General features: G+C 44.2%; 188 protein-coding genes and 3 pseudogenes (1 of these 191 cut by a window edge). 120 read left to right on the forward strand and 71 right to left on the reverse strand.

The genetic code is table 11. The features are described 5' to 3' along the window. Window positions 1-662: 662 nt before the first annotated feature. The 4 genes from Q8W40_RS12545 to hemC are packed head-to-tail and all read right to left on the reverse strand — an operon-like array spanning window position 663 to window position 4,725. Entirely contained in the window at window positions 663-1,847 is a 1,185-nt protein-coding gene (locus Q8W40_RS12545; protein ID WP_305397489.1) for a heme biosynthesis protein HemY, read from the reverse strand. After that, the gene (locus Q8W40_RS12550) at window positions 1,844-3,031 is read right to left on the reverse strand and encodes a uroporphyrinogen-III C-methyltransferase (protein WP_305397490.1); all 1,188 of its coding nucleotides are present in this window, start codon (window positions 3,029-3,031) and stop codon (window positions 1,844-1,846) included. The genes Q8W40_RS12545 and Q8W40_RS12550 overlap by 4 nt, the downstream gene beginning before the upstream one ends. Before the next feature lie 14 nt (window positions 3,032-3,045). Next, the gene (locus tag Q8W40_RS12555; RefSeq protein ID WP_305397491.1) at window positions 3,046-3,777 is read right to left on the reverse strand and encodes a uroporphyrinogen-III synthase; all 732 of its coding nucleotides are present in this window, start codon (window positions 3,775-3,777) and stop codon (window positions 3,046-3,048) included. A 9-nt stretch (window positions 3,778-3,786) separates the two neighbouring features. Next, entirely contained in the window at window positions 3,787-4,725 is a 939-nt protein-coding gene (gene hemC, locus Q8W40_RS12560; RefSeq protein ID WP_305397492.1) for a hydroxymethylbilane synthase, read from the reverse strand. A 351-nt stretch (window positions 4,726-5,076) separates the two neighbouring features. On the opposite strand from hemC, the gene Q8W40_RS12565 reads away from it, so the two are divergent. Next, window positions 5,077-7,605, forward strand: a complete 2,529-nt coding sequence (locus Q8W40_RS12565) for a class I adenylate cyclase (protein ID WP_305397494.1) — start codon at window positions 5,077-5,079, stop codon at window positions 7,603-7,605. 70 nt (window positions 7,606-7,675) lie between these two features. Here the strand turns inward: Q8W40_RS12565 and cyaY are convergent, their stop codons facing one another. Next, a complete protein-coding gene (gene cyaY / locus Q8W40_RS12570; protein WP_305397495.1) occupies window positions 7,676-7,990 on the reverse strand; it encodes an iron donor protein CyaY in 315 nt (104 codons plus the stop codon). Between the two features lie 75 nt (window positions 7,991-8,065). Here cyaY and lptM point away from each other — a divergent pair, with 75 nt between their 5' ends. The 7 genes from lptM to Q8W40_RS12605 all read left to right on the forward strand — a co-directional run bounded on the left by lptM (window position 8,066) and on the right by Q8W40_RS12605 (window position 15,413). After that, window positions 8,066-8,182, forward strand: coding sequence for an LPS translocon maturation chaperone LptM (gene lptM, locus Q8W40_RS28155; RefSeq protein ID WP_442316512.1), 117 nt, complete (start codon window positions 8,066-8,068; stop codon window positions 8,180-8,182). Window positions 8,183-8,208: 26 nt separating this feature from the next. Next, entirely contained in the window at window positions 8,209-9,462 is a 1,254-nt protein-coding gene (gene lysA / locus Q8W40_RS12580; RefSeq protein WP_101115633.1) for a diaminopimelate decarboxylase, read from the forward strand. Between the two features lie 10 nt (window positions 9,463-9,472). Continuing rightward, window positions 9,473-10,303, forward strand: a complete 831-nt coding sequence (gene dapF / locus Q8W40_RS12585) for a diaminopimelate epimerase (protein WP_305397498.1) — start codon at window positions 9,473-9,475, stop codon at window positions 10,301-10,303. 36 nt (window positions 10,304-10,339) lie between these two features. Then, complete coding sequence (locus Q8W40_RS12590; RefSeq protein ID WP_305397500.1) at window positions 10,340-11,044, forward strand: DUF484 family protein; 705 nt, start codon at window positions 10,340-10,342, stop codon at window positions 11,042-11,044. Next, window positions 11,019-11,954 carry a tyrosine recombinase XerC gene (gene xerC, locus Q8W40_RS12595; RefSeq protein ID WP_305397502.1) on the forward strand — a complete coding sequence of 312 codons (936 nt, stop codon included), beginning with the start codon at window positions 11,019-11,021 and terminating at the stop codon, window positions 11,952-11,954. The genes Q8W40_RS12590 and xerC overlap by 26 nt, the downstream gene beginning before the upstream one ends. Next, complete coding sequence (gene yigB, locus Q8W40_RS12600) at window positions 11,954-12,667, forward strand: 5-amino-6-(5-phospho-D-ribitylamino)uracil phosphatase YigB (protein ID WP_305397504.1); 714 nt, start codon at window positions 11,954-11,956, stop codon at window positions 12,665-12,667. Before xerC ends, yigB begins: the two co-directional genes overlap by 1 nt. A 217-nt stretch (window positions 12,668-12,884) precedes the next feature. Next, window positions 12,885-15,413, forward strand: coding sequence for a bifunctional diguanylate cyclase/phosphodiesterase (locus Q8W40_RS12605; RefSeq protein WP_305397506.1), 2,529 nt, complete (start codon window positions 12,885-12,887; stop codon window positions 15,411-15,413). Here Q8W40_RS12605 and Q8W40_RS12610 read toward each other — a convergent pair. The 3 genes from Q8W40_RS12610 to Q8W40_RS12620 are packed head-to-tail and all read right to left on the reverse strand — an operon-like array spanning window position 15,410 to window position 19,002. Next, on the reverse strand, window positions 15,410-16,819 hold the full coding sequence (locus Q8W40_RS12610; protein ID WP_101115639.1) for a coniferyl aldehyde dehydrogenase: 1,410 nt from the start codon (window positions 16,817-16,819) through the stop codon (window positions 15,410-15,412). The genes Q8W40_RS12605 and Q8W40_RS12610 overlap by 4 nt on opposite strands. Next, window positions 16,809-17,426, reverse strand: a complete 618-nt coding sequence (locus tag Q8W40_RS12615; RefSeq protein WP_305397507.1) for a tRNA-uridine aminocarboxypropyltransferase — start codon at window positions 17,424-17,426, stop codon at window positions 16,809-16,811. Before Q8W40_RS12615 ends, Q8W40_RS12610 begins: the two co-directional genes overlap by 11 nt. Window positions 17,427-17,448: 22 nt before the next feature. Continuing rightward, window positions 17,449-19,002: a hypothetical protein gene (locus Q8W40_RS12620; RefSeq protein ID WP_305397509.1), complete on the reverse strand. Its 1,554-nt coding sequence runs from the start codon at window positions 19,000-19,002 to the stop codon at window positions 17,449-17,451. A 44-nt stretch (window positions 19,003-19,046) separates the two neighbouring features. Between Q8W40_RS12620 and Q8W40_RS12625 the strand changes: the two genes are divergently transcribed. Next, window positions 19,047-19,499 carry an EVE domain-containing protein gene (locus Q8W40_RS12625; RefSeq protein WP_305397511.1) on the forward strand — a complete coding sequence of 151 codons (453 nt, stop codon included), beginning with the start codon at window positions 19,047-19,049 and terminating at the stop codon, window positions 19,497-19,499. A 4-nt stretch (window positions 19,500-19,503) separates the two neighbouring features. Here Q8W40_RS12625 and Q8W40_RS12630 read toward each other — a convergent pair whose 3' ends face one another. Beyond that, a complete protein-coding gene (locus Q8W40_RS12630) occupies window positions 19,504-20,364 on the reverse strand; it encodes a Cof-type HAD-IIB family hydrolase (RefSeq protein WP_305397513.1) in 861 nt (286 codons plus the stop codon). Window positions 20,365-20,495: 131 nt separating this feature from the next. After that, complete coding sequence (locus Q8W40_RS12635) at window positions 20,496-21,494, reverse strand: alpha/beta fold hydrolase (protein ID WP_305397515.1); 999 nt, start codon at window positions 21,492-21,494, stop codon at window positions 20,496-20,498. 78 nt (window positions 21,495-21,572) lie between these two features. Between Q8W40_RS12635 and rhtB the strand changes: the two genes are divergently transcribed. From rhtB to arsJ, 6 genes are all read left to right on the forward strand, one after another. Next, complete coding sequence (gene rhtB, locus Q8W40_RS12640) at window positions 21,573-22,190, forward strand: homoserine/homoserine lactone efflux protein (protein WP_305397516.1); 618 nt, start codon at window positions 21,573-21,575, stop codon at window positions 22,188-22,190. Between the two features lie 102 nt (window positions 22,191-22,292). Next, a complete protein-coding gene (locus Q8W40_RS12645; protein ID WP_305397518.1) occupies window positions 22,293-23,552 on the forward strand; it encodes an EAL and HDOD domain-containing protein in 1,260 nt (419 codons plus the stop codon). 128 nt (window positions 23,553-23,680) lie between these two features. Then, window positions 23,681-24,013: a metalloregulator ArsR/SmtB family transcription factor gene (locus Q8W40_RS12650; RefSeq protein WP_101115647.1), complete on the forward strand. Its 333-nt coding sequence runs from the start codon at window positions 23,681-23,683 to the stop codon at window positions 24,011-24,013. Between the two features lie 59 nt (window positions 24,014-24,072). Then, on the forward strand, window positions 24,073-25,074 hold the full coding sequence (locus Q8W40_RS12655) for an ArsJ-associated glyceraldehyde-3-phosphate dehydrogenase (protein WP_305397520.1): 1,002 nt from the start codon (window positions 24,073-24,075) through the stop codon (window positions 25,072-25,074). 12 nt (window positions 25,075-25,086) lie between these two features. Next, a complete protein-coding gene (locus tag Q8W40_RS12660) occupies window positions 25,087-25,590 on the forward strand; it encodes a cyclin-dependent kinase inhibitor 3 family protein (RefSeq protein ID WP_305397522.1) in 504 nt (167 codons plus the stop codon). Between the two features lie 116 nt (window positions 25,591-25,706). Continuing rightward, window positions 25,707-26,930, forward strand: a complete 1,224-nt coding sequence (gene arsJ / locus Q8W40_RS12665) for an organoarsenical effux MFS transporter ArsJ (protein WP_305397524.1) — start codon at window positions 25,707-25,709, stop codon at window positions 26,928-26,930. A 74-nt stretch (window positions 26,931-27,004) separates the two neighbouring features. Here the strand turns inward: arsJ and Q8W40_RS12670 are convergent, their stop codons facing one another. The 4 genes from Q8W40_RS12670 to Q8W40_RS12685 form a co-directional block, all read right to left on the reverse strand. Next, window positions 27,005-27,808 carry an inositol monophosphatase family protein gene (locus tag Q8W40_RS12670; protein ID WP_305397526.1) on the reverse strand — a complete coding sequence of 268 codons (804 nt, stop codon included), beginning with the start codon at window positions 27,806-27,808 and terminating at the stop codon, window positions 27,005-27,007. Continuing rightward, window positions 27,808-28,884 carry an ABC transporter ATP-binding protein gene (locus Q8W40_RS12675; RefSeq protein WP_305397527.1) on the reverse strand — a complete coding sequence of 359 codons (1,077 nt, stop codon included), beginning with the start codon at window positions 28,882-28,884 and terminating at the stop codon, window positions 27,808-27,810. The genes Q8W40_RS12670 and Q8W40_RS12675 overlap by 1 nt, the downstream gene beginning before the upstream one ends. Window positions 28,885-28,914: 30 nt before the next feature. Next, the gene (locus tag Q8W40_RS12680; RefSeq protein ID WP_305397529.1) at window positions 28,915-31,113 is read right to left on the reverse strand and encodes an ABC transporter permease; all 2,199 of its coding nucleotides are present in this window, start codon (window positions 31,111-31,113) and stop codon (window positions 28,915-28,917) included. A 97-nt stretch (window positions 31,114-31,210) separates the two neighbouring features. Next, window positions 31,211-32,236, reverse strand: coding sequence for an ABC transporter substrate-binding protein (locus tag Q8W40_RS12685; RefSeq protein ID WP_305397531.1), 1,026 nt, complete (start codon window positions 32,234-32,236; stop codon window positions 31,211-31,213). Between the two features lie 232 nt (window positions 32,237-32,468). On the opposite strand from Q8W40_RS12685, the gene Q8W40_RS12690 reads away from it, so the two are divergent. Then, window positions 32,469-33,479 (forward strand): LacI family DNA-binding transcriptional regulator, encoded by a 1,011-nt coding sequence (locus tag Q8W40_RS12690; protein WP_305397533.1) that lies wholly within the window; start codon window positions 32,469-32,471, stop codon window positions 33,477-33,479. A 102-nt stretch (window positions 33,480-33,581) separates the two neighbouring features. Here the strand turns inward: Q8W40_RS12690 and Q8W40_RS12695 are convergent, their stop codons facing one another. Continuing rightward, a complete protein-coding gene (locus Q8W40_RS12695) occupies window positions 33,582-34,052 on the reverse strand; it encodes a Dps family protein (protein ID WP_101115651.1) in 471 nt (156 codons plus the stop codon). A 125-nt stretch (window positions 34,053-34,177) separates the two neighbouring features. Continuing rightward, window positions 34,178-35,008, reverse strand: a complete 831-nt coding sequence (locus tag Q8W40_RS12700) for a LysR family transcriptional regulator (RefSeq protein WP_305397535.1) — start codon at window positions 35,006-35,008, stop codon at window positions 34,178-34,180. A 125-nt stretch (window positions 35,009-35,133) separates the two neighbouring features. Here Q8W40_RS12700 and Q8W40_RS12705 point away from each other — a divergent pair, with 125 nt between their 5' ends. Then, window positions 35,134-35,853 carry an SDR family oxidoreductase gene (locus tag Q8W40_RS12705; RefSeq protein ID WP_305397537.1) on the forward strand — a complete coding sequence of 240 codons (720 nt, stop codon included), beginning with the start codon at window positions 35,134-35,136 and terminating at the stop codon, window positions 35,851-35,853. A gap of 125 nt (window positions 35,854-35,978) precedes the next feature. Further along, window positions 35,979-36,998, forward strand: coding sequence for an acyltransferase (locus Q8W40_RS12710; RefSeq protein WP_305397539.1), 1,020 nt, complete (start codon window positions 35,979-35,981; stop codon window positions 36,996-36,998). A gap of 34 nt (window positions 36,999-37,032) precedes the next feature. On the opposite strand, the gene Q8W40_RS12715 is transcribed toward Q8W40_RS12710, so the two are convergent. Continuing rightward, window positions 37,033-37,362 carry a DUF2500 domain-containing protein gene (locus Q8W40_RS12715; protein WP_126606994.1) on the reverse strand — a complete coding sequence of 110 codons (330 nt, stop codon included), beginning with the start codon at window positions 37,360-37,362 and terminating at the stop codon, window positions 37,033-37,035. Window positions 37,363-37,596: 234 nt separating this feature from the next. On the opposite strand from Q8W40_RS12715, the gene Q8W40_RS12720 reads away from it, so the two are divergent. From Q8W40_RS12720 to Q8W40_RS12735, 4 genes are all read left to right on the forward strand, one after another. Further along, window positions 37,597-37,962: a DUF4145 domain-containing protein gene (locus Q8W40_RS12720; protein ID WP_101115656.1), complete on the forward strand. Its 366-nt coding sequence runs from the start codon at window positions 37,597-37,599 to the stop codon at window positions 37,960-37,962. Window positions 37,963-38,905: 943 nt separating this feature from the next. Next, window positions 38,906-39,529, forward strand: a complete 624-nt coding sequence (locus Q8W40_RS12725; RefSeq protein WP_305397541.1) for a lysoplasmalogenase family protein — start codon at window positions 38,906-38,908, stop codon at window positions 39,527-39,529. Window positions 39,530-39,573: 44 nt separating this feature from the next. Next, window positions 39,574-39,810 (forward strand): YecH family metal-binding protein, encoded by a 237-nt coding sequence (locus Q8W40_RS12730; RefSeq protein ID WP_101115659.1) that lies wholly within the window; start codon window positions 39,574-39,576, stop codon window positions 39,808-39,810. A gap of 78 nt (window positions 39,811-39,888) precedes the next feature. Further along, window positions 39,889-40,479 carry a YhgN family NAAT transporter gene (locus tag Q8W40_RS12735; protein WP_305397543.1) on the forward strand — a complete coding sequence of 197 codons (591 nt, stop codon included), beginning with the start codon at window positions 39,889-39,891 and terminating at the stop codon, window positions 40,477-40,479. 137 nt (window positions 40,480-40,616) lie between these two features. Here the strand turns inward: Q8W40_RS12735 and Q8W40_RS12740 are convergent, their stop codons facing one another. Both Q8W40_RS12740 and rsmD read right to left on the reverse strand, forming a co-directional pair. Next, window positions 40,617-40,883, reverse strand: a complete 267-nt coding sequence (locus Q8W40_RS12740) for a DUF1145 domain-containing protein (RefSeq protein ID WP_305397545.1) — start codon at window positions 40,881-40,883, stop codon at window positions 40,617-40,619. Next, on the reverse strand, window positions 40,880-41,479 hold the full coding sequence (gene rsmD / locus Q8W40_RS12745) for a 16S rRNA (guanine(966)-N(2))-methyltransferase RsmD (protein WP_305397546.1): 600 nt from the start codon (window positions 41,477-41,479) through the stop codon (window positions 40,880-40,882). The genes Q8W40_RS12740 and rsmD overlap by 4 nt, the downstream gene beginning before the upstream one ends. 81 nt (window positions 41,480-41,560) lie before the next feature. Between rsmD and ftsY the strand changes: the two genes are divergently transcribed. The 6 genes from ftsY (at window position 41,561) to glpG (ending at window position 47,016) form a co-directional block, all read left to right on the forward strand. Further along, window positions 41,561-42,793, forward strand: coding sequence for a signal recognition particle-docking protein FtsY (gene ftsY, locus Q8W40_RS12750; RefSeq protein WP_305397548.1), 1,233 nt, complete (start codon window positions 41,561-41,563; stop codon window positions 42,791-42,793). 47 nt (window positions 42,794-42,840) lie between these two features. After that, window positions 42,841-43,515 carry a cell division ATP-binding protein FtsE gene (gene ftsE, locus Q8W40_RS12755; RefSeq protein ID WP_305397550.1) on the forward strand — a complete coding sequence of 225 codons (675 nt, stop codon included), beginning with the start codon at window positions 42,841-42,843 and terminating at the stop codon, window positions 43,513-43,515. Then, a complete protein-coding gene (ftsX, locus tag Q8W40_RS12760) occupies window positions 43,505-44,437 on the forward strand; it encodes a permease-like cell division protein FtsX (RefSeq protein ID WP_305397551.1) in 933 nt (310 codons plus the stop codon). The genes ftsE and ftsX overlap by 11 nt, the downstream gene beginning before the upstream one ends. Before the next feature lie 172 nt (window positions 44,438-44,609). After that, complete coding sequence (rpoH, locus tag Q8W40_RS12765) at window positions 44,610-45,467, forward strand: RNA polymerase sigma factor RpoH (protein WP_305397552.1); 858 nt, start codon at window positions 44,610-44,612, stop codon at window positions 45,465-45,467. A 385-nt stretch (window positions 45,468-45,852) separates the two neighbouring features. Beyond that, on the forward strand, window positions 45,853-46,173 hold the full coding sequence (gene glpE, locus Q8W40_RS12770; RefSeq protein ID WP_101115666.1) for a thiosulfate sulfurtransferase GlpE: 321 nt from the start codon (window positions 45,853-45,855) through the stop codon (window positions 46,171-46,173). Window positions 46,174-46,182: 9 nt separating this feature from the next. Beyond that, on the forward strand, window positions 46,183-47,016 hold the full coding sequence (gene glpG / locus Q8W40_RS12775; RefSeq protein WP_305397553.1) for a rhomboid family intramembrane serine protease GlpG: 834 nt from the start codon (window positions 46,183-46,185) through the stop codon (window positions 47,014-47,016). Between the two features lie 68 nt (window positions 47,017-47,084). Here glpG and Q8W40_RS12780 read toward each other — a convergent pair whose 3' ends face one another. Continuing rightward, window positions 47,085-47,495: a flagellar basal body-associated protein FliL gene (locus Q8W40_RS12780; RefSeq protein WP_305397554.1), complete on the reverse strand. Its 411-nt coding sequence runs from the start codon at window positions 47,493-47,495 to the stop codon at window positions 47,085-47,087. Window positions 47,496-47,626: 131 nt separating this feature from the next. Between Q8W40_RS12780 and Q8W40_RS12785 the strand changes: the two genes are divergently transcribed. The 4 genes from Q8W40_RS12785 to Q8W40_RS12800 are packed head-to-tail and all read left to right on the forward strand — an operon-like array spanning window position 47,627 to window position 51,570. Beyond that, a complete protein-coding gene (locus tag Q8W40_RS12785; protein WP_101115669.1) occupies window positions 47,627-48,166 on the forward strand; it encodes a chorismate lyase in 540 nt (179 codons plus the stop codon). After that, window positions 48,167-49,021: a 4-hydroxybenzoate octaprenyltransferase gene (gene ubiA, locus Q8W40_RS12790; protein WP_305397555.1), complete on the forward strand. Its 855-nt coding sequence runs from the start codon at window positions 48,167-48,169 to the stop codon at window positions 49,019-49,021. Window positions 49,022-49,072: 51 nt separating this feature from the next. After that, the gene (locus tag Q8W40_RS12795) at window positions 49,073-49,804 is read left to right on the forward strand and encodes a 3-deoxy-D-manno-octulosonic acid kinase (RefSeq protein ID WP_305397556.1); all 732 of its coding nucleotides are present in this window, start codon (window positions 49,073-49,075) and stop codon (window positions 49,802-49,804) included. Next, window positions 49,804-51,570, forward strand: a complete 1,767-nt coding sequence (locus tag Q8W40_RS12800; RefSeq protein WP_305397558.1) for a polysaccharide deacetylase family protein — start codon at window positions 49,804-49,806, stop codon at window positions 51,568-51,570. Before Q8W40_RS12795 ends, Q8W40_RS12800 begins: the two co-directional genes overlap by 1 nt. A gap of 75 nt (window positions 51,571-51,645) precedes the next feature. On the opposite strand, the gene Q8W40_RS12805 is transcribed toward Q8W40_RS12800, so the two are convergent. Continuing rightward, a complete protein-coding gene (locus tag Q8W40_RS12805; protein ID WP_305397559.1) occupies window positions 51,646-54,003 on the reverse strand; it encodes a Tex family protein in 2,358 nt (785 codons plus the stop codon). 39 nt (window positions 54,004-54,042) lie between these two features. Beyond that, the gene (greB, locus tag Q8W40_RS12810; RefSeq protein ID WP_101115672.1) at window positions 54,043-54,525 is read right to left on the reverse strand and encodes a transcription elongation factor GreB; all 483 of its coding nucleotides are present in this window, start codon (window positions 54,523-54,525) and stop codon (window positions 54,043-54,045) included. Between the two features lie 225 nt (window positions 54,526-54,750). Between greB and fdhD the strand changes: the two genes are divergently transcribed. The 10 genes from fdhD to Q8W40_RS12860 all read left to right on the forward strand — a co-directional run bounded on the left by fdhD (window position 54,751) and on the right by Q8W40_RS12860 (window position 84,520). Beyond that, window positions 54,751-55,662 carry a formate dehydrogenase accessory sulfurtransferase FdhD gene (fdhD, locus tag Q8W40_RS12815; protein ID WP_305397561.1) on the forward strand — a complete coding sequence of 304 codons (912 nt, stop codon included), beginning with the start codon at window positions 54,751-54,753 and terminating at the stop codon, window positions 55,660-55,662. Next, window positions 55,662-57,947 carry an FdhF/YdeP family oxidoreductase gene (locus tag Q8W40_RS12820; protein WP_305397563.1) on the forward strand — a complete coding sequence of 762 codons (2,286 nt, stop codon included), beginning with the start codon at window positions 55,662-55,664 and terminating at the stop codon, window positions 57,945-57,947. The genes fdhD and Q8W40_RS12820 overlap by 1 nt, the downstream gene beginning before the upstream one ends. A 183-nt stretch (window positions 57,948-58,130) precedes the next feature. Continuing rightward, on the forward strand, window positions 58,131-58,850 hold the full coding sequence (ompR, locus tag Q8W40_RS12825; RefSeq protein ID WP_101115675.1) for an osmolarity response regulator transcription factor OmpR: 720 nt from the start codon (window positions 58,131-58,133) through the stop codon (window positions 58,848-58,850). A 99-nt stretch (window positions 58,851-58,949) separates the two neighbouring features. Further along, window positions 58,950-60,263 (forward strand): two-component system sensor histidine kinase EnvZ, encoded by a 1,314-nt coding sequence (gene envZ / locus Q8W40_RS12830; RefSeq protein ID WP_126606984.1) that lies wholly within the window; start codon window positions 58,950-58,952, stop codon window positions 60,261-60,263. 181 nt (window positions 60,264-60,444) lie between these two features. Further along, window positions 60,445-62,535 (forward strand): ATP-dependent DNA helicase RecG, encoded by a 2,091-nt coding sequence (gene recG / locus Q8W40_RS12835; RefSeq protein ID WP_305397566.1) that lies wholly within the window; start codon window positions 60,445-60,447, stop codon window positions 62,533-62,535. A gap of 350 nt (window positions 62,536-62,885) precedes the next feature. Next, complete coding sequence (locus tag Q8W40_RS12840) at window positions 62,886-64,226, forward strand: glycosyltransferase (RefSeq protein ID WP_305397568.1); 1,341 nt, start codon at window positions 62,886-62,888, stop codon at window positions 64,224-64,226. Window positions 64,227-64,301: 75 nt separating this feature from the next. Next, window positions 64,302-66,176 (forward strand): non-ribosomal peptide synthetase, encoded by a 1,875-nt coding sequence (locus Q8W40_RS12845; protein WP_305397570.1) that lies wholly within the window; start codon window positions 64,302-64,304, stop codon window positions 66,174-66,176. Between the two features lie 57 nt (window positions 66,177-66,233). Next, the gene (locus Q8W40_RS12850; protein WP_305397572.1) at window positions 66,234-75,347 is read left to right on the forward strand and encodes a non-ribosomal peptide synthetase; all 9,114 of its coding nucleotides are present in this window, start codon (window positions 66,234-66,236) and stop codon (window positions 75,345-75,347) included. Window positions 75,348-75,350: 3 nt separating this feature from the next. Next, entirely contained in the window at window positions 75,351-78,770 is a 3,420-nt protein-coding gene (locus tag Q8W40_RS12855) for a non-ribosomal peptide synthetase (protein WP_305397573.1), read from the forward strand. A gap of 2 nt (window positions 78,771-78,772) precedes the next feature. Continuing rightward, entirely contained in the window at window positions 78,773-84,520 is a 5,748-nt protein-coding gene (locus tag Q8W40_RS12860; protein ID WP_305397574.1) for a non-ribosomal peptide synthetase, read from the forward strand. Window positions 84,521-84,549: 29 nt separating this feature from the next. Here Q8W40_RS12860 and trmH read toward each other — a convergent pair whose 3' ends face one another. The 6 genes from trmH to Q8W40_RS12890 all read right to left on the reverse strand — a co-directional run bounded on the left by trmH (window position 84,550) and on the right by Q8W40_RS12890 (window position 91,478). Next, window positions 84,550-85,236, reverse strand: a complete 687-nt coding sequence (gene trmH / locus Q8W40_RS12865; RefSeq protein ID WP_305397576.1) for a tRNA (guanosine(18)-2'-O)-methyltransferase TrmH — start codon at window positions 85,234-85,236, stop codon at window positions 84,550-84,552. 104 nt (window positions 85,237-85,340) lie between these two features. Then, window positions 85,341-87,458, reverse strand: coding sequence for a bifunctional GTP diphosphokinase/guanosine-3',5'-bis pyrophosphate 3'-pyrophosphohydrolase (gene spoT / locus Q8W40_RS12870; RefSeq protein WP_305397578.1), 2,118 nt, complete (start codon window positions 87,456-87,458; stop codon window positions 85,341-85,343). Between the two features lie 87 nt (window positions 87,459-87,545). After that, window positions 87,546-87,818: a DNA-directed RNA polymerase subunit omega gene (rpoZ, locus tag Q8W40_RS12875; protein ID WP_101111469.1), complete on the reverse strand. Its 273-nt coding sequence runs from the start codon at window positions 87,816-87,818 to the stop codon at window positions 87,546-87,548. Between the two features lie 59 nt (window positions 87,819-87,877). Beyond that, window positions 87,878-88,501 (reverse strand): guanylate kinase, encoded by a 624-nt coding sequence (gmk, locus tag Q8W40_RS12880; protein WP_305397581.1) that lies wholly within the window; start codon window positions 88,499-88,501, stop codon window positions 87,878-87,880. 146 nt (window positions 88,502-88,647) lie between these two features. Next, complete coding sequence (locus Q8W40_RS12885) at window positions 88,648-90,543, reverse strand: LTA synthase family protein (RefSeq protein ID WP_305397582.1); 1,896 nt, start codon at window positions 90,541-90,543, stop codon at window positions 88,648-88,650. A 68-nt stretch (window positions 90,544-90,611) separates the two neighbouring features. Continuing rightward, window positions 90,612-91,478 carry a YicC/YloC family endoribonuclease gene (locus tag Q8W40_RS12890; protein WP_305397583.1) on the reverse strand — a complete coding sequence of 289 codons (867 nt, stop codon included), beginning with the start codon at window positions 91,476-91,478 and terminating at the stop codon, window positions 90,612-90,614. A gap of 188 nt (window positions 91,479-91,666) precedes the next feature. On the opposite strand from Q8W40_RS12890, the gene rph reads away from it, so the two are divergent. Continuing rightward, window positions 91,667-92,383 (forward strand): ribonuclease PH, encoded by a 717-nt coding sequence (gene rph / locus Q8W40_RS12895; RefSeq protein WP_101111466.1) that lies wholly within the window; start codon window positions 91,667-91,669, stop codon window positions 92,381-92,383. A gap of 123 nt (window positions 92,384-92,506) precedes the next feature. Continuing rightward, window positions 92,507-93,148: an orotate phosphoribosyltransferase gene (gene pyrE, locus Q8W40_RS12900; RefSeq protein WP_305397585.1), complete on the forward strand. Its 642-nt coding sequence runs from the start codon at window positions 92,507-92,509 to the stop codon at window positions 93,146-93,148. An 84-nt stretch (window positions 93,149-93,232) separates the two neighbouring features. Here the strand turns inward: pyrE and lpxL are convergent, their stop codons facing one another. The 3 genes from lpxL to coaBC form a co-directional block, all read right to left on the reverse strand. After that, window positions 93,233-94,171, reverse strand: a complete 939-nt coding sequence (gene lpxL, locus Q8W40_RS12905; RefSeq protein ID WP_305397587.1) for an LpxL/LpxP family Kdo(2)-lipid IV(A) lauroyl/palmitoleoyl acyltransferase — start codon at window positions 94,169-94,171, stop codon at window positions 93,233-93,235. Between the two features lie 3 nt (window positions 94,172-94,174). Further along, window positions 94,175-94,765, reverse strand: coding sequence for a nucleoid occlusion factor SlmA (slmA, locus tag Q8W40_RS12910; protein ID WP_101111463.1), 591 nt, complete (start codon window positions 94,763-94,765; stop codon window positions 94,175-94,177). Between the two features lie 155 nt (window positions 94,766-94,920). Beyond that, the gene (coaBC, locus tag Q8W40_RS12915; RefSeq protein ID WP_305397976.1) at window positions 94,921-96,132 is read right to left on the reverse strand and encodes a bifunctional phosphopantothenoylcysteine decarboxylase/phosphopantothenate--cysteine ligase CoaBC; all 1,212 of its coding nucleotides are present in this window, start codon (window positions 96,130-96,132) and stop codon (window positions 94,921-94,923) included. A 766-nt stretch (window positions 96,133-96,898) separates the two neighbouring features. Between coaBC and Q8W40_RS12920 the strand changes: the two genes are divergently transcribed. The 4 genes from Q8W40_RS12920 (at window position 96,899) to rpmG (ending at window position 99,597) form a co-directional block, all read left to right on the forward strand. Beyond that, window positions 96,899-97,885, forward strand: a complete 987-nt coding sequence (locus Q8W40_RS12920) for a cytochrome-c peroxidase (protein WP_305397589.1) — start codon at window positions 96,899-96,901, stop codon at window positions 97,883-97,885. A gap of 249 nt (window positions 97,886-98,134) precedes the next feature. Next, window positions 98,135-98,809 (forward strand): RadC family protein, encoded by a 675-nt coding sequence (gene radC, locus Q8W40_RS12925; RefSeq protein ID WP_101111461.1) that lies wholly within the window; start codon window positions 98,135-98,137, stop codon window positions 98,807-98,809. Window positions 98,810-99,179: 370 nt separating this feature from the next. Continuing rightward, window positions 99,180-99,416 carry a 50S ribosomal protein L28 gene (rpmB, locus tag Q8W40_RS12930; RefSeq protein ID WP_004728407.1) on the forward strand — a complete coding sequence of 79 codons (237 nt, stop codon included), beginning with the start codon at window positions 99,180-99,182 and terminating at the stop codon, window positions 99,414-99,416. A gap of 13 nt (window positions 99,417-99,429) precedes the next feature. Beyond that, window positions 99,430-99,597 carry a 50S ribosomal protein L33 gene (rpmG, locus tag Q8W40_RS12935; protein WP_004405486.1) on the forward strand — a complete coding sequence of 56 codons (168 nt, stop codon included), beginning with the start codon at window positions 99,430-99,432 and terminating at the stop codon, window positions 99,595-99,597. A 138-nt stretch (window positions 99,598-99,735) separates the two neighbouring features. Here rpmG and Q8W40_RS12940 read toward each other — a convergent pair whose 3' ends face one another. Next, on the reverse strand, window positions 99,736-100,206 hold the full coding sequence (locus Q8W40_RS12940) for a hypothetical protein (protein WP_305397615.1): 471 nt from the start codon (window positions 100,204-100,206) through the stop codon (window positions 99,736-99,738). 80 nt (window positions 100,207-100,286) lie between these two features. On the opposite strand from Q8W40_RS12940, the gene mutM reads away from it, so the two are divergent. Further along, a complete protein-coding gene (gene mutM, locus Q8W40_RS12945; protein WP_305397616.1) occupies window positions 100,287-101,108 on the forward strand; it encodes a bifunctional DNA-formamidopyrimidine glycosylase/DNA-(apurinic or apyrimidinic site) lyase in 822 nt (273 codons plus the stop codon). On the opposite strand, the gene coaD is transcribed toward mutM, so the two are convergent. Beyond that, entirely contained in the window at window positions 101,087-101,593 is a 507-nt protein-coding gene (coaD, locus tag Q8W40_RS12950) for a pantetheine-phosphate adenylyltransferase (protein ID WP_305397618.1), read from the reverse strand. The genes mutM and coaD overlap by 22 nt on opposite strands. Window positions 101,594-101,705: 112 nt before the next feature. Between coaD and Q8W40_RS12955 the strand changes: the two genes are divergently transcribed. Further along, a complete protein-coding gene (locus tag Q8W40_RS12955; RefSeq protein WP_305397620.1) occupies window positions 101,706-102,737 on the forward strand; it encodes a glycosyltransferase family 9 protein in 1,032 nt (343 codons plus the stop codon). A gap of 31 nt (window positions 102,738-102,768) precedes the next feature. On the opposite strand, the gene Q8W40_RS12960 is transcribed toward Q8W40_RS12955, so the two are convergent. The 5 genes from Q8W40_RS12960 to Q8W40_RS12980 are packed head-to-tail and all read right to left on the reverse strand — an operon-like array spanning window position 102,769 to window position 107,783. Further along, entirely contained in the window at window positions 102,769-103,545 is a 777-nt protein-coding gene (locus Q8W40_RS12960; RefSeq protein WP_305397621.1) for a glycosyltransferase family 2 protein, read from the reverse strand. Next, a complete protein-coding gene (locus tag Q8W40_RS12965; protein ID WP_305397623.1) occupies window positions 103,542-104,612 on the reverse strand; it encodes a glycosyltransferase family 9 protein in 1,071 nt (356 codons plus the stop codon). Before Q8W40_RS12965 ends, Q8W40_RS12960 begins: the two co-directional genes overlap by 4 nt. Window positions 104,613-104,653: 41 nt before the next feature. Then, window positions 104,654-106,285, reverse strand: coding sequence for a sulfatase-like hydrolase/transferase (locus Q8W40_RS12970; protein ID WP_305397624.1), 1,632 nt, complete (start codon window positions 106,283-106,285; stop codon window positions 104,654-104,656). A gap of 57 nt (window positions 106,286-106,342) precedes the next feature. Then, window positions 106,343-107,032, reverse strand: coding sequence for an acyltransferase (locus Q8W40_RS12975; RefSeq protein ID WP_305397626.1), 690 nt, complete (start codon window positions 107,030-107,032; stop codon window positions 106,343-106,345). A gap of 4 nt (window positions 107,033-107,036) precedes the next feature. Continuing rightward, window positions 107,037-107,783 carry a glycosyltransferase family 25 protein gene (locus Q8W40_RS12980; RefSeq protein WP_305397628.1) on the reverse strand — a complete coding sequence of 249 codons (747 nt, stop codon included), beginning with the start codon at window positions 107,781-107,783 and terminating at the stop codon, window positions 107,037-107,039. Window positions 107,784-107,872: 89 nt separating this feature from the next. On the opposite strand from Q8W40_RS12980, the gene Q8W40_RS12985 reads away from it, so the two are divergent. Then, entirely contained in the window at window positions 107,873-108,547 is a 675-nt protein-coding gene (locus Q8W40_RS12985; protein WP_305397629.1) for a glycosyltransferase family 32 protein, read from the forward strand. 4 nt (window positions 108,548-108,551) lie between these two features. Here Q8W40_RS12985 and Q8W40_RS12990 read toward each other — a convergent pair whose 3' ends face one another. From Q8W40_RS12990 to Q8W40_RS13025, 8 genes are all read right to left on the reverse strand, one after another. Beyond that, entirely contained in the window at window positions 108,552-109,859 is a 1,308-nt protein-coding gene (locus Q8W40_RS12990) for an O-antigen ligase family protein (RefSeq protein WP_305397631.1), read from the reverse strand. Between the two features lie 13 nt (window positions 109,860-109,872). Continuing rightward, the gene (waaA, locus tag Q8W40_RS12995; RefSeq protein ID WP_305397633.1) at window positions 109,873-111,126 is read right to left on the reverse strand and encodes a lipid IV(A) 3-deoxy-D-manno-octulosonic acid transferase; all 1,254 of its coding nucleotides are present in this window, start codon (window positions 111,124-111,126) and stop codon (window positions 109,873-109,875) included. Continuing rightward, on the reverse strand, window positions 111,123-112,157 hold the full coding sequence (gene waaF / locus Q8W40_RS13000; RefSeq protein ID WP_305397634.1) for a lipopolysaccharide heptosyltransferase II: 1,035 nt from the start codon (window positions 112,155-112,157) through the stop codon (window positions 111,123-111,125). The genes waaA and waaF overlap by 4 nt, the downstream gene beginning before the upstream one ends. Window positions 112,158-112,327: 170 nt before the next feature. Beyond that, entirely contained in the window at window positions 112,328-113,269 is a 942-nt protein-coding gene (gene rfaD, locus Q8W40_RS13005; protein ID WP_305397978.1) for an ADP-glyceromanno-heptose 6-epimerase, read from the reverse strand. A gap of 118 nt (window positions 113,270-113,387) precedes the next feature. Beyond that, window positions 113,388-115,610 (reverse strand): YjbH domain-containing protein, encoded by a 2,223-nt coding sequence (locus Q8W40_RS13010; protein ID WP_305397635.1) that lies wholly within the window; start codon window positions 115,608-115,610, stop codon window positions 113,388-113,390. Further along, complete coding sequence (locus Q8W40_RS13015) at window positions 115,607-116,326, reverse strand: capsule biosynthesis GfcC D2 domain-containing protein (protein WP_305397637.1); 720 nt, start codon at window positions 116,324-116,326, stop codon at window positions 115,607-115,609. The genes Q8W40_RS13010 and Q8W40_RS13015 overlap by 4 nt, the downstream gene beginning before the upstream one ends. Before the next feature lie 7 nt (window positions 116,327-116,333). Further along, window positions 116,334-117,005 carry a YjbF family lipoprotein gene (locus tag Q8W40_RS13020; RefSeq protein WP_305397639.1) on the reverse strand — a complete coding sequence of 224 codons (672 nt, stop codon included), beginning with the start codon at window positions 117,003-117,005 and terminating at the stop codon, window positions 116,334-116,336. Between the two features lie 67 nt (window positions 117,006-117,072). Further along, window positions 117,073-117,306 carry a hypothetical protein gene (locus Q8W40_RS13025; RefSeq protein ID WP_305397641.1) on the reverse strand — a complete coding sequence of 78 codons (234 nt, stop codon included), beginning with the start codon at window positions 117,304-117,306 and terminating at the stop codon, window positions 117,073-117,075. A gap of 204 nt (window positions 117,307-117,510) precedes the next feature. On the opposite strand from Q8W40_RS13025, the gene Q8W40_RS13030 reads away from it, so the two are divergent. The 30 genes and pseudogenes from Q8W40_RS13030 to Q8W40_RS13180 all read left to right on the forward strand — a co-directional run bounded on the left by Q8W40_RS13030 (window position 117,511) and on the right by Q8W40_RS13180 (window position 152,013). Continuing rightward, the gene (locus Q8W40_RS13030; protein WP_305397643.1) at window positions 117,511-118,131 is read left to right on the forward strand and encodes a TetR/AcrR family transcriptional regulator; all 621 of its coding nucleotides are present in this window, start codon (window positions 117,511-117,513) and stop codon (window positions 118,129-118,131) included. A gap of 423 nt (window positions 118,132-118,554) precedes the next feature. Further along, window positions 118,555-119,868 carry a capsule assembly Wzi family protein gene (locus Q8W40_RS13035; RefSeq protein ID WP_305397645.1) on the forward strand — a complete coding sequence of 438 codons (1,314 nt, stop codon included), beginning with the start codon at window positions 118,555-118,557 and terminating at the stop codon, window positions 119,866-119,868. Between the two features lie 110 nt (window positions 119,869-119,978). Then, window positions 119,979-122,600, forward strand: a complete 2,622-nt coding sequence (locus Q8W40_RS13040; RefSeq protein WP_305397647.1) for an SLBB domain-containing protein — start codon at window positions 119,979-119,981, stop codon at window positions 122,598-122,600. A 75-nt stretch (window positions 122,601-122,675) separates the two neighbouring features. After that, entirely contained in the window at window positions 122,676-123,653 is a 978-nt protein-coding gene (locus Q8W40_RS13045) for a Wzz/FepE/Etk N-terminal domain-containing protein (RefSeq protein WP_305397648.1), read from the forward strand. Window positions 123,654-124,504: 851 nt separating this feature from the next. Beyond that, window positions 124,505-125,627 (forward strand): annotated as a pseudogene (locus Q8W40_RS13055) (ISAs1 family transposase). 644 nt (window positions 125,628-126,271) lie between these two features. Further along, complete coding sequence (gene rfbB, locus Q8W40_RS13060) at window positions 126,272-127,345, forward strand: dTDP-glucose 4,6-dehydratase (protein ID WP_305397650.1); 1,074 nt, start codon at window positions 126,272-126,274, stop codon at window positions 127,343-127,345. A gap of 88 nt (window positions 127,346-127,433) precedes the next feature. Next, window positions 127,434-128,300 (forward strand): glucose-1-phosphate thymidylyltransferase RfbA, encoded by an 867-nt coding sequence (gene rfbA / locus Q8W40_RS13065; RefSeq protein ID WP_305397652.1) that lies wholly within the window; start codon window positions 127,434-127,436, stop codon window positions 128,298-128,300. Continuing rightward, a complete protein-coding gene (locus tag Q8W40_RS13070; protein WP_305397653.1) occupies window positions 128,301-128,705 on the forward strand; it encodes a sugar 3,4-ketoisomerase in 405 nt (134 codons plus the stop codon). Next, entirely contained in the window at window positions 128,702-129,163 is a 462-nt protein-coding gene (locus tag Q8W40_RS13075; protein ID WP_305397655.1) for an acyltransferase, read from the forward strand. Before Q8W40_RS13070 ends, Q8W40_RS13075 begins: the two co-directional genes overlap by 4 nt. 6 nt (window positions 129,164-129,169) lie before the next feature. Continuing rightward, window positions 129,170-130,273: a DegT/DnrJ/EryC1/StrS family aminotransferase gene (locus Q8W40_RS13080; protein WP_305397657.1), complete on the forward strand. Its 1,104-nt coding sequence runs from the start codon at window positions 129,170-129,172 to the stop codon at window positions 130,271-130,273. Between the two features lie 100 nt (window positions 130,274-130,373). After that, window positions 130,374-131,987 carry an aldolase catalytic domain-containing protein gene (locus Q8W40_RS13085; protein WP_305397659.1) on the forward strand — a complete coding sequence of 538 codons (1,614 nt, stop codon included), beginning with the start codon at window positions 130,374-130,376 and terminating at the stop codon, window positions 131,985-131,987. After that, complete coding sequence (locus Q8W40_RS13090; RefSeq protein ID WP_305397660.1) at window positions 131,971-132,630, forward strand: HAD family hydrolase; 660 nt, start codon at window positions 131,971-131,973, stop codon at window positions 132,628-132,630. Before Q8W40_RS13085 ends, Q8W40_RS13090 begins: the two co-directional genes overlap by 17 nt. 2 nt (window positions 132,631-132,632) lie before the next feature. Next, a complete protein-coding gene (locus tag Q8W40_RS13095; RefSeq protein ID WP_305397661.1) occupies window positions 132,633-133,388 on the forward strand; it encodes a 3-deoxy-manno-octulosonate cytidylyltransferase in 756 nt (251 codons plus the stop codon). Window positions 133,389-133,871: 483 nt separating this feature from the next. Beyond that, a pseudogene (locus Q8W40_RS13100) lies at window positions 133,872-133,994 on the forward strand (IS200/IS605 family transposase); the annotation flags it as partial. Window positions 133,995-134,187: 193 nt separating this feature from the next. Next, window positions 134,188-135,168, forward strand: a pseudogene (locus Q8W40_RS13105) (ISAs1 family transposase). Window positions 135,169-135,215: 47 nt separating this feature from the next. After that, window positions 135,216-136,238 carry a hypothetical protein gene (locus Q8W40_RS13110; RefSeq protein ID WP_305397662.1) on the forward strand — a complete coding sequence of 341 codons (1,023 nt, stop codon included), beginning with the start codon at window positions 135,216-135,218 and terminating at the stop codon, window positions 136,236-136,238. A gap of 6 nt (window positions 136,239-136,244) precedes the next feature. Then, window positions 136,245-137,675: a lipopolysaccharide biosynthesis protein gene (locus Q8W40_RS13115; protein WP_305397664.1), complete on the forward strand. Its 1,431-nt coding sequence runs from the start codon at window positions 136,245-136,247 to the stop codon at window positions 137,673-137,675. After that, window positions 137,672-138,904 carry a hypothetical protein gene (locus Q8W40_RS13120; protein WP_305397665.1) on the forward strand — a complete coding sequence of 411 codons (1,233 nt, stop codon included), beginning with the start codon at window positions 137,672-137,674 and terminating at the stop codon, window positions 138,902-138,904. Before Q8W40_RS13115 ends, Q8W40_RS13120 begins: the two co-directional genes overlap by 4 nt. Before the next feature lie 7 nt (window positions 138,905-138,911). Then, window positions 138,912-139,682, forward strand: coding sequence for a glucose-1-phosphate cytidylyltransferase (gene rfbF / locus Q8W40_RS13125; RefSeq protein WP_305397667.1), 771 nt, complete (start codon window positions 138,912-138,914; stop codon window positions 139,680-139,682). Then, window positions 139,667-140,776, forward strand: coding sequence for a CDP-glucose 4,6-dehydratase (gene rfbG, locus Q8W40_RS13130; RefSeq protein ID WP_305397668.1), 1,110 nt, complete (start codon window positions 139,667-139,669; stop codon window positions 140,774-140,776). Before rfbF ends, rfbG begins: the two co-directional genes overlap by 16 nt. After that, window positions 140,773-141,204: a dTDP-4-dehydrorhamnose 3,5-epimerase family protein gene (locus Q8W40_RS13135; protein WP_305397669.1), complete on the forward strand. Its 432-nt coding sequence runs from the start codon at window positions 140,773-140,775 to the stop codon at window positions 141,202-141,204. Before rfbG ends, Q8W40_RS13135 begins: the two co-directional genes overlap by 4 nt. Before the next feature lie 2 nt (window positions 141,205-141,206). Continuing rightward, window positions 141,207-142,322 carry a DegT/DnrJ/EryC1/StrS family aminotransferase gene (locus Q8W40_RS13140; protein WP_305397671.1) on the forward strand — a complete coding sequence of 372 codons (1,116 nt, stop codon included), beginning with the start codon at window positions 141,207-141,209 and terminating at the stop codon, window positions 142,320-142,322. Beyond that, window positions 142,312-143,235, forward strand: coding sequence for a glycosyltransferase family 2 protein (locus Q8W40_RS13145; RefSeq protein ID WP_305397672.1), 924 nt, complete (start codon window positions 142,312-142,314; stop codon window positions 143,233-143,235). The genes Q8W40_RS13140 and Q8W40_RS13145 overlap by 11 nt, the downstream gene beginning before the upstream one ends. 599 nt (window positions 143,236-143,834) lie before the next feature. Continuing rightward, window positions 143,835-144,620: a hypothetical protein gene (locus Q8W40_RS13150; RefSeq protein WP_305397673.1), complete on the forward strand. Its 786-nt coding sequence runs from the start codon at window positions 143,835-143,837 to the stop codon at window positions 144,618-144,620. A 1-nt stretch (window position 144,621) separates the two neighbouring features. Continuing rightward, a complete protein-coding gene (locus tag Q8W40_RS13155) occupies window positions 144,622-145,704 on the forward strand; it encodes a glycosyltransferase (RefSeq protein WP_305397674.1) in 1,083 nt (360 codons plus the stop codon). A 111-nt stretch (window positions 145,705-145,815) separates the two neighbouring features. Continuing rightward, window positions 145,816-146,910 (forward strand): glycosyltransferase family 4 protein, encoded by a 1,095-nt coding sequence (locus Q8W40_RS13160; RefSeq protein ID WP_305397676.1) that lies wholly within the window; start codon window positions 145,816-145,818, stop codon window positions 146,908-146,910. 8 nt (window positions 146,911-146,918) lie between these two features. Then, window positions 146,919-147,839, forward strand: coding sequence for an NAD-dependent epimerase/dehydratase family protein (locus Q8W40_RS13165; protein WP_305397677.1), 921 nt, complete (start codon window positions 146,919-146,921; stop codon window positions 147,837-147,839). After that, a complete protein-coding gene (locus tag Q8W40_RS13170) occupies window positions 147,836-148,384 on the forward strand; it encodes a sugar transferase (RefSeq protein WP_305397679.1) in 549 nt (182 codons plus the stop codon). Before Q8W40_RS13165 ends, Q8W40_RS13170 begins: the two co-directional genes overlap by 4 nt. Window positions 148,385-148,496: 112 nt before the next feature. Beyond that, window positions 148,497-150,431: a polysaccharide biosynthesis protein gene (locus tag Q8W40_RS13175; RefSeq protein ID WP_305397681.1), complete on the forward strand. Its 1,935-nt coding sequence runs from the start codon at window positions 148,497-148,499 to the stop codon at window positions 150,429-150,431. Window positions 150,432-150,846: 415 nt separating this feature from the next. Next, window positions 150,847-152,013, forward strand: coding sequence for a nucleotide sugar dehydrogenase (locus Q8W40_RS13180; RefSeq protein ID WP_305397683.1), 1,167 nt, complete (start codon window positions 150,847-150,849; stop codon window positions 152,011-152,013). A gap of 69 nt (window positions 152,014-152,082) precedes the next feature. On the opposite strand, the gene Q8W40_RS13185 is transcribed toward Q8W40_RS13180, so the two are convergent. The 4 genes from Q8W40_RS13185 to Q8W40_RS13200 all read right to left on the reverse strand — a co-directional run bounded on the left by Q8W40_RS13185 (window position 152,083) and on the right by Q8W40_RS13200 (window position 162,159). After that, entirely contained in the window at window positions 152,083-153,237 is a 1,155-nt protein-coding gene (locus Q8W40_RS13185; protein WP_305397685.1) for a murein hydrolase activator EnvC family protein, read from the reverse strand. A gap of 65 nt (window positions 153,238-153,302) precedes the next feature. Then, window positions 153,303-154,841, reverse strand: a complete 1,539-nt coding sequence (gene gpmM, locus Q8W40_RS13190; protein ID WP_305397686.1) for a 2,3-bisphosphoglycerate-independent phosphoglycerate mutase — start codon at window positions 154,839-154,841, stop codon at window positions 153,303-153,305. A 290-nt stretch (window positions 154,842-155,131) separates the two neighbouring features. Continuing rightward, window positions 155,132-157,327, reverse strand: a complete 2,196-nt coding sequence (gene pbpC, locus Q8W40_RS13195; RefSeq protein ID WP_305397688.1) for a penicillin-binding protein 1C — start codon at window positions 157,325-157,327, stop codon at window positions 155,132-155,134. 11 nt (window positions 157,328-157,338) lie between these two features. Continuing rightward, on the reverse strand, window positions 157,339-162,159 hold the full coding sequence (locus tag Q8W40_RS13200; RefSeq protein ID WP_305397689.1) for an alpha-2-macroglobulin family protein: 4,821 nt from the start codon (window positions 162,157-162,159) through the stop codon (window positions 157,339-157,341). Between the two features lie 361 nt (window positions 162,160-162,520). Here Q8W40_RS13200 and Q8W40_RS13205 point away from each other — a divergent pair, with 361 nt between their 5' ends. The 5 genes from Q8W40_RS13205 (at window position 162,521) to Q8W40_RS13225 (ending at window position 166,755) form a co-directional block, all read left to right on the forward strand. After that, window positions 162,521-162,955, forward strand: coding sequence for a rhodanese-like domain-containing protein (locus Q8W40_RS13205; RefSeq protein WP_101113999.1), 435 nt, complete (start codon window positions 162,521-162,523; stop codon window positions 162,953-162,955). A 76-nt stretch (window positions 162,956-163,031) separates the two neighbouring features. Further along, complete coding sequence (gene secB / locus Q8W40_RS13210; protein WP_305397690.1) at window positions 163,032-163,502, forward strand: protein-export chaperone SecB; 471 nt, start codon at window positions 163,032-163,034, stop codon at window positions 163,500-163,502. 592 nt (window positions 163,503-164,094) lie between these two features. Then, window positions 164,095-165,144: an NAD(P)H-dependent glycerol-3-phosphate dehydrogenase gene (gene gpsA / locus Q8W40_RS13215; protein ID WP_305397691.1), complete on the forward strand. Its 1,050-nt coding sequence runs from the start codon at window positions 164,095-164,097 to the stop codon at window positions 165,142-165,144. A 74-nt stretch (window positions 165,145-165,218) separates the two neighbouring features. Continuing rightward, window positions 165,219-166,040, forward strand: coding sequence for a serine O-acetyltransferase (gene cysE, locus Q8W40_RS13220; RefSeq protein ID WP_101114002.1), 822 nt, complete (start codon window positions 165,219-165,221; stop codon window positions 166,038-166,040). A gap of 121 nt (window positions 166,041-166,161) precedes the next feature. Then, window positions 166,162-166,755, forward strand: a complete 594-nt coding sequence (locus Q8W40_RS13225) for a DUF2913 family protein (protein ID WP_305397692.1) — start codon at window positions 166,162-166,164, stop codon at window positions 166,753-166,755. Window positions 166,756-166,783: 28 nt separating this feature from the next. Here Q8W40_RS13225 and Q8W40_RS13230 read toward each other — a convergent pair whose 3' ends face one another. Further along, window positions 166,784-168,391 (reverse strand): GMC family oxidoreductase, encoded by a 1,608-nt coding sequence (locus Q8W40_RS13230; protein WP_305397694.1) that lies wholly within the window; start codon window positions 168,389-168,391, stop codon window positions 166,784-166,786. 346 nt (window positions 168,392-168,737) lie between these two features. Here Q8W40_RS13230 and Q8W40_RS13235 point away from each other — a divergent pair, with 346 nt between their 5' ends. From Q8W40_RS13235 to Q8W40_RS13250, 4 genes are all read left to right on the forward strand, one after another. Continuing rightward, window positions 168,738-169,958, forward strand: coding sequence for a TRAP transporter substrate-binding protein (locus tag Q8W40_RS13235; protein WP_174715134.1), 1,221 nt, complete (start codon window positions 168,738-168,740; stop codon window positions 169,956-169,958). A gap of 102 nt (window positions 169,959-170,060) precedes the next feature. Continuing rightward, window positions 170,061-170,588, forward strand: coding sequence for a TRAP transporter small permease (locus Q8W40_RS13240; RefSeq protein ID WP_305397697.1), 528 nt, complete (start codon window positions 170,061-170,063; stop codon window positions 170,586-170,588). Window positions 170,589-170,598: 10 nt separating this feature from the next. Further along, window positions 170,599-171,888, forward strand: coding sequence for a TRAP transporter large permease (locus Q8W40_RS13245; protein WP_101114006.1), 1,290 nt, complete (start codon window positions 170,599-170,601; stop codon window positions 171,886-171,888). A 45-nt stretch (window positions 171,889-171,933) separates the two neighbouring features. Further along, entirely contained in the window at window positions 171,934-172,698 is a 765-nt protein-coding gene (locus Q8W40_RS13250) for an IclR family transcriptional regulator (protein WP_305397699.1), read from the forward strand. A gap of 79 nt (window positions 172,699-172,777) precedes the next feature. Here the strand turns inward: Q8W40_RS13250 and tpiA are convergent, their stop codons facing one another. Beyond that, the gene (gene tpiA / locus Q8W40_RS13255) at window positions 172,778-173,548 is read right to left on the reverse strand and encodes a triose-phosphate isomerase (protein ID WP_101114008.1); all 771 of its coding nucleotides are present in this window, start codon (window positions 173,546-173,548) and stop codon (window positions 172,778-172,780) included. Between the two features lie 245 nt (window positions 173,549-173,793). On the opposite strand from tpiA, the gene Q8W40_RS13260 reads away from it, so the two are divergent. Then, window positions 173,794-174,141, forward strand: a complete 348-nt coding sequence (locus tag Q8W40_RS13260; protein ID WP_305397701.1) for a 5-carboxymethyl-2-hydroxymuconate Delta-isomerase — start codon at window positions 173,794-173,796, stop codon at window positions 174,139-174,141. 17 nt (window positions 174,142-174,158) lie between these two features. Beyond that, window positions 174,159-174,587, forward strand: a complete 429-nt coding sequence (locus tag Q8W40_RS13265) for a DUF805 domain-containing protein (protein WP_101114010.1) — start codon at window positions 174,159-174,161, stop codon at window positions 174,585-174,587. Between the two features lie 151 nt (window positions 174,588-174,738). Here Q8W40_RS13265 and Q8W40_RS13270 read toward each other — a convergent pair whose 3' ends face one another. The 3 genes from Q8W40_RS13270 to glpX all read right to left on the reverse strand — a co-directional run bounded on the left by Q8W40_RS13270 (window position 174,739) and on the right by glpX (window position 177,020). Continuing rightward, on the reverse strand, window positions 174,739-175,068 hold the full coding sequence (locus Q8W40_RS13270) for a DUF3135 domain-containing protein (RefSeq protein ID WP_101114012.1): 330 nt from the start codon (window positions 175,066-175,068) through the stop codon (window positions 174,739-174,741). 179 nt (window positions 175,069-175,247) lie between these two features. Then, a complete protein-coding gene (locus Q8W40_RS13275; protein ID WP_305397702.1) occupies window positions 175,248-175,865 on the reverse strand; it encodes a helix-turn-helix transcriptional regulator in 618 nt (205 codons plus the stop codon). Window positions 175,866-176,012: 147 nt separating this feature from the next. Further along, the gene (glpX, locus tag Q8W40_RS13280; RefSeq protein ID WP_305397704.1) at window positions 176,013-177,020 is read right to left on the reverse strand and encodes a class II fructose-bisphosphatase; all 1,008 of its coding nucleotides are present in this window, start codon (window positions 177,018-177,020) and stop codon (window positions 176,013-176,015) included. Between the two features lie 305 nt (window positions 177,021-177,325). Here glpX and zapB point away from each other — a divergent pair, with 305 nt between their 5' ends. Beyond that, window positions 177,326-177,568, forward strand: coding sequence for a cell division protein ZapB (gene zapB, locus Q8W40_RS13285; protein WP_101114015.1), 243 nt, complete (start codon window positions 177,326-177,328; stop codon window positions 177,566-177,568). A gap of 231 nt (window positions 177,569-177,799) precedes the next feature. Here the strand turns inward: zapB and rraA are convergent, their stop codons facing one another. The 7 genes from rraA to priA form a co-directional block, all read right to left on the reverse strand. Next, a complete protein-coding gene (rraA, locus tag Q8W40_RS13290) occupies window positions 177,800-178,330 on the reverse strand; it encodes a ribonuclease E activity regulator RraA (protein ID WP_305397706.1) in 531 nt (176 codons plus the stop codon). 77 nt (window positions 178,331-178,407) lie between these two features. Continuing rightward, window positions 178,408-179,325 carry a 1,4-dihydroxy-2-naphthoate polyprenyltransferase gene (locus tag Q8W40_RS13295; RefSeq protein WP_305397707.1) on the reverse strand — a complete coding sequence of 306 codons (918 nt, stop codon included), beginning with the start codon at window positions 179,323-179,325 and terminating at the stop codon, window positions 178,408-178,410. 112 nt (window positions 179,326-179,437) lie between these two features. Continuing rightward, on the reverse strand, window positions 179,438-180,769 hold the full coding sequence (gene hslU, locus Q8W40_RS13300; protein WP_305397709.1) for an HslU--HslV peptidase ATPase subunit: 1,332 nt from the start codon (window positions 180,767-180,769) through the stop codon (window positions 179,438-179,440). Window positions 180,770-180,782: 13 nt separating this feature from the next. Then, window positions 180,783-181,319, reverse strand: a complete 537-nt coding sequence (hslV, locus tag Q8W40_RS13305) for an ATP-dependent protease subunit HslV (RefSeq protein ID WP_101114019.1) — start codon at window positions 181,317-181,319, stop codon at window positions 180,783-180,785. 111 nt (window positions 181,320-181,430) lie between these two features. Next, the gene (locus Q8W40_RS13310; RefSeq protein WP_305397711.1) at window positions 181,431-181,967 is read right to left on the reverse strand and encodes an SPOR domain-containing protein; all 537 of its coding nucleotides are present in this window, start codon (window positions 181,965-181,967) and stop codon (window positions 181,431-181,433) included. A 110-nt stretch (window positions 181,968-182,077) separates the two neighbouring features. Next, window positions 182,078-183,082: a DNA-binding transcriptional regulator CytR gene (gene cytR / locus Q8W40_RS13315; protein ID WP_305397712.1), complete on the reverse strand. Its 1,005-nt coding sequence runs from the start codon at window positions 183,080-183,082 to the stop codon at window positions 182,078-182,080. A gap of 250 nt (window positions 183,083-183,332) precedes the next feature. Beyond that, the gene (gene priA / locus Q8W40_RS13320) at window positions 183,333-185,534 is read right to left on the reverse strand and encodes a primosomal protein N' (protein WP_305397714.1); all 2,202 of its coding nucleotides are present in this window, start codon (window positions 185,532-185,534) and stop codon (window positions 183,333-183,335) included. Window positions 185,535-185,836: 302 nt separating this feature from the next. On the opposite strand from priA, the gene rpmE reads away from it, so the two are divergent. Both rpmE and Q8W40_RS13330 read left to right on the forward strand, forming a co-directional pair. Further along, window positions 185,837-186,052 (forward strand): 50S ribosomal protein L31, encoded by a 216-nt coding sequence (gene rpmE, locus Q8W40_RS13325; protein WP_305397716.1) that lies wholly within the window; start codon window positions 185,837-185,839, stop codon window positions 186,050-186,052. Between the two features lie 268 nt (window positions 186,053-186,320). Next, on the forward strand, window positions 186,321-187,583 hold the full coding sequence (locus tag Q8W40_RS13330; RefSeq protein WP_305397718.1) for a malic enzyme-like NAD(P)-binding protein: 1,263 nt from the start codon (window positions 186,321-186,323) through the stop codon (window positions 187,581-187,583). A 105-nt stretch (window positions 187,584-187,688) separates the two neighbouring features. Here Q8W40_RS13330 and metJ read toward each other — a convergent pair whose 3' ends face one another. Further along, the gene (gene metJ, locus Q8W40_RS13335) at window positions 187,689-188,009 is read right to left on the reverse strand and encodes a met regulon transcriptional regulator MetJ (RefSeq protein WP_101114045.1); all 321 of its coding nucleotides are present in this window, start codon (window positions 188,007-188,009) and stop codon (window positions 187,689-187,691) included. A gap of 297 nt (window positions 188,010-188,306) precedes the next feature. On the opposite strand from metJ, the gene Q8W40_RS13340 reads away from it, so the two are divergent. The 3 genes from Q8W40_RS13340 (at window position 188,307) to metF (ending at window position 193,030) form a co-directional block, all read left to right on the forward strand. After that, complete coding sequence (locus tag Q8W40_RS13340; RefSeq protein WP_305397720.1) at window positions 188,307-189,473, forward strand: O-succinylhomoserine (thiol)-lyase; 1,167 nt, start codon at window positions 188,307-188,309, stop codon at window positions 189,471-189,473. Then, complete coding sequence (locus tag Q8W40_RS13345) at window positions 189,473-191,884, forward strand: bifunctional aspartate kinase/homoserine dehydrogenase II (RefSeq protein WP_305397721.1); 2,412 nt, start codon at window positions 189,473-189,475, stop codon at window positions 191,882-191,884. Before Q8W40_RS13340 ends, Q8W40_RS13345 begins: the two co-directional genes overlap by 1 nt. A 255-nt stretch (window positions 191,885-192,139) precedes the next feature. Continuing rightward, entirely contained in the window at window positions 192,140-193,030 is an 891-nt protein-coding gene (metF, locus tag Q8W40_RS13350) for a methylenetetrahydrofolate reductase (protein ID WP_104400100.1), read from the forward strand. A gap of 82 nt (window positions 193,031-193,112) precedes the next feature. On the opposite strand, the gene Q8W40_RS13355 is transcribed toward metF, so the two are convergent. The 3 genes from Q8W40_RS13355 to argE form a co-directional block, all read right to left on the reverse strand. Further along, window positions 193,113-193,652 carry a PadR family transcriptional regulator gene (locus tag Q8W40_RS13355; RefSeq protein WP_101114053.1) on the reverse strand — a complete coding sequence of 180 codons (540 nt, stop codon included), beginning with the start codon at window positions 193,650-193,652 and terminating at the stop codon, window positions 193,113-193,115. Window positions 193,653-194,044: 392 nt separating this feature from the next. After that, window positions 194,045-196,678, reverse strand: a complete 2,634-nt coding sequence (ppc, locus tag Q8W40_RS13360) for a phosphoenolpyruvate carboxylase (protein WP_101114055.1) — start codon at window positions 196,676-196,678, stop codon at window positions 194,045-194,047. A gap of 263 nt (window positions 196,679-196,941) precedes the next feature. Then, window positions 196,942-198,078 (reverse strand): acetylornithine deacetylase, encoded by a 1,137-nt coding sequence (argE, locus tag Q8W40_RS13365; RefSeq protein ID WP_305397722.1) that lies wholly within the window; start codon window positions 198,076-198,078, stop codon window positions 196,942-196,944. A gap of 157 nt (window positions 198,079-198,235) precedes the next feature. Between argE and argC the strand changes: the two genes are divergently transcribed. The 5 genes from argC to Q8W40_RS13390 all read left to right on the forward strand — a co-directional run bounded on the left by argC (window position 198,236) and on the right by Q8W40_RS13390 (window position 205,090). Further along, window positions 198,236-199,240 (forward strand): N-acetyl-gamma-glutamyl-phosphate reductase, encoded by a 1,005-nt coding sequence (argC, locus tag Q8W40_RS13370; RefSeq protein ID WP_305397723.1) that lies wholly within the window; start codon window positions 198,236-198,238, stop codon window positions 199,238-199,240. 10 nt (window positions 199,241-199,250) lie between these two features. After that, window positions 199,251-200,036 (forward strand): acetylglutamate kinase, encoded by a 786-nt coding sequence (gene argB / locus Q8W40_RS13375; protein ID WP_305397725.1) that lies wholly within the window; start codon window positions 199,251-199,253, stop codon window positions 200,034-200,036. Window positions 200,037-200,102: 66 nt separating this feature from the next. Next, a complete protein-coding gene (locus Q8W40_RS13380; RefSeq protein WP_305397727.1) occupies window positions 200,103-201,317 on the forward strand; it encodes an argininosuccinate synthase in 1,215 nt (404 codons plus the stop codon). A gap of 99 nt (window positions 201,318-201,416) precedes the next feature. Next, entirely contained in the window at window positions 201,417-203,291 is a 1,875-nt protein-coding gene (argH, locus tag Q8W40_RS13385; RefSeq protein WP_305397729.1) for an argininosuccinate lyase, read from the forward strand. A gap of 332 nt (window positions 203,292-203,623) precedes the next feature. After that, on the forward strand, window positions 203,624-205,090 hold the full coding sequence (locus Q8W40_RS13390) for an alkaline phosphatase (protein ID WP_305397730.1): 1,467 nt from the start codon (window positions 203,624-203,626) through the stop codon (window positions 205,088-205,090). A gap of 42 nt (window positions 205,091-205,132) precedes the next feature. On the opposite strand, the gene Q8W40_RS13395 is transcribed toward Q8W40_RS13390, so the two are convergent. The 3 genes from Q8W40_RS13395 to Q8W40_RS13405 all read right to left on the reverse strand — a co-directional run bounded on the left by Q8W40_RS13395 (window position 205,133) and on the right by Q8W40_RS13405 (window position 207,841). Then, window positions 205,133-205,387, reverse strand: a complete 255-nt coding sequence (locus tag Q8W40_RS13395; protein WP_305397731.1) for a DUF3624 domain-containing protein — start codon at window positions 205,385-205,387, stop codon at window positions 205,133-205,135. 188 nt (window positions 205,388-205,575) lie between these two features. Next, on the reverse strand, window positions 205,576-207,027 hold the full coding sequence (locus Q8W40_RS13400; RefSeq protein ID WP_305397733.1) for a dihydrolipoyl dehydrogenase: 1,452 nt from the start codon (window positions 207,025-207,027) through the stop codon (window positions 205,576-205,578). 82 nt (window positions 207,028-207,109) lie between these two features. Next, window positions 207,110-207,841, reverse strand: a complete 732-nt coding sequence (locus tag Q8W40_RS13405; RefSeq protein WP_305397734.1) for a glutathione peroxidase — start codon at window positions 207,839-207,841, stop codon at window positions 207,110-207,112. 179 nt (window positions 207,842-208,020) lie between these two features. Here Q8W40_RS13405 and oxyR point away from each other — a divergent pair, with 179 nt between their 5' ends. Continuing rightward, the gene (oxyR, locus tag Q8W40_RS13410; RefSeq protein WP_305397736.1) at window positions 208,021-208,902 is read left to right on the forward strand and encodes a DNA-binding transcriptional regulator OxyR; all 882 of its coding nucleotides are present in this window, start codon (window positions 208,021-208,023) and stop codon (window positions 208,900-208,902) included. A 91-nt stretch (window positions 208,903-208,993) separates the two neighbouring features. On the opposite strand, the gene Q8W40_RS13415 is transcribed toward oxyR, so the two are convergent. Then, window positions 208,994-211,489 (reverse strand): penicillin-binding protein 1A, encoded by a 2,496-nt coding sequence (locus tag Q8W40_RS13415; RefSeq protein WP_305397738.1) that lies wholly within the window; start codon window positions 211,487-211,489, stop codon window positions 208,994-208,996. Between the two features lie 144 nt (window positions 211,490-211,633). Here Q8W40_RS13415 and pilM point away from each other — a divergent pair, with 144 nt between their 5' ends. From pilM to Q8W40_RS13480, 13 genes are all read left to right on the forward strand, one after another. Further along, window positions 211,634-212,650: a type IV pilus assembly protein PilM gene (gene pilM / locus Q8W40_RS13420; protein WP_126606772.1), complete on the forward strand. Its 1,017-nt coding sequence runs from the start codon at window positions 211,634-211,636 to the stop codon at window positions 212,648-212,650. After that, a complete protein-coding gene (locus Q8W40_RS13425; RefSeq protein ID WP_305397740.1) occupies window positions 212,643-213,203 on the forward strand; it encodes a PilN domain-containing protein in 561 nt (186 codons plus the stop codon). Before pilM ends, Q8W40_RS13425 begins: the two co-directional genes overlap by 8 nt. After that, complete coding sequence (locus Q8W40_RS13430; protein WP_305397741.1) at window positions 213,200-213,787, forward strand: type 4a pilus biogenesis protein PilO; 588 nt, start codon at window positions 213,200-213,202, stop codon at window positions 213,785-213,787. The genes Q8W40_RS13425 and Q8W40_RS13430 overlap by 4 nt, the downstream gene beginning before the upstream one ends. Then, on the forward strand, window positions 213,780-214,292 hold the full coding sequence (locus Q8W40_RS13435; protein WP_305397743.1) for a pilus assembly protein PilP: 513 nt from the start codon (window positions 213,780-213,782) through the stop codon (window positions 214,290-214,292). The genes Q8W40_RS13430 and Q8W40_RS13435 overlap by 8 nt, the downstream gene beginning before the upstream one ends. A 45-nt stretch (window positions 214,293-214,337) precedes the next feature. Continuing rightward, window positions 214,338-216,044: a type IV pilus secretin PilQ gene (locus Q8W40_RS13440; protein ID WP_370693387.1), complete on the forward strand. Its 1,707-nt coding sequence runs from the start codon at window positions 214,338-214,340 to the stop codon at window positions 216,042-216,044. A gap of 188 nt (window positions 216,045-216,232) precedes the next feature. Further along, window positions 216,233-216,751, forward strand: coding sequence for a shikimate kinase AroK (gene aroK, locus Q8W40_RS13445; protein ID WP_101114086.1), 519 nt, complete (start codon window positions 216,233-216,235; stop codon window positions 216,749-216,751). A gap of 22 nt (window positions 216,752-216,773) precedes the next feature. Next, entirely contained in the window at window positions 216,774-217,862 is a 1,089-nt protein-coding gene (gene aroB, locus Q8W40_RS13450; RefSeq protein ID WP_305397745.1) for a 3-dehydroquinate synthase, read from the forward strand. 30 nt (window positions 217,863-217,892) lie between these two features. Next, window positions 217,893-219,407, forward strand: coding sequence for an AAA family ATPase (locus Q8W40_RS13455; RefSeq protein ID WP_305397747.1), 1,515 nt, complete (start codon window positions 217,893-217,895; stop codon window positions 219,405-219,407). A gap of 69 nt (window positions 219,408-219,476) precedes the next feature. Next, window positions 219,477-220,310 carry a Dam family site-specific DNA-(adenine-N6)-methyltransferase gene (locus Q8W40_RS13460; RefSeq protein WP_126606769.1) on the forward strand — a complete coding sequence of 278 codons (834 nt, stop codon included), beginning with the start codon at window positions 219,477-219,479 and terminating at the stop codon, window positions 220,308-220,310. 75 nt (window positions 220,311-220,385) lie between these two features. Further along, the gene (gene rpe / locus Q8W40_RS13465; RefSeq protein WP_305397749.1) at window positions 220,386-221,060 is read left to right on the forward strand and encodes a ribulose-phosphate 3-epimerase; all 675 of its coding nucleotides are present in this window, start codon (window positions 220,386-220,388) and stop codon (window positions 221,058-221,060) included. 67 nt (window positions 221,061-221,127) lie between these two features. After that, the gene (locus tag Q8W40_RS13470) at window positions 221,128-221,820 is read left to right on the forward strand and encodes a phosphoglycolate phosphatase (protein ID WP_305397750.1); all 693 of its coding nucleotides are present in this window, start codon (window positions 221,128-221,130) and stop codon (window positions 221,818-221,820) included. Window positions 221,821-221,947: 127 nt separating this feature from the next. Further along, entirely contained in the window at window positions 221,948-222,964 is a 1,017-nt protein-coding gene (trpS, locus tag Q8W40_RS13475; protein WP_101114100.1) for a tryptophan--tRNA ligase, read from the forward strand. Window positions 222,965-223,365: 401 nt separating this feature from the next. Beyond that, on the forward strand, window positions 223,366-225,969 hold the full coding sequence (locus Q8W40_RS13480; RefSeq protein WP_305397753.1) for an ExeM/NucH family extracellular endonuclease: 2,604 nt from the start codon (window positions 223,366-223,368) through the stop codon (window positions 225,967-225,969). Between the two features lie 58 nt (window positions 225,970-226,027). On the opposite strand, the gene Q8W40_RS13485 is transcribed toward Q8W40_RS13480, so the two are convergent. After that, complete coding sequence (locus tag Q8W40_RS13485) at window positions 226,028-226,918, reverse strand: LysR family transcriptional regulator (protein ID WP_305397754.1); 891 nt, start codon at window positions 226,916-226,918, stop codon at window positions 226,028-226,030. A 338-nt stretch (window positions 226,919-227,256) separates the two neighbouring features. Here Q8W40_RS13485 and Q8W40_RS13490 point away from each other — a divergent pair, with 338 nt between their 5' ends. From Q8W40_RS13490 to Q8W40_RS13500, 3 genes are all read left to right on the forward strand, one after another. Beyond that, complete coding sequence (locus Q8W40_RS13490; RefSeq protein ID WP_305397756.1) at window positions 227,257-228,093, forward strand: TauD/TfdA dioxygenase family protein; 837 nt, start codon at window positions 227,257-227,259, stop codon at window positions 228,091-228,093. After that, window positions 228,090-229,547, forward strand: coding sequence for an FAD-binding protein (locus Q8W40_RS13495; protein ID WP_305397758.1), 1,458 nt, complete (start codon window positions 228,090-228,092; stop codon window positions 229,545-229,547). Before Q8W40_RS13490 ends, Q8W40_RS13495 begins: the two co-directional genes overlap by 4 nt. 228 nt (window positions 229,548-229,775) lie before the next feature. Then, window positions 229,776-230,686: the 5' portion of an L-tyrosine/L-tryptophan isonitrile synthase family protein gene (locus Q8W40_RS13500; RefSeq protein WP_305397759.1), read on the forward strand. Its footprint extends 937 nt past the window's final position; 911 of the gene's 1,848 nt are visible here — the first part of the coding sequence; the start codon lies at window positions 229,776-229,778; the stop codon falls past the right edge of the window.

The raw sequence follows: 230,686 nt of genomic DNA on the forward strand, positions 1-230,686 counted from the left end.
TAGTTCAGTTGGTTAGAATACCGGCCTGTCACGCCGGGGGTCGCGGGTTCGAGTCCCGTCCACTCCGCCATTTATTTAAGAAACCTCAGCAGAAATGTTGAGGTTTTTTGCGTTTAGGAAAGACATATTCGACCTACGGTCGAACGAGCCCCGGTCGTGTGCGACCCCAGCCACTCCGCCATTTATTTAAGAAGCCTCAGCAGAAATGCTGAGGTTTTTTGCGTTCTAGGAAGATATATTCGACCTACGGTCGAACGAGTCCCGGTCGTGTGCGACCCCAACCACTCCGCCATTTATTTAAGAAACCTCAGTAGAGATTCTGAGATTTTTTGCGTTTAAAGACAATACATTCGACTTTCGGTGAAGGAATAGTTGTGTGCGAACCTGGTCACTCACCTCTATTCAAAAGCACTCAGTAGCAATACTAAGATTTTCTTCGTTTGAAGGGGTTATTCGGCCTGCGGACGAATGGATTGTAACTACTTGCTGTCTCTAGCTCTTAATAATAAGGAGCGTTCGTAGAGTGTGTTGTCGGAAGGGCTGAATTTGATAGCGGAAAGAGTAGGGTTTGGGGTCGCAGATGAGAAGGTGGATAGAGCGATAGTTAGAAAAAAAACCAGCGACTTATCGCTGGCTTTAAGAATACGAATCAGATGTGTAGATTAAGACTTATTGTCTATCAACGAAAGTGCCTTACGAGAGACGTCTCCAGCAGCTTGCGTTAGTTGTTGCTTCTCTAAAACGTCTGCCAGATAAGCGTAATCTGAAATGTCTTGTCGTAATTTCAGTGCTTGCTCGAAGTGGTGCTGTGCCTCAGACCAGTTTTCTTGACGCATCAGTAACTGAGCAAGTGTACTGTGGACAATAGCGCTTTCACCATCCTTTTGAAGTGCTCCTTGAAGAAGAACAACAGCGGGGTGCAGGTCTGGTAAGTTCATTTCAGAGATAAGTGAATAGAGTTTGTCGTCTGGTTGCTTTTTCAATCTATCCCGTACGATGATATAGGCTTGTGAATCGGCTTTACGCTCGATCAGTTGCTCTAATAGGCAATGGACAAGCGTTTCGTCTTGGCGAGCCTTTTTAGGCAGCCCATTCCAGTAGGCAAGTAAGCCTTCGCTGCCTTTTTGTTGGGCAACGTCGGCAAGTAACCCGCATTGCGCTTTCAACATCAACGAGTCATGCTCTAATGGATCAATGAGCTTAGCTTTCTTTAGTTGTGGTAATAGATCAATTGTGTTCTGCCACAGTGCCAGTTCTTCATAAACGGTTTTAAGAAGTTCTACCACAATTGGATTGCCAGTGTAGCTATCACGCAAAGCATGCAGGGTGTCTAAAGCCAACTCATACTGAGAGTCTCTTACCAGTTGCTTCGCTCTTGTCAGCTCTACAGCGAGATCTGAGTTTTCTTGTTTTGAAGCTAATCCTAAGTAGTGATCGCGTTTACTCTTGTCACCAAGCCCTTGCGCGGCTTCTGAAGCAACGAGATAACAAAGCATTGGCATGTCATGATGATTTGCCCAGCGTGTGACCTTTTTCTCTGCTCCTTTCCAATCACCTTCTAAAAGCATAATGATGCCTTCGTTTGTATAGCGACGAGCTCGTTTCATCTTGCGTACGCTAAACCAATTCCAAGTTGCGCTGCTGGTATAAAGGAGTTTCTTAATGAGGTACTCCAAACCAAATAGCGCAGCAAGAATACCGATGATAAAAATTACCAGTGTTGTCACGCTCATTTCTATTGTTTTATCGGCAATAGAAATTAAGACATACCCTTGCTGACCAGAAAACTGAGTACCTGCGTAGAGACCTATTCCTAGAAATACGAACAGAAAAATTGCACGAATCATTTAGCCTCCTCCGTAATAATGGTGGTCATCTCTCGGCGCAAGCGCTCTGAAATGACGTCAGAAAGGAGTTCCTGTGTCTCCAGTTTTACTGGGTAATTTACTTGGATGTTTTGTTTACCCAACGCAGCTATACGTTGGTTAAATTTCTGAACAGCAGGATCATCCAAATTAAAGAATAGCGTGGACCACTCATGAGCGACTTTAAGTGCCGTGGAGAAAACTTCTCCTTGTTCGGTGTATACGCCTTTCATCGCTGTTTCTAGCTTCGCCTTAATGTTCTCACGCAAGTAGAAATGCTGTTCAGGTGACAGAAGGGGGATAACGTTGCCATCTCGAGTACGGAAGGTAATGAATTGCTCAGAAAACTCGCCTAAGGACGTTTTTAAGTTTTGCTGCCAGTCATTGATATCGGTTGAGACTTCTTGTTGCTCAACTACTGGGGCTTCGGGAAGAATGGCATTAGCGAGAGGTAAACCATCGACTTGAAGCTGCAAGCTCGTTAATGCAATGACTAAGCCGTCTCGGTCGATTAATGGCAGTGAGCGTAAATTGGTGATGTCATTGGCCATCGCTCTTCTTAAAGGAACCAAGCTAGGGTCATTAAGCGCTGCAATGCGCTGGTCTGCACTTTCCATCAGTTTGGTAGCGCTAACAATATCGTGCTCTAAAAACAACTTTCTACCTGCCAGTTTCACCAAATAATCGGACTCGGCTAGCAGCCAGTCATTTGGACGACGTCCTTTTACATCGGCTAAGGCGAGTTGAAGGCTTTCGATGCTCTTTTGTTGTTGCTCAAGCTCTACTTTTGTGCGGTTAACCGTGTCACGGTTGAGAGCGGCTGTTTCGCTTTGAACGGAATCCAACTCTTGAGCTAGGTTCGTTTGGGTTGCTTTAAATTGCGCTTTTAGCTTGGCTATTTCTTGTTCTTGCTGCTGTGTCTTTTGCTGAATAAGATAGGTAAGTCCGCCTCCAAATATAAGCGAAAGAATGATCGCAATCGTACCAAGCTTGACGCCTCTCTTGCCCTGTTTTTCTTCAAACTTAACAGGCTCATGTTCTTTGACTTGAGGTTTGTCGGCTTCTTTGTTTTGCGAAGGTTCAGTTACCGTTTCCGTCGGTTCTGTTGTCTCTTCTTTTGTTTCTTCAGGTTCAATGTGCTCGTTGTTGTTTTTTTTACTTACCATGCTCTTGTCCTGTTTTATTTCTTGCTAACTGCATTCAGCAAGTCCGAATTTGCTGCGCTGCCTGTATTCACGATATTTTGATATCCCAGCTCTCCGGCGAGAATAGCTATCCGTTGGCTTGGCACTAAAAGGCTTAAAGTATGTAGCCAATCTTTTTGAATTTTCGACATTGACTGCTCTAGGTAGCTGAGTTGTTCGCTACTCGTGAGAATCAAAGTATCAACATTGCGGCTACGCCAATATTGAATAGAATCTTCCGAATTAAATGGAATTGGGTGTCGCTGATAAACTTCTGCATATTCGACACTCGCATTCTTATTCCACAGCGATTCAAAAATCAACTCCCTGCCACTGTTCCCCCTCAAAATCACTATAGAAAGCTGAGAAACGTTTTGTAATTGAGGCAATTGCAGAAAGTGTTCACTATCGCTGATTGTCGGATAGTGTACTTTTTGTTGGGTCGCTTTGCCTAATTTGTATGCGGTTTTTTGACCAATGGCAAGGTATGACGCGCTTGCAGGCCACTTGGCTTGCTGTTCTTTGAGTATTTTTTGAGTGTAATGAACGGCGTGTTGGCTGACGGCGATAACAATGTCGGCGTTGTGAAGCTTACTAGGTAGTGATTGGATATCGTTAGAGGATTGGAACTGAATGAGCGGGTGATGTATGGCATCAGCGTGCTGCGCTTGAATCGCTTCACACAACTCGATGCCATTTTGTCCCGGCCGGGTGACTAATACCGCCATAAAGCCGACTTATTCATGATCCTGATATAGGCGCTCCAGAATATCTTTTGCACCTTGGTCAAGAAGTTGATTCGCTAGGGTGACACCCAGCTCATGCGCTTTAACGACGGGGCCTTTAATTTCTCCGCGCACGACTTTGGAACCATCGGGTTCACCAACAAGCGCTCTCAGCCAGATCTCATCACCATTGATAAGGGAGTAGCTACCAATTGGGACCTGACACCCACCTTCGAGAGTTAAGTTCATTGCACGCTCTGCGGCAACTCTATTCGCCGTTTCCGGATGATTTAAAGGCTCCAATAATTTAATTAGGCGTTCGTCGTCTAGTCGGCACTCGATACCCACAGCTCCCTGTCCAACCGCCGGAAGTGATTGTTCTGGTTCAATGACACTGCTTATGCGCTCTTCCAATTTCAGACGCTTTAACCCCGCCGCTGCGAGAATGATTGCATCGTATTCTCCCGCATCTAGCTTGCCTAATCGAGTTCCGACATTACCGCGAAGCTCTTTGATATGGAGGTCTGGTCTGTATTCTTTCAACTGACATTGACGGCGTAAACTGCAAGTTCCAACGACAGCGCCTTGCGGTAGGTCGTCAATGGAAGCGAATGTGTTGGATACGAAAGCATCACGTGGATCTTCTCGTTCGCAAATTGTTACCAGCCCCAAGCCTTCAGGAAAATCTACTGGGACGTCTTTCATCGAGTGAACAGCGAGGTCGGCACGACCTTCTAGCATCGCCACTTCGAGCTCTTTGACGAATAACCCTTTACCACCCACCTTTGCAAGAGGGGTGTCCAAGATAATGTCTCCCTTGGTAACCATGGTTACCAACTCAACGTCTAAACCTGGGTGTGCCGCTTGCAAAGAATCTTTGACGAAATGTGCCTGCCAAAGGGCAAGTGGACTTTTTCTCGTTGCGATGCGAATGGGAGCTCTTTCGGACATAATGTTTCCATATAGGTCAATCGGATGCGCTAATCCTACCACTGTGCTTAGTAAAGTATTACTGTTTCGTCACACCTATAGTCTGTGTGGCTATCGATCTCGATATTAAGAAAAATATATGTGATCGGGATCTCAAATGTTCTTAGGTCTATTATTACTATATGGTAGAAGGGATGACACTTAATGCGGCAGGGCAATATGTAGGAAAAGGAAGAAAGCAGGAGTTCAGGATATACGCTTATTCTTTACCCTTGAACATTAAAGTGTTAAATTGATCACGTTTTTGTGGCGGTTGTGAATGCACTTTGAACAAAAACATCAATTTAACTTACATATCAAGGAATCACCCCCTTGCAGGCATTTACCGAAACTCTTGTTCACAGATTGGATTTGTTGAATCAGCAGCGTATTGATCGAGCATTGGCTCTGATGGAAACGCAAAGTCAACGCGTATTCCATTTACTGCCTGCTCTCCTTCACTTCAATCATCCGTCCATTCCTGGTTATCTCGAAAGTCACGTTCCCTATGGCATTTTGGGCTTCTCATTAAATCAAACACAGCAGCAGTTTGTTGATGATACTGAGCTGACGCTAGGCGAATCGTTGGAAACATCGAACGATCCTGGAATTTTAGCGCTCTATACCATGGGCAGTACGTCCTCTATTGGACAGAGTACATCTAGCGATTTGGATGTCTGGGTATGTGTATCGCCATCGATGCCCAAACACGACAGAGATAATTTGACCAATAAGTGTTTATTGATCACCGATTGGGCAAAAAACTTAGGCGTAGAAGCCAACTTTTTTCTGATGGATGAAGAGCGTTTTCGAAGCAATCGTTCGGAAGAGATGACAGGGGACAATTGTGGTTCCTCGCAACACTTGTTGTTGCTTGATGAGTTTTACCGTTCTGCTGTAAGACTGGCTGGGCAAAGATTACTTTGGCAAGTAGTGCCTCCAGAAATGGAGGAAGCGTATGATGATTACGTTGAGAAGCTCGTCGAAAATGGTGAGATAGATCGTAATGAGTGGATCGATTTTGGTCAGCTCGATCGCATTCCAGCTGAAGAATATTTTGGCTCCAATTTGTGGCAGTTATACAAAAGTATCGATTCGCCGTATAAATCGGTTTTAAAAGCGATTCTTCTGGAAGCCTATTCTTGGGAATACCCTGCTACTCGACTTCTTTGTATTGACTCTAAGCGTCGATTCTTTTCTCATGAGCCCGATCTCTACGGAATGGATGCGTATTATCTGATGCTTGAGAAAGTCACGCGCTATCTAGAGCGAGTGAATGATCAACGTCGTTTAGACTTGGTTCGTCGTTGTTTTTATTTGAAAACTCACGAGAAGCTATCACGTGAACCCGGAGTAGGGTCGGTCGCATGGCGACGTGAAGCTTTGGGCGACATGGTGAAGCGTTGGCAGTGGTCAGACAGTGTAGTTGAAGAGCTGGACGATCGCCGTAATTGGAAAGTCGAGCAAGTGAAAGTGGTTCACCACGAATTACTGGATGCTCTGATGCTGAGCTACCGCAACTTAATTCAGTTTGCGCGTCGAAATGACATTACTTCAGCCATCAGCCCCCAAGACATCAGCATACTTGCGCGTAAGCTTTACGCTGCTTTTGAGGTGTTACCTGGAAAGGTTACCTTACTCAATCCTCAGATTTCTCCTGATTTGCACGAATCTGATTTGAGTTTTATACAAGTATCACCTGGTCGAACGAACAAACAGGGTTGGTATCTTTATAAACAGCCTTTAGAACCAAGTGCCATCATTGGTCAAAAATACCTAGAACATAATGAATACCTGAGTAAGTTGGTCGCGTGGTCTTTCTTTAATGGCTTGATTACCGAGTCGACACGTTTGCACTCCGTAGTGCGAGAAGCGGAATTGGATATCGACAAGTTTTACCAAATGGTCAGTGACTTGCGTAACACGTTTTCGCTGCACAAACGTCGTCCTACAATGGAAGCGCTAGGTAGCCCTTGTGAAATTAGCCAACTTGCCATGTTCATCAATTTTGAAAACGATCCTACTGTTGAATTGAAGGGTAAATCACTCAAAGTTGACTTGAAAGATATCGATATTTTCAGTTTTGGAGAGGAGCACCGAAGCTTAGTCGGCAGTGTGGATTTGGTATATCGCAATTCATGGCATGAAGTGCGAACGCTACATTTTACGGGTGAAACTGCAATACTGGACGCTTTAAAAACCGTCTTAGGAAAAATGCACCAAGATGCGTTGCCGCCAGAATCGGTCGACGTATTTTGTTATAGCAAAAATTTGCGGGGTGTTATGCGTAACATGGTGTACCAACTTTTGGCTGAGTGCATTGAATTACGTTTGAAGCCAGTTGAGCAAGAGAAACGTCGCCGTTTTAAAGCCATTCGAATCGGCGAACAAATGTATGGGTTGTTTTTTGAGCGCCGTGGCGTTTCAGTTCAGAAGCTTGAAAATTCTGTTGATTTCTACAGCAGTATTTCGACCAATAAACTGAAAGGTTCGCCGTTGATGATGCTCGACAAAGAGCAGGATTATCAGATGCCAGATGTCGTCGATAGTTTTGCCAGCGAGGGCTTGATTCAGTTTTTCTTCGAAGACACAGTTAAAGGTTTTAATATCTATGTGTTGGATGAAGCGAACCGAGTGGAAGTTTATCACCAGTTTAGCGGTGACAAAGACGAGATGATCAGTAACGTTAACCGCTTCTATACGTCAAATCAGGATGAACTCGAAATTAGCGCCAAGTTTATCAACTTTAACTTGCCTCAGTATTATCAAATCATCAATCCTGAAGATGGTGACCCTTACGTTGTGCCTTATCGCAGCGACTCTTCACCACAGAATCGTTCGAATAATGCAGTGAATGCATGAAAGAATGAGTTTCCTCAGATCTTAAAAAGGAGCGCCTAGCGCTCCTTTTTTGCATTGCTCATACTTGGGTTTATACCCAATCTATAGATTCTTGTGCGTGCTTTTCACACTCTTTTTTTACCATGGCGATCAGCTCAATACCTGTTTTCGAGCAAATCCATTCACTACCTTGTAGTTTGAAGTGGAAGCCGCCCGATTTTGAGGCTAGCCAAATCTCGTGCATAGGCTCTTGTCGGTTGATGATTATCTGAGAGCGGTTTTCAAATTCTAGGGTCATGACGTTACCCGACGTTTCATAATCGATGTCCGCGCCTGAATCATCTATGGCTTCTTCGATAGTTTGCAGCTGCTGATCCACTAATTGATGAAATTCAGTATCGTTCATCTCTTATATCCTATTGCTTTTCCTGAGTGTGGTGCGATTATAGGGGGCATTGAATTATTTATCACGAATTGCAGCATGAAAAAGTCAATCACGGCACTTTTAATGTTTGTGGTACTCGGTATCGCCGGGTGTGGACAGACTGGAGCGCTTTACTTACCAAGTGACTCCGAGCAAAACGAACAAACGCAATAGCAATAAAAGAATACAGGGATACAACATTGGATTACTTTAATTATCAGGATGATGGTCAGCTTTGGGCTGAGGACGTCTCATTAACTGAACTGGCGAATCAATATGGAACGCCATTATACGTATACTCACGTGCAACGTTGGAACGCCATTGGAACGCGTTTGATAAATCAGTGGGCGATCATCCCCACCTAGTGTGTTATGCCGTGAAAGCAAACTCCAACTTAGGTGTGCTGAACGTATTGGCTAGACTGGGTTCTGGTTTTGATATTGTATCTCGTGGCGAACTAGAGCGTGTTATCGCAGCTGGTGGCGATCCTGCCAAAATTGTTTTTTCTGGTGTGGGTAAAACCGCGGACGAAATGCGCCGTGCATTGCAGCTGAATATCAAATGTTTCAATGTCGAGTCAGAACCAGAGCTAGAGCTACTCAATAAGGTAGCGAAAGAGCTGGGTGTTGTGGCACCAATCTCATTGCGAATTAATCCCGATGTAGACGCCAATACTCACCCATACATTTCTACAGGTTTGCTAGAAAACAAATTTGGTATTGCCTTCGATCAAGCGTTGCGCGTTTACAAGTTTGCTCAAACGCTAGATAGCCTAGATATTCAAGGTATTGATTGTCATATCGGTTCCCAGCTAACGGATATCGAACCTTTTATCGACGCAGTCGATCGTTTACTTGGATTGATTGATCAGCTAAAAGCAGAAGGAATTGAAGTGAAGCACCTTGATGTGGGTGGTGGCTTAGGCGTGGTATACAAAGATGAATTACCACCAGAGCCTTCTGATTACGCCAAAGCATTGTTAGGCAGGTTAACTAACCACTCTGACTTGGAACTGATTTTCGAACCAGGTCGTGCGATTGCAGCAAATACTGGTGTATTGCTGACGCAAGTCGAATTCCTAAAACATACCGAACACAAAAACTTTGCGATTATTGATGCTGCAATGAACGACTTGATTCGCCCAGCGTTATATCAAGCATGGCAAGACATTGTGCCAGTTGTACCGCGTGAGGGTGAGGCAACCAACTATGATTTGGTTGGTCCGATTTGCGAGACTGGTGACTTCTTAGGTAAAGACCGAGCTTTGGTTCTAGAGCAAGGTGACTTGCTTGCGGTTCGCAGTGCTGGCGCTTACGCATTCGTGATGTCTTCTAACTACAACACACGTGCACGAGCTGCGGAAGTTATGGTTGATGGCAAACAAAGCCACTTAGTTCGTCAACGTGAAGAGTTGAGCAGCTTGTGGGAACTGGAACAAGTGTTACCGGAGTAATGTAAAACACATGCACTTTCATTTTTCTAAAATGCACGGATTGGGTAACGACTTCATGGTTGTGGACTGCATTACCCAAAATGTGTTTTTCTCTCCGGATTTGATCCGCCGATTGGCGGATCGTTATACCGGAATTGGGTTCGATCAGCTGCTGGTGGTTGAAGCGCCTTACGATCCAGAAACCGACTTCCATTACCGTATTTTCAATGCGGATGGTAGCGAAGTGGAGCAATGTGGTAATGGCGCGCGTTGTTTTGCTCGTTTTGTCAGAATGAAAGGCTTAACCAATAAACACGCGATAGGCGTCAGCACCAAGAAAGGCAAAATGGTGCTCAATATTGAAGATGGCGATCAGGTTACGGTCAATATGGGCGAACCTGTTTTTGAACCGTCTAAAATTCCATTTAAAGCCAAGCAAAAAGAGAAAACCTACATTCTGCGTGCTGATGACCAAACCCTATTTTGTGGCGCCGTCAGCATGGGTAATCCCCATGTGGTTACCGTCGTTGATGATATATCCAAGGCAGATGTCGATAATTTAGGGCCCCTTCTGGAATCACATGAACGCTTCCCGGAGCGAGTAAATGCTGGCTTTATGCAGGTTGTATCTCGCAATGAAGTCAATTTGCGAGTGTACGAACGCGGAGCAGGGGAAACTCAGGCTTGTGGAAGTGGTGCTTGTGGGGCTGTTGCCGTTGGTATTGTGCAGGGCTTACTTGATGAAGAAGTCACCGTACATTTACCTGGAGGCGATTTAAAAATTCGCTGGCAGGGACCTGGCAAGCCACTCTATATGACTGGACCAGCAACCCACGTGTTTGACGGTCAATTAAGCTGTTAGGGTTTACAGAGCCCAATGTTCTAAAAAGGAAACGTTTTGTCTTATCCAGAAGCGGATGCACTCACGGCTGAAATTGTTGCCGAATATCTGCAAGATAACCCTGATTTTTTCCAGCACCGTTCTGAGCTGGTTGGTCGCTTATCGATTCCACACCAACAACAAGGTGCGGTTTCATTGGTCGAAGTTCAGTTGAATCGTCATCGTCAACGCATTGAAGAATTGGAAGAAGAAATCACTCAGCTTATGTCACTTGCGGCAAACAATGATCGCACGTTTCATGAGTTTATGGATTTGCAGCAACAGGTGCTTAATTGTGACAACTTGACTCAAGTTGCGCATTGCATTGAGCAAAAATCCAAAGAGTTAGGTTTGAAGGGCTGGATGAAAATCTTTGAATGCCCAGATAAGAACCATCATTTGGAACAAGAGCAGTACCAGCGTTTTGCGACGAATCACTTTAATGGGAAAGACGCCTTTTTGGGACGCATGAAGCAGACGGATCGTGCATTGCTGTTTTCCGATGATTCTGTCCCAGAGCTCGGTTCATTTGCAGTCTTGCCTATAATCAGAAAGAAGCCGTTGGGAATCATTGCTTTTTCCAGTGACGACGGCGGTCATTTTCAACCGAACATGGACACCTTGTTTTTACGTCATTTGACGCTGGTGGTTAGCCATTTGGTGGAAAACCTTTCATGGCAGTCTGATGAGAAAACCCATGTCCAACGCACCTCTTCCCAGTGATATTCAAAAGCCTCTCGATCGTTTCTTTGAATTTTTAAGAAGCGAGCGAGGGCTTAGCCTCCACACGCAGCGTAATTACAAACTTCAACTTCATAGTATGGCCGAACATCTTGTTTCTTTGGGACTAAACAATTGGTCTCAAGTCGATGCAGCTTGGGTTCGCCAGTTAGCCAGTAAAGGCATGCGAGATGGCATGAAAGCCAGCAGCATCGCAACTCGATTATCTTCACTCCGTTCGTTCTTTGATTTCTTAATATTACGGGGTGAGATGCAAGCAAACCCCGCAAAGGGAGTGTCTGCTCCACGCAAGCAGCGCCCATTGCCGAAGAACTTAGATGTGGATGAAGTTGGTCAGCTACTCGAAGTGGATGAGAACGATCCGCTGTCGGTTCGTGATCGTGCCATGATGGAGCTTATGTATGGTGCCGGTTTGCGTTTAGCTGAATTGGTGAGTATTGATGTTAAACATATATCGATGTCCAAAGGGGAGCTACGCGTTGTCGGTAAAGGCGACAAAGAACGTAAAGTGCCTTTTTCTGGTATGGCGAAAGAGTGGGTAAAAAACTGGCTCAAAATGCGAGGAGAACTGGCATCCCCCGATGAACCCGCGCTATTTGTATCGAAACTGGGCGTACGGATTTCTCATCGCAACGTGCAAAAGCGGATGGCAGAGTGGGGGCAAAAGCAATCTGTCGCGAGTCATATCAGTCCACACAAACTCAGACACTCTTTTGCTACCCATATGCTGGAATCCAGTGGTAATTTACGTGCGGTGCAAGAGCTGCTTGGGCACGAAAACATCTCTACCACCCAAATATATACTCACCTTGATTTTCAGCACTTGGCAACGGCTTATGATAAGGCGCACCCAAGAGCACGTAAGAAAGACTCGAGCAATAAGGACGACTGATGCGCCTTTACCGTAGTATTCCCACCATTAAAGCCATGACATTTGATTTGGACGATACTCTATACGACAACAGACCAGTAATACTGAGGTTGGAGTCAGAAGTCTATCAATGGATTGCACGCCATTACCCTAAATGTAAATTGATAACCAAAGACGACTGGCTAACGTTTAAGTATCTTGCCAGAGTCAACAGTCCAAACTTGGCGAGTGATGTGACGTTGCTTCGCCGAGCGCAGTTAGCGTTGGGTTTGGCGCATGTTGGGTATGACGAAGCGGATATCCCCGACATCATCGATCAAATCATGGAACAGGTGCTTTATTGGCGGCATCAGATAGACATTCCAGACGAAACACACCAAGTCCTAAGTCAGTTATCCAAACGTATGCCTCTGGTCGCGATTACCAATGGTAATGTTTACCCTGAAAGAATAGGGTTAGATCAGTATTTTTCACAGGTACTGAAAGCAGGCCCAGACGGCGAAGCAAAACCGCATCGCGAGATGTTCGATAAAGCGGTGTCGTTTTTAGGTTTGAAGCCCAGTGAAATATTGCATGTAGGTGATCATCCCGTGAGTGATGTTTTGGGTGCAAAAGAAAATGGATTTGTCGCATGTTGGTTCAATGATCAGGCGTGCAACACCATAACTTCAAAGAAAATGCGTGTACTCCCCGATATTGAAGTGACCCGATTGAGCTATTTACTCAATATATAGTGGTATCACTTGCATAGATGGATTGTAAGTGCACACTTACGCTATAGTTATTGTTTTGTTGTACTTGCCTTTCACTTGGTCGCAAAAAAATTGGAGCGTTATCACTAAAAACTGAAATATTATTAGCTAATTGATAAAAAGTTGATCCGATGCGTGTTTTCTAGAGGAATGCTAACGTTATAGTGGCAAAAATCACGTTCTGTTAATAATTTGTAATATGCAATGTCACTCGATTTTGGCTCAAGATCTCAGTCAGCTACAGGCTGAGGTATTAAGCTACTCGCCAGACCCAAACGCAAACCATCTAATACAAATCTTTTCTACGCAATCCCCTGAGCTTGTTGTTGAATATAGCCGACTGATGAAACAGCGTTTTCCGCACAGTACTATTCTGGGTCAAAGCACCAGTCATTGCATTAAAGATGGGAGTATCATTAACCTCGGCACATTGGTTGTGATCACCGAACTAGCCGAAACACGTTTGACATCTTGTCTGGTGCAGTACACCGGAAATGCTCAGCAAGATGGTGAAGAGCTTATCGAGCATTTGAATGTAAGCGAAGAGACCAAAGCAGTCATCTGCTTTGCAGAGCAAGTTAATGATCAAGACACCCTACTTTTTGGCTCTCAAGATTATCAGGTGTTTGGTGCATTTAATGAACTGACATTTGAGTTACCTGTTGCAGGTGGTTTGTCGCAGCCTAATTTGTTTGGGCGTTGGGTGTTATGGAACGACCAAATTCATCGACAAGCATGCGTTGCTGTTGCCCTTCATAACCCTAAGCTTCAAGTTTGGCGTGGCTGTTACGCTGAATGGAATCCAATTGGTCGAAAATTTCGAGTGTCTTCTGCCAAGAACGGCGCACTTTACGAATTAGATGGTATTCCAGTTCAACAAATCTATGACCGATATCTAGCCGATGGCAACCCAGTTCCTTTCGAACAGCTTTATGATTTCCCATTAATGAAAGGCGAAGCGAGTCAGCAAAAAGTGCAAATGCCTGTTCGACAGCTGGATGATGGGGCAATAGAGTTTGATACTCAGTGGCGTGTAGGAGATGAAGTTCGATTCTGCTACAACCACCCTTCACTTACCGAAGAGCAGGTTCGAGTCGGTGCGCGCCAGCTCGATGTGCACAAACCAGAAAGCCTGTTTATCTACAACTGTTCATCGAGACTGGAATTCGTGGATGGGTTCGATGAAATAAGCCCATTTGCATCGGTTGCAAAAGTCAGTGGCGTGTATTGTTTGGGTGAGTTGTACCGCGATGTTAACCATCAAACCATTATGCATCATAGTTTGACGTATTTAGCCATGCGTGAACATGAAGTCGTCACTCAAAAAGACACCATCCAGCAAGATCGCTTTCAACATCAAATGTCGCCTTTGTTTTCCTTGATACGTAATGCCATCGCCGATGTCGATGATATGCAGGAAAACATGGAGCACGAACTATTGGTGCAAGCACACCGGCTAACAGAGAGTTACCGCCACGACAGACGAACAGGTTTACCTAATCGTTCTGTATTGAAAGAACGATTGGCGTCGATCAAAACAAATGAACACCTTCTAACGATAAAACTCGCCAACTTTAGCCAAGTGAATGAAAAATACGGATATAAGGTAGGTGACCAGCTACTCGGTGATCTTAGCCAATACTTCAAAGAACAACTTTGGCAACGATTTGGCGGAGATTCTGAACTGTACAGCATAGGCGTAGGCGAATGGGCTGCAGTTTTTTCATCTCACCATACAGGGCTGTATATTCGCCACTTATTTACCGAGCTGGTGGACGAGATAGAACATGTGAATTTTGAACCTTTTGGGTTGCCGGAATTGGATTGTTTATCGGTTTCGATATGTGGAGGTTTGGTCAGTCGCCGTGATTTTCCGCAAGCAAGAGTCGAAGAGCTTTTGATTAAATCGATTGAAGCTCGTCGCCATGGTATGAAAAACAATCGACACATGTGTAACGCAAAGTTACTTGAGAAAGAAGAAGAAAACCGACAAGAACAATTGAATTGGCTATCGTCGGTGAGTCGAGCGGTATTGAATCATAAGGTCGTTGTCTATTCTCAACCCATATTTGCCGCCCATAGCCACAAGAAAGTATCTGAAGAGTGTTTGGTTCGAATTCAAGAAGGCAACCAAATCATTCCCCCGGGGAAATTTCTCCCTATTATTGAGGGGACGCACATATACACCCGACTCAGCCGGCAAATGCTAACGAGTGTCTTTGAGTTGATGTCTCATCGTGAAGAGTCGTTCTCCATCAATCTGTCTCCACAGGATTTGATGAGTGACAAAACTCTGTATTTGCTGGAAAGCGCTTTGCAGAAAATGGTGAACCCAGCACGAGTTGGAATAGAGGTTTTAGAAACCGAACAAATCAAAGACTACAGCCGAATGAGAGAAGTGTGTAATCACTTCAAGCAGCTCGGCGCAAAGATTGTTGTTGATGACTTTGGCTCCGGTTATTCAAATATTGATGAAATCATCAAACTCGAACCCGATACCATTAAATTGGATGGCAGTATCATTCGAAATATTGATAAAGACCGAAGGCAGCGTCAAATCGCCATGCAGCTAGTCCAGCTTTGCCATGTGTTTGAAGCCAAAACAGTTGCTGAGTTCGTGCACAACGAGCAGGTCTGCCGCGTGGCGGAAGACCTAGGAGTCGATTACTTGCAAGGGTTTTATTTGGCCGAGCCCTCTCCTTTGTTATCCAAAGCTAAGGTTTGTTAGCGAAGGAGCCACTTACGCACTAGCTGGTGGATGCTGCGAAACGGTGGGTGGATCATTCGAGTTGGGTACAGTTTTTTTCGAGCCACGACAGTGCGCTGGTTGCTGAACGTCAGGAACCCTTCTTTTCCGTGATAGCTGCCCATTCCTGATGTTCCTACGCCGCCAAACGGTGCGTCTTCAGCCACCACTTGCAATATGGTGTCGTTCACACACGCACCACCTGATTGTGTTTTTTCCAACACTTTACTGACGCTGTTTTTATCGTGGGAAAAGACATAAAGCGCCAACGGCTTTGGTCTTTGATTTACGTATTGAATGGCGTCATCAAGAGATTTATACGCCACAATTGGCAAGACTGGGCCGAAGATCTCGTTTTGCATCAATTGGCTGTCTTCCGGTGCGTCCATCACCAACTGAGTGACCATTTTCCGTTGATTACTGTCTACCGAGTATTTGTTGGCGGGTTCAATCCATGCTCCACCTTGCTCTGCTTCGTCGAGCCATGATTGCAATCGGTCGAAATGCGCTTGGCTGATGATGCTGGTGTAGCTTTCGCAATTCACACCAGAGGGATACAGGTAACCAAAGTGATGTTTATAAGCAAAGACAAACTCTTTCGCCTTACCTTCTGGAATCATGACGTAATCGGGTGACACGCAAATCTGACCAGAGTTGAGCGTTTTGCCATAGACTAATCGCTCAACCGCGTCGTTCATGTCCATGTCTGGAGCGACGATGACTGGGCTCTTTCCGCCCAACTCTAAGGTGACTGGCGTTAAGTTTGACGCCGCGGACTGCATGACTTTTCGTCCTACTTCTGTGGATCCGGTGAACAGTAGGTGGTCAAAGGGCAAAGAAGAAAATTGCGCGGCGATGGTCGCATCCCCTTCCACGATGTGAACGAGTTCCGACGAAAACACGCTTTTAAGCAGCTTAATCAAGACTTGGTTGGTTCTGGGGGTAAACTCGCTCACTTTTATCATGACTCGATTGCCCGCCGCCAACGCAGTAATCAATGGACCTATCGACATAAACACAGGAAAGTTCCATGGCGCAATCACCCCGATGACGCCTAAAGGCTGGGGGTGAACTCGGACGCTAGACAAAGCCAGTACTAATCCTGTTTTGCGCCTTTCTGGCTTCATCCAGCTTTTTAGATGCTTCAGCGAATATTTAATTTGCTGAATGCACGGGAGGATATCGGTAAGTAGTGTTTCATAGTGATGCTTTGCACCAAAATCTTTTGCTGCCGCTTCACAGAGCGCGTCTTGATGATGAAGAAGCGCTTCTTTTAGTGCTGTGAGTCGTTGCTTTCGTTCACTCAAACTCGGATGCTTTTCACCTTCAAACGCCAATTTTTGTCGGTGAAATTGTGCAATCAACGGGTTGCTTTGATTATTGGTCATGATTGCTTCCTTTCCATTGATGCCCACTTTTGTCGGCTTGATAGACATTTAGATAATGTTCAAAAAACTGTTGTAGCTGTTCACTACTATTATTGTTAGGCAATGTGGTGCGATGAGATAGAGATAATAAATGGATACCTACCTCCAGTGTGCAAAAATGCCCTGAAGTTTGATTTCTGCGAAGGGAATAACACGAATCTCCAGACATTTGAATATGCCAGTGAGGCAGTGCCTTAAGCCAATCGCTCCGGTTATACATTTTTTGTGCTTCCTGCCATGTGCCATCCAATACAATAAACACGATGCGCTTTGAACTATCCTGAATAGCGGTCGGCGTTAACAATCGGCTGTTGTCATTAGGAAACAGTAAAATGGGTTGATGGCTTGGGCTTTCCAAAATAGCCGTCAACTCGGTAGGTATACTGGTACGGCTCCACTCAAATACTTGGCATTGTGCCAATGATTTACGCAGCCATTTACCTGTGTTGGTTTCACGTCGAGTTTCATTCGGGTGTGTCAGAAGCACTAAATCCCAATCTGCTACGAGACTAGGTAGGCTGTCACACACACAGTTAAATGTGAGACCGCAGCCGCGACAGCTTTCCATGATTTGCTTCTCCGCTGCCATGCTACATTTGTACTCCGCTTTGCGGCGCTTTTCCGTCAGCAAACTTTCCGTCAGCAAACAAGGTAACAACAGATTGAGAAGAAGACCAAAGCTCTGGAGCACTGCTCGGGTTTATTGGGTAACTGATACCATCGAAAGACAGCGTATGTGTGCTGGAACCTTGTGCGTTTTTAACGTTCATCTCTAGATCATGCCAACCCAGCTTGTTGTGTTGACTGACTTTGAAGGGCGCTTGTACTTGAGTCACTCTTGAATGAAAGCGCCAACGACTACCTTTTTCTTCAAAAATTAAAAGAGTGCAACCGGCGTTATTACACCAATCAAGATAAGTGAGTAATTCTGGTTTTCCATCTTGGTTAAGATCGTACTTAAGCCAGCGGTATCGCGTGTTGGCTGGATCGGTTTTATGAAGCGTGAAATACTGACGAAGCGCCTGATCGACATTGGCATCAAATTCAGAAGAAGATGAGATCGTGGCTTTTTTAAGCGGAGGATTAGGGGTATTGTCGGGCGCTGTCAGTTCACTGGTGTATGACTGACTGTCGGCAAACAGTTCCAATCCATTCCCTTGAATGGGGTACACCACACCATTCACTTTTTCTTTCACCGCTTTTAGGCTCGAACCTGAGCGTGTATAAATGCGCTCGGAAAGCAGAGGTTGGTTTTGGTAGTGTGTCATCGTCACTTTGATTTGATCAGGATTGAGCTGCTGCCAGTATCCTTTTTCTTGTGTGCTCGGATCGCCATTGCTGTAGTGGTAATGCGTATTGGCGCTGTGATCAGAGTTGAGCTCCAATTGCACTGAAAACCCTTGGCTCTTTGTACTGGTAGCGCGATAGCTTCCAAGCCAGTCGTGACTAGAATCACCATTAGAAAGTGCCCCACAGCCTAGATATTGGCTGTTTTTGGTCTTTAATGTCGCCGACCAACTGAATACATCCCCACTGCTGGTATCAACACAATGTGCTCGAGTGAATACGAGATTACCGTTATCGAACTGGTAGGTGCGTTTTAGTGGCGAAATTTCTGTTTTTCTCACCGTATAGGATTGGCTCTCTTTACCTAATACAGCCAGTTGGATTTGGTCTTGCTCAAATGTGGCTTTCCAGAAAGGTTCGCTACCTGCGGCATAGGTGGAGTGTAATGGTGATGCACAGCGCAACGGAGATTGTGCACTAACGTGATTAATGCCCGTTACGACGAAGCGCGCTGCAAAATCGGCGGCAAAGCCATCTTGAGGTGGCGGGGCTAAGTAGCCAATCATTTCACCATAAAGCGGTTGATATGGACGCTCTACTAATCCTTGAATACGTTGGAATGCTTCTGGTGTAATATCCAGCCAATATTGCTGTTTGCCGCCACATGGGGCTATGGTTCGGGTTTCATGCCCTAATACGACCTCACCATGTAACATAAACGTTTGTGGTACGATTTCTGGCTGATCAATGGTAACGGGAACAGGCTTTTCAGGCTCGATTTCCGGTGCATTTGTCTGTGCACAGCCCTGTAATATCAGCACGCTACCGATGAAAGTCGAAAAAATCAGGGATTTCATTAAAATTAACCTCAAGCCAGCCTTCGAATTATGTGAGAGATATTATGTCATATTGGTTATTTAAAACTGAACCAGATGAGTTTTCTATCGATACTCTACGGGTGAAAAATGTATCGTGTTGGGAGGGAGTACGCAATTATCAAGCGCGTAACATGATGCGAGATGAGATAAAAGTCGGCGATTTGGTGTTTATCTACCATTCATCTTGCAAACATATTGGAGTGGCTGGAATTGCGAAAGTGACGAAAGAAGCGTATCCCGACCATTTCCAGTTTGATGCAAAAAGCGACTACTTCGACCCCAAGTCTGATCCCGATAACCCACGCTGGGTTATGGTGGACATCGAATTTGTTCGTAAACTCGATAGGCTGATTCCACTGGTTAAGCTTAAGTCTTTGCCCGAGTTGAGTGAATTACCTTTGGTTAAAAGAGGAAATCGCCTATCCATTATGCCAGTGTCTGAGCAAGAGTGGCAGACGATTCTGGATCAGGAGTAGGGAGTTAATCTTTTCCTATCAAATGATTTTCTAGATAGTGTGCAACGGCATCGTTCGCGTTGCTGCCAATGATTTCGTTGTTTGGTAGGGCAAGCTTCACTTTTTCATGGGATGTTTCCATGACCAATCCTTTGCCCGCCATAGCCAACATTTCGACGTCGTTCATACCATCACCAAAAGCAATACAGTTTTCAAGACCAAAGCCCAACTGCTTGGCAACGGCATCCAATGCTTCCCCTTTTGATACACAAGCCGCCATGACTTCTAAGCACCACGGTGTCGAGAATGCGATGTTCAGTTTGTCGCCAAATACGTCATTCAACTGGCTTTCAAATTGAACCAAATGTTCATGATCAGGGTAGGTGAAAAACAATTTAGCTATTCCATCGGTTGGTGCGTTATCTACCTCAAAGCGTTGATACGTAAAGCCGGATTCCTCATGGAAGTTTTTGAGTTTTTCGTCTTCCCGATCCAATAACCACGATTCATTCTGATACAGGTGAATGATGATGTCTTTGTCTTCTTTTATGATATCGATGACAGGTTGCACCAACTCAGAAGGCACATCCTGGCTGTACACCAAGTTATCGTTGGTGTCGTGTACACGTGCACCATTTGACGTGATCATGTACGCAGGAATGCCCACTTGGCTACGAATTCCTGCTACGTCGACGTGGTGCCTACCTGTTGCGAAAATGAAGTGAATGCCTTGTTGATGCAGGGCTTTCAGCGTGGATTTACTGAATTCACTTAGCTGGTGGTTTGGCGCAAGGAGTGTACCGTCAAGGTCGGAAGCAACGATGCTGAAGTTGGAATGGTCAATGTCAGAGCCGTTATGATTGGAATCGCTAGCAGTGGTCTTCATAGGGTGTGTAGGTACTCGACGTTATTAATAAGGGAGTTATCACCCTAGTCTAATTCAGTCTCATGACAAAAAAGAGGGTAATTCCGTATTTCCTCTTTTAGGAATCTACTCTTTTTGATTCGGCTAATTGATTACTCTTTCGATGTATTCCCCTGAAAGAACCTAAGAATACTTTCAAGGGCAGCGTTGCGTATATGATCTCGTTCGAACAGTAATTCATGCCTAGAATCGGGCAGGCTAACCATTTGTGTAACGCGTTTCCCGCGCTTTAGGTTTTGAATAAATTCTGATTGCGCTTGATTACTCACGATGATGTCATCGCCCGCTTGCAGTAACAGCAGCGGTGTTTTTATGTCAGCGGCTTTATCCACACAGGTTTGCGCGGCTGTCAGGCTCTGCCATACCCAGCGGCTGCTTGGTCCGCCTAGCTTGAGCTGTGGCATGGATTCATATAAATCTCGGAACCATGTATAGCGTGTTTTACTAAATGTAAGAGGGTTGTTTTCGAAGGGTTTACTCCAATACGCCCCTTGACCCAGTGCAAAATTGGGTTTGTTTGAAAAGGTATCAATAAGCCCACTAAGAATCTTCGCAATTGGGCGCATGTACCAAGATAGATTCACCCCAAACATAGGAGCGCTCAGTGCCGTTGCAACAAACGGGTGATCGGCGTGGGTTTGCAAATATCGAGTGATGATTGCTCCCCCCATTGAATGTCCCAGCAAGAAGGACTGTTCGTAACGCGAGAAACCGAACTGTTCAACCATTAAAGCCATGTCGTCTACGTAATCACCAAAGTCCATCACGTGTCCTAATTCGGGATTTTCGGTGAGCCTATCCGACAAACCTTGACCTTGATGATCGTAAGAGTAGATATCGTAACCTTGTTGGAATAAATCGAAGAAGAGTTCTTGGTATTTCCACGTACTTTCAATGCGCCCGTTCACGACCATAATGGCTTTAGTGTGCTTAGGAGAAGTCAGAGAGATCCAGTAAAGGCGGCGGCTATTGGTGCCCTGCGAGTAACCGTGTTGCCTTTGTTGCCAAAAAGGCGCAATCTGTTGGGCATAATATTGCGAAAAAGAGTCTTCCTGACTGAATGTGTAGTTGGAGGAGGCTAATTCGCTCATGGTTTTCTCTGTTAGATTGTCGACTATAGGTATATTGTACGCCGAAAGTGACGATTGAATGTAAAAAGGATGGCAGAAATGGATACCCAAGTTTTGTTGACCTATATCGCCACTGCAATCATTTTTAGTTTCGCACCGGGCTCAGGAACTGTGAACTCGATCAGCAATGGTATCAATTATGGGATACGCAAGTCGTTACCGGCGATCTTGGGTTTACAAATTGGGCTTACCTTTCATATTGTCTTAGTAGGAGCAGGGATAGGCGCCTTGGTTGCACAGTCTGCAATAGCATTTACTGTTATTAAGTGGGTTGGAGTGGTCTATCTAATTTTACTTGGTATGCAAAAGTGGCGAGAAACCAAGAGCTTAACCGTTTCTACAGAGCCAAAACAAGTGTCAGGATGGCAATTGATGCGGAGTGCCACTTTGATCAATTTGACCAATCCGAAGTCGATTGTTTTCCTCGTAGCCCTGTTTCCACAGTTTATCGATCCGGCTCAAGATCAGATGACTCAGCTTATTGTGCTTGGTGTGACCACTGTTGTAATTGATATTTTTGTCATGATTTTTTACACCGGAATGGCTGCGCATTTAGGTCGGTTTATCCGATCAGGAAAGATGATGTCGAGAATGAACCGGATTTTTGGCTCTATGTTTATCGGTTGCGGAGCTTTGTTGGCGACGGCAAGAGCTTAACGCATTGGTGGATATTAACAATTTGGACTACCGATACGCATGGAAATACGGTATCTTCTCGGACCAGTGATACCTTTAGTTTGTGGTTTTGGGTAATTATCTATGTACACCTATGTTGCACGGCAACCTATTCTGAATAATAAATGCCAAACCATAGGCTATGAACTGCTGTTCAGAGACGGGGAGCACAACGCATTTCCCGTTCACGTTGACTCAAATCGAGCGACTTACCGTTTGATCGTCGAGAACTTCCTCTCTTTTGGAAGTAATGCGACGTCTAAAGCTTCTCGCTACTTCATTAACTTCCCTCACGAAAGCTTGGTTCGAATGCTTCCAATGGCATTGCCCAAAGAGCAAATCATTGTAGAAGTGCTGGAAACATGCCGCCCAACCGACGATTTACTGCACGCGATCCGCTATTTACATCGCCACGGCTATGCCATTGCGTTGGACGATTTTGATTTGGGCGCAGAGTGGGAGCGATTTGTTCCTTACGCAAAAATCATCAAGATAGATCTGATGCAAGTGGGTATCGAGCAAGCGTGCGAATACGTTCGTCAAAAGTTAGCTGCTGGGTCAAAATGTAAATTCTTAGCTGAACGTGTTGAAACGTATCAGGAATTTGAAGCGGCTCGTGAGGCGGGTTTCGATTTCTTCCAAGGCTTTTTCTTCAGCAAGCCTGAAGTCATCCGTAATCGCGCAGTCAAACCAGAGCAAATGCTTGCCCTTGAGCTCTTTCAAGAAGTTTGCCAAGCCGATGTCGACTATGATCGCGTCGAAATGTTGGTCACTCAGGATGTGACACTCAGTTATCAATTATTGCGTTTTGTAAACGGCATGACGCCAAGGATTTCCGTGCCTATTTCCTCTTTTAGGCAAGCCTTGGTCTACCTTGGGCAGGATAAGCTTAAACAGTTTGTTTCCTTGGTTGTTGCTTCTTATGTTTCGAACAAGAAACCATTGGAATTGCATAAACTGTCTTTGCAGCGTGCGCGTTTCTGTCACCTAATGACTCGCTATCGTCCCTTTGATAGCCAACGTGATCAAGCATTCATCATTGGATTGTTTTCATTGTTGGATTCTTTTCTCGACCATTCCATGGACAGTTTACTCGAGCAACTCCCATTATGTGCTGAAATCAACATTGCCTTGCTCCAGCGTGAAGGGCCTCTGGGTCAGTTGTTGACGCTTGAAGAACGCTTTGAAAATGCTGATTGGGATGGCGTGGAAAGTTTGTGCCAATCACTGCAGCTGAAAGTGGACGATGTCCGAAACGAACTTCACGAAGCGATGAACTGGAGTGAGCACATGCAAGCAATGATTCTAACCAATGTGAAGCCGCCCAAAGCTGTCGGTGGGTAATTGAGCTGATTGATTCACTGTTACCCCTTTCCGTTATATGACAATTCTATTAATTTGATCTTTCTCTCTTGACCTAAGTTCGTTATTTTTTAATATATATGGATATGCGAATATATTAAGAGATGGCTATGTTACCTCACCTGTTTTTCAAGATGCTGTCAGACGAAACACGTTTGAGATGCTTACTGCTGCTCGCCCGAGAAGGCAGCCTTTGTGTATGTGAACTAATGGATGCATTGGAAGAAAGCCAGCCCAAAATCTCACGCCACCTTGCGCAATTAAGACAGTCCGGTGTGTTGTTGGATGAACGCCGAGGGCAATGGGTGTATTACCAAATCTCTTCAGAATTACCTGAATGGTTAAGCAATGTGATTGATGGTATTGCGACTTCAGAAAGTTTGAAAGTGCAGTATCAAGCCGATATAGAACGTTTGAATCGCGCTGACAGACCATGCCAGTAGCTCCCAGTCACCTTAAAGTTACTTGGGTACAACAGTTTCCCTAAATGGAAGATAAAACGATGACGATTAAAGTAGGAATTAACGGTTTTGGCAGAATTGGTCGCCTAGCATTGCGCGCGGCGTTTGACTGGTCCGAAATCGAATTTGTTCACATTAATGATGTGGCAGGAAATGCAGAAACCTTAGGCCACTTGCTGGAGTTTGATTCCGTTCAGGGGCGCTGGCACCACGAAGTGAGTGTCGATAATGGCGATATTGTTGTCAATGATCAGCGAATCTCGACGTCACAAAATGCCTCCATTGCGGATACCGATTGGTCGGGCTGCGACGTGGTGATTGAAGCAACGGGCGTGCATCGCAAAACCTCTTTCTTGAACCAGTACTTAGATCAGGGTGTGAAGCGTGTTGTGGTATCAGCACCAGTAAAAGAAGAAGGCATAGCGAACATCGTGGTGGGTGTGAACGACCACATTTTCGACCCTGAGACGCATAAAATTGTTACCGCAGCTTCTTGCACCACCAACTGCATTGCACCTGTTGTGAAAGTTATTCACGAGAAGCTTGGGATAGCACAAGCCTCTTTCACGACGATTCATGACTTAACCAATACCCAAACCATTTTAGATACGCCTCATAAAGACCTTCGCCGTGCACGCGCGTGTGGAATGAGTTTGATTCCAACCACAACGGGCAGCGCGACCGCGATTGTGGAAATTTTCCCAGAGCTAAAAGATAAGATTAACGGACACGCGGTGCGCGTACCTTTAGCCAATGCTTCTTTAACCGATATCATTTTTGATGTGAAAAAGGATACCACTCCAGAAGAAGTGAACGCCTTGCTTAAAGAAGCATCTGAAGGCGAACTGAAGGGTATTCTTGGTTTTGAAGAGCGTCCACTGGTATCGATCGATTATAAAGGCGACCAACGCTCTACCATTGTCGATGCGCTTTCAACCATGGTTGTGGGAACACGAATGGTGAAAATCTATGCGTGGTATGACAATGAAATGGGCTATGCGACTCGTACCGCTGAATTGGTTCGTAATGTTGGCTTGGTATAGAGAGGAAAAAACATGTCTCACCCTACTTGGAATTTAGATTTAGAAATCGGTGGTTTGGTTTTAACGCCTTGCCCAGGTACAAAAGGCGTTCCATTAGAGGATTCTCTGAAGCAGCTTCAATCTCAAGGTGTACAAGCGATAGTCACCGCTTTGAGTAATGCTGAACTTGCCAGCAAAGACGTTGCAGAGCTTGGAGCATTAACCGAGCAATTGGGTATGAAGTGGTTTCAAATTGAAATTGAAGACGATTGCGCACCGAGCGAAGCGTTTGATATTAAATGGCAAAACGCCAGCCCAGACTTACACGCCATTCTCGAAGAAGACGGTAACGTAGCCATGCACTGCATGGGAGGCTCGGGACGTACAGGTTTGTTCGCCGCTCACCTATTACTGGAACAAGGCTGGGCGTTGGATGACATCATCCGGGAAGTACAGGCACTTCGTCCGGGCGCGTTTACCAAACCCGTACAAGTTGACTACATTGAGCGTGTGGCATCCGACTATACATCGAAGTAAGGCGATCTCTTGTGAGATAGATTGATCGTTTAAAAGCTTTGGGATCATGGTGATCTCAAAGCTCTATTGCCTAGGTCGACAGACCATAGCCCTTACTGCCAAACATGGGAGTTTTCATGTTTTCAGGTTTGAGTAAAAGTGTTCGCCAATACATGTTGGTGACGTTCAACTATTGGAACTTCACACTCACCGATGGTGCACTCAGAATGCTGGTGGTGCTGTATTTCCATGATTTGGGTTACAGCACGTTGGCTATCGCCTCGCTGTTTCTTTTCTATGAATTTTTTGGGGTCGTGACCAATCTCATCGGGGGGTGGTTGGGGGCGAGGTTAGGCTTGAACCGAACCATGAATATCGGTTTAGGAATGCAAATCGTCGCCTTGGTGATGCTAGCGGTGCCTGCGATGTGGCTCACCATTCCTTGGGTTATGGCGGCGCAAGCGCTTTCGGGAATTGCTAAAGATCTGAACAAGATGAGTGCCAAAAGTGCCATTAAAACGCTGGTACCGGAAGAAGACCAAGGTGGGTTGTACAAATGGGTCGCTATCCTCACTGGTTCTAAGAATGCGCTTAAAGGTGCGGGCTTCTTTATTGGTGGATTATTACTGTCTCTTATCGGCTTTAAAGCGTCGGTATTGGTGATGGCCGGTGTGTTGTCTTTGGTGTTGGTTGGTAGCCTAATCGCACTTGAAAGCAACATGGGGAAGGCGAAGAACAAACCTAAATTCAGCCAAATTTTCTCTAAGTCTGAAAGCATCAATATCCTTTCTGCAGCCCGTATGTTTTTGTTCGGTGCACGAGATGTTTGGTTTGTCGTGGCGTTACCTGTTTATCTCGGTTCAGTATTTGGTTGGGATCACCTATGGGTGGGCGGGTTCCTCGCGAGTTGGGTTATTGCCTATGGTTTGGTACAAGGTTTTGCGCCCAACATTACCGGTAAAGCGCAAGGGCGTGTCCCCGATGGTTCCGCTGCATTGTATTGGGCACTGCTGTTGGCAGGCATCACGGGTGTGATTGCGTATGCCGTTCAAATGTCGTGGTATCCACAGTGGGTTATCGTGATTGGCTTAATGGTATTTGGGGCAGTATTTGCGGTTAACTCGTCTCTGCATTCCTACCTGATAGTGAGCTATGCCAAAGGCGACGGGGTTTCGCTCGATGTTGGCTTTTACTACATGGCTAACGCAATGGGAAGGTTGATAGGCACGGTATTATCAGGCTGGGTCTTTCAGGTAGCGGGATTGTCGGCATGTTTGTGGGTGTCGTTCGGCTTCTTAGTGTTAACCGCTGTAATTAGTATTAAGTTGCCCAAACATAAAGTGGCGGAACCTATCTCTTGATGCAGAATAGAGAGGCTGCTAACCATGCAGCCTCTTTTTCCTTAGGCAAACCCTTGAACAGATTCTAACGGGGTCTATTCGACTTGTGTTTTGAGGTCAAAAACAGACGATTTTGTACCAGCCAAAACTTTAGCACCATGTTTTATGGTGTATTCGTTTAGCTCAAAATCGCAAGCGTACCCTTTTGATTCCTTTATTAAACAAATTCCGGCTAGACAGTCCCATGGATACATTCTTGGTTCAAAATAGGCGACGAGCTTAGAGGCCGCTACTTGGGCAAGCATCAGCGCTCCTGAACCATTCCTGATCACTTGCCCGCCGTTACCTAGTATGTAATCTATAGTAGCTACGACAGGCTCCTGAGAACCGAATCGGTTGGTGCCTACTCCTGTCATACCATCTGATAGAGTCAGTTGATTGTTAACTTCCATTTTTCGATTGTTTAGGTATGCACCATTTCCAATTAGACCAGAGTAGCAATCCCCTTGGTTGGGGTCGTACACGACGCCTATGATGGGTTCACCTTTAGAAACAATGGCGATAGAGATGCTCCATGTCGGGATACCCGATAGAAACATTTGAGTCCCATCAATGGGGTCGATTACCCAAGTGTATTCTGAATCTGTATTATCAAACCCTAGTTCTTCACCGAGAATTCCATCGTTTGGAAATTCTGATTTGATGAGCTCTCGCATTAGAATTTCAGTTTCGCGATCGGCAATTGAAACGACATCGTGTGCATTCGATTTTTTCTCGACCGCTAGGGAAGCAAGATCATTGTAGTATTTCAGCGCAAGAATACCTGCTTTATGAGCGGTAGATATGGCGAACTGAAGCCGGCTTTCTTCCGGATTTACAGCCGAGTATTTTGTCATCATTAAGATTTACCTCCTTGTTTCAAAAGCGCCAGATCACTCTGCCTGAAACTGATAGATACTTCTTGATTCACCGAGATACCATTATTGGAGTTATCGGCGATGGCAAAAAGATCGCCTGCAGCCGTTTCTAATTCATATTCCATATGGTCTCCCAAAAATGACGCGACTTTGATTTTGCCTGACAAGGTGTTTGACTCTGAACTAGAGGATATTTGGATTGCACCGGGTCTGATGGCAAGGCGCCCCTTTCCATTTTTGGCATGTGCACAATTCAGTTCGAAGGTGTAGCCGAGTACATCAATTTTTGCGACACCCTCGTTAACCGCTACAACTAGGCAATCGACCAAGTTCGCCTCGCCAATGAAATCCGCAACAAATTCATTTTCTGGCTGAGCGTACAGTTCCTTCGGGGTTCCCACTTGTTCAATTTTACCGTTGTTCATGATGACTACTCGGTCAGATACTGCTAACGCTTCATCTTGATCGTGGGTTACGTACAGTGCCGTGAGATTGAGCTTTTGTTGAATTTCTCGAATGTCAGTACGCACTTTTCGACGCAATCGCGCATCCAAGTTCGACAATGGTTCATCAAGAAGCAAAACCTGCGGTTCGAGTACCAGAGCTCTTGCCACAGCGACTCGTTGCTGTTGCCCACCGGATAATTCAGAGGGCAAACGTTCTCCGTACCCATCCAAACCCACTAAGCTTAAGCCTTCTTCTGCTTTCGTAATGGCGAGGTTTTTGGGCATGCCACCTGAAATAAGCCCGTACTGAACGTTCTCAGCGACAGACATATGTGGAAAGAGTGCGTAGGATTGAAACACCATAGCGACATCGCGTTCATTCGCTGGCAGGTTGGTGACATCTCTTCCACCAATGTTAATGGTACCCGAAGATGGATGTTCTAAGCCCGCTAGCATACGAAGGGTTGTTGTCTTTCCACAGCCAGAAGGGCCAAGGAGTGTGACTAATTCCCCAGGTCGAAGTTGAAAGTCGAGATCGGGGACAGCAGTAAAATCGCCGTATTTTTTGCAGATGCTAGAAAAATCAACCGCACCTTTTTTTGAACTATTCATTTAGCTTAATTCCTTATTCTAGGCTTTGGACTAAGAGGTCGTCTTAGTCGCGAGTCGGTTATGTCGACGGAGCTTCCTTTCTCCTATCAATAGCTGGAATACAGATATGACAATGACCATGACCACAATCAGAGCGGAGGAGTAGGCGATAGCGACACCAAAGTCCCCATTTTCAACGAGCCCCACAATGTAGGCCGTTGCCATGTTCCATTCTGCGCTGACCAAGAATATGACGGCGCTGATCGACGTGATTGCACGGACAAACGAGAACACCATCGCGCTCAATATGGCGGGTCTCAAAAGTGGTAGGATAACTTTGCGTAGAGTACGCCAAGTGGTCGCCCCCAAAGTCTGAGAGGCTTCATCTAGGCTTTGATCTAATTGCGACATGGCGGCGATACCTCCTCTGACACCAACGGGCATATTGCGGAAGACAAAACCGAGAATGAGAATTAAGGCGGTTCCCGTCATCTCTAATGGTGGGTAGTTAAATGCCATAACGTAGCTGACACCGATAACCGTCCCCGGTATCGCAAAGCTCATCATGAGGGAGAACTCGAAAATACTTCGCCCTTTAAAATGTTGTCTGACAATTAGATAAGCAGTCAGCAATCCGACGGCAGCGGTTAATGGAGCGGAAATCAGAGAAATTTCCATGGTTGTCCAGAAAGAATCCCAAGCAACACCCGTCCACTCGATACCCGTTTCGAGGAATTCGATACTGAAGGCGTGAGCGTAATGTTTAAGGGTGAAGCTATGATCCAGTCCCCATACATTTACGAAGCCGCCAAATATGATCATCCCATAGACAACGACAGTAACTGACATCCACGCTAGAACGATAGTCACCGTTGCTCGTTCCGCTGGTTTTGGTAACCGGGCATGTACGCCAGAGTCTGCTTTACCCGTAACGGTCGCGTAGTTTTTACCTGATAGCCAGAGACGCTGAATCATGAAGGCCGTTAACGTAAAGCACAGAAGCACCAACGCCAAGGATGCGGCCCGAGTAGGATCACTTTGAGCGCCAACCACCGCAAAAAATATCTCGGTAGAGAGTACGCCGTTACTGCCGCTGAGTACGAGTGGGTTACCAAAGTCAGCCATGCTTTCGATGAATGAAACGAGAAATGCGTTGGCAATACCGGGGCGCATTAATGGTAAAGATACGTTCCAGAAAGTTTGAGCAGAGTTAGCGCGTAAGGTTTGGGATGCTTCTTCTAGTGAAGGGCTCACCCCTTCGACCACACCAATCATAATCATGAATGAAATCGGTGTGAATGAAAGCACTTGAGCGAGCCAAATCCCCTTCATACTAAACAGCCATCGGCTGGGTTCTATCCCTAGTAGATCCGACAAAGACTCTGTAATGATGCCGCTTCGTCCAAACAAAAGAATCAGAGCCATACCGATAACAAAAGGAGGCGTGATGATGGGGAGAATGGTGGCAATACGTAGTGTTTTCTTATACTTGAAGCCAGTTCGTGTAACGACAAGTGCAAAACACAGTCCTAATAATGTACAGGCAGTTGCGGTCGAGATTGCCAAGCCAAGTGTACGAATAGCCACGCCACAACGTGCATCACTTACGACACATGCGAGGCTCCAAACATTGTTATGGAATAAGTTTTTCGCTAGTCCTCCCGGGTTGAATGTGCCATCCAATGTTTGAACAGAACCCGCGAACATGCTCAACACAGGGTACAGAACAAACGTTGCGACCATGACGACCAGAAAGGATATAGCGCCAATGACAAAGGCGTCGCCTTTCATTACCCCACGTTCGGCAAGCCCAAAAGAAAAAAGACCAACCATGCACAGTCCAAAGGAGACAGCACCCGCACCGAACGGGTTTTGCCCCGGAACCTCAGGTAAGACGGCGGACAAAAATGTCCCACTCCATCCTGTCCACGAAATTGCAAAGCCTTGAAGTGTCAGCAGTGCAAGACCTGCCAATGAACCATAGATAAGCAGGCTTGTTCGTCTGTTGGATGAGACAGCCGAACAAGCCGCTACCACGCTCAGGAGTATTACGATAGGAACAAAGATTAACCAATGTTTCCCATAAGCCAACAATTGCAATATACCCGGTGAAGATTCTTCATTACTGAATACACTTGAAATCCAGTAGAAAGAATAAAAGCCTTCTTCTTGCCTATACCAAGGGAGTATCAGAAAAGATAAAACAGCGGCGGCAACGGTTGCATATAAACGTCGATTTTGTAACTGCATTCGTTTCCCTCACATTTTTATTGATGTGCACAGAATGCTCCTTACAACAGTGAGCATTCCGTACCACGAAATGAATTTTTAAAGTGGAGTCGCAGAGTTACTTGGCAAATGCGCCAACTTCCGCGTCCCAACGAGAGAGGAGACGAATTCGTGTTTCTGAAGACCCGTAGGTTACAAAGTCAAAGTCAATCAACTTAGTGTCTTCTAGCCTTGGTGCTTTTTCTGGAATAATGGATGCCTTGTTGGAGGGAAGTTGATACGAGCCAACATCTTTTAAGCGACTTTGTGCTTCTGGAGTTAACACCCAGTCATAGAACTGGCGAGCGTTTTCACCGTTTCTAGCTCCTTTAATAATTGACATAGAGCCGATTTCATAGCCCGTTCCTTCACAAGGAGCGACAGTTTCAATAGGGAACCCTTTAACCGATTGCTTTATCGCATCATGAAGATAAACAATGGCAACCGCGTTTTCCCCACGAGCAGCCGATTTAACAGGAGCAGAACCTGATTTAGTGTACTGCGAGACATTTTCATTCATCTTCATTAAGTACAGGTAAGCTTCATTTTCACCCATAAGTTGACTTAATGTCGCCAGTACGGAATAAGCTGTGCCTGATGAATTAGGGTTAGCAACTTGGATTTCTCCTTCAAGTTTAGGATTTAGTAAATCTTCCCAGCATTTAGGAGGTTCTATACCTTTTTTGGCTAACAGTTCCGTGTTGTAGGCAATACCCAAAACACCCGAATAGACACCGACCGTTCTATAATTGGCACTTTCTGCTTGTGAAACAGCCCAATCGTGCAGATCTGGTAAATGTTTCGATTTGTACGGTTCTGTTAGGCTCAGTTCTGCTGCCTGCAAATGCGGCTCACCTGTTCCACCCCACCAGATGTCTAGCTTAGGGTTACGTGCCTCGGCTCTCACTCGAGCAAAAACTTCCCCAGACGACAGGCGAACCATGTTCACATCCACACCGGTCTTTTCACTGAACCCTTTTGCAAGGGACTCACATACATCAACTGTCGCAGAACAAACCAAATTGAGTTTGCCTTCAGCATACGCATTGTGAGTAACACCAGTTAAAGCTATCGCGGTTAATGTTGCACTTAACTTGTATTTCATACGTCTTCCTCCATGAAGAATAGATATCCAATCCATTGGTGCACTCGTGTGCACTGATTAAAATGTAATCAATCAATAAGGTTGATGTCAACCTTTTAAACAAATTTTTAACAACTATTTAATCTTTGTTGTAATATAGATTTATCTAAACCATGATGGATTTTTGTACCGATTTGGTCGGTTTTTTTAGAGCTGTATTTAGTCAACTAATGCATTTCTTTAGTGAGTTGTTATGGGAATAAAATCAGTAAAAACAAAAGTAAAGGTGACCTCTAGCGCTGTCGCTGAGTTGGCGGGTGTGTCTCGTTCAGCGGTTTCGAGAACTTTTTCTGGTGGGAAGGTATCTCAAGCAACACGCGAGAAAGTTCTCAAAGCCGCAGAAGAGCTTGGCTATGAAGAAAACCGGTTAGCCAAAGGCTTGATTAAAGGGAAAAGTGGTATCGTGTGCATTGTTGCTGATCATATTGTTCAGCCGTGGCATTCAAAACTGTGTGATGCGTTGATTGAAAGCATTCAAAATAGCGGCCGGGCTGCTTTTGTTATCACTTCGGGCTCAGGGGACGCAGAAAATGCGCTAAAGCGCACCATTCATTTTCGTGCAGAAGCCACTATTATACTGTCGGGTTCTCCATCTCGCTCGGTAGTCGAAGCGTGTATCCGGTTTGGTCAAAGGTTGATACTGCTGGATCGAGAAGAGACATTTGAAAACTGCCTAAATATTCGCCCAGATAACCTCGCGGCAGCTGAACGAGTTTGCCAATTATTTTTGAGAGCAGGATTTAGCAAAGTGGCATTTGCGAAATCTCAGTCGAGTTCTCAAGGCTTAACAGAGCGCATGGAAGCCTTTCAATTAGAGGCAAAGAAGAAATCGTTGAATACGCAATTCTTCGAGATAGGTGAGACAAGCTATGAAGGCGGGTGTCAACTGGCTAATGAAATACTCAGCCACGTCGACTTACCTGAAGCGGTATTTTGTGCATCAGATTTACTGGCATGTGGATTCATCGATACGGCTCGTAAGAAATTTGGCCTCGACATCCCTAGAGATATCAGTGTTGTCGGGTATGATGATATTGATCAGGCGAGTTGGGCGGGGTATGACTTAACGACTTTCCATCAGCCGCCAGAAGAGATTGCACGCCTTGCTGTCGATTTTATCAATGAAGAACAACCGAGTAAGACCGTACGCATCAAATCTCGATTTATTGTGCGCTCTACGGTACGTACGAAAATGCATGGATAAGAAAAATCCCGGCATTTAGCCGGGTAAAGAGGGGGAACTCTAAAGCGGGTAAATTACCCAAATAGTGCAAGGATTATGTTCTAAGGCTCGGGTCTACAGACCTTACTGAAGCCAAGCGTTCAGCATCCACACAAGTTTTTCTTGTTCACGGATGTAATCACCCATTTGTGCGGCAGTGCCTTCATCGTCTGCGTCGCCTGCTACTGCAAGAATGTCGCGTTGCTGACGGATAAGTTTCCCGAAACCATTCACAAGCCCAGTCATTGTGCTCTGGCCATCAAATGCTTGAGTGTGTTCTTCTATCGTGCTGACTTCTAAGTATTCCGAGAAGCTATGCAGCGGTGTGTGCCCAAGTGTTAAGATACGTTCAGCGATTTCATCCACTTTGGTTTGTAAGTCAGTGTAGATTTCTTCAAATTTTTCATGCAATTCGAAAAACGCATGACCTTTGATGTTCCAGTGATAGCCGCGGCTGTTCATGTACAGCACCTGATAATTGGCGAGTAGCTGATTCAGAGCTTGTGCTAGGTCTTCTGATTGTTGTTGGTCTAAACCGATAAGTGTCGTATTCATAATGCTCTCCCAATGTTTTGAATGTTCTTCTTGGCTATGGGAGTAGAATAGCTATATTTTATTTTTTGATAAAATCGATTGTAATTATGAATTCAATAGCTAAAAGCTATTGTTTAAAGTAGACCCTAGTTTCGATTTAGCGTTTTCAATACTAATTGAAGGGCTGGATTAAGGCTGGTATTGGTTGGATAGCACAGCCCGATCCGACGAAACATCCTTGGACCATTTAATGCCTTGGTGACCAGCATGTTAGACGCTTCTAATACACCCGTTGGCAGAAACGAAATACCCACTCCCGCCTGTGCCAAGTGCATGACTTGTGTTTTATGCTCAGCTTTAGCAACCAAATTGACAGCAAGCCCATCACAGGCAAGTAGCCCAACGGTTTGCTGGTGGGCTTCACACGGTGGGCATTCGATGAAATCATGTTGATGTAACTGATTTAAATCCACTGCGTCTTGATTGGCTAAAGGGTGATCGGACAGCATGCAAAGGACGTAGTCTTCCTCCCAAAGTGGCGAGAAGATTTCGTCTTCTTGCTGAAACATATCCAAAGAGATTCGCGCATCATAATCTGCGTTATGATCCACCAGTTCAATGAGTAAGCTTGGAGCGTGCTTGGCAAGCTTAGCCAGCAGTTTTGCCAGTTCTGATTGACTGATGTCTGGAAAGGTAGCGAGTTTAATTGGTAGGCATTGATTGCGTTCTTGGAACAGCGAAGGCAGCTTTTGCACGTCATGTAGTAAGCGGATTGCCAGCGGGTAAAGGTGATGAGCCTCGTCGGTCAGGTTGACCCCTTTTTTGTGCCTAACAAAGAGAGATGTATTCAATTCCTCTTCTAACTGCTTAATAGCATTAGAGATAGAGGGCTGGGAGACGAAGCAGCGTTCTGCAGCGAGTGTAATGTTCTTCTCTTCGTAAACCGCAACAAAGCTTTTCAGTAAACGCAAATCCATAGTGGTCTTCTCATTATTATCTATAACTTAAACTTATCATAAACCTCAGAAAACGATATTTATCATTTATTTCTCTTATCCATATAGTGTCCTCCGTTCCCGTGAAACAGATAGAGAGAAAGAAAATGTCGAAGTTAATAGTAATTACTGGTGCAAGTTCAGGTATTGGTGAAGCCACCGCGAAAAAGTTGTCAGCAGAAGGCTACTCTTTGCTTTTACTGGCACGCCGAATTGAGAAACTGGAAGCACTAAACCTGCCTAACACTTTGTGCCGAAAGGTTGATGTGACCGATGTGAAAAGCTTTGAAGCCGCAATTGTGGAAGCGGAAGAGGCGTTTGGCCCGGTTGATGGTTTGATCAACAACGCAGGTGTGATGTTGTTGGGTAATGCGCACGAGCAAGATCCGCAAGAGTGGAAAACCATGTTTGATGTGAACGTGATGGGTTTGTTGAATGGTATCCACGTGGTACTGGCGAAAATGAAAGCTCGCAAAACGGGTACCGTCATCAACATCAGTAGCATTGCTGGTCGCAAAACCTTTCCTAGTCATTCTGCATACTGCGGCACTAAGTTTGCCGTGCATGCCATTACGGAAAACACTCGTGAAGAAGTGGCTGATGACAGCGTTCGGATGATCACCATTGCACCAGGCGCCGTTGAAACTGAGCTATTGAGCCATACGACCAGCGATGACATCAAAGCGGGCTATGAAGAGTGGAAAGAGGGCATGGGCGGTGTGATTGTGCCAGAAGATATCGCTAATGCGATCAGTTATGCCTACAACCAACCACAAAATGTATGTGTGCGTGAAATCGTTATCGCCGCTACGCGTCAGCCAGCGTAATGTGAGCTGTTCTAACAAACAGAAAATACTCACCTGTTTCTGACCGAGAGTTCCCTTTTTCTGACGGTTGGTAACATAGTACTCCCGGCTTTTACTGATATATTTGGGGAAGTTGGGAGTATGTTATGCAACAAAGAATTTTCTATTTTGACCTATTGCGATGCGTTGCGGCGGTTGCTGTTGTCGCAATTCATGTTCTTGGTCCGTATCGTCACTTACTCGGGGAGACCTCGATAGGTCACTGGCTTAGTGCGATAACCTTGAATAGCGCTATTCGTTGGGCTGTTCCTATTTTTATCATGATTACAGGAGCGTTGCTGCTCAGTGATCAACGCCCATTTAATTTGCGTTATTACGTTCAAAGGCGGGTGGTGAAGGTGGTTGTGCCGTTTGTGGTTTGGTCGTTTATTTTCGCTGTAATTGCCTCTTATTCCCTAACGGATGGATTGAGTCGTAATGTACTAATAGAAAAAGTCACGGCGTTTTTTTATCACGAAACCTATTACCATCTTGGCTTTTTTTATTATTTTATCCCGTTGTATTTTGTTGCCCCATTTCTGACTCACTTGGTTCAACACGCTGACCGCCCTCCGCTGATTGCTTTGCTGGGGGTTTGGATGATAACCACAACGCTGAATCTGTTTTTTATTGATGGATTGTGGTCAAACGACTTGTGGCTTTTTTCCGGATACCTACTTCTAGGTTATTTGTTGTTTAAGCAAGAGAGCGTGCCTTTGTCTTTCGTTTTACTGCTGGGAACAGTGGCGATAGCAGCGATTGCTTGTAATGCCTATCAAGTGATTACATTGAGTTTAGAAGCAGAACAATATCGAGTTGGGCGATGGCTGTCGTACAAAACCATTAACACCGTGATGGAAGCTGCGGCGCTGTTTTTATTGGTGAGATACTTTGCCCCCAAGCTAAGTGACAAAGCGAAACGTTTGGTTTCGTTTGTCAGTCGTCATAGCTTAGGGATTTATCTTATGCACCCATTAATGCTTTTACCCCTGTACCAGTGGCAATGGTACGAAGGCAATCATCCATTATGGGTGATCCCACTGTGGACGTTTATTGGATTCTTTGGCGCGTTATTGATGAGCTGGGGGCTGTCTAAGTCAAGCCATACAAGATGGTTGGTACCATAGAAACAGTGTCGCTATCGAACTGGGTCAACAGGCCCTAACGCTTTAAAGCAAAATGCATGAACTTCTGACCTTTATAAGTCAGCGTTCCTTTGTCACCTGGGTTTAGAGCGTGATAGTAGTGAACACCAATTTGGAATTCACGTTTAGGACCGACTTTACCTTTTTGGATGTAGATCCAATATTCTTGAGATTCTTCACCTTCTTTAGGGTCGGGAACATCAATGATTTGTTTGTCTAAAACGGTCACTTCCGTTGTTTGCTCTGGCGCATCTTCACCAAACGTATGGCGTTTTTGAAATTGAACAAAAAACCAACCTGCAGCAAGCGCGAGAAGGATCAATAGGGCAAACAGAGTAAGAGGCATGAGGAAATATCATCTATGAAACACAATGGTGTTCAATTTTACTCTTACCAGACGCTTCGTCATAGGAATGCGACACAAATCGTGATCTAGCTAGAGAATTTGTTGCGGTAAATGCGCTAAATTCAAACGAGGATAGCCATAAAACAGCGAGTTAGGTATATGCTGGGCAATAGGTTATGAAACTGGTTGTGTTGGTGGAAAGTTGTGCCAACTACCCAGTAGGGAGGGACGGTAATGTCAGATATTGAAAAAGTCGTGACAAAGACCCGCAGGCTGGAAAAGTTGCTTAGGCAGCAATACCACGCATCTGGTGGGACGATGGAGCAGTTGATTTCAAGCTGCGAAGAACGATTACCTCATGACGTGATCGACAAATTACGCACAGTAGCGGCAACAAGGGATTCGCTTGTTAACGAACATATAGAAGAGCTTGATGATTCCATTCGCTTTTTGAAGCTGTGTGATGAATGTGAGAAAGAGCTGACACCGAGAAGTGGTCGATTTATTTGGGGGGTGGCACTGAGTTTAATGGTTGTGATTACACTAGTGGCTCTAAGTTTCTATTACGCGCACTGGCAAGAACTCAGTAAACACCTTTAAACAACAGAATTTGAACGAATAAAAAAGGGTAACGCATTGCGTTACCCTTTTTTATTCGTTCCATCATGAAATGATTCGCTGGAACTTAAATGTAAAGCATTGGCAGCGTCATTAAACCAACAACTACTGCAATCATTACAAGTCCTTGTCTTTGTGAAGACGTAATCATAACGCTGCTCCTAAAATATATAATTTATCCGTTGACAAAAAGAATAGCACTTATTTTGGGTTTTGATCAAGTATTTATTTCTCTAAGCCTCAAAAACATAACTAATCTAGCTTCAAAACGACCAATTTACGTCACTTTAGTGTCAGGTTTTTGTTGTTTTTATTTTGAGCGAAAAACAATTGACGGTCAAAATTTGATTTTAATACATTGTATTTGTTGGTTTTTTTAAATGTTAGATATTGTTCATAATGGTTTGTTGTATAAATCTCTTTTCGATCTCCACTAATCCCTCTAATTTCAATAAAACACTGTTTCTTGATTTGCAGGGTGTCATTTTTGTTTCTTAATGAGAATGAATATCATTGGTGAGAAATTTAAGATTAATAAATGAAATAAGAATGGAGTACGGTGCTTGCAAAGGGTTGGTGCCTTATTTGTATTTTTAAGTTAGTGTTAATTATTGAAATTAAAGAGTTTCATTGTGAGTTTATAATCAGTCATCTTGTTTGATTAAAGCGATTGATCAAAGAGATTAACTACACTTTTAAGATCTAATATGTACAGAATGGTTGAGAAGAGGGTTTTCAAGGTGACTGTTAATGGATTGTTTAACTATGTTGTGTTGGTGTTCTAGATACTGTTTGAAGATTAATCTAGATCCAATTATGAGCATTTGCTGCTGGACTTCAAATTATCTCTCTCTACACTGAGCCTCTACTTTTTAAGTGTAGCCATAACTGGTGGATTGAAACGGTTAAAAGAGGTCGATGAAGCGTGAAGCAATCCAATCTAATAGACATCGCAACTTCAAATGCATCCGACAGGGCAGTCAGCTTTTTTAGACCGATTGCCGCGCTTTTACTTTGCGCCGCGATATGGCTAACCGTGCCGTTTTCAGAGCCCTCGTTGTGGCTGCTAGTTGGTATGGGCGCGTTTGGAGTGAGTGATCTTCTACGTACATCCACCTCACCAACATTCAAGCTTTCCTTTCTTATTGATTTATTTGCAGTTGTGGCTATCAGTGGTACTTTTTGGTCCCAATTCAAAAGTGACATTATATGGTGGCTGCCTGCTTTTCTCTTTGCCGCGGGTGTGATTGTTTTCCTTCTTTTACTACCTCAGCTGGATAAACTGCTTGGTCCCATCAGCGTTTTGGGAATGGTTTTGGTACAGCTCTTGTGGGCGTCAGGAGAAGTATGGCTGACTCAAATGAGTTTAATTAGTCTATTAGGTGTTGTTGGGTGTCTTATATTGCTGATGTCTCAGATGACGTTTGTTCTACACCACTTTAAAAGCCCAATCCGCAATGGTGAAGCTTGGTGTTCAGCCAGCTATTTTATTGGTCTCTTTTTTATCTCTATCTCAACCATCATTGCGCTAAATCAACCGCTTGGTTAACCCTTTCGTTAGTCTGAATGGCAATTCCCTAATTGGAGAAAGCCATGTCTCAGTCCGTACACGCACATCAAGTTTTACATTTGCTGGCAGAGCAAGACCTTAACCTTCAACAGCTGCTAGAGCGCATTGAGCTGTCGTTTGGTAACGATGCGACATTTCACACCTGTAGCCGTGAAGGCATGACTATAGAAGAGCTGCTTGAATTCTTTGTACAAAGGCAAAAAATCTTTGTCGAAGGTGAAATGCTCTCATTGAATGCTGCGAGAGTTTGTTCCCACTGATTTCGAGATTAGAACTCTGCACCTTCGTGTAACTTGGGTATATACTTGTCGGCATTTGATGCCGACTTGAGATTTTAGATGGATATTTTATCCGCTGCTGTCATGCTGTTTTTGATTATGGACCCGTTGGGTAACTTGCCCGTATTACTGTCCATTCTTAAGCACCTAGACCCCAAACGAAGAAGAAAAGTGCTCGCTCGTGAGCTTCTCTTCGCACTGATGATTTTGCTGCTGTTCCTATTTGCAGGTCAGAAAATCCTAAACTTCCTGCATGTACAGCCAGAAACGTTGAGCATTTCCGGTGGTATTATTCTGTTTATCATTGCGATTAGAATGATCTTTCCTCAGCCTGGAGGTGTTGTTGGATTAGCGGCAGGAGAAGAGCCTTATATTGTGCCAATCGCGATTCCAATGATTGCAGGGCCGTCGGTGATAGCGTCTTTGTTATTGTTATCGAATCAGGAGCCAGCGAGAATTTGGGAGTGGTCAGGTGCAGTGATGATTGCTTGGGGTGCCAGCTTTTTGATACTGATGTTTTATGACTTCTTCCATAAGTTGCTAGGAGAACGGGGATTGAAAGCCGTAGAGCGCTTAATGGGGCTTTTGTTGGTGATTATCTCAACGCAGATGTTCCTTGATGGTGTCAGTGCCTATTTCAAAATGGCATAAGAGCTTTTGGTTTGAGCAAAAGCGTTAAGTTAGCGCAGGAGCTTTAAGTATGTACAAGAGCGCCTAACTTTCATAAGAACAAAGAAAAACCGCAGTCCTAAGACTGCGGTTTTTTATCTATCCTGAGTTCAGGTTATTTAGCTCATGTACTTTCTGCGGATATCCAGTAACGAGAAAATACCAAATATTAGTATTGACCACTTTTCCCAGCGAGTGGTGCTTATCTTATCGCCGAAAGCACCCAAGAAAATCAACATTTGAAGCCCGTGCATGAAGAACAAGAATGCCGTCATAATGTACAGTGCAATAGCGGCTTTACCCGGAAACGGATGAAAAATATTGATCAACAATACCAGCCATACAAACGCGATGGCGGCTTTCGCAAGAATTAGAAGTACTTTCATTTCTCTTCCCTTCCAAATAAACGGTAGCAAACCTGACCTGCGGTTTTCTCCCGATGCAATTGCCAATGTGTCGGAACGGCATCGATGGTCAGTTCTTTTTCCGCTTCAATATAAATCATCGCATTGGCGCTTAACCAGCCATTTTGTTCAAGCAAATGTATCACGTCATCCAACAACCCTTTGCGAAAAGGGGGATCGATGAATACCACGTTGTACGGTGTACCTGCTTGCTTCAAAAACGCCAATGCGTCGGTATGAATGGCTTCGATGTTACTGGCATCAAGTGTTTGAATATTTGACTGAAGCTGCTTGTGAGCCTGCTTGTTCATTTCAAGCATAGTGACGTGCTGTGCCTGACGGCTTGCGGATTCAAACCCCAATCCTCCAGACCCCGCAAATAGATCAAGAACTTTCGCTCTCGGGACATCTTGAGCCAGCCAATTAAAAAGAGTCTCTTTGACACGGTCGGTGGTCGGACGTAATCCTTCGGCGTCGTAAACCGGCAACTTGCGACCTCGCCAAAGCCCACTGATAATTCGTACAAAACCGCTCGATTGTTTTTTTTGTGATGAGTTTGACTGACGACGTCTTACCATAGATTTTTTGACCGCGAATAAAGTGATAGTATACGCAGTCAAGTGTACCAGAAAGTTTTTGAAGTTTATTTAGGAACCCCGATGACAGGTAAGAAAAAACGCGGATTATTGTCTTGGCTGGGCTTTGGTGAAGAAGAACAAAACCAACAAGCTAACCAACAAGTTCAAGATGGTGTTCAACAAGAATCAGACCAATCAGAAGCCCCATCACAAACTCCTGTCGCTGAAGAAGTTAAGGAAGCATCTGTAGAAGATCCAACAGATGGCGCGGTTGATGAAACGCAAGATGTTTCTGAGCCAACGATAAGCGAACAAGCAGAGGAAGTGGTTACCAAAGCGCTTGATCTACCTGAGCCTGCTCAGCCTGAAATCGTTGAGCAAGAAAAACCAACAGAGAGTTTCTTCACACGCCTAAAACGTAGCCTAAGCCGAACCAAAGAGAACATTGGTGCAGGTTTTTTTGGCATGTTCAAAGGCAAAAAAATTGATGACGATTTGTTTGAAGAACTCGAAGAGCAACTTCTGATTGCCGATGTTGGTATGAATACGACCGTTAAGATCATCGACAGCCTGACAGAGAAAGCTTCTCATCGCGATTTGAAAGATGGTGAGGCGCTTTACGGTTTATTAAAAGAAGAGATGGCAGATATCTTAAGCCATGTTGAACAGCCCCTTGAAGTGGATACCAGCAAAACGCCGTACGTGATTTTGATGGTAGGTGTTAATGGTGTAGGTAAAACCACGACCATTGGTAAACTGGCGAAGCAATTTCAGTCTCAGGGCAAGAAAGTCATGTTGGCAGCTGGAGATACCTTCCGCGCGGCCGCTGTTGAGCAGCTACAAGTTTGGGGGCAGCGAAATGATGTCCCAGTTATCGCGCAGCACACAGGTGCCGACAGTGCTTCAGTGATTTACGATGCCATTGAAGCTGCCAAAGCACGTGGAGTGGATGTTGTTATTGCCGATACCGCGGGTCGTTTGCAAAATAAGAGCAATCTTATGGAAGAATTACGCAAAATCGTACGCGTAATGAAGAAGATTGATGACTCAGCGCCACACGAAATTATGCTTACCCTTGATGCTGGTACGGGTCAAAACGCGATCAGCCAAGCGAAATTGTTCAGTGATGTAGCACCAGTTACGGGGATAACGCTAACAAAACTTGATGGAACTGCCAAAGGTGGCGTAATTTTCGCTATTGCCGATCAATTTCAGATTCCTATTCGCTATATTGGTGTGGGTGAAGGCATCGATGATTTGCGTCCATTTGAAACGCAAGAATTCATTGATGCGCTGTTTAGTCGAGAAGAGTAAGTTCGCCACAAATTATGAATATGGCGCATACATAGGAATCAGCACGCGTGATCAGGTTTCAGCAAGTCAGTAAAGCATATCGTGGCGGCAGACAAGCGCTGCAAAAAGTTGACTTCCACCTTAGACGTGGAGAAATGGCTTTTCTTGGTGGGCATTCAGGAGCGGGGAAAAGCACCCTGCTTAAGCTAATTTGTGCAATTGAACGCCCAACCGATGGGAAAATCAGCTTCAATGGTCATGATGTTACACGCATCAAAAATGGCGACATTCCTTTCCTGCGCCGTAATATCGGCATTGTTTTCCAAGATCACTGCTTGTTAATGGACCGAAGTGTCTACGACAACGTCGCGCTACCAATGCGCATTGAATCTGTCTCTGAAAATGAGATAAAACGCCGTGTTTCTGCTTCGCTAGATAAAACGGGTTTGTTGGATAAAGCGCGATGCTTGCCTAATCAGTTGTCTGGGGGGGAGCAGCAACGTGTTGGTATCGCACGAGCTGTCGTCAATCGACCGACATTGCTATTAGCTGATGAACCAACAGGTAACCTCGATTCAGATTTGTCGAATAGAGTACTGAGCTTGTTCGATGAATTTAACCGCGCAGGTGTCTCCATTCTATTTGCAACGCACGATGTCGATTTAATGAACACGCGATCGCAATATCGCCGGTTGGAGTTAAATCAAGGCTTTTTGAGTGAGGTAGATACCTATGGGCGCTAAAAATCGTCCAAAAACGGACAACTTCCTAAAAGCTCACTTTAAGCAAGCGCGCGTATCATTAATGGAGCTGCTGCAGCGCCCGTTAGGCAACTTGCTAACACTCGCCGTCATCTCAATGGCTTTAACCTTGCCAGCTTGTCTTTACTTGGTAGGGAAAAACTTAAGTGTCGCTGCTCAAGGGATGAATGCGTCGCTGCAAATCAATGCCTTTCTGATCGAACAGACCCCAGAAGCTCGTATTATGGTGCTTAAAGATGAGCTCGAAAGCTTGGATGAAATAAAAGCTGTCGAATACGTGTCTTCTCAACAGGGGCTTGAGGACATGAGCCAGCACTCGGGGCTGGAGCAAGCCTTATCCTTACTGGATAACTATGCATTACCTGCTGTTTTGGTGATCACACCGAACACCGATGAACAAAGCAACATATCCAAACTCAGGGTGAAAATTCAGAATTACACCGAAGTAACGGATGTGCGAATGGATGAAGACTGGCTGGAAAGGCTCGGTGCTATTCGCAACTTAGCGCTAGTTTTGGCTGCAGCATTGGGTTTTTTAATGCTCGGCGCCGTCTTCCTTATCGTAGGAAATACATTGCGTTTTAATGTGCTGGCCCGCAAAGAAGAAATACAAGTGATGAAGCTCATTGGAGCAACCGATGGCTTTATTCTGAGACCTTATCTATACACGGGTATGTGGTTTGGTGGAATCAGCGCAATTACCGCATGGATTTTAACCGCAATCATTACTATTTTATTGAATGGTGCCGTTGAAGACTTAGCTATTCTGTACGACAGTCAGTTTCGATTGATTGGTATGAATTGGGATGAAACCGTTATCTTACTGATGATTGGTACGGCATTAGGGCTGATAGCCGCTAAACTATCCGCTCAGCGTCACTTAAAAGAAATTGAACCTGTGTAGCATTTTTAAGTCATATATTCAGGTTAAGTGGCCGGTAGAGGCGATCTCTGACTTGCCAGTGACGTAGAACTATGGATAATAACTTTCCCCTCTTGGAATCTGTTCATTTTGAGTTCAAGAAGGCGACGTTAGATTAACCATTGCTCTAATTAAGAGACGAATGAGGAATTGAATGACTAAGCAAGCGTATTCTATGGCTTTAGTAACACAAGATAGCCTAGACAGCTATATCCGTTCAGTGAATGGCTACCCAATGCTAACCGCTGAAGAGGAACGTGGACTCGCCGAGAGACTACACTACAAAGGTGAAATTGATGCAGCGAAAGGTCTCATCCTTTCTCACCTGCGATTTGTCGTTCATGTTGCTCGCGGTTATTCAGGTTATGGTTTGCCAATGGCAGACTTAGTTCAGGAAGGCAACATTGGCTTAATGAAAGCCGTAAAACGCTTTAACCCAGAAGTGGGTGTGCGTTTGGTATCGTTTGCTGTTCACTGGATAAAAGCTGAAATTCACGAATACGTTTTGCGTAACTGGCGTATTGTAAAAATCGCCACAACCAAGGCGCAACGCAAGTTATTCTTCAACTTACGTAAATCTAAAAAGCGTTTAGGCTGGTTTAATAACGGTGAAGTAGAAACCGTTGCTCGTGAACTTGGTGTAGAGCCTTCAGAAGTTCGTGAGATGGAATCACGCTTGGCTGCTCAAGATGCCGCATTTGAATTACCCGCGGAAGACGATGATTCCGCCGCTGCATACTCAGCGCCTGTTTTGTACTTGGAAGACAAGCAATCGGATGTCGCTGAAAACGTTGAGGCCGATAACTGGGAAGCGCACACCAATAATCGCCTGAGCCACGCTTTGGCAACATTGGATGAACGAAGCCAATTTATCGTTCGCTCTCGTTGGCTTGATGACCAAAAATCGACGCTTCAAGAACTGGCAGATAAATACGGTGTGTCGGCAGAACGTATTCGACAACTAGAAAAGAATGCGATGAAGAAGCTGAAATTAGCAGTTGGTGAATTCTAAGCTAACACCGAAAGAATTTGAAAAGCCGGGATCCGAAAGGACCCGGCTTTTTTGATCTTCAATTTTACAAATTAATTGTGGATAACTCTGTGAAAATAACTTTCGGTTATAGTGGTCAATACGGGTGTATATTGGGGTGGGAGAGCTTTTGACCTATGGGGATATGTTTGCTCTTACACACAGAAAAACAAAGATCATCACTACATATTGTGGATCTAAGATCCAAAAGACACTTTATCAACGCAATCCACAGAGTTTTCCACAAATGGTGCAAAATTACACAGTAGTGGATAACCTTATCGGTTACGGGTCTAACTTTGCCTTTGGATACGTTACACTTACACCAGACCAATAATTTTCAAAAAATACTCTGATAAGGAATCAAATGGAGCAGTTCAAACACATTGATGTCGAGCAAGCGAAGCTGAAATTGGAGAGTGGCGAAGCCGTCATGGTGGACATTCGTGATCCGCAGTCATTTGCTTTGGCTCATGCACCGAGTGCTTTTCATCTGACCAATGACACAATTGTGTCTTTCATGAATGATCATGAATTTGAACAACCCATTTTGGTCATGTGTTACCACGGCGTGAGCAGCCAAGGTGCAGCGCAATATATGGTGAATCAAGGTTTTGAAGAAGTGTACAGCGTTGATGGTGGCTTCGAGGCATGGCAACGTAGTGGAAATTCAATCGAATCGGTATAGGTTAACTCTTTGATCAGACTGGCTGATGTGAATAACCCAAGATTGGGGCAGGCATATATAGATTATATGGCGACAAGGGGCATCTTGGTTGAAATGATGCCCGAAGGGGAAGGGCGCTTCGCACTTTGGGTGATGAATGATCAGGATGTCGATGAAGCGCAAGCTGAATTTACTCTTTTTACTCAACACCCAGATAACCCCAAGTATCTTGAAGCCTCTTGGAACGTTGCAGAAAGTCGCAAGAGCCAATTTCATTATGGCTCTCCTTCCATGGCATCGATGATTACCGCAAAAGCTGGTCCTATCACGCTCATTGGAATGATCGTATGCGCTGTTGTATTCCTTGGGCAAATCATCGGCTTTGAACCTGTACTTTTAAATACCTTCCACTTTCCGGCATCTTCACAGCAAGCTTTTGAAGTCTGGCGTTGGTTTAGCCATGCCATTCTTCACTTTTCAGCGCTTCACATCGTATTCAATGTGTTGTGGTGGTGGCAGTTGGGGGGTGATATAGAGCGTAAATTAGGTGGTGAGAAACTCTTACTGCTGTTCTTCGTTTCAGCAGCGGTATCTGGGCTCGGACAGTATTTGGTTGCTGGGCCTAACTTTGGTGGGCTGTCTGGCGTGGTTTACGCCCTATTAGGGTATATCTGGATGCTCAGTTGGAAAGCGCCGCATTTAGGTATTACGATAGCCAAACCCATTGTGGGCTTTATGCTGGTGTGGGTGGTAATCGGTTTTGCACAGCCGTTTATGGCGATTGCCAATACAGCTCATGTTATGGGGTTGGTGACCGGTTGTGCTCTTGGTTTAATTGACGCGCATAAAAAAAGAGATACTTAGTATCTCTTTTTAAAACATTCATTTTTCAACGGATTGCCTTTCCAAACAATACGCTTTTCCTTTATCACTCATTGATAAAGATACTTGGTAAAGAGTAGGTCTGCTACGACTGTTTTTCCTGTTTCAGGCAGCAAAATTTCATTCAAGTGTGCCATCAACTCTTTACGTAAATCTTCTCTTCCCGACAGGGATTTCACTTTATCTTCGCTTTGTTTACCAAGCAAATCTATCACTGCGTCTCTAATCAGCGGTGTGTGTTGCTCCAGTAAAGGGACAAATGTCGCGTCAGCGACCATAATGTCTATACGCACTTGAAGGTAACCCAGCTTTTTCCCGCTCGTGTGAAAATTGGTCGTTAAATCTGGTTGCAACGTATAGTAAGCGAACTGAGGTCCCGTTTTTTCTTCCTCTGTGGCTCCTGCAGCAGAAAAAAGTAGAGCGAAAGCTAAGATACATGGCTTTATAAGATTTCGAATCATAATGTGTCTTTTCTTTTTATGGGTAACTTGGGTATGGATAGTCTGATACAATAGTGGGTCAACAGTGACCAAATTAAAAGAAATTTTTCCGGCATCACATTTTATTGTAATGCGTCTAATAGAATAATGGTATGGATGAGTTGAAATCGTTGTACTTAACCGCACTGAAATCAGTTACCTGGCAATCACCTGAGCACTTTTCTTATCGCGATGAGCATTCAAAACGTTGGTTGCTAGAGTCCGGTTCGCTATCACGCTTATTGGCGCAGAGATGCAGTCACTTAGGCGTGGATTTATTGAATAACAGTACCGTTGAATCAGACGCGTTAACCATAGATGAACTGAACCGTTTACCTGCTGAATCATGCTTATTACGTGAAGTGGTTTTATCCGGTGACGCCTCTCCTTGGGTCATAGGCAGAACTTTGATTCCCGTATCCTCTTTGCAAGGTCAACAATCGGACTTAGCTCGCCAGGGAACCATACCTTTAGGGTTAACCGTGTTTAGTGCAGAAGATGTGCGTCGAGATGGTTTAGAGCTTGGGTGGGCGAAACTTCCAACAGGTGATCTAATGGCAAGACGCTCGACACTTTGGATGAATCACAAACCCATGCTCGTGGCGGAATTATTTCTACCAGATGCACCGATCTATACCAAGGAGAAGGTATAAATGTTGAAGGCGAAAGCGCAAGCGTACTTCCAACTTATGCGGCTGGATCGTCCAATTGGTTCGTTGTTGCTTCTTTGGCCGACGTTATGGGCGCTGTTCTTAGCAGCCGAAGGTTTTCCACAATGGGATGTACTGGTCGTTTTTATTGCTGGTGTATTTTTAATGCGCTCTGCTGGTTGTGTGATCAATGATTATGCAGATCGCGATTTTGATGGGCATGTTAAACGAACCCAAAATCGTCCACTTCCATCGGGCTTAGTCAGTGGAAAAGAAGCATTAGCGCTTTTTGCGGTCCTTGGATTAGCGTCATTTGTCTTGGTTCTTACCATGAACACATTGACTATCCAGCTCTCTTTTATCGGGATTGTGCTCGCCTTCATTTACCCATTTATGAAGCGTTTTACGCATTTACCTCAACTGTTTCTTGGCTTGGCGTTCAGTTGGGCTATCCCAATGGCGTGGGCTGCGCAAGCGGGAGAATTGCCTCCTCAAGTCTGGTTAATTTTTGCTATCAACGCTTTGTGGACCATTGCATACGACACCCAGTACGCCATGGTTGACCGCGACGATGACCTCAAAATCGGCATCAAATCAACGGCCATTTTATTCGGCCGCTTCGATAAACTGATCATTGGATTGCTGCAGTTAGTTTCCGTCGCACTGTTGATTGTGCTTGGGATGTGGCTTCAATTAGGCAGCGGATACTATTGGGGTGTATTGGCGACAGGTGCATTGTTTGTGTATCAGCAGCACTTAATGCGACACCGCGATCGAGACGCATGCTTCCAAGCCTTCCTCAACAATAACTACGTTGGAATGGTTATTACCCTTGGGTTAGCGATTTACTATTTCTAATCGCTTGAATTCGCTACACTGTCCACTTACTTAAACATTCAGTAGACAACCATGCTCAAATCTTTTCGTTCCGACAATCAGATTATTTGGTTTGATGATGCCCTGGTAAAACCGGAGCATCATTTATTTGACCCTGAATATTGGAAAGCCTCCGGTAAGGTGATCGGCAGTGCCAAAGGGCGAGGAACCACCTTATTTTTAGATCTTGAAGGTCGAGAGGCGGCGCTAAGGCACTACTATCGCGGTGGCTTGTTCGGTAAGTTAGTGCGGGACGATTACTGGTTTTCTGGTTGGGAAAATACGCGCTGCTATCAGGAATTAAAGGTGTTAGACGAATTAAGCCAAGCTGGCGTTCGCGTGCCCAAACCCATTGCAGCACAGGTAACGAAAAAAGGATTTCTCTACCGAGCAGATATCCTGACTGAGAAAGTCAAAGATGCCAAAGATTTGGTGGCGGTATTGGTCGAACAGCCGCTGAGTTCGGATATCTATCGTCGCATTGGGCGAGAAATCAGAAAGATGCACGACGCAGGCGTGAACCATACCGACCTGAATATCCACAACATCCTGATTGATGCGAAGAGCGATGTCTGGCTGATCGATTTTGATAAATGTGGTGCTCAATCAGGGACAGATTGGCAAGAAAGCAATCTCGCGCGCTTGTTGCGATCCTTTGAAAAAGAAAAGAAAAAACGTTCCATTCATTGGAACCTCTCAGATTGGGATGACTTGGTAGCAGGCTACCAGTCAACCCCTTCGAATGCTGCAATGGAAAACAAATAATGAATATCCTAATGGCGTTGTCTCAGCTTGAAGTTACGGGTGCGGAAGTCTACGCCACAACAGTTGGCGACAAACTCACAGAACTGGGTCACAACGTAAAATACGTATCCGATACCCTGACTAAGCCACACAAAGGGGAGTTCTTTAAGCTTCGTTTCAACAAACGAAGCGTATTTCGCCGCTTCTGGCACGTTGGCTATCTGATCTATCTGATCAAAAAACACAGAATTCAATTGGTACATGCGCACTCCCGAGCATCAAGCTGGAGCTGCCATATTGCCTGTAAGCTTACCAACACCCCAATGGTGACAACCGTTCATGGTCGTCAACCCGTCCATGCTTCACGCAAAAGATTCCACGCCATGGGCGACAAAGCGCTTCCGGTGTGTGAAGCCATTCAAAAGCAGCTTATTGATGAACTTGAGGTGCCCGAAGCGAAGTTGGAAGTCAGCCGAAACGGTATCAATACCTCCGAATTTCAATGGGTTCCAGCACCTCAGAACGCCAAACCTGTTATCACGATTATTGGCCGCCTGAGCGGTCCGAAGGGCGACTTGTGTTACCAGTTACTAAAAGAGTGTTTGGACACCGATAAGTACCAAGTAAAAGTGGTGACGGGAAGCGAGGTCACCGACCGGTTCAAACCTTTTACCGATACGGTTGATTTTACCGGTTATACCGATGATGTGGTTTCTATGCTGGCGCAGTCGGACTTGGTTATTGGTGCTGGGCGAGTTGCCATGGAGTCACTGCTTTGCGGTCGACCAACCTTGGCGGTTGGAGAAGCCAGTTTGGTCGGATTGGTGAATCAGAAAAATGTTGGCACAGCGATGTCTACCAACTTTGGCGACATTGGACCAAAAGATCTCGATATCGATTTCACTCAAGTTCCAGCGTTGGTTGAACAAGCTGTGAGTCAGCCTCATTGCGATGAAAATGTATCGCGTACCATTCGCGAGAACTACGAGCTGGATTCTATCGTTGAGCAGCTTGAAGGTATTTATCAGGATGTCACGATAACCAAGCTGCAAAAAGAGATGCCCATCATCATGTACCACCGCTTTATTCGGGACGACTCGGAAAAAGGCATTCACGGTACATTCATGCACATAGACATGCTTGAAAAGCATTTCCAGCTGATTAAGAAGATGGGTTTTGAAACCGTCACCTTTGAAGATCTGAAAGATAAGGGTTTCATTCATAGGCTGTCTCCGGGTAGGCGGTTCATCATGCTCACGGTGGATGATGGGTTCAAAGATAACCACGAGTTACTGTTGCCCTTGCTGAAAAAGTACAACTTCAAAGCGGTGCTTTATGCGGTGACGGGCGAAACCTACAACCGCTGGGATGTAGAAGGGGTAGAGACACCGGATCGCAAAGTGGAGTTGATGTCTCGTGAGCAGCTAAAAGAGATGTCGGATTCTGGTTTGGTCGAAGTGGGTGGACATACACTGACGCATCCGAAGCTCAGCCAACTGGATGAAGCGCAGCAGAGGCATGAAATCAAAGCCAACAAAGAAGAGCTGGAGACCTTACTGAGTAAGTCGCTGACGTCGTTTGCTTACCCGTATGGTGACCATAACGAAGACACAAAACGCATTAGCAAAGAATTGGGTTATGACTTCAGTGTCGCAACCAATTCTGGTCCGCACGCGCTTCATCAGGATCCTTATCAAATCAGGCGAATAGCGATTTTCCCGAGAACGGACGTGCTTGGATTGTGGCGAAAAATCAAAGGTAACTATACGTTCCGAAAAGCTAAGTAACCTGAACGGTTACTCGCGGAATATAAAGAAGGCGCTGAGTTCAGCGCCTTTTCTATTTTTTACCTTGGGAGGGGATTAACGTTTCTTCGCATTGGCAAAAGCTGCCGCGAATGCGCCACCCATTGCGCCGTTTTGAGGTTCTTGACGTTGGCTTTGCTTATCGCGATGGTTGCCCTTGTTATGGCGTTGATTGTTTCTGTCTTGACGCTGACCAGAAGGGCGATTACTTGCAGGTCGAGAGCTACGGCTATCTTGCCCCGGCTCGTCGTTTAAACGCATGGACAACCCGATTCGCTTACGTTGCACATCCACTTCCATGACTTTCACTTTCACGATGTCACCCGCTTTTACCACTTCGCGTGGGTCAGAGACGTAGCGATCTGTGAGTGCAGATATGTGCACTAAGCCATCTTGATGCACACCAATGTCCACGAAAGCCCCGAAGTTGGCCACGTTAGACACCACGCCTTCCAGTACCATGCCGGGCTCTAAATCCGAAACTTTGTTAATGCCGTCGGCAAAAGTGGCGGTTTTAAACTCTGGGCGAGGATCGCGACCGGGTTTGTCGAGCTCTTTGATGATGTCGGTAACTGTTGGCAGACCGAATGAATCGTTGGTGTAATCGACGGCTTTAAGTGAGTTCAGGAATCCGCTGTCGCCGATCATCACTTTGATGTCTTTTTGGTTTTTCTCAGCGATGGATTTCACCACGGGGTAAGCTTCTGGGTGAACAGAAGAAGCATCCAGTGGGTTTTTCCCATCCATGATACGTAGGAAGCCAGCACATTGCTCAAACGCTTTTGGACCTAAACGTGCGACTTTTTTCAATGTGGTCCTATTCGCAAAGCGCCCATTTTCATCGCGATAGTTCACAATGTTTTGTGCAATAGTCGTTGAAAGGCCAGCGACACGGGTCAGCAGTGCGGAAGATGCTGTATTCACATCTACACCCACGGCATTCACACAATCTTCCACGACCGCATCAAGACGTTTCGCCAGCAAGTTTTGGCTTACATCATGCTGATATTGACCGACACCGATCGATTTAGGATCGATTTTCACCAATTCAGCCAACGGATCTTGTAAGCGACGGGCAATCGACACCGCACCGCGCAGTGAGACATCCATATTCGGGAATTCATTGGCGGCAAGCTCAGATGCGGAGTACACCGATGCACCCGCCTCACTGACGATGATCTTCTGCACTTTGAGATTACCGCGTTTGATAACCTCGGCAACAAAGGCATCGGTTTCACGTGAAGCCGTACCGTTACCAATAGCAATGAGGTCAACATTGAACTGACGAACCAGCTGCTCCACCACATGTGCCGATTTGTCGTATTGCTTTTGTGGTGGGTGAGGGTAGATGGTGTCAGTGGCAAGGACTTTACCTGTTGAATCAACCACTGCAATTTTAGAACCCGTACGTAAACCCGGATCAAGACCTAATGTCGCTCTAGGACCGGCAGGCGCAGCCATGAGTAGGTCTTTCAAGTTGGTGGCGAAAACTTCAATGGCCTCAATTTCAGCGCGCTCTTTCAGTGCTCCCATCAATTCTGTTTCCATGTGCATGGACACTTTAATGCGCCATGCCCAGCTGATGACTTGTTTACGCCAACTGTCGGCGGGCGCTTGGCTCAGGTGGATACCATAGTGCTCGGCAATGATGGACTCACAGTACGAACCTCGCTGCCCCTCTTCCTGCTGTGGATCCGCATTCATGGATAATTGAAGGAAGCCTTCATTTCGCCCACGTAACATGGCTAATGCACGGTGAGACGGCGCTTTGCTGATGGCTTCATCGTGCTCAAAGTAATCTTTGAATTTTTCGCCTTCTTGCTCTTTGCCTTCAATAACGCGAGCCTTCAATTCGGCATGCTTGTTTAAGTAAACACGGACTTTCTCCAACAAGTTCGCGTCTTCAGCAATACGCTCCATGATGATGGCACGAGCACCATCTAACGCAGCCTTTGTATCCCCAATGCCGTTTTCTGAATTGAGATACGTTTCTGCTTCGGACTCTGGGTTATGTTCTGGTTGTTGCCATAGGGTATCGGCAAGGGGCCCTAACCCAGCTTCAATCGCGATTTGACCTTTGGTGCGGCGCTTCGGTTTATACGGTAGGTATAAGTCCTCAAGGCGTGTTTTGCTGTCTGCACCGTTGATCTCTGCTTCAAGCTCAGGTGTTAGTTTTCCCTGATCTTGAATGGACTTGATGATGGTCTGTCGGCGTTCATCCATTTCTCTCAGATAAGAAAGGCGAGAATCCAAGTTTCGAAGTTGAGTATCATCCAATCCACCTGTCACTTCTTTACGGTAACGGGCAATAAATGGGACGGTATTTCCGTCATCAATTAGGGTAACGGCTGATAAGACTTGCTCAGTGCGAACGTTCAGTTCCTGAGCAATGGTTTGACAGATAGCTTGGCTCATCCGTGTGTACTCTTAGTAAAATTTGGGGAATAGGTGTGGCTACGAAGATTTATCGTAGCGAATGGCGTTAACAAACCACTCTTTTTCACCGTCAGGAGTGCGAACGACGCATTCATCGTCCACTTCTTTTTTCAATAGAGCGCGCGCCATGGGTGAGTCGATGGAAATGTAGTCTTTGACGCCACCGTAAATTTCATCGGGACCGACTATGCGAAAAGATTTGGTCTCTCCGCTTTCGTTTTCCACTTCTACCCACGCGCCAAAAAAGACTTTGCCTTCTTGTTGAGGTGCGTAGTCGATCACTTTCACTTGCTCTAGACGCTTTCTTAGGTAGCGCACTCGGCGGTCGATTTCACGTAGGCGCTTTTTGTTGTATTGATAATCCGCATTTTCTGAGCGATCGCCAAGGCTTGCTGCCCACGTGACTTTTTTTGTCACTTCTGGGCGGTCTTCTTTCCACAGAAAATCGAGCTCTTTTTTAAGGCGATTAAAGCCTTCTCGAGTAATTAAATTTGTTTTCATCCTGTTCAGAGCGGTATCCGAAATTAGGGTCAGTTTTACCACAAGTCAGCAGAAATGGAATGCCATGCTTCGTGGGATTAGAGTAATTTTGACATAGTTTTCAATTTCAGCCACGGATTGTCGCGAAATCGACATTAAGTGCCCATTTTTTATGCTTTGGTATGGCGGAGTGCACAATTTACTGTTTCATTTGGAAGTAACAAACATTTAACAGGTCTGACTATAGTGAAGAATAGGGTGGCACAAAACCCAGAGCAACACCTCAATAAAGCGGATAATTCGACAAAACGATTGAATCGAATCGCAGTGAAACAAGGGAAATGTATCCCTCAGACCGATCAACTGATTGTGGAAGAGCCGTTAGCTATTTGGCTGCGACAGCAACAACCCGATACCAGCGTGAAAGAAAAGCACCTGTTTTCGACGATGCGAACGCCGGGGGGAGATAGCGAACTCGTTCTTGGGATGTTGCTTTCGGAAGGGGTGATCGACAGCGTAGCGCAAGTTAGAAGCTTAACGTTTGGTGAAGGCACGGACAGTAACGAATGTTACGCAGAACTGGTGCCCGAAGTAGAGGTCGATTGGGCGTCGCAAGGGCGCAGTGCGTCTTTTTCCAGTTGTGGGTTGTGTGGCAAGTCTGCCATCCGGTTACTTGAGCTTAGAGGTGTCCCCAAACTCGACAACACCTCTCGTTGGCTTCCTGAGCAAGTCGTTGTTGCGTTGCCAGATACGCTTAAAGCACAACAGGAGCTATTCGCCCAAACAGGGGCCTCTCACGGTTGCGGATTGTTTGATGCTAACGGCTCTCTTCTTTCTATCGCAGAGGATGTAGGCAGGCACAATGCATTGGACAAATTACTTGGCCTGCGAGCGCGCGTTCCAGAATACATAGAAAAGGGCAAAGTGATTGGGCTGAGCGGCAGAGTAAGTATTGAGATGATGCAAAAAGTCGTGATGTCTGGTGTGCCTGTTGTGGTCTCTGTCGGGGCGCCCACTCAGCTGGCAGTGCAAATGGCGCAGCGTTTTGGCATCACACTGATCGGGTTTTGTCAGCAAGAGGGGTTTAATATTTATAGCGGTGAGCAAAGACTAGCCTTTGGTTCTCAGCCCCCAAAAAATAACATCAAGGAAAAATGATGACGGTAAAAAAATACACAGGGAATGCCGGAGGCTGGGGGGCGTTAGCAAGCACCACTCAGCACTTGATCAAAAGTGAGAGCGTTATCCGAAATATTCGAAACTTGCTGAGTACAAACCAACACGATGGCTTTGACTGCCCCGGGTGTGCTTGGGGGGAGCTGGAAGAGAACCGCCGATTTAAGTTTTGTGAGAATGGCGCAAAAGCGGTGAACTGGGAAGCAACGAGCCGTCGTGTTCGTGCGGATTTTTTTGCGACCTATCCAGTGTCGTGGCTTGCCAAACAAACGGATTATTTTCTGGAAGATCAAGGTCGATTGGCTGAACCCATGCAATATGACCCATCTACGGACCATTATCGCCCCATAAGTTGGGACGATGCTTTTGCGCTCATTGCCAAACACCTCAAAGCGCTTCCCGATCCTAATCAAGCGGAATTTTATACATCAGGGCGAGCAAGCAATGAAGCTGCCTTCCTATATCAGCTGTTTGTACGTGCGTATGGCACCAATAATTTCCCTGATTGTTCCAATATGTGCCACGAAGCCAGTGGTGTTGCGCTTAAACAATCCATTGGTGTGGGCAAAGGCACTGTCACCTTAGACGACTTTGATCATGCCGACGCCATATTTGTCTTTGGGCAGAACCCTGGAACAAACCACCCGAGAATGTTGGATACCTTGCGCTCTGCATCGTTAAGAGGCGCCAATATCGTCACATTCAATACGCTCAAAGAGCGCGGACTGCAGAAATTCACCAACCCACAAGCAATGGATGAAATGCTAACGGGTGGTGGAACAAAAATTACGCATCATTATTTTACCCCCAAACTAGGGGGAGATATGGCAGTGGTGCGTGGGATGGTGAAAGCTTTACTCCAAAGCGAAAAGACCGTACCAGGGAGTGTGTTTGACCAGCGTTTTATTGAAGATCACACGCTTGGATTAGAGGCGTATCTGGACAAAGTGGAACACACGGAGTGGCACCAAATTGTTGAACAGTCGGGTTTGAGCCAAGCGGAAATCGAGCACGCTGCACAAATTTACCGGCATTCTGAAAAAGTAATACTGACGTGGGCGATGGGCATTACCCAACATTTACACTCGGTGAAAACCATTCAGGAAATGGCGAACCTGCAATTGTTGTGTGGGCAAGTGGGTAAACGTGGTGCAGGGCTATGTCCAGTAAGGGGGCACAGCAATGTACAGGGTGATCGCACTATGGGCATTGATGAAAAACCACCGCAATCCCTACTAGACGCGATAGAAAAACAATTTGGGTTTAAACCCCCTCAAGATGAAGGGCACAACACCGTTCAAACCATTAAAGCTATGGAAGAGGGGCGCAGTAAAGTCTTCATTGCCTTAGGGGGAAACTTTGCAGCAGCCACACCGGATTCCGCCAGAACGCTGCAAGCGCTGTCTTCTTGTGATCTCACGGTGAATATTGCCACTAAGTTGAATCGAACACACGTCACGCCTGGTAAGGCATCGTTGATATTGCCTTGCTTGGGTCGAACCGATATCGACTTACAAGAGGGTGTGCCCCAACAAGTGACCGTCGAGGATTCCTTTAGCATGGTGCACGCGTCTGGTGGCGTCGTGAAAAGTGACACAAGCGAAATGCGTTCAGAGCCTGCGATTGTAGCAGGTATGGCGCAGGCAACGCTGGGTGTTACTCCCGTTGATTGGTTGGCACTCATTAAAGATTACGGTTTAATACGCGATCTCATCGAGAAAACCATCCCCGGATTTACCGATTTTAATCATCGCTTGAAACAGCCCGGTGGCTTTTACTTGGGAAACCGAGCAGCAGAGCGTGTTTGGGCCACTCAAAGTGAAAAAGCCGAGTTTCATTCTCATGCTTTACCTGAATCGATAATCAAATGGGCAAAACCACGTAAAAGTACCGATCCCGTTTTTGTGTTACAAACCATGAGATCTCATGACCAATACAACACCACCATTTATGGCTTTAATGACCGATACAGAGGGATATCTGGCGAGCGAAAAGTATTGTTCATTAATCCAACAGATATAGAACTTTTAGGGTGCCAAGAAGGGGATCGGGTGAGCATTACGGCCTGTTGGGGAGACGATGTTAAGCGTCAGGTTACCTCGTTTAAACTGGTTGCTTATGAGATACCTGCGGGTAACTTGGCAGCGTATTTTCCAGAAACCAATCCGTTAGTGGCTCTCGACAGTCATGGAGAGTACAGTTTTACACCAATATCGAAATCCATTCCTGTGACAATTGAAAAACTAGAATCATCTACTGTGATTTAGCTGCGTAAATCAACGACAAAGCAGTTTTCTCTGTCAATAATCGCTCGCGGTCAGAATGAGGTAGGGTATATACTTGTGTTTCATATATGAAGCGAAGAAATAAAGTGTAACAATTGATTGAGTGAAAAACGCTCAGTCAATGCTACCTTTAGTCCGATTAAGTTGTTAGCGGAAGTAAGATCTATGCAAGAGAACTACAAAATACTAGTGGTAGATGATGATGCTCGATTACGTTCTTTGTTAGAGCGCTATTTATCTGAGCAAGGTTTTCAGGTGCGTAGTGTCGCCAACAGTGAACAGATGGATCGTCTGCTAACACGCGAAAACTTCCACCTGATGGTATTGGACTTGATGTTACCTGGTGAAGATGGCTTGTCCATTTGTCGCCGTTTGCGTAATGCCAACAACATGCTGCCTATCTTAATGCTGACAGCAAAAGGCGATGAGATAGACCGTATTGTTGGTTTGGAAGTCGGTGCCGACGATTACCTACCTAAGCCATTTAACCCGCGTGAGCTGCTTGCTCGTATCCGAGCTGTTTTACGTCGTCAGACGATTGAAGCACCGGGCGCCCCAAGTGCTGAAGATAAGGTTATCGAGTTCGGTGAATTCATACTGAACCTTGGAACACGTGAAATGTTCCGCGGTGAAGAACCTATGCCACTGACATCCGGTGAGTTTGCGGTTCTGAAGGCACTCGTGACCAATGCGCGTGAGCCAATGTCGCGTGACAAACTCATGAATATGGCGCGTGGTCGTGAATACTCGGCAATGGAACGTTCTATTGACGTTCAAATTTCCCGTTTACGCCGTATGCTGGAAGAAGATCCTAGCCGCCCACGTTATATTCAAACGGTTTGGGGATTAGGTTATGTCTTTGTCCCAGACGGCAAAGAAATGTAACGCTCAAAACTGACATGAGTAGGGAGTAAAGATAATCACTTTACTCCCTATCTTTTTTAACCGATAACACTGCTCACCTACTTCCGAAAGGAGCCCTCGATGCGATTACGCAGCTCCCGTACTCAAAGCATAGTTCTATTCCTTACCTTACTTATTGCCAGTCAGGTTTTTTCCTACTTTGCTGTTTTCAATTACGCGCTCTTACCTAGCTTGCAGCAGTTCAACCGTATTCTTGCCTACGAAATGAACCTTATGTTGGATGAAAGTGTCGAGCTAGAATCCGGCGTGGTGCTCGAAGCGCCTCAGCGTCGTAAACTGCTGGAGCAGCTTGGGGTAACCATGCATACGCTTGATGAAGCCATCGTCGAGGAGTATGACAAAGCCACAGAAATCGATTTGATGAGTGAAGAAATGAGCGCCGCCCTCGATAGAGAAACGCACGTTCGCCTTATCTTGTCGGAAGAAAGCTACGTGTTATGGGTGAAAATCGAGTCTTTATCTGGGTATCTGATTCGGATTCCATTGTCGGAACTGCAAGAAGAAGACTTCGCGCCCTTTTTCCGCAACAGCCTGATTGGGGCATTGTTGATTATCGCGGGTGGTTGGTTGTTTATCCGTTTGCAAAACCGCCCACTAATGGCATTAGAAAAAGCGGCCGCAAATGTTGGGCGAGGTGAAATTCCACCGCCGCTGCCAGAGCGTGGCGCAACCGAAATTAAAGCGGTGACAAAAGCGTTCAACCAAATGTCTCGTGGTATTCAAGAGCTAGAAGGGGACAGAGCACTTCTCATGGCTGGGATCAGTCACGATTTACGTACTCCTCTTACTCGAATTCGACTGGCGACGGAAATGATGTCTCCTGAAGATGCGTATTTAGCGGAAGGGATCATCAGTGATACTGAAGAGTGCAATGAAATCATCAGCCAGTTTATGGATTATTTGAAACCCGTAAATACCGATTCATTCGCCCCTGTGCATCTTAACGACATTGCAAAAGACGTGGCCGGTTCGGAAGGAGGCTACGAAATTCCTATCGAAACGGACTTACAAGAACCCAATAAACCTGTGTTAGGTAGTCCAATCGCGATCAAACGTGCCGTCAGCAACTTGGTGGTGAATGCTGTTCGTTATGGCAATGGTTGGGTCAAGGTGAGTTCGGGTATGACGGCCGACAACAAGCTGACGTGGGTATGCGTAGAAGACAACGGACCCGGAATTGAAAAAGACCAGGTAGCGAAGCTGTTTGAACCCTTTACTCGGGGCGATACGGCGCGCGGCAGCGAAGGGACAGGACTGGGATTGGCGATCGTTAAACGTATCATGAGCCAGCATCTCGGCTCCGTAGTGGTGAACAACCGCAGCGAAGGGGGGCTGAAAGTTCAAATAAGCTTCCCTGTAGCGAAAAAGCAGTAAGTACGATACGAGCTGTTATTCCCCAAAAGACCATTATCCAAACGTACTTTAGCCCCGCGATTGCGGGGTTTTTCGTTTATGCTTCTGATTCCTTGCCTTGCTCTTGAAGATCTTTCAAATGGGCGTCAAACTAACTCTCTGAATCCACATTCACTTTTCTAGAATCAAGAGAGACCTTCTTATGTCGCAACTCCTGTCTGCCATTCCACTTACAGAGCTATCTGGTGTCGGCGCAAAAGTGGCAGAAAAGTTAGCCAAAGTCGGGCTGAACACCGTTCAGGATCTCTTGTTTCATCTGCCTTACCGTTATGAAGACCGCACCCGCGTTTATCCCATGGCGAAGGTTCACCCGGGGTTATGGGCGGCGGTGCAAGGAAAAGTGATGGGCGTAGACACCATTTTTGGACGACGCAAAATGCTGACGGTAAAGATCAGCGACGGCAATGGTACGGTTACCTTAAGGTTTTTTAACTTTACCGCGGGTATGAAGAATAATTTCTCCAACGGAAAATTGGTTCACGCCTATGGAGAGATAAAGCGTGGCGGTCATGGGTTGGAGATCATCCATCCCGATTACACTTTTTATGCTCCAGACCAAAAAGCGGAAACCGAGCCGACATTAACTCCAGTTTACCCAACGACGGAAGGGCTCAGGCAAATCACCCTGCGTAACTTGACCGATCAAGCGTTAGAACTGTTAGATAAAGCGTCGGTAACTGAATTGTTGCCAAGTGGTCTCTATAACAATCAGATGACCATGGGGCAAGCACTGCACATTATCCATCGACCTTCTCCTTCAATTGATTTAGAAGCGTTTGATGCTGGCGAGCACCCAGCACAAAGACGATTGATTTTAGAAGAATTACTGGCACAGAATCTATCCATGCTTGCCGTGCGCAGTAAAACGCAAATAGACGCAGCACTGCCATTACCCGCCGTGCACCAACTGAAACAGCAATTGCTGGATTTGTTGCCATTCACCCCAACCGGCGCGCAGCAAAGGGTAGTGAAAGAGATTGAGCAAGACTTGGAAAAGCCACACCCAATGATGCGATTGGTACAAGGCGATGTAGGATCAGGAAAAACGCTGGTGGCAGCCTTGGCGGCAGTACGAGCGCTGGAACACGGTCATCAGGTGGCATTAATGGCGCCTACTGAGTTGTTGGCAGAGCAGCATGCAATCAACTTTACCGAGTGGTTCGAGAAAATCGAATTCAATGGTAAGCCCATCAAAGTCGGCTGGTTGGCGGGCAAGTTGAAAGGCAAAGCCAAGGAAAAGGAATTAGCGGATATTGCCAGTGGCGATGCGCAAATGGTGGTCGGAACCCATGCACTGTTTCAAGATCACGTAGAATTTAAAGATCTCTCTTTGGTTATCATTGATGAACAGCACCGTTTTGGTGTTCATCAAAGGTTAGAGCTACGCGAAAAGGGAACCAAGCAAGGGTATTACCCGCATCAATTGATCATGACTGCTACCCCCATTCCCCGTACACTCGCAATGACGGCATATGCCGATTTAGAAACCTCGGTGATTGATGAGCTGCCGCCAGGAAGAACGCCGATTCAAACGGTCGCGATTCCGGATACACGTCGAAAGGACATTGTCGACAGAGTTCGAAATGCGTGCCTAGAAGGGAAACAAGCCTATTGGGTGTGTACTCTGATAGATGAATCAGAAGTGCTAGAAGCCCAAGCTGCCGCTGATACGGAAGAGGAGCTTAAACTTCAACTACCCGAGTTGAACATTGGTTTGGTACACGGGCGCATGAAGCCTGCTGAAAAACAGCAAATCATGGCTCAGTTTAAGAACAACGAACTGCATTTGCTGGTGGCGACCACGGTCATTGAAGTGGGGGTGGATGTTCCTAACTCCAGCTTGATGATCATAGAAAACCCAGAGCGATTGGGTTTGGCTCAGCTTCACCAACTTCGCGGTCGAGTAGGGCGAGGGTCGGTCGCAAGCCATTGTGTCCTACTTTACCATTCTCCTCTTTCTAAAACAGCCCAGAAGCGTTTAGGTGTATTACGTGAAAGTAATGATGGGTTTGTGATTGCACAGAAAGATTTAGAAATTAGAGGACCAGGTGAACTGCTTGGCACCAAACAAACCGGTTTAGCGGATTTTAAAATTGCTGATTTGGTGAGAGATCAAAAGCTGATTCCTGAGGTTCAACGTATTGCAAGGCATCTGCATGAGCAATATCCAAACAACGCTCAAGCAATAATCGACCGCTGGCTGGGCGATAGAGAGTTATATTCAAACGCCTAGATTAAAAATCATCAAAAGAAGGTGTTTTATTGTTTTATTTGTTAATAAAAAAGTGCAATAAAATAACCTAAGTCAATTAAACTATAATTACATTAATATTTATTTTTAAATGTTGATCTCAATCTCTGTTATTTATTTAATTACCTTTTTATTCAATATAAGTCAGTAGATAAATCTCAAATTAGATAAATATATTTCCGCGCGATTTATAATTGTTAACTGAGTCTAAAATTTATCCAATCTTAATGTAACTAAAATTCTATTGATGATATTTTTCGCAGTAAAAAATAAATCAAATTAATACTTAGGTATTGGTTTTAATAATATTTAATACTGGCTGGTATCATCATATGGCGAATATATTAATATCGACTCATTGGGTAGGTGGGGATGTCATTCCTTTTATCCGGTTAGCTGAATATTTGAAAAAACAGGGACACTCAGTCCGTATTTTTAGCCATTATGGATACCAACAATGGGCAGAAGATGCAGGGGTGAATTTTACATCTTGGGAAGATGAGGATTCGTATCATGAGCTCCAAGAATGCATGCCTAATTTCCTCCAGCCTTTTTCTCAACCAGACCAGTTCCAGCATTTCAGGCAGCAATACCTCAGCCCAGAAAAGCGATTAAAAGAATTTAATATCCTCGCCCAATACGCAAACGAACCCGAGACTATACTCATTGGACGTTGCCGATCCAGCATCGCTGCCATGCACCTTTCCGAAGTGCGCCAATTGCCCTTTATTAGCGTTTATCTCGCGCCTAGCAACTTGAGCTATATGGCGCTGATCAATCAGGCATTTAAAGCAACACTAGACAAAGAAGTGAATGATTTTAGAGCACTTCTACAGCTTGAAGGGCAAACAACATGGCAGGATTACCAATTTTCTAGCGTACACAGTTTTGGTTTTTGGCCTAGTTGGTTCTCGAACGACGCTTTTGATTCCAAATTAGATATATCCCATGTGGGCTTTCCTTTAACTACTGAGAAATCGAAGGGCATAGAGAAACCTCGTGACCTTTTGCCTGAAGCGGTCGAGCGATTTTTTCACGTGAACCCTAAACCTGTACTGATCACTGGTGGTACTAGTCAGCTCGTTTCAAAAGATTTATACCACTCCGCCATCGACGCTTGTGCGCAAGCCAATCGACCTGCCATTGTCGTGACGGAACATGACCATATGCTGCCTAGCGAGTTACCTAAGCAATGTATTCGAGCAAGAAAGCTGCCATTTGAGCGTGTTTTTTCACGTTGTTCGCTAGTGATACATCACGGTGGAATTGGTTCTAGTGCGCAATGTGTGAGAGCTGGCGTGCCACAACTGGTAATGGCTCATATGACGGACGGTCCTGATAATGCAAGGAGGTTAGAAGCCCAGCAAGTCGCCCGTTTTTTGCCCCAAGCTGAATGGACGACGGTCCATCTTATGAAAGCAATGGAGGAGTTAGGCTCAAAAAGCGTGTTAGAGCATTGCCAATCATTAGCGGAGTTAACGTCTCAAGATCAGCCTTTCGAAGCGATTTATCAGCGGGTACAGAAATTGCTGGAATCAGGTGGTGGATTTATACCTCACCCTAGCACCATGGTTGCAGAAATCTCAGATAAATCCAACGAGACAAAGCCAAAGACCAGCATTAATAAAAAAGCGCTACTCATGCGTCGGTTAAAACAAAAGAGTCACGAGTGATTCATTTTTAATATTGTATTTCTGTCGCACATAAAAATATACGCTCTGTAATTAATAAGGTTACATGGAATGAGTATGAAAAATGATATTGATCAAGGCGTAAGCCTTCAATATTTATTTGAAGAACGATTTCGTTTATCTGGTGATAAGTGCGCGATCGTTTTTAAAAATAAAGAAGTCAGTTTTAATGAGCTAAATTCAAGAACCAATAGACTTGCCAACCTACTGGTAGATAAGCAGGTAAAAGCAGGCGACGTGGTTGCCATTCTTTTAGAGCGTTCAGAAGACGTTCTCGTGTCCATGTTAGCAGTGCTTAAGGTTGGTGCTGCTTATTTACCTGTTGATTTAAATTACCCTTCATCAAGGGTAGAACACATGTTAAACGACAGCATGTGTCGATTGGTCATCGCCGATGACAGCGGCACCAAAATGCTCGGAACCGTGCAAAGTGAATTGACAGTGGATGTTGCATTGGTGGCGGATTCTTTGTCGCTCAACCCACGGTTTGAATGCTACCAAGGTGCAGCAACTGATTTGGCGTATCTCATCTATACGTCAGGTTCGACTGGAAAACCCAAAGGCGTGTGTGTCACTCATGGCAATGTGGCTAATTTTAATTCAGGGATGCAAGAATGCCTTGGCTTAAGCGAACTTCGTAGCATGGCGTCTTTAACAACCGTGTGTTTTGACATTTTTGTTTTGGAATCTCTGGTTGCACTGTTACAGGGACTGACCGTTCATTTGATTTCGGATGATGAACGCAAATCCATTTCTCGGCTTTCCGAAGCACTTTCCGACGTGGATGTCCTTCAAATCACCCCTTCACATCTCAGTGTGATGATGGATGAACCTCGTATTCAAGCGGCTTTAGCTGGGCTTAATACCCTATTGGTTGGTGGTGAAGCATTCCCAGTCACATTGCTTAGAAAGCTCCACTCAGTCACCCAAGCTCGTATTTTCAATATGTACGGACCAACCGAAACCACGGTTTGGTCGACCGTGCAAGATGTGACGCACAAAGACCAAATCGATATTGGTCATCCTATCCTAAATACTCAAATCCTCATTCTGGATGACAACAACACAGAAATACCTCAAGGCGATGTGGGTGAAATCTGCATCTCAGGGGAAGGGGTCACCGCAGGGTATTGGCACAGGCCTGAAATGACGGAGCAACGCTTTATCGATCATCCGTCAGCACAAGGCAAGGTATACAAAACGGGAGATTTAGGTAGAGCCAATCCAGACGGGTCATATCAGTGTCTTGGCAGAATTGACCATCAGGTAAAAATTAATGGTCATCGAATCGAACTTGGTGATATTGAAAGTCACATACTTGCCCAATCAAAGGTGCAGCAGGCTGGTGTTGTGGTGTCGTCGTCACAGTCTTGCCAAGGGCAGTTGGTTGCGTTTGTCGTTAGCTCTGCTTTTGATACTAACTCCCTCCGGCAGCGGCTTTCTAATGCTTTACCCAGCTATATGGTCCCTGCGTATATTGAGCATGCAGAGTCATTGCCCATGACAGAAAATGGCAAAGTCGACCGCCAAGCGTTGGCGCAATTGGCACCAAGCTCTGTTTCGGCTGCTATCTCGCAATCGAGCGTTTCGCAAAAAAGCACTTCGCAGCCGGTTATTTCGCAATCCTCTATTTCGCAAGAGCCCGTCTTACCAGAAACCGATATTGAAGAAGAAATCCATCGTATTTGGTGCGAGGTATTGTCTCGCCCCCAAGTTTGCTGCACTCAGCGCTTTATGGATTTGGGTGGGACATCGGTACTTGCCATTCAGCTACTGAGTGGGATCGATGCTGAACTGGGTGTCGAAGTGACCTTTTCAGACTTCATTACACGGGGGAATACTGTTCAGTCGCTATCGCAGTTGATTGAAGATCTGATCATCTCAGAGATGAGTGAAGAAGAAATAGAAGCACTAATGGCATCGGAAGAATAACGCTATACCCAAGCATCTTGAGAATAATTAAAACGAAGCAAACACAGTAGGCAGAATATGAACGGTGAAAGAAAGGGAAGGCTTTCGCTTTCCCAAAAGCAACGGGAAAAGTTGCTCGCGCAGCGTAAGCGCCGCACAGGAAATGCTATAGAAGCGTTGAACCGACAGGGAAGTGATAATACATTTCCAGTTTCTGAGTTACAGCAAGATATGTGGGTACTTGAAAGCCTGCATAATGCGACGTCCACCAGCAACATCCCCTGCATGTATTCCGTTGAGCATTCTTCTTCCATAGAAAATTTTGACGTCGCTAAGCTTCGCCGTGCCATGTCATGCTTAATACAGCGGCATGAAAGCCTACGAACCGTATTTGTGAACGAAGAAGGGCAATTAAAGCAGCGAATATTGCCCAATGTACAATATGAAATCCGCGAAACGAATTTATCTGATCATAACCAAGAGGTCGTAGCTCTATCGCTGGATGAGGTGATTCAGCAAGATATTGCAGAAGCGTTTAACGTCAACACTGGTCCGATGTTTCGCGTGCACATCATCCGATGCAGCGATACTGAAAGCAAAGTAGTGTTTGTTTTCTCTCACCTTATCTTTGATGGTGGCTCCATTGCGCATTTCGAGCGTGACTTCTTCCACTTTTATTTGTATTCAAACAGCGAACAGCATCCTGAAGAGACAAGTGAAGCCTTACCTGCGCTTCCAGTTCAACCGGCAGACTACGCCCACTGGATGCAGCAAGAACCACAGAAAGCCAAGCGAGCGTCTCATCTTGCTTACTGGAAAACGCAACTAGCGGGTTGCGACGTCGATTTAGCCTTACCTTATGACCGTACGCCAGGCATCCACAGTGATGTGTCGGTGACTCAATATGAACACGTTTTACCTACCCGTTTGACTCGCTGGTTAAAGGACGAGTGCACACAGACAGGTACATCGCTGTATTCCCTATTACTGGCAACCTACGGTGTATTGCTGCACCGAATAACGGGTCAAACTGACGTTGCCATAGCCTCAGCGTTCACCAACCGGAATCGTTCTGAGCTAGAGCACCTTATCGGGCTATTTGCCAGAGAGGCATTACTGCGAGTTCGCTTGAATCAAAACGATACGTTTTCCTGCGTGAAGCAGTCAGTTCAGCAATGTGTGATTGAAGCGATAGACCACAGCGAGCTGTCTTTGGGGCAAATCAACCGAGAGCTTGGCATGGTAAAAGCCAGTCAAGATGGGCAGGTTGCAAGAACGCTGTTTCTGCTTCGAGAGCATAAAAGCCAGTTAGGAAGCCAACGCAGTGTCGAAGGGTGGGAGCCCTATGGTGAAGCACGTTTAGGGAACGATCAAAACCGCTACGATTTGAGCTTAGTATGTCGCGATGAAGGCGATTCAATACGCGTGTCATTTAACTATAAACCGTCGCTGTTTAATGAATCCACGATGGCACAGTTCGCCGCGATATTTGAACGAATACTGCAAAGCCATATGGAAGAGGCGTTGCCGATTGGAGAGATATCCCTGATACCTCCGATGGAATTAAACGATGTTTACCACCGATGGAATGACACCCAGCGCACCTATTCTGAACACAAAACATTGCATGGAAAATTTGAAGAACAGGCGAAGGAAACACCTGACAATACTGCACTGATTTTTGAACAGCATTCGCTTACTTACCGAGAATTGAATCAGCGAGCGAATCAGCTAGCCCATAAAATTCGAACGTATCACTTAAACAGAAATCAAACTCAACTTGCGGCTAATACCCCTGTCGCCTTGTATCTAGACCGCAGCTTAGAAATGGTTATCGCGATTTTGGCGGTGATGAAATCCGGTGGTGCTTATGTACCCATTGCCACCGATAATCCTACGCAGCGTACGCGTTACATTTTGGAAGATACCCAAGCGCAGCTGATCCTAACGCAAGAAAGGTGGCAAAACGATTTACTCGGTGTCTGCGAGGATTTGCCTTCTGAAAGTGTCTCTATCGATGAAGGTAGCGATCGCACAAACGAAAATTATGAGAACGTAAACGCAGTTGTCAGTAGCTCGGATATGGCTTACATCATCTATACCTCAGGCACAACGGGGCAGCCAAAAGGGGTAATGGTGCCGCATAAAGGCGTGGTCAACCGTTTGGAAGCGCTGCAAAACCAATTTCCATTGAGTGCCAACGACAGAGTGTTGCAAAAGACGCCGTACACGTTTGACGTATCGGTGTGGGAACTGCTTTGGGCGAACTGGACAGGCGCAGCGATTGTGATGGCGCCGCCAAAAGCGCATCAATCACCGGAGCAGCTGCATCACATCATGACGCAAAATCGGGTCACGGTTACTCACTTTGTACCTCCCATGCTAACAGGCTTTAGCCACTTTCTGTCTCACGCTAACCAATCAATACCGAGTTCAGTGCGTCGTGTTTTTTGCAGTGGGGAAGCATTAACTCCCGAGCACATTAGGCTGTTCAATGCGATTAACCAGCATGGCGCAACCTTGCATAACCAATACGGACCAACGGAAGCCTCGATAGAAGTCAGTGTGTACGATTGCTTACTGAATGAAACGGAAACCGTGCCCATTGGCCGACCGATTCAAAATGTGCGTTTATTGGTCATGGACCCCCATTCTGAGCATCTTCAGTTATGTCCGGAAGGGCTACCTGGCGAGCTGTACATAGGTGGTATTGCCGTTACACAGGGGTATTTGAACCAGCCAAATCTGACGAAAGAACGTTTTGTCGATAACCCATTTGCGACCAAAGAAGAGATAGCGCAAGGTCTAAACAAGCTTTACAAAACCGGTGATTTAGTCAGACGTCAGCCGAATGGAAACATCGAATATTTGGGAAGAAACGATTTCCAAGTCAAAGTGCGTGGCTACCGTATCGAGTTAGAAGAAATTGAAGCGGCGATGCAAGCGCACCCGAGAATCAAAGCATCGTGCGTTCATACCATTGAGGGCGCAGGTGAAAAGTCGCTAGTAGGGTATTACGTGGAACACGCTCCTACCTCTTCTTCCAATCAGGAGCAGGAAGGCGTGGCGCTTTGGAAGAGCGTTTATGAAGCGGAATACAAAGAGGATAATCAGACCATAAATCAGTTCGATATCCGAGGCTGGAAAAGCTCGTTTACGCAATTGCCTATCCCACCGGAAGAAATGAAAGAATGGGTCGATGCTACGGTCGCTCGCATTCAAGGGTTAAGCCCTCATTCCGTATTAGAAATTGGCTCGGGATCGGGTTTGATTTTCTATCCATTATTGCCGTCTTGCACCCACTATATAGCCACCGATTTTTCTTCAAATGCGATGAATCGTTTGTCTTCTTCGGCAAAAGTGTTGGGATATGAGCATAAATCTGAATTTGTCACTTGCCCAGCCGACGAAGTGGCTAGTGCCGCGTTAGAGCAACGTGTTGATACAGTGGTGATGAATTCGGTTTCTCAATATTTTCCTAATGCTGGCTACCTCGACAAAGTGATCGAACAAGCCATTGAAAGCATTGAGGGGGAAGGCAACCTATTCTTTGGTGATATAAGAGATCAACGGTTACTAAGGGCTTTCCACCTTTCCATTCTTGCTCACCGGAATCCGGAGAAAGCCATCGCTCAGTTAGTCAAACAGGCGACTTGGTTAGCATCGAAAGAAACGGAACTCGCGATTTCTCCCACTTACTTTCTCGCATTGATGGAGCACCCAGCGGTGGATGCGGTTCAAGTACTTCCTAAACGCGGTTTTGCCGATCACGAGATGAATCGTTTTCGATACGATGTCATTGTTCGAATTAAGAAAAACGGTGCAGAAGGCGTCGAAGTAGCCAATAATAATTCTATTAAATTGAGTGAATTTGATTCGGTTGAGTTTTCAAGTGAACTCGATTTACCGAGTCTATTGGCTTCGTCTGAACGTGGAGTTTGGATAAAGCATTATCCAGATGCGCGAGTCTGGGGCGTACAGCAATGCGTAATGGGGAACCCGTCAACGGAACGATCTTTCTCTGCCGAAGACGCGCTTTCCATTGAAGCTTTGCATCTAATGGTGGAGCAGCAAGGGTTAACATTACAAGTATTGCTGGCAACGGAATCTGAGCAAGCGGGTGCCTTACATTTGTTCTTCAGTGAAGGCGCCGTGAATGTCTCAAGCCATGCATTACATGATGTTCAGTCACAACTGAGCCCACCAGCCCAACATCCCCATACCAATTCACCCGATATCGGTCATCAAGCACTGACATACGGAGAATTGAGCGACTATTTGGCACTTCGCCTACCCGAATATATGGTACCAGTGGCGTTTGTTCCGATGAAAGATTTCCCATTGTCGAGCAGTGGAAAGCTGGATCGCAATGCGCTCCCAGAACCTGAATTCATCGATAAAAATAATTATGTCGCGCCTGATAGCGACATAGAACTGGAACTTTGTAGTATTTGGAAGCAAGTTTTAGGCATTGAAAGTATCGGTGTGAACGACAACTTTTTCCGTATTGGTGGCGATAGCATCATCGCCATTCAACTTGTCTCTAAAATCCGTAAAGCGGGTTTTCATATTCAAGTGAAAGACATGTTTGATGCGCCAACGGTTAAGCAATTGGCGCTGGTATTGGCGGACAATAAACCTCAGCAAACGCTCAATACTGAGCAAGGAGAGCTGGAAGGCGAATTCTCGCTATTGCCTATACAGACGTGGTTTTTCAACAAAGGGCTGGCAAACCCACACCATTGGAATCAAGCCTTTACGCTACGTGTCCCCGCTGGTATTTCCAAACCTGCTCTTGAGGCGGCGTTATTCCAGTTGAGTGCTCACCACGACGCCATGAGAATTTGCTTTGACATTAACGAAGGCAGTATCAAGCAGCATTATTGCCGGGCTGAAGAATTACCAAAAGTAGAAGTGCATGAGTTGAATGTGGCGGCAGAAATGGACGTAGCGCAACAGCTCACAACTTGGCAGAGTGATTTCGATATAGAGAATGGTCCGTTATGGCGAGCGGCGTATCTAACAGGTTACCCCGAAGGTGAAGCTCGCCTCTGGTTTGCTTTTCACCACTTGATTATAGATGCGGTGTCTTGGCGGATCATTGCAGAGGACTTAGAGACGTTACTGTCTGACAATACGCTATCGCAGAAAGGAAGCAGCTATCGCCAATGGGTACACGCGGTGGAGCAATATAGGGAAACCCATGTAGCCGAGCTGCCTTATTGGCACGATGTGTTATCAGATGCAAAGACACTGCCTTCTCCACCAAGCGACTCTTCTGGTGCTGATATTGCTGAAAATACGTCGACAACGCGAATCGAGTTTCCGTTAAAAGAAACGCATTTGCTGCTGCACGAGGCGCATCAAGGATATAACACCGAAATCAATGATTTGCTTCTGAGTGCGTTAAGCCTTGCGCTGAATGCCGTTACGGGGCAGTCAGTTAATCACATTACGCTTGAAGGACATGGGCGCGAAGCGATCGACCCTACGCTCGATATTTCTCGCACACTAGGGTGGTTTACCACGGCTTATCCGCTGCGATTAGAGGCGGCAGACGATCTCGAACACACCATTATTCAAACCAAAGAAACTCTGCGCCGTGTCCCCAATAAAGGCATTGGGTTTGGTGCGTTTTCTCACACGTTTTCTCATGATGCGTTGCCGAAGATTTATTTTAACTACCTCGGGCAATTGGACTCCTCAGGAAACGGGTCGATGTGGGAGGTGGTGAATGAAGACAGTGGCAATGTTATTGGAGAAGGTAACCGTGACAGCGCTTTACTGAACATCAATGGTGGTGTCTTTAATGGGCAACTGCAGTTCGACATCATTTCTCAATTGTCGCCAACGCAGACCATGGCATTTCGCCATGCGTTCGACACATCTTTGCATCAAGTATTGGAGCAAAGCCTAGAAGCGGCCAAGCGAGGGGGCGTGAATACGGCGAGCGATTTTGGCTGTGCTGGATTGCACCAATCGCAATTGGAGCATATTGGTCAGTCACGCCAGTATGGTTTATCGAGCATAGCGGATATTTATCCAGCAAGCAGTTTGCAGCAAGGGTTTGTATATCATCACATCAGCCAACCTGAAGATGATGCTTATCGCCTTCAAGTGCTGGTGGATTATGATCGTGCCATTGATGTTGACCGTTATTTTAAAGCATGGGAGCTCGCATCTTTCGCGTTTCCAGCGCTTAGAATCGCTTTCCACTGGGAAGGGGAAATGGTTCAGGTGATCGGAAAAGAGGCGGGTATCACCTCACGCCAATTCACCTCTTTAAGTTTGGCGCACCTCCCAGAAGACGAACACAATGAAGCCATCATCGCTCTACAATCCGCAGAGCGTGAAAAGCCTTTTGACCTCACCGTGTCTGGCCTGATGCGCGTAGCGATAATCAAACGCAGTGACAGTGCTTATACACTAATTCAAACTGCGCATCACAGCATTACCGACGGCTGGAGCAATCCAATTTTGCTCAAGGCAGTTCACAGATACTACGACGCACTGAGGGCAGGGCAAGTGCCACACGTAGTGGAAGAGTCGGTGTATGGCAAAGTGCAAATGCACCGCATGGCACAACGTGATAAAACCACACGTTATTGGTCGGAAAAACGCAATTCATTGAGTCAACCGAATGACCTTGGCGTATTTCTGCCAGAGTCACAGGAACTCGATAGTGTCAGGTCGCTTGTGACACCTGCGCAAGCGTCAAAGTGTATTAGCGGGAAAGCTTACCAACAGCTCAAATCTGCTTGCCAATCCCATAACGTAACACTCAACGTGGCACTGCAGTTTGCATGGCATAAGTTGATTCAAATCTACACACAAGACGTTCAAACCATTGTTGGAACCACGGTTTCGGGGCGAGATGTTCCGGTCGATGGGATTGAAGAAAGCGTCGGCTTATACATCAATACCTTGCCACTCGCCGTCAATTGGACCGATTCCCTCACCGTTGCCGAAGTACTTACTTCCATTCATCGAAGTATCGCTGAACTTAATAGCTTTAGTGGGATTGCATTGGCCGATCTGCAAGAAGACGGCAAGCGCCTTTTCCATAGTTTGTTTATTTTTGAAAACTACCCATCTCTCGATGATGTGTCTCCAACTGGGCTTTCGGCAGACAGCACACCGAGAAGTTGGTCCGATAAAATGGACTACCCATTTTCGGTGATGGCCTACGAGAAAGAAGGTGCGTTGTCGATTCAGCTAGGTTTTGATCAGTCGCTGATGGAAATCAGCCAAGTCGAAAGGTTATTGACGCAATTGGAGAGCATATTGCAGTTTGTTGCTCATCAGAGCGACAAAAGCCATCACCATATCAATGTGATTGATAGCACTGAGCAAAACAGGCTCATTCACGACTGGAATACCACACAATCGCCTGCGCCCTCCATGCCAACGTGGCATCAACTGTTTGAAGCGCAAGTGCAAACTACACCGAATGCGGTGGCACTCACCTATCAAGATCAGCATTTGACCTATCAAAAGCTGAACCAAAAAGCCAACCAGCTCGCGCATACTCTTCGCCAACAGCATGTGATTCGTTACGAGCGTGAACTGACGGCAGACACACCGATTGCCTTGTACTTAGACCGAAGTGTAGACATGGTGGTGAGCATTTTAGCGGTGCTCAAAGCGGGCGGGGCGTATGTCCCTGTATCGCCGGAATACCCGAAAGAGCGCACGCAGTTTATTTTGGAAGATACCGCGGCACCGCTGATACTTACTCAGCAAACGCATCTTAGCCAGCTGGATAGTTGGTTAAGTGATTTACCGCAGCTTCCCGAGCTGGTGTTGGCAGACAACGCGTATCCTCAGTCATCAGAGAACCTAAACCTGACGGTTTCAGGTGAGGACCTCGCGTACATCATTTACACCTCGGGCACCACAGGTAAGCCCAAAGGGGTAATGATGCCGCATTCGGCTTACGCCGATTTCATTCATCAATATCATCAGTCTGTCCAGGCGCAGCCTGTTTCCTTAGTCAGCCTCACTCAATACACCTTTGACATCTTTGGCTTGGAATACGGCTTACCGTTGTTGTCAGGTGGTACGTTTCATCTGTCGGATATCCACCAAGCATCGGAAACCTTATCCGAGCATGCCAGCAAGACCAACGTATTACAGCTTACCCCTTCGGTGTGGTCAGTGTTGCAAGTGGCGTTGCCAGAAGCCCTCGATTTGTCTCATGTGACCGTTATTGTTGGAGGCGAAAGTGGCTCGGAAGCTATTTACCAAAGCTTGTCGCAGCGTTTTAAAGAGGCCATTCAAGTGTACGGTCCAACTGAAGCGTGCATTTGGAGTACCCAATCTCGATACCAATCGGGCAACGCCCACATTATCGGCACACCGCTGAGTAACGAGCGATGCTATGTCCTCTCGGGCAGTGGAAAGCTGTGCCCAATCGGTGTTCCCGGTGAGCTGCACATTGGGGGCGCAGGATTGGCGAGAGGCTACCTCAACCGAGACACCCTAACAGCGGAGCAGTTTATCGACAGTCCAATTGAAGGGCAGGATGAACGGTTATACAAAACTGGAGACTGGGTACGCTGGCGTCACGATGGTCAACTGGAATACATCGGGCGTAATGACAGCCAAGTGAAGATACGCGGTTACCGGATTGAGCTGGGTGAAATTGAAGCCACGCTTATGGCGGTTGATGGGGTGCAGCAAGCTGTCGTCATCGACAGAGAAAAAGAAGGCGACAAGTATCTTGCCTCGTACCTTGTGAGTGACCAGACACTCAGCATAGATGACCTCCGCCACAGCTTAAATGCTCATCTGCCGGATTACATGGTGCCTGCCACCTTCAACCAGATTGAAGCCATCCCTCTTACGTTAAACGGCAAGCTTGACCGCCGAGCGTTGCCTGAACCGGAATGGGTGGAATCCAATGGTTACGTTGCCCCAGAAAGTGAGTTGGAAGTCGCGCTGTGCGACATCTGGTCTCAGGTGTTGGGGTTAGAGCGCGTTGGCGTTCACGACAGCTTCTTCCAAATCGGCGGCAATTCCATTAACGCCATTAAAGTCATTAGCCAGATCAACCAATTATCGGTTTGTCACCAACGTGTCGAGCTGAGTCATTTGTTTAATTTAAAAACCATTGCTGAGCTGCATAAGCATCTGCAAGCCCAAGAGAGTTCGGGTTTATTAGACCAGCAAGTCAACGAGATGAGTATTTAAGCCATGTTAGATCTAATCAATCAAATCAAAGAGAATGAATTGTCTGTATGGGTACAAGAGGATGCTATCAAATTAGCATTTGGTGACGAGAAACCATCGGACGTATTACTTGCGAAAATCAAAGAAAACAAACCCGGTCTGATGGATATCTTAAGGCGCAATGGCATCTTATCGAAGCACGACTTCTGGGAAACAGAGATTTTCTCTTTGCCAAATACAAGTGCGACGTTGTCTTTTGCTCAAGAGCGCATGTTGTTTATTGAGCAATTTGAACAAGGCACAGATGCGTACCACATTCCTTATACCGTCGAACTTTCCAGTGATATCCAGCAGGATGTGTTGATTCAGGCGTTCCAAGCTGTTGTCGATAGGCATCCAGTGTTGAACTCGATTTACAAGCAGAATGATGAAGGGCAGTTTGCATTGCATCCGCTCAATCAAAAAGTTTGCATCTCTCAAAAAACAGTTGCGGACTTTGCTGACTTTAAAGCCCAATTGTCTCAAGCGATTGAGCGACCGTTTGATCTGTCTACCGAAGCCCCAATGCGTCTGTCGCAATTTACTTCTGAAGGCAAATGCTATCTGTTGATACTGTGGCACCACATTGCTTTTGATGGCTGGTCGACCGACATTTTCTTGCGTGAGCTATCTCAGGCATATCAAGCTTTGTTAACGCAGGATCGACCTTTACAGCAAGATCAGCCAGTACTGCCACCCTTGGCAATTCAATACAGTGATTATGCATTTTGGCAACGACATCAATTAGAAGGGAAAGGGCTGGAGAGCCAAATGGCATTTTGGTCTGATACGTTATCCGGCTGCCAGACATTGGAACTGCCAACCGATCACCCAAGACCAACAAAAGTGAACTACCAAGGCAGAAACGTCGCACTGACTCTCGATAGCGCGTTGTCGGAGCAACTTAAAACGTTAGCACGAGATCAAGACACCACGCTTTACGTTATTATGCTGAGCGGATTTTACCTCACACTGGCGACGCTGAGTGGGCAGGACGACATTGTTGTCGGTACGCCTTCCGACAACCGCCATCAACCCCAGACACAAGACTTGATTGGTTACTTTGCGACGTCTCTGGTGTTAAGAGCTCAAGTGGATCAAGCTGGGACAGTGAGCGATCTGTTTAAGCAGGTTCACGCAGTAATGACCAACGCTAAAATGAATCAGGATGTGCCGTTCGAGCGCTTGATTGATTTGCTCAACGTAGAGCGCGATATGTCGCGTCACCCACTGTTCCAAGTGATGTTTGGCATGCAAAGTTTCGGTCATCAGCAATTGAGCCAAGACGCATTGCCATTTGAATCGGTCGATTTGGGCGACGAAGGGCTATATGCCCCAGCCAAATTTGATTTGAACTTCCATGTGGATGACGGTCACGAAGCTCTAAAATTGGGATTGGATTACGCTACCAGCCTGTTTGAGCATGCTTCTGCGCAACGTGTGTTGACGATTTATCAACTCATATTAAAAAGCTTTGTCGCGGATTCTGAACAATGCCTTGCAGACATTGATGTGCTATCGGAGTCTGAAAAAACGCTGCTATTACACGACTGGAACACCACACAATCGCCTGCGCCTTCCAAGCCAACGTGGCATCAACTGTTTGAAGCGCAAGTGCAAACTACACCGAATGCGGTGGCACTCACGTATCAAGACCAGCATTTGACGTATCAAGAGTTGAACCAAAAAGCCAACCAGCTCGCGCATACTCTGCGCCAACAACATGTGATTCGTTACGAGCGTGAACTGACGGCAGACACACCGATTGCCTTGTACTTAGACCGAAGCGTAGACATGGTGGTGAGCATTTTAGCGGTGCTCAAAGCGGGCGGGGCGTATGTCCCTGTATCGCCGGAATACCCGAAAGAGCGCACGCAGTTTATTTTGGAAGATACCGCGGCACCGCTGATACTTACTCAGCAAACGCATCTTAGCCAGCTGGATGGTTGGTTAAGTGATTTACCGCAGCTTCCCGAGCTGGTGTTGGCAGACAATGCGTATGCCCAATCATCAGAGAACCTAAACCTGACCGTTTCAGGTGAGGACCTCGCGTACATCATTTACACCTCGGGCACCACAGGTAAGCCTAAAGGGGTGATGATGCCGCATTCGGCTTACGCCGATTTTATTCATCAATATCATCAGTTCGTTAAAAGCGAGCAGTCCGTCGAAACTCAGTCCGGCGAGGCGAAGCCTGTTTCCCTAGTCAGCCTCACTCAATACACCTTTGACATCTTTGGTTTGGAATACGGCTTACCACTCTTGTCAGGCGGAACAGTTCACCTGTCGGATATCCACCAAGCATCAGAAACCTTATCCGAGCATGTCAGCAAGACCAACGTATTGCAGCTTACCCCGTCGGTGTGGTCAGTATTGCAAGTGGCACTGCCAGAAGCTTTCGACCTGTCTCACGTGACCGTTATTGTTGGCGGTGAAAGTGGCTCGGAAGCGATTTACCAAAGCTTGTCGCAGCGTTTTAAAGAGGCCATTCAAGTGTACGGTCCAACTGAAGCGTGCATTTGGAGTACCCAATCTCGATACCAATCGGGCAACGCCCACATTATCGGTACACCGCTGAGTAACGAGCGATGCTATGTCCTCTCTGGCAATGGAAAGCTGTGCCCAATCGGTGTTCCAGGTGAGCTGCACATTGGGGGCGCAGGATTGGCGAGAGGTTACCTCAACCGAGAAACCCTAACAGCGGAGCAGTTTATCGACAGTCCAATTGAAGGGCTGGATGAACGGTTATACAAAACTGGAGACTGGGTACGCTGGCGTCACGATGGCCAACTGGAATACATCGGGCGCAATGATAGCCAAGTGAAGATACGCGGTTACCGGATTGAGTTGGGTGAAATTGAAGCCACGCTTATGGCGGTTGATGGGGTACAGCAAGCTGTCGTCATCGACAGAGAAAAAGAAGGCGACAAGTATCTTGCCGCGTACCTTGTGAGTGACCAGACACTCAACATAGATGACCTCCGCCACAGCTTAAATGCTCATCTGCCAGATTACATGGTGCCCGCCACCTTCAACCAGATTGAAGCCATCCCTCTTACGTTAAACGGCAAGCTTGACCGCCGAGCGCTGCCTGAACCGGAATGGGTGGAATCCAGTGGTTACGTCGCCCCAGAAAGTGAGTTGGAAATCGCGCTGTGCGGCATCTGGTCGCAGGTGTTGGGGTTAGAGCGCGTTGGTGTTCACGACAGTTTCTTCCAAATCGGCGGTAATTCCATTAACGCCATTAAAGTCATTAGCCAGATCAATCGCTACCTTGGTCATTCGCTGCGTTTGGAATTAGTGAACCTCTATACCACCAAAACGATCGCCGAGTTGGCAGCGTATATTGAAGAAAATCAAACCGTCAGCTTCCTTGATGAGCAAGATAACGAAATGAGTATTTAGTTATGTACGAATTAGTGAATCGAATCAAAGCCAGCAACATGTCGGTTTGGGTGGAAGACGACGCCATTAAGCTGGCGTTTGCTGGTGATAAACCGTGTTCAGAGTTGCTGGGGGAGATTAAAGCAAGAAAGCCAGAATTATTGGGCATATTGCAGCAAAACCAGATCACCTCTAAGCATGCGTTTTGGGATAAAGAGATACTGGCTATGCCAGAGACGCAAACCGAGCTTTCTTTTTCACAAGAACGCATGCTGTTCATAGAGCAATTTGAGCAAGGCACGGATGCGTACCATATTCCCTATGTCTTTGAGCTCAATACCGACGTCGATTTACCGGCGTTGGAACGGTCCTTTCAAAAGATAGTCGAGCGTCATCCGGTATTGAATTCAATATACCTGACTGATGAACAAGACAAGGCGTATGTGAAGCTGCTGGCATCCACAGTGCAAATGGACGTGGAATCCATCGCACCCAATACGCCAGTAAAAACCATTTTTGATTCCGAAATATCTCGACCTTTCCAATTGGATCAAGAGCGACCGATCCGGTTGATTCGCTACCTAGGGTTGGAGAAAGATTACTTGCTGGTCATTTGGCATCATATTGCCTTTGATGGTTGGTCGACCGATGTTTTTCTTAACGAGTTATCGCTGGCGTACCAAGCTTACAGCACAGGGAACTCACCTGTGCTGCCTGAATTGGACATTAGTTATGCCGATTACTCCCTTTGGCAGCGTCAGCAACTAACGGGCTCAAACCTAGAGAAGCAGCTTTCGTTTTGGAAGCATCAGCTTGATGGCGTTGAAACGCTAGCCTTACCGACCGATTCTCCGCGCCCAGCGACAATCGATTACAGCGGTAAAGATTTAGTATTCACGTTTGATAGTGGGCTTTCTGATCAGCTTCGACAGCTCGCTCGTCAGCAAGATACCACCTTGTACACAGTATTGCTGAGTGGGTTTTATGCGACTCTAGCACTATTGTCTGGTCAGAAAAGCATTGTCGTCGGCACGCCTTCTGATAACCGCCATTACACGCAAGTCCAAAATTTGATTGGTTACTTTGTTAATTCATTGCCAATGCGAGCGGATGTATCGCTATCGTCGAGCGTGAAAGCTTTCATCAACTTAGTTCACAACGTGGTAGCAGATGCAAAGGCACATCAAGATTTACCCTTCGAGCAACTTGTCGAAGCGTTAAAAGTAGAACGGGACATGTCACGTCACCCGATTTTCCAAGTGATGTTCTCGCTACAAAGTTTTGGTGAGAAGCGTTTGAAAGAGCAGACGTTGCCGTTTAAACAGGCGCAATTTGAAGAGGTGCGTTCGCTCAGAAATCCCGCCAAGTTTGACTTGAGTTTGTACTTGGATGACAGCGGAGAAGACATTTACGGCAACTTCAATTTCGCGACCAGCTTGTTCAATGATGACACCATTCAAAGAATTACCGACGTCTACTCATGGGTATTAAAGAGCTTTGCTGCTAATCCGAATCAAGCGCTTGGGCAAATTAATGTGCTTTCACCGGCTGAGCGCGAGCAGCTTTTTGAACAGTGGAACAACACGCACGAAGATTACCCTAAAAGAAATTTGCTCGACGGATTCAATGAGCAAGTGGCAAAGCAACCTAATGCGCTTGCGGTCGTTTGTGGTGACCAGAACGTTAGTTATCAAGAGGTGCACGAGCATCGTTTGTTAGTAGCAAATCAGCTTCAACAAGCAGGGGTAGAACGAGGTGAGTTGGTTGGTGTACTGACGGAAAAAGGCGAACCACAGCTGGTGGCTACGTTGGGCATTATGTCGATTGGGGCGGCGTATTTACCACTCAATGTGGCTTGGCCAGCATCGCGTTTGAATGATGTGTTGAAAGCGGGTGATGTAACGCACCTTGTGATGACTCAGTGCCAGCAAGACTTGTACGCTGGCGACGAGTGGCTAAAAAATTATCAGATCACGATCATTGAATCGGTGTACCAAACCTCTATCCCAGACCATTGGGAAAATGGACTGTGGCGAGAGGCGTTACCGAATGTCAGCCCTGATGAGTTGGCGTACATTATTTTCACCTCTGGTAGCACGGGAAAACCGAAAGGGGTGGTGATCAGCCATGATGGTGCAATGAACACCATCGAAGCGGTGAATCGAACGTTCGACGTTCAGCCGCAAGACCGAGTATTGGCGCTATCGGATTTGAGCTTCGATCTTTCTGTTTACGATTTATTCGGTACGTTAGCAGCAGGCGCAGCCATTGTTTTCCCTGAACAATCAGAAGTGCAAAACCCAAGTCGATGGGTCGAACTTGTCGATACCCATCAAGTGACTATTTGGAACTCTGTGCCTCAATTGGTGCAGCTTTTGGTGGAAGAGGTGGCGTTGCCTATTGGTACTTCTGGAATAGGGGGCTCCAAATGCGAACATCCACAAAGCCTCCGTTCATTGAAAGTCGTGCTCATGAGTGGGGATTGGATCCCACTTCAACTTCCGAAGCAACTTAAGAGTCTAATACCGACAGTACAAGCCATCAGTTTAGGTGGTGCAACGGAAGGGAGTATCTGGTCAATTTGGTATCCCATTCAGTCGGTTAACCCTGATTGGCAAAGTATTCCTTATGGGTTGGCGATGCCAAATCAAACCATGTGGGTGCTTAACGAGCAGGGTGGTCATTGTCCAGCCGGAGCGATAGGAGAAATTCATATTGGCGGTGCAGGGGTCGCGAAAGGGTATTATAACGAGCCAGAAAAAACCGCTGCTCAGTTCTTTGATCATCCAACACTCGGTCATTTATATAGAACAGGTGATTTAGGTTGCTGGAATAAACATGGCTACATCGAATTCAAGGGACGCAAGGATTTCCAAGTAAAAGTACGGGGCTACCGCGTAGAGCTTGGGGAAATCGAAACTGTGCTCTCGGAGCAAGCGGGTGTGAAGCATGCAGTGGTCATTGATGTTGAGCGAGAAGGTATTAAGAGTCTTGCCGCTTACATTGTTTCAGATGACGACAGCGAAACCTTGTTTGCTAGGCTCCATCAAGTGGTGTCAGACGCATTGCCAGAATACATGGTGCCATCAACCTTTAACTTGATCGACGGTATTCCACTGAGTGCGAACGGTAAACTAGACAGAAAAGCGCTGCCCGACCCAGTATGGAACCAAGCAGAAGAATACGTCGCACCAACTACAGACTTGGAGATCTTGTTTGCCGATATCTGGCAACAAGCGTTGAATGTCGAAAAAGTTGGTGTTCACGACAATTTCTTCCAGATCGGTGGTAACTCGATTACCGCAATTCGAATGGTGAGTATGCTGAATCGCGCTTTGGAATCTTGTTCTTTAGTAGATCGGTCGATAGCAGACCATACTTTAGAACCAAATAAAGGCGGCAGTGAACCGAAAAAAGTCACGGTAGTGGATTTGTTCCGTTTCCCAACCGTGGCGGAGATCGCTAAGCACATTGAGTCCGACACCGATGCCCAACCAACCGGTCTGTTGCATTGCCTCACTTCCCAAAATAACAGCAAAGCCAAACCTAAGCGCCACCTTGTTTGTATCCCCTATGGCGGCGGAAGCCCCATCGCGTATCAACCTTTATCATGTTGCCTTCCTGATGATTATTCGCTGCATGCTTTGAATTTCCCCGGTCATGACTACGCGCGCTCAGATGAAGGGCTGATGCCGATGAATGACATTGCAGAGCAGTGCGTCGAAGAGATACTGTCTGGCATTTCAGGTGATATTTATCTTTATGGTCATTGTGTTGGCGGGGCACTTACCTTGGATATTGCCCGCAGATTGGAAGCAAAGGGATCACCCGCAAAAGGGGTGTTCTTAGCGGCGACGTTCCCATTCCCAAGGTTGCCTTTTGCTGCATTGGAATCACTTCGGAAATGGATTCCGTTTGATAAGTTGGTTTCCAATCGCTTACGTTTTGAGTCGATTTTGTCGTTAGGCGGTTTTTCAGAATCACTGGAAGAAGACGAGCTGAATTTCCTGATGTCAGCGATGCGACAGGATGTCATCGATGCCGAAGACTTCTACACGGTTGCGAACTTGTCGCCAGAGGACTACGTCGTCAGTGCGCCGATATTGTCGATATACGGAGACAAAGACAAAAGCACCGAATTTTATGAAGAACGATACCAAGATTGGCGAGCCTTTTCGCCAGATGTGTCGATGGAAGTGATTCCCGATGCAGGGCATTTCTTTATCAAACATCAACCTCATGAGTTGAGCCGAATCCTGACCGCGCAAATTCAACAATGGGAATCACCAACAAAAGAGGACGAAGATAAAAGAGGTGATGAAGACAAAAAATATGAAAACGTAAATGGTTCTGCATTGAGCCAAACGGATAATGAGCCAAAAGAGACGTTCTCGTTTAGTCATTTGTTCAATAGGAAAAATCGGGAGGCGAAACCAAGCTTACCGCTGTTTTTTGTTATCGTCTTCGGGCAATTCATGTCGATGCTTGGAACCGGTTTGACGGCATTTGCATTGGGGACTTGGGTTTACATGCAAACCGGGTCGGTCACCGAATTTGCGTACATTTCAGTGTTTGCATTGCTCCCCGGTATCTTGGTCTTGCCGTTTGCAGGGGCATTGGTCGACAGGTGGGATAGGCGGCTGATACTCATGTTCAGTGACGCCATCTCTGTTTGTGGTACCTTGTTCATTTTCTTTACCTTGTGGACCGGAGAACTGCAGATTTGGGAAATTTACACGGTGGTTGCTATCAGTTCTATTGGGCAAGCTTTTCAACGACCAGCCTACATTGCCACCATTGCGCAATTAGTGCCTAAGAAATACCTAGGTCGCGCAAATGGATTGGCTCAACTGGCTTCCTCCACCAGTCAAGTGATCGCAGTTTTTGCGGGTGGGTATCTGTTCCTAGAGGTTGGGCTGCAGAATGTGTTGATTTTAGACATTGCGGCATTCTGTGTTGCGTTTACCACGCTGCTTCTCATTCGCTTCCCGAATCGGATGTTCAAAAAGCGCGAGTTACCGATACTTCAGGAAATAGTAGAGGGTTGGCAATACATTCTTCAGCGTAAAGAGATGCTGGCGATGGTGGTCTTCTTTGCGGTGTACAACTTTGCGTTCAGCGCCATTATGGTGCTCGGTACCCCATTGGTGCTTTCTGTAGGCAAAGCGGATTTGCTTGGTCAGGTACTCGCATTTGATGGAATAGGGCAGTTGGCTGGCGGCTTGATTATGGGAATATGGGGCGGAACTAAGCTTCGAGCCCATGGCATGATTGGCTTTACGCTTCTAACTGGTGTCTCGATGATCATTGCGGGTATTCAAGCCAATCAGTTTTATCTCATGGCTGGGTTCTTTGGTATCGGAATGTCGTTGGCGTTGGTCAATGCGCACTGGCAATGTCTGATTCAAGTGAAAGTTGGGCTTGAATTGCAAGGTCGGGTGATTGCCACCAACCAGATGATGTCGTGGTCGATGATGCCCTTGGCGTATTTCATTATCGGTCATCTGGCAGAAAACGTGGTAGAGCCGTTTATGGCAAGTGACTCCGCCATGGCGCATTTTGCTGTGTCTGTATTCGGTGGAAGCGAAGGTCGAGGGGTTGGATTGTTGCTGGCGATGTTAGGGGCATTTGCCGTTATCTGGGGTGTGATGAGTTTGCTTTATCGTCCTCTGAGGTTGATGGAGCAAAGGCTACCCGATGTTATCCCTGATGAAGAACCGACACCAGCCATTGGCGAGCCTAAAAAGTTGCATGAGCAAACGGTGCTTTAAGTTGAACTATAAAAAAGAAAGTAGCGGTGCTACTTTCTTTGCATTTCTGCCCACCAGTTCTCGTCTGCCACTATTTGACCAACTTCATCCAAGGGTGGGTAAGGTAAGCCTTTGCGCTTGGCGACTTTTGCGAGAACGGGATGCCCACGCTCAAACAGAATTCGATGAATGTACTCGGCAGGTAATGCCGACTCATCTCGCTCGTACATACCAGCAATTTGGCGCTGTCTTTGCGCTTCGAATAAGATCAACGCGCTGGCAACTGAAACATTCAACGATTGCACCATTCCAACCATGGGAATGATGATGTCTTGATCTGCCATAGACAGAGCATGGGGGGTGATTCCGTGTTTTTCGCCACCTAAGATCACGGCGGTGGGTTTGGTGTAGTCGATGTCACGAAAATCGACGGCTGTGTCTGACAGGTTGGTTGCGAGTATTTGCATGCCTTGGCATTTTAGCTCGCCTACGGCGTCATCTATCGATTCATGCGTATCCACTTCCACCCAATTTCTCGCACCCGCCGAAGTGTGGCTTAAGGTACGCATTTTAGGATCGGGCCACACCGCGTGTATTTTATGGACGCCTGCTGCATCGGCACTGCGGATAATGGCAGAGACGTTGTTTGGCTTATGGACTTCTTCAAGACACAAAGTCAGATCAGGCTGGCGTGCCTTAAGTACGGTGTGGATTCGATGGTAGCGTTCTAAATTCATATGTCGCTCTGAAAAAGGTCTCTTACCAGAAGATAAGAGACCTTTGAGTGTTAGTATTTAATGGGCAATTCCGTAACTATTGTGCAAACTCGTTTTTTAGAGAATCAGTGTTTGCGTCGGCGAACTTTTGTTGCCTGAGGCATAACGCGAATGCGCTTCATAATGCCAGCTAGATTCACACGATCTTTCGCGGTTAACAGCACGGTAATTGTGTACAGACGACCGTCTTTTTCTTCGGTCGAAATACCGTGGATGTTCGAACCCGTTTGCGAGATCACGTTGGTTAACGCAGCCAGCGCACCTTGGTGATTTTGCATGTCGATCTGAAGTTCAGTAATGAACTCTTGATCGTAATCGTTCGACCATTCTACTGCCATGTACTTATCCGGTTCTTTTTGGTATCCGCGTACGTTTGGACACGTTTCGCGGTGAACCACTAATCCTCGACCCGGAGAGACGTGGGCAATAATGTGATCATCTGGAATTGGGTGGCAGCAATTAGCAAACGTTAGCAAAATACCTTCCGCACCGCGGATAGGAAGCTTCTTCTTATTGCTTTTCGAGTCACTCGTTTCGGTCAGTTCATCCACATCGCCTAACAAGCGACGTGCAATCACGATGCTCATCAACTCGCCAAGGCCGATGGCAGCCAGCAAATCATCTAGCGATTCGACTTTCAGCTCCGCCAAAACATGATCGATGTTGTCTTGGTTGATGTCGGAAATCGAATGTTCACCTAATGCGTGATTCAGTAATCGGCGGCCTAAGGTAATCGACTCTTCACGGCGCATGGTTTTCAGAACCTGACGGATCTTGGTGCGAGCACGAGAGGTTACTACATAGTTCAACCACGCGGCGTTCGGGCGTGCACCCGGCGCACTGATGATTTCAATGGTTTGACCGTTTTTCAGAGCTTTGCTCAACGGGTAAGGTTGGCGATCAACTCGCGCGCCGACACACATGTTGCCGACATCGGTATGCACGGCATACGCGAAATCAACAGCGGTCGCGCCCACAGGCATTTCAACAATTCGACCTTTTGGTGTGAACACGTAAATTTCATCTGGGAACAGATCGGATTTTACGTTTTCAATGAATTCGAAAGAGTTACCCGCACTTTGCTGCAGCTCTAACAGGCTTTGCATCCAGCGCTGCGCTTTCACTTGCGCGGTGGTGCCTGACTTATCACCATTGCTCTTATAAGACCAATGTGCGGCGACACCTTTGTCCGCCATTTGATCCATGTCTTCGGTACGAATCTGCACTTCAACAGGTACGCCGTGAGGGCCCACCATAGAGGTATGCAAAGACTGATATCCATTGGCTTTGGGAACGGCAATGTAATCTTTCATTTTGCCAGGACGTGGCTTGTAAAGACTGTGTACTTGGCCAAGTACGCGATAACACATGTCGGCGGATTTCACCACCACACGGAATGCGTAGATGTCCATAATAGTATGGAAACGCTGTTCTTTGGTCCGCATCTTGTTATAGATGGAGAACAGGTTTTTTTCACGCCCGAATACGCGGGCTTCAAGCCCCATTTCTTCCAATCGACCGGAAATCTCATCGTGAATACGTTGAATTATTTCTTTTCGGTTACCGCGCGCGGCTTTCACCACTTCTTTTAAAACGCGATATCGATTGGGGTATAAAGCCTCAAAGCCTAGCTCTTCAAGCTCAACTTTGATGTTGTGAATACCTAAACGGTGAGCAAGTGGTGCGTAAATTTCTAGCGTTTCACGAGCAATACGGCGCTTTTTATCGGGACGAAGTGCGCCCAGTGTACGCATGTTGTGCGTACGGTCTGCCAATTTGATCAGGATAACGCGAATATCCTGAACCATGGCAAGCACCATTTTGCGGAAGTTTTCGGCTTGTGCTTCTTTTCGATCGCGGAACTTAAGCTTATCCAGCTTAGATACCCCATCGACCAATTCTGCGACCGTAGCTCCAAACTGTTCTTCCAATTCTTCTTTGGTGACCTCGGTATCTTCGATAACGTCGTGCAGCAAAGCTGCCATCAAGGTTTCATTATCGAGACGCATTTCTGCGAGGATACGAGCGACAGCGACAGGGTGGATAATGTACGGTTCGCCAGTGGAACGGGTTTGCCCTTCATGGGCGTCTCTTGCTACCACATAAGATCGACTCAGAGCCTCAAGTTGAGGCTCTGTCAGATATTCTTGGGCAACTTCTTTTAAGCTTTCAAAAAGATACAAATTACAGGCCCGAAATGCTTTAGAAAGTTACTGTGAACTAAACAGTTACTATGAACTAAACAGCTACTATGAACTAAAAAGTTACTATTAACGGTTGTGAGCGATGCTGCTTACTGCCGCCAATTCTGCTGCTTCTTGTTCTTGCTGCTCTTGACGCTCGCGAGCATCCAGTACTTCTTTAGTGATAAGACCTTCTTCGATCTCGCGAAGAGCGATAACCGATGGCTTATCGTTTTCTTCAGGCACTAGTGAATCTTTACCGCCAGTTTGCATTTGACGAGCGCGGCGTGCCGCAATCAGAACCAAGTCAAAACGGTTACCAATTTTTTCAACAGCGTCTTGTACAGTTACGCGTGCCATGAGGACTCCAATATTTAACTAAAAATTTAATATGACGAGAAATTATACAGTCTAAAGGCTCAATCGGCCAATAGCGCTGTTAACATGCTGCTGTATTTAGCGGCTTGTTTGTCTTCCTTCAAGCGTTCTGCACGAAGAATAGACTTGAAATCGAGCACCGCGGTGTCGAAATCATCGTTTACAATGACGTAATCATATTCATTGTAATGGGATATCTCAGATTGTGCTTCATTCATGCGCTTGGCGATCACAGCTTCGCTGTCCTGACCACGTGCATTAAGGCGGCGTTCCAGTTCTTCTTTTGAAGGAGGAAGAATGAAAATGCTTTTAGCCAGAGGCATCTGTTCGCGTATTTGACGCGCGCCTTGCCAATCAATGTCTAGGAACACATCAATGCCTTTATCTAGGTTCTCTTCAATCCAAGGGCGAGACGTACCGTAGTAGTTACCAAACACTTCTGCGTATTCAAGAAACGATTTTTGTTCGATCAATTCTTCAAATTTATCTTTGCTAACAAAGTGATAGTGTGTGCCGTCTTCTTCTCCAAGGCGCATTCCACGTGTTGTGTGGGATACCGATACTTTCATTGCGTAGGTTGGATTTTTTTCCAACAGTGCTGAAATCAGGCTTGATTTACCTGCACCGCTTGGTGCTGAAACGATGTATAAAGTACCTTTACCCATGAATAATCCGCTTACCTTTACCCTAGTTACCTGAATGCGAGTGTAACGCACTGCAGGGTGAGATGCCTAAAAAATGGGGCGAAAGGATAGCATTTTTTGTTCAATAACCTCAATGCTTCTGTTTCGACCTAGTGGATTTGGTTGAACTAGTGGGTTTGGCTGAATATGTCCCGATACTGAGTCGTCTCGCCATTAAACAACAGCTCTTGAGTTAGCGCATTGAAGTCACGACCTTGTTCAAACAGCGGCGCTACCCAAGACTCATTACAGTCTGCTCGTTTCAACCTTATGGTGTCATCTTTTATGTGGAAACACTGTTGCAAGCTGTTGTTGCTAGAATCGATAGTCACCATGCGCTTGCCGTCTACCCAAAAGAATAGGCTTCCATCAGAGAAGCTAGATTGCCCTGCGTAGTGTTCATTGAGCAGGGATTGCCCTGTAAACCAAGGCGCGTAACCACCCAACCAATCTAGAATGGTGTTTCCGACATCGCGCTGAGACGTGGCGGTATTGTGGTGAATAGCGGGCACGCTGCCGTCGGTGGCGTAGATCAAAAACGGAATCGAATTTTTCGCTAGGTTCGGCTCCACAATTTTGGCGGTGTGATCCGACATCAGCACGACTAATGTTGGCTCTTTTACGGTGTCATGCAGTTCAGTGATAAAGGCTTCTAATGCTTTGTCGGCATAGTTCATGGTGCTACGACGCAGTTCAGGCATGGTGGATTTTCCGAACGTAAAGTCATCTTCGGATGGAAGTATTGAACCGTGCGTGGTGCCTGTGTTGATGGCAATAAAGAAGGGCTTGTCAGAATTGCTGTTCTGCATTTCGTTGATTTTGTCCATCGAGAAGCGATAGATACTGTCGTCTTGAAAACCCCATTCATTGTGCGGCGCTTCAAAGTCAAAATCTTCTTTACCGTAGGATTCTGTAAATCCAAGGGATTGAGCAAACGCTCCAACAATGCCTTTGCCACTGCCTTGAACAAAACGTGTATCCCACCCTTGCTCACGTAGCATGTGGGGCAAACATTTGTATTGGCTATTTTGTAAATGTGTACCCGCTACAATGCCGCCGTTAGGGTTAGGGTAGCTGCACATGCTGGCAAAAATACCTTGGACTGTGCGGTATCCATCGGCATACATGGCATCCGATGTCAGCGATTTGGCACGCAGTGCATCAAAGAATGGGGTGGAGTGATGTTCTGGGTTTGGGCTATTCATATCTACCGACGCCCAGCTTTCCAACAATACAAAGACCACATTGGCTTTTTTGAGGTCGCTGATGTTGGAATCGACTTCTTGATTGAGTGCGGCGTTGAATGCGTCGTGAACAGAAGGCTCAGGGCTGGCTGTGATACGAGAAACGGCTTTGTTTTTCCCGTTTGCAAGATAGTAAGTCACGCTGTAAGGCGCGCTCCACGCGATATATGCTTTGTCATTGTGACCAATTTTATAAGTACTCATCGGTGACTGAGGCGCATCGAACCAACCACCGCGAATAAAGGTGACGGTGAATACGAGGTAAGCCAGCGTCGCCAGTGTGTATTTACCGAGGGTTAAGCGGCTTGTCGCCATGTTCGTCCAACGACTTTTCCAAATAATGAAGACAGACACGGTACTTAGAACGAGACCTAAAATCACCAGCGGATAATACACGGTGAAAGCCGTTATCAGTACGGAATCAACTAAACCAGAAGCCGTAAAGAGTTCAAAGGTGACGTGCTTACGTGCATCTTCAGCGTAAATAGTGTCGGACGCCGTTGCACCAATGATCCATAAAACAGCCAAACTCGCCCAAAGACGAATCGCCCATCGCATGTCGAATCGAAGAAAATTCAGAACCAGTAACACCAATGCCGCGGGTGCCGTCAATAATGCCGCTATGGTGGCATCGAATCTCAGCCCGTAAAGCAGGCTGGTTAAGCCATCCAGACTGAATAGGCTCAGAGGAATAGAGGTAGCAGCGAAAAGGAAAATTACCTTGCTTGAAAAAGCCGTCAGCAAGAAGGTGAAAAACAGTCTTAGTATGTTTCTTATCATTGTGAACTCGGGTAAAGCAGATATTGACGCAAGAAAAAGGCAAGCGAAGCTTGCCTTAAAATAGACGATTATTCGATGTTTTGGATCTGCTCACGCATTTGCTCAATTAGAACTTTCAGTTCTACGCCAGATGCAGTGATGTCTGTGCTGATGGATTTGGATGCCAGCGTGTTCGACTCGCGGTTGAATTCTTGCATCATGAAGTCGAGTTTACGACCACACGCGCCACCCTTCTTAAGGATGTTGTTGGCTTCTTTTACGTGTGAGTCCAAGCGATCCAATTCTTCAGCGACATCGGATTTTTGAGCCAAAAGAATCAGCTCTTGTTCGACGCGTGAACCTTCTAGCTCGATCTTGGCCTCTTCAAACTTGGTGAGTAGGCGTTCGCGCTGCCATTCTAGAATTTCTGGCATGCGCGCACGAACCTTGACTACTTGCTCGGTGATGGAAGACAAACGCTGCTTAATCAGAGCTTTCATGTTTTCGCCTTCACGGCCACGAGCGTCAATAAAGTCTTTTAGCCCTTCATCAAAGGCAGCTAATAGGTCTTTGTTGATGGCATCCATGTCTTGCTCTGGGGTTTCCATTACGCCTGGCCAGTTCATGACTTGGAATGGGTTGATGCGGCTATCTTCACCCGTCATCGACATCACTTGATTGGCGGCATTGATCACTTGCTGTGCCAAATCTTGATTGATGGTGATTTCACCTTTTGCAGCTGGGTTCGCTTCAAAGCGCAGGTGACATTCTACTTTTCCGCGTGCCAGCTTCTTGCGAAAGCGCTCACGAAGGATAGGTTCAAGACCACGGAATTGCTCTGGCAAACGAAAGTAGGTTTCTAAATAGCGTTGATTGACGGAGCGAATCTCCCAAACTGCGCTGCCCCAGTCACCTTTGATTTCTTTTCGTGCATAAGCAGTCATGCTGTAGATCATTGAATTGTCCTTTGCTCGCGGAGATGAAAATTTTGAATGAGCGGTATAGTAGCATAATCACCGAGCGAGGTACGAGATCTCCGGTGGTTTGCCGCGATGTAGATAGTCGCCATGGCTAGGCAGCACGAGTGAATTCCTATATACTTTGCCTCCAACCAGATTCGCCTCCCCATGAAAGGTATTTATCCATGCGTCCAGACGATCGCACCGCGGAACAAGTTCGCCCAATCAAAATTACTCGTAACTATACTGCGTATGCAGAAGGCTCCGTGCTTGTCGAGTTTGGCAATACTAAGGTGTTGTGTAACGCCAGTGTGGAAGAAAATGTGCCGCGTTGGCTGAAAGGTCAAGGCAGAGGCTGGGTAACAGCGGAATACGGTATGTTGCCACGTGCAACCCACACTCGTAATCGCCGTGAAGCCGCGAGTGGTAAGCAAGGCGGTCGTACAATGGAAATCCAGCGACTGATTGCTCGCAGCTTACGTGCAGTCGTTGATTTAGAAGCCATGGGTGAAGTCATGGTGACTGTTGACTGTGATGTTATCCAAGCGGACGGCGGTACACGTACTGCATCTATTTCTGGTGCAAGCGTTGCGATGGCTGATGCGTTCCAGCACTTGGTAGAGCAAGGTAAGCTAAAAGCGAACCCAATGAAAGGGCACGTTGCTGCTGTTTCTGTTGGAATCGTTGAAGGAAAAGCGCTATGCGACCTTGAGTATGTTGAAGACTCAGCAGCAGAGACCGACATGAACGTTGTTATGACGGAAGACGGTCGTATGATTGAAGTGCAGGGCACCGCAGAAGGTGAACCGTTTAGCCACGAAGAATTATTGGAGTTGCTGGCGCTAGCGAAAACCGGCATCAATTCCATTGTAGAAACGCAGAAGAAAGCGTTAGAAAACTGATTAAATGAATAGCTCCTCACTGAGGGGCTATTTTTTTGTCTACTCTGTTTATGTTTCTCATCAATCGGAGAGTCATTGATGGAGTAGGCGACGAAACACACTAAGAAAATAGAGAGAAAATTAATGAAAGCATACCAGCGTGATTTTATTGAGTTTGCACTAGAGAAAGAAGTGCTTAAGTTTGGCGAATTTACTTTAAAATCTGGTCGTAAGAGCCCTTACTTCTTTAACGCTGGCTTGTTCAATACCGGTCGTGATTTGGCGAGACTAGGGCGTTTTTATGCTGCTGCTTTGGCTGATTCTGGTATTGATTACGATGTGTTGTTTGGCCCTGCGTATAAAGGCATTCCAATTGCAACAACGACAGCTGTTGCATTGGCCGATCACCACGATGTGGATACGCCATACTGCTTTAACCGTAAAGAAGCAAAAAACCATGGTGAAGGTGGCAACCTAGTCGGCAGTCCGCTAGAAGGACGCATTATGCTGGTGGATGATGTAATTACAGCGGGCACAGCGATTCGTGAGTCGATGGAAATCATTAAAGCGAGTGGCGCGGACTTAGCGGGTGTTCTAGTGGCGATTGACCGCCAAGAAAAAGGCAAAGGTGAATTGTCTGCCATTCAGGAAGTGGAGCGCGACTTTGGTTGTGCCGTTATTTCGATTGTGAGCTTGACGGATCTTATTTCTTACCTCAAAGAGAAAGGTGGGAATTCAGAATACCTTGAAGCTGTAAAAGCGTACCGCGCAGAATTCGGAATTTAACTTAGCGATAGAGTTAAAGTACAAATGTTAAAAAAGACAGCCTAGGCTGTCTTTTTTTATTGATAGGTCTTGAACCAACAGAGGTCAGTCGTTATAAAGGTACCCACGTTCACTGCCATCGTGCATGGTTTTGAATCGACGGTGCATCCACATGTACTGATCCATGCCTCGGGTGATGACTTTCTCTATGGCTTTGTTCATGACGATCGCCGCACCTTCAGCATCTCTTCTTGGGAATTGAGCACTGATATCGCTGTCTATTTCTAAGCAATACTGATTCCCACTTCGCAAGCTTGATGCCGTAATGACAGCACATTTACCCATATCGACTAAAAATCCGGTGCCAGAAGGGGTACAAGCTTTTTCGTATTCAAAAAAAGGAACATAAACGGAGTTTTGGCTGCCGTAATCCTGATCCGGTAGATACCACAATCGCCCACCCGACTTCAGAACGCGGACCATGCCACGAACGTCCTCTCTATCGACCATTTGATGTCCGAATCGAGTTCGTCCCCAATTCTGAATAAAGTCGACCACTGGGTTTTCGTGAGGGCGATATACCCCATAACCTGGTGCAAATTGGCTGAAAGCGCGAGCGGTAATCTCAAGGTTTAGCATGTGAGTACAAACAACCAGCACCCCTTTGCCTTGAGCTTCTAGATCTAGGATATGCTGATCGTTTTTAAAATTGATGATGCGTTTGAAGCGCCAGTTGGGCCAAAACCACGCAATGCCAGTTTCTATCAGTGCAAGACCGGAGTTCTTGTAGACTTCATCTGTGATACGTTGCTTTTCGGACTCTTCCATGTCTGGAAAGCAAATTTCCAAATTCTTGCGAATGATTTTGGCGCGTTTTTTAATGAGCGGTGCCACAGCTTTGCCCAAGCCTCTACCCATCTTCTTTAAGAATGGGTAAGGGAAAAGCGTTACGATCAGCGCTAACAAGCCAAATCCAAACCATACCAACCAGAAACGAGGATGAAGTAATCCTTTGTGAAATCTTGCCGTTTCAAACTTTTTCATGGATTACTGAATCTGCGCACTGAGCAGTGCCCAGTACTCCTCAAAATTGTCGGTTGGCTGGTATTTGAAATCGGAACGGACAAATCGATTTAAGCTGCCTTCTACTTGACCAAGTAATTGGGTAGCCAAAATGCTTTCGTCGACTGGGAAGGACTTACCTTCTCGAAGCTTACGCTCACGAAGGATCTGGCGTAGTTGGGTTTCGATGCGTTCAAACAGTTGATTGATTCGCTCACGTAAACGCTCGTTTTCAAACATCAACGCATGGCCAGACAGAATGCGTGAAAGACCTGGGTTGCGTTCTGAAAACGCGAGAATGAGCTGCATAACCAGTCGAATACGCTGAAGCGTGTCTTTTTCTTCATCCAGAATGCGGTTGATGCGAGACATCAGAGCGTCTTCAATGAATTCGATTAAGCCCTCGAACATGCGAGCTTTACTAGGGAAATGGCGATATAGCGCGGCTTCGGAAACACCTACTTGTTTGGCAAGTTTGGCTGTCGTAATGCGAGAGGCTCCATCAGTGGACTCCAGCATTTCAGCCAGTGCCTGTAGGATTTCTTCACGACGATTTGATTTTCGATTGCCAGTCATTCAGTCCATTCCTTAATTTTGGCAGAAAATTTACAAGCCAGCATTTTAGCGCCAGCCAGCTAAAGAGGCTAGAGATACACTCGTGATTTTCAAGGAATAAAAGAATTTGTTGTTTGCAGCGCTCAGTAAGAGCGCTGTTTATCGAAGAGAAATTGTTATTTGCTAGGCGTCATCTGCGCAGCGATTTCTTCCATCAAGGCTTTGCCCAGCTCGACTTTACTGGCGGTAGGCAAGATTTTATCCCCATCTTTCCAGAATAAATGCAGAGCGTTGCTGTCGCTATTAAAGCCGAGCCCTAGAATGGACACATCGTTGGCACAAATCATGTCTAAATTCTTTTTGGCGAGTTTGCTTTGCGCATAAGTTTCGACATCTTGTGTTTCAGCCGCAAAACCGACAGTAAAGGGACGATCCTCTTTAAGCTTGGCAACGGAGGCAATGATGTCTGGGTTTTTGACCATCCGAATCGTCATGGTATCGCTGTCGTCTGTTTTCTTGATTTTCTGATCGGCAATGGTTTCTGGTCGATAGTCAGCGACCGCAGCGCATCCAATGAAGACATTATGTTTTACAGCTTGCTCCAAGGCAGCTTGGTGCATTTCTGTAGCGCTGTCGACATCAATTCGATTCACACCCACAGGCGTGGGTAACGCGACGGGACCGCTGATTAACGTGACGTTAGCGCCTAATTTCGCCGCTGCTCTGGCAATGGCAAACCCCATTTTTCCCGAGCTGTGATTCGATATATAACGAACCGGGTCGATGGCTTCGCGAGTGGGACCTGCGGTAATCACCACGGATTTACCCGATAGCACCGAAGGGGTGAAAAAATTTTCACATAGGTGAACCAACTGCATCGGTTCGAGCATTCGACCTTGTCCTACGTCCCCACAAGCTTGCTCACCGGAAGCGGGTCCCCAAATTTCCATTCCTCGGCGGCTTAATGTCTGGATGTTTTCTTGTGTCGCTAGGTTGGCATACATTTGCTGATTCATAGCAGGAGAAACGGCGATGGGGGCATCCGTTGCCAGAACGAGTGTCGTTAATAAATCATTGCCCAACCCCGATGCCATACGCGCGATCAAATCAGCGGTTGCAGGAGCAAGCAGCACTAAATCTGCCCATTTGGCGAGTTCAATGTGCCCCATAGAAGCTTCAGCGGCGGGATCGAGTAAGCTGTCTGATACTGGTCGACCGGATACGGCTTGCATCGTCAGAGGGGTGATGAACTCTTTGGCTGCATTCGTCATAACGACTTGCACTTCTGCTCCTCGTTCGATGAGCCTGCGAGTGAGTTCGGCACATTTATACGCAGCAATTCCGCCGCTAATCCCTAAAAGTATTTTCTTTCCTGCTAGTGTCTGCATGCTGCGTTTCTCAAGTTGGTTTTGTTCCATACCCACTAACCATATCAAATATATATACTCAAACCACCTCAAGATGCTAGGTTCAGCGGCTTCTTATCCATAGATTGGGGGCTTGATTTTCAGGCAAGGCACCAATTTGCAGATCTAGTGGCTCTAAATCAAGAATTGGTAACGCAGCATGAAAACCAAGCAAACTCGCCCTTGGGAGCTCATCTTCTGTCCCATTTCATCGTCAAAGAACTTGGAAAGGACTCGTCATTCCACTGTGTTCTTTTCCTTGAACTGAAACAGAAGATAGAGCTCTGAATCCTGCACCTTGAGATGGTTTGAGTATATTTTTAATAAGACCTTAAACCTCCTCATTAAATTTCTGAGTAAGTCTTGCCCATTTTTCTGGCTTTTGGTGTGCTACAAGAGGCGTTTGTCATTCAAAGTGAATCTCTTAAATTTCATGATCTTATGTTTTGATTTTAATCAATGAATCGGTGAATAATTTTAAGGCGTTTTTCTTCTGTTTTTTTACTCAGGCATATCAACCTATTGATAAGAATAACAAATAAGAGGTTGATAATTTATTCATCTAGTTTGTCGATAAATGTCATCGATTTTTTGCGTTGTCCTTTTTTTAACCACTTATTTTTAATGTCTTACACATGGTGTGGTTATACATGGTCAGTTGTGCTGTCGGCTTGTTCTATACCACCTGTGTTGTGTCGGAATACACGGTGACGTTTCGTTCACTGAAAACATAATAAGGTAGACAACAATGAAAATAATGACGTTTGCTACACTGGCGGCTTTCTCTTTTGGAGTGCAAGCCCAACCCCTCTTCCAGGAGCCTATTGAAGCGATTGTTCCTGCTGAGGGGCTTAACACCTCTTTGGTCAAACTTGGGAAAAAGCTTTGGTTTGATCCTCGTTTATCCAAGTCGAATACTATTTCATGTAACTCTTGCCATAACTTAGCAACCGGTGGGGTGGATAACCTCCCGAGTTCGATTGGTCATGGTTGGCAAATTGGCCCCATCAATTCACCGACGGTATTGAATGCGGAGTTGAACTTCGTTCAGTTTTGGAATGGGCGAGCGGAAGACTTAAAAGCCCAAGCCGCAGGACCTATTGAAAACCCAAAAGAGATGGCGTTCACCCATACGTTAGCGATTGATACAATCAAATCGATTCCTGGTTATCAAGCATTGTTTAAAGAGGCATTTGGTAAAAGCAGTTTTGGTATCGATGAAATTACGGTTGCTATAGCGGAGTTTGAGAAAACGCTGCGTACACCTAATTCACCTTTCGACTTGTGGCTAACAGGTCAATCGGATGCGATATCGGATGTACAAAAAGAAGGGTATGCACTGTTCAAACAAAAAGGTTGTACAGCTTGTCATAGTGGTCCTTTATTAGGTGGTCAGAACTATCAGAAAATGGGGTTGGTTAAACCGTTTGCGACGGATAACCCTGATGAAGGTAGAAAAGCGATAACCGGTAAAGAGTTTGATAAGTTTGTCTTCAAAGTTCCGACGCTGAGAAACATCGAACTTACCTATCCTTACTTCCACGATGGTTCAGTTTGGGATTTGAAACAAGCAGTAAAAACCATGGCAGATATACAGTTGGGGCAGGCACTAAGTGATGATGAAGCCGAAAAAATCACAGAGTTCTTGAAATCTCTGACTGGCGAGCAGCCACGTATTACTCTTCCTCTACTGCCGCCTTCGAGTTTTGACACACCCCGACCAGATGTTGGTTAGCGGCATCGACAGATAAACAACGAATTTTGCTAGTGACTGTGTTTATCTCATTGCAGAGTTTGTTTATAGAGAGGGCGTCGCGCTCTCTCTACTATCATCTTTCTAGTTCACCCGTAACATGAACGTGGAATTTACTGATTCCTCAATTTCATAAAGATCGTTGCTCGCTCGAAATTTGCTATTTGCTAATTGATATAAAACGACATTCTCTATCCAATGAGCCTCATTATTCTTTTGCAGGTCGTTTCGATGAGCATCAAAAATCTTCCGTCTGAATCTCAGCCTAGAGAAAAGCTACTTAACCAAGGTCCTAGTGCGCTAACCGATGCTGAATTACTGGCTATTTTTCTGAGAACCGGAATCAAAGGCACCAATGTGATTGAGTTGTCCTCTCAGCTATTAGATGAATTCGGTTCGCTGCGAGCCCTCTTTTCAGCCAGCCAAGAAGACTTCTGCCAGAAGAAAGGGCTAGGGTCAGCCAAATTTGTGCAGTTAAAAGCGGTTATTGAGATGACTCAGCGTTATCTTGGGGAAACCCTAAAGCGTGGCGATGCGCTGACGAGCCCTGAACACACAAAACTTTATCTTTCGAGTATTTTGCGCGATAGGCACAGAGAAGCCTTCTATATACTGTTTCTAGATAACCAACATCGCGTGATTCAAGATGAAGTTTTATTTGAAGGGACTATTGATGCCGCAAGCGTTTACCCAAGAGAAGTGGTTAAAAGAGCGCTGCACCACAACGCGGCTGCGCTCATTTTAGCGCATAATCATCCTTCTGGCGTTGCAGAGCCAAGCCAAGCAGACAGAAGAATCACTCGGCGGTTAACAGATGCAACTGCACTGGTGGATATTCGGATCTTGGATCACTTTGTGATTGGGGATGGAGAGGTGGTTTCGTTTGCAGAAAGAGGGTGGATATGAATATTGAGCCCCGTTTTCTCGCCGAAACTGCGCTTAAAATAATAGAGAATTGCGATAAGGCATGCTGAGTCGGCTTTTAGCGTGTTTTGAGCTCACATTTTAGTTGTCTGCTAGTCAAAATCTGCTATCATCCCCGCACTGAAATTTATGAACCTCAATCAGCTCTGCCTAAAAAAGATCACGAAAACCTGTAAAAAGGATCTGTTCGGGTCTTGAGCAATGCATATCAAGTTAGTATAATGCGCGACCTTTGATAGCCTTGTATGGGTATTCCATAACGGTATTTGGCCTCCAGTCTTCTTATATGATAGATAGAGAGGTTCGGCCACCAAGGTTGATATCGAGCTGAAACGATTTGGAGAAGACATTCATGTCCCGAGTATGCCAAGTAACTGGTAAGCGTCCTGTAACGGGTAACAACCGTTCACACGCACGAAATGCTACCAAGCGTCGTTTTCTGCCGAACCTACAAACTCATCGTTTCTGGGTAGAAAGCGAAAAGCGCTTTGTTAAACTACGTCTAACTGCTAAGGGTATGCGTATTATTGATAAGAAAGGCATCGATGCTGTTCTTGTTGATATCCGTGCTCGTGGCGAGAACGTATAAGAGGAATTGAACAATGGCTAAAGGCATTCGTGAGAAAATCCGTCTAGTATCTTCTGCTGGAACTGGTCACTTCTACACAACTGACAAAAACAAACGTAACATGCCAGGCAAATTTGAGATCAAAAAGTTTGATCCAGTTGTACGCAAGCACGTTATGTACAAAGAAGCGAAAATCAAGTAATTGATTTCCAAATTCTTTGCTAGTGTTTAAAAACCCAGTCAATCGACTGGGTTTTTTATTACCTATTAACTCACTTCCAAGCGCAAGTTAACTAGACGTCACAAATTGTGTTGTGACTAAAACTCATTTAAGCAACAACTACAGAAAGGGGAATAGATAACTCTTTTCTACCGATACTGCTACCCATTCTTTTTGCCAATTTTGAAGCAACCAAAAGCTTGGGGTTTGGTAAAATGTGATTCTTTCCGGCTCTTCGACACCGACATACCACACCTCTAACGTTCTGGCGGGGGGGAGATTTCCTTTCAATTTATCGTACGTACCTGAATCCACCTGAGTACCGGTTAGCTCTGTCCATCGGAGCGCAGCTTGTAAAGGGTCGATAGACAGTTGGCGTGTCGAATTCCATTCATTGTCGACATTTTCAAGCGACCATTGAGCAAAATGCAAGGCACTTGGCTTTTCATTCGGGCTAATAACATAAGGAAGCGTGTTGGTTTCACCAAGCCCAAAGTGCTTTCTTAATACACTTGGCGCATTGATAACGGCAATAAATGCCAAGATCGATAAGATCAGAATGTTGTTCCAGCCACGACGGGAAAGCTTCATTGAATGCCTCAAACAGACGTATTTTGAGTATAATCATAACCTCGTTCCCGATATACCGACAGCCTAATCAAGGAATTAAGATGCCAGAGTTACCAGAAGTTGAAGTGAGTCGCCTAGGGATTACACCTCATTTGAAAGGGCAAAAAGTCAAAGCAATATACGTGAGACAGCCCAAGCTGCGTTGGATGGTGCCAGAAAGTATTCAAACATTGGTAGGCAAAGAAATTCTGGATATTACGCGTAGAGCAAAATACCTGATGATAGAAACAAAGGCGGGTAGCGCCGTCGTGCATTTAGGAATGTCGGGAAGTTTACGCGTTTTGGATGCTTTCATTGAACCGGGAAAGCACGATCACGTTGATCTGGTTTTAACCAATGGCAAAGTCCTTCGCTATAACGATCCTCGACGCTTTGGATCGTGGTTACACGCGGAATATGGAGAGCAACCTGATGTGCTTAATCATTTGGGACCAGAGCCGTTAACGGATGCTTTCGATATTGATTATTTTACACAGCAAGCCAAGCGTAAGAAAACCGTTGTTAAACAGTTCATTATGGATAACAAAGTCGTGGTGGGTGTGGGTAACATTTACGCCAATGAATCACTATTTATGTCTCGTATCCATCCACAGTTACCAGCCAATCAACTCAATGATAGCGAGCTTGAATTATTGCACAGCAACATCAAGCGAGTACTGGATACGGCGATTAAACAAGGTGGGACGACGCTTAAGGATTTCAATCAAGCTGATGGCAAGCCTGGTTATTTCGCCCAAGAGCTTCAAGTGTACGGACGCTCGGGGGAAAAATGCACGGTTTGTGAGAGCGTGATCGAAGATGTCAAAATTGGGCAGCGAAATACTTTCTACTGCCCAGAGTGTCAGCCTTTAGAGCGCTCTTGATACTTCTTCTCCAAAGCTGCAGCGACGATAGTGGGAACAAACTGTGCAACACTACCACCGTGAATGGCGACTTCGCGGACAATGGTGGATGAAATAAATGCGTGCTCTTCGGCAGGGGTAAGGAACACACTTTCTAACCCTGGCAGCAGCCTTCGGTACATATTTGTTAAGCCAAATTCGTACTCAAAGTCGCCAGCGGTTCGTAGCCCACGAATCAGAACATTGGCTTGTTCTGTGCGAGCAAAGTCCACCATCAGCCCTGAAAAACCTTTTGTTGTGACGTTATCTAAATGCTTCGTGACAACTTGTGCAAACTTGACTCGTTCTTCCAAGGTGAACATGGTGTTCTTACTTGGGCTGGCGGCGACGGCGACAATCACTTCATCAAACATATCGGCAGCACGTTCAATCAAATCTAAATGGCCGTTAGTTAATGGGTCGAAGGTGCCCGGGTAAATCACTCGAGAGATACGTTTTGCTGACACATTTAACTCGCTTGCTTTTATTCATTAATCTGCTGTCATCATAGCAAAAAACACTCAAACTTCGCTATGTAACTGGGTATCATGTGTGGCGAACCACAGTGCGGAAAATAAGATGAAAAAAATACTGGTTATTCGAAACGATAAGATAGGCGATTTTATGTTGGCATGGCCGAGTTTCGCTATGCTAAAACAATCAATGCCTGATGTAGAAATTGCCGCACTTGTTCCTAGCTATACCAAAGCATTGGCAGAGCTTTGCCCTTGGATTGATTCTGTTATCGTCGATTGTGGTTCAAAAGCGCCGAAACAAGAAAAAACGAAGCTGGTGAGACGAATAAAATCGGAGCAATTTGACGCTTCAATCAATTTATTCTCTACTTCTTACAACGCATCACTGGTATGGAAAGCCAAAATTCCTTACCGGCTTGCCCCCGCAACGAAAATTGCCCAGATTTTTTACAACAAACGAATCAAACAGAAACGTTCACAATCGGCTAAACCCGAGTATGAGTACAATCTTGATCTTGTTCGCTCATTTTTATTGGATATCGGAGGCAAGATTGTTGAGCCCAACGCACCTTATTTGACTATAACGGCAGATGTTTTAGCTGCGCAAAAGGGCAAACTGGCTAGGCAGTTAGATATCTCCCAAGACAAGTCTTGGGTGTTTGTACATGCAGGCAGCGGCGGTTCGGCTAATAATCTTTCATTGGAACAGTATTCAGCGTTTATCCAAAATTTGCAGGTTGATAGAGAATACGTTCTCACGGCTGGTCCGGGTGAAGAAAATAAAGCCATGGAATTGCATGCTTTGTTGTCCGACTTTGGTGTGAAGTCAGTGGTATACAGCAAAAACGAAGGGCTGGTCGATTTTACCTATTCCATTGCATGTGCAGACATGTTTATTGCGGGCTCGACGGGACCCCTTCATATAGCAGCAACGTTGGATGTACCCACGGTCGGGTTCTTTCCTAGTAAGCGCTCAGCAACGCCACTTCGTTGGCGACCCATTAATTCAGAAGGCAAGCACATTGCTTTTTGCCCACCTGAAGCCAGCAGTAAAGATCAGCAAGAAGATATGTCTCGTATTGATGTGAAGGAATGTGCCGAGCAAGTGAAGCAGTGGTGGGCAGATATAGAATAAACTGCCCTTCAGTATAGGGTTTAGTCACCCATTATTTGTAATGAGGATCGTTATCTCTCGCCCACAAATCTGCGTATTTGATAAAGGTTGAATGCGCGGATAACAAAGCAATCAAGAATCCTTGTTTCCCATCTAAAAAGCCTCGCTTTAGTACGTACATTTTCATAAAACAGGCGAGCGCATGAACCACACCTTGAGACAGCGACGCTTTTTTTCCTTTAGCCTGCCTTTGATCCGCCCAAGCTTTGCCATAACCGGCTGACTTAACGAGGTAATGGTTAAGATTGTTATAGGTGTAATGGTGCAAATCACCCTCAAGTGATTCAATTGTCATGCTGTTATCAGTGATAACCTTTTCATGAACAAGTGCGTCGTTGTAGCTGGTAAGTCCTGTAGGATAAAGCCTAAGGACTCTATCTGGGTACCAGCCACTGTGCTTGATGTAACGACCAAATACCCAGCTTAACCTCGGTATTTGAAATACGATGGATGAAGGATTTTTTTCTAACGCGAGTTGAATGTTCTCTTTTAGCTCTGGTGTCACTCTTTCATCTGCATCAAGCCAGAATAAGTAATCTGATTCGACGTAGGATTGAGCGAGCTGACGTTGTGGTCCAAAACCTTTCCAGTCAGCATTCACGTAGAACTTATCAGTGAACTTCTTTGCAATCTCTTCTGTATTGTCTGTACTTCCGGAGTCCAGAATAACGATCTCATCAACCCAATCATGAACCGTAGACAGGCACTGTTCTAAGTGAGCAGCTTCATTTTTTACTATCAGTGCAACGGCAAGTGTCGGTCTGCTCACGATGGTTCCTTTTTATTCGGTAGGAGTTGGCTAACAACGGTCTCAAATTGGTCAATAACCATGTCAGAAGTAATACGCTCCATCGCTTTCGGATCTTTTACTCTACTCCTCCATGGAAGTTCAGCTGATGTTTTACCCGTTTCCTCTAGGATGGCTTCTTCATAAACAGAAACAACGTTGTCGAGTTGTAAATAAGGGCCGGTTCGTTCTGGGTTATGGTGTGCGTACAACCCAATTACAGGAGTTAGCATTGCATTCGCGATGTGGGTTGGACCTGAATCCGGAGCAACGAGAAGGTCAGCATGATCTATGATGGCAATCATCTGGCTTATCGTTGTTTTTCCAACTAAGTTATTAATTTGGGAGTTGTCAAAACGACTTAGAATGTCTTGTGCGAGAGCTGTCTCGGTCTTGTCAGGGCTTCCGATGAGCGTAACTTTCCAACCTAGGTTGAGAGCATGGCTTATTAAATCTTGGTAACCCTTTGTCGTCCAGTTTTTGTAACCTTTGCTGGTCCCTGGAGCAATAACCAAGTTTGATTCTGTCTCTGACAATTGCGTAGTTGCCCACTTTTTGTCTGACTCCGAGAGCTGAATATTCCAGACTGGTTTTAAATGTTCCACACCAATTGCTTCAGCAAACCCCATCATTCCGTCAAGCACATGCTTTTTATCAGAGCTTCTAATTCTTTCGTTAATGAATAACCGCTGAAGATCTTTACTGCGGTCTTCATCAAATCCTATTTTACGTTTTGCTTTAATACCTAGAGCAACGAAGCTGGCGCGCAAAGCGTATTGCATATGGAGTAGAATATCAAATCGATAATTTTTGAGTTTCTTCCAAATCTCAAAGTATCCTTTCATGCCATTATTTTTATCGAATGATATGACCTCGACATTAGGGATCAGTCTGATGAGGTGTGATTCGACTGAACCACATACCCAAGTTATCTTCATCAAAGGATAATGCTTTTGAATTGCTTGAATAGCTGAAACGGTATTGCAGACATCTCCGAGAGCGGAGAGTCTAACAATGCAGATTGATTCTGGCTTTGGCTTATTCTTCACTATAAGAATTCATCAAACGAATGGACATAAAGATATATTCCTTAACTTTTAGTCTCAGAAAAAATGGATAATTTAACAGCGCCTTCTTCATCTATATCAACAAACCTAGAGTCGTATCCATTAAGTAATCCGTTGAACAAGACGCCTTTGTCACATGAACCAACAGGAACGTCTCTGTTCAAGGTTTTCGCTATCATCTCGCTAAAGTTCTTATGGAGAAGCTTTTTACAGTCAGCGTAAGGTTTGACAACAGTGTCGTAGATACTTTGTGAGTTCGTTAGCACGATACCTGGAACCATATAGGATGCTGGTAAATCCAATGAGCGGCTGATTCTTTTTCCATCAACATGCGTACCGTGATCGGAAGTAATAAAGATAATCCATGGTTTAGATTTGGACTTTTCTTTCACCTGTTCTAATAAAATCTTAATATTTGCATCTGTGTAGTGCACGGAGTTTTCGTACTCTTGCAATTCTGTTCCCGTACCAAAGATTTTTTTGTCATGAGGTGACTTCGCATCAAAAGGAGCATGACTTCCGTTCGGTTGTAAAACAGCAAAAAAAGGTTCTTCGAGTTCTAATTTCGCGAACTGCTCAATAGCTAGTCTATCGTCGGACTCCTGCCTATCATTAAAGCGGCTATCCATGAGTGGAGGCGTAAAGTAGTAATCACTATACTTCCCTGCTACTAGCTTATATATGTGATTAACATAGCTTTCCCCCTGCGTGCTTAGATAGGCTGTTTGATAGTCGGCAAGTTTCGCGTATCGGAACAAACTTGTGTTGAATGACGATGCCTGCTTTCTAGCATCTGGTCTATCTATCATATGGAAAAATCGCACACTTGACGGCATGGTTGCAGCTGCCCCAGCGATGGTTTCCCTCGACAGTGTATGTATATCGTTGTCTTGAATGAGCTGACTAAGGATTGGGGTTGTATCTAAATGATAACCATATTCCCCCATGTATTTTGAACTTAAGCTTTCTCCAAAATAAATGAAAATATTAGGTGTTTCTGACGAGCTAGCTCTTAAATCCGGATATTCATCTTGCCTGAAACTCGAGTACAGGTTTCCTCCTGTAGCATCGGATATCAGCATTGAAGCAAAAATTCCATAAGAGTTATGGAAAGAGCGAATTAAGCTGTGTGTGTCTTTCGTGAACCTCTTTTCAATTTTCTCTGGGTAAAGTACGCCATCTCTTATGGGTTGGAATAGAAAAATAACTAAAATGAGTACGTTAGCTGTTTTATAGCCCGGCAAGTTCTTTCCAAGCCTATAAACCCAATATACGAAAGTCATAGAAGCAACAATAAATGCTAACGACTTCAATATAATGGAGAGACCAAGCTTAGGTAGAATATTGACGACTTCGGAGAGGTTTTCAAAGAGTAAGTAGAGGTTTACTGGGTCAATCCAACCACCGTAGAAAAAAGCATTTGAGCTTTGAAAAGTCAGCGCAAGAAAAATGAAAAGTGAGAGTAGTATTTTGAATTTTTTTGTTGAAAAAGCAATGAGTAAGCCTAGAGTTAAGGAAATCTGAATGCTTTCCCAAACATTTTGACTGGTAGTGATATCTGTGAGCGCCCTCAATAGGTATTCAGCAAATAACAAGGCTGCTAACAACAGTGTGCTAAGTAATGTAAAAGTAAAGATTTTTTTCTTTAACGTCATGCTTATCTTCAAATATTAGTAGCGAATATATAACGGTCAAATGAATTATAGGGTTTTCTAGTCGGTAAATGCTTTTCCAATCATACTCCCTATGATGCGGGCTGGATTTCCACCTAATATAATGTCATTTTCGTCGTACGTTTTGTGTAGATGTGTTGAGGTTGCCACCACACAATTGTTACCGATTGAGCTTCCCTTAGTCATGGTAACCCTTGCTCCAATCCAAGATTTGTCACCTATAGAAATTGGCAAATCGTGGTTTAGCCTAATGTTTTGCGTTGTGTCGATGATGGGGTGAAAGTCGGTATCCATAATGATTGTTTGCCAAGACACAAGACAACCGTCACCGATGCGTACCTCTTTTTCACAGACAACGGTGGACTCACCAGTGAGATTTGTATTAGAGCCAATGTTAAGGTTTCCATCAATAAAGAGTTTGCAACCAGTCCCGATCTTAACACGCTCCCCTAGAGTTACCTTCCCCGATTCTCCTAATGACCAGAGCATTCTAGAGCGACTACTGTCTGCTACTTGAACTTGCCCGAATCCTATACGGATCTTACCCGTATTCGCTGATTTTGGGATTTTTACAACTCCACCTAAACGCAAAAATTTGACTCGATGAGACACAACAACCGGAAACTTTATGGCTTGGGAAAAAGGCAAATACCGGAAGTTGAACAACAAACTCTTAGGGATAGCTCTGCAATATAGGTAAATTTTTGAAAGAGTTTTAGTTAGCTGCATTGCTTTATTCGCCTTTAGCTTTGGTGTTTTTTCTTTTCCACATGATGTTCCACGCTTTCATTCTCCAGAATCGATAGAAGCGATAGCTTTCTCTTGTGATTTTATATAAGAAATGAACTTTGGTTTTTGCATCAAGCTGTATATGGGTGCCTAGGTCGTTGGGAGCTGAAACTATGGGAGGAACAATCCCAACAGATGGGACTTTGTGTATATAGGAGCTACCTATAAAGTAATCAACAGAGTAACACCAACGAAAGCTGGCCTCTAGGAATGCTTTAGCACCTGCTGGGGAAATCGAATAACCACCCGTACGCATATCATTACAATCCCAATACACCAAGTTAAATTCCTCTTTTATAGAATTTACTATGGATGAGCTGCCTGATTGGGTTTCGAGTCTAATGTATCCGTACTTATCGTGGAGCTGTTCAAGATCAACGATCATTTTTTTGAAGCCATCCAAAGGAATTGCGTCATCCTCGAGAACGACTATTGGTTTATCTAGCTCGATACATTTTTGCCAAAGTAAATAGTGGCTGGCATAGCATCCACGTTCACCGCTAGAGAGAGGTCTACTTTTAAAGACTTTTCTAAAATGGTCATCAGGTAAATCAACAAGAGGCGAGGGTAAGCCTTTGTGTCCATTGACGGCGTCAAAAATGGTGTAATTAAGATTAGCTTCGCTCAAAATTTTTGTAATTCTTGCTCGTCTTTCGGTAGCTTCAGCCAAGCTTATGATGAATATATCCATGTTCTATAGTGGTATCTGCTGACTTAGTTCAACGGGTAGTTTAACATAGCAATTTCAGACCATGCATATTTAAAATTCTTTGGATTCATATGAGTAAAATGATTCACGCTATTTGGTTAGGTAAGAAAATGCCTCCACTTTCCCACGCTTGTATCAATGACTGGAAGAAGCAGAATTATGAAGTTCGGCTTTGGACGGACTCGTCTGAGCAAGTCTTAAGGTGGATTGAAGAATGTGAATTTACAAAGGAATGCTATAAAAGAGGGCTTTTTGCGTTTGTTAGTGATTACTTGAGAGTTCGTATATTGCATGAATATGGTGGGCTTTATTTAGACACTGACGTGACCATAGTTAGAGATCCCTTTGAATTGTTTGCCGATTGTGATTTCTGTGTTGGTTTGGAGAATGACAGTCTTGTAGGTACTGCAGCTATTTATTCTATTAAGTCACAAGAGATTCTAGGCAAGTTACTTGATTTCTATCAGTGTGAAATCATGTCCTCTGCGCTATTTATGGGACCAGATATTATGACAAATACAGTGGAAGACTTTAAAAGTAGCGATGCAATTAAAATACTAAAACCTGAGTACTTTTTCTCTTATCAAGGTCAAGCATTAGAATTTGAGCACCCCGAGAATGCTTACGTAGTTCATTGGTATCAGCATACTTGGGAAAACAATGAAATCCCATATTTAAAGTCTAAGCATAAAGGGCTTCTTGGCAAAATATATGAATATCAGAAGCCCTTATTTCGATGGAAATGAAAGTTTAATTATCGAGTGATTCTAGATACTTTTCGTATCTTCTAGATAGTGGGATAGTATATATAACTGCCATAAAAACAGTGTAGGTCCAAAGCCCAGATTTCATATACCAGAAAGATTCAAATGTATTGACGATGAGCCAATAGACTAAAAACATAACTGCTAAATATTTAATGTTTTGGGTGTGCTTATCTTTAATTGTACATCTAAATAACTCAACTATAGGAAAAACTAGCAAAATAAAACACATTATTAAACCAATAAAACCAAATCGTAACATGGTCGCAATATATGAATTGTGCACATGCTTAAACTCTTCTGTGACACTGGCTGCTAGTCTAGAAGAATGTTCAATTATATGAGGCTCAATACCATTGCCAAACCCTAAAAAAGGACTTTTAATAAGCCACTTGACAGATTCGTACCATAATTGGATCCTAATTCCGATACTCGTATATGGTGTATTAGTGAAGTCTCCAGTAAGAATATAATCAGTTATAACATAGAGCTCTGATTTTAATCTCTGATAAAGAATGTCCGATTCAAGCCCAATAAGAATGAATAACATACCGATTGAAAAAATAAAGCTCAATGTTTTAATGTTTAATTTTCCTCTATTATAATGGCTATAGACTTTTGCACATACTAAAGATAGAGCAATGCCAAGTATGGCTTGGCGAGTTTGCATTATACTTTGAAGAATAATTAGAAAGATAATTAATAACAAAGAAGTTACTATTAAAGTTATGCTTTTGGGGGACTCTTTAACGAGTTTAGATAAAAAGCACACTGAAATTAAAATTGAAGCACCAATAATTAGTGCGCCATGTTGAGCATTTCTATAGTCAAAATCTACCCGCGCCCCTGAGAGCCCTACAGAAATTTCAGCTAGTATAGATGCATGGTAGTTGAGAGTAAAAATAGAGCCGAAAACAAAGAAAGCTAGCATAACCCAGATGTATTTTTCATTGCTTCTCAACCAAAAAGCGATAAAGAAAAAAACAAAAAACTCTAGAAAACGCCCTAATTGAGGTGAGTCAGTCGCTATTTCTGGGTAAAAATGAAGAGAATAAAGCCAGCTGCTTAGCTGCACAATCAAAGCTATTGGTAGTAACCATAGTAACTTCTCTCGTTTAAAGAAAGGCCAATGAATGACCAATGTTATCAAAGAGGATAATAGCAAAAATGTTTGAAATATATCGGCTAGTAGTCGCCAAGAGTCTTTAAATGCCGCATAAATGCATGCACTAAAAACCATTAGTAAAATGAATTTTTCAGAGTTTAGAACTCTTGTTATTCGGCTATTTATCATTTTCAAAATTCACTTATATATCTAATGTATTTATGCATAAAGCGATAGGGCTCTTATCCTTAATATATGACCTTGATATATTTATCAAGTCATCTTCTTCACTTGAGTTGAGTCGTCGAAATATCTTTTTAGGCAAGTTTATTTTATCCGTAATTTCAGTAACACCTAATGACGTTAAGTCCTCGGTAATGCTCTTAAAGTTAAAAAAGCTGGGGCCAATCAGTGAAGGTATTCCGATTGCTGTAGGTTCTAATAAATTGTGCCCTCCCACCTTATCCCCAATCAAACTCCCCCCCATAAAACATACATCGGAGGCTTGCATGAGCGTGAGCATTTCTCCCATGGTATCGCCGATGTAAACTTGAATTGAATCGATTTGGGCAGAAGATGTTCTTCTGGAATAAGAAAAACCTTCGTTGTTTACTCGCTGTGAAACAGAATTGAACCTTTCTGGATGGCGGGGGACGAGAATTAAAACGGAGTTTGGAAGCTTTTTCAGAATCTCTTTATGAGCGTTTAATACTTGTTCTTCTTCGCCCTGATGCGTACTGGCGGCAATCCAGACGGGGCGGTCTTTCCCTAGTTGCTCTCGTAATGCATTTCCAGCGTCAATGATCTCACTTGTTACTGTGATTTCAAACTTTATTGAGCCAGTCACTGATAACTTCCCTTTCGGAACTCCAAGTTTTTCGAAGTTATCAGCGTCTTCTTGGTGTTGACAAAGCACCTTGGTTAGGCTTTTGCCTATTTCATTAAACAGAGGGCGGATCTTTTGATATCCGCGTCTAGATTTATCCGAAAGGCGGGCGTTTAGCAATGAAATTGGGATACCAGCTTCTGCTACAGTATGCAAGGTATTAGGCCAAAGCTCGGTTTCAACTATGATCATTTGCGAAGGTTTGGTAACTTTCAAAAATCGCCTAACTGCAAAACTAAAATCGATTGGCATATATCGGTGTATAGCAATATCTGATAGCTTTTCTGCTTGCTCTGCGCCCGTCGGGGTCGTGGTAGTGATCAATATTGGTGTATCGGGAACGTTTTTTTTTAATTCTTTTATAAAAGGAGTCACCGCAAGGACTTCACCCACTGATACAGCGTGTATCCATATCGGGCTCACTTCACTATCCAATTTAGGCGTCAATCCAAAATGTTCTCTCCAACGAGAACCGACAGATGGCTTGTTTTTGCGTTTCCGGAAAAGACCATAAAGTAATACTGGCGCGGCTAATGTGAGTATAATGGTGTACAAGACTCTTGCGATCATGCCGAAGCCTTATTTGTTTCTAATGCGGATATCACGCGGTTAGGAGGCAACTCTGTTAAACACTTCATATGCCCGTATGGGCATGTCTTCTTAAAACATGGACGGCACTGAATGTCAGTGTGCAGCATGGTCAACTTGTCGGTTAATGGCGGCGTATACTTTGGTGAGCTTGACCCATAAATCGCTACAATGTTGCAGCCGACCGCAGCCGAGACATGCATTAAACCAGAATCGTTGCAGACAACGGTATCACAGGCTGCGAGTAAGTCTACGGCTTCAATTAAGCTCGTTTGTCCGGCCAGATCATGGCAATACGCTTGAAGTGCTTCGGGTAAGGCGTTTCTAATCTTCTGAGTGACTTCTCTGTCTTTGGCAGATCCAAATAACCAAACTTGTTTGCCTTGTTCTATAACAAATTGTGCAACTTTCGCGTAGTAAGCGTCGGGCCACCGCTTTGCAGGACCGTACTCGGCACCAGGGCAAAGGCCAATTGCGATTCTTTCATCGGACAGGTTTAATCTAAGTAAGGCACTTCGCTGAGAGTCTGAATCTATCGTAAGTTTTGGTGTTGGGCACTGTGGTAAGACAACCGAATCTAGCATGGTATTTTTGCTGTGGGCGAGTGCGACATACCGCTCGACCATATATTGGAAAACTTTTCGATCAGGACGTAAATCGTTAAGCAATCCATATCGCATTTCACCTTTCCAGCCAGTACGGTGCGGTATGCCCGCAAACCAAGGGATCAGTGCAGACTTCGCCGAATTAGGGAGGATGAAAGAGTGCGTATAGCCTTCTTGGGCTAGAGATTTACCTATTTTACGTCGACCGAATAAATTAAACTCCCCGTGCCCCATAGGCATTTCTATGGCTCGGGATATCTCGGGCATACGTTCTAGGATGGGTTTACACCAAGCAGGAGCAAGTACGTCAATCGTGGCTTCCGGGTGCTGGGTCTTCAATTCTGTGTACAGGCTTTGCGACATTACCATGTCGCCCACCCATGAAGGTCCAATAACCAAAATCTTCATACTGTTGCTCACTGATTTCTCTTCTAGTGCAATAGGATATCATTATTGAATCTTATCGCGAGACCATTTGTTACGGATAATATAGTCTTAGAGTTTTGATTCTTTTTTAGTGGAGTTTTGTCGTAGAGTGTAAAAAAGCACTAGAGCTCTAGTGCTTTTTATAAAAATAATTATTTGTTGACTAATTCCATGTATTCAGCGACACCTTCTGCCACTGTTTTAAACTCATGATCACAACCCGCAGCGCGAAGGTTAGACATGTCCGCTTGGGTGTATTCTTGGTAAGCGCCTTTCAAATGCTCAGGGAACGGAATCGTTTCAATTTCTCCTTTACCATGGAAAGCGATCACGGCTTTCGCCACTTCTTCAAAGGACTCTGCATTGCCTGTACCAAGGTTGAAAATGCCGGATACGCCATTTTCTAAGAACCAAAGATTGACCGCCGCTACATCGCCAACATAAACAAAATCACGAATGAATTGCTCACTGCCTTCAAATAATTTTGGGTTTTCGCCTGCGTTCATTTGATTATTTAGGTGGAAAGCAACGGACGCCATTGAGCCTTTGTGATCTTCACGAGGACCGTACACATTGAAATAGCGGAAGCCTGTTACTTGAGGCAGTGTTTCACCGTGTGCGACCGCATCTTCCCAAACTTTGCGAACGTAATTATCGAATTGTTGCTTGGAGTAACCGTATACATTAAGGGCGCCTTCGTATTCTTTTTCTTCTTTGAAAACTGTAGTTTCACCGTAAGTCGCAGCAGAAGAGGCATATAAGAAGGGGATTTCGCGTTCTAAGCAGTAGTGAAGTAGCTCTTTGGAATACTCATAGTTGTTGAGCATCATGTATTTGCCATCCCACTCGGTGGTGGCTGAGCAGGCACCTTCGTGAAATACAGCGTCAATAGGGCCAAAGTTTTCGCCCGACATGATTTGAACTAAAAAGTCATCACGATCCATGTAATCAGCGATATCAAGGTCAACGAGGTTTTTGAACTTTTTGCCGTTTTTTAAGTTATCTACAACTAGGATGTCGTTGATGCCTTGTTCGTTTAGGGCTTTGATAATGTTGCTGCCAATCATGCCAGCGCCGCCAGTTACAATGATCATGTTTTCACCAAGCTTTAAATTGAGTTGTTGCGAGTGTACCAAATAAGGCGCTAAAAAATACAGAGGCATAGCGCCTCTGTATTGTATTTTGTTCTTATTGATTTATACCTACGTTCCTCTATGGCTGAGGAACCGTGTTCTTTCTTGTAAACCAAGGCGAGGCTGAATCTGTTAGGCTAAACAAGTCGTGTTCCTTATTGAGCTTTTGACCGCCGTCTCGAGTCAGAGGTTGCCAATCAAATTTCGCTCTGTTTCGGCTTGGTTTTACCGTCATAACGTCGAATGGAATCGAGATGTAAAACCCTTTGGTAAAGCTGCCTTCGCCAAATTCTTCAGCGGATAAATTGCTCAAGCTAGCGTAAGCGCCTACTATCACCCCACTTTTGAATTGCTTAGAGAAATCCCCACGAACACCCACATCCTGAGCGAGGTACTGACCAACATCAACCTTGAACAGAGTGTCATCCAGCCACGACCACTTTGGCATATAGTAACCCGAAACGAAGCCGGTATAGCCTTTGTCTAACACTTTGAATGAGCGACCATCCGCAGCACTGTATTGAGTGTCTTGCTGGTATACACCAAACCAGCTATCTGGATCGCGCTGCGCAACAAGGTTGATGTCTGCACCAATAGCCCAGTTCTTTCCTCTTGGGCGATAAAGCCATTCCGTTCCCACACCAGCAAACATACTTTCTAGGTAACCTGCATAAGTTTGTTGATAAATGCTGTCGCCGAAATTATCAAACCAAGTCAGTTGAAGCGTGTCCATTCTGACTGGGTTGTCGTGGAAATACATCCGACCCAATGAGCGAACTCTAGGGGGAACCGTTGTGCCATCTGGTGGCACGATAAAGTTTAGCTCAGGGTAATTGTCGTATAAATTGACTTGGATTGAGCTAGATGCTTGAAGCTGGTTTGTTAACCAATAACTGGCTTCACCACGAACACCGAGATTGAAAATATAAAACTCTTCGGGCTCTGCTATCGATTGACGTAGCGTTGGTGAAACTCCGTAATATAAGCGATCGGCGCCATCATGCACCTGTTTACCACGGACTTTAGTATCCGTACTGACGCTTGAAGCATCAGAAATGTATGGATTGATGTAGCTGACATTAGCAATGCGTTCGTATTTTTTCGCATCAATGTCGGTGGCTTCGGTTGCGATGTGCTGTTGCGTATTGATCACTTTGTACGTGTTGATGGATTTAGGTAGTTGATTGCGCAAAATGGCAGCCGCTCGCTCGTGGGCGATCTCTGAGTCTCGATATTTAACTTGCTCACCGGAGACAATCACAGTCGTGTCATCCACATGAACTTTAACACCCTCATAGCCCGCGACCAGCGCAAGTTGTTTTTCGAGTGATGGCCAATCTACGTCATTGACATTTTCTGGCTGCTCATTGCTCGGGCGAGGAATAGGTTCGTCACGCCATTGTGATGCCAGTTCATTGTAGTTAGTGCGAAGGCTGAACCCTGCAGAAACGGTGTCTCCCCGTTCGTAGCTTAAGCGGAGATCAATATTTCGATGCGCGCGATAAATTAAACCAACGTTTATGGGTGTGTGCTGAGTCATATCGACTTCGTAGAAATCCCCAGAGTTATGTCGGGTCGGGAAGTCTTCAGAGTAATCATTGGTATCGTATTCCACTTTTAAACTAAGTGGTTGATAGGGTGTTTGATATTCGACGCCACCATAGATGGCGGCAGGGCCTTTGAACCAGCGATGGTAATCCACTTCGCCGCCAGTGCCGCCAAAATCTTTTGGTCGCTCACAGAATTTGTCGTTGGCTTTGCAAAATGGATTGGTCACGTTACCGTGCATGCCCATATAGCCCCAACCCATACCTAATGTGAAGTCGAATACACCGTAATCATTGGTGTAGACCTTTTTGGATGCGGCGATGAACTCGCCATCAAACAAGCCAGTCCCGCCAAAGTCTCGGACACCCGCTGCTACTTCCGGTAACCAACGGCTTCCTTCCAATAAACGGAATTTAAAATCGATGCCTTTATCCAGATAAGGGCTGTCCCCACTGAACTCTTGGGCACCCATCCGCTTGTTTGGCACGATCGCGTAGCGAATGGTCGCTTCGAACCATGGAAAAAGAGCGATTGATGCATTGTACATGCGATATTCATGGTTGATGTTTGCGCTTAAATTGAACTCCCCTTCTGGTGCCATTCTCCCTGTTGGCATCTTGATGAGACCAACACCGCCAAAGTCCATTTGGGATGGCGTGTAAGAGGCAGGTTGGAATACAGTGTCTGTAGATTCTGCGTTAGCGTAAAACGCAGCGAATAGAGAAAGGGTTAGCATTGATTGGCGAAACATCATTTATCCACCGCGTATCTAAGAAGTTGAGCTATGTCTTTGTTTGTTTCCGGAGTATCTCTGGAACCAATGAATATCTTTGAGCTTGGGCTTATGTAATAGCGATCTGGCTGCCAATAACCTAGTTTTGTTTGAATGAGATCACCGTTGGCATGAATAATATAGGTTTGATCTAAATCGCCAAATTCAGATAGCTCAAGACTATTCAAATAAGCCGTGAGGTCTCGACTATCTAATAATGGGGTATGAGTTGGATTTTTAACGTGCCCTAGAATACGAACTTGATTGTTTCGTGGGGAGACATAAAAATCATAGCGCCCAGACAGTAAGGGGTCTAATTCGGGTTTTAACCGAACGAGATCGTAATCTAGGCTTACCCATTCGCGACCAACAAAATGCATCGCTTTAAGTTGATTCAGAAGGTGTAGGCTTTGCTCAGAGTTCTCACGAGTTAGGCGCTTAAATATTGAATGTTTAAGGCCGTCAACTTTGGCTTGCTGCTTAGTACTCGCCAATACACCACCTTCAAAAAACAACGCTTCTTTATATTGTGCTTGTGTGTCTGCTATGACCTGGGATAGCTGACTTGGCAGCATATAGTTTAGATTTAATTTTTGGTTGGGAAGGTGGACGGTCAGTTGATGTGATGACGCTAAGGTACTAAATACCAGTGTACAGGCAAGCACGGTATTTAGTAGTGAGGTAAGTAAAGTTCTCATAATAAGGTTACCTTGCTGGCGCAAATGTTTTCAATATGGTCATTTCGAATTTATTCATATTTGGACCGATATACTGAATCGATTTCATTGTTTCACCTGCATCGGTAATCCAGTAACTATTGGTAAAGGCTTCATTTAGCTCATTAAAATTGACGTGTTCATCAATTTTATTGGTTTCCAGCGTCCACTGGCTTGTGCTTATCGTTTCTTGTTTTATGAACGTTGAATTAACCGATGCACTAAAATGGTAGCGGTAGTCAGGAGACCAATCATAAACAGCGAACCATTGGCTATCTGTGATGATGCCCGTTGATATACCTTTACCGGAAATATTGATGAGATTGCTGCCGTCAAATCCCAATGTTTTTACGATTCGACCTTGTTCCGTTGCTATCATCGATCCATCTGTAGATGCCCATTTTAGTCGAGTATTACCTGTTGTCGGATTTAAGTCAGCAAATGCTAACACCATGAATACTTGGCGACCGTCATTGATGCGTAAATAGGTACTGGCGTACGGGAGGCTGGAAATTTCTTCTTGGCTAAGTGTGACATCATCAGAAGCTGAAAAGGCTTCGGATAAGCTGCTGCCCACATCGTTCATCTTCTGAGTACAGCCTAGTAAGAAAGAAACCACAGAAAGATAAATCAATGTACGCAATGAAAAATTTGAAAGCACAGTCGTATGATCCTACAGATAAAAAATCGCCCTGAACCAGTCAGGGCGATTGCATAGCGATATCAGATTACTGAGATACAGACGTAGACGTAGTACCAGAATCTGCAACTGCAACTGCAACTACAGCAGCAGCAGCAACGCCACCAACGATTGCAGTGGTAGTACCTACTGCAGCACCAGTAGCGCCAGCGCCACCTGCAGCACCGCCACCTGAAGCGGCTGTTGAGCTGCTTTCGCCAGCAGCAAAAGCGTTACCTGCAGCACCTAGTGCAACCAGCATTGCTAGAGCGATATATTTCATTATTTATCCTTACTTATTTACATCGATGTAATGAGGTGATGAAATTCTCCTCAAGGCTATTCTAGTGTACACACTCAGATAAAGTAAATAATCAGTATGCAGATCAGACCATATTTAACGAAGAAAGTTGAAATTCATTGTTTAATGTATGGTCTCATTGTGCACTAATCATTAAGCCATTGAATAATCTATTCGGAGTATAGTGTGAAAACAAAAGTGAAAATAGTTCTAGGTGCTCTAGATCTGTTTAATGAGCATGGCGAACGGAATGTGACTACTAACCATATCGCAGAACACCTTTCCATGAGCCCTGGTAATCTCTATTACCACTTTCGCAACAAAGAGGAAATTGTTCGAGGTATTTTTAAGCTTTACGAGGAAGAGTTGCTTCGCCAGTTTTCGCCAAGTATTGATTCGAAAGATGCTGTGAGTTTGTTTGAGCATTACATGAACAGTATTTTTGCTTTAATGTGGAGGTTCCGTTTTTTTTACTCCAATCTCCCTGACATTCTCGCTCGAGACCCAAAATTACATCGCGACTATTTATCTGTGCAAGAGCAGTTGCGTGCGAATTTGCTTTTGATATGCGAGTCCTTCCAGTCGTTAAATTTGATTAATATTGATGAGACGGAAAAGAGCGAGCTGCTCACGACTATTCATTTCATTGCGACAAACTGGTTTAGTTATCAAAGTGCCATAACCGCACATGAAAAAGTCACAGAACAAGATGTCGCCAACGGGATAAGGCAAATGGTGAGTGTGATGAAGCCTCATGCTACGGTGGTAGGTAAAGGTATTTTAAATCAATTCGTTAGGTGCTTGTAAATAAGCGGAAATCATTAGGTGAATATGAGCTGTGGGCACTCTTTTTACAACATTCCGTTGAAGGGTTTAATACAATATTTCTAATGCTGATTTATGGCCTGTCATTCCATATCTAATTACTAAACAGTAAGTTAAATTTTATTACCAATGATATTTCATGTGGATCTATAGCTCGTTGCTGGGCTTTGTTGTCATTTCCTAAATATATGACGCTTTTTTATCAGTTTACAGAGCTACTTCGTTGAGATTTGATTCTCGTTGTGGATAATGGTGTCGCAATAATAGGGCTTGACTGAAAAACAACAACATTAGCCCTAATTAAACACTCATTCGATAGATGAAAACGCAATGTGGCTATGCGTGTGCTAATGGGCGGTAGCGTGCTTAAACACCAAGCTTTGTTGCGTTAGGACAATCATTCCCGTGTATAAGATTCAGTTCAACTCTTTGTTTACCTCCATCAAGCCGATTGGATATTTAGTGGTATTTTTACCACTGGGTATGACTTCATTTTTTTCCTACGCATCTCCTTGGCTCGAAGCCAAAGATCCCTTTTTGCGTTCTGATGTAACGCTCCTTTCTGATGCTGGTTTGTTGCAGTCTTCAGTCAATCATTATCCTTTGCGATGGGCTTCTATTGGCGATGATTTAGATAAATCGCATTATGACAATGAAAGTCTTGCCCGAGCCAATGAGCATGTTAGTTATGCTTTAAATTCAGCCAAATATTCAAGGGGCAACCGTTCGGCTAAAGTTGTGATCGGAAGCGAACCTTCTCCTTCCGTTGGTTTTGGGCAATTTAATCAAGACGAATGGGGGGCTTACGCATCGTATGAAGCATTGGAGAATAGCTTCGCTTTTCGAGTTTCAACAGGTTACGCAAAGCAAAATGGCGATGATCAGTTTGTTTGGGATGATAGCTACTTGTCTCTCAATGCCGGAGCTTGGTTGTTCTCTATTGGTAAGTTAGACAAATGGTGGGGGCAAGGTTGGCAACACAATCTTGTACTGGGCAGTTCTAGCTCGTCAACAGCGGATCTGAGTGCGAGTTATATCGGTAAAAATACCTTTTTAGGTGGTTGGAGTGCAGAAGCGATTGTGGGCTTTGCTGATGATGCAAGTTTTGAACGGTTCAGTGCTTCACGGTTTACCTCCAAGCCTTTGGATTGGTTGGATCTAGGCGTTACTTATCAAACTTGGTTTGACGGAACAAAGATTCATAGTGGGGATAAGCAGCTTGCTGTCGATGCGAAAGCTTCTTTGCCATCATTTGAGCGTCTATACCATTCTATTTATGCCGAAATTGCTTCAACCCATGATATTTCTGAAGCTGGTGCTTATCTTTACGGTTGGACAGGTCAACTTGACGCATTCAACCAGACTTGGCGCTTAGTGCTTGAAAGGCAGGAGTCTACAGCAGCTAAAGAGAACGATAATGCCCAAGGTTGGACTAATGATATGTACCCCTCATCTCACGATGGCATATCTCGTAATACGTATTTGCTAGACAAAAGTACATCCGCCTCTCTCTATCTGCAAATGGAAAATGACCATAAGCTTAGCGTTGTATTACAGGACTCGTATCAAGATCAAAATCGATACAAAAATACCAATGTCACTTATCAATTTCCTGCAGTCGCGGGAATGGTTCACGCCGGTATTGGTTATAGCCAACAGACTGGGGATAAGACAGAAAACTCGACGTCTGTCTGGACCGGGTACGAGTTTCGATTCTAAGTGACGAGTTTCGCAGGCAAGTATCTTACTTCGATTCTTACAATGACAACTATCTTTCTACAAGCGGTCAGCACCTAAGTTTTCGCTGACACATAAAAGTGAAGTTAACCATGCACAACATCTTTAAGACTCCGTTTCTTGCGTTTTGCATCTCAGCGTTGAGCGCCAATGCAATTGCAAATACACCAACACCCGCGCAAATGGCGCAGTTTAAGAGTTTACCTAAAGCGCAGCAGGAGCAATTGGCTCGCCAATACGGTATTGATTTAAACGCACTACAGCGAACAGGGCAGCCTAGTCAAGACATAAGCTCAAATAACACTCAACTGCCTGAGCGTACTCTTTCGACAAAAAATTTAGAAAATGATGTTGCAAGCTACGAAGAGCAAGATGGTCTAAAACACTTTGGCTACGACGTATTGTTAGGTGAGCCTCAAGGGTTTACGCCGACGGATACGCTACCCGTTCCATTGGATTATGTGATGGAATCAGGTGATGAGATTAAAGTGCAGCTTTACGGTAAGACTAACCAAGAGTATCGATTAAAAGTAGATCGAGAAGGAAAGGTATATTTCCCTGAATTCGGACCATTGGCAGTAGCAGGGCAGACTTTCTCTCAAGTGCGTGCGCAAATAACGCAACTTGTGGAGCAAAAAGTGCTAGGTGTTGATGTAGCAGTCACCATGGGCAGCATGCGCACAATGCAAGTATATATTGTGGGAGAGACCAATCAGCCAGGCGCGTATAACGTGAACGGACTGACTACGATAACTCAAGCACTTGTTGCAAGTGGCGGGGTAAAAGAGTCGGGCAGCCTTCGTCAGATACAGCTTAAGCGGAAAGGAGAAACAGTCGCGACTCTCGACCTTTATGATCTGCTCATTAGTGGAAACACCTCTTCTGATGTACGTTTACTTGCAGGTGATACGTTGTTTATTCCAGCTAAATCATCGAGTATTGAAATCGATGGTGAAGTACTTCGCCCTGCTATTTATGAGCTTGGTGGTGCAACAACATTATCAGGTGTGATTAAGCTTGCTGGTGGTGTTTTACCTCAAGGTTATTTATCGAAAATTAATGTTCGACGCCAGACATCTCAAGGGCAAGAGCAATTTACTTTGGATTTAACGGAGGCTTCTGGTCGTGATTTTTCTATAAAGTCAGGCGACAAAATAGAAGTTGCACCCTCTTCAAGCAACCTAAAAGGAGCCGTCGCGGTACGTGGTGAAGTGATTCGCCAAGGTGCATTGAGCTACAAAAAAGGCATGCGCGTGTCCGATGTGATCAGCTCCGCTAACGATGATCTAAAACTGAATGCCGATTTGACTTATGCATTGATTGTGCGTGAAGTGAATGCCAACCGTGACATCGAAGTGATTCAGTTTAACTTAGGGCAAGTGCTAAAAAGTCACCGTTCTACCGAAAATATCAAATTGAAAGAACGTGACCAGATCTTTGTGTTTGATAACGGGCTTGAACTGGACTATTGGTATGGCGAGCAAAAGAATCAAAAAGTAGAAGGTAAAGAGAAGCTTACTGAAAAACATCAGGAATTGGTTGATGAAGAAACAGGCGCAGTTGTATTGAATGAGCAAGTGAATGAAATTGCAGTTCAAAATGTAGATACAGTAGCCCAAGCAGATAACATCAAGCAATCTAGCCGCGAACAATTACTCAACCCTATTATTGAACGCTTAAAAGCCCAGTCGAGTTTTAAAAAACCGGCGAAGTTGGTGGAAGTCTCAGGTGCAGTCAAGTTCCCTGGTACTTACCCGCTGCCTGCGGGTGAAACGTTGGAGAAAATCATAGAAGCAGCAGGTGGTTTAAGTGAACGAGCTTACCTCACTCAAGCTGAGATCACACGTAGCCAAAGAGTGGGAGAAAGCTTTGAATCACGCCATATACCGTTTTCTTTGCGTGATGCACTCAATGGAGATTCTAACCTAGAACTTCAAGCTCAAGATCATGTAGTTATTAAAACTCAACCAAACTGGCAGCAAGATATGGTAATTGAGCTGCAAGGTGAGGTTGTTTTCCCTGGAAAATACACTTTTCAACGTGGCGAAACACTGAGTGATGTGATTAATCGCGCTGGCGGCTTGACAGAGTACGCTTATGCAAAAGGTGCAGTATTTAGTCGATTAAGGCTTAAACGCCAAGAGCAAGAGCGCTTACGATTATTGAATATGCAGCTAAAGCAAGAAATTGGCAATCTAGCACTGAGGCGTCAAAATTCTGCTGCGACTTATACTACGCCGCCAGCACAAGCGATGGAAATTGCAGAAGAGCTCTCTAAAACAGAAGCAGTGGGTCGTTTGGTAATCAATTTGCCAGAAGCGATGGACGAAGACCCAATCTCGGATCTTATGCTAGAGAAAGGCGATAAGTTATATATTCCAGCTAAAAATCCAACCATTAGCGTTATGGGGGAGGTTCAATACTCGTCCAACCATACTTTCCGCCCAGATATGACTGTAGAAGAGTATTTAGAGTCGGCAGGTGGTACTAAAAAACAAGCTGATACAGATCGTATTTACATCGTGAGAGCGGACGGTTCAGTAATGCTACCAAACAACTCATTCTGGTTTAGCCGAAAAGACAAATCCCTTGCACCAGGTGACACCATCATAGTGCCAATTGATACAGATTACCTAGATGGGCTAAGTACACTGACCTCGGCAACACAGATCCTGTACCAAATTGGTGTAGCTTGGAAAGCTATTTCAGACTAATCAAACACTTAATACCATTCTCACAATATACATTTGGAGTATGATTAACTTCGCGCTCTATTTTTAGGTAACACTATGAATCAACAATTACCGCCAAACCAGCCTTATACACCCTATTATCCCCAATCCCTAGTCGCGGAAAATGATGAAATCGATTTGAGAGAGCTCTTTTCAGCACTGTGGAAAGGGAAGTGGGTAATCATTTTATTTACTATAGTATTTGCTGCTGGCGGTGTTTTTTATGCGCTTTCACAGCCCAATACTTACAAAGCAACTGCTATATTAGCTGCGACCAGCGACAACGGAAAGGGTGGTATGGCCGCAATGGCCGCTCAATTTGGTGGCTTAGCTTCTTTAGCTGGCATTAACCTAGGTGGAGGTGGAACCGATAACAAAGCTATGGCACTTGCGGTACTTCAATCTCGCCAATTTATTAATGCGTTTATCCATAAGCACGATTTGTTGGTGCCATTGATGGCTTCGATTAGTTGGCATAAAGGTAGTGGTGAACTTGAATTAGATTCGGAATTATATGATTCCACAGCTAAGCAATGGATCCGGCAGGTAGCACTAGAGCAATCCGTAATCCCGACGGATTGGGAAGCACATAAAGCGTTCAAAGAAATTCTTTCTAGCTCAGAAGATAAGATTTCGGGATTAGTCAGCCTCTCTATAGCCCACTATTCGCCAATCATTGCACAGCAATGGGTTGAACTATTGATAATCGATCTTAATGAATGGATGAAAGACAAATCTTTGAATGAAACCCAAAGAAACATTGGCTACCTAGAGCAGCAACTGAAGAAAACTAACATTGCCGATATGCGAACAGTGTTTTTCCAGCTGATTGAAGAACAAACCAAAAACTTGATGTTGGCAGAAGTGGAAACTGAGTTTGCTTTTAAAACAATAGACCCAGCAGTAGTGCCAGAAGAAAAAGCTGGTCCGAAGCGTGCATTGATTTGCGTTCTAGGCGCACTTCTAGGCGGCATGCTAGGTGTCACAATAGTGTTAGTTCGATTTGCATTCAGAAAAAAGATGTTTAAGACCTGAATTTGAACACTAATACTAGCCAGTAAAACCGCATGAACTATCTATTTTAAAAGGGTTGCCCATATATCAGGCTGAGATCATGAATTACCTTTATTGGGAAAGGGTTCTGGCGTGGTTATTCCCTCCATCAAACTATCGATTATTTCACAAAATAGCAAGCTCAAAGACGATCGATTTGACGAGTAAATATGGCTGTGATCATATGCTTTAAAAATGGGTATATGGAAATATCACATGAACGGGAAAAAGCCTTTTGGACCATATACCTATCATTAGACCCGAGGCAATCCTGGAAAGTCTCTCATAGATTGGTCGACATAGTGTTTCTGGCGGTAACAGCCGTTATTGGTAACAGCCGTTATTACAGATGTAGAAAGGTCGGAGGCAATTGAAGATTTCGGTAAGGATAATCTGGATTGGCTTCGCCAATATGGAGAGTTTGAGAATGGTACTCCATATTGCTAGAGGTGAAGTCATTGCAATTGACGGTAAGACAGTGTGAGGCTCTTATGGCGATTCTCAAGGGTTAAGTGCTATCCATATGGCTAATGATTTTGCGACAGAAAATGGTGAGAGCCTTTGCCAACATAAAGTCTACGAGAAATCGAATGAGATCGCCGCGATCTAGGGCTTATTCGAGCCTCTGAAGGTTGTAGGTCGTTTAGTGAGCATAGGCGCGATGGCAGGGAAATCGCATGAATATGTCCATTTTTAAAGGGCTATACAAACATTAGGTTACACTAATTTAATGGGCGTTATTTACACTTATCAAATATCTAGCATCCAAAAAGGAGACGTTTGTAGATCATTTTTATTTTTTCTAATGGCTTTGTAACTAGCGGAGCCTAATTATGACTGAATTAACGAACCCATTTACGCGTATTAAAGTGATCAAATATTATCGGCAAGAAACGAAAGTAAACCACAAATTATCAGACATTATTTTTCTGCCATTTGTGGTGTTTTGTCGGGTCATGATACATGGGAAGGTATCGTAGATTTTGGTCGAATTAGAATCGAATTTTAATGCAGTATGGTGAGTTTGAGGAGGGTATTCCTTCATCCGATACGCTGGAGAGTGATGGGAATGATAAGTGCTAAGGCATTCCAGAGTGCGTTTGTTAATTGGATGAAAGCGTGCCATGTGCTGACGGATGGCGAGGTGATAGCCATTGATGGAAAGATGGTTCGAGGTGCCTACGATTAAGTCACGAGGGCAAGAAGCCAATCATACGGTCAATGCCTTTGCGACGGCGAACGGGATGCGCTTAGGACAATTGAAAGTAAGCACGAAGAAAAATGAGATAAAAGTTGTCCCTAAGTTATTGGAATTATTAGACACTCATAGTTAATTAGTGACGATATATGCAATGAGTTTTAAACGAAAAATAGCCCGAAAGATAGTGGAAATAAATGAGGACTATCTACTTGCTGCCAAGATAAATCAAGGGACATTAACCGAGCCTTTTCATGCTTAATTACAAATCAGTGATACTTCAACACTTTGATGGAGATAGTTACTCAAACTAAGATAAATCGCATAGACGATTAGAGACAAGAATTGCGTTAGTGAATAAAGATTTATCGGCTTTAGGGGATGTGGTGTATAAGTGGCTAGGCTTAAAAACGATGGGGATAATGGTTAACATTCGTCAAGAATCGGAGCACACAACAGCGCAAGATATGTCGGTGAGATTTTATATCAGATCTCGGGATTTGAGTGTGCAAGTGTTACACGGTTCAACGTGTTCACATTGGTAAATAGAGTCGATGCATAGGGTATTAGATACTGTGTTTCGAGAAGATGATTGCCGAATAAGAGTGGGCGATCGAGCAGAGGTTTTAGCAAGGAGCCGGCAGGTATGTTTGAACCTTTTAACGAACGAAAAAAGCTTTAAAAGTGGTGTCAAACGGAAAAGAATGCTGTGTGCAATGGATGAAAATTATTTAAGCAAGGTTCTGGGAAGCCAATAATGGTGAGGATGTTCACGCGCTTTACGTGGCAATCAAGGTCGTCTAGAGGCAGTATTTAATGATTATTTTCATATGGTATGATGCAACAGCACAATGGAGATTCGTATAGTACTCAAGAAAAACCGATAGGTCGTTTGGAGTTCGGCGGGCGCTCACCAACACTGATTTAAATGTTTTAGGCGATATAGAAATTGAGTGGCCAGAGCTAAAGACGACGATAGTGGTTAGCATAAGACAGGAAGTCGGTAGCGAAGGAGTGATAGTTCTCAACGAGATACTTCATAAGTTCAAAGAAATTATTAAGTTCGGTACATTTACATTGGTTAATAGAGTCATTGTACTGGATATTGGATACGACATTTGGAGAATATGCGTGTCGTCAACGAGCGGAAAGTTTTACGAGGATTAGGTAAATGTGTCTGAACTTATTAAAACGAGAAACGACGTTAAAGGCGAGCATAAAACACAAAAGAGCAATGTGTGTGATGAACCCTGAGTATCTTTTGAAAGTCCTAAGAAGTCTTAATTGATGGGAACGTTCATGATGTTTCCCTGATCTGGGTGGTTAAATAAAGGTTTTACAAAATTAAAGCGTCTAGTAATTAGAAGTATGTGCTTTAAAGAATATTGGAAGAGCAAAAAATATGAAAATTCTCGTCACTGGTGGTGCCGGCTTTATTGGTTCCGCAGTTGTTCGTCACATCATTGAAAATACCTCAGATAGTGTAGTCAATGTTGATTGTTTAACCTATGCAGGTAATCTTGAGTCTTTGGCTCTTGTCGATTCAAATGAGCGTTATACGTTTGAACAAGTCAACATTTGTAATCGTGTTGAGCTGAATCGTGTATTTGAAACGCATCACCCCGATGCTGTAATGCACTTAGCTGCTGAATCGCATGTTGACCGCTCAATTACGGGTCCCGCTGCCTTTATCGAAACCAATGTTGTTGGTACTTACACCTTGCTAGAAGCGACGCGCGAGTACTGGATCACGCAAGATGAGAGTAAAAAGAGCGCTTTTCGATTCCATCATATCTCGACAGACGAAGTGTACGGTGACTTGCCACATCCAGATGAAGTCCTCAAGAGCATCGATCTTCCTATGTTCTTGGAAACTACTCCATACGCTCCTTCAAGCCCATACTCGGCATCAAAAGCGTCAAGCGATCACTTAGTTAGAGCATGGTTACGTACCTACGACCTTCCAACTATAGTAACTAACTGTTCAAACAATTATGGACCATACCATTTTCCTGAGAAACTGATACCGCTAGTAATTCTCAACGCACTAGAAGGTAAAGACCTTCCCATTTATGGGGCAGGTGATCAAATTCGCGATTGGTTGTTTGTAGAAGATCATGCTCGTGCACTTTATAAAGTTGTGACAAAAGGTCAAGTCGGAGAAACTTACAATATTGGTGGTCACAACGAGAAGAAGAACTTAGAAGTCGTAGAAACTATATGCTCAATTCTGGATTCTTTAGTACCCAAAGAGTCGTCATATTCAGAGCAAATTACTTACGTGCAAGACCGCCCTGGTCACGATCGTCGTTATGCTATTGACTCAAGTAAGATGCAAAAAGAACTTGGTTGGACACCGATTGAGACGTTTGAAACTGGACTTCGAAAAACTGTCCAATGGTATTTGGACAACCAAACGTGGTGTCAAAATGTCCAAGATGGCAGTTACCAACGTGAACGCTTAGGCATTAGCTGATTGCGTTATCTCTTATACAATTATTTTAAGGTTCTAGAGCTTAGGTTTAACTAAGCCTAGTGACTTATCAACTTAGGACCGATTTCCAATGAAAGGAATTATTCTTGCTGGTGGCTCCGGTACTCGTCTATATCCAATCACACGAGGCGTATCGAAGCAGTTATTACCTGTTTACGATAAACCAATGATCTACTACCCATTATCCGTGCTCATGTTAGCGGGGATCCGAGAAGTTCTTATCATCACGACTCCCGAAGACCAAGATGGCTTCCTGCGCCTGTTGGGGAATGGTTCTGACTTTGGTATTGAACTGCAATACGCGATTCAAGCTACACCTGATGGTTTAGCTCAAGCATTTATTATTGGAGAAGAGTTCATCGGAGATGATAGTGTCTGCTTGGTACTTGGCGATAACATTTTCTATGGGCAAGGTTTTACTCCTATTTTGCAACGTGCTGCAAAAAAGGGGAGGGGAGCTACTGTTTTTGGGTATCAAGTAAAAGATCCAGAGCGTTTTGGCGTGGTGGAATTTGATGACGGTATGAAAGCCATTTCGATTGAAGAAAAGCCATTAGCACCTAGGTCCAATTATGCTGTGACGGGATTGTATTTTTACGATAATGACGTAGTTGAAATGGCGAAGCAAGTCAAGCCATCTCATCGTGGAGAACTTGAAATTACGACTTTGAATGAAATGTATCTCAATAACGATCTGTTAAATGTCGAGCTTTTAGGTCGAGGGTTTGCTTGGTTAGATACAGGGACACATGCAAGTCTTCAAGAGGCCTCATCTTTTGTAGAAACGATTGAAAATGTACAGGGCCTCAAAGTCGCTTGTTTAGAAGAGATTGCGTGGCGTCAAAGCTGGCTGTCGAATGAGCAGTTATATAAGTGTGGCTGTGATTTAGCTAAAAATGAGTACGGTCAATATTTACTAGCCTTATTGGATGAATAAATGAGAAAATTAATTAGTATCATTGACTTCCCTATTATTGGTGATGACAGAGGTTGTCTCGTTGCCTTAGAAGCTAACAAGATCATCCCTTTTGATATTAAACGTGTTTATTACCTATTTGGTATGCAGTCTAATTTTCCTCGAGGCTTTCATGCACATAAAGCACTTGTACAAGTAGCGGTCTGTTTAAAAGGTAGCTGCGATATTTTGATGGATGATGGTCATGAGAAGGGAATTGTGACATTGAATTCTCCAAGTCAAGGATTGCTGATTGATGTAATGCAATGGCATGAGATGAGCAACTTCTCTGAGGATTGCGTCTTAATGGTTCTGGCGAATGATGTCTATGATGAAATGGATTATATTCGAGTCTATAAGGACTTTATCGAAAAGGTTATTAAATGAAAATTCATCCTTTGAGTGATGTAGCTACACATCAGGTAGGTAAAGGTACAACAATATGGCAATTTTCAGTCGTACTTGCTGGGGCAAAAATTGGTAATGATTGTAATTTATGTGCACATACTTTTGTTGAAAACGATGTCATTTTAGGTGATAGAGTAACAATAAAAAGTGGAGTTTACTTATGGGATGGAATGGAGTTGGAGAATGATGTTTTTGTTGGTCCCTGTGTTGCGTTTACGAATGATAAATTTCCTCGGTCTAAACAGTACCCTGAGTCATTTCCTAAAATATTAATAAAAAATGGTGCATCTGTTGGCGCTAATGCCACTATTTTACCTGGCATAACGATTGGATGTAATGCAATGGTAGGTGCAGGGGCAGTAGTTATTAAAGATGTACCTGATAATGCAGTCGTAATCGGAAATCCAGCAAGAATTATTAAATATTTAGAGGCATAGAATAGCGTGATTCCATTCTTAGATTTGAAAAGTATTAATCAACAATATCAGTATGAATTAAAAGAGGCTTGTGCCCGTGTAATTGATTCGGGTTGGTATATTATGGGGGGTGAGCTAGAACAGTTTGAATCAAAGTTTGCCACATATTGTGGATCAAAATATGCCATCGGAGTGGCAAATGGTTTAGATGCACTAATTTTAGTCCTTCGTGCTTGGAAAGAAATGGGAAAGTTGGTCGATGGCGATGAAGTGATAGTTCCGGCTAATACCTATATTGCGAGTATTCTAGCAATCACTGAAAATGGACTTACACCAATATTAGTTGAGCCTGATCCTAGCTCTTATAACTTGACTAAGGCGGGCATTGAAGCCGCATTAACTCCCAGAACTAAAGTTATATTCCCTGTACACCTTTATGGTCTAATATCACCAATGCCTGAGATTAGGCAAATTTCCAAGCAATTTGATTTATTGGTGTTGGAGGATTGTGCACAATCTCACGGTGCTAAGATAGACGGTAACAAAGCTGGTAATTGGGGTGATGCCGCGGGCTTTAGTTTCTATCCTGGTAAAAACTTAGGTGCGTTAGGTGATGCTGGGGCAATTACTACAAATGATGATGAGTTAGCCCAAGTTATCAAGGCTTTACGTAACTACGGCTCCCATAAAAAATACGAGAACTTATACCAAGGTGTGAACAGTCGGCTGGATGAAATTCAGGCTGCAATGTTGAATGTTAAACTTAATTATCTTGATTCAGAAACAGGTCGCCGCCAAGAAATATCTAAACGTTATAGAGCTGAGATTAATAATCGGTTTATTATGCTGCCAACAGTGGAAAATGAAGATGAACATGTATGGCATTTATTTGTTGTTCGTTGTAAACAGCGTAAGGAGCTACAAAGTTGGCTGTCTAAACATAATATACAAATACTCATCCATTATCCAATTCCTCCTCATAAGCAAAAAGCGTTTGACAATTTTTCGCAATATAAACTTCCTGTGACCGAAACGCTTCATGATGAGGTTTTATCTTTGCCTATGGACCCAACTCTTCCCGAGGAATCTATAGATGAAATTATCAAAGTTATGAATGAATTTCTTCCTTGAGAGACTGTTTTTTTGAAAGTGCGATAAGGTAGTAAGTAAATTATGTTCTATAATTTTAATTTTAATTTTAATTTTAATTTTAATATTGGTTGGTTTAGAAATGAAAATTCTTGATTGTACTCTAAGAGATGGTGGTTACTATAATAACTGGGACTTTGATATCAGTATTGTAGATAGTTATTTAAAAGCAATGGCTGCGGCAGAAATTGATTATGTTGAGCTGGGCTTACGTAACTTTGCTAAAACTGGTTTCTTAGGCGCTTTCGCTTACACGACTGAAGACTTCATCAATACCTTAACTCTACCTGAAGGTCCAACTTACGGTTTAATGGTCGATGCTAAAACTATCCTTGAGTCTGGTATGCCAATTGAAGAAGCAATTGATGCGCTATTTGTACCAGCGGTCAACAGTAAAGTTGACTTAGTCCGTGTTGCAGCACACTTCAATGAAGTGGAGTTTTCAGCACCTATCGTTGCTCACTTAAAAAAACTGGGCTATATAGTAGGTTTTAACCTCATGCAAGCCGGTGGCAAACCCGATGAGGTCATTGCAAATAAAGCCAGCCAAGCCGAAAGATGGGAAGGTTTAGATGTCCTATACTTTGCTGATTCACTAGGCAATATGGATAGCCAAGAAGTCCATCGTATCGTAACAGCTCTTCGTACTCATTGGACTGGCCCTATGGGCATCCACACTCACAATAACATGGGAAAAGGATTAGATAATACACTTGCAGCAACGGAAGCCGGTGTTTCTTGGTTGGATACAACCGTGACAGGTATGGGACGCGGCGCTGGCAACACCCAAACTGAAAGCTTACTGGCTTACCTTGATAAAGGTGAGTCTAAATACCATCCAAAACCAATTTACGAATTGGTTATCCGCCACTTTGAGGTGATGCAAAAAGATTATGGTTGGGGTAGCAACTTACTGTACTTCTTAGGCGCGCAAAATGATGTACACCCGACTTATATTCAGAACCTATTATCTAGTACGCACTACGGAACTGATGAAATTATTGGCGCAATTGACTATCTTAGTAAGCTAGATGGTACTACGTCGTACAATGGTGCGGTACTTGATACGGCGTTGAGTTTCTCTGACAGTAAAGCTGAAGTGACCGGAAGCAAAGATGCACAAGGGCTCTTTGACGGTAAAGATGTACTCATCATTGCTAATGCTCCAAATACAGAGAAATACGCATCAGCGATTGAGATGTATATTAAGCACACTCAACCTGTTGTTATCTCAATCAATACAACAGCGCATATTGCCCCTAAGTTAGTTGACTACTACGCCATTTCTCATAACTCAAAATTCTTGTCAGAGTCAAAACTATACAAAGGGTTAGATAAACCAATCATCCTTCCAAAATGTCGTTTTACGACCTCAGAATTGTCAGAGCTTGAAGGTGTAAATCTGATTGATTATGGACTAGAGGTTGTAAAAAAGACGTTTGCGACTCAAGGCACTTACACAACTACACCATATGACATCACAACGGCATACATCCTCGGTGCTTTATTGGAATCAAACGTCAATGCGATTTCAGTGGTTGGTTTTGATGGTTATGCTCAAGATGACGTTCGTCAGCAAGAGATGGTAGACATTCTAAATCTTTACCATGTTCATGATAAAAGTAAAGAAATTAAGTCTTTGACTCCAACTAGCTACCCTATTGCTAAAGGTTCTGTTTATGCCCCCGTTAAGTAAATACGAGGTGTACATTTTTGATTGTGATGGAGTCATTCTAGATTCCAACCAATTGAAAATCGAAGCTATGAATAATGCGCTGGAAGCGCATTTTTCAGCTCAAGACCTTATAATTGAATGTGTCAATTATTTTCGTCGTAACTTCGGTAAGTCTCGCTTTCATCATGTAGCGTACTTTCTGGATAGTATCTTCGATATTGAAGAAGAAAAAAGAAGTGATCTTGAGCTGCTGGTTTTAGAAGATTTTTCCAAACAGTGTCGCGCTTTATATTTGACAGCAGAGCTGACACCAAGCTTTATGGCATTTCTTGAGCAGTGTGAAGGTAAACGATATGTTGCGAGTGGCTCAGAGCAAAGTGAACTAAGAGATGTTTTTGTCCAAAGAGGGCTTGATGCTCACTTTGATGGTGTGTTTGGCTCGCCAACACCGAAATCTGAACTTATCCGACATATTCTTGAGCAAGCACAAAACACGAATGCGGTCATGTTTGGTGATGCAGAAACAGATATGTTGTCAGCTCAACAGAACCATATCGACTTTGTGTTTTACGCGCCTTATTCTAATGTGAAAGAGAAGATGATTGAGCAATGCCACTTACAGCAGCACTTGATTATCGATGACTTTTCAACTGTGAGATTTTAATCATGAGTAATGAGAAAACCTTCGCTGTCGTTATTCCAGCACGTTACGAATCAAGTCGATTCCCAGGGAAGCCGTTAGTAGATATCTGTGGCAAGTCAATGATACAGCACGTATGGGAGCGTTGTTGTCTAGCCGTGGGACAAGAAAAAGTGTATGTTGCAACCGATGATACTCGTATCCAAAGTGCCGTTGAGGGCTTTGGTGGTCAAGTCGTGATGACAAGCTCTGAGTGCTTAACTGGTACCGACAGACTTGCAGAAGCTAACCTGAAGCTTGACTGTGATTTTATCGTTAATGTCCAAGGTGACGAGCCACTTGTTAATCCAGATGATATCAATACGGTAATTAAGGCGTTCTTGAAGAGCGGTAATGTGACGAATGCCATGTGTGCAATTACTTCAGAGCAAGAGTTTCGCTCTTTTACTGTACCGAAGGTTACTTTCAGCCAATCTAGCAAGTTGCTTTACATGAGCCGCGCAGGTATACCTCAGACTAAAGCGGGTGAATACCAATTTGGCTACAAGCAGGTGTGTATCTATGCATTCTCGAAAGAGCAGTTGAATTTCTTCTACAGCAACAAGGGTAAGGCTCGTCATGAGCAAGTTGAAGACATTGAGATACTACGTTTTTTAGAATCAGATTATGTTGTGGATATGATTGAAGTTGAAGCTGGCTCTCTTGCTGTTGATACTCCACGGGATGTCGAAGCCGTTCTAGCCAAATTGCTAAATAAAACTAGTAGCCAAGAAGGAAATTAAAGCATTGAAATCATAAAAATTTCAACTTGAGAAAAATATTTATTTTTAGTTAGGATAAATGTAGTTAATTTCAGGGGATAATTGTGAATTTAGTCGATGAAAAGTGAATAATTCATTAAGATAAAAGGTTTTAATGAAATTAGAGAAAATGAAAATTGGCTTTGTTATTCTTTGGAGTTATAAGTGCTCATGATAGTCAGCATCTGTTAAGATCAAGGTTGAGTCGTTGCAATTTTGATCGTTCAGAATTTACGGTCTAGTTAGAATAGCATTGATATTACAGTAAGAGATGTTTACTAAGTTGGTTTTTATCGATTCAAATATATTTTTTTCAGCACTAACATATTGAAATTAAGCATGAAAGAAGCTTATATTTGCTCCTCAAAAATACTTTCTAAGGTGGTGGTATAGCCTGAAGAAGTGCCCAAGTTATAAGGAATCTCTTATTCACCACAAGTAAGAGGAAACAACCATATAGGTTGAACTCCAAAGCACAGGTATAAGAGATTGAAAGATAAGGCTGGATAGAAGTCTTATAGTTTAATCTATATTTTGTACAACATGAAAGGCTGTGAGGTTTTAGAATTAAATGTTCAACCAGATCATTCTTCAGAGAAAAATCATGAACATGCCTATTTTTGAAGGGATTGAGGTAGGTTGAACTCGCATTTTTTGCCTATCACTAGAGAGCAGCATCACAGGTCCCGCTTTTTACTAACGATCGAGTTGAAGGTTGTTTCCAGTTTTTTACCTCTGTATAAAAATTTGGAGGTCAGCTAAAGAGTCACCCCTCCCTTTTATGCATTTTAGAACATCAAGGATTATCGGCAACAAAGAAAGGTCGAGCATAATTCAACCGATACCATTTTGTTAGCAATATGTGCCATTCTTTCAGGTTAAGATTATTGGAAAGCGATTCAATTGTTTGGAGAAGCCTGTGGTGAAGGTGACGAAAGGTGAAGTGATGGCAAAGCAGTATGAGGCTCGTATGACCATTCTCAAGGGTTAGGTACTATCCATATGGTTAATGATTTTGCGACGGTAAATGGTGTGAGTCTTGGTCAACATAAAGTCTACGAGAATCGAATGAGATCCACCGCGCTCCCGAACTTACTCGAGCTTCTGACGGCTGTAGGTCGTTTCGTGAGCATAGACGCGATAGGGTGTCAAAAAATGATAGCCCAAAAAGACTGTGAATAAGAGCGCGGACTATTTATTGTCGATAAAAGTCAATCAAGGTCGTCTAGAGGCAGTATTTAATGATTATTTTGTTATGGGGATGATACAAGAGCACGATGGAGATTCGTATAGCACTCATGAAAAATCGAGAGGTCGCTTGGAAACTCAGCTGATGCTCACGAACACCGACTTGAGTGTCTTAGGTGATATAGAATTTGAGTAGCTAGAACCAAAGGCGATGGGTACAGTAGTTAGCATAAGACAGGAAAGTTCGGCAACGGAGGAGCAAGAGTTTTCAGTGAGATACCTCATAAATTCAAATGAATTGTGTCTTAGTAAAATGTTAGTTTCGGTGGTTTAGAATTGATTAATACAGTTATTGCACAGGATATTGGAAACCACATTTGGAGAAGATGCGTGTCGTAAACGAGTGGAAGAAAGAGTAGAGAATTTTGCAAAGATCAGGCAGATGTGTTTGAAATTATTAAAACGAGAAGTGACGTTAAAGGCGAGTATAAAGCAAAAAAGAGCGATGTGTGCGATGAATCCTGAGTATCTTTTGAAAGTTCTGGGAAGCTTTAATTTACGGGAATGTTCATGAATTTTCCCTGATGTAACAATAATGGTTTTTAATTTTTAGGTATAAATATGAATAGCAATCAACTAGTGGACCTTTCTGGATATATGTTTTCAGGCAAGTCTGCTGTATCCGATTTGTTAAGGGAATTTGAAGGTATATATGTACCTAGTTACCATGAAGAATTTGAATTAATTAGAACTAATGATGGTTTACTCGACTTATATAATACACTGAACTCGAATTGGAGCCCGAATAGAGCTGATTCTGCTCTACGTCGTTTCAAAAATGTTTCTGATAAATTAGCATATACTTCAAAAGGAATTGAAAGATTATGGAAAATAGGGTTTGGTTATAATAGCCGCTATTCTGATTTTGACCTAAAAACTCAAAGTTTTATTAAAAAATTGACAAATTCAAGCTGGAAGATGAACTGGCCGACAGAATATCTATACATGTCTAAAAGTGAAATATTAAAGAATAAAATAAATTCTCGCTTAAATAAAACATGTCACTGGCCGGAAATCGATTTTTCATTAACTAATAGAAATAATATAGGACAATGTATTTCTGAATATCTTTATGAAGTGTTCTCTGAGTTTTATTTAAACGGAAATCATACTGTAGTTATTCATAATGCATTAGAACCCTATTCACCAGAACAAGGAGTTGAATTGATAACAAATGGTAAGTGTATAATAATTGATAGAGATATAAGAGATATATATGCTAATTGTGTAAGGCATGTTATTGGATATAATGATGATGTTGAAATTTTTAAAAAAATATCAGGTGCTACTGACATTGAAAAATTTATTGAAAGACAAAGAATTATGAGAATTAAAAACAATACGAAGAGTAATAAAGTATTAAGGATTAAATTTGAAGATCTAGTTTATGATTACGAAAATACTTTGCAAAATATTATGATTTTTTTAAATTTAGAGTCAAGTTATCATAAGCAAAAGCTAAGTTTCTTTGATCCAAAAGTATCAGTTAAAAATTGTAAGTCTTGGCTTAAATTATCATCTATAGAATTAGAAAATATCAAAAGGATAGAACAAGCGTTACCAGAATATTGCTATATAGGTTAGTCTTTAATGGATAATATTAAGAATAACGAAAAGCTGGCATCGATATGTTATTTGTTTGGTAGTATTTTTAATGCAGCCATTGGTTTTGTTTTGATTCCTTTGTTAATGTCAAATATGTCTGTTTCAGGTTATGGGGCTTTTTCAGTTTTACAGCTTTGTGGAACAATATTCTCGGCGGTATGCTATTTTGGAATAACAAGCGCATTTACTAGATCATATTTTGATCATCAAAAAGAAACTGAAAAAATGAAGTGTTTATCGACTGCATTTATTTTAGTAAATATAGGAGGGCTAAGCCAAGTTATAATTGGTATCATATTGTCTAAATCTTTGTCTGAGTTCCTTTTTGGAAGTTATGATTACTATCTTTTAATAATTGCCTCATTGACTTCAGCATCTTTTGTTTTTATCAATTTTTTCTTTCTTACTTATTTTAGGTTAGCAAATAGACCTAAGTCTTTTTTAGGGCTATCTGTCTTTTCTGCTATACTAAATACCACTTTAACCTATGTTTTTTTAGTGGTTCTTGATCAAGGGATTCATGGGGTAATATATGGCGGTCTTATTAGTCAATGTATTACATATGTTATTCTTTTTGTGAGTATTTTCCCCAGATTTAAAGTTTTTTCATTTGATTTCAAACAAGCTAAAATAATGTTGAGTTATGGCTTTCAAATCGTATTATCCAGTGCTGCTGGCTTATCTATAATTTGGTCAGATCAGTTTTTTATTAATCATTTTTTAGATTTACATGAAGTTGGAATATATTCATTGTCAGTTAAACTTGCAGGAGTGATTTTATTCATTTTCATTACCCCATTCTTTCAAGTTGTAAATCCGATTGTTCTTGAATCACTAAAACATAAAAATACAAAGAAGCTTTGCCAATATTACTATGACAAATATTTATACTTAGGGCTAGCTTCGATAATATTCACATATTATTTTGCTTATGTATATTTTTTATTTTTTAAAGAGAGTGAGTATGTTAAAGCTTTAGACTATCTACCATGGTTATTACTGTCTCTATTTTTACATGGAAGTATTAATATTCTTTCGTTAGGATTCAGTATTACGAGAAATATGCAACCTCAGTCAAGAGTTTATATGCTGATGGCATTCGTTAATATAATATTAAACAGTGTTTTAATTCCATGGTTAGGCGTTTTCGGTGCAGTTTTAAGTACGATATTATCATATTCTATATTGTCTATAATACTATATAAGATTTCTAATAATTTATACGACATGAGATTGTCTCACTATAACTTAATTCCGTGTGGAATACTTTTGAGCATGTTTTTAGCTTCTGTTTATTTAATGAAGGATACATTAGAAATAATTTGTTCTTCTATATTTATGATTTTATTTATTTTTCGATGGATTATTGTAATAAAAAAAAGAAATAACGGTCTAATAGAGGGTGAAAATAGATGAATATTGCGTTTTACTTCCCGTACCCTACAGTAGGAGGAGTGTCAATTTTATTTTTGAGGTGTGCTAAATATCTTACGGAAAGACATAATGTAATACTAATAGATATCAACGATGGGTATATGCATAAGAATTTACCGAGTGGATGTAGTTATGTAAATTACTTGGAGCTTGATAAGTTGCCTGACAAAACTACGATAATTTTTCAATCATGTCCTTTATGGCGAATTCAGGATCTAGAGAAAGCACCTGAAAGCTCAAAAATAGTATTTTGGAATTTACATCCACAAAATTTAGACCCGAGAATATTAAAGAGTAATATAGGGGTTAGAAACACATTAGGAAAGATGATTAACTTATTCAGTTTCTTTAGGTTGAAAAAATTGAGAAAAACAGTTAGTAACCTAGTGGAAAATAATGCAATTTATTTTATGGACGGTGGAAACTATCAAAAAACTTGTGATTATCTAAATGTTGATATAATTGAACCAAACTTTCTCCCGATTACTAATGCTGATATTAATAGTTGTTTAATAAAACATAAGGGAAAATCTTATGTTAACAATGAGTTTAGATGTATCCTAGTGAGCAGAATTGAAGGGTTTAAAACGTCAATAGTTGAACATGTAATAACAAGACTTGAGCATTTAAATAATCAAGGCATAATATTGACAATAGTTGGCGATGGCAGGGACTTGCCTAAGATAAAGGAATGTGCGTCAAAACTAAGAAATATTAAAGTCCACTTTGTCGGATATATGCATCATGATCTATTGAGCGATTTGATTTGTAATCAAGATCTATCTTTTGCTATGGGTACTAGTGCACTTGACAGTGCTTCTTTAGGCATACCTACTATTTGTCTTGACTATAGTAATAATGAAATTAAAGAACTGTATAAGTTTAGATTCATTTACGAATGTGAAAATTGGAACCTAGGTCGAGAGATCAACGCTATGAATTTTTATGAAGAGGAGTGCTCGTTACAAGAGATGATAGATATCATAAAACTTCAACCCAATATCGTTAGTGATAAAACTAAACGCTATTATATCTCTAATCATTCAGAATATGTATATACATTGTTGGAGAAAAAATTAGTTAAAGGTGTTGGGGTATCTATAGGTTTTATTTTAAAAGAGAAATTACACATGGTTGATATTTTTACTAAACTACTAGTATTAATATTCGGCAAACAAAAAATTGATAATTCAGGTTTCGTAAATTTTTAAGGTTAATATGAAAGTTCTTATTTTAGCAGGTGGTTTTGGTACTCGTTTGAGTGAAGAAACGGATGTCAGACCTAAACCAATGGTTGAAATTGGCGGAAAACCAATTTTATGGCATATTATGAAAATGTATTCTCAGTATGGGTATAATGATTTTGTAATTCTTCTGGGATATAAGGGATATTATATCAAGGAATACTTTGCTAATTATTTCTTACATCAAAGTGACGTGACTATTGATTTGAAAAATAATGAGATGAAAATTCACAAAAATACTTCAGAGCCGTGGACTGTAACGTTGCTTGATACAGGTCTTCATAGTATGACCGGGGGAAGAGTTAAGCGAGCTCAAGATATTATCGGTGATGAGCCGTTTATGTTGACCTATGGCGATGGTGTTTCAGATGTTAATATTACAGAATTAGTCAACTTTCACAAAAATCATGGTAGAGCAATTACGATGACTTCTGTTCAGCCAGATGGACGTTTTGGTGCCATAGAAATTGAGGGCGACAAAATCACGAAATTTCTCGAAAAACCAAAAGGTGATGGTTCTTGGATAAACGGTGGTTTTTTTGTGTGTGAGCCTGAGGTCCTTAATTACATAAACGAGGGAGATGGTACTATATTTGAGCAATCTCCATTGCAAAAATTAGCTGAAAATGGGGAGTTGTACTCCTATAAACACAATGGTTTTTGGAAGTGTATGGATACATTGAAGGACAAAATAGACCTCGATGAAATGTTAAAAAATGGCAAGGCAAGATGGAAAAGCTGGTAATGTTTAATAATATTTATAACGGTAAACGTGTTTTAGTTACAGGTCATACGGGCTTCAAAGGTACTTGGCTGACGACTTGGCTTCTCCAATTGGGTGCTGAAGTTTGTGGAATATCGAAAGACATCCCAACGAATCCTTCTATGTTTGAAGCGTTGCAACTTAGCGATAAGATTGATCATCATATTTGTGATATCAGAGACCTTGATAGGACAAGTCAGATTATTAATCAATTTAAGCCTGATTTTTTATTTCATTTAGCAGCCCAACCTATCGTATCTTTGTCTTACTCCGAGCCATTGGATACAATTTCCACAAATGTTCTTGGGACTGCTAACATTCTGGAAATATTAAGGAATGTGTCTTTTCAATGCACTGCGATTATTATAACTAGCGACAAGTGCTACGAAAATATTGAGTGGGTATGGGGGTACAAAGAGACCGACCCAGTTGGTGGTCGCGACATTTATAGTGGTTCTAAAGGTGCGGCAGAAGTCATTTTTCATGCCTACCAGCAATCATTCTTTCCAGAAGGGCATAATGTTCGACTTGCTACTGGACGTGCGGGTAATGTAATAGGCGGAGGTGACTGGGCAGTAGATCGAATTGTTGTGGACTGTGTTAAAGCATGGAATAAAGGTGAACAGGTCGAAATACGTTGTCCGGATGCAACAAGACCTTGGCAGCATGTTCTTGAGCCACTTAGTGGATATTTGATGCTAGGTGAAAAATTGGCGCTTAATGCATCCTTACATGGTCAACAATTTAATTTTGGTCCTAGGGCTGAACAAAATCGTACAGTAAAAGACTTGTTAGAAGGCCTAAGTACTTACTGGGATTTTTTAGATAGTAGCCAAGCTTTTAAGGTAACTGATAATTTACCATTCCACGAAGCAGGGTTATTAAAGCTTAACTGTGATAAGGCGTTGTTTTATTTGAAATGGGAAGCAAGTCTTTCTTACAATGAATGCGTTAAGTTAGTAAGTGAATGGTACGTTAACTTTTATCAAGGCAATGTTGATTATTTGACATTCACTAACCAACAGATTGTTGAATACCAAAAAATTGCAAAGAGTAAAGGAATTAGCTGGCTATGATCAATGATGTTGTAATTACTCCTCTAAAACAAATTTTTTTGGATAAAGGTTCTGTGTTTCATGGAATTAAATCAACAGAGGATACATTCTATGGTTTTGGTGAAGCCTACTTTTCTCAGGTGCATTACTTATCTGTTAAAGGTTGGAAAAAACACACTAAAATGAATATGAATTTAATTGTTCCTGTAGGCGCGATTAAGTTTGTTATTTTTGATGATAGGGAGGGGAGTCCAACAAACGGTGTTTATTATGAGGTCAAATTATCTGAGAGTAATTATTGTCGACTGACAATTCCTCCTGAGCTTTGGGTAGCATTTCAAGGCGTAGGAGCAAGTACTAATTTGCTTATGAATTTTTCAGATATATTGCACGATCCTTTAGAGTCTCAAGCTAAAGCTCTAGCTGATATTTCATACGATTGGAATTAAATATGAATAAAATTCGCTTGTCAAAGTCGTCAATCTCAGAAAAAGAAAAGCTTTCAGTATCTGATGTTCTAGATAAAGAATACTTAGGCATGGGAGAGGTTACTCGTGAATTTGAAATTGCTATCGCCCAATTTCTTGAGGTTAATGTAAATCAAGTTGCCACGGTAAATACCGGAACTTCTGCTCTACATATTGCTTTATCTGCAGTTGGTATTCAGCCTGGAGATGAAGTTTTAGTTCCATCGCTAACTTATGTCGCTTCTTTTCAAGTGATATCTGCATTAGGCGCTATTCCGGTCGCTTGCGAAGTATTACCAAATACTCTATTCCTCGATCCTATTGACGTTAAAAGTAAAATTACCTCGAAATCAAAGGTGATTATGCCCGTACATTATGCTAGTTCTTGCAAAGGAATTGAAGCTATATATGCAATAGCTACTGAGTTCAATTTAAGAGTTATTGAAGACGCTGCGCAAGCATTTGGTTCATCATATAATGGAAAGCAAGTGGGCTCTTTTGGTGACATTATTTGTTTCAGCTTTGATGGGATAAAGAATATCACTTGTGGAGAGGGGGGGGGGGTTGTTTCCTCTGACTTGGCGGTTATTGATAAAATCAAAGATGCACGCTTATTAGGTGTAATAAAAGATACCGAAAAACGTTATTTAGGTCAAAGAAGCTGGGAATTTGATGTTAAAGAACAGGGTTTTCGTTATCATTTAAGTAATATAAATGCAGCTATTGGTAAAGTTCAACTAAGTCGTATTAATGAATTTAGAATTAGGCGTCAAGAAATAGCTAAAAAATATAAGGATGAACTTTCTTCTTTGGAGAGGGTTAGTACCTTGGATTTATCTTTTAACGATATAGTCCCTCATATATTTGTCATTAAGTCATTAGATAGAAATGAATTGAGAGAGTATCTACTTAAAAGTGAAATAGAGGTTGGAATTCATTATAAACCAAATCATAAGCTGTCTAAATATAAAGGGATTTATGATTTGCCAGTTACTAATCATTTATATGAGCAGATATTAACATTGCCCTGTCATTTTGATTTAACAAATGAAGAGCAAGAATATGTTATTAGGAAGATAAGAGATTTTTATGAGTTATAATCCGTTAGTTTCAATTATTATTAATTGTTATAATTCTGATACTTATTTGAAAGAAACTATCGATAGTGTTATTTCTCAAACATATGAAAACTGGGAAATAATTTTTTGGGATAACCAATCAAAGGATACTAGTTCGGAAATTATTAATAGTTATAATGATAGTAGAATAAAGTATTTTTACTCAGATACACACACTAGTCTTGGTTGTGCTAGAAATAATGCTCTAACTAAAATTTCAGGGGAGCTATGTAAGTTTTTAGATGCTGATGATGTGATTTACCCTACCCATCTAGAAAAAGTTGTTCCTTTATTTAAAACTGAAAGCATTGGTCTGGTTTACACTAATTCTGATATTTTTTATCAAGACGGTGGGGTTAAAATTCCAAATGATAGATATGTTCGAGAAAGTGGTGATGTATTCGATTATTGGCTCAACACTTACGAAGTGCTATTACCAACAGTCACTATTAGAACATCCTTACTTGAACAGCTAGATGAATGGTTTGATGAAAGGTTTTCTATGGTTGAAGAATATGACTTATTTCTTCGTTTGTCTAAAATTTGTGAAACTAGCTATTTATATGAGTGTTTGGGTTTTTGGAGAAGGCACGCATCGAGTTTAACTTTCTCTAAACGTTCTAACTGGTTGTTAGAATTCAAAGCGTTAAAGAGTAAGCTCAAAACAAACTTTAATGGTTTGGAAGAAAACGGAAAGTTGTTTGAAATGCAGAAACGTATTGATTATCTATCATTTGTCGAATGCTTAATCGAAGATAAAGCTGTTAATAGAGGGATTTTATTTCCTTACATATTTAAGGATAAAAAATTCACATTAGCGTATTTGGTTTCTTTTCTCGGTGTCAAAATTACAACTAGCCTACTAGAATTTGCTCGTAATAGAAGACCTAGATAATTCTAATCACTCACAATCTTGAGTCGTTGGTTAGCTAAGGACTCAATGACTATATTAACAAATTAAAATTTTGATATAAACCCTTGTGTTTATTTATGGTGTGAGTTTTTAGGTGATTTTTTTGCATGTGGTGATAAATTTTCATGTTCAACGTAAAAGCTAATAAGAGTCCTACAGTTCCCGTTTCTGTATGCTTGATACTAGTAATCATAGGACCAAAAATTGGTTTCGTCGATTTCAGCTTTATACCGCTTTTTTTTGTAATATCTCTTTTTATATCTAAAGAGGCTCTTAATAGGAATAAAATAAATTTATACTTGCCCTATGAAACATATTTTATTATTTTTGTTTGGCTGGTATTGTTTTGTTTGGCAATATTATCATTCCTTTATCATGGTTCTGTGGCTACACAAGCACTACTAAAACCAATCAGACAAATACTCCTAATTACATTTCTTTGTATTTTGTTTTCAAAGTTCTACTTCAGACTAGAACAAATTCTATCTTTGATAGTATATGCTAGTAGTATAAACGCTATAATTGTATTAATTCAATATATATCTGGGATAATGATTCCTGGTAACGCTGGGGATTTTTTAATGAATCCTGGATTCAATGAAGAAATAAATATGGTTTGGAGAAAACCAGGGTTATTTGCTGGCTACCCTCATGCAGCGGTACTTTCAGCATTTGGTAGTGTAGTATCAATGCTTTTAATTGCGAGTACTGGTAAGTATAGATATTACATGACTTTCTTATTGGCGTTTATTACTCTCTTTATCACATCTAGAACTGGCTTAATGCTAGGCTTTTTAGGGATTGTTTTCTTATTGCCTTATTTAATGTTTAGTTCAACAAAGAATTTTATTCTTGTAGTTTTCTTTAGTGGGTGCGTTGCTGGACTATTTAGCTATGTTGTTGCGAGTGGCGTATTGGCCAAGGATACGATACCTATGATGTTTGAAATGTTTATTAACTTAGCTCAAGGAAAAGGGGCAACTAGCGCTAGTCAATCAGCTTTATATGAATCGTTTTCTTATGATATCAATTATGTCTCGACTCTTTTGTTTGGCAATGGTTTGGATCATAATGCTGATAACGGATTAAATGTTGATGCTGGTTTTCAACAAACGTTATTTAATAGTGGTTTCTTTGGGCTAATATTCACTCATCTTGTATTTTTATTGATGATGATAAGGATGATTTACAACCCGTTATCTGGATGGAAGTTGAATATATATTCTGCTGTTTTTTTGTTTTTGTTTCTATGTGTCTTCGTTTCTAATTTGAAAGCTGGTTTTATGTTTTCTAGAGGACCCGGAGATGTGATTATTATTCTTTATTGTTTCAAAGTGATTGCAGATAAACAGATGAAGTGGGGGTGATATGCGAGTTTTGTTTTTGTGTACAGGGTTAGGATATGGCGGTGCAGAAACTCAATTGCTTAATTTAACTGAAGCGCTAAGCCAGAAAGGTGTTGAATGTTTAGTTGTTAGCATGGTAGATGATGAATTGGGGCTTTTACATCGTTTTGAAGCTAAAGGGATACCAGTTGAAACTTTAGGAATGAAAAGAGGGAAATTGTCTATTCTGGCCATTTTTCGCTACTATAATTTATTGAGAAAGCACAAGCCCGATGTTATACATTCTCATATGATTCACGCCAATATATTTTCAAGGCTATTTCGGTTGTTTTACAATGCACCGTTAGTTAATACAGCACATAATGTTTATGAGGGCGGGAAGTTACTAGAATCTATTTTGAGGAGGTCTGGTTTTTTGTGTGACTTATTTACACAAGTTAGTGATGAAGGGCTTAAAAGATATTCTGAACGGAATTTGTTACCTAACGGAAAAGGCTTTGTTATGGAGAATTGTGTGTACAAGCCAAAATTAATAGAGCCTATAGATATTCGTAAGGAATTGGGGATTATAGATAATGGTTTTATATTTATTTGTGTTGGACGTTTAGAGAGCGTTAAGAATCATATGCTTTTGTTGGACGCAATGTCAAACCAAGAGAATGCTTATTGTTTAATCGTTGGTGATGGATATCTGAGAAATGATATTGAAGCTAAGATATCTGAGTTAAAAATGGAGCATAGAGTTTTTCTTCTCGGTAAGAGAGACGACATTTATTCATTAATGGCAGAATCCAACTGTTTTATCATGACATCAAGTTATGAGGGTTTTCCAATATCAATACTTGAAGCTATAAGCAGCTCTCTTCCCGTAGTATCTACAAACGTTGGTGACATTAATCTGGTTGTTGATGATAAAAATGGAGTTTTGGTTGATTCCGGAGATTTGGTATCACTAAAATCCGCGATTTCAAAGTTGATAACATCTTCTCCTAACCAGTTGGATGAGATGGGAGGTCAAAGCAAAAAGCGTTCTCATTTGTACTCAGCAGAAGTTGTTGCGGAAAAATGGGAGTCCGAATACTGCCGGTTAATTGAGCTTTTATAGTAAATTAGTTTTAATCGTAGATGGAATTTATCTTTTATTGGTTAATGAAGATGATGTTTTGTTCACTGAAGTTTATAATTTGTAATACTTGCTTTGAGATTGAGTGTTAATATGAAGATAGTTCAATTTGTAACTAGATCTGATACTATTGGTGGGGCTCAAAAGTATATTTTGGATACTTCACGTCAATTAAAAAATGATGGTCACGAAGTTACAGTAATTTCCGGAGGGGATGGCGTTTTTGGTAGTGAAGTTAAGAGGTATGGATTAGAATTTATCGGGTTGAATTCTATTGTTAGAGAATTTACGTTATTTTATGATTTAAAAGGTATTATTGATTTTCGTCGAGAAATAAATTTATTAAACCCTGACGCTGTTATTATACATTCGGCTAAAGCAGGACTTATTGGCCGAATTGCGCTAACTTTAAGTGCAAGTAAGAAAATATTTATTGCCCATGGTTGGTCTCATATTCGTACATCTAGTACTTGGGGGCAGTTATTATATGGTGGTATAGAAAAATTTCTATCACTTCTCTGTGATAGAATTATTTGTATATCCAAACAAGATTTGAAATTTGCTAATAACAATTTAATGATATCAAAAAAGAAAACTAGCCTTTTATATAGTGGAGTAAAAGAACCTTTCTCAAGAAATTCATTATCAGAAGCTAATGTTTACAATCTCTTAACAGTGACCCGATTTCAAGCTCCCAAAGATTTTAATACTCTCCTAGAAGCATTGAATATAATACATAAAGTTCGCAGTGATTGGGTGCTTACAGTTTTAGGTGATGGACAAGACCTTGAGCATTATCAGCGTAAAACTTCCGAGTTGGGGCTTTCAAATAATATTAGATTTCTGGGGTTTAAGGAAAAGTTAGTCAATTTTTACCGAAATAGTGATTTAGTTATTCTTATTTCAAAGTCAGAAGGACTTCCTCTTTCGCTCATTGAGGCAATGTCTCATGGAAAGCCCATTCTCGCATCAAATGTAGGTGGAGTGTCAGAGCTTATTGAAGATGGGGTAACTGGTTATTTAGTTCCACCTAGTGATCCTTATGCATTATCGCAAACGCTATTTAATGCTCTAGATCAAACCAGAATGGAGCTCGCTGCACTAGGAGATAAGTCTTATGTTAAATATAAAGAACAATTTACTTTTGACGAAATGATATCTAATTTGTATGAGCATTTGAATACTTAGGTATAAATATGAAAGTTTTATTAACCGGGAGTTCGGGGTTTGTTGGTAAACAATTGGCTAAAATCTATCCTGACTGTCGACATGTTGTCCGCAAAGGTCGTAATTGCGAATTTAAAAATGTTATAGTTGTAGATAACATTGACGGTAATGTAGATTGGGATGGGTGTTTCGATGATATTGACACGATAATTCACCTTGCCAGTATCGCTCACCGAGATGCCATTTCAACTGAAGATTACAAAGAAGTTAATACTTATGGAACATTACATTTAGCTTCCGAAGCCGTTCGAGCAGGAGTAAAGCGTTTTGTCTTTGTTAGTTCGATTGGTGTAAATGGTACGTCAACGTATAAAGAACGATTTTCTGTCAAGAGCTTAACTTGTCCGCATAATGCTTATGCACAATCAAAGTACGAAGCAGAGCTTGGACTTAAAAGAATTGCTGAGCAAACAGGTCTTGAAGTTGTTATTGTGAGACCAACTTTAGTTTATGGGCTTGATGCTCCAGGTAATTTTGGTATGTTAACGAGATTGGTCGATAAGTTTCTGCTTTTGCCTTTTGGTCTCGCAAATAATCGTAAAGATTTCATCGCCGTTCAAAACTTAGTAGATTTGTTGAACGCTTGTGCTGAGCACCCAAGTGCTCCAGGACATGTTTTTTTGGCTAGTGATGGTGAAACAGTTTCTATCAAACAGTTTACTAACGCAATTGCCGAGGGGCTGGGTAAAAAAGTGATTCAGCTTCCGATTCCTGTTATATTAATGCGTTTAGCTGGTCGGCTTATCGGTAAATCGAGCATGATAGAGCAGCTATATGGCAATTTAGAGGTAGACTCTTCTAACATCAAAGAAGTATTGGGGTGGACCCCACCTCTAACAATGAATCAAGCAATGGCGACTTTGCGTGATTCAGGAGTAAACACAAAATGACTCGATTAATTGATTTTCTTGCAGCTTTCTTTGGGTTGCTTTTATTGTGGCCTGTACTTCTCATCGTTACTATTATAGGTCTATTTGATACTGGGTCTCCTATTTTTGTTCAAGAACGTGTTGGGCGAAATAAAAAACCATTTAATTTGATTAAGTTTCGTACTATGTCGGTAGATACTAGATCAGTGGCGAGTCACTTAGCTAGTAATACATCTATTACTAAGCTTGGCACTTTTTTACGTAAAACAAAGATTGATGAATTACCTCAACTTATTAACGTTTTGAAAGGTGAAATGAGTCTTGTTGGACCTAGACCGAACCTTTTCAATCAGCAGGAGTTAATTATTGAGCGTGATGCACTTGGAGTTTATGATGTTCTGCCAGGAATTACAGGTCTAGCGCAAGTACAAAATATTGATATGTCTACACCTAAATTATTGGCTAAAATAGACAGACAGATGCTCGATAGCCTCAATATCAAGGAATATTTAAAATATATTATTCAGACTGCAACAGGAGGCGGTTCAGGAGACGCTGTTAAGTAGCCTGAGTATATGTAACTTGAACCACAGAGTTGCAGCTTATTTTCCATAAGCTTTCGGATTTAAATTATTACTGGTCTTGAATGTCCATACTAAGAAAATAATATGGTTTCATATGTCTAACTTTAATGCCATTTGGTCTCTTCCTCGCCACACTAAGCGTCTAATCAGTTTATTGTTCGATCTTATTTTTATTTGTATTTCGTTTTTCGGAGCTTATTGGGTTCGTATCGGAAATTTTGAGCCCTTACCTTCTGAAGAAGGAAGCTATGTTTTAATTATTACTCTTATCTTTACCTTACTTGTTTTTATTAAGCTTGGTTTATATCGTGCTGTACTAAGATACCTTGGTTTACATGTACTTGCTTTGGTTGGTTTAGGTACTGCTTTGTCGGCCATTACAATGGCCGGACTAGCTTTTTGGTTTGACGCTTCAATCCCTCGATCTGTTCCAATTATTTATGGTGCTTTTTTGGCGATTAGTGTTGGTGGTAGCCGTCTCATTATCCGTAGCTTAGTGGCACAATCTAGTAACAAAGCAGGTAACCCAGTTTTGATTTATGGAGCGGGAAATGCGGGTCGACAGCTTGCATTAGCACTACGTCAATCAGAGAGCCATAATGTAGTTGGCTTTATGGATGAAGACACTACTTTGCAAAACACTATATTGATGGGGTTATATGTTTATACCAAAGTTGATTCCGAGAAAGTAATAGCGAAGCACGGTGTTAAACAGATACTACTTGCTATACCCAGTGCATCCCGCCGCCGTCGTAAAGAAGTTATTGATGGTATATCTCTATTACCAGTGGAAATTCTTACCGTTCCAGAGATGTCAGATATTGTTGCAGGTAATGCCAGCATTGATGAGTTGAAGGACGTTTCAATTGATGATCTTTTAGGTCGTGATCCTGTTGCCCCTCAACAAGCGTTAATGGAAGCCAATATTAAAGGTAAAGTGGTCATGGTTACTGGTGCTGGTGGCTCTATTGGCTCTGAACTGTGTCGCCAGATTATTCGCAATCAACCTAAAGCCCTTGTTTTATTTGAGTTATCTGAATTTGCTCTTTATCAAATTGATAGGGAGCTTTCATTAGAGGTAGAAGCTGAGGGATTAGGTATTCAAATCATTCCTCTACTTGGTTCGGTTCAACGTATTAATCGTTTATCTAAAGTGATGGAAAGCTTTAAAGTTCAGACCGTTTATCATGCTGCAGCCTATAAGCATGTTCCGCTTGTTGAGTTCAATGTAGTTGAAGGTGTGAGAAACAATGTTTTTGGTACTAACTACACCGCACGGGCTGCCATTGAAGCAAAAGTAGAGTCATTTGTTTTGATCTCAACCGATAAAGCGGTGCGTCCAACCAACGTGATGGGCACTACCAAGCGAATGGCAGAATTAGGACTTCAAGCCTTGGCTGAGGAGCAGAATCATATTCGACAAAGTACTCCTAACGAAGGCACTCGTTTCTGTATGGTACGTTTTGGTAACGTTTTAGGCTCATCGGGCTCAGTAGTACCAGTGTTTAAACGCCAAATAGCTAATCGTGAGCCTATTACGGTGACCCATGAGGATATCACACGATTCTTCATGACCATTCCCGAGGCTGCGCAGTTAGTTATTCAAGCCGGCGCTATGGGTAAAGGGGGTGATGTATTTGTTCTTGATATGGGGGAATCCGTTAAGATTGTTGATTTAGCTAAGAACTTGATTCACCTTTCTGGCTTAGAAGTTAAAGATGAATCAAATCCATATGGTGATATTGAAATCCAATATACTGGTTTGCGTCCTGGTGAGAAGCTGTATGAAGAGCTTCTAATTGGAGACAATGTTGATTCAACTGCCCATGAAAGAATCATGACAGCTCATGAAGATTTCTTACCGATTAATGACTACAATGCCTTGCTAGATAGATTAGATACAGCTTGTCATAATTTTGATCATGAAGCTATTCGTCAATTGCTTCTTGATGCATCGACTGGGTTTACGCCTGTTGATGAGATAGGAGATTTAGTTTGGAAAGCGGAGCAGGAGTGTGGAGGGAGCTAAAGTGAATCAAATCTACCTCTCTATAAATCTATTTCTAAGGATCATATATACATTAGGTCTGCTCTGGCGAATAAAGCTTTAAAAGTGATATCAAACGTAAAAATGCAGTATCCGATGGATAAAAATCACTTAAGCAAGGCTCTGAAAGTCCGTAATGACGGGCATGTTCAAGCGGCTTAGGTGATTCTTTCCCTTGAATCCGCGGCTTATTACCAAATAAACATCATACTATTTTAATATCAATTCCATCCCTGTTTCATAATATCCCTCTACGCTAGTTTGCTAAATTTGCTTGAAAGCTCATGTTCTTTTCTTTTGAGCGAAAATAAGCACGTCATTTGCGCAATTTAAAATCGATGCTGTACTTGAATAAGTCACAGAGCGTCGATTTTTTGTTAGTTAGGGTAGGGAATAGATGAAAATCGCAATTGCAGGGACAGGTTATGTTGGGTTATCCAATGCAGTCCTGTTAGCTCAACATAATCAAGTTGTCGCCATAGATGTCATTGAAAATAAAGTAAATCTTATTAACGACAAAGTATCTCCCATTGCAGACAAAGAAATCGAATCGTTTTTTTCTGAAAAACCGTTGAATTTAGTGGCGACGTTAGACAAAGAAAGCGCATACAAAGAAGCAGAGTATGTCGTTATCGCTACACCAACGGATTATGACCCAGTGACCAACTACTTTAAAACGGCTTCTGTGGAAGCGGTGATTAAAGATGTTATGGCAATCAATCCAAATGCGACGATGGTGATTAAGTCGACAGTACCAGTTGGTTATACAGAACGCATTAGTAAAGAACTAGGTTGCGATAATATTATATTTTCTCCTGAGTTTTTGAGAGAAGGACGTGCGCTTTATGACAACTTGCATCCGTCTCGAATCATTGTTGGCGAGCAAAGTGAGAGGGCAAAGAAATTTGCGGATCTGCTCGTTCAAGGTGCTGAAAAAGAGAACATTGAAGTTCTTTTTACCAACTCAACGGAAGCAGAAGCTGTTAAGTTGTTCTCTAACACATACTTGGCGATGCGCGTTGCGTACTTTAACGAGTTGGATTCCTACGCGGAAGCGCACGGATTGGACTCTCGTCAGATTATTGAAGGTGTTGGTCTCGATCCTCGTATTGGCAGCCATTACAACAACCCTTCATTTGGCTACGGTGGATACTGTTTACCAAAAGATACCAAGCAGCTTTTGGCGAACTATCAAGACGTGCCGAACAACATTGTTCAAGCGATTGTGGATGCCAACCGAACGCGCAAAGATTTCATTGCTGAGTCTATTCTTCAAAAGCAACCAAAAGTGGTTGGGATATATCGCTTAATCATGAAAGCGGGGTCAGATAATTTCCGTGCCTCGAGTATTCAAGGAATCATGAAACGCCTAAAAGCGAAGGGCATTGAGGTTGTGGTCTTTGAACCTGTTTTGGAAGAGAAAGAGTTTTTCCATTCGAAAGTCATGACGGATTTGAATGAATTTAAGAGTAAGTCGGACGTGATTGTATCAAACCGCATGGTTGAAGAGCTTAGTGATGTAAAAGATAAAGTCTACACACGAGACTTGTTTGGCAGCGACTAAGTATGAATTGAATTCAACGTAAAAGGAGCACTTAGTGCTCCTTTTTTATTCGTACTTTATTGAGTACTCTTATCTGGTCAACCAAGACTTAGGATTCTGCGCTTTACTGTTCCGACGGATCTCAAAGTATAGGGAGGTTCTGTCTTGTCCTCCCGTATCCCCTGCGAGTGCAATGGTTTCACCAGCTTGAACTTTGTCACCTTCTTTTTTCATCAGAGTCTGATTAAAGCCGTACAACGTCATGTCGCCCTTCCCATGGTCGACTAACACAAGCAAGCCATAGCCTCGTAAGTATTCAGCGAAAACCACGGTTCCTGAATACACGGCTTTCACCGGTTGTTGGTGTTTAGCGCTGATCACCATACCTTTCCAGTTTACCTGCCCAGTCTGTTTTGTGCCGTAATTGTGTAACACTCTGCCTCGAAGTGGCCAAGGCAGTCGTCCTTTTTGCTTGCTTAGACCGTTCATTGGAATAGCGGCGCGTTTTGCGGCTTTGGCGATTTCAGCTTTTAACCGGTTTTCGTTGCGTTGCAGTTCGGATAAATACGTTTTGTCGTTCTTAACGGTGCTTTTAATTTTAGAGACGGTTTTCTTACGGCTTGATTGTGAGCTGGTTAGTGCTTTCTTCTTGGATTTTTGAGTCGCCAGCAAATCGGATATTTCTTGTTGTTTTTGTCTCAACGCACGGTGGGTGGTTTCCAATTCGGTTTCAGTTGCCATGAGTGCTTCAATGGCTTTAGTGCGCTCTTTGGCTAAGTGTTGGAAATAGTGCCCAATGCGATCCAATTCGGCTTTGTTATCACTTTTCAGAAGGGACGCCGCATCGTATTTACGTCGAGTTATGTAATAGGTTTTGACCAGCTCTTTTAACGTGTCACTTTGTGATTTTTGCTGCTTTTCTAAAGAGGATTTCTGTTTCTGGTATTGGCTTAGGTTGGTGTTGGCTTTTTTTAGGTTGGCTTCAGTCTGCTTGATTGTCTTCTCTATCGCATTGATTGAAAGCTCTTGATTTTTGAGTTCGCCTTGCAGTTTATTGAGCTGCTTCTGTGCTTTATTGAGCTGCTGCTGTTGGCGAGAAATTTCTGTCTTTACCCCTTTAAGTTCAGTTTGAGAAGCCGCAAGTGTACTGCCACTGAATGTCGAGATAACTATAAGAAGACATGAGAAAACGCCAGCGCGAAATGCACTGGCGTTTAAGGAATACTGTAAATTAAACAGGTTCATCCGTATGAATCGTTCCGCCATAAGACGAGGCTGAAGCAGTTCCAGCCTCTTGATTATGAGGATGATTATTTCAGATTAACGATCACCTGACCAGTCATCTCAGCAGGGATTTCTAGATCTGATAGCTGAAGCATTGTCGGAGCAAGGTCAGACAGCTTGCCGCCTTCAACAAACTCAAGCTCACGGCTACCCACGTATACCAATGGAACCGGAAGGTTAGTGTGCGCAGTGTGCGTACCGCCTGTTTCAGGGTCGACCATCATTTCCGCGTTACCGTGGTCAGCCGTAATAAGAACCTGGCCGTCTACTTCACGAATGGCTTCAACCACTTTACCTACGCATGCATCTACAGCTTCGATAGCTTGAACTGCAGCTTCGTAAACGCCTGTGTGACCAACCATATCTGGGTTAGGGTAGTTACAAATGATAGAGTCGTATTTGCCTGATTTGATAGCAGCAACGAATTTCTCAGTCAGTTCTGCAGAGCTCATTTCTGGCTGTAGGTCGTATGTTGCCACTTTTGGAGAAGCAACTAAGCTACGCTCTTCACCTTCAAATTCTTCTTCTACACCACCATTGAAGAAGAAAGTAACGTGCGCGTATTTCTCGGTTTCAGACATACGAAGCTGAGTTTTGCCACACTTAGATAGCCACTCACCTAGCGTGTTGTCTAGAGAAGCTGGTGGGAATGCCGTTGCCAGAGGGATGTCTGCTGCATATTGCGTCAGCATAACGAACTCTGCTGATGGGAATACGTTGCGCTCGAAACCAGCGAAATCGGTAACGAAAGTACGCGTAATTTGACGAGCACGGTCCGCACGGTAGTTCATGAAGATAACGGCATCGCCATCTTGAATGCTTGCGTCTTCTTGACCTTCTGTTTGAAGTACAGTTGCTTTAACGAATTCATCGTTTTCGTCACGTGCGTACGCCGCTTCTAAACCTTCAACAGCGCTGCTGTATGTGAATTCTGCTTTTGCTTCAGTCAGCAATTCGTAAGCGACTTGAACGCGATCCCAGTTGTTATCACGGTCCATTGCAAAGTAGCGACCTACCAAAGAAGCTACTCGACCTTTGCCTAGCTCGGCAAACAAGTCATCAAAACGTTTTAGAGAGTTTTCTGCGCTGCGTGGTGGAGTGTCACGTCCGTCAAGGAAGCAGTGAAGGTAAATCTTTTCTGCGCCACGTGCTGCTGCCATTTTTACTGCAGCGTAAATGTGGTCTTCGTGGCTGTGAACGCCACCTGGAGACATTAGACCCATCAAATGAACAGCTTTACCTGCTTTAACGGCTTTGTCAATCACAGCAACCAATGCTTCATTTTGTTCGAATTCAGCGTCAGCAATCGACTTAGTAATACGAGTTAAGTCTTGGTATACCACACGACCTGCACCAATGTTGGTGTGACCCACTTCTGAGTTACCCATTTGACCGTCAGGTAGACCTACATCAAAACCAGATGCAGAAATAAGAGTGTTTGGCTGGGTTGCTAACAGCTCATCCATAACCGGTGTTTTAGCGTTAGCAATAGAGTTGCTTGCTGAGTCTTCGCGGTGTCCCCACCCATCCAAAATAACTAGAGCCATTGGCTTCTTAGCTGACATAGTTCTAACCTCGTCAAATTCAAAGTAACTGATAAATCAAATTAGCGTAATTTTACTACACTTTGTAGGTGAAACTGTAGCCTTAGATCAAATAATGATCGCGGCTGACTGTTACAAGTTTTCAAAAGTGCGTTGCAGTTGGAACAGATTATTGCGAATTACAGGAAGGAAAGATAATTATTTTCAGTGACGGACGGTATTGAAAGCGTCTACTCTTGGGCTAAATTTGAGGGAAGTTAAATCTCGCTGAACCAAGCATCTTGAGGTCACTTGGGTATATTGAGTGCAAATTACTTAAAAACTTGGATAACGACATTATCACAGTGAATTAGGCAGGCGGTTAATTGGTAACGTCCATCGTTTAACTGATCAAATTCAATTTCTGGCTTTGAAAGCGGCTGATCATTCAAATACCAACCAGCACTTTCTACGCTCGCTTTTAGGTTTAAAACTTGCCCAGGGTAGGGGAAAAACTGCATTTCGTTCTGAGGTGTTAAAATCGTGACACGTTCTTGGCGAATAGGTGCGGATTGATTTAAAGAGACCCCTTTTGATAGCGACCATTGCTGCAACGGCTCTGGCCACTGATGCAAAGTGTTAAAAGGTTCTTGGTATCTCAGCGTTGGTGGTGCTTGCTCATCAATTAGCCATGCAGGTTGAGTGCTCAAACAGTTTTCTTGTTTAATCTGCGCCTGTAATAACCCACTTGGCCAACACACAATGCTAGAAGACACATTGATAGGTTTGATGAGTGGCTCAGATTCTGGTGGAAGTAAATCAAACACATCAAACATGATGGGAGCGGCTTGTTTGGCTCCAGTTTGCCCTACGTTGGGCGAGCCGTCCGGTCTTCCTACCCAAACTCCAACTGTATATTTAGGGCTCACGCCAATGGACCAAGCGTCGCGGAATCCGTAACTGGTCCCTGTTTTCCATGCGACTTTTCTTCCGTGAGCAGGGGCAAAGCGCTGAGGTGGTGGAATTTGAGACAAGATGTCAAACAGAATCCAACTCGCTTCTGGAGTCAGCAATTTATTCTTCGCCGTTGTTTCACCTTCAAGATACCTCGGTTTTATGGCAACCCCTTCTTTTACTAACGAAGAGTAGAGAGAAACAAGACCTTCTAAGTTAGTGCCTACTCCGCCTAAAGCAAAGGTTAAGTTTGCTTCATCTGCCTTTAGTGGGATTTGGCTTGTGTTTAAAAAACTCAGGAACTCTTCAGGACCAAGCAAGCTAAGAACTTGTACGACCGTAGAGTTCTTAGAGAGTTGCAGCGCTTTGTCCATGCGGATCGGACCGCTGAAATAACGGTTAAAGTTTTGTGGTTGGTAGTTCCCATGTGCAATAGGGATGTCCATCATTAAACTGCCACTGTGGATGAGCTGTTTTTCCAGTGCCATCCCGTAAATAAAGGGCTTCAACGTTGAGCCGGGGGAGCGAATCGCCTGCACCATATCGACATGCCCATAACGACGCAAGTTCGTGAAGTCGGCGGAACCTTTGTAAGCAATCACTTCCCCGGTAGCGTTTTCCATCACAAGCACGGCGCTGGAGAGTGTGGATGACCAATCTGTCGAACGCTTTGATATCAGTTCTTCGATTGAAGATTGCAATGTGTGATCGATGAAGGTGTCAAACTCTGCAAGGTTTGGCTGGTTTGAGCGCAGCCTTCTCGCAAGCAGTGGGCTCATCACTGGCGACAGATACCTAGATGCACCGAGTGGAGAGTTTGCTAATAAATGAGTGGTAGAGTCCGTCAGTGCCAATGCTCCGCTAACCCTGTGCAGAACTTTGTTCCTTGCCGTTAATGCACGTTGAGGGTGGCGATCAGGGCGAGTACTGCTCGGGCGCTGAGGCAGTACCACCAAAGTGAGCGATTCGGTTAAATTGAGGTTCTGAGCCGATTTACCAAAGTAACGTTGTGCTCCGGCTTCGACCCCTTCAATGTTTCCCCCCATTGGCGTATGGGTCAGGTACAAATCTAAAATCTCTTCCTTGTTGTAAGCCAGCTCGATTTGTATCGCTCTAAATATTTGCTCAACTTTACCTGCGTATGAACGCTCATAAGGATAAAACATGCGTGCGACCTGCATAGTAATTGTGGAGCCGCCTGAAATTACACGCCCATGGAAGACTTGTTGAATCAATGCTCTAGCCAGAGAGAAAGGGTTAAAGCCGGGGTGAACGTAAAAGTACTTGTCTTCATATTCCAGCAGAGCCGTTAAGTACACGTCCGAGACTGGGCGTAAGACCTTTCCATCGATCACCTGGTGTTTTATTGGGGTTCGAAAAATACCTTTGGAGTTGGAAAATTGGCGTAGCACCTCGCCATTTTTACTATAGACCGTGGTGCTGTGATCCAATTTCTGCGCAAGGTTAAGAGGTGAGCGGGCATTCGCGATAAAAAAAGCCCCGACGATAAGCAGTATTAGAATCAAAATACTGCTTAACGCCCCAATGCACAGTCGCTTGGATAAAGGCCTCATCGCGCAATCGCTTATGGGCGAATGGTAATAGATTCGATGGAGCGATAGGGTTTATAAATCAGTTTTTCAGGCTGATACATCTTTTCCATAAAGAGCGCCGGCAGTGTCGAAACCCCCGGTGTTTCAGCACGTAAAACATAATTGATTCGGTAACGCTGTCCTTTTTTCATATTGGTTGAAGCAATCAATCGGTCGTTTCGATATTCCAACATGTCCCACTTACTGCTCTCAATCACCTTAGAGGACTTTATGATGTCGGCGCTATTGGTAAATTGCGGATTTTCTAATACGAAGCCAGTAGGTAGGTACTCAACAATCAGCGCGTTATTGGCTTTCTCTTTTAGGTTGTAATCGACCGAAACAATCAACTTGTCCCCTACTTTGAGAGGTTGCCCTTTGTAGATACTGCCGTCTTCTAAGCGATAAGAGCGAAGTGCTTTATTGAAATCGATAGTGGAGTTCAAATAACTTGAATGAGCGAGCCCTTTTGTTGTCAGTTGAAGGAAGACAGATTGATCACCCGCTAGAGATACTGAGCTTCCTACCGCCAGCAGTTCTTGCCCTGAACCTTGGCTGGATACTTTTCTATCGACATCATTTTCACGAATGAGCAACTCTACCGTTTCGTTGGTGTCGTCTTTTAAGGCGATCCCTGCTCTCACGAGTGCAATACGTTCTTGCGTACTCAGGTAGGATTTACTCGCCGACAGTTCCATGACTCGAATAGCAAGACGGTTCCTTAATTCAATCATGTCTTGGCTAAGCTTCATGACTTTCTGTACATCTTCGAGAATAGAAATCGTTAATGCGAGGTCACGAACATCGCTTCCATACTCGTAATACGATACGCGGCTTCGCATAGTGTCGGATTCCGCCCATGACAGATACTCTTCGCCCTGTTTGGTTTGTCCGTTGAGAAGGAATGCCCCACCTAAATGTGCCGCAGACAGCCTTGAAATTCCGTGCCTTGGGCTATCTTTTAACGTGGATTGTGTACTGTAGAGCTGTGCGTTATTTACTAAACCCGCTTTCGCACCTAGCCAAAGCGCGTAGAAATGGCTGGCATCGGTGGATTTGCTTGCGCCGATATAACGCGTTAGGTTTTCCAAGGCTTTAGCGAGCATTTGTTCAGGAACAGCATCACTAAAGCGCGCGTTGGCTTCGAGTAAGTATTCCGTTACGTACATGCTTAGCCAAGGATCTGCAGAGCCATGTTTGCTCCAGAGCGAGAAACTGCCGTTGGCTTTTTGCATGGTCGACAATCGATTCATCGAATCTTCAATAATTTGACGAACAGGTTTGCCGTTTGCTGCCTTGGTTTTTACCTGATTAAGATCGCTGTCTTCAAACAACCATGGCATCGCCTTGCTGGTGGTTTGCTCTGCGCATCCGTAAGGGTAACGGAATAAATCTGATGCATGTTCAGCGAAATTCAGTTGTGGCGAGCGAGAGAAGGTCATTACCGCAAATTGTTCGGTGAAATCTTGGTAGTTCTTCCATAAATCCGGTGTTAATTCAAAAGACTCGTTTCCGATGCTTTCGGGATTTTCTGTATTTTCGGAGTCTTCTGCACTTTCCTTGCTTTTTGGCGTTAACGTTTTCGGCGTCAACGTAATCAGGGTGCGCTGGCTCACCATCGGCTGACCAATGCGAACAGGAAGGCTCCAATCGCGCTGTTGATGATATTGGCTATTGTCTTCGCCTTTTGCATCAATGGTTAGCTTGAGCGCAATCGTCTCTGAACTTGAATGAATCTGACCCACTTCAAATGGGATAGGCACGCCTGTACGTTCACCATCTTTAAGCGTGAATTCAAACTCTGAATCCCCAGGTAACGACAAAATGTCGTCTGCTGTAATGGAGGCTTTAATCGTCTGGTTTACACCCGAAGTGTTAAAGAGTTCCATATAGGTTTGGCTAGAATCGCCTGGTGCCAAAAATCTCGGTACGGCAAGTTCAGCCACAATCGGTGCAGAAATGGTAACATTCGATTCCGATTGTCCGAATTGATTGTCGGTAAATGCCATCGCAACGACTTGTGCCTGACCGTTGTAATCTGGAATATCCACCGTGATATTGGCTTCACCATTTTGGTCAAACTGAATCAACTCCGACATGATGGTGATGGTTTTGCTTTCGACTAAATCATCTTTACTGATATTTAAATCGATTTCCTGATCACCGCCGTATCGATGGTGCGTGACAAAAGAATCCGGCCTTGTCTGATACAAGCGCGAGTACAAATCAATCACGTCACCTTGGTAGCGCCTGTGCGAGAAGAACCAATCCGCCATTTTAGGAGGGTGGTACTTGGCAAGGTTCACTATGCCTCTATCCATAAGTGAAAGCGTGACCCAAGCGCGCGTTTCCACCGCTTTATCGAGTTTCACTTTGATGGTGGCAGGCTCTAGAGGCAGTAGTTTTTCTGCATGTTCAATAGAAATAGGCAGTCGACGAGCTTCGCGATCCAGCATCACTGGGGCAACGGCAAAGTAGCGCCTCGGTAATGCATTTCCTGACGAATCTTGATCGGTTGCGCTGCTGACCAAGGTCGCGGTTAAGTAAAGATCGTGGCGATTGGTGTTTGGATCCAGTGCTATTTCAAATTGGTGCTGACCTGCAGTAATAGTGTGGCGTTGCTGCAAAAGAGACTGCCCGCCATCCAAGCTGAGCATTAACTCACCCGCTTGCTTACTAAACAGAGACACTTGAACCGTGTCACCAGCGTTATAGCGTTTCTTGTCTAGCGTAAGGGAAAGCTGATCCGGTTTTACGGGTTGTTGAGCATTCCCTTCATTCCAACCAGCCCAAAATGGATAGCGTGTAATGGTGCCATCTTCGGTGCGAAGCGTAAGTCGGTAACGTCCCCAGTCAAGCTTAAGTTGAAGTGGCACAGATTGGTCGGCGATGGTATCAATTTGGTTCACTTCAACCGGTCGCCATTTATCGTCGCTGCGAATGTCCCAGCCACTGCTTTCACTGTATACCCAGTAATAGCCACCGGCATTGCGTTCTAAATGGTAATCGACTTTGCCAGCTTCCAATTGTTTCCCATCGCCGCTCAGCAAAGCTACATGAAATTCTACAGAGCTGTACGAATCAATATCGCCTTGAGGGGCTTTAAGACCAGCCAATTTCTTCCCAGACCAAAGCTGACGCTGCTGGCTGCGAGAGACACTCGCGCCTCCGGTTTCGAATAGCTCGAAGGTGAAGCGAGCGTTAACCGGCGATTTCATCAATGAGGATTTATATAATGGAAACGTGAGTGAGTACTTGCCTTGGTCATCGAGATTTATGTCATCAATACTCTCTACATCACGCCAATGTGAAATCGAGAAAGCTTGTCCAACAAAGTAATCGCTAAACTTCGTGTCGAAATGGTTCGTTGGTTGGTAATCCGTGCGAATAGACACTCTGTTTTGTGCCGCAGGGGAGCCAAATAAGTATCGACCATCAAGGTCAGCGGTAACGTTTTTTGCACCAAGATCGATGTCTTTGGGTAAATCGACGGTGAGATCCATTCTCTCAGGAACAAACTCGCTGACATTAAAGGTAAAGGAACTGATAGGCGTTTTGGCTTTCTTATGGAGCTTTATCTGAGCGACCCATTTACCCAATGGCGCGCTAGTTGGAATGGCATAGTTGTCACTGTAGAAACCACTTGCTGCACTTGGGCTCAACCAACGACCCGCCGCAATACTTTGGTCTGGTTTTACGTATTCCACATACAAGCGATGGATATCGGGCGCGATCTCACCGTCTTGGTCTCTGGCAATAATATTCAAAGGAAGAGTGTCGCCAGGTCGGAATAAATCGCGGTTTGAATACACAAACGCTTCATGATCTTGATACTGACGCCCCGCGACTTGGTAGTCGGACAAATCCAGTGGCATCTCACGCAATGGCAGTACGCTCACTTCTGCCTCTTTCTTAACAAATAAGATATCGCCCTGTTTTACCTGATAGTCAAACTGTGCAAAGCCTTCTGTGGATGTACCCAAATCGGTTTTAGAACCATCGGAGTGATAAACCGAAATTTGGGCGTTTGTAACAGGCTCAGAGCTTGATAACGACGACAGTTGAACCGCCAGATGTTCTGGAAACACTTTGGTCTGAATACCGATGTCGGTCAGTGCTACTTGAATCGCTTTTTCGCTATCGTAACTGAAACTTCCCGTTGGCTTTACGATCAACAAATACCAGCCGCTGTCGAGTTCAGGCGGCAATAAGAGTTCTGAGTATTGCGTTTGGTTGGTTTTTGCTTTCTCAATATCAAAGCTCAATTCGGTAATCGGTTGAGTTGATTTAGTGAGTCTATTCAGTGCCCAGCGATCTGGAGACGCAGAATAATGGGAAGCGTTGAGAAAGCGGGCAGGGTCGCTGACTTTAAGAATTTCAACGGAGACCTGTTCAACGTTGGTTGTCGATATTGGAACACTGCGCTTTCCTTTGGAAGGCACTATCGGACCGCGCCCAATCACTTCTAGTGTCGGGTCTTTTTTGTGAATGGTCACTTTTTTTGTGGAAGAACCGTTGTATTTCAGACCGTGGTTGAGTGCTACAAGATAACCTTGACCCACATTGATGTCGGTATAAATCAGTGCATTCTTCGCTTTACTGAGCTGCCAAGTGTCTGGAAGGTGAGCCTCTTCCCCTTTTTTCTGAATGGTGACTGCATCTTGAAACGGTACGACATCATCAAACTGCACTATGATTGCTGGCGCACCATTGTGGTTATAGCCACCAATATAGGAAATGGTTGTACTTCCCCAGCTGAGAAGCGACCAAAAGGTCAATGTCATAGCGAGTGTAAATTGGGCAAATCGTCTCATGGTGGTTCCTTTACCGTGATAGGTCACTAAAGAGAAAAGTCACTGAAAGATTGTTCGGTTATTTTGATCCCAAGAAGTGTTTGAACTCTTGAGGGAATTTTGTGCGCTGACTATACAGTATCACAATCGGATTGTATAAATTTCAATGCATATGTCCTTGATATATCCATCAATTGTTAGTTTGGTTTATCGTTTTGGAAGCATTGTCAAAGTTGGGTCAGAAGCCCACGAATTGAGACCTGAAAGGTGAGCGCTGCCTCTTATTTCACTTCTTTCGCGCCCCCTTGTCGAATTTCCCCATCTTCAACGGTATACTCAGCCCTTTACAGACATCCGCGTAAGCGTTGCAAGAGCGTAGGACATGCAAGAATATTTAGATTTTATTTCCAATAATCCAATTTTAGCTATGGTGTGGGCAGGTATTGTTGTTGCACTCATCGCGAACATTGTGAAAAGTAAAACAGCCGGTTACCAAGAAGTATCGGCATCTGAAGTCACCAATATGCTGAACCGTGAAGACGGCGTTGTGGTTGATATCCGTTCAAAGGATGAGTTCAAGAAAGGGCATATTACAGGCGCAGTTCACATTTTGCCTTCAGATATCAAAAATGGTTCTACAGCGAGCCTTGAAAAGCATAAATCGAACCCAATCATTGTGGTATGCAAAACAGGTCAAACTGCGCAAGCAAGTGCGAATGAACTGAAAAAAGCAGGCTTTGAAAAGGTATACCTTCTGAAAAGCGGCTTGATTGCGTGGAATGAAGCTAATTTGCCACTGATTCGTGGCAAGAAGTAGTTCATAGATACACAAACAGTTTTTAATGCTCTGACTGGGTCAGTCGGAGCAGTCAAATAGATTAAAGGATTTAGACATGGCTGAAGCAGCACCTCAAGAAGCTCAACAAAACTTTGCAATTCAACGTATTTTCCTAAAAGACGTTTCTTTCGAAGCGCCTAACTCTCCGGACATGTTCCAAAAAGAGTGGAACCCAGACGTGAACTTGGATCTGGATACTCAAAGCCGTGAATTAGGTGAAGGCGTATACGAAGTGGTTCTTCGCTTAACAGTAACAGTGAAAAACGCAGAAGAATCGGCTTTCCTATGTGAAGTTCAGCAAGGTGGTATTTTCACTGCTGAGCAAATGGAAGCGGGTCAATTGGCGCATTGCCTAGGTGCATTCTGCCCGAACATTCTATTCCCATATGCTCGTGAAACGATTTCAAGCCTAGTTGTTAAGGGTACATTCCCTCAATTGAACCTAGCACCAGTGAACTTCGACGCGTTGTTCATGAACTACCTTCAACAGCAAGCGGCTGAAGGTGAAGGCGAAGCGCAAGCTTAATCGCTTTAAGTTGGCGTTCCAGAAAATTAGAGCGCCATCTATAAAATTCAATTCTTATGCACATCTGATCTCACGATACGATGTGCATTTTTATTGTATACCCAAGTCACCTCAAGATGCAGGATTCAGAGCCTCATATTCTGTTTCAGTTCAAGCCTCTTTATTTCAAAAAATCAGGAACGCAGCGGAATGATGAATCCTTTCCAAGTTCTTTGACGAAGAAATGGGGCAGAATATGGGCTCCCAAGGGCGAGTTTAACTGGCTTTCATACTGTGTTACCGATTTTTGATTTAGAACCACTAAATCATCAAATCGGTGCCTTGTCTTAAAGACAGTTAAATCTCGCTGAACCAAGCATCTTGAGGTCACTTGGGTATATACCTGCTTTGTTTTTAGCGAATCGGTACTTTGTTTTTTGTAAACCGGATGCTGAAGACGAAAGTGGGATTAGCAACATTTTCAGATCAAGCCCTGCATACTTTAGAGATCCGCAAGCCTTAGATGTCTGCAAACCCTAGTTGTCTGCAAATCAAGAGCGACATGCTAAAGTGACTTAGGTATGGGCATTCACGATACGTAACAGGTGAAACGATGACACACTCTTCAGCCAACCCAAACAGCACAAATAATAGCTACGGCAAAGAAATAGCCATGACTGTCATTGGGGCAGGATCTTATGGAACCTCGCTGGCGATTTCTTTGGCACGTAACGGAGCGAATGTCATTCTTTGGGGGCACGATCCAGAGCATATGGCGCGTCTTGAATCTGACCGAGCCAATCATGTGTTTTTGCCTGATGTGGACTTTCCGCCTTCTCTGATTATTGAAGACAACCTAGAAAAAGCCGTCCAAGCCAGCCGAGATTTGCTGGTGGTTGTGCCTAGCCACGTATTTGGCATCGTTTTACAAAGTATGAAGCCTTTCTTAAGGAAAGATTCACGCATTTGCTGGGCAACCAAAGGGTTGGAGCCAGAAACAGGACGCTTGTTGAAAGATGTTGCCCAAGAGCAGTTAGGTGAAGGGTACGCTTTGGCAGTGTTATCCGGTCCTACGTTTGCCAAAGAATTAGCGAAAGGAATGCCAACTGCTATCTCTGTTGCCTCTCCAGACAATGAATTTGTGAGGGATTTGCAGGAGAAAATCCACTGTAGTAAAACATTCCGTGTCTACGCTAACAGCGATTTCACGGGGATGCAGCTTGGTGGAGCCGTCAAGAATGTTATTGCGATAGGGGCTGGCATGTCTGATGGTATTGGGTTTGGTGCTAATGCACGTACAGCGCTTATTACTCGTGGCTTGGCGGAAATGACACGCCTAGGCGCATCTTTAGGTGCGCAACCGGAAACGTTTATGGGTATGGCTGGGTTAGGTGATTTGGTTCTAACGTGTACCGACAACCAGTCGCGAAATCGTCGATTTGGTCTTGCTTTAGGGCAAGGAAAAGATGTCGACACGGCTCAAGAAGAAATTGGCCAAGTGGTAGAAGGTTATCGCAACACCAAAGAGGTCTGGCTACTGTCAGAGCGAATGAGGGTTGAAATGCCAATAGTTGAACAAATCTATCAAGTATTGTATCAAGGAAAAGACGCTCACATGGCAGCGCAAGATTTGCTCGCACGTGACAAGAAATCAGAAGCATAAAGCGGCGCTGTACTTTAAATAATTGGACTTTGCTTAGATAAAACATCTATTTCAAGGATGATTGGAATACCACAATGAAGCTATGTGAAAAACAAAAGGTTTGGAAGGCGATAGTTCGTGAAGCACGAGAACTGTCAGAGCAAGAGCCGATGCTGGCGAGTTTTTACCACGCCACCATCATCAACCACGATAGTTTGGGAGCAGCGCTGAGCTACATCCTTGCCAACAAACTGAAAACCGCCTCTATGCCTGCCATGGGAGTGCGCGAAGTGGTGGAGCAAGCGTTTAACTCCGATCCAGAACTTACCGCTTCAGCAGCTTGTGATATTTGTGCAACCGTCAACCGTGACCCCGCCGTTGCTATGTATTCCATGCCGCTTCTCTACCTCAAAGGTTTTCATGCCTTGCAAGGTTACCGTGTGGCTAACTGGCTCTGGAAACAGGGTAGGGTAGCGCTAGCCACTTACTTGCAAAATCAAATATCCGTCGCATGTCAGGTAGATATCCACCCAGCTGCTCAAATTGGTAGAGGTATCATGCTCGATCACGCAACTGGTATTGTTATCGGTGAAACTGCAGTAGTGGAGAATGATGTTTCCATACTTCAAGACGTGACATTAGGTGGTACTGGTAAGGAAAGCGGCGATCGTCACCCGAAAATCCGCGAAGGCGTTATGATTGGTGCAGGGTCAAAAATTTTGGGTAATATCGAAGTTGGAGAGGGCGCCAAAATTGGTTCAGGCTCCGTGGTTCTTCAACCGGTACCGGAACACACGACAGTGGCGGGTGTGCCAGCAAAAATTGTCGGTAGACCTAAAAGCGACAAGCCTTCTCTCGATATGGACCAGCAGTTTAACGGGAAGTCTCAAACATTCATTGGCGGAGATGGCATTTAGCCAGCGCGATGAAAAAGACCACTTGAGTATTCTTCGCTCAAGTGGTTTGATACGTTCAAGCGGCTTAGGTTTTGATCTTAAGCTCCAGAATTCTAATTATAAAATCAATAACGTCGGTTAAATGGAACACTCCCAATTATTTAAAACTCTTGCTCTGCATGCACTGCTGCATCTTCAATTCCAAATCCAGTTAAAGCCGCGTGTTGTCACGGGTACTCTGGCTAAAAACGATGTCCTCATTCGCTGGTTTAAACCCAAGTTAAAACTGAATAAGTACAAGTCTATTCGTAAGCAAATCAAGCTATTTGTTAACTTAAGCAAGCATTCCAACTCCAATTTGGAGCGTTTTTTAGAAGGCTTAGTGCTTGGTGAAGATGGGAAGCCAGGCTACCCACACTTGGATGGTTACTTATTGTTAATGAATGAGATCGAGAAAAAGCTGGGTACGACGGTTGTGTTATCAACACCCGAAGCGCTGGATTTGGACTTCAATAAAAACGGCAACTTAGTTGCCGTGTTGTCTCAGGACCTTAACGCGCATTTTAACGACACCAATCAATTGCAAACACCCATACCGATGCTATTTCGCGGAAACTTAACCCATCGACATACGTTCCTTGGCAGCATTTACGCCAATAGCCAGTTTGACTATGACGTTGAGTACGAAGACGACAGTTTTATCCGTATTCTTCTCTCTGCCAAAGCGGAAAGCTAAACTTCAACACACCCCAGTTTCTCACAGTCTAGTGATCGTTATCCTCTAAAATCATGTCGGCTGCTTTCTCGGCAATCATGATGGTAGGGGCGTTGGTATTGCCCGATACTATGTCGGGCATCACAGACGCATCGGCAATGCGAAGCCCTTCAATTCCATGCACTTTCAAGTGGTGATCAACGACGGCCATGTCATCTTTCCCCATCTTACATGTACTGGTTGGGTGGTAAATGGTTTGGCTATATTGACGGGCTGCTTCCAGTAATTCTTCATCCGATTGATATTGGCTTCCCGGAACATATTCTTCAATAATATGCTCAGATAGGGCTGGTTGTGAGGAGATGTGTCTCGCCATCTTAATGGCATCCACCACGACTTGTTGATCGCGCTCGTCCGACAAATAATTAGGCTGAATGATCGGGTGCTGGGCTGGATCGCGAGACTGAATTTCAACGTAGCCTCGGCTGTGTGGGCGAAGCTGGCATACGGAAGAGGTAAAAGCGGAAAAGGGGTGTGCTCCTTCTCCGGGCTTATCCGCGCTGAGTGGTTGCATGTGAAATTGTATATCTGGTCGCTCAACTTGCGGATTGGATCGCGTAAATACCGTGACCTGGCTGGCTGCTAACGTAAGAGGTCCTGTGCGATTAAAGGCGTACTGCATACCTACCCATATTCGCTTCAGAGGGTTATTGACCTCATCATTAAGCGTGCGCTGGCTGGTTTTAAAGACCAAGCGAATTTGCAAGTGATCTTGCAGATTTTTCCCGACACCAGGCAACGGGTGGATCAACGGAATGTCGAGGCGATCCAGTAGATCGCGATCCCCAATGCCTGAAAGTTGGAGTATCTGCGGCGACCCAATAGCACCGGATGACAGTACCACTTCTTTAGCAACCCTAGCGGTTATCTTTGTAAGGTGTTGCTGGTATTCGACCCCAACGGCTTTCTTATCTTCAAATACGATGCGGTGTACCTGCGCATGTAACGCGACAGTAAGGTTCGGCCGTGAGAGTACAGGTTTTAAGAAACCCTTCGCAGTGCTCCAACGAAACCCTTTGTATGCAGTTTGCTGAAAATACCCAACCCCTTCTTGGTGCTCGCCGTTGTAGTCATTATTTTCAGGAATGCCTGCTTGAATGGCCGCCTGGATAAAGTAGTCGGCAATAGGGCGCCGAAGCCGAAGATCCGACACTTTTAAAGGACCGCCTACACCGTGGTATTGGCTTTCACCGCGTTCTTGATCTTCCGACTTTTTAAAATAGGGGAGCACTTCGTCGTAAGACCATCCAGTATTTCCGAGAGCCGACCATCGATCATAATCCTCTGCTTGCCCTCGCACATACAGCAAACCATTTAACGCACTGGACCCCCCGATAACTTTGCCTCTGGGCCACTGAAGTTGGCGTTGATTGATGCCTTTATCAGGTGAAGTTAAATAGCACCAATCCGTTTTTGGGTTGTGCATCGTTTTAAAGTACCCGACTGGAATATGCAGCCATGGGTTGTTGTCGTTACCGCCTGCTTCAATGAGTAAAACCGTGTTTTTCGGATTGGCAGACAGCCGGTTTGCTAGAACGCACCCTGCCGATCCTGCCCCCACCACGATGTAATCGTATTGTGTTTCCGATGTGCTCATCTCTTCACATTCCCTGTGTCTGTGTGACAGCGATTCCGCGATTCTACGCAGAATTCTTAGTATATCTTAAGTTTCATTTATTGAGACTAAATGGCTCAATTTTTTAAGTCAAGGGTTGTTTTTTTATTTTTTTGTGTAATAAATGAGCAATATTGAATCATAAAATTTAACATTTGCATGGAAGAAATATTGGGAATGTAAACAGATTCAATAGCTATAACAGCGTGTTACCCAAACGAATAACCGCACGGTTATCAAAGCAAGGTAACCCTTTCTGTTTGTCGGAATAGTGGTAGTCAAAGAGCTGAGGTTTCGCTGTTCATCATTAGTCAATGGAGTGATAACCATGAAAGACGAAAAATTAACGCGACGTGGATTTATGAAAGTCTCTGCCCGTTATGGCGTGACATCAACGTTTATTGCTGCTGGCACATTAGGGGCGGGAGCGACTCTGTCGCAGCTCGCTCAAGCCGCAGAACAAACAACGAAAAAGCGCTATGCCGTTAAACCCAAATTCCAGCTTAAGTTTGGCGCATCTGGATTTAACGAAAAGAACCTGGATATTCAAAAGTCGGGGCAACTGTTCTTTGCCAAAGACCTTGAAGCGCGCACAAATGGCGCGATTCGGGTTGAGTTTATTGGTAGCAATCAAATTTGTGGGCAAACCAACTGTGTGAAAAAAACTCAGCAAGGCATTGTTGATATCTACTCTGCCTCCACCCAAAACTCGGCCGGTGGTGCGCCTTATCTAAACGTTCTCGATTACGCCTACATGTTTCCTTCGCGGGCGGCGCAGTATCATTTCTTCTACAGCAAAAAGAGTGAAGCGTTACTGCGAGAGCCGATGAGGAAAAGGCACAACGTCCAGTTTTTGTTTACGCACTGTGAACTAAGGGGGATTCAACTTGGGCTCAAATGGCAGGACAAACCAACGGTAACCTCTGTCGATCAACTTGCTGGAACCAAGAACCGAGTCACGGGTACACAACTTGGCCGGATTGCTATGGAGCTGATGAACCTAAACCCTGTTCCCATCGCATGGGAAGAAACCTTGGATGGTCTAAAGCAAGGTTTGATTGACGGGGCAGAAACGTGGATGGGTGCAGTGGCATACGCGGGAATGGCCCCTGTGGTTTCGCAGTGTGTAGACCTTAAATTCTTTTGTGGCACAGAGCATACGGCAATGAATCTTTCTGTATTCGATAAGTTGGGTTCAGATTTGCAAGATGCAGTGATGGAGTCGGCGTATCTAGCGCAAATATACACGCAAGGTATGAATGAAGCGGGCTTGTTCGACATTGTTGGCGCAACCAATCCACAGAAACCCGACACCATTTTTGCGAAAAATAACGTTCGAGTTGCGACGTTGTCCGATGCTGAACTGAGAAAAGCGGAAGAAATGTGCTCCCCTGAGTTTAATCCAAAACCTTGGGAGGCATGGCGCGACCGTTTAAACAAGTGGTCTGGCGGTCATGATACCTATCAAGAAATTTACGATATTGCTCGTGAGATCCCCAAAGACATGGCCGCAGTGAATGTTGAGCCACAGCGTTGGTGGCAGAGCTAATAAGAATAGGGTGGTGCAGCGGCTATTGCGGCACCTTTCCTACCCTAAACCTTGAGGTCACTTGGGTATATCAAGCATAAATTCAGATAACAGGATAGGGATATGACGTATCTTCGAACGCTTTTGGGTTGGCTGGACAAAAACACGGAAAAAGTGATTATTCTGATCACTTACATCTCGATGGCGGGGATTATTTTTGTCGAGGTGATTCGGCGTTTCTTGTTCAATCAGCAGGTTCCGTGGAGTACCACCGTTCCTGTCTTGCTCTTTTTGTGGGTCACGTGGTTTGGCGCCTCTTACAACATCAAGAAACGTACTCACTTGGCGCTGACTGAAGTTCGGTCTCGGCTGCCATATCGAATGCAGTTTTTTTGCTTTGTTTTGGATGCAGTCTTATGGATTGCGTTTGCTGTGATAGTCATTTACTACACCTATCAACAGACTTGGCTGGCGTATGACAATTTCGCCATTGTAGGGGGCACCGATAACGTAATGGAATGGTGGTTTTATTTGGCGACGCCATTGGCTTGGGGGCTGATAGTGGTTCGGGTGCTTCAGAATTTGAAGCAAGACATTGTTCGCTATCGAAATAACGAACCGTTTGTGCTGCAAGCATCATTATTGGATTAAGGGAGGAATCATGGATAACGCAACACTTATTACCCTTATTTCAATCGGCGTAACGATTTTGTTTTTGCTGGGTATTCCGATTTTCTTGGTGATTGGCTTCTGGGTCGTTGGATGCAGTCTCGTCATCGATTTCACTCTTGCAAACGTGGGTGTAACCCTATTTGAAGGGTTGAGCTTTTTCGGTTTACTGGCGCTGCCTTTGTTTATTCTAACGGGCGACCTTATCAATGCAGCTGGTATCGCCAAGCGCATGTCGGACTTTGCTTATTCAATACTGGGCTGGGTTCGCGGTGGACTAGGAATGGCTACCATTGGTGCATGCGGAATGTTCGCTGCTATTTCAGGATCGAATGCGGGGACCACGGCAACAATCGGTTCGATCATGCAGCCTGAAATGGCAAAAAACAAATACGATGAACGCTTTGCAGCAGCCACCGTCGCTGCGGGAGGCACGGTGGGCATCATTATTCCGCCTAGCATTATCTTTATCGTTTATGGTTTTCTGCTCGACTTATCCATCAGTGATTTGTTTATAGGCGGGATGCTACCAGGCATTCTAATGGTGATTGCCATGCAAGTAACCTGTTACTTGGTTAGCCGACGCAATAACTGGGGAGACATGATTCGATTCGAACCAAAACGAATTGTTCGTGCTGGCCTTAGAGCGTATTTAGGCATACTGGCAATCGGGATTGTGATTTACGGCATATATTCTGGAACGTTTTCACCAACAGAAGCCGCAGGGGTAACAGTTGGGTTTTGTTTGATTGCGGGTGTCTTGGTGACTCGCCAAATAAAGCTTTCTAAGTTGCCGGAAATCTTGCTTCGCTCTGGGCAGATTACGGGCATGTTAGCACCGCTGATCGCGGTTTCGGTTGTTATGCAGCAAATTCTCTCACTATTGGGTGCAGGAGAAGTCGTGAATGGCTGGATGTCGAACATCGGTGACCCAGTCTTTATTTTGTTGGCGTGTATGTTCCTCGTTCTTATGGCGGGCACTGTACTAGAAAGTTTGCCTAACACCATCATATTGGCACCGATTTTAGCACCAATAGCCTATAGTGCAGGCGTGGATCCTATTCACTTTGCGGTGGTTTTCCTTGTCGGCGATGCAATCGGGTTTATTACTCCCCCATATGGGCTTAACTTGTATGTCGCCAGTGGTATGACGGGTATACCGTACTTCACGATTGTGCGTCATGTTCTGCCATATTTATTCGCATTGATGATTGCTTGGCTTATCATTGCTTTCTGGCCACCGCTGTCGACATTCCTATTGCAATTTGGTGGTGCTGGTTAGGCTAATAAATCTAAGCAAGCTAAGGCTTTAAAGAGGGGAAAATACATGGATGAGGAACGGCATTCTTACCCTACCATCATGCGCGGATTTGTGGTGTTGGAGAGAGTGGTGCAAGCACACAAGCCAATATCGACAGCTGACTTGATGGATGAACTCGGTTTAGCCAAGCCGACACTGAACCGAATACTTCAGCAGTTAGAGGAAGAAGGTTTAGTGGAGCGTGAGCCCGTTAGTCGGCGTTATATACCTAGCTTACGTGCACGTGCATTTTCGAGGAGCATCATGTCGAATCATGCATTAAGTGCGCCTCGACATGCGATCTTAAAAGTATTGTCTCAAGAAGTTGATGAAACGTGTAATTGCACCATGTTAGATGGCGATCACACCGTTTACTTTGATCGCGTTGAAGCTAATTGGCCGTATCGAATTCAGCTTCCTGTTGGGTCTCAGCTCCCCCTTCATTGCACGGCAAGCGGGAAAATGCTGCTTGCTCATATGAAGCCTAAAGTTCGAGATAAGCTAATCAATGCAACACCATTGAGATCTTATACGTCATTCACGCTTACTGATCCCAGTGCTTTGTTGGAAGAGCTGGAGAAGATTCGTCATGAGGGGATTGCATTTGATCGGGAAGAATTTATGGAAGGCATGGTGGCAATTGCTGTACCCGTCCGGGATCAGAGCGGCAGCGTATGCTTCACTGTCTCTGTTCATGCCCCTAAAATTCGTAAGACGTTGGAAGATTTACGAATGTATCTCCCCTTTCTGAATAAAGCCGCTACTGCTTTGGCGAAAGTTCAGTTTGAATAACCCTTGAGTTATGGCAAAAAAATGCAATAAAAAAGACCAGTCGAAGCTGGTCTTTTTAATGTGTTCTGGAAAATCAGAATTACGCTTTTGCTTCTGCCGCTGCTTTAGCTATAGCTGCGAAACCTTTAGGGTCTAGAGATGCACCACCTACTAGCGCACCATCAATGTCTGGCTGTGCGAAGTAAGACGCTGCATTTTCAGGCTTAACAGAACCACCGTATTGGATGATTACTTGCTCTGCTACTGCTGCGTCTTTTTCAGCGATAAGTGCACGGATAGAAGCGTGAATACGCTGTGCATCATCAGCGGTTGCTGCTTTACCAGTACCGATAGCCCAGATTGGTTCGTATGCGATGATTGCGCCATTTAGAGCTTCAACGCCATAAGCGTCGATCACTGCATTGATTTGACGTGCACATACAGCTTCAGTTTCGCCTGCTTCGTTTTGAGCGTCAGACTCACCGATACAGAATACTGGCTTTAGGCCGTTTTCTTTAAGGAATGCGAACTTCTTAGCAACAAACTCGTCAGACTCAGCGTGGTACTCACGACGCTCAGAGTGACCGATGATGATGTGCGTTGCACCGAAATCTTTTAGCATTTCAGGAGAAGTATCACCAGTGAATGCACCGCTGTTATTTACATCAGTGTTTTGCGCGCCCAAGATGATTTTGTTGCCGCCTTCTTTAATTAGACGCTCAGCTAGGTCGATGTAAAGTGCTGGTGGAGCAACTGCAACGTCTACACCAGTTACGCCTTCAAGTTCAGCATTTAGGCCATTTAATAGTTCAGTGACCATTGACTTGCTGCCATTAAGTTTCCAGTTACCCATCACTACAGGACGACGCATAGGAATATCTCCATTAATTAATGTAAAAAATAAACGTGATTGCGAAAGAATATAACAGATTAATACGGCTAAATCATGACTGGTGTCATGTCTTTCCATGATCTGACTGTAAGGTCAGATCTGATGGTGTTACCAAAGAGATAAAAACCAGTGATCAAGTGGGCAGTTTCATGTCCAGAGTGCACCAAGGCGCTTAATTTCCTGTATCTTAAGCCAAATCACGGAAAGATGAACAAGGACGAGCAATGCCTAACTTAGTGATGGAGTATTCGAACTCGGTCGATGAACGAGTGAATGTGCAATTGTTGCTGGAAGATTTACATCAAGCAGCGATCAACAGTGGTTTGTTTGAAGTGTCCTCGGTAAAGTCTCGAGCTTTGCGTTGCCACCATTGGTTGGTGGGGGATCAGGAAGACTCGGTGGATTTTATTCACATTACATTTGATTTGTTAGACGGCAGAACCGAAGAACAAAAACGCACGTTGTCGAGTCAGTTGATGGAGATATTGCAACAGCAAGCCAGTGAAGTTCATAGCTTGACCATTAATGTCCGTGATATGGACACCAAATGTTTTCAAAAAGTGCTCAATTGAGCAAAGGTAAGTAAAAGATGTCGATGAAGCAGTACTTGTTTTCTTTTCGCGGACGTATCGGGCGTCAGGTTTTCTGGATCTGGAATGCGTTCTATTATCTGATAGTGATTGGTTTTAGTTTTGGTGCAGGGACATTATTCCCAGACTTAGGAAATGTCATTGCCATCGCCTTCCTAGCGTTCATGCTTTTCCCTGATCTTGCTATTACCGCAAAACGTTGGCACGACAGGGGAAAATCTGTGTACTGGCTTGCATTGCATATTCCGGTTATCGCTGGGCGTGTTTTGGTACCTGTTGCAGCGCCAGGCGTTGAAATTCAAACTTCACCTCTTGAAATGATTGCTTCTATCTTAGCGTTGGCGGCGGGCGTGTGGATTTTTGTGGAATGTGGTCTGCTGAAAGGTGATGACAAAGAAAACCAATATGGTGCTCCTCCGCTTAAATAAGCCAATCCTCGTGCGATATTGAAAGCGACAAAGCGCAACGAATGCAATAGCCCAATGAAAAACGGACCGAAGGTGGTCCGTTTTTGTATTTGTACTCAAACTGTTTCAAAGTGTAGAGTTCAGCGAGTTTCGTTTGAGTGTACTTATCGAGCTATTGTTTTCGTTCTAAGTCGAACGGAACAATGTCGGCGGATTCCTTAATGATATCGCCATGCAAAGCATCTTGGAACTTTCCAATTTGAGCGGTGAGCTCGTTCATTAATGCTACATTGGCATGGGTTGGATTTTTACATCTGTCAATGACTCGTTCGATGTGAGTTTGCTGCGCCCGCAAGCGGGGCTGCATTTCAGATGATGCGTATGTGATCATCTCATCGCACATCTTCTGGCGAAATTGATTAAATGCTTCTGGATCATCCTGAGCCAGAGCGACAAGCTCCTCAAATGGAGGTAAAGTTTGATCGTATTGAGCGCGTCCCATCTGCACCCTCCTACTTCTTTGTTACAGCACATGATCAGAGCATACGATAAAATTAGCTCAAAAAATGCACTGTAATTGCTCTATTATTGTTCTGTCTCATTATTGATATATGCAACTACAGCCTTAAAATAATGCGACAGATTGAGCTTTCAACGTAAGTTTATGATGCGATTGGGAAATTAGTGAGGGCTAATTTGATAGCTGCAGCGACGCTTTCCTTGAATGATATGTTCGGTTCGCGTAACTGAATAATCTTTTCCTAAAAGCTTACGGAAGACATTCAGCTCGGATAGGCAGAGATTGGGGCACCGTTTTGCAGCTCGGCAAATAGGGCAATGATTTTCTATGAGTTCAAATCCTTGCTCGTTTTTTAGCAACTCAACCATATAACCTTCGCTATCTCGGAGCTCAGTAAGCACGTTTAGCTTTTCTTCCAATGTCTTACAATGCGCCATTGCCGTTTGGTATTGTCGAAGTGTGGTTGCTTCACGCTCTGCCGTGACTTTTTCCATCCCTTCTTTCCCAAAGACAGACTCTACAGCATCAATCATATTAATCATCAGGTCGCTATGACCATCAAAGAATTGTGCGTGACCTTTATCGGTAAGTGCCCAATGGCGGGTCGGGCGTCCGACTTTCGCTTTTATATCATCAAAATCTAAGAACCCTTCGTCTTCTAGGCTCTGAAGGTGTTGGCGTGCGCCCATCGTTGTCATGGATAAATCTTGTGAAAGTTTTTTGGCAGTAATAGCGCCTTCACGTTTGATTTTATTCAGAATCCGATCAGTGGTTTTCATGTTGTCCTTACCTCTAGCTTGATAACTATTATGAGGTATGAGGTTAATAAAGCAAACTCTTGATTAACTGTCGGTTACTTTGTTAAAGGATGAGTCTTAAAACAAAAAGCGCAGCCAAGGCTGCGCTAATGACAATATGATTATCGCTTACAGAATAAAGTCACGAACTTCGTCATCTTTACGATCAAGATAGTGAGTTGACTGAATACGGCGAATCGTACGACAACGACCTCGAATTAATAGCGTTTCGGTCGTGGCGATATTCCCTTGGCGAGAAATCCCTTCAAGCAGATCGCCTTTGGTAATACCGGTCGCAGAAAAGACCACATTGTCGCTGCGCGCCATATCTTCCATGCGCAAAACAATGCCAGCAGTAACGCCCATTTCTTTACAGCGCTCTAGCTCTTTTTCGCCATGAGCTCGATTTTCTGGCGTATCGCCTTTGACTTCGTGACGTGGCAGTAAGCGGCCGTGCATATCACCATCTAGGGCGCGAATAACTGCCGCTGATACGACACCTTCCGGTGCGCCACCAATGCAATACATGACATCCACTTCGCTATTTGGTATACAAGTTAGAATGGATGCGGCAACATCACCATCCGGCACAGCGAATACGCGGATACCCATCTGCTGCATTTCAGCAATCACTGCATCGTGACGAGGCTTGGCTAGTGTGGTGACGGTTAATGTATCCAGTGTTTTCCCTAGAGCGGTAGCGATGTTCACTAGGTTTTCAGCCAAAGGCTTACTTAGGTCTATTACCCCTTTTGCACCCGGACCCACAACCAATTTTTCCATGTACATGTCAGGCGCTTTCAAAAAGCTGCCTTTTTCACCAGCGGCTAATACCGCGAGTGCATTTGATTGCCCCATTGCGGTCATGCGAGTGCCTTCGATTGGGTCAACCGCGATATCCACGGCATCACCGCCAACGCCAACACTTTCACCAATGTAAAGCATAGGAGCATCATCAATCTCGCCTTCCCCGATAACAATCTCACCAGAGATGTCAGTTTTATTGAGAAGGGCACGCATAACTTCAACAGCGGCACCATCAGCGGCGTTTTTATCGCCTCGACCAAGCCATTTATAGCCAGCCAGTGCTGCGCCTTCAGTTACTCGGGAAAATGCCATCGCCAAATCGCGTTTCATGTGGACTCCAGATACCAAACAAAATTAGAGAAATAATTGGCGGCAATTCTATCACAGCCCCATTCAAACGTTTGCGATTTTGCCTTTGAAATCCAGTGTCGATTGCCCAGTATCAATTTTTGACGGCAAATTTGTAGATATTAATAAGGAACGTCAAGATTTGGTTAAATATCGACTTTTTTTTAACCAACCGAGCATAGATCACCAATTTTGAACGTGTGTCTATCAAAGATGCTGAGTAGAATGTGAGGTAATTTGTGAACTTTCATTCACGCAGACTGAATCAAAATAAACAGGTGGCTAACATGTCTTTAGAAGTCCTAGAGCAGCTAGAAGTAAAAATCCAAACCGCAGTTGACACTATCGCACTTCTACAAATGGAAGTGGAAGAATTGAAAGAGCAAAACGCTCAACTTAATTCCGAAGCAAACGAGCTGAAAAGCAACCGTGAAGAACTAGAGTCACAAAACATTAAGATGCGTGAAGAGCACACTGCGTGGCAGGAGCGTATTCGTAACCTTCTCGGGAAGATGGACGACGTAGAATAATTCAAGCCTAAGTTTGCCCTATTATTTTATAGCGTTGTCAGAAGTGCTCATTTACATTCGTAAACTCCGCGCTTCTTCCTAGCTCTAAAAAAAATAGGGGCGGCACTTAGACATTGATTTATAGTTGCTAGGCTGAAGAATCAACTTGTGTAGATTCCTAAGACCTAACAAAACAAAAAAAGCAGCCATCGGCTGCTTTTTTGGTATGAGTACTACGGTAAAGATACTTGTTTATTCTTCTTCGTCTGAGAAGTCGTCGTCTTCATCTTCACTTTCTAAGTCGGAGTCTAGAGGCTCTTGGGAGATGATGATACCTGTGTTATCCGCGTAGAGGTAATCTTCTGGTAGGAAGGTTACGCCACCAAAGTTGACGGCAACATCGATTTCACCAACGCTTTGCTGCGCTGCACCAACTGGAATTGAGGCGAGGGCTTGGATACCGATGTTCATGTCTTCGAGTTCATCGACTTCACGCACGCACCCGTAAACCACAATGCCTTCCCATTCATTTTCTTCTGCTAAAGACGACAGATCCGCATCGATTAAAGCACGGCGTAGTGAACCGCCTCCGTCGATGAGTAATACTCGACCTACACCATCTTGTTCCAATACCTTTCTGATTAAGCCGTTATCTTCAAAGCATTTCACGGTTGTAAGCTGACCCGCGAACGAGGCACTACCACCAAAATTACTGAACATAGGTTCCACTACATCTACTTGATCCAAGTAGATATCGCATAGTGCTGAGGTGTTGTATTCCATAAGCAAGTCGTCTTCTGTTACGCAGTTCTGTATTCGAGTATATATGCCTAGTAAGTCATTGCAATGACAAGGCTCAATTAAGTCATCAGAGTTTGACCCGTGATCACGATTGAGAATAAGAGGTTAGTTATCAAGGCACATTTAACAATGACGGGCATCATGGGTGCCAGCTCGGTTGGGGAAGAGGCAGCGAGTACCGCCCTGCCATGATTGACCACAAATAATACGGCTAGCAACATACTCAACCCCCAAGCCAATGCAGTGTTCTGTAAAGCCAAGAATGCTATGAACGGTACCGTTCCGCCAGCTAATAGCAACATGTGGTAGCGTTTTGCACGTTGAGCGCCAAGACGAACCGCCATCGTTCGTTTGCCACAAGCAGCATCGTTGTCGATGTCCCTCATGTTGTTGATGTTAAGGACAGCAACGGCCAAGAGCCCACAACCAATCGAAGGGAGGAAAATGGTGGCATCAATAAAGCCAGTATGAAGAAAAAAGGTGCCAGCAACGCCAAGTAGCCCAAAGAAGATGAACACCGAAAGATCCCCTAAACCGATGTAACCATATGGCTTGTTACCAACCGTATAGGCGATGGCTGCCATAATCGCGAGCAACCCTAGTACTAGAAATGCGGCAATGCTGGTGGGGGATTGCAGAGCATAGAAAATGAGAGCGAGACCAGACAGAATCGTGACGGCAATATTGATGATAATGGCATTTCTCATGGTTTTTGCAGTAACTGCGCCCGATTGGATCGCCCGCACAGGACCGATTCTATCTTGGTTGTCGGTGCCTTTTAGGGTGTCACCATAATCATTGGCTAAGTTGGATAGTATTTGTAAAAGAATCGCAGTCAGTAAGGCCAACAGCATTACTGGAAGAGAAAAATGACCATTGAATAAAGCTAGGCTACTGCCGGTTGCGATAGAGGCAAAGGCCAAAGGCAGTGTTTTGGGGCGAGCGGCGCCCAGCCATACACTTAAAGATTGTCTCATGCTTCGTACGTCGTTGCTCGATTTGCATCCAGTATAACAACGACTTTGAAGAGGGGAATACAAAAAGCCCGCCTAAGTGCGGCGGGCTTGTTTTATATCAAATATAGGATGTTTATAGAATAAAACGGCTTAAGTCTTCGTCTTCAACAAATTCACCTAACTTGGATTGCACGTAGTCGGAATCAATCGTCACTGAACTTCCACCTTTTTCGGTAGCTTCAAATGAGATTTCTTCCATCAAGCGCTCCATTACGGTATGCAAACGTCGGGCACCGATATTTTCAGTGGTTTCGTTGACTTGCCATGCTGCATTTGCGATTTGTGCAATGCCTTCTTCTGTGAAACTAACGTCAACAGATTCTGTTGCCATTAGTGCAGAGTATTGCTCAGTCAGAGAAGCTTTAGGTTCGGTCAGAATGCGTTTGAAGTCTTCGCTTGTTAGGGCTTCCAGCTCAACACGAATAGGCAGACGACCTTGCAGTTCTGGGATCAGATCGGATGGCTTCGCTACTTGGAATGCGCCGGACGCGACAAACAGAATATGGTCTGTTTTCACCATGCCGTGCTTGGTCGACACTGTACTACCTTCGATCAAAGGAAGCAGATCGCGCTGGACACCTTCGCGAGACACATCTGGGCCGGAGCTCTCGCCACGTTTACAGATTTTGTCAATTTCATCAATGAAGACAATGCCATTATTTTCTACGTTATAGATGGCCTGTTCTTTCAGCTCTTCTTGGTTGACGAGCTTCGCGGCTTCTTCTTCGGCTAGCGCTTTAAATGCGTCTTTGATCTTCATCTTGCGGCTTTTCTTGGTATCACCTGCAAGGTTCTGGAACATGCCTTGAAGTTGGTTAGTCATCTCTTCCATACCTGGAGGAGCCATGATTTCTACACCCATTTGAGGCGCAGCTACTTCAATGTCGATCTCTTTGTCGTCGAGCTTGCCTTCACGTAGCTTCTTGCGGAAAACTTGACGAGTATTGGATTTATCTTCTGTGTTATCACCTGATCCCCAGCCTTCACGTGGCGGAGGAAGCAATGCATCCAGAATGCGTTCTTCAGCCTGTTCTTCCGCGCGGAATTTTACTTTTTCCATCGCTTGCTGATGCGTCATTTTGATCGCAACGTCGGTCAAATCGCGGATAATGGTTTCGACTTCTTTGCCGACATAGCCCACTTCGGTGAATTTCGTTGCTTCTATTTTCATGAACGGGGCATTGGCTAACTTAGCTAAGCGGCGAGCGATTTCAGTTTTACCCACACCCGTTGGGCCGATCATTAAGATGTTCTTTGGGGTGACTTCAGCTCGTAAGCTTTCTTCGAGCTGCATTCGACGCCAGCGGTTACGAAGCGCAATGGCTACAGCGCGCTTGGCTTTGTCTTGACCGATGATATGACGATTTAATTCGTGAACAATTTCTCTAGGTGTCATTTCAGACATAGGGTAATCCTTATTATTCTTGCGCCGCGGTGTCGAGTTCTTCAACGGTATGATGGTGGTTGGTGAAAACACAAATATCACCAGCAATTTTCAGCGATTTTTCAGCGATTTCACGGGCGTCTAACTCTGTATTTTCAAGCAGAGCAGTGGCTGCGGCTTGCGCAAAGTTACCACCTGAGCCAATGGCGATGAGATCGTTTTCTGGCTGAACCACGTCACCATTACCAGTGATGATAAGCGAGGCTGTTTCATCCGCTACGGCGAGTAGAGCTTCAAGTTTTCTTAATGCGCGGTCACTGCGCCAGTCTTTTGCCAATTCAACGGCCGCTTTTGTTAGGTGGCCTTGATGCATTTGCAGTTTGCTTTCAAATCTTTCGAAAAGAGTGAAGGCGTCTGCAGTACCGCCGGCAAATCCAGCCAGCACTTTATTATTGTAGAGGCGGCGCACTTTCTTTGCGTTGCCTTTCATTACGGTGTTACCCAACGATACTTGACCGTCTCCAGCGATGACGACTTTATTATTTCGGCGTACAGATACGATAGTAGTCACTTTTATTAACCTTTTAATTCGCTCGCGATATAACTCGGATATGAGGGCTGGAGATAAAAAAACAAGGGAGCCAACGGCTCCCTTGTGAATATTAGTCATGAACGCAGTGCTCTATTGCGATTCTTTCCAGATGGCGCAAGGCTCTATCTTGGCGCGCTGAAGTTTGTGACGATCGCGCTCTGCATCGCGTTTTTTAACATAAGGACCAAGTACGACACGATACCAACTGCTGCCTTCTTTTTTGCGAATCTTGCTGCTGATGCCTTGAAAGGCGATGTCTACTTTGCGTGTCTCTGCTTGTGCGAGCGTCTTGTAAGCACCGCATTGCATTATGTATGGAACCTCAGACACCACTTGCTCTTTGGCTTCGACTTGTACTTCACGCTTTGGAAGTGAATCGACGTATTCCCATTTTTCTTCAGGAGGTGGTGGCAGTGGTTTAGGCTTGCTCACTGGTTTCTTTGGTTTCTGAGCAACCTGAGGTTTGGGTGGTTCAGGATCTTGGCTGAGCATATAAAGCCCATAACCAAACCCGCCAGCAAGTAAAATAGCGATAAGGCCTGCTTTCCACGGCTTCTTATTGGGTGTTTGTTTTCTGGTAGGCTTCTTTTGCCCACGCCCTCTTCTTACGTAATCTTTATTTGCCACGGTTTAACAGCTTGCAGTCAATAAAAAACGGGTAACATGGTAATCCAGAATTGCTCTGGAAAACCAGTGTTACCAGTGAAAAGCTTGCAGGTGAGTCCACTTTCGAAGTGTTAAGTTCTTGGTGGAGCTGCGCTTTCTCGGATTTTCAAGTGTGTTTCCAACAGGCGTGAACCTGCGTGAACGTCACGACCTTTCAAGATTTCAAGCAGCATCAGCATGGCTTGTCGACCGATTTCATAGCGTGGCTGTGTGATGGTCGTTAGCGGAGGATCGCAGAATTCAGCAAACTGAATATCATCGAAGCCTACAACGGATAAATCTTGAGGTACTTTTAACCCTGCGGCTTTTGCTCCTTTGATTGCTCCAATTGCCATGGCGTCGTTATGACAGAATATGGCGGTTGGTGGCTCTGGTAATGAAAGCAATTTGGTGACTGCCTTGTGACCAGACTCAAAGGTGAAGTCTCCCATCTCTTTATAAGTGGGGTTCATCGTTATGCCAGCTCTTCTCAGCGCTTGCTGATATCCTTGGTTTCTAAACTGACAAAGCGCAGCATCGTCTGGTCCAGAAATCTGCGCAATCTTGGAGTGTCCCATTTGCGTCAAGTAGTTCACCGCCTCGAAAGACGACGTTAGGTTATCAATATGGACTGTCGGCAATTCCAGTTCCGGTGCAAATTCACAAGCCATCACCAGTGGTGGCAGGTTTTTTTGTTCCGGTTTGCTGACGTCGAATGGCAAGTGCGTACCCAAGAGCAACATGCCATCGGCTTGTTTAGTAAAAACCAAGTTGACCAACGAGCTTTCTCGTTTCTTTTGCTGACCGCTGTCCCCCAACAGTACGAGATATCCATTTTCCACAGCTACATCTTCAATGCCACGAATGATCTCAGTGAAATAGGAGTCACAGATGTCAGGTACAATTGCAACGATGGTTTTGGATTCATTACGTCGTAAGTTTCTTGCCAGTGAGTTCGGTGAATAACCAGCTTCCAAAACGGCGCTCTCTACACGTTTACGCGTAGTGGATGAAACCTTCTCAGGATTCATCAGAGCTCGTGATACGGTTGCAGTAGAAACTCCTGCTAGCTGGGCAACATCCTTCATTGTCGCCATAGTAAGTTGTCCTCTTTATTTTTCATGGCTGTAATAGCATCTATAAGATTTATATCTAGCGCTGACGTGAGCAACTTTTTTATTGGATATTTTATGCTCTAAATTAAGATTAATTTACGGGCAGATTAACAAATTTTGCATAAGTAGCGTGACATCAATCACATAGGATCATATTCATTTTCTCAAACTAGCTACAAAATACCGTTGAGTAACAGAACTGACATCACATCAATTTACAGAGATTTTACTTCTAACTAAGATCTTGGGGTTCAATATCGGTTGTCCATCGCACTTTTTTTGCTAATGGCAGTGCATCTATGACGACCTTTGAACTGTACAACAATTTTTGCATTAAAGATCGTGACGGAGCTTGCAATATTAGTTGCCAACGCGACTTGCCAGCACGTCTTGCTAGTGGTGCGGGCATTGGACCTAGTACCATGCATTCATTGTTAAAAACGGGATTAGATTCAATGGTTTGTCTTACCTGTCTTAAGAACTGTTCACCCGTTTCGGCATGATTTGCTTCGGCGCGAAATAAGGTAAGAAAAGTGTAAGGTGGCAGTAAAGCAAGCTTTCTTTCTTCAAGTGCTGTTTGAGCAAAATGTCCATACCCTTTATGAAGAAGAGCTTGCAGTAACTGATGTTCAGGATGGTGTGTTTGTAAGATGACTTCCCCTGCTTTGCTGGCTCGACCTGCACGCCCTGCCACTTGAATAAATAGCTGCGCTAGTCTTTCGGAAGCTCTAAAGTCACTACTGTAGAGTGAGCTATCAACATCAATCAGTGCAACGAGCGTGACGTCTGGAAAGTGGTGACCTTTCGCCAGCATTTGCGTACCAATTAGGATTTGATATTCGTTATTCCGAATGGACTTCAAGGCGCTCTCTAGGCTGCCTTTACGTCGGGTACTGTCCCTGTCTATGCGAATGGCTTTGAATTCGGGAAATAAGCTGGCGAGTTGTTCTTCCAATTGTTCTGTACCTACCCCGACGGACACCAATTGAGTCGAGCCGCAGCCTTGGCATTGATGCAAGACAGGGTGTTGAGCACCGCAGTGGTGGCATCGCATTTCTCGACTATTTTGATGAAAGGTATAGTAGGCATCGCAACGGTGGCATTCGGCTATCCAACCACATTCATGGCACATTAAGGCAGGTGAGTAGCCTCGGCGGTTGAGAAATAGCATGACTTGGTTGCCAGCCGTTAAGTGTTTACGCATTTCGGCAATCAATGGGGCGGATAAGCCGCTCTCAAGATATAGCCCTTTTACGTCCAGCACTTTATTGGTGGTTGGCATGGCAGCACCAGCGCGGTTCGCCAACGTTAAATGATGGTATTTACCATTCAGTGCATTGTGGAGAGTTTCGAGTGCAGGGGTCGCGCTGCCTAATATGACGGGAATCTTCTCTTTAGCCGCTCGCATCACCGCAACATCTCTAGCGTGATAACGCAAACTATCTTGTTGTTTGTATGAAGCGTCGTGCTCTTCGTCGACAATGATGATGCCAAGATCGGCAAACGGCGTCAGTAACGCAGAGCGAGTCCCGATGACAATACCAGCGTGTTTATCACGTGCCGCTAACCAAGCATTCAAACGTTCGGTATCGTTTAATCCTGAATGAATAACTTCTACCGGGACATTAAAGCGACGTTTGAATCGATTGATGGTTTGCGGTGTTAAGCCAATCTCTGGTACCAAAACCAGTGCCTGCTTCCCTTTATCGAGAACTGGCTTAATCATATTCAAGTAAACTTCAGTTTTACCCGAGCCAGTAACCCCCTCCACCAGAAAACAGCCAAAGTCCTGATGGCTATTTACAGCTGCAATCGCAACAGATTGCTCTTCGTTGAGCTTGGGCTTTTCCTCAGTACTTTCTACTTGCTTTGTCCAATCTACGGCAACAGGCTTACTTTCTATTTGTTCTACCCAGTCTTTCTCTTGCAAGGCTTTCAATACTTGACTGGATATTTCGTTGTCGAGCATCACTTGATGGGGAACAGATCCGTTGGCGAGCAGGTGCATCGCTTTGGCTTGCTGAACGGCTCGACCAAACCCACTCATGATTTGATCTTTACCAGAGGAAGTAATAACCCACTCTTTTAAAGTACTGAAGTTGGCAGGCTTTCCTTTCCTTAATAAAGCAGGCATAGCATTCGCTAATGTGTCACCTAGCGGATAGAGATAAAATTGGCTGCACCACTGCAATAATGCGTACAGAGAACCTTGCCAAACAGGTGACTCATCAAGTACTTCTTTAATTCCCTTTAGCTGATGCACGGGAAATTCAGATTGACTGACGAGCTCCGTTACAATACCAACCAAGGTTTGCCTGCCAAATGGCACGCTTACGCGACCGCCAATCACTGGAAACTGATGAGGGGCAATTAGGTAATCAAATTGCTTGTCCAATGGTACGGGCAAAGCGACTCTGGCAATAGAAGGGCGCATAAATCTTTTATAAAGAACCTGATAGGAATAAAGTGAGTATAACTGAGTAAGATTCGCTAAGTAACCTATCCATCAAATCTGGCTAAACTCGAATTTTCTTACCCGTAAGGTAAGTGAGTGAAAATTGCCTTTAAATCAAAAATAGTTGGCGAAAAAACTGCCAAATAGGTTGATCCTATCCAAATGTTTCATTACTATACTGCGCCTTGATGATGTGGTCATTCCGCATCGATTTATCTGAAACTACGTGTGGTGTCCGGCATAGAATCGGATGGCGACACGGCCCAATTTGAGGTTATCCCATGAAAGTAGGTATTCACCCAGAATACAAAGCTGTTGCAGCAACATGTTCTTGTGGCAACACTTTTGAGTTCAAAACAACTCTAGACAAAGAGTCTATCCACCTAGACGTATGTGACAAATGTCACCCGTTCTACACTGGTAAGCAGCGTATCGTTGATACTGGCGGCCGTGTTGATCGCTTCAACAAGCGTTTTGGTGCTCTTAGCAGCAAGTAATTACGAATTCGTAATACTGACCAAATTTGAAAAGGACGCCTCGGCGTCCTTTTTTCGTTCATGAAATAAATGTTTTTTGATTCAGCTCTCGGTTAAGTGGTCTTAGCTCTTTCAAAATGACCTCTCTTTGACGTTGGCAATCTATGAAGATTACAAGTCATACTTTAGTATAATAAAAGAGTTGAAGTTAAATTTGCGGTCGGCTTCAGCTAACAATGCAAGAAACACCCTTTACCTACTCAAAAAACAATATTTGGAACGTCCCCACATGTCTGAAGACAACAGCCAACAAGATTTTCGCCAACAAGCTCTGGATTATCACGCTCAACCTACTCCCGGTAAAATTTCCGTCGAACTCACCAAGCCAGCCAATACAGTAGAAGACCTCGCGTTAGCGTACAGCCCTGGTGTAGCCGAACCTGTGCGTGAGATCGCACAAAATGCCGACAATGTTTATAAGTACACAGCCAAAGGCAACATGGTGGCTGTCATTTCTAACGGTACGGCCATTCTTGGTCTGGGTAACTTAGGGCCACTAGCGTCCAAACCTGTGATGGAAGGTAAATCGCTTCTTTTTAAGCGTTTTGCTGGTCTCGATTCCATCGATATCGAAGTGAAACATCGTACGATTGATGAATTTGTAGATACCGTCGCCAACATTGCAGATACGTTTGGCGGCATCAACTTAGAAGATATTAAAGCGCCAGATTGCTTTGAAATTGAACAGCGACTTATCGAACGTTGTGATGTCCCCGTTTTTCATGATGATCAACACGGTACAGCTATTGTGACGGCTGCCGGTATGTTGAATGCGATTGAACTTCAAAGTAAGAAACTCGAAGACGCTATGATTGTTTGTTTGGGGGCGGGAGCTGCTGCCGTTGCGTGCATGGAACTGCTGATCAAATGTGGCGCGCAACGCGAAAAAATCTACATGTTGGATCGTAAGGGTGTGATTCATACTCGCCGTGATGACCTGAATGAATACAAGCAGCTGTTTGCGAACAACACAGATAAGCGCACGTTGGAAGATGTTATTGAGGGTGCCGACCTTTTCTTAGGGGTGTCTGGTCCTGATTTATTGCCTGCAGAAGCCTTGAAGCTAATGGCGGATAAACCTGTTGTCTTTGCGTGTTCTAACCCTGATCCAGAAATCAAACCGGAACTCGCCCATCAAGTTCGTGATGATCTGATTATGGGTACGGGCCGAAGTGATTACCCGAATCAGGTTAACAATGTTATTTGTTTCCCATTTCTTTTCCGCGGTGCGTTGGATGTTCGTGCCAGTGAAATTAATGATGAAATGAAGCTTGCAGCAGTAGATGCTATTCGACAGTTAGCAAAAGAGCCAGTGCCAGAAGAAGTGAAAAAAGCGGCAGGTGTTACGGAGCTAGAATTTGGTACCGGTTATATCATCCCGAAACCGATGGACGCTCGTTTACTACCGCGAGTAGCAAAAGCGGTTGCGCAAGCTGCCATTGATTCAGGCGTTGCTCGTATTGAAATGCCTGAAAACTATATGCAATCCTGAACGTGACAATCTGATTCACTTTCATGTTTGTCAGATTAAACACAAATTGCTTTTTCAATATGCATAAAGATGGGGGATAGTTTAGGCTATCCCCCTTTTTTCTGCTTATTCTTCGTCGTAGGCTTCGAACTCGATGCCCATTTCCGTCATGATTTTTTTCACTTCACTCGGGATATCGTCTGGGCGATCTTTTCTCAAATCTTCATCTGTCGGTAATGGCTGACCTGTATAAGCGTGGAGAAAAGCTTCACAAAGCAGTTCGCTGTTGGTGGCGTGACGCAGATTGTTAATTTGGCGGCGTGTTCTTTCGTCTGTCAGTACTTTAAGTACTTTTAACGGAATCGATACTGTAATCTTTTTTACTTGTTCGCTTTTTTTACCATGCTCAGCATAGGGGCTTATGTATTCGCCATTCCAATCTGCCATTGCGCACCTTCAATTATTATTTATCTAAGTTATATGGCTACTCCGCACAGAAAGCTCTTTTCATGTGTTTTAGCGACTTAGCCGTTCATAAAAAACGATTTTAGCGACTTTTACTGCCACAAGCAAAGACATATGGACGTCTAGAAGTGTTGACGTCCTAAAATGAGAGCGCTAAAGTATTGCATATTAATCGTGACTATCTCTGTTAAAACACGTTACACGCATGTTAACTCGCGTTCGTAATTGGTATAACAGAGGCTCGAAAAGTTTGCACCACAGGAAAGGAAGACCCTATTTATGAGCCAACGAAAGCCAGCCACTATTGCCGTACGCACTGGTATTGAAGCGGATACTCAGTATCACGCAGTTGTCCCACCAATTTACTTGTCTACGAACTATGGCTTTCCTGCGTTTGGTGAAGTGCCCAAATATGACTACACGCGTTCAGGCAACCCAAACCGAGGCTTGCTGGAACAAGCGTTAGCTGAGCTGGAAGAAGGTGCAAATGCCATCATCACCAATACTGGTACAGCAGCCATTAACCTTTGGGTGACTGCATTCCTAGGTCCTGATGATCTTATTGTCGCGCCACACGATTGTTACGGTGGTACTTATCGTCTGTTCAACACCCGTTCACTAAAGGGTGACTTCAAAGTTGAATTTGTTGATCAATCCGATGAAACCGCTCTTGCTGAAGCACTTAGCAAAAAACCTAAACTGGTCTTGCTTGAAACACCGTCAAACCCTTTGGTACGTGTTGTTGATATTGCAAAAATTTGCGAACAAGCAAAACAAGTCGGTGCGCTTGTCGCAGTCGATAACACGTTTTTAACACCGGTTTACCAAAAACCGCTTACGCTTGGTGCGGATTTCGTTGTTCATTCCACAACTAAATTCATTAATGGTCACTCTGATGTGATTGGTGGTGTCATCATCTGCAAAGATGAAAAACACGCGGAAGATTTGGCGTGGTGGGGTAATTGCATTGGCGCAACTGGTACGCCATTCGACAGTTACATGACCCTACGAGGTCTACGTACACTTGGTGCACGTATGCGAGCTCATGAAGAGAGCGCGAACACGATTTTAGAGTTTTTGAAAACGCATGAATTGGTTGGCACCATTTACCATCCAAGTTTGCCAGAGCACCCAGGCCATGACATTGCCAAGAAGCAACAATCGGGCTTTGGCTCTATGCTTAGCTTTGAATTGAATGGAAGCTTTGAGCAAATGAAATGTTTTGCCAGTTCTCTCCAGCTTTTCTCGCTCGCAGAATCCTTGGGTGGGGTGGAAAGCCTGATCTGTCATCCAGGTTCAATGACACATCGTGCCATGAGTGATGAAGCACAAGAAGAAGCGGGCATTGCCCCAACACTACTGCGTTTGTCTGTGGGTCTTGAAGATGCACAAGATCTGATTGCTGATTTGAAGCAAGCCTTTGCAAAAGCCAAGGAGGTGGCGTAATGACTCTCGAACGTCAATTGCATAAATTTGGTGGCAGTAGCTTGGCGGATGCCGAATGCTATCAACGTGTGGTGAGCATACTCAAAGAATATTCGGATACGAATGACTTGGTTGTTGTGTCGGCAGCGGGTAGCACGACAAACCAACTTATCGCTTGGCTGGCGGCGTTAGAAAAAGACGGGCGTTTAGCGCATGAAGCGTTGCAAGAACTCAGACAATACCAAACACAATTAATTGAAAGCTTGTTGCCAGCAGAACGTGCTGCCCCTTTGCTTGATGTTCTTAACACGGAATTTTCTGGGTTAGGCGAATTGTCTTACCCATTAAGCAGTGCTCAAAAATCATCGGCAATGGGACACGGCGAAATATGGTCGGCGAGGCTATTGGCGGAACTTCTTAATCACAATGGTTTAGAAGCGGTTTCACAAGATTCACGTGATTTCCTTCGTGCGGAACACGGAGCTCAGCCGGAAGTCGACCGAGCACGTTCTTACCCTTTAATTAAAGAATCGCTAGCACAGCATCGTCAGTGCCGAATTGTTATTACTGGCTTCATGGCAAAAAATGAAGAAAGCGAAACAGTTCTTCTCGGGCGTAATGGCTCAGATTACTCAGCGACCGTCATCGGTGCGCTAGCAGAAGCGTCCAGAGTGACCATATGGAGTGATGTGGCTGGGGTGTATAGCTCTGACCCTCGTAAAGTGTCAGACGCCTGCTTACTGCCTCTGTTGCGCTTAGATGAAGCCAGTGAATTGGCTCGCTTGGCGGCACCAGTTCTTCATAGTCGTACGTTACAACCTGTCGCTCAAAGTTCAATGGAACTGCATTTGCGTTGCAGCTACCAACCTGAATCAGGTTCAACACGTATTGAGCGTGTTCTAGCATCGGGTCGTGGTGCCAAAATCATTACCTCTTTGGATGAAGTGTTACTGGTTAAAGTGGACTTCGGGCACGGGCACGATTTTGAACGTTTAGCGAAAGAAGTGCTTACAACGCTTTCACGTGGGCAACTCAGCCCATTGGCATTTGAAGCGCAAAGCGATCAAGGTTGCTTGCTTTTGGCGTATACCTCAGAAGTGGCTGGCGAGGCGCTTTCCTACCTACAAGATGTCTCTATCGGTGCGGAAATTAAATTGAAAGAAGGGTATTCACTGGTTGCTGCGGTAGGCGCTGGCGTAACCAATAACCCGAATCACTGCTACGGTTTTTACCAGCAACTGAAAAACAGCACCGTAGAATTTATTAGTGAGGCTGAATCTGGTCTTAGTTTAGTCGCGATTCTTCGTAAAACCGATACATCTCGCTTAATCACAGGTATTCACAGCCAGTTGTTCCAAGCTCAAAAGCGTGTTGCTATCGCTTTGTGCGGCAAAGGCAATATCGGTTCCAGTTGGATAGAGCTGTTTGATGAGCAAAAAGACGAGCTTGAAAAGCGTCATGGAAAAACGTTTGATTTGGTTGCGGTAGTCGATAGCCAAACGTATTGGTTGGACTTTGAGGGCATTGATGCCAAAGAGGTCTTTAATCGTTTTGATGATGAAGCGATCAGCAATGACGGAACGGAATGGTTGGACAAATTGGCGCATCAGCAGAAATTCGATGAAGTTATCGTATTGGATGTGACAGCCAGTGAAGCGTTATCTAATCAGTATGTCAGTATTGCTGAGCACGGCTTCCATTTGATTTCGGCAAATAAAGTTGCAGGTTCGGCACCGGGCGACGTTTATCATCAGGTACAAGATGCGTTTTCAAAGACTGGTCGCCATTGGTTCTATAACGCAACGGTAGGTGCAGGGCTTCCTGTTAACCACACAGTGCGTGATTTACGTGAAAGTGGGGATGATATTCTAGCGCTTTCTGGAATCTTCTCAGGAACGCTGTCATGGCTCTTCCAACAATTTGATGGTCAGGTGCCTTTCAGTGACTTAGTTGACCTTGCATGGCAGCAAGGTTTAACGGAGCCCGATCCTCGTTGTGACTTAGATGGCTCTGATGTGATGCGTAAGTTGGTCATTCTCGCTCGTGAATCCGGATTAGAACTAGAGCCTGAAAACGTGAAAGTTGAATCATTGGTTCCAGAGCAATTACGCGATTTACCGCTGGATGACTTTTTGGATAATGGACAGATCCTGAGCGAAAACTTAGCCGAGCGCCTTGAAAAAGCCCAACGAGAAGACAAAGTATTGCGTTATGTGGCAAGACTGGAAAAAAGCGGTAGCGCAACAGTAGGTGTTGAAGCGTTACCTCGTGAGCATGCACTAGCCAACTTGTTGCCTTGCGATAATATCTTTGCCATTGAAAGTAAATGGTACAAAGACAACCCATTGGTTATTCGAGGTCCTGGTGCGGGTAAGGCCGTGACGGCGGGAGCTATTCAGTCGGATCTGAATCGCCTTTCAAGTTTGTTATAAATCTTCGTTTTAGTGATTTGTTATAGCAATTTGTTATATCGAAAGGGCGCTCCGCGCCCTTTTTTGTTGCCCTTATCCCATTGAAATACTGTGGATTTTTATTAATGAAAAATGCGTACCTTCATCATGAATAAAATTCATGGTTATCTAGTTGACATTAAATCGGATAAAAGACATTCTTTGGACATATAGACGTCTAAACGTCGCTGAGAATTTTAAAAGAATTTTTTGTGGTGGTGCCACAGGGAGAGAAGCATGAGTTATACCCACGCAAGTCATATAGATGCTTTGAATCAGAATGTTGCTGAGCTTTCTGATGACATCAATGTTTCATTTGAATTTTTTCCACCAAGCAGTGAAAAAATGGAAGAAACACTTTGGAACTCAGTGCACCGCCTAAAAACGTTACAACCAAAGTTTGTTTCAGTTACATACGGAGCAAACTCTGGAGAGCGCGATCGCACGCACTCGATTATCAAAGAAATCAAAGACCAAACGGGTTTGGTTGCAGCACCACACTTAACCTGTATCGATGCGTCACGTGATGAATTAGTGAACATTGCTAATGATTACTGGAGCAATGGTATTGAAAGTATTGTGGCGTTGCGCGGCGATATACCACCAGGTGGTGGAGCTCCGGATATGTATGCTTCTGATTTGGTTGAATTGCTAAAGTCACAGCACGATTTTGATATTTCTGTTGCGGCATTCCCTGAAGTTCATCCAGAAGCTAAAAGCGCACAAGCAGATTTATTGAACTTGAAGCGTAAAGTGGATGCAGGAGCAAACCGCGCTATCACTCAGTTCTTTTTCGACGTTGAGAGCTATCTGCGTTTCCGTGACCGCTGTGTGGCGGCTGGAATTGATGTTGAGATTGTTCCGGGAATCTTACCGGTATCGAACTTTAAGCAGGCTTCTCGCTTTGCGGATATCAATAACGTAAAAGTCCCAGGGTGGATGGCGAAGCAGTTTGAAGGATTGGATGACGACCCAACGACACGTCAGTTGGTGGGTGCAAGCCAAGCGATTGATATGGTAAGAATTTTAAGCCGAGAAGGCGTAAAGGATTTCCACTTCTACACGCTAAACCGTGCTGAAATGACATACGCGTTATGCCATACGTTAGGTGTTCGCCCGCAAGCGTAGTTCAAATTGAATTCGAAAGTGAATGGTAAGACACAAAAAAAGGTTGGTGTATGCACCAACCTTTTATATTAATAGCGAAGATTTACGCCATAGCTTCTAATTCTGCAAGCGCTTCTTCTGCCCAAGCTACCCAGGTGTTACGAAGCAACAAGTTGCGACGAAGGGTTAAACGCTCTAAACGAGCTTGCTTGTCTAAAGTGCTTGGTGTCGCGTAGTAAACCGACTCAATTTCTTTGTAGTGGTTCACTAGTTGACGAGACTCTTCGATCAAACCAGTCAGTTGTTCAATATACGAAGTAGAAGGTTGTACGGAACACGCCATTAACTTGGCAGAGAACTCATCGCGAACGGTTGGGTGTGCAGTGGGTTGGTCAAACCACTCCCCGAGTGCTCGGCGTCCTTCTTCTGTAATTGAATAAACTTTCCTGTCTGGTTTGCCCTCTTGCGGCTCAAGCACGCAAGTCACAAGTTGGTTTTGAGCCATTTTATTTAGCTCGCGGTATACTTGTTGGTGACTTGCTTTCCAAAAATAGCCAATACTGTATGAGAACTCTTTTGTGATGTCGTATCCAGTTGCATCACGAGTACTTAAAACAGTAAGGATTACGTGCGGTAATGACATGTCTTCAATCCAATGGTCAATCAAACTGTAAAACTTGAACGCGTAAACACCGAGTGTGCTTCTTTGGCACGTTTGTATAGTGTGTGAATGCGCTCATACCAATCTAAAGACAAATTTAGACGGCTCTGTCACCTTCTTAGCCTTACATCACCTAGAAAATGGCAGCTATTGAATTTGCTACCTCAGAAACAAATGCCAATGCCATAGAATTGCTGCGGATAGTTATTAGTAAATTTACAGCGGTTAGTAAGCATATCAATAATAATAAGCATTAAGTAGAATAAAAAATATGAATGGTTTGAAAAACTGACAAAATTCTCAATAGTGAATGCCAGCCATACAAAAAGCCGCATTTAGCGGCTTTTTGTCTCACTTAAAGAATAAATGACTGGTTAGCCGGTGTTGCGCATTCCTGCTGCAATACCTGCAATTGTAACCATTAGTGCTTCTTTAAGCTCTGTCGATGGCGTTTCTGTCTGCCTTGTACGGTAAAGCAGTTCTGCTTGCAGCATATTCAACGGCTCTACATAGATGTTACGAAGACGGATAGATTCTAATCCCCACGGATCACTCTGCATTAAATTTTCATTATTCTCAACATTGAGTACAGCTTTAATGTCTTTTTGCAATTGAGCTCTCAGTTTGTCGCCCAGAGCCCACAAAGATTTGTCTGTTAGCTTCTGATCGTACAGGCTTGCGATCTCGATGTTACATTTTGAGTACACCATTTCCAGCATGCCCAATCGTGTTGAGAAGAAAGGCCATTCGCGACACATTGACTCCAGTAATGATTGGTGTCCTTGGTCGACTGAATACTGAATCGCCTCTCCGGCACCTAACCATGCTGGTAATACCAAGCGGTTTTGGCTCCATGAGAAAATCCATGGAATGGCACGTAAGCTTTCGACACCACCGTTAGGGTTACGCTTCGATGGGCGTGAACCTAATGGCAGCATGCCTAGCTCAAGCTCTGGCGTGGCCGCACGGAAATACGGTACGAAATCAGGTTCACCACGAACAACCCCACGATAGGCTTCACAAGACACTTCAGATAGGGTGTCCATCAAGTCACGCCATTCTTGTTTCGGCTCTGGCGGTGGCAGCAGGTTGGCTTCTAATATTGCACTGGCGTACATGTTGAAGCTGTTAACTGCCACTTCAGGTAAACCCAGCTTAAAGCGGATCATCTCACCTTGTTCAGTTACGCGTAGACCGCCTTTGAGACTTTTCGGCGGTTGAGAAAGCAAAGCAGCGTGTGCAGGTGCACCACCACGACCAACCGTACCACCACGACCGTGGAATAAGGTCAGCTCGATGCCCGCTTCTTCCGACACTTTCACTAAGGCTTCCATGGCACGGTATTGCGCCCAACCCGCTGCCATAACACCAGCATCTTTGGCGGAATCTGAGTAACCGATCATGACCATTTGGTGGTTCTGAATGAAACCGCGGTATAGATCGATACCCATTAACTGGGTGATAACGGCTTCAGCGTTATTCAAATCTTCCAGTGTTTCGAACAGTGGGCAAACGTCCATGCGATATGGACAACCTGACTCTTGAAGTAATAAGTGCACAGCAAGTACGTCTGAAGCGGTTCTTGCCATAGAAATGACGTAGGCACCAAAAGCTTCACGAGGTTGACTTGCCACGATGCGGCAGGTATCCAACACCTCTTTTACAGGCTCAGATGGTTCCCAGCCTCGCGGTAATAGTGGGCGCTTAGAGCTAAGTTCTGCTGTAAGGAAAGCAACTTTATCCTGTTCGCTCCATTGGTCGTAATCGCCAATACCAAGGTAACGTGTGAGTTCTGACAATACATCTGAGTGACGTGTGCTTTCTTGACGAATGTCGAGGCGCACTAAGTGAATGCCAAATGATTTGATTCGACGGAGCGTATCTAGCAGAGAACCGTCGGCAATGACGCCCATGCCGCATTCATGCAAAGATTGGTAACACGCGTAAAGTGGTTCCCAAAGCTGCTCATTGGATTTCAACGGCGCTTTTACTGCCAGTTGCTCACCATTGATTTTGGCTTCGAGAATGTCTCGGGTTTCGGTGAGCGTTGTACGGATTCGCTTTAGGATCGCACGATAAGGTTCATGTTCCCCTTCACCTGCCAACTCACGCAGTGCGTCACTGCATTTGGTCATCGACAGCTCGCTAACCAGCTCGTTAATGTCATTTAGATATAGGTCGGCTGCTTTCCAGCGAGACAACAACATGACTTCGCGAGTAATGGTATGGGTAACAAATGGGTTACCGTCGCGGTCACCTCCCATCCAAGATGAGAAATGAACCGGTCTTGCATCAATAGGTAAACCTTCGCCAAGATACCCTTCCAAACGTTCATCTAATTCACGCAGGAAATCAGGCACACCTTGCCATAAGGAATTTTCAACAACAGCAAAACCCCATTTTGCTTCATCGATTGGCGTTGGGCGTTGCTGACGTATTACGTCAGAGTGCCATGCCTGTGCGATAAGCTGCTCTAAGCGACGCTCTGTTTTTACGCGCTCTTTGTACGAGAGATCGCTAAGCTCTAGCTTTGATAGACATTCGTTGATTTTGACCAGTTTGTTGATCATGGTACGACGCGTAATTTCTGTCGGGTGCGCCGTTAGCACCAGCTCAATGTTCAAATCACGAACAGCTTGAGCAGTGTCGAGTTTACTGATGTCGCTTTGGCTTAGCTTTGAAAATAGACTGTTAATGGCGTCTGGTTCGCAGACGTGTTCCTCACAATGACGAGAAATGGTGTGGTATTGCTCTGCCATGTTGGTGAGGTTTAGAAATTGGTTGAATGCACGAGCAACGGGTGTGAGCTGCTCATCTGGTAGGCTTTCAATTTCTTTTATGAGATTTTCGCGGTCTTCCTGACTGCCCCCTCGTGCTGATTTTGAGAGTTTACGAATGGTTTCGACTTTCTCTAGGATTGCCTCACCATGTGCATCTTGAATGGTATTGCCAAGTAATCGACCTAGCATGCTCACATTGCTTTTTAGCGCGGCATATTTTTCATTCATTGTTTCCCGCCTCGTAAATTTATTACATCCGATGTTTTGTTTAAGCCCACAATCTAGCGAAATTGTTTGGCTTGAGTCAAATAATCCGACACTAAAACAACGGAATTCGGGCAACTATTGATATTGCTCATTTTTGATACGCGCTTTGTAGCGCTATTGTGAAATTTTCTTTCAATATTTGCTGAAGCTTGATGTGCTCTGGTTTAAGAAGCGTTAAAAAAGCGCAGTTACCTGCGCTTTTAGAGATCATTTTCTTGAAATGTTTAGAAACAGTATTGGTGAATGGCTTTCTTTAAAACATCGATAGTTGGGTCGATAAACTCAAAAGCAAGGTATTCATCGGGCTGGTGGGCCTGATCAATTGAACCTGGCCCAAGGACGAGAGTAGGGCAAAGTTGCTGCAAGAAAGGGGCTTCAGTACAGTAATTTACGGTTTCACTTGGCTTTTCACAGATAGTTTCCATTCCACCAATAAACGGGTGGTCGTGGTTACACTCATATCCTGGGATAGGATCATGCAATGGTTGAATCTCGATTCTTCCTGGCCACTTGGCTTCGACTTCTTTAAGTGCATCGCGCAGAAGGTTGTCCAATCCATCAAGACTGATGCCAGGTAGAGGTCTTACATCGTAATGAAGCTCGCAACACCCACATATTCGATTGGCACTGTCGCCACCATGAATATGCCCTAAATTTAGGGTCGGGGAAGGGATCTCAAAGCCTGGGTGATGATAAGTTTTAATCAATTGATCTCTGAGCTGCATGAGCGCAAAAAGCACTTCATGCATAATTTCTATGGCATTGACACCCAAAGCAGGGTTTGACGAGTGCCCTGAGTGACCGGTAACGCGTACCGCATTTGCTACATGCCCTTTATGACCGCGAATAGGAACCAAACTCGTGGGTTCGCCTATGATGCAGTAATCCGGTTTGAACGGGGCATCTTGAGTGAAGTGGCGTGCCCCGAGCATGGTCGTTTCTTCGTCACATGTCGCCAGTACATAAAGTGGCTTTGTTTGCGTACTCCAATCGATGCTTTTAACGGCTTCTAATATAAAAGCGAAAAAGCCTTTCATGTCGGCCGTACCCAAACCATAAAAACGATTGTTTGCTTCTGTTAATGCATGTGGGTCGAAATTCCAGCGCCCTTCGTCGAAGGGAACAGTGTCGGAGTGACCCGCTAATAATAAGCCGCCTTCTCCCTGTCCCATCTTGGCAATCAGATTGTGCTTGCCTTTTTCGACTTCAACAACGTCCGTTTCAAACCCCAAGTCATTAAACCATGTGGCAAGTTTCGCAATGACTTCACTGTTTCCTTCATCCCAACTCGCATCACTCGAGCTAATAGAGGAGGTGGAAATTAAGCCACCGTAGATATCGATAAAACCGGGTATTTGCATATTAACTTCACTTCCACTGTTGACAGACTAAGCTTAAAACGATAAAACACATATTAAATCACAATAAGTGAATAAAAACTCAAATAGAGTTAATAATCAAGTATGGATAGTCACTTTTATAGAAATTAAGTGACAAGCGAAATTGGATGTGTTGCAGATGTTAAAAACCACAATCATTGGTGCCAGCGGATACACAGGTGCAGAACTTGCTCTGATGGTCGCCAAACACCCAAATCTCAAGCTATCAGGTTTGTATGTGTCCGCCAATAGCGTCGACGCAAATAAGCCGGTATCAGAGTTACATAAGAAGTTATCGGGTGTAGTGGACATGCCTGTCACTCCATTAACCGATCTTAAAGCCGTTGCTAAAGAGTCTGACGTGGTATTTTTGGCAACCGCACATGAAGTCAGCCACGACCTAGCGCCTACTTTATTAGAGCACGGCTGTACAGTGTTTGACTTATCTGGCGCTTATCGGGTGCAGAAAGAAAATTTTTATCCAGATTACTACGGGTTTGAACACAGCAACCCAGAATGGCTAGATAAAGCGGTATACGGTTTAGCGGAGTGGAATGAAGCCGCTATTTCAGAAGCTCAGCTTGTAGCTGTACCAGGATGTTACCCTACGGCATCACAATTGGCGATTAAGCCTCTTTTAGCTGCAGGTCTAGTTGAAACGTCACAATGGCCAGTAATTAACGCGACATCCGGAGTTTCAGGTGCAGGCCGAAAAGCCACAATGACCAACAGCTTCTGCGAAGTATCGATGCAAGCTTACGGTGTGTTTACTCACAGACACCAGCCAGAAATTGCATCACATCTTGGGTGTGATGTTATTTTCACTCCTCATCTTGGTAACTTTAAACGTGGCATTTTAGCGACCATAACCATGAAGCTAAAAGCTGGCGTGACGCTTCAACAAGTAACGGACGCTTTTCACAATGCCTATGGCGACAAGCCAGCAGTACGTTTGTTTGATGATCAACTGCCGACCATCCTACAAGTAGAAAATACGCCTTTTAATGATTTGGGTTGGAAAGTTCAGGGTGAACACGTGATCGTTGTATCGGCAATCGACAACCTGCTGAAAGGCGCTTCAAGCCAAGCAATGCAGTGTTTGAACCTTCGTTATGGCTATGAGCCACTGACGGCACTGATTTAAGGAAGTGATGATGACTACACAAAACCCACTTGTCGTAAAACTGGGCGGTGCCGCATTAGAATGCAGTGAAACGCTTGGAAAGCTTTTCGGTGCAATCAAAGAATACCAACAGTCAGAACAGCGCGCTATTGTGATTGTTCATGGTGGTGGCTACCTTGTTGATGACTTAATGAGCAAGCTTCAATTAGCCACTTTTAAAAAGGATGGTTTGCGCATCACTCCTTACGAGCAAATCCCATTCATCGCTGGAGCGCTAGCAGGCACAGCAAACAAGCTACTTCAAGGTGAAGCGATTAAATCTGGCGTTAACGCGGTTGGATTGAGCCTTGCGGATGGCGGGTTGTGCCAAGTGACAGAGCTGAACCCAGAGCTGGGTGCAGTAGGCAATGCGACTCCGGGGAATCCTGATGTACTACAAGCCATAATGAATACAGGCGCTATCGCCATCATCAGTTCAATAGGTATGACAGAAGAAGGGCAACTCATGAACGTCAATGCCGACCAAGCAGCGGTAGCTGTAGCGGGTGCATTGGATGCTGAATTGGTGTTGCTCTCTGATGTCAGCGGCGTGCTGGACGGCAAAGGGCACCTATTGAACAGTTTAAATAAAACCGAGGCTCTTCAGCTTATTGAAGGCAAAGTGATTACTGACGGCATGATCGTAAAAGTGCACGCTGCATTGAAAGCGGCTAACGATCTTGGACGTCCGATTCAGGTAGCGACATGGCGTTACCCTGAAAAACTGACCGATTTATTTTCTGGTACCAACATCGGTACGCAGTTCTTACCTGAATAAACCAATTTTGTATGACCTTTTGGGCGCTGACCGCCAAGTGCAGACCCAAGGATTAGGAGAAGTAAAATGAGCAAAGTAAACGTAAAAAAAGTAGTCGTTGCCTACTCTGGCGGTCTGGACACATCTGTGATCATTCCATGGCTAAAAGAAAACTACGATTGTGAAGTTGTGGCATTTGTTGCTGATGTTGGTCAAGGTGCGGAAGAGCTTGAAGGCATTGAAGAAAAAGCCAAAGCATCCGGCGCTTCTGAGTGCTACATCGCGGACCTAAAAGAAGAAATGGTGTCAGATTACATCTACCCGACATTAAAAACAGGTGCGCTGTACGAAGGCAAATACCTACTGGGTACGTCTATGGCTCGTCCAATCATTGCTAAAGCGCAGGTTGAAGTCGCGCGTAAAGTGGGTGCCGATGCGTTATGCCATGGCTGTACGGGTAAAGGTAATGACCAAGTTCGTTTCGAAGGCGCATTTGCTGCACTTGCACCGGATCTACACGTGATTGCACCATGGCGTGAGTGGGATTTAGTGAGTCGTGAAGAGTGTTTGGATTACTTAGCAGAGCGCAACATTCCATGTACGGCTTCATTAACTAAGATTTACTCACGTGATGCAAATGCATGGCACATTTCAACAGAAGGCGGTGTATTAGAAGATACATGGAATGCACCGAATGATGATTGCTGGGTTTGGACCGTTGATCCAGAGCAAGCGCCAAACGAATCTGAAAGCGTGACACTGAAAGTAGAAAAAGGCGCCGTTGTCGCTGTCGACGGTGAAGCGATGACACCATACAACGCATTGGTTTACCTAAACGAGAAAGGCGCAAAACACGGCGTTGGTCGTATTGATATCGTTGAGAACCGTCTTGTGGGAATGAAATCTCGTGGCTGCTACGAAACTCCGGGTGGCGCGATCATGATGGAAGCGCTGCGTGCTGTAGAACAATTGGTGTTAGACAAATCGGCGTTTGAATTCCGTGAAGAATTGGGCTTAAAAGCTTCTCACCTTGTCTATGATGGTCGTTGGTTTACACCGCTTTGTAAGTCTCTCCTTGCAGCTACAGAGGAGTTGGCGCAAGATGTGAACGGCGAAGTCGTTATCAAACTGTACAAAGGTCAAGCAACCGTAACGCAAAAGCGTTCAGACAACAGCTTGTACTCTGAAGAGTTTGCTACGTTTGGCGAAGACGAAGTGTATGACCAAAGTCATGCTGGTGGTTTCATCCGCCTTTATTCCCTGTCTAGCCGTATTCGCGCTTTGAACGAAAATAAAAAATAAGCGAACGACTCGTACATTTATCACAGCTTTTTTAGCAAATTACACAAGCAAGCAAATGAGGCTCTGAAAGATTCAGAGCCGCAACTCAGGAGAGACGCCATGGCATTATGGGGCGGTAGATTTACCCAAGCAGCAGACACCAGATTCAAACAATTCAATGATTCTTTGCGATTCGACTACCGATTGGCAGAGCAGGATATTGTTGGGTCGATTGCGTGGTCTAAAGCCCTGCTGTCGGTTAACGTTTTGAATGAGGATGAACAACAAAAATTAGAGTTAGCGCTGAATGAGCTTAAGCTTGAAGTGATGGAAGATCCCGAGCAGATTTTGCGCTCGGATGCTGAAGATATCCATAGCTGGGTAGAACAGCAGTTGATAGGCAAAGTTGGTGACTTGGGTAAAAAGCTGCACACAGGTCGTTCTCGTAACGATCAGGTCGCCACAGATCTTAAGCTCTGGTGTCGCCAGCAAGGTCATCAGTTATTAATGGCACTCGATCGCCTGCAAGGTCAGATGGTTGAAGTGGCTAAAGCACATCAAGGCACCGTGCTTCCTGGCTATACACACTTACAGCGTGCTCAACCTGTGACGTTTGCCCATTGGTGTTTGGCTTACGTTGAAATGTTCGAGCGTGATTATTCTCGTCTTTCTGATGCCATCAAGCGCCTAGACACTTGTCCACTGGGTTCCGGTGCGCTTGCAGGTACAGCTTACCCAATGGATCGTGAAGCTCTCGCGCACAGCCTTGGTTTCCGCCGTGCAACGCGTAACAGCCTCGATTCGGTATCCGATCGTGACCATGTTATGGAGCTCATGTCAGTAGCCTCTATTTCTATGCTTCATTTGTCTCGTTTGGCAGAAGATATGATTTTCTACAATTCAGGAGAATCGAATTTTATTGAGTTGGCGGATACCGTGACATCCGGTTCTTCTCTGATGCCTCAGAAGAAAAATCCAGACGCACTTGAACTGATCCGCGGTAAGTGTGGACGTGTTTACGGTGCAATGGCTGGCATGATGATGACCGTGAAAGCACTGCCTCTTGCGTACAATAAAGATATGCAAGAAGACAAAGAAGGTCTGTTTGATGCGCTAGACAGCTGGAATGAATGCATGGAAATGGCTGCGCTTTGCTTTGATGGTATTAAAGTTAATGGCGAGCGTACGTTGGAAGCGGCGAAACAAGGGTATGCGAACTCGACAGAACTAGCCGATTACCTTGTCGCAAAAGACATTCCATTCCGTGAAGCGCACCATATTGTGGGTGTAGCGGTTGTGGCGGCGATTGCCAAGGGTTGTGCGTTGGAGGAACTATCGATTGCAGAACTTAAAGAGTTCTCAGACGTTATCGAAGATGACGTGTACGACATCCTAACAATCGAGTCCTGCTTAGAAAAACGATCTGCGCTGGGTGGTGTTTCGCCAAAACAAGTCGCTTATGCGGTAGAACAAGCCGAACAACGCATTGTCCAAAGAGACACATCAAGGGTGAAAGTGCGTGCGGCGCGCTTAACCGATATTGATGCGTTAGAAGGTATGGTGGCGTACTGGGCAGGGTTAGGTGAAAACCTTCCACGTACTCGTAATGAACTGGTTCGCGACGTTGGATCTTTTGCTGTTGCTGAACATCATGGTGAGGTGACGGGGTGTGCGTCTCTGTATGTCTATGACTCTGGGTTAGCAGAAATTCGCTCGCTTGGTGTTGAAGCTGGGTGGCAAGGTCAAGGGCAAGGAAGCGCACTTGTTGCGCACCTGACTGAAAAAGCGCGTCAGATGGCGATTAAGAAAGTATTTGTGTTGACTCGGGTACCTGAATTCTTCATGAAGTACAGCTTCATTCCGACGTCCAAATCACTCCTGCCAGAGAAAGTACTGAAGGACTGCGATCAGTGTCCAAGAACGCATGCGTGTGATGAAGTCGCTCTGGAGATCAACCTATCAGAACAATTGATCACTAAGGTCAATGTTGCATAACAGTGTGATTAAAAACAGTTTTTGAATCAGCTCAGATCTTTTTAAAGAAAATTGATCTTTTTTGGGAACTTATTAAGGAAGAGCGCGGTCATATTAATACCACTGCTTTTTCTTAGATGAATCTAAGAAGGCCCCTAACCAGATTTGGCTTAGGGGCTTTTTTCTTTTTCCGATCCAGCTCAATTTGAATTTCCTCTCTCTATTTATGAGTTGTTATAACATTACATATTCATTAAATTTTCATGAAACATTCACTTCATTGATACCTAAGCATACTTTTTGATCTTTAGAGTGTCCTCCGTTGATTATCAAACTACTTCGGAGATATCCCCATGAAAGGGCTTCAACTTTCTACGTTAGCAATTGGTGTGATTACCGCAGCGACCGTGAACGCCAATGTACCTCAGCAATCTGATACTTGGTACCAAGAAGCAAAAAGCGCGATTGCTGCTGCAAAAGAGCTTAAGCCAATTGATGGACCGGCAAAAAATGTGATTCTGTTTGTGGGCGACGGCATGAGCGTTGGCACCATAACCGCTGCACGTATTTATGCTGGCCAGCAAAAAGGTCAAAAGGGTGAAGAGTTTGTGTTGGCTATGGAGCGTTTGCCACATACGGCATTATCCAAAACATACAACACTGATATGCAAACTCCAGATTCTGCAGGAACGGCAACCGCGATGGTGTCGGGTGTGAAAACCAAAGCGGGCATCATTAACGTGAACGACAATGTTCAGCGTGGTTTTTGTAACACTCAGAAGGGAAATGAAGTCAAAACAGCTTTCCAAATGGCGGGTGAAAAAGGTTTGTCGTTAGGCGTGGTCTCGACTGCGCGTTTAACTCATGCTACTCCTGCGACAGCCTACGCGCATAGTGCTGACCGTAATTGGGAAAACGACGGTAAGCTTCCAAACATTGCGAAAAGCACAGGTTGTAAAGACATTGCTACGCAGTTTGTTGAGTTTGATTTCGGTAGTGGTTTCCAAGTGGCGTTTGGGGGCGGTCGACGTGAATTTATTCCCAATACGATGACCGATCCAGAAGGTAAGAAAGGTAAGAGAAAGGATGGGCGCAACTTAGTCAAAGAGTGGGAAGCGCGCTACCCGCAAGGAACCTATGTTTACGACCGAGCTGGTTTCGATAAGCTGAATGAAAACACCAAACGAGCATTTGGGTTGTTTGAAAGTAGCCATATGCAGTATGAAGCCGATCGTGTACAGGAAAACAAAGAGCCATCACTGGCTGAAATGACCTCCAAAGCCATCGAGATCCTGGAAAATAATCAGAAAGGCTATCTACTTATGGTGGAATCGGGCCGTATCGATCACGCCCACCACGCAGGTAATGCTGCACGAGCACTTGAAGACACGGTGGAATATGACCGTGCTATTAAAGCCGCTTTGGAAATGACGGATCCAAAAGAGACACTGATCGTAGTGACAGCCGACCACGCGCATACTCTGATTTCAAACGGTTACGCAGAACGCGGCAACCCAATTCTTGGTCTCTCTAAATCCAAAGGTAAATTCAATAAAGACGAATTTGGAAAAAACTACACTACGTTGGCGTATGGTAATGGTCCTGGTGCAGCAGAAGGGAAGCGTAGTGATTTGTCGGAAGAAGAAGTACTCAAGCTAGATTACTTGCAGCAATCATTGGTCAAGTTAGGCTCAGAAACACACTCTGGGGAAGATGTAGCGATTTTTGCTCGTGGCCCGCAAGCTTGGTTATTCCAAGGCGTGGTAGAGCAAAACTACATTTATCATGTGATTGATGAAGCGTTAAGGTTAACTAAGTAAGAATTAAGAAGTAGCCTTCATACAATAGAAGCCGCGCAGAAATCAGCGCGGTTTTTTATTGCGTGCTTGCCAAGGAAAAATTACAAACCTCATCCAAAGATGCATGGCAAGTAAGACATTGAAAGCAAAGCCAGCAAAAATTAACGTCACAGACTGAATACTATTGGGGGACTCTTTTAAGGCAAACCACCAAACCACCCAACACGCGACCGAAAGTACAGTAAGTTGATCCATGCATCGCTGGCAACGGCCTATTTTCTTCCAAAACCAGTTTTCTTGGCATGTTCGACACGGCATAAAGTCGCTTTTCGTTAAATAAATCTTTCAATAATTATAGCTAAACGAATTGCGTATCATAAGGATGCAAGTTCAAATTTAGATGAAATTAATGTGAAAAGACCCTGACTCTGGAGAGAAAGTCAGGGTAAAAAAGGACTTAGAAGCAATTTATTATTTTAAGTAGTGTATTTGTAGGCTGGATTGAATTAGCAACCCGGACCGCAATCCAAGCAGTGCTTAATCATTTCAGGACCAAGGTGTAACTTGGCATTTAAATCACGAAGTGCGGTTCGAACCCCTTCTTCAATCACAGGGTGATAGAAAGGCATGTCCAGCATTTCAGATATAGTCATCTTGTTTTGGTGCGCCCACGCTAGAAGGTGAGCTAAATGCTCCGCATTCGGTCCCATCATTTCTGCACCTAAGAATCGACCTGTGCCTTGTTCCCCATATACGTGTAAAACACCTTTATTGCGTAACATAACGCGAGAGCGACCTTGGCTTTCAAACGATACTTCACCCGTTGCAAAACAACCGCAGTTACCTAAACGCTGAGTGATCTGGTGATAAGTTTCTCCCACCATCGCGATTTGAGGATCCGAGAATACCGCGGAGATAGAAGAACGACGCAGCCCTGCACGAATGTCTGGGAAGCGGCCCGCATTATCACCTGCAATACGACCTTGATCGGCAGCTTCGTGAAGCAACGGGATCTGGTTGCTTGCATCGCCGGCGATAAAGATGTTTTCAACCGACGTTTGCAGTGTGTAGTGATCCGCTTTTGGGACACCTCGATCATCTAAATCTATATCCGTATTTTCCAGATCCAGTTTATCAACGTTCGGGCGGCGACCCGTTGCAGCCAATACGTATTCGGTAACGAAGGTTTCAAGCTCGCCGTCGTGATTAATAAACTGGATCTCAACCTTATCATCGACGCGCTTCATGTTTTCGACTTTGACGTCGGCATCTAGGTAAAACTCTTCACTGAAAGCTTTATTGGCGTAAGCCATGACTTCAGGATCGGTCAGTGGACCGACTTGCCCACCTAAACCAAACAGCTTCACATCAACCCCTAATCGGTGAAGTGACTGTCCTAGTTCCAAACCAATTACCCCTGGTCCAAATACCGCGACAGAGCTAGGAAGATCATCCCAATCAAACACATCATCATTGACGATAAGGCGATCGCCTAATTCATTCCAGACGCCTGGATAGGCAGGGCGAGAACCCGTCGCAATCACAATGCGTTGCGCTTTTACCTCAGTATGATCATCGATGATCAGGGTGTTGTTATCGACAAATTTTGCGTAACCCGATATTTTGTCTTCTGCTGGAATGTCATCCACACCTTCTAATACAAACCCGACGAAGCGATCACGTTCACGCTTTACTCGATCCATTACTTCACGACCATTGATGACGATCTCGCCTTGCGGGTGAATACCGAAGCCTGGTGCTTTTTCAATTTGGTGAACACTTTCAGCAGCAGCGATGAGCAATTTAGACGGCATACAACCTACGCGAGCACATGTTGTACCATAAGGCCCACCTTCGATCATCACGACATTTGATGTATGCGCTTTTGCGGTTCGATATGCGCCAAGACCAGCGGTGCCGCCACCAATAATCGCTACATCAACATTCAGTTGTTTCATAATGGATTCTCTTTAATGTCGGTTTGGAATGAAAAGCCCGAGTTTCCTCGGGCTTAGTTCAGGAATACGTCGTTACTTTGGATTACTTAAGAAGAAAGCTTTCGAGTTCTTCACTGCCACCAATGTGTTTACCACCAATAAATACTTGTGGAACCGTTGCACGACCAGTGATAGCTCGTAAGCTGACGGTTGTTGCATCTTTACCCAGAATCACTTCTTCATATTGAAGACCGTGATCAATCAGATTTTGTTTCGCTTTCGCACAGAAAGGGCAACCTGGTTTTGAGAATACGGTAATGGATTCCTGAGTTTTGTAATCCGGAGCGATGTAACCAAGCATAGTGTCTGCATCCGAAACCTTGAACGGGTCGCCTGGCTCGTTTGGTTCAACAAACATTTTCTCAACAACGCCATTCTTCACCAGCATGCTGTAGCGCCATGAACGCTTACCGAAGCCTATGTCATTTTTATCGACTAACATGCCCATGCCATCAGTAAATTCACCATTTCCATCTGGGATGAAAGAAATGTGCCCTGCTTCTTGGTCTTCTTTCCAAGCATTCATAACAAAAGTGTCATTCACAGATATACAGACGATTTCATCGACGCCGTGTTCTTTGAATACAGAAAACAGTTCGTTGTAGCGTGGTAGGTGGCTTGATGAACATGTTGGCGTAAATGCACCGGGTAAGCTGAATACGATGACAGTCTTGTCTTTAAAAAGGTCATCTGATGTCACGTTTACCCAAGCATCGCCTTTGCGAGTCGGAAAAGTGACCTGTGGTACAGTTTGACCTTCTTTTGATGCGAACATGTTGGTTTCCTCTTTGGATTTTTGAATTCTTACGTGTAGCCGACCTTAATCAGCGTAGCTGGCTTTTGTTTATTCAGCCTGTTTCGTTTTGTTGAGTCCATTATTCAATGATCGGGTTGATAGCTCCAATCGTTTATTGTTATGGTATTGATAGATAATTTCTATTTTAGGGTGGAAAGATGAACATTCGTGATTTCGAATACCTAGTGTCTCTCGCTGAGCACAAACACTTTCGCAAAGCTGCAGAAGCGTGTTTTGTTAGCCAGCCCACGTTGAGTGGTCAAATTCGCAAGTTGGAAGATGAATTAGGGACAGCGCTTTTAGAGCGCAGTAGCCGCAGAGTGTTGTTTACCGAGTCGGGTTTGCAACTTGTGGATCAAGCGAAGAGAATTCTGGGTGAAGTGAAGTTATTTACCGATATGGCAACCTTGCAGGGCAAAGAGATGAGTGGTCCTTTGCACATCGGTTTTATTCCTACGGTTGGTCCTTACTTACTCCCTAAAATCATTCCACAGCTTAAAGAGCAGTTCCCAGACTTAGAACTGTTTTTGCATGAAGCGCAAACCCATCAGCTCGTTAGGCAACTTGAAGAAGGGCGGTTAGATTGTTTAGTGCTGGCATCGGTTACAGAGACCGAGCCCTTTAAAGAGTTGGATCTTTACAACGAACCCATGAGCGTTGCTGTGCCTTGTGATCACGAATGGGCAGAACGCGATGAAATAGACATGCTGGAACTAAATGGTAAGACGGTTCTTGCGTTAGGTGATGGGCATTGTTTACGGGATCAAGCGCTAGGGTTTTGTTTTGCTGCGGGTGCGCGTGATGACGAACGCTTTAAAGCGACCAGCCTTGAAACGCTGCGTAATATGGTTGCCGCTGGTGGTGGTATTACCCTGCTACCTGCATTGTCGGTTCCCGCTGAGAAGAAGCGGGATGGCGTATGCTACGTACGTGCCAGTAACCCTCAACCAAGCCGACGTATTGTGTTGGTTTATCGACCGGGTTCTCCACTTCGAAACCGTTTTGAACAGCTGGCTGAGAGTATTTCTGAGCTTGTATAAAGCGAGAATAGACGGTTAGTTGGAAATGAAAAAGGCGCTGATGCGCCTTTTTTTATACAGAATTAGAAATTGTTGGGGTTAATTCATGCGATTAAAACAGCTCTTCACCGTCCTCGCTGTATATGGCTTCGCTTATAGGATCGTGAGCATACTCTCTTGGCTCCGTTCCGCGTCTGAAGTATTCAAACATGGTTGAGTCGTCAGATTTATTGGTAAGCAGCCCCGATTCCGCATCAATACGGGTTCGAATGATGCCCGTAGGTAATTTTTTACGTACGGCAGGGACATCTTCCAGTGCGACTTTCATAAAGTTTACCCAAGCTGGCTGCGCCGTTTTCGCTCCGGCCTCTGCTCCGGTAATTTGGTCTTTACCTAAGTTCGGGTTTACCACACTGCGACCGAGCTCTCTTTGGTGGTTATCAAAACCTACCCACGTAATAGCTACCATTCCCGGTGCGTAACCGTTGTACCATGCATCTTTAGAATCATTGGTGGTTCCTGTTTTTCCGCCTATGTCGCGACGCCCCAACTTCTTAGCGCGCCAGCCAGTACCATTCCAACCCGTGCCTTTACGCCAGTTGCCACCACCCCATACGTTGCTGTACATCATCTCGCGCATTAAGAAGGCGGTTTGTTCTGAAATAACTTGAGGCGCGTAGGGGGAATCGACATCCTGCTCTTCAAACTCGTTGCTCTTTTGGGTTTGGCAATCTTTGTGGCAAACCACCTTTGGATTGGCTTCCAATATAGGCCTACCAAACGCATCTTCCACACGGCTTATGTAGTAAGGCTCGACAAAATAACCGCCATTCGCGAAAACAGAATAGCCCTGGGCCATTTTGACTGGAGTTAAACTACCTGCACCCAACGCGATAGTTTCAGAGCGAGGAAGCTGGTCTTTTTCGAAACCAAATCGAGTAAGGTAGTCAATGGATTCGTCCAGTCCAACTCGGCGTAAGATTCGTACGGCCATGACATTCTTTGACTGAGCGAGTCCAACGCGCATGCGAGTAGGACCAGTGTATGTCGGTGGTGAGTTTTTCGGACGCCACGCGGTGCCTTGGCTCTTGTCCCATTTGTTGACGGGGGCGTCGTTAATCAAACTCGCCAGTGTCATGCCTTTATCGATGGCGGCAGAGTAAATGAATGGCTTTATGCTCGAACCTACTTGACGAACAGATTGAGTGGCACGATTAAACTTACTGTGAACAAAGTTGAAACCGCCAACCAATGACACAACGGCACCGTCATTTGGATTCATTGCGACAAATGCGGTATTGGCGTCTGGCACTTGAGCAAGTTTCCACGCCCACTGTTGTTCTAGTTTGTCATCACTTGCTGGAAGCGAAAGCTTGCGCACCCAGATTTGATCTCCGACGGATAAAATCTCCGGCGCTTTTTTAGGTGCACTACCTTGGCGTTTGTCACTTCTAAATTTACGAGCCCATTTCATCGCATCCCAATCGAGAGATGAGAAATTTTGGTTCTTAATGTAAATCTTGGCGGATTTCTCTCCGACTTCAGTAACGATGGCGGGGATGAGCTTTCCGTAAGTTGGCACTGTGCGTAGGTGTTTGCGCATTTTGTCCTCAGTCCAAGGCACTTCACCTGTAGCCCAAAGCTCTTCTTCTGCGCCGCGATAACCGTGTCTCTCATCGTAGCCCAACAAATTATTGATGGTAGCTTCATTGGCAGCTTGTTGCAGCTTGGAGTTCACGGTTGTGTAGATTTTCATACCCGATGTATACGCATCTTCACCGTAGTTTTCTAATGCCCAAGAGCGTGCGATTTCAGCGGCATAAGGCGCACTGAGTTCAATTTCTGCCCCGTGGTATTTTGCCACAATGGTTTCTGAACGAGCGGAATCGTACTGTTCTTGAGTGATGTACTTTTCATCAAGCATACGCATCAGTACGACATTTCGACGTTTGGTGGCACGCTCTACGGAGCGAATTGGATTAATGCTAGACGGGGCTTTTGGCATTCCAGCCAAAGTTGCAAGTTCACTTAAAGATAAATCACTTAATTCTTTACCGAAATAGACTTGAGCTGCGGCCCCAAATCCATAAGAACGATAACCAAGAAAAATTTTGTTGATGTACAGCTCTAGAATTTCTTCTTTAGTCAGAAGCTGCTCAATGTGGATTGCGATAAAAATCTCTTTGATTTTCCGCATGATCTTTTTTTCGTTAGTAAGAAAGAAGTTTCTCGCCAACTGCTGGGTAATCGTACTTGCCCCTTGTTTCGCTGAACCTGTTGTTGCAACAACAATAGCGGCACGAACGATACCAATTGGATCAATACCGGGGTGATCGAAAAAACGGCTATCTTCGGTTGCAATCAGTGCATCAATAAGCTCTTGAGGGATGTCGTCGTGTGCAACGGGTACTCGACGCTTTTCACCAAATTGTGAGATCAGCTTTCCATCTTGACTGTATACCTGCATGGGCGTTTGCAGTTCTACGTCTTTTAGTGTTGCAACATCAGGGAGCTCAGGCTTTACATAAAAGTAAAACCCAATAATTGTGGTCACTCCCAAAATGGTGCAAACCAATGAAAATATTAACAAATGCTTTATGAACTTCACCGGAGAATCCCTGTTTAATTTGGCTATCTGGTTACATATCTTCTGTTACTGCGCTAAAACGTCAGGATTATTTTTTGGATATGTCTTAAACAACTCGTTTTTCCAACTTGCCGAGTGTAGCACTCTTTTAGGAGCCAAATCGCCATGGGTAGATCTTTAGTAATTGGCATCGATTTCGGTCATCACAGTATTAAAGCTGTCGCAATGAAGCCTATCGGCGAACTAATGCAATTGGTTGGTTATAATGAGCTTAATGTACCCGAAGATATTTTCTCTGAAAACCATACCCTCGATTATCAGAAGATTGTAAAGAAACTCAAAGAACTTAAAAAGGGCTTGCCTCTTTTTAGTCATCAAGTCGCAGTTTCCGTACCCGATAAGGCAGTGATCAGCAAAGTACTTCAAATTGAACAAGATATGGATGGGAGAGAGCAGGAGTTCGCTGTCCATCAAGCGTTTGGTCAGCAATCACCGATCCCACTCGAAGAATTAAGCCTCGACTTTATTGAAGTGGACCAAAAAGTCACGACTCGCAGTTCGACTTCCACTTTCCAAGTTTATGCGACACGTAAAGAGGTGGTCGACTCTCGTGTTACCGCATTAACGAAAGCCGGCTTTAAGCCTCTGACGATTGACGTCCATGCTAATAGCTTGTTGAAAGTATGGCGTTTGGCTAGCCAAGTTCACCCTGATAGAAGGCAGTGGATGCTGGTGGATATCGGTTTGAATCAAACATCTTTGTGTACTGTAGCGGCAGGCAGAACACCTTTCTATAAAGAAATCCCATTTGGTACTCAAAACGTTGCGCAGTCGCAAGCAATGTCTGATGCCATGACTCTGAGTAGCGATTCCGTCACCCAGAGTTTTGTCAAAGATCTGGGTGAAAAACTACAAAGACACATCAGTCTATACAATTCCGTAAACCCTCAACAAAACATTGATGGTATTTGGTTGAGCGGCGGTGGGGCTAATTTGGTGGGTATTGCTGACATGCTTAGTAAAGAACTTCGGCTCGAAACCTCGCCACTAAACCCGTTTGGGTTAGTAGAAAATGGCACTAAGCAGTCGGTAAAGCAATTGTCGGATTCTGCGGCATACGGCGTGGCAATGGGGTTGGCGATTAGTGGTGTCGAGTGGCTAAAAGGAAACCACCATGCATAGCATCAACTTATTGCCTTGGCGCGACGAGCTGCGTGCTAAATACCGCCGTCAGTTCTTTTCTTATCTCGCTGCTGCGATTTTGGTTGCCGTTGGCGTGCAGTGGGGCGCAGGTGTGTATTTCTCCCAGCAGAAAAGTATGCAAGAAGAGCGCAATGCCGAACTAACTCGACATATTTCTTATCTTGACCAGCAACTACGTGGGCTAAGTCAAGTTCGCGATCAGCATGAATCTATCCTAACTCGGTTGCGCTCGGTCGAAGCGCTGCAAATAAAACGCAATAAAACAACCGATTTTATGTCTCTGTTACCTGATGCCATTCCACCAGGCGTCTTCGTCGACAAAATTGAGATGAACGATTTTGAAGTAGAAATTAACGGCATCAGTGACAGTACAGCCAACATCACGACCATGCTCGATCTATTGGAGCGTTCTGCCAAACTCGCTGACGTGGAAATGCACTCAATTGTGTCGGGGAAGAAGTTGTTTGGCAAAGTGTTTAAGACATTCAAAGTGTCATTTGTATTTGCGCCTCAAAAGGATGAAAAATCATGATTGATTGGCAAGACCTTGATTTTGAAGACTTGCCAGAATGGCCACTTCCAGCGCAACTTTTGTTGTTTGGGCTTCTTTTTCTTTTGATACAGGCGCTGGGCAGCTGGTTTTATCTCGCGCCAATGAATGAAGAACTGGAGCAGCTGCGCCAAAAAGAACAAACCCTGAAAAGCACGCTGATCATCAAAACCAATAAAGTAGCCGCATTGCCTAAATTGGAAGAGCAATTAGATGAACTCAACAGCCGCTATGACTACTTGTTAAAGCAGTTACCTGAACAGAAAGAGTTGGCAAGTATGCTTGCGTCGGTCAATGAGTTAGGCATTCAACATGGGCTAACGTTTACCCGTATTGACTGGGGTGAAAAGCAAAATCAGGAATTCTTATATCGATTGCCTCTAAACATTGAATTGACAGGGACTTACCAAAATATTGGCGAATTTTCTGCGGCAATCGCTAATTTACCTCGAATCATAAATTTTGATGATGTTGATTGGCAGAGAGTGAGCCAGGAAAGCAGCACATTACACTTTAGGGTAAGGGCCTACACATATCAGTTTAAACCAGAGGTGAGTGATGAATAAGTCGCTAATGGGGCTGGTCGCAATTGCAGCTTTAAGTGGATGCCGTGCTAACCACGAACCGCTTCAGGACTTCATTTTGAAGACACAAGCCAACGCTTCTACACAAGTATCTAAGCTACAAGCAGAGCAGTCATTTAAGGCCAGTGAATATGTGCCAGTAACGGCTCGCGTCCCTTTTGCCTTACCTAAAATTGCGGTTGTTGAAACCCAGCCATCTTTGGTTAAGGACTGTTGGCAACCGGCAACTCGAAGGAAAAATGGCAAATTAGAAAGGTTTGCACTCACTCAACTCAAGTTAAAAGGGGTGATGGGGAGTGGCAAAAAAGTCTCGGGCATTATTCAGGTGCCTGATGGACATGTCGTCAAGGTAAAACAGGGACATTACCTTGGTTTAAACAATGGCAAGGTAATCAATATTACTCCAAAGCACCTGACGATTCAGGAAACATTACCTGATGGTCTTGGGTGTTGGCAGCAGCGTAACGTGAAACTCGCATTGAAATAAATTTTAGGATTTAAGATTAAAAGGGAAAAAGTCAATATGACGCAGATGTATCGTCGTGCTTTGCTTATCTTTATAGGGTTATTTGTTGCGACTGGAGCGTCTGCTCAATCCAATGAATTTGTAGGAATTGATTTTAGACTCAATAAAGACAAGCATGCACTGTTGGTGATTGAATTGGCGTCTAACGCAGCGGCTGTGGATATTCAGCCAATGCCCGATGGCTTGAACATCTCCTTGCATGAAACCAGCGTAGAAGATGAAAAGCTATTTGTTGTAGATGTAGCCGACTTTTCTACTCATGTAGAAAGTGTCGAAGTGTTTAGAGAAGGTTCGAATACTCGCCTATTTGCCACGACAAATGCCGCCTACAATTATGATTATCGATTACGTGATCGCTTTCTCGAGGTCACGGTTTCTGCCAAACCAAAAGATGAGCCTGAACAAGCCAGTATTCTTGAAAAAGACGGCAAGCTTATTTCGATCAACTTTCAAGACATCCCAGTTCGAAGCGTATTGCAGCTCATAGCGGACTACAATGGGTTCAACCTTGTTGTCTCAGATTCCGTATCCGGCAACCTCACATTAAAAGTTGATGATGTCCCTTGGCAGCAAGTACTCGACATCATTTTGAAAGTGAAAGGGTTGGACAAACGCGTTGAAGGTAACGTGATTTTGGTCGCCCCAAAAGAAGAGTTTGATAGCCGAGAGCAACAAGATCTTGAACAGGAGCGTTTGGCACAAGAGCTTGGCTCGTTGGAGTCAAAAATTATTGAAGTAAAGTTCGCCAAGGCGTCTGATATTGCCGATATGATTGGCGGTCATGGTGAAGTATCGATGCTTTCAGAGCGCGGAAGTATTTCGATAGATGAACGTACAAATGCTTTGTTAGTACGCGATTTACCTGAAAACATCGCTGTTGTTGAAGACATTGTCGAGTCGTTAGATATCCCTGTTAAGCAAGTTCAGATTGAAGCGCGTATTGTCACCATAACAGAAGGGGAAATTGAGGAGCTAGGGGTTCGTTGGGGCTTTAGTTCTACCAGTGGAACCAATACTGTTGGCGGGAGCATAGAAAACAATCTGGCAACCGTTGGGCTTTACCAAGCAGGCGGTGGCTCTGGTGGAGAAGGTGAAGGCGGAGGCGGCAGTTCAACCATTGATGACTTCCTTGCCGTTAATTTAGGCGCAACAAATAAAAATGCGGCGAGTATTGCGTTTCAGGTTGCAAAGCTTGGGACGGATACCTTGTTGGATCTGGAACTCTCTGCGCTCCAAACAGAAAACAAAGCGGAAATCATTTCCAGCCCAAGACTGATTACGACCAATAAAAAACCGGCTTATATTGAGCAGGGTACCGAAATTCCCTATCTTGAAGCTTCTTCTAGTGGTGCGACGACAGTGTCATTCCGAAAAGCGGTATTGAGCTTGAAAGTAACGCCTCAGATTACGCCAGACAACAAATTAGTGCTGGATCTGAGTGTAACGCAGGATAGACCCGGTAAAGTCGTAAAAACAGGGAACGGCGAAGCCCTTGCTATTGAAACTCAGAGAATTGGTACTCAAGTTTTAGTAGATAACGGTGAAACAGTTGTTCTGGGAGGAATCTATCAGCAAAGTGTGACAAATACCGTCGATAAGGTGCCACTTTTGGGTGATTTACCCCTATTAGGCGCACTTTTCCGTCGAAGTTACGAAAATTTAGGGAAAAGCGAATTGCTGATTTTCATTACGCCGAAAGTGGTTCTACAGTAGTGTTTGGTCAGATTCTCAATCATCGACAAAAAATAAGGTTGCATTCAAGGCATCATAATTGAGATAATTTTGGGTCTGATCACGAATTTATCTGTGAGGAAAAGGTGCCTTGAAGGCTTTCATATAGTGCCAATCTGGCTTACTTCAAGGCGATGTCATTGAATTAACGTTGTAAATTACTGCTTAACATGGCTGAAAAACGTAACATTTTTCTTGTTGGCCCAATGGGCGCCGGCAAAAGTACAATTGGTAGACACCTAGCTCAGCAACTTCATATGGAGTTTGTTGATTCTGACACGGTTATCGAAGAGCGCACAGGCGCTGATATAGCTTGGGTGTTTGATGTGGAAGGTGAAGATGGCTTCCGCCAACGCGAAGAAGCGGTCATCAATGATCTAACGGAGCAACAAGGTATTGTTCTGGCGACAGGTGGCGGCTCAGTCAAAAGTAAAGAAAACCGCAACCGTCTATCGGCTCGCGGTGTGGTTGTGTATCTAGAAACCACAATCGAAAAACAGCTAGCACGCACGAATCGCGATAAAAAGCGTCCTCTGCTGCAAACTGATAATCCTCGAAATGTGCTTGAGTCTCTGGCTGGAGAGCGTAACGGCTTATATGAAGAAGTAGCCGACTACGTAGTACGTACCGACGATCAAAGTGCAAAAGTAGTAGCCAACCAAATCGTAAAAATGCTAGAAGAACGTTAAGTTCAATTTCGGAGAGCAAACCATGGAACGGATTACGGTCGATCTTGGTGAGCGTAGCTACCCAATATCAATTGGTGCCGAGTTATTCAAAGACTCGGCGTACTTTTCTAACATATCTTCAAAGAAAGTTGTTGTTATCAGTAACGTAACAGTGGCTCCTCTTTATGCTGATACTATCGTTAGTAAGCTTGAGTCTCTTGGCCATGAAGCCAAGTTACTTGAGCTGCCTGATGGAGAGCAATACAAAAATCTAGACACGTTCAATACCATCATGACGTTTTTGCTTGAGGGCAATTACGGACGTGATGTGACGGTCGTTGCTCTAGGTGGTGGTGTAATTGGTGATTTGGTCGGATTCGCGGCAGCGAGCTATCAGCGCGGTGTCGACTTCATCCAAATTCCGACTACATTGCTGTCTCAGGTGGATTCTTCTGTCGGTGGAAAGACAGGAGTCAACCACTCGCTTGGTAAAAATATGATTGGTGCGTTCTATCAGCCCCAATCTGTAGTGATTGATACTGATTGCTTGAAATCTTTGCCTGAGCGCGAGTTTGCAGCAGGCATAGCTGAAGTTATTAAATACGGCATCATATACGATGGCGAGTTTTTCGCGTGGCTTGAAGATAACTTGGAGCGATTGTACGCGCTGGATGAAGGCGCGCTGACGTACGCCATTGCCCGTTGTTGTCAAATAAAAGCTGATGTTGTTGCTCAGGACGAGAAAGAGTCCGGTATTCGCGCACTGCTGAACCTTGGACATACATTCGGACACGCTATTGAAGCGGAAATGGGGTATGGAAACTGGCTTCACGGAGAGGCGGTATCATCAGGCACTGTAATGGCTGCAAAAACAGCGTTATTGCAGGGAATGATTGACCAGCAACAGTTTGAACGAATCCTATCTATACTTAAGAAATCCCGTTTGCCAGTGCATACGCCTAACAGTATGAGTTTCGAAGACTTTATCAAACACATGATGCGTGATAAAAAAGTACTTTCGGGCAAGCTCCGTTTGGTGCTGCCTACGGGTATCGGAACGTCTAAGGTTGTATCGGATGTTCCAAATCATGTTATTGAGCAGGCGATCGACGCATGTCGAGTAAGTGAGTAATACGCCTGCCGATTACCAAAGGTGGCGTCAATGAGTCTTGCTCATGAAATGCGAGTACTGGAAATAGAAACACAGACGGAGCTGCTTGACAGAGTGCAGCTCCTGACTCGTTTTGGCTCCAACTTAATCAATATCACTGGTAATTCTGGTTCAGGAAAAACCTGGCTTGCTCAGCGCTACCTTGAGGCTTGGGCATCTGAAAAGAACCAATCCCTCCTTCTCTGTTTTCCCACACAATCTGATGAGCAGCAACGTGCAATGATGCTCAATCAGATAGTGTCTGATCCCCTATTTAATGAACACGATACAATCATCGACAGCTTTTCTCGCTTGGTTGGTGATGAAGCATGCGATGTCGTGTTTGTCGTGGACGATGCTGAACTATTAAGTGAAGACTTGCTCGCCGAATTGTGGATGCTGGTCATCGAAGCTCAAAATCATCCTAAATGGTCAGTTAATGTGGTGCTTTTTTCGAAAGGGGACAGCCTAGAGCACATTTTGACTCGCATTAGCTATGGTCAAGAAACCAAACCTATCGATTTCGAAATAGAACCACTCAGTTCAGAAGAAGCAATCGCGTTCACTGAAGCGTTAGTTATTCGTTATACCGTTGGCGAAGACGCAAAGAAGAAGGTTCGTAAATCTATCGCAAAAACACAGCGACTACCGGGGCAGCTAATGGAATTAGGAAATAAAAAAGTGGAAAGAAGAGTCATCATCCGCTCAGTGATTGAATCACCTATTCGAATTGCTATCGTCGTATTGCTGCTGCTTTTGCTGATAGGCGGTGGATACTGGTGGTACTTAAATCAGCCGAATTTACTTGATGGCATTAATGCTGAAAACGGAGATGAGGCGTCACAAAACTTGGCATTAGAAGGCGACAGCGTTTCAAGTGGTTCCGGTGACGAACTTGTTTCTGGGATTAACTTAGATGATGTTACCGCCGATAACGGTTCAAGTACTGATAGTGATAGCAACGATGATTTTGCAGCTTTACCACCGCAAGTGACCGACCAAACAGCAGAAGTCGGACAAAGTGATGCCGGAAAACGTGTTGTGGTTCCGTCTGATGTTGTGGATGCGTTGTTGCAAGATGAAAGACCACCGCAAACCGTTACTATTATCGATGATGCAATTGAAGATGCTAAGACTGATGCAATTGCCAATGAAGAACTCAGCCAACAACCGCCAGTCGAAACTGAGACTGTGAATGAAGAATCAGCCCCTAAAGCGCTTACTTTTTCTTATGCGAGAGATGAATTGTCTGCGGTGTCCTCTAGGAACTACACACTTCAACTTGCTGCGCTCACCTCCAAAGAGGAAGTGCAAGATTTTATCGACTTACACCAAATTCAAGAAAGTGTTCGCATTTATCCAACAGTTCGAAATGGCACTGAGTGGTTTATCGTTACCTACAAAGATTTTCCAACCATTCAACAAGCACGTGATGCCGTTTCTGAATTGTCTGCTGACGTTCAAGCTTTAGGACCTTGGGCAAAATCCATGGTTCAAGTTCAGAGAGAGATTGAACGTGGGAAATAACGCTGAGGTTTGCTGCAAAATATGTTACATTCCGCAGCCTTATTTTGAGTAGTTGGAATTGAACGGTCGATGAAGAAACAACGTGCCTTTCTAAAGTGGGCTGGTGGTAAGTATGGCTTGGTGGAAGACATCCAGCGTCATCTTCCTCCTGCTCGAAAACTGATAGAGCCTTTCGTAGGTGCGGGCTCCGTGTTTCTCAATTCCGATTACGATCACTACCTGTTGGCAGACATCAATCCTGATCTCATCAACTTGTATAATCTTCTCAAAGAAGAGCCTGAAAAGTACATCGAAGAAGCCAAGCGTATGTTTACGCCTGAGCACAACCGAAAAGAAGTCTACCTTGATACTCGCGCGCAATTTAACCAAACAGACGATGTTCTCTTTCGCTCGGTTGCTTTCCTATACATGAACCGTTTCGGGTTCAATGGACTGTGTCGCTACAACAAAAAAGGTGGATTTAACGTTCCTTTTGGGTCTTACAAAAAGCCTTACTTTCCAGAAGATGAGTTAATTTTCTTCTCTGAAAAGGCGAAGAAAGCCACGTTTGTCTGTGAAGGGTATGCTGAGACCTTTAGTCGAGCTCGCAAGGGCAGCGTGGTGTATTGCGATCCCCCTTACGCCCCTCTGTCTACCACTGCCAATTTCACCTCTTACGCAGGAAATGGTTTTTCTTTGGACGACCAAGGAGAGCTGGGTGAGATTGCAGAAAAAACAGCAAAACAACGAGGTATTCCCGTTCTTATTTCCAACCACGATACCGCATTGACTCGCCGTCTGTACAAAGGGGCAAAATTGAATGTGGTGAAAGTGAAGCGCACGATCAGTCGTAATGGTGCGGGTAGAAATAAGGTCGATGAATTACTTGCATTGTTTGAACCAGTCACTCCTGAAAAAGAATAAATTCTGGGATCTCTTCTCACTGTTGGGTAGAATTACGAGCAATAGTTACTCGAATTTCCAATATTGAGGTCAGGTATGACAGACTTTCTCATCGCCCCATCTATCCTTTCTGCTGATTTTGCGCGCTTAGGCGAAGACGTAGAAAACGTGCTTGCCGCTGGTGCGGATGTGGTGCATTTCGACGTAATGGATAACCATTATGTGCCTAACCTCACGTTTGGTGCGCCAATTTGTAAAGCGCTTCGCGACTACGGCATTACCGCGCCAATCGACGTACATTTGATGTGTGAACCTGTCGACCGACTCATTCCAGATTTCGCGAAAGCGGGCGCATCGATGATTACTTTCCATGTCGAAGCAACCAATCACGTTGATCGCTCTCTACAGTTGATCAAAGAGCACGGCTGTAAAGCGGGTGTGGTGTTTAACCCTGCCACACCGCTGCATCACCTAGATTACGTCATGGATAAAATTGACATGATTTTGTTGATGTCTGTGAACCCAGGTTTTGGTGGTCAATCTTTCATTCCTAATACACTGGATAAGCTTCGCGAAGTACGTAAACGCATTGATGCTTCTGGTCGCGATATTCGCCTTGAAGTTGATGGTGGCGTGAAAGTGGAAAATATTCGAGAAATCGCAGAAGCCGGTGCGGATATGTTTGTTGCCGGAAGCGCCATTTTTGATAAGCCAGATTACAAAGCTGTGATTGATGAAATGCGCGGCGAGCTTTCCAAAGTGAACCGTTAAGCGGTCAGATAACGTAGATTGAATGCAGTGCTCAGGCGCTGCATCACTTTTTAGGAATAGAGAAAATATGTCTTTAAATGGAATCAAGCTCATTGCTTTTGATTTAGATGGAACCTTGCTAGATAGTGTCCCAGATTTAGCCGTTGCTGCTGATCAAGCAGTACAAGAGCTAGGCTTTGCCTCAGTGAGTGAAGAACAAGTGAGGGATTGGGTCGGCAACGGGGCGGATGTTTTGATTTCACGAGCACTTTCCCAAAGTATTCAAATTGATTCAAATTTGTCGCCGGACATCATTCAGGAAGCACGCATTAAATTCGATGATTACTACGAGAAGGGGGGGCATAAGCTCAGCCACTTGTACACAAATGTGCGTGATACCTTAGTGAAGTTGAAAGCCGCGGGATATACGTTGGCACTTGTAACAAACAAGCCATCTAAGTTTGTCCCAGAAGTGCTAGAGCAGCATCAATTGTCTGAGTTGTTTTCCGATGTGCTAGGTGGCGATGCCTTCCCTGAGAAAAAACCTGATCCGGTTGCGCTCAATTGGTTACTGCAAAAACACGGTGTTAAAGCCGACGAAATGTTGATGGTTGGTGACTCAAAGAACGACATCCTAGCCGCTCAAAATGCTGGTTGCCATTCGTTTGCGCTGACTTACGGTTACAACCATGGCGAACCTATCTCAGATGCGAACCCAGATTTCGTTGCAGACAATATTGCTGAAATTTTGAATATTGTGCCAGTCGCCGAGTATTCGTAACGAAATACCCAGTTTGCACTAGTAAAATACTTGCTAATGAGTACACTGCTTAGACGCACGCCTTTTCGCATAAGGGCGTGCGTTTCTTAATTTAGACCTATTTGAAATGAGCAAGGAAACCATCCCCATGAGCAAACCCATCGTATTGAGTGGTGTTCAACCGTCAGGTGAACTAAGTATCGGTAACTATTTGGGTGCTCTACGTCAATGGCAACAAATGCAAGACGATTACGATTGTCAGTACTGCGTAGTAGACCTTCATGCGATTACGGTTCGTCAGGACCCGAAAGCACTCCATGAAGCGACACTTGACGCATTAGCAATCTGTCTGGCTGTTGGTGTTGATCCGAAGAAGAGCACGCTATTCGTTCAGTCACATGTACCTGAGCATGCTCAATTAGGTTGGCTTCTTAATTGTTATACGCAAATGGGCGAGCTGAGCCGTATGACTCAGTTCAAAGACAAATCTCAGCGTTACGCTAACGACGTGAATGCTGGTTTGTTTGGGTACCCTGTATTGATGGCGGCAGATATCCTTTTGTATGGCGCTCACCAAGTACCTGTGGGTAACGATCAAAAGCAGCATCTTGAATTAGCCCGTGATATTGCAACGCGCTTTAATAATATATACAGCCCGGAACAGCCAATATTCCAAGTGCCTGAACCGTACATTCCTACCGTGAATGCACGGGTAATGAGCCTTCAAGATGCGACGAAGAAAATGTCTAAGTCGGATGATAACCGTAAGAACGTTATTACTCTTCTGGAAGAGCCTAAATCCATCTTGAAGAAGATCAACAAGGCGCAAACGGATGCAGAAACACCACCGCGTATTGCTCACGATTGGGATACGAAAGCTGGCATTTCTAACTTGATGGGGCTGTATTCTGCGGCAACGGGCATGAGCTTTGCAGACATTGAAGCTAAGTACCAAGGCGTTGAAATGTACGGACCATTCAAGAAAGACGTGGGTGAAGCCTTAGTCGCAATGCTTGAGCCAATTCAGTCTGAATACAAACGTATTCGAGAAGACCGCGCTTACATGGACAGCGTCATGAAGCAAGGGGCTGAAAAAGCATCGGCTCGCGCTGCCATCACACTGAAGAAAGTATATGACGCAGTAGGCTTTGTTTCGCGCGCCTAGATTTATCTAGCATGCATCGCTTTTTCTAGTGTCATTGGGTTAAGTAAGTTACACCCAATAAGTTTGTAAGAATGACTCAAAACCCTTGGTGTCCACCAAGGGTTTTTTTGTATCTGTCACCCTTCCATGCCTCTACTTTTAACGCTCAATATAACCTTCATCAATTATTCCATTTCTTGTCATATTCTCTAGTTACTGTTTCTGTTGAAAGTTGGGCGTTGATTCAAATATTAACTCTGACAGTGCGATTGACCTCTCGATTGAGTGTGTGAATGCTTTTGTCGGTTACATAAAAAGTAAACACTTCGCACGTTACCTGATCCGGTGACATTCCAAATTTGTGATATAGAACTGCTACGGATGAAAGCGGTCGACACATCCTTAGTGACAAGAGGTGGACAATGGAAACCAAATTAACACGGACAATACTCGCGCTTGCTGTCAGCGGGGCTTTTGCTGCGCCTGCGGCTGCGGATATTGTGCTCTCCCAGTATGTTGAAGGTGGTAGCTTTAATAAGGCTATCGAAATTGCGAACACCAGTGATGCCGCGGTAAGCCTTGATGGCTTTCAGCTTGCGAAATCGACAAATGGCGGTGGTACATGGGGAAGCAGGCTTTCCCTAAGTGGAAAAGTGATTGCTGCAAAAGATGTACTTGTGATTTCTCACGCTAGTGCAAGCGCCGCTATTCAAGCCGTAACTGATGAAAACAGCTCGGTCGCGAATTTCAATGGCGATGATCCGATTGCTTTACTTAATTCAGATGACTCAATTCATGACATTATTGGTGTGATGGGGGATGTGGACTTTGCAAAAGACCAAACGCTGGTCCGCAACTCCGATAGCATGACACCATCATCAACTTATCAAGCCAGCCAATGGACAGTACTTGGAAAAGACAACATTGATGGACTGGGTGAATTAGACGGTGGTACACCACCCGTCGCGTTCAACTGTACGGTTGATGGACAAGCGCCAAACTTTACGTCTATTCAAGACATTCAAGGTGAAGGTGAAACTTCTCCTTTCATTAGTGGTTACCCATACATTACAGAGGACGAATACTTCGTTCGAGGTGTTGTGAGTGCAGTAACGACGGGACTAACGAAAGGCTTCTATCTACAGGCAGAATCAGACGACAATAATCCGAACACATCAGAAGGTTTGTTCGTTCATACGGGCGAGAGCAGTATTGCGCTTCAACCTGGTGATGTTGTCTGTGCCCGAGGTAAGGTTCAAGAATTTTACAATCACACTCAGCTAAAAGTTGAAGGTGGGAAGTACGTTAAACAAGACGAATCTTCCGTGCCGAGTGCTACTGAGATCCAGATTGCTGATAGCGACGCCAATTTTGATGAAACTCTTGAGCGCTATGAAGGCATGTTGGTGAAAACCTCACAAGATCTCGATATGCGTGTGACGCGTACATTTGGGTTTGACTATGCTGCTCGTCGAAACAACATGGTTCTGGCACAGGGTCGCCCAAATACGCAGCCAAACCAAAATAACGCTGCGGGTTCTGATGGCGCTAAAGCACAATCGGAAGAGAATGCGCAACGCCGCTTGTACGTTGAATCCGATGCCAAAGCCCCTAATGGCGTGATCCCATACTACCCAGACTTTGGTCGCACTGACGCGGACCAAGATGGCTCAACCGAAGATTACATCCGTATTGACGATACTGTTATCGGTCTTGAAGGTGTGATTGCCTACAGTTTTGGTGATTACCGCTTAATCGCAACCAATTCGTTAAGCAACGACAACTTTGTTCACAACGACCCGCGCACAGAGAAACCCACTCTTGAACGCGGTGGTGATTTGCGTATCGCAACGTTCAACGTTTTGAACTATTTCAATTCACCATTTGGCGGCGACTCGAATCAGCATGGTAATAACCGTGGTGCGAGCAACCAAGGTGAATTTGATATTCAAGAAGCGAAAATTGTGGATGCTATCTTGCGATTGGATGCCGATATTATCGGATTGATGGAAATCGAAAATAACGGTTTTGGTCAAGGTGCAGCGATTCGTCAGCTTGTTGAAAAGCTGAATGAAAACATCGACAAAAAACGCAAGCGTTACAAGTTTGTATCTGTTGATTCGAATGCTGATGGTATGACTGACGAAATGGACTCAGTCGGTACAGATGCCATTACAACCGGTGTGATTTACCGCAGTTCGAAAGTGAAACTGAAGAAAACGCGTGTTATCCCAATGCCTCGCCAGGTGGCACCAGAAGTATTGGATGACGATGGAAAAGTAATTGAAGACGGTAAGAATTACCAACGTGATAGCTTAGCGCCAACATTCAAAGTGAAGGGCACCAAGCACAAGATTACCGTTGCGGTTAACCACTTTAAATCGAAAGGGTCGAAATGTTGGGAAGATGCAGCTCCTGTAGACCAAGGTGGTCAGGGTGGTGCAGATCCAGACAAACAGGGCTCTTGTGAAGCGTTCCGAGTTGCGGCAGCAGTTGCACTTGGTGATGCGTTAGATGAGATCAAAGGTCACAAAGTGATTCTTGGCGATCTCAATGCCTACGGCAAAGAAGATCCATTGCTGGTGTTAACCGATTACTCTCAAGAGAAATACGGTAAAGAGATCAAAGGCGCGCGCAACACCTTCATTGGTGACAGTGAGCAGTTTGGTGACAACGGTGCGGTGATCAACCATAACTATGGCTACATCAACGCAGTTGAAATGAAGCATCCAAACAGCTGGAGCTACTCGTTTAATGACGAAGTGGGCGCGCTGGATCATCTACTGATCAGTAAGAGCTTGAAGAAGAAAGTGGTCGACGCAACAGATTGGCACATCAATGGTGGTGAATCGAAATTGTTTGACTACAACGATGAGTTCAAAGGTGATTTTCCTAAGTACCAAGATCACTTCCGTTCTTCGGATCATGACCCTGCGGTTCTTGATCTGAATATGAGTGGTGCATCGGCTGGGTTTGCAAGCTTACTTGCTTTATTCGGTTTGGGTATGTGGCGTCGTCGTCGATAGAACCTAAAACACAATAAGCATGAGATTTAAAAGCCAGCGTTCGCTGGCTTTTTGTCATCTATGTCTGAACAGTTTCTATAAGGTAATCAATGAACAGTCTTATTCGCGGGGCCAAATTCTTACGGCTGGGATAAAGGATGTTCATGGTTGGACCTTTTTGGAAGTAGCTAGGAAACAGTCTCGTCAGGTTTGAGTCATCAACCTGCTCAGCCAAAAAGTTTGCGATAAGCCCTATCCCCATCCCTTGTTGAATCAACGACATCGAGCCCAGTGGGGCATTACAAATATGCTTTGGGTAGGTTTTGATTTGCTGGTGCTCACCGTCTAGGTTAGTGAGAGTCAGGACATCGTTTGGTAAGTTGGATCGCGTTAACGAAACCCAATGATGCTTCTCTATATCTCGAATGCAGTTAATACTGGGCGAGGCTTCAAGATAAGCGTTACTGGCATATAGCCCTAGTTCAAAGGGGGCGAGTACTCTTCCAACGAGAGAGGACGCAGAGAGTTCTCCAATTCTAATGACCAAATCCAGCTTTGATTCCACAGGGTCTTGCACACCGTCGTCCAGTTGAATGTCGAAGGTAACGTTTGGGTAACGTTCTGAAAACTGCGCAATCAGTGGGCTCAGCAAAAAAGCCCCCACATCAATGGTTGTGCCTATGCGAATTGTGCCACACACCTCTGATGCAAGGTGGTTTACCGAGCTAAATGCTTCCTCTGCGACTTTGAGTAAGCCGCTACTGTATTGATAAAAGGTTGTTCCTTCGGTAGTGAGGTTGATTTTCCTCGTTGTGCGATGAAGTAATCGCACATTGAGTGTCGATTCCAACGACGTAATTTGTTCGCTTACTTTTGATTTTGCCAACCCTAGCGATTCACCAGCCATTGTAAAAGAGCCGCATTCTACGACTTTGTTGAATATTGCGATTCGTTTTAATTCATTCAACATGATTGTTCCCTTATTAGTAACTTTGGGTTCTTATTTTGTTATCTAGTCAAAATCTGAATTTGCGCAAATAATGAGTTTGGTATTTAGATTCAAATAAATACATTTGGTTTATACAAATACAAAAATATAACAACAAACTTCATATTTAATTTAAATATTGAGATCTTACTTCCTGAATCTCGGGAGTATTAAAATGAATTCAGCAATGTCAATGCTCTTAATTTTAGAGTTTTGTAAATGTTCATATATCACTAATTTATTTAATTTAATTATCTGATGGTATTTTTCGCCGCTTAAATATACCGAGAATCAGAACCTACCGAAAAAGGTAATATGTTATGAATTATAAGATAAGCCACCTTGAGCCATTTGGCGTACTTGTTGAACCTATAAATAATCAGACCAGCGTAAAAGAGTTAGATATTGAAAAGCTGCGAGACTTGTTCCGTCAGAAGCAATTGGTTTTGCTTCGAGGCTTTGATAATTTTGAAGCGTCTGACGATTTTGCTGACTATTGTGAAAACTGGGGTGAAATCAGCATTTGGCCATTCGGAAAAGTACTCGATCTGATTCAAAAAGACGATCCCGGCGACCACATATTTGATAGCAGCTATATGCCCATGCATTGGGATGGTATGTACCGACCGCAAGTACCTGAATATCAAATCTTTCAATGCGTACAAGCACCGAAGCCCGGGCAGGGGGGAAGGACAACGTTCACTAACACCATCATGGCATTGGAAAATGCTCCAGATGAACATGTTGAATTTTGGAAGAAAGTTGTCGGTAACTATGAAAGGAAAATGGAGTTTTACAATAGCAAAACCGTTTCCCCAATTATTACCAAACATCCCCTACATAACCATGATGTCATTCGCTATAACGAGCCTCATTTCGAAGAACGAGGCGACTTACTAAACCCGCCAAACACTCAATTTACCGGTATCGCCCCAGAGGAAGTGGAATACTTCCACCAAACACTACGACAAGCGCTATACAACCCAGATAATTTTTACGCGCACGAATGGCAAACTGGCGACATTGTCATTACCGATAACTTTAATCTTTTGCATGGCCGTGAAGGCTTTATTTCTCAATCGCCTCGCCACATTCGACGTGTGCAAGTTTTGAGTAACCCTCCGTATGACAATCCGAGCTTGGAGTCTTATAAATGACGAAACATACAGCAGCAGATCAAACCACCGATATCTTAGTTATTGGAGCGGGTCCCGTGGGGCTTATGTGTAGCTACCTTGGGCAACGTTGTGGGTTGAGCACCATAGTGCTTGATAAATCACAAGGTCCTTTAGAAGTTGGGCGAGCTGATGCGCTGAATGCGCGAACTCTGCAGTTACTCGAAACCGTGGATTTGTTTGACGACTTGTACCCACTCGGGAAACCATGCAATACCAGTTCGGTTTGGGCAAATGGCGAATTTGTTTCCCGTCAGTCTTCATGGTGGGAGGAACTAGAAGGGTGTTTCCACAAACACTTTCTGATGCTTGGCCAATCCTTTGTTGAGCAGTTATTGGATGGCAAACTCAAGGCTTCTGGCAACGACGTATTGCGTTCAACGTCGGTAGAGAACGTCGAGTTGAACGAGCAAGGATGTCTAACCACGCTCACAAACGGTGACACTGTTCAATCTCGATACATCATTGGCGCTGATGGCTCACAATCTTACGTACGTCGTTTTTTTGATGTGCCTTTCGAAATCATCAGACCACAAATTGTGTGGGCTGTGATCGATGGGATTTTGGATACCGATTTCCCGAAGGTACCTGAAATTATTGTCTTTCAAGCCGAAACATCCGACGTTGCTTGGATCCCAAGAGAGGGGGAAATTGACCGATTCTATATCCGTATGGATACCCAAGATTTCACCATGGAAGAAGCCATCGAAAAAATCAATCGGGCAATGCACCCACATACGTTGAGCTTTAAAGAAGTGGAGTGGTTCTCGCAGTTCTCTGTTAAAGAATCGGTAGCTGAAAATTTCTTTGTACAAGACAGAGTTTTCCTTGCTGGCGATGCAAGCCATATTCATTCTGTAAACGGGGGGCAGGGGCTTAATACCGGTCTTGCGGATGCATTTAACTTAATGTGGAAGCTTAATATGGTGGTCAACCATGATGCTGACGAAAGCCTATTGAAAGCGTATGAAGACGAGCGACAACCTGTGGCAAGAAGTGTGATTGACAGTTCAGGGGAGCTGGTGCGCTCTACTAAGTATTCTGAAACAGGTACACACGCACAAGACTACGTAAAGATTGTCGAGAAGCGAGCTGGCAATATTACAGGGATGGGAATTCGATATAGCGAAGAAGGGCTTGTGGGTTCGCGCGTATTTGATTTCGGTATTCATCATGCTGGTGCTGATACACGACTGTACAGCCTTTTGGACTACACCAAGTATACGCTACTGATCGTCGGTGAATGTGAGCCTCCAAAAGCGTTGCCTGATTTTGTACAACTGCTTCACTTACACAAAAATGGCTCGCAAGGTATGCCTTGTGAAGATGACTCTCCATATGAGAATCGAGTGGTACTCATTCGCCCAGATGCGTACATCGAAGAAATAGCATCACTAGAAAACATTCATTCTGTGTTGGGTAAATTTAAACATTAGAGAATGAATTCTTCATTCTGTTCTTATTATACAGTCAATATTCAAGATGAACCTTTTTGTTTGAACTTATTTATTATTACAAAATTGAGATATTGGTGCATGTTCACTATTTGAAATTGTAATAATGGATTCGATATTTTTAATGATTTAAACATAGTCGGTTTTGTCTTTATTAATTCAATTAAATTCTCTTTTAAGAGTATCTAATAAATAATTGAAGGGATAATCATGCTCGATATTCAACGTGAACAATGTGTAGAGAATATTTCTTTTATATTGCTCAACCAACTTCTTGCTCAAACGAACGCCAGTTTTGATGGTTTAGTAAAGCTAAAAAATCAGATACGCAATTTTGTTTCCAATGAAAGCCAAATTCAGCTCTTACTGCCTGCTTTCCCATGCAAAACCAATAATCTGGATAAAGTCTTGGGTCATAAGCCTGATATGGGGGAGTACTTAGTATTAAGAAAATTCGTGAAAGCCATTCGGGATATCCAAGCGGTCTATGAGCCTGGTGTGACCTTCTATGTTTTTTCGGATTATCACACGTTTTCCGATTACATTTCTGTCGATTTAGAGCACCACTACGACTACTCCGATGATTTGAGGAAAATGGTCGAGAATATGAACTGTAGCGACAGCTTGAAAGTCGTGAACTTTGAGCATTTTCCAGCATTCGATGACTTGAGTGATGAGCAATATTTCCAAGGGCTGAAACACAAGTTCGGGGATAGCCACTACGAGGATAATTTCTCAGAACTGAAAAAACGCAATAACAAGATGAACAGTACCTATCTAGGCTTAAAGAAGTTTATGAATCAGGATCAGAAGCATATCTTGTCTTCGTTTTCTTACAAAGATAGGCGCAAACGCCTAGCGGACATCGCCAAAGGAATGATGGTTCAGGGAAAAGCGCTGGATAACTTTTTGCAGCAGAATTTTGGTGAATGTATCCGTCTGAGTATTCACGAGCACCCTATGGTCGGGAAAAAATATTCACTGTTTCTTTTTGATGAGCGCCAGTTCAAAACGCCTTGGCACAGTACTCTCATGTTTGATGCACTTAGCGGAAAATACGTGGTTGACTCGCGAGAAAATCATCTCAACGGTAAGGGTGCGGTTTTGTCGGTAACTTACGA

Source organism: Vibrio penaeicida (assembly GCF_030689305.1).
Classification (GTDB): Bacteria; Pseudomonadota; Gammaproteobacteria; order Enterobacterales; family Vibrionaceae; genus Vibrio; species Vibrio penaeicida_B.

What these genes read in the sequence shown, in the direction of transcription:
- metJ (WP_101114045.1), bottom strand. Translation starts at nt 188,009, where the DNA reads ATGGCAGATTGGAATGGCGAATACATAAGCCCCTATGCTGAGCATGGT.
- Q8W40_RS12985 (WP_305397629.1), top strand. Translation starts at nt 107,873, where the DNA reads ATGAGTAAAATGATTCACGCTATTTGGTTAGGTAAGAAAATGCCTCCA.
- Q8W40_RS12735 (WP_305397543.1), top strand. Translation starts at nt 39,889, where the DNA reads ATGGATATTTTATCCGCTGCTGTCATGCTGTTTTTGATTATGGACCCG.
- Q8W40_RS13490 (WP_305397756.1), top strand. Translation starts at nt 227,257, where the DNA reads ATGAATTATAAGATAAGCCACCTTGAGCCATTTGGCGTACTTGTTGAA.
- Q8W40_RS13470 (WP_305397750.1), top strand. Translation starts at nt 221,128, where the DNA reads ATGTCTTTAAATGGAATCAAGCTCATTGCTTTTGATTTAGATGGAACC.
- gpmM (WP_305397686.1), bottom strand. Translation starts at nt 154,841, where the DNA reads ATGTCAGCTAAGAAGCCAATGGCTCTAGTTATTTTGGATGGGTGGGGA.
- argB (WP_305397725.1), top strand. Translation starts at nt 199,251, where the DNA reads ATGACTACACAAAACCCACTTGTCGTAAAACTGGGCGGTGCCGCATTA.
- rfbA (WP_305397652.1), top strand. Translation starts at nt 127,434, where the DNA reads ATGAAAGGAATTATTCTTGCTGGTGGCTCCGGTACTCGTCTATATCCA.
- rfbF (WP_305397667.1), top strand. Translation starts at nt 138,912, where the DNA reads ATGAAAGTTCTTATTTTAGCAGGTGGTTTTGGTACTCGTTTGAGTGAA.
- recG (WP_305397566.1), top strand. Translation starts at nt 60,445, where the DNA reads ATGTCGCAACTCCTGTCTGCCATTCCACTTACAGAGCTATCTGGTGTC.
- Q8W40_RS13170 (WP_305397679.1), top strand. Translation starts at nt 147,836, where the DNA reads ATGACTCGATTAATTGATTTTCTTGCAGCTTTCTTTGGGTTGCTTTTA.
- Q8W40_RS13180 (WP_305397683.1), top strand. Translation starts at nt 150,847, where the DNA reads ATGAAAATCGCAATTGCAGGGACAGGTTATGTTGGGTTATCCAATGCA.
- Q8W40_RS12850 (WP_305397572.1), top strand. Translation starts at nt 66,234, where the DNA reads ATGAACGGTGAAAGAAAGGGAAGGCTTTCGCTTTCCCAAAAGCAACGG.
- Q8W40_RS12800 (WP_305397558.1), top strand. Translation starts at nt 49,804, where the DNA reads ATGAATATCCTAATGGCGTTGTCTCAGCTTGAAGTTACGGGTGCGGAA.
- Q8W40_RS12625 (WP_305397511.1), top strand. Translation starts at nt 19,047, where the DNA reads ATGTCATATTGGTTATTTAAAACTGAACCAGATGAGTTTTCTATCGAT.
- Q8W40_RS13275 (WP_305397702.1), bottom strand. Translation starts at nt 175,865, where the DNA reads ATGAAAACCACTGATCGGATTCTGAATAAAATCAAACGTGAAGGCGCT.
- Q8W40_RS13235 (WP_174715134.1), top strand. Translation starts at nt 168,738, where the DNA reads ATGAAAGACGAAAAATTAACGCGACGTGGATTTATGAAAGTCTCTGCC.
- lptM (WP_442316512.1), top strand. Translation starts at nt 8,066, where the DNA reads ATGAAAAAGTCAATCACGGCACTTTTAATGTTTGTGGTACTCGGTATC.
- aroK (WP_101114086.1), top strand. Translation starts at nt 216,233, where the DNA reads ATGGCTGAAAAACGTAACATTTTTCTTGTTGGCCCAATGGGCGCCGGC.
- Q8W40_RS12710 (WP_305397539.1), top strand. Translation starts at nt 35,979, where the DNA reads ATGCAACAAAGAATTTTCTATTTTGACCTATTGCGATGCGTTGCGGCG.
- Q8W40_RS13345 (WP_305397721.1), top strand. Translation starts at nt 189,473, where the DNA reads ATGACTCTCGAACGTCAATTGCATAAATTTGGTGGCAGTAGCTTGGCG.
- Q8W40_RS13405 (WP_305397734.1), bottom strand. Translation starts at nt 207,841, where the DNA reads ATGTTCGCATCAAAAGAAGGTCAAACTGTACCACAGGTCACTTTTCCG.
- Q8W40_RS13390 (WP_305397730.1), top strand. Translation starts at nt 203,624, where the DNA reads ATGAAAGGGCTTCAACTTTCTACGTTAGCAATTGGTGTGATTACCGCA.
- Q8W40_RS13380 (WP_305397727.1), top strand. Translation starts at nt 200,103, where the DNA reads ATGAGCAAAGTAAACGTAAAAAAAGTAGTCGTTGCCTACTCTGGCGGT.
- rfbG (WP_305397668.1), top strand. Translation starts at nt 139,667, where the DNA reads ATGGAAAAGCTGGTAATGTTTAATAATATTTATAACGGTAAACGTGTT.
- arsJ (WP_305397524.1), top strand. Translation starts at nt 25,707, where the DNA reads ATGTTTTCAGGTTTGAGTAAAAGTGTTCGCCAATACATGTTGGTGACG.
- Q8W40_RS13245 (WP_101114006.1), top strand. Translation starts at nt 170,599, where the DNA reads ATGGATAACGCAACACTTATTACCCTTATTTCAATCGGCGTAACGATT.
- Q8W40_RS13095 (WP_305397661.1), top strand. Translation starts at nt 132,633, where the DNA reads ATGAGTAATGAGAAAACCTTCGCTGTCGTTATTCCAGCACGTTACGAA.
- Q8W40_RS13225 (WP_305397692.1), top strand. Translation starts at nt 166,162, where the DNA reads ATGGAACACTCCCAATTATTTAAAACTCTTGCTCTGCATGCACTGCTG.
- rpe (WP_305397749.1), top strand. Translation starts at nt 220,386, where the DNA reads ATGACAGACTTTCTCATCGCCCCATCTATCCTTTCTGCTGATTTTGCG.
- hslU (WP_305397709.1), bottom strand. Translation starts at nt 180,769, where the DNA reads ATGTCTGAAATGACACCTAGAGAAATTGTTCACGAATTAAATCGTCAT.
- Q8W40_RS12545 (WP_305397489.1), bottom strand. Translation starts at nt 1,847, where the DNA reads ATGATTCGTGCAATTTTTCTGTTCGTATTTCTAGGAATAGGTCTCTAC.
- zapB (WP_101114015.1), top strand. Translation starts at nt 177,326, where the DNA reads ATGTCTTTAGAAGTCCTAGAGCAGCTAGAAGTAAAAATCCAAACCGCA.
- xerC (WP_305397502.1), top strand. Translation starts at nt 11,019, where the DNA reads ATGTCCAACGCACCTCTTCCCAGTGATATTCAAAAGCCTCTCGATCGT.
- Q8W40_RS13090 (WP_305397660.1), top strand. Translation starts at nt 131,971, where the DNA reads ATGCCCCCGTTAAGTAAATACGAGGTGTACATTTTTGATTGTGATGGA.
- slmA (WP_101111463.1), bottom strand. Translation starts at nt 94,765, where the DNA reads ATGACTGGCAATCGAAAATCAAATCGTCGTGAAGAAATCCTACAGGCA.
- Q8W40_RS13115 (WP_305397664.1), top strand. Translation starts at nt 136,245, where the DNA reads ATGGATAATATTAAGAATAACGAAAAGCTGGCATCGATATGTTATTTG.
- Q8W40_RS12605 (WP_305397506.1), top strand. Translation starts at nt 12,885, where the DNA reads ATGCAATGTCACTCGATTTTGGCTCAAGATCTCAGTCAGCTACAGGCT.
- Q8W40_RS12650 (WP_101115647.1), top strand. Translation starts at nt 23,681, where the DNA reads ATGTTACCTCACCTGTTTTTCAAGATGCTGTCAGACGAAACACGTTTG.
- Q8W40_RS13185 (WP_305397685.1), bottom strand. Translation starts at nt 153,237, where the DNA reads ATGAACCTGTTTAATTTACAGTATTCCTTAAACGCCAGTGCATTTCGC.
- pbpC (WP_305397688.1), bottom strand. Translation starts at nt 157,327, where the DNA reads ATGAGGCCTTTATCCAAGCGACTGTGCATTGGGGCGTTAAGCAGTATT.
- hemC (WP_305397492.1), bottom strand. Translation starts at nt 4,725, where the DNA reads ATGTCCGAAAGAGCTCCCATTCGCATCGCAACGAGAAAAAGTCCACTT.
- Q8W40_RS13250 (WP_305397699.1), top strand. Translation starts at nt 171,934, where the DNA reads ATGGATGAGGAACGGCATTCTTACCCTACCATCATGCGCGGATTTGTG.
- ompR (WP_101115675.1), top strand. Translation starts at nt 58,131, where the DNA reads ATGCAAGAGAACTACAAAATACTAGTGGTAGATGATGATGCTCGATTA.
- Q8W40_RS13205 (WP_101113999.1), top strand. Translation starts at nt 162,521, where the DNA reads ATGCAAGAATATTTAGATTTTATTTCCAATAATCCAATTTTAGCTATG.
- Q8W40_RS12610 (WP_101115639.1), bottom strand. Translation starts at nt 16,819, where the DNA reads ATGACCAATAATCAAAGCAACCCGTTGATTGCACAATTTCACCGACAA.
- ftsX (WP_305397551.1), top strand. Translation starts at nt 43,505, where the DNA reads ATGGGCGCTAAAAATCGTCCAAAAACGGACAACTTCCTAAAAGCTCAC.
- rsmD (WP_305397546.1), bottom strand. Translation starts at nt 41,479, where the DNA reads ATGGTAAGACGTCGTCAGTCAAACTCATCACAAAAAAAACAATCGAGC.
- Q8W40_RS12670 (WP_305397526.1), bottom strand. Translation starts at nt 27,808, where the DNA reads ATGATGACAAAATACTCGGCTGTAAATCCGGAAGAAAGCCGGCTTCAG.
- glpE (WP_101115666.1), top strand. Translation starts at nt 45,853, where the DNA reads ATGGAGCAGTTCAAACACATTGATGTCGAGCAAGCGAAGCTGAAATTG.
- radC (WP_101111461.1), top strand. Translation starts at nt 98,135, where the DNA reads ATGAGCATCAAAAATCTTCCGTCTGAATCTCAGCCTAGAGAAAAGCTA.
- Q8W40_RS12860 (WP_305397574.1), top strand. Translation starts at nt 78,773, where the DNA reads ATGTACGAATTAGTGAATCGAATCAAAGCCAGCAACATGTCGGTTTGG.
- Q8W40_RS13040 (WP_305397647.1), top strand. Translation starts at nt 119,979, where the DNA reads ATGCACAACATCTTTAAGACTCCGTTTCTTGCGTTTTGCATCTCAGCG.
- Q8W40_RS12740 (WP_305397545.1), bottom strand. Translation starts at nt 40,883, where the DNA reads ATGAAAGTACTTCTAATTCTTGCGAAAGCCGCCATCGCGTTTGTATGG.
- ppc (WP_101114055.1), bottom strand. Translation starts at nt 196,678, where the DNA reads ATGAATGAAAAATATGCCGCGCTAAAAAGCAATGTGAGCATGCTAGGT.
- rpmE (WP_305397716.1), top strand. Translation starts at nt 185,837, where the DNA reads ATGAAAGTAGGTATTCACCCAGAATACAAAGCTGTTGCAGCAACATGT.
- tpiA (WP_101114008.1), bottom strand. Translation starts at nt 173,548, where the DNA reads ATGCGTCGTCCTGTAGTGATGGGTAACTGGAAACTTAATGGCAGCAAG.
- argE (WP_305397722.1), bottom strand. Translation starts at nt 198,078, where the DNA reads ATGCAAATACCCGGTTTTATCGATATCTACGGTGGCTTAATTTCCACC.
- rpmG (WP_004405486.1), top strand. Translation starts at nt 99,430, where the DNA reads ATGGCTAAAGGCATTCGTGAGAAAATCCGTCTAGTATCTTCTGCTGGA.
- Q8W40_RS13260 (WP_305397701.1), top strand. Translation starts at nt 173,794, where the DNA reads ATGCCTAACTTAGTGATGGAGTATTCGAACTCGGTCGATGAACGAGTG.
- Q8W40_RS12805 (WP_305397559.1), bottom strand. Translation starts at nt 54,003, where the DNA reads ATGAGCCAAGCTATCTGTCAAACCATTGCTCAGGAACTGAACGTTCGC.
- argC (WP_305397723.1), top strand. Translation starts at nt 198,236, where the DNA reads ATGTTAAAAACCACAATCATTGGTGCCAGCGGATACACAGGTGCAGAA.
- priA (WP_305397714.1), bottom strand. Translation starts at nt 185,534, where the DNA reads ATGCGCCCTTCTATTGCCAGAGTCGCTTTGCCCGTACCATTGGACAAG.
- Q8W40_RS13145 (WP_305397672.1), top strand. Translation starts at nt 142,312, where the DNA reads ATGAGTTATAATCCGTTAGTTTCAATTATTATTAATTGTTATAATTCT.
- cyaY (WP_305397495.1), bottom strand. Translation starts at nt 7,990, where the DNA reads ATGAACGATACTGAATTTCATCAATTAGTGGATCAGCAGCTGCAAACT.
- Q8W40_RS12980 (WP_305397628.1), bottom strand. Translation starts at nt 107,783, where the DNA reads ATGGATATATTCATCATAAGCTTGGCTGAAGCTACCGAAAGACGAGCA.
- Q8W40_RS12655 (WP_305397520.1), top strand. Translation starts at nt 24,073, where the DNA reads ATGACGATTAAAGTAGGAATTAACGGTTTTGGCAGAATTGGTCGCCTA.
- Q8W40_RS13200 (WP_305397689.1), bottom strand. Translation starts at nt 162,159, where the DNA reads ATGAGACGATTTGCCCAATTTACACTCGCTATGACATTGACCTTTTGG.
- Q8W40_RS12890 (WP_305397583.1), bottom strand. Translation starts at nt 91,478, where the DNA reads ATGATCTACAGCATGACTGCTTATGCACGAAAAGAAATCAAAGGTGAC.
- Q8W40_RS12990 (WP_305397631.1), bottom strand. Translation starts at nt 109,859, where the DNA reads ATGATAAATAGCCGAATAACAAGAGTTCTAAACTCTGAAAAATTCATT.
- Q8W40_RS12620 (WP_305397509.1), bottom strand. Translation starts at nt 19,002, where the DNA reads ATGAAATCCCTGATTTTTTCGACTTTCATCGGTAGCGTGCTGATATTA.
- ubiA (WP_305397555.1), top strand. Translation starts at nt 48,167, where the DNA reads ATGTTGAAGGCGAAAGCGCAAGCGTACTTCCAACTTATGCGGCTGGAT.
- Q8W40_RS12680 (WP_305397529.1), bottom strand. Translation starts at nt 31,113, where the DNA reads ATGCAGTTACAAAATCGACGTTTATATGCAACCGTTGCCGCCGCTGTT.
- Q8W40_RS12720 (WP_101115656.1), top strand. Translation starts at nt 37,597, where the DNA reads ATGTCAGATATTGAAAAAGTCGTGACAAAGACCCGCAGGCTGGAAAAG.
- Q8W40_RS12635 (WP_305397515.1), bottom strand. Translation starts at nt 21,494, where the DNA reads ATGAGCGAATTAGCCTCCTCCAACTACACATTCAGTCAGGAAGACTCT.
- Q8W40_RS13075 (WP_305397655.1), top strand. Translation starts at nt 128,702, where the DNA reads ATGAAAATTCATCCTTTGAGTGATGTAGCTACACATCAGGTAGGTAAA.
- cysE (WP_101114002.1), top strand. Translation starts at nt 165,219, where the DNA reads ATGAAGCTATGTGAAAAACAAAAGGTTTGGAAGGCGATAGTTCGTGAA.
- coaBC (WP_305397976.1), bottom strand. Translation starts at nt 96,132, where the DNA reads ATGCAGACACTAGCAGGAAAGAAAATACTTTTAGGGATTAGCGGCGGA.
- Q8W40_RS12970 (WP_305397624.1), bottom strand. Translation starts at nt 106,285, where the DNA reads ATGACGTTAAAGAAAAAAATCTTTACTTTTACATTACTTAGCACACTG.
- Q8W40_RS13480 (WP_305397753.1), top strand. Translation starts at nt 223,366, where the DNA reads ATGGAAACCAAATTAACACGGACAATACTCGCGCTTGCTGTCAGCGGG.
- Q8W40_RS13400 (WP_305397733.1), bottom strand. Translation starts at nt 207,027, where the DNA reads ATGAAACAACTGAATGTTGATGTAGCGATTATTGGTGGCGGCACCGCT.
- Q8W40_RS12730 (WP_101115659.1), top strand. Translation starts at nt 39,574, where the DNA reads ATGTCTCAGTCCGTACACGCACATCAAGTTTTACATTTGCTGGCAGAG.
- Q8W40_RS12785 (WP_101115669.1), top strand. Translation starts at nt 47,627, where the DNA reads ATGGATGAGTTGAAATCGTTGTACTTAACCGCACTGAAATCAGTTACC.
- waaF (WP_305397634.1), bottom strand. Translation starts at nt 112,157, where the DNA reads ATGAAGATTTTGGTTATTGGACCTTCATGGGTGGGCGACATGGTAATG.
- Q8W40_RS13025 (WP_305397641.1), bottom strand. Translation starts at nt 117,306, where the DNA reads ATGAAATATATCGCTCTAGCAATGCTGGTTGCACTAGGTGCTGCAGGT.
- secB (WP_305397690.1), top strand. Translation starts at nt 163,032, where the DNA reads ATGGCTGAAGCAGCACCTCAAGAAGCTCAACAAAACTTTGCAATTCAA.
- Q8W40_RS12705 (WP_305397537.1), top strand. Translation starts at nt 35,134, where the DNA reads ATGTCGAAGTTAATAGTAATTACTGGTGCAAGTTCAGGTATTGGTGAA.
- gpsA (WP_305397691.1), top strand. Translation starts at nt 164,095, where the DNA reads ATGACACACTCTTCAGCCAACCCAAACAGCACAAATAATAGCTACGGC.
- Q8W40_RS13135 (WP_305397669.1), top strand. Translation starts at nt 140,773, where the DNA reads ATGATCAATGATGTTGTAATTACTCCTCTAAAACAAATTTTTTTGGAT.
- lpxL (WP_305397587.1), bottom strand. Translation starts at nt 94,171, where the DNA reads ATGAAAAAGTTTGAAACGGCAAGATTTCACAAAGGATTACTTCATCCT.
- Q8W40_RS13085 (WP_305397659.1), top strand. Translation starts at nt 130,374, where the DNA reads ATGAAAATTCTTGATTGTACTCTAAGAGATGGTGGTTACTATAATAAC.
- Q8W40_RS13160 (WP_305397676.1), top strand. Translation starts at nt 145,816, where the DNA reads ATGAAGATAGTTCAATTTGTAACTAGATCTGATACTATTGGTGGGGCT.
- rpoH (WP_305397552.1), top strand. Translation starts at nt 44,610, where the DNA reads ATGACTAAGCAAGCGTATTCTATGGCTTTAGTAACACAAGATAGCCTA.
- Q8W40_RS13070 (WP_305397653.1), top strand. Translation starts at nt 128,301, where the DNA reads ATGAGAAAATTAATTAGTATCATTGACTTCCCTATTATTGGTGATGAC.
- Q8W40_RS12700 (WP_305397535.1), bottom strand. Translation starts at nt 35,008, where the DNA reads ATGGATTTGCGTTTACTGAAAAGCTTTGTTGCGGTTTACGAAGAGAAG.
- Q8W40_RS13230 (WP_305397694.1), bottom strand. Translation starts at nt 168,391, where the DNA reads ATGAGCACATCGGAAACACAATACGATTACATCGTGGTGGGGGCAGGA.
- gmk (WP_305397581.1), bottom strand. Translation starts at nt 88,501, where the DNA reads ATGGGTAAAGGTACTTTATACATCGTTTCAGCACCAAGCGGTGCAGGT.
- rfbB (WP_305397650.1), top strand. Translation starts at nt 126,272, where the DNA reads ATGAAAATTCTCGTCACTGGTGGTGCCGGCTTTATTGGTTCCGCAGTT.
- Q8W40_RS13435 (WP_305397743.1), top strand. Translation starts at nt 213,780, where the DNA reads ATGAATAAGTCGCTAATGGGGCTGGTCGCAATTGCAGCTTTAAGTGGA.
- Q8W40_RS13495 (WP_305397758.1), top strand. Translation starts at nt 228,090, where the DNA reads ATGACGAAACATACAGCAGCAGATCAAACCACCGATATCTTAGTTATT.
- Q8W40_RS13120 (WP_305397665.1), top strand. Translation starts at nt 137,672, where the DNA reads ATGAATATTGCGTTTTACTTCCCGTACCCTACAGTAGGAGGAGTGTCA.
- Q8W40_RS13010 (WP_305397635.1), bottom strand. Translation starts at nt 115,610, where the DNA reads ATGATGTTTCGCCAATCAATGCTAACCCTTTCTCTATTCGCTGCGTTT.
- trmH (WP_305397576.1), bottom strand. Translation starts at nt 85,236, where the DNA reads ATGAATTTAGAACGCTACCATCGAATCCACACCGTACTTAAGGCACGC.
- Q8W40_RS12855 (WP_305397573.1), top strand. Translation starts at nt 75,351, where the DNA reads ATGTTAGATCTAATCAATCAAATCAAAGAGAATGAATTGTCTGTATGG.
- Q8W40_RS12940 (WP_305397615.1), bottom strand. Translation starts at nt 100,206, where the DNA reads ATGAAGCTTTCCCGTCGTGGCTGGAACAACATTCTGATCTTATCGATC.
- Q8W40_RS13355 (WP_101114053.1), bottom strand. Translation starts at nt 193,652, where the DNA reads ATGTCATTACCGCACGTAATCCTTACTGTTTTAAGTACTCGTGATGCA.
- Q8W40_RS12695 (WP_101115651.1), bottom strand. Translation starts at nt 34,052, where the DNA reads ATGAATACGACACTTATCGGTTTAGACCAACAACAATCAGAAGACCTA.
- Q8W40_RS13440 (WP_370693387.1), top strand. Translation starts at nt 214,338, where the DNA reads ATGTATCGTCGTGCTTTGCTTATCTTTATAGGGTTATTTGTTGCGACT.
- Q8W40_RS12550 (WP_305397490.1), bottom strand. Translation starts at nt 3,031, where the DNA reads ATGGTAAGTAAAAAAAACAACAACGAGCACATTGAACCTGAAGAAACA.
- Q8W40_RS13265 (WP_101114010.1), top strand. Translation starts at nt 174,159, where the DNA reads ATGTCGATGAAGCAGTACTTGTTTTCTTTTCGCGGACGTATCGGGCGT.
- Q8W40_RS13270 (WP_101114012.1), bottom strand. Translation starts at nt 175,068, where the DNA reads ATGGGACGCGCTCAATACGATCAAACTTTACCTCCATTTGAGGAGCTT.
- pilM (WP_126606772.1), top strand. Translation starts at nt 211,634, where the DNA reads ATGGGTAGATCTTTAGTAATTGGCATCGATTTCGGTCATCACAGTATT.
- Q8W40_RS12975 (WP_305397626.1), bottom strand. Translation starts at nt 107,032, where the DNA reads ATGCAGCTAACTAAAACTCTTTCAAAAATTTACCTATATTGCAGAGCT.
- glpX (WP_305397704.1), bottom strand. Translation starts at nt 177,020, where the DNA reads ATGAAACGCGATTTGGCGATGGCATTTTCCCGAGTAACTGAAGGCGCA.
- Q8W40_RS13330 (WP_305397718.1), top strand. Translation starts at nt 186,321, where the DNA reads ATGTCTGAAGACAACAGCCAACAAGATTTTCGCCAACAAGCTCTGGAT.
- Q8W40_RS13425 (WP_305397740.1), top strand. Translation starts at nt 212,643, where the DNA reads ATGCATAGCATCAACTTATTGCCTTGGCGCGACGAGCTGCGTGCTAAA.
- Q8W40_RS13240 (WP_305397697.1), top strand. Translation starts at nt 170,061, where the DNA reads ATGACGTATCTTCGAACGCTTTTGGGTTGGCTGGACAAAAACACGGAA.
- Q8W40_RS12885 (WP_305397582.1), bottom strand. Translation starts at nt 90,543, where the DNA reads ATGATAAGAAACATACTAAGACTGTTTTTCACCTTCTTGCTGACGGCT.
- Q8W40_RS13295 (WP_305397707.1), bottom strand. Translation starts at nt 179,325, where the DNA reads ATGAGACAATCTTTAAGTGTATGGCTGGGCGCCGCTCGCCCCAAAACA.
- Q8W40_RS13175 (WP_305397681.1), top strand. Translation starts at nt 148,497, where the DNA reads ATGTCTAACTTTAATGCCATTTGGTCTCTTCCTCGCCACACTAAGCGT.
- Q8W40_RS12555 (WP_305397491.1), bottom strand. Translation starts at nt 3,777, where the DNA reads ATGGCGGTATTAGTCACCCGGCCGGGACAAAATGGCATCGAGTTGTGT.
- rraA (WP_305397706.1), bottom strand. Translation starts at nt 178,330, where the DNA reads ATGGAATACAACACCTCAGCACTATGCGATATCTACTTGGATCAAGTA.
- oxyR (WP_305397736.1), top strand. Translation starts at nt 208,021, where the DNA reads ATGAACATTCGTGATTTCGAATACCTAGTGTCTCTCGCTGAGCACAAA.
- Q8W40_RS12840 (WP_305397568.1), top strand. Translation starts at nt 62,886, where the DNA reads ATGGCGAATATATTAATATCGACTCATTGGGTAGGTGGGGATGTCATT.
- cytR (WP_305397712.1), bottom strand. Translation starts at nt 183,082, where the DNA reads ATGGCGACAATGAAGGATGTTGCCCAGCTAGCAGGAGTTTCTACTGCA.
- Q8W40_RS13455 (WP_305397747.1), top strand. Translation starts at nt 217,893, where the DNA reads ATGAGTCTTGCTCATGAAATGCGAGTACTGGAAATAGAAACACAGACG.
- greB (WP_101115672.1), bottom strand. Translation starts at nt 54,525, where the DNA reads ATGAAAACAAATTTAATTACTCGAGAAGGCTTTAATCGCCTTAAAAAA.
- Q8W40_RS13165 (WP_305397677.1), top strand. Translation starts at nt 146,919, where the DNA reads ATGAAAGTTTTATTAACCGGGAGTTCGGGGTTTGTTGGTAAACAATTG.
- rpoZ (WP_101111469.1), bottom strand. Translation starts at nt 87,818, where the DNA reads ATGGCACGCGTAACTGTACAAGACGCTGTTGAAAAAATTGGTAACCGT.
- trpS (WP_101114100.1), top strand. Translation starts at nt 221,948, where the DNA reads ATGAGCAAACCCATCGTATTGAGTGGTGTTCAACCGTCAGGTGAACTA.
- dapF (WP_305397498.1), top strand. Translation starts at nt 9,473, where the DNA reads ATGCACTTTCATTTTTCTAAAATGCACGGATTGGGTAACGACTTCATG.
- rph (WP_101111466.1), top strand. Translation starts at nt 91,667, where the DNA reads ATGCGTCCAGACGATCGCACCGCGGAACAAGTTCGCCCAATCAAAATT.
- Q8W40_RS12660 (WP_305397522.1), top strand. Translation starts at nt 25,087, where the DNA reads ATGTCTCACCCTACTTGGAATTTAGATTTAGAAATCGGTGGTTTGGTT.
- Q8W40_RS12845 (WP_305397570.1), top strand. Translation starts at nt 64,302, where the DNA reads ATGAAAAATGATATTGATCAAGGCGTAAGCCTTCAATATTTATTTGAA.
- rfaD (WP_305397978.1), bottom strand. Translation starts at nt 113,269, where the DNA reads ATGATCATTGTAACTGGCGGCGCTGGCATGATTGGCAGCAACATTATC.
- pyrE (WP_305397585.1), top strand. Translation starts at nt 92,507, where the DNA reads ATGAAAGCATACCAGCGTGATTTTATTGAGTTTGCACTAGAGAAAGAA.
- Q8W40_RS12920 (WP_305397589.1), top strand. Translation starts at nt 96,899, where the DNA reads ATGAAAATAATGACGTTTGCTACACTGGCGGCTTTCTCTTTTGGAGTG.
- Q8W40_RS13395 (WP_305397731.1), bottom strand. Translation starts at nt 205,387, where the DNA reads ATGCCGTGTCGAACATGCCAAGAAAACTGGTTTTGGAAGAAAATAGGC.
- metF (WP_104400100.1), top strand. Translation starts at nt 192,140, where the DNA reads ATGAGTTATACCCACGCAAGTCATATAGATGCTTTGAATCAGAATGTT.
- mutM (WP_305397616.1), top strand. Translation starts at nt 100,287, where the DNA reads ATGCCAGAGTTACCAGAAGTTGAAGTGAGTCGCCTAGGGATTACACCT.
- Q8W40_RS12795 (WP_305397556.1), top strand. Translation starts at nt 49,073, where the DNA reads ATGCTCAAATCTTTTCGTTCCGACAATCAGATTATTTGGTTTGATGAT.
- Q8W40_RS13155 (WP_305397674.1), top strand. Translation starts at nt 144,622, where the DNA reads ATGCGAGTTTTGTTTTTGTGTACAGGGTTAGGATATGGCGGTGCAGAA.
- Q8W40_RS12675 (WP_305397527.1), bottom strand. Translation starts at nt 28,884, where the DNA reads ATGAATAGTTCAAAAAAAGGTGCGGTTGATTTTTCTAGCATCTGCAAA.
- Q8W40_RS13150 (WP_305397673.1), top strand. Translation starts at nt 143,835, where the DNA reads ATGAATCCTGGATTCAATGAAGAAATAAATATGGTTTGGAGAAAACCA.
- Q8W40_RS13485 (WP_305397754.1), bottom strand. Translation starts at nt 226,918, where the DNA reads ATGTTGAATGAATTAAAACGAATCGCAATATTCAACAAAGTCGTAGAA.
- Q8W40_RS12715 (WP_126606994.1), bottom strand. Translation starts at nt 37,362, where the DNA reads ATGCCTCTTACTCTGTTTGCCCTATTGATCCTTCTCGCGCTTGCTGCA.
- rhtB (WP_305397516.1), top strand. Translation starts at nt 21,573, where the DNA reads ATGGATACCCAAGTTTTGTTGACCTATATCGCCACTGCAATCATTTTT.
- Q8W40_RS12685 (WP_305397531.1), bottom strand. Translation starts at nt 32,236, where the DNA reads ATGAAATACAAGTTAAGTGCAACATTAACCGCGATAGCTTTAACTGGT.
- Q8W40_RS12630 (WP_305397513.1), bottom strand. Translation starts at nt 20,364, where the DNA reads ATGAAGACCACTGCTAGCGATTCCAATCATAACGGCTCTGACATTGAC.
- Q8W40_RS12645 (WP_305397518.1), top strand. Translation starts at nt 22,293, where the DNA reads ATGTACACCTATGTTGCACGGCAACCTATTCTGAATAATAAATGCCAA.
- Q8W40_RS13015 (WP_305397637.1), bottom strand. Translation starts at nt 116,326, where the DNA reads ATGAGAACTTTACTTACCTCACTACTAAATACCGTGCTTGCCTGTACA.
- ftsY (WP_305397548.1), top strand. Translation starts at nt 41,561, where the DNA reads ATGACAGGTAAGAAAAAACGCGGATTATTGTCTTGGCTGGGCTTTGGT.
- Q8W40_RS13340 (WP_305397720.1), top strand. Translation starts at nt 188,307, where the DNA reads ATGAGCCAACGAAAGCCAGCCACTATTGCCGTACGCACTGGTATTGAA.
- Q8W40_RS12820 (WP_305397563.1), top strand. Translation starts at nt 55,662, where the DNA reads ATGACGGTAAAAAAATACACAGGGAATGCCGGAGGCTGGGGGGCGTTA.
- yigB (WP_305397504.1), top strand. Translation starts at nt 11,954, where the DNA reads ATGCGCCTTTACCGTAGTATTCCCACCATTAAAGCCATGACATTTGAT.
- Q8W40_RS13460 (WP_126606769.1), top strand. Translation starts at nt 219,477, where the DNA reads ATGAAGAAACAACGTGCCTTTCTAAAGTGGGCTGGTGGTAAGTATGGC.
- aroB (WP_305397745.1), top strand. Translation starts at nt 216,774, where the DNA reads ATGGAACGGATTACGGTCGATCTTGGTGAGCGTAGCTACCCAATATCA.
- Q8W40_RS13045 (WP_305397648.1), top strand. Translation starts at nt 122,676, where the DNA reads ATGAATCAACAATTACCGCCAAACCAGCCTTATACACCCTATTATCCC.
- Q8W40_RS12690 (WP_305397533.1), top strand. Translation starts at nt 32,469, where the DNA reads ATGGGAATAAAATCAGTAAAAACAAAAGTAAAGGTGACCTCTAGCGCT.
- Q8W40_RS13430 (WP_305397741.1), top strand. Translation starts at nt 213,200, where the DNA reads ATGATTGATTGGCAAGACCTTGATTTTGAAGACTTGCCAGAATGGCCA.
- waaA (WP_305397633.1), bottom strand. Translation starts at nt 111,126, where the DNA reads ATGATCGCAAGAGTCTTGTACACCATTATACTCACATTAGCCGCGCCA.
- Q8W40_RS12615 (WP_305397507.1), bottom strand. Translation starts at nt 17,426, where the DNA reads ATGGAAAGCTGTCGCGGCTGCGGTCTCACATTTAACTGTGTGTGTGAC.
- Q8W40_RS12955 (WP_305397620.1), top strand. Translation starts at nt 101,706, where the DNA reads ATGAAAAAAATACTGGTTATTCGAAACGATAAGATAGGCGATTTTATG.
- Q8W40_RS13110 (WP_305397662.1), top strand. Translation starts at nt 135,216, where the DNA reads ATGAATAGCAATCAACTAGTGGACCTTTCTGGATATATGTTTTCAGGC.
- argH (WP_305397729.1), top strand. Translation starts at nt 201,417, where the DNA reads ATGGCATTATGGGGCGGTAGATTTACCCAAGCAGCAGACACCAGATTC.
- Q8W40_RS13140 (WP_305397671.1), top strand. Translation starts at nt 141,207, where the DNA reads ATGAATAAAATTCGCTTGTCAAAGTCGTCAATCTCAGAAAAAGAAAAG.
- envZ (WP_126606984.1), top strand. Translation starts at nt 58,950, where the DNA reads ATGCGATTACGCAGCTCCCGTACTCAAAGCATAGTTCTATTCCTTACC.
- Q8W40_RS12780 (WP_305397554.1), bottom strand. Translation starts at nt 47,495, where the DNA reads ATGATTCGAAATCTTATAAAGCCATGTATCTTAGCTTTCGCTCTACTT.
- rpmB (WP_004728407.1), top strand. Translation starts at nt 99,180, where the DNA reads ATGTCCCGAGTATGCCAAGTAACTGGTAAGCGTCCTGTAACGGGTAAC.